This window comes from Nostoc sp. (genome assembly GCF_036917675.1).
Classification (GTDB): domain Bacteria; phylum Cyanobacteriota; class Cyanobacteriia; order Cyanobacteriales; family Nostocaceae; genus Nostoc.
Genome location: NZ_JBALCT010000074.1, coordinates 230,686 through 461,371 on the forward strand (window position 1 = coordinate 230,686; position 230,686 = coordinate 461,371).

A 230,686-nucleotide genomic window follows, 5' to 3' on the forward strand; every position below is an offset into this window, starting at 1 on the left:
CCCCAAAACGCCTAAAGGACAAGTGATCCGCTTGAGAGTCAAACCAGTGTCTAGTTCGCGGTGAATCTGGAGTTTACCCACTGGATCAGCTAGCTTACCAACATCTCGTACCCCAGCGATCGCATCTCTTAATTTATGTTCATCCAACTGCAAGCGTTTATAAAGCGGTTTGGGAATTCCATCGGCAGTAGCAGCTTCACAATCAGCAATATTTGCTTTTAAAATTTCATCTCTAGCTGATTCTAAAGCTTGAGCGATCGCTTCAAGTGCTTGATTTTTTGCCTCAGTGGAGAGGATCGCTAGCTTACTTGCAGCTTGACGGGTTTGCCCTGCGATCGTAATTAGGGGAGAAGCAATGTCAAGAATAGTCATAGCACAAATCTTTACTTTTTCCTCATCTTATCAACCAGAGTTGATGATTAGACATCTGGTGAAATTAATTATGCGTTGCCCGAAATCCTTGGTAAGCACAATTCATGAATTTTCATTCTTATATCTATTGGTATGTCTTCCTCCAATCGGGTGAACCATCTGGGTAATCAATAATTACTCTGATCGGGTGAAGCTTGATTGGGTTCAAAAGATTTATTCTGTAATTATCAAACACAGACACATTATAGCTTTTACTTTTACATCAATCAAAATATTGTAAGTATTATTACACAGATTATTTGAAAATCTTAAATATGATTTATGCGTTCCAGAGACTAGAGAGACATAGTAATTTATGTTTCTCTAGTCTTTTACTTTTGTTCGCGTATAATTTCCGCGAACTTACTCTTTTTTGTCCAAAGTCCAATCAAATGTAAAATGGGATGTATTACTGCTCTTTGGCAAGTTGGGCTTTTGCCTGTTGCCAGAGAGTTTCTAACTCATCCAAACTGTAATCAGAAAGGGGACGATCAACAGCTGCCTCCATTTTTTCTAATCGCTGGACAAATCGCTGATTGGTGCCTTGCAAAGCAGCGCTAGGGTCAAGATTATGCCAACGGGCTAGCTGAATCACCGCAAACAGTAAATCGCCTAATTCTGCTTGTTGTCGTTCTGATGTTTCCTCAGCTAGAGCCTGTTGAAACTCTCCCAACTCCTCATCAAACTTATCCCAGACGCCCTGAATATTTTCCCATTCAAACCCGATAGCCGCAGCCTTTTGAGAAATCTTCATCGCCGCCGTCAGTGGGGGAAGGGTACGTCCATAACGAGCGAGTTTAGCACTAAGTTTTTGACTATCTGGAGATGCTTCGCCTTTTTCCGCAGCTTTAATTTGTTCCCAATTTTGCCGCACCTCATCCACACTTGTAACAGACACATCACCAAACACATGGGGATGACGGCGAATCAACTTTTGGGAAATCCCCTGAGTTATTTCTTTGAGGGAAAATTCCCCAGATTCGCTAGCGATTTGAGCTTGCAGCACCACTTGTAATAATAAATCGCCTAACTCCTCTGCGATCGCACTCTTATCCCCACCCTTAATTGCGTCCACCACCTCATAAGCTTCCTCAATCACATAAGGTATCAGCGTTTCGGCAGTTTGAGCCAAATCCCAAGGACAACCACCATCAGGCGATCGCAACTTCGCCACCACCTCAATCAACTCCTGCAACGCCGCCAAACTCTCATCTTGATTTTCCATACCTCAGCGTACCCCTGCGCTTCCCTCAGCGTACCTTTGCGTTAAAAAAATTATTTCTTTGTCCTAGACCGACTACCACTCCTCCTCACTTTCCGCTTCTTAATTTTGCCACTAGGAAGCAACCCCCGAACCCCCTGTTTTTGAAAGCGCTTGTATGCCGAACCGCCCCAATCGCACAGAGAATGACTCATCGCACCGAGTTCCAACCCCAAAAACAGAGCGATATATTCAGTATCGTAATCCACGAGCGATCGCCCCACAGTTCTACCCAAATCCTGCCAAGTAAAACTCAGATTCCATAACCTTTCGGCAATTGCTAAAACGAAAATTGCCAAGATAGCGAGTAAACAGCCGAGATAAAGTACCCGGAGGATCGTGCCAATAATCGGTCCGTGGGATAAAAAAGAACGATGACGGAGACTTTTTTGATAAGGTAGCCAAATCCAGCGCAAGAAACCCCAGCGTTGAAATTGCACAGAGTAAATATCCAAATCGGGTCCAAACATCAGCCCTCCAAATAGAAACCCGCCTGCAACCAACAAAGTCGCATTGCTACTGCGAGTCTGCCAGAAAGTAATGCCCGCCACGAACGGCAGAGCATACATAGTAATGCGATCGTGCGTCCGACCAGAGGGCATCCTAAATCCTGTTAGCGATAGCGGGGCGTTTAGCCCGTGTTGAGTAACTGAATATTGAGTCAGTATAAGAGAAAAAAAGATTTTCCCAAAACTACTAGCGCAACGCGAAATATTTTGCTATAGTAGTTAAGGATTGGGCGGTTAGCTCAGTTGGTAGAGCGCCTGCCTTACAAGCAGGACGTCATCAGTTCGAGTCTGGTACTGCCCATAATTCAAAAAGCCGTCAGCTTGGCGGCTTTTTAATTGGAAGCATAGTTTTACCGCCGTGATTTACAGTGATATTATTATCGTAAATCACCTGAAATTACCTGCAATTACCGAGTAATTTTAGCTCAGATTTAGCGGATGAAATTAACGATTGAGATAAGGTTCCACTCATGCGATCGTTTTTCCTGGTAGATGGGCGATCGCATGAGTGGTGGGTAGCCAAAGCACTACGTAAAAGTCGCCCCAGTTATGGAGTTCTTTAACCGCCGAGTTCAGATTTGCCGAGAAGCGATCGCTCTGAATGTAGTTTAATAAGTTTTAGGGGAGCGATCGCTCTGACAACACCATCATTCCACCTCAGAACACGAAAGGCCGAGTTAAAGCGATCGCGCTTTTCAGTTTTATTACGGTATGCTTTGCACAAAACCTGTAAATTCGTATCCCTATGTAGTTTATTCTGGATTTGAGGGGGGGCGATCGCGAAGATATGCTAAATTCTCACGAGCACTAATAGTATTAGGATGATTCAACCCCAACCGTTGCTCAAAAATATCTAAGGCTTGTTGGTAGAGGGGTTCGGCTTCGCTGTATCTGCCTTGGGAACGATAGAGTTCTGCCAGGTTGTTGAGGCTATTGGCAACATCAGGATGTGATTCTCCCAGAAGGTGTCGCCTTAGTTCCAAAGCTTGGAGACACAGGGGTTCGGCTTCGCTGTATCTGCCTTGGGATTTGTAGAGTGACGCCAGATTGTTGAGGCTAAATGCAACATTAGGATGTGACTCTCCCAGCAGGTGTCGTATTAGGGACTTCCAGAGAATAAAATATACAGTCAATAAAAATGATAATCATTCTTTAGAAAACCTGTTTCTTGTTTTTCTTGGAATAATTTATTCTTTGGAAGTCCCTTATTATCATATTGGATTAGACTGGGGGCTTTCGGAATCCGCAGTCTGTCGAACGGTTTATAAAATCGAAAATATTTTAATTAAGTCGAGAAAGTTTAGTCTACCGGGTAAAAAAGAATTGTGGAAAATGTCAAATGAAGAAGATTTGGTGGTGATGGATGTGACGGAAAGTCCGATTGAAAAACCTAAAAAAGGTCAAAAAAGGTTTTTTAGCGGAAAATAGGGAGAGCATACTTTAAAGACACAAGTAATAATTGAACAAAAAAGCGGTCAAATTATATGTTTAGGGCATGGGAAGGGTAAAAATCATGATTTTCGCTTATTTAAAACCACTGGAGTCAGATTTGGAGAATTAGTCAAAGTTATAGCAGATAAAGGCTATCAAGGAATTGCCAAAATTCATCAATTAAGTGAGCCAGCGCGGTCTTGGGGGTTTCCCCCATGAGCGACTGGCGGTGAAACGCCGATCAAGAAACCAAAAGATAAAAAACTAACGAAAGAACAGAAGAAATATAATCGAGAACTTAATCGATTAAGAATTGTTGTTGAACACGTTAATCGGCGGTTAAAAATCTTTAAAATTTTGTCGAACAGATATCGAAATCGTCATCGACGTTTTGGCTTAAGTTCGAATTTAATTGCGGGAATTTATAATTACGAAATATCGTTATAAATTGGGTTAAAAATTAAATTAATCAAATAAATTCAGGTATTAATTAATAACTGGAGCGATGTTTACTGTTAATATTTTTAGTGGGCGATTACCTGATAATACTCAATTAAAAAATTGATAAATTCCTTCTTCTTTATTATTGCCAAAAACTGAAATTTAAATAACCCTTAATTCTACCACAGAAGATTTATGCAAGAGTTCTATTGATTCGGGAGTTAAAGTATGGTTTGGGAAATTACTGCTGAGGAACTGTTGGAGCGGTATGCTGATGGGGAACGTAACTTTGCTGGAATTAAATTGGCTCATTATGGGCTTTATGGATTTCGCCGCTCCAAGCATAGTGGTCTCGATCTTGACGGTGTTGTTTTGCGAGATATCAACTTGCGAGGAGCTTATTTGCATGATGTCTATTTGATTGGAGCTGATTTGACTGGATCTGACTTGGGCGGTATTTTCTTGGACAGTTGTACGTTGGTGCGTGCTATTATTCGTGATGCTAATTTGTGTGCTGCTACCTTGTGTGGAAGTACTTTCGGTGATGCTGACTTGCGGGGAAGCAACTTGAATTATATGAATGCCAGTATTGCTATTTTTCGTCAAGCTCAAATCGGCTCCTTCGAGCGTGCTATTCTCGCTCAGACTGACTTCCAAGGCGCTCACATCGATAGCGGTATTATCTGTAGAGGTTGGAATTTGATCTGGAATACCACTATGCCCGATGGGCAGGTTGTAAGAGGTCCTCAGTGGGGAAACGGTCGTGATGCCAGGTGAAGAATTATCTTCATCTGTTGCAGCCATTAAAGAAGCAGACTGAGTGTTAAGAGCATCAAGTTTTACTTTGATGTCACGAACCTTCCGGTTTTCAATTACATCCCGAATTTCAGTCGGGATATTTGACAGAAAACTATATCCAGTTTTTTCCTCAAGAGTTCTAACATTGAATAAACCAAATCCATTTCCATTGAATTCAAAGTTATCTTGCCAAGGATATTCTTGATTCTGGATTTTATCTTGTGCGCCTTTCTCAGTATAGTCAAGAGTATTCGGTAAATAAAGAGCAAAAGCAAGAGTATCTTTAGTGACATCTGCAATCCCTTGACCCGGCTTGTCTAAAATTAAGACAACTTTCCAGACACTATCAGGGAGTAAAACTTTATTGTTAATACCCCAAACAAGCGTTTAAATTTTCCATCCGTCAAGATTTTGGTTTGTTCGTATTGCATATTCCGTTAAGATGCGTCTTGGCAAACCCCCTATCTTACCATAAAACATTTGTGCAAGAGGTCTATTGTAGTTATTGATTCTGGAGTTAGGGTATGGCTTGGGAAATTACTGCTGAGGAGTTGTTGGCTCGGTATGCTGATGGGGAGCGAGATTTTCGGGGAATTGAATTGATTCAATCCGAGGGTGTTCCCCTCGACAGTTCGATTGACCTCGAAGGGGCTATTTTGCGAGATATCAACTTGCGTTGCCTATCACAGTAAATATAATCCCATTGAAAGAACTTGGGCTGCCTTGGAAAATCATTGGAATGGCAGCATTTTAGATGAAGTTGAAACTGCATTAAATTTTGCTAAAACTATGACGTGGAATGGGAAAAATCCAGTTGTTAAGTTAGTTACTCAAACTTACTCTAGCGGAGTCCGTCTAACTAAAAAAGCTATGCAAGAAATTGAAAATAAGATTGAACGTTTGACTAATTTTACCGAAGATAATTTACCAAATTTAGGTAAGTGGTTTATTGATATCTGTTGTGGAGTAACGTAATTTCCGAAAAGTTAAAAGCGCCAAAATAATCGATATCAATTCTGCTCACTGCATTTAAGAACTATCTTTGTGCAGACATTTGTCTTGCATATTTATTGGGAGAGAGGGGTTGCCTAGATTGGGCTACGCCTACGCAAAAATATGCTAAATTTTCACTCAATTACAGCAAGCAGTCTAATTTTGTAAGGAATAAGAATTAAATAACATACAATTTATGTCCCTGACTTACCTCACCCTCAATCCCTCTCCTTATAAAGGAGAGGGAAGCTAGAGACAGGATGAAGTTTTGCATTTTATTTAATCCACGTTTGTAACGGTAACACAGTAATTAACCCAGAAAATCTCGTAAAATCACTTGTATTGTGAGTGAAGTAACTGAGGAATACCATAAACTAGCATGGTCGCGACGATATTTGCATCATGAACTTGCTTACCACCACTAAAAACTTCCTCATAAATCAAAACCTTGTTCTGCAAACGCTTGCAGTCGTTCTGTCGCTTGTATATGAAATGGCGACAAGGCTAAATTTGCATAAACTAAAATATTCGTATCGATGAAAACAGAGTTATTAGTCGTTTGCATAAAGGTCTTCTCTACGGAAAGTCAGGCTTTCCGAGACTAATCCTACAGGATAGGCGGAAAATTTGAGAGGCGCTTTCTTTTCTTTCCTCTCTTGTTCCTCTGCCAAAGGCTTTTCATCAATTACTATTACCACCTGATGCTCACCCTCTGGAATATCCAATGGTAACTGCGCTGTAATCTTACCATCTTTGGTAACTGTGGCAATTGTTTCTATACTTTTCATCTCATTTCTCCTTAATCAATCCATCACAGCTAACACAGCTTTCGGCAATAACTTATCTTTAAACCAAACAATTCTCGCGGGGACATCATTTAATTTTACTCCCGCCTTTTCTAAATTAAGTCGCTCAGAAATTGCCAAAATCAAGTCATCACGTCCAGCTCGCCGCACCTGAGAAAACTTCTTTTGTAAATATTCAGGACGCCAATAACCAACAATTTCTAATAAGAAAGTGCGTCCATCAGAATGCACCAAGCGAAAATCGGGAATCATCACACTACCCGGAATTGGGATCAAATCAACTTCTCGCTCTAACGCCCAACCACTTTTCAACGCATCCCACTTATCAGCAAAGGATGCTTCTAGCATACTATCGTAGGCCTTCCCTGGTGGATAGTGGGATACCAAACCACATTCGGAATTGAGAGTGAAACGTCCAGTTTTCCAAGTATTTGTATAAGCGTCGCGGCTTTGGAGAATCGAAGAAAGACTCCATCTAGTAACGTGAAGTAAAGCAGGAATAAGTTTTGCGATCGCTAATCCATATCGCGTACTAGAACTAAACAAACTCGTCGGACCATCAATAGTAATTGTAAACCCGTGGTCAGCATCGCCTTCAATATAAGCCATCAATTGAAACAACTTCAGATAGCGAAATAACAGCTTATATTCACCCGGAACATTCCGATGAGCATTTAACACCAGTTGACTGGCCTTATAAAACACACCTTGCACCTGAGATAAGTTATATCGATTCAACAAATCTGGTGCTGTTGGTGCATCAAAAACAGTCAAAATCTTATTTTCAGATAAATCAGCATATAGTCCATTACGAACCTGTTCTAATAAAACTTCCCGCTCAAGTTCTTGAGTTAACTCATCAGCAACTTTACTAAGAGTAACTTGTGTTGATTCCCGACTAGAAACAGAATTTGCAGCTAGCGAAAACAGCCGTTCTCTTAACATTTGTGGTTCCAGAGGACTAACCACCTCAAAAGTGCAAAAACTGCTTTTAAGAATATAAGCTAATCCCCGCTTCACCCGATAATCTGTAGAATCGCCTTCAAAATCAGTTAGTTGTCGCTCAAGCACACCCTGAGTCTTCCCCACTGCTGATTGAAAATAATTAATTAACTCAATCGCCAACTCCGAAGTTTTCTGATCAATCTTCAGTCTCTTCGGAATAATCTCCTCCCCGTTTTGGCGATGCATCAGTAAATCTGTCGGTAACATCAGCTGAATTTTGGATTTTAGATTTTGGATTTTGGGTTGAATAATTAATTTCTAACTGTTCCGCAGCCTTCAAACTCTCTTCCTTCCCACTCCCATACACAACCTCTAACTTCCCTTTCTTCCCTTCGTGTCCTTCGCGCCTTCGCGGTTCGTTTCTCCTCTCCCCCCTTCGCCTAGCCGAAGTCCCTTCCTCACTCGTATCCTCCGCCACCACCTCATATAAAATCGCCCGCTTATTCTCAATATTCCCCTTCCGTAAAACCCTCCCCAATCGCTGAGTATACTCCCTAGCCGAACCCGTTCCCGATAAAATAATCGCCACAGAAGCCGCAGGTACATCAACCCCTTCATTCAACACATGAGAAGCAACCAAAGTATTATATTTACCCTCTCGAAACCTTGTTAATATCTCATGCCGTTCCTTCACAGGAGTTTGATGAGTAATTGCCGGAATTAGTAACTCTTGAGAAATGCGGTAAACCGTTGCATTATCAGCAGTAAAAATCAAAATTCTTGCGGGATAATGTTCTGCCAATAAATTAACCAAAATTCGCAACTTCCCATCAGTCCCCAAAGCGATATCTTTCGCTTCCCGGTGCGCTAACATCGCTCTCCGTCCAGATTGGGATCTAGCACTCATTTGCACAAACATTTGCCAACCTTGAAGACTCCCCAAAGAAATCTTAGATTGCTTCAAAAAGTCGTTGCGGGTTTGAATTAGTTGATTGTATCTTTCCCGCTCAAGTTGCGATAACTTTACCTTAATTTGGACAATTTCATGTTCTGCTAACGCCTTTCCCGCCAAATCTTCAGCGCGTTTGCGATATACTTCTTGACCAATGAGGATATTTAAGTCAGCGTGTTTACCATCAGTGCGTTCTGGTGTCGCAGAGAGTCCCAGCCGATAAGGTGCGATCGCATATTCAGCAATCACCCGATTAAAATCTGTCGGTAAATGATGACATTCATCAAAAACAATCAACGCATATTGATTTCCCAACGTTTCGGCGTGAATTGCTGCACTATCATAAGTTGCAACTAAAATAGCCGTTCTATCCCGCGAACCACCCCCCAGCAATCCCACCTCAGCATCAGGGAAAGCCGCTACTAAATGTGCATACCACTGATGCATTAAATCCAAAGTTGGCACCACAATCAGCGTCGTGCGCGGCGTTGACTGCATCGCCATTTGCGCCAAATAAGTCTTTCCCGCCGCCGTAGGAAGCACAACTACCCCTAGTCTACCCGCTAGTTTCCAAGCCGCTAGCGCCTCAGTCTGGTGGGCATAGGGTTCCATTTCCAGGCTGGGAACCAAATCTATAGGATAAAATTGCTTCGCCTCATCGATAAAATAAACATCTTCTGCTTGTAGTGCTTCCACTAGCGATCGATATCTAATTGCGGGAATGCGGAATTTTTCAACTCGATCATCCCACGTAGCATAATCCATCCAACCTTTACCGCGTGGTGGTGGATGCAAAATTAATGTGCCACGATCAAAATTTAATGTAGGGGTACGAACCATTTAGAGCCTTATCCCGACTTTTTAGCATTTAATTGGGTATTGGTTAGAAAAGAGGTGACAGGTGATAGGGAATAATCTGTACCCCACTCCCGTACAGACGCGATTAATCGCGTCTCTCCCACTCCCTTAATTACTAATAACGCAAAAAGTGCATGATTCATCCAAATAACTCAGACAAAACCCAACTAGATACGCTCATTAGTCACGGAATGTCCTATGAGCAAATCAACAATAATCTTGCCGAATCCTACAAAGAACAGCGACAGAGCTTTCAGCTGAAACGGCTGCAATTGCAAGCGCAGATTATCCTAGTAGCTGGCTTGACTTTGATCGCTTTTTTTCTTTGGGCAAATTCACAATTAGAAGCCAAGATATACGCCTTTAAAATCGGTCTTTTAGTAGAACTATTCACGTTCATTTGTTGGGGTTTATGTAAAACCTCTATAGGTCGTCGTTACCCAAACTTAATTTTTTTGAGTTTATGCTGGTCTGTAACTTGTGCTGTCCAAATTGATATAGCTTTGTTGTTTAATAGTCTGGAACCTAGAAGTAATATTTGGACTCTGATGTTTCTCACTCAGGCTACAATCGTTCCAGTGCAATGGTGGATACATTTAATTTCACAAATTGGCACAATTGTTTGCTATTTAATTTTATATATCTTATATAATCCTATATTAAAAAATCCATTCGCTTTTTACATGGAGCAGGGTTTATACTTATTTTGGACTTGCATAATTTGTGTCTTCTCTGTCTATTTATACGAACGCTTGCGAAAAAAAGAATTTTACGCCCGTAAGGCAATGGAACTAGCGCAGCAAAAATCAGAAATGCTGCTACTAAATATTCTACCAGAGATGATTGTAGAACAATTAAAACAACAGTATACAACTATTGCCAATAGCTTTCTAGAAGTTACGGTGCTATTTGCCGATATTGTTGGCTTTACAGAACTTTCAACTCGGACATCTCCGGCGAAATTAGTCGAGTTATTAAATACAATATTCTGTTTGTTCGACCAATTGGCAGAACGTCATGGAGTAGAGAAAATCAAGACGATTGGCGATGCATATATGGCTGTTGCGGGGTTGCCAAATAAGTCTAATAACCATGCTCCAGTAATAGCGAACATGGCTTTGGATATGCAAAATGCTATAGCTACGTTTAACGAAGAAAATAACCAGTCTTTTAGCATCCGTATTGGCATTAGTACAGGGCCAGTTGTGGCAGGGGTAATTGGGCTAAAAAAGTTTGCCTACGACCTTTGGGGAGATACAGTTAATACAGCTAGTAGAATGGAATCACATGGTATAGCAGGTAGTATCCAGGTTTGTGAAGCAACTTATCAGCTTTTAAAGGATAAATACTTTTTGGAGAAACGAGGTTTAATTATGGTTAAGGGTAAAGGTGAAATGATGACTTATATACTAAAGGGAATTAATTGAAAAACTTAATAAATCTATTCTTTTTGATAGAGAGTCAGAAATTATATATATATAATTAGACTGAGAATTATCATCTATTGTACCTTTACTAAAACTGAGTTTTACGACTTTAGATAGATTCGCAGTAACTAACTGCTAAAATGTGTATTTTTCCCCTGATAATAGGTGTTGAGCGATGTCTACGACGGTCGTAGATGCAGCATTCTCTAGCTGATTTTGGGAATAATCCTTTAGCTAGCTGCATAAAAGGAGAAGGCACATTGAAAGGAACATGTTTCCTGCTAGCGCGTTATGCTGTGGCACTATTGGCTGTTGGTAGCGGATTGCTGCTAACACTATTGCTACAGCCACTATTGGAAGCAACTGTTTTTCTGCTGTTTTTTGCTGCCGTGGCGGTTAGTGCCTGGTATGGCGGCATGCAAGCAGGGTTGCTGGCTACCGCTTTGTCTGCTTTAGCCGTCAGCTACTTTTTTTTAGAGCCAATATTTTCGCTGTTTGTTGCGAGTCTAGATAGTATGGTGCGGTTAGGCTTGTTTGTGTTGGTGACAATACTTATTAGCTTGCTCAATTCCGAGTTACGCACTGCCAAACAATATCTTCAAATGAGTGAGGCCAGGTTTAGAAGGTTGGTAGATTCCAACATTATTGGGGTAATTGTAGTCAAAATGGACGGAGCGATCGCAGAGGCGAATGATGCTTTTTTAGGAATGGTAGGTTATTCGCAAGAGGATTTGCTAGCAGGGCGAGTCCGATGGCGCGAGATGATACCACCAGAATATATTGAAGCTAACGATCGCGCGATACCTTCGGTGAGCTTCGCTAACGCAGAACTCACAACCAAAGGTGTATGTCAGCCCTTTGAGAGCGAATATATCCGCAAAGATCACAGCCACGTTCCCATCCTGTTAAGTTCTGCTTTATTAGAAAATAATCCAGATAATATTATTAGTTTTGTACTAGATTTAAGCGAACGCAAACGACTAGAGCTTGCCCTTTGCAAAAGCGAAGAACGCTATCGCGCTTTTTTAGAGCAGAGTTCAGAAGGTATTTGGTGCATCGAACTGGAAGTACCAATTTCGCCAGAGTGTCCAGAAGATGAACAAATTCAACATTTTTACCAATATGTTTACTTAGCAGAATGCAACAATGTGATGGCGCAGATGTATGGCTATTCTCGTGCCGAAGAAATGATCAGCGCCAGACTAGAAGACTTTCTCATTTCCTCCGATCCAGATAATATTGCATACCTGCGTAGTTTTATCCGTTCTAACTACCGACTAATCGATGCAGAGTCCCACAAAATAGATCAGCAAGGTAATTCCAAATATTTTTTGAATAATCTGGTGGGAATTGTCGAAAAAGGGCTTTTAGTCAGAGCGTGGGGAACTCAACGCGACATCACAGAACGCAAGCAAGCAGAGCAACAATGCAAACAATTACTTGAGCGCGAACAGACAGCACGCGCCGATGCCGAAGCCGCAAACCGCATCAAAGATGAGTTTCTCGCCACACTCTCCCACGAACTCCGCACACCCCTAAACACCATAATGGGCTGGACACAGCTACTTAGGAGTCGCAAGTTGGATCAGAGTACTACTAGCCGCGCACTAGAGACAATTGAGCGTAACACCAAATCACTGACGCAACTAATCGAAGATATCCTAGATGTCTCGCGGATTATTAGAGGTACACTTCATCTAAGTATTCATCAGGTAAAACTTGTACCACTTGTAGAGGCAGCAATCGATATTGTGCGTCCAGCAGCCCAGGCCAAAGAAATTAACATTAAGTGTAGATTCAACCCGGAAGTTGGGGTAATTATGGGTGATGCCAACCGCTTGCAACAGGTTGTGTGGAATTTACTCTCCAACGCCGTCAAGTTTACACCCAAGGGGGGAAGAGTTGATGTGCAATTGCAGCGCATTCAATCCTATGTGCAAATTCGGGTGAGCGATACGGGAGAGGGAATTGCTGCCGAATTCCTGTCCCATGTATTTGAACGCTTTCGTCAAGCCGACAGTTCCAAAACGCGATCGCATGGTGGATTAGGATTAGGATTAGCGATCGTCCGCCACTTGGTAGAATTGCACGGTGGCACAGTCTCTGCCGAAAGTCCAGGAATTGGACAGGGGGCGACATTCATTGTGAATCTGCCAATGAAAGCCGTTGATGTAGAAACTAATACAGCAGAGGAGCTTTCATCTTCCGTGGATGCCCAAGAGGTTAATAATTACCTGCCGAATTTAGATGACTTGCGGGTGCTGATCGTCGATGATGAGGCAGACGGGCGTCATTTGCTCACCACAATTCTGAGGCAGTATGGCACCCAAGTCATAGCAGCTGCATCTGCTTCTGAAGCACTGCTTGCCCTGCAAGAATTTAAACCTCATGTACTAGTGAGCGACATTGATATGCCCCAAGAAGACGGTTACACACTAATTCGTCAAGTGAGGGCGCTGCCAACAGATCAAGGAGGACGAATTCCAGCAGTGGCGCTGACAGCCGATGCTAGGGCAGAAGATCGCACGCAAGCCCTGTTGGCAGGCTTTCAAATCCACGTCCCCAAGCCAGTTAATGCGGGTGAGTTAGCAGCTGTAATTGCCAATCTCACTGGACGTACTTGATGGGGCATTGGGCATTGGGGGCAGGAGAGAATTGCCATTCTAACAGGACTTACGCAAACAATAGCCGAAAAGAATGATTTTCTTCTTAAGGGCAATTCATGAATTGCCCCAGAGCGCGTGTAATTTTGCGTAAGTCCTATGTAACTGTAATTTGCTAGAGATTAAATATGTATATAGAATTTAACTGTCATTCATCATGACTAACAGTTGAATCAAGAGGAGGAATTTGATCGGCAGTTAATGTCACAACTTGACCATCTTGCCAAATACTAATAGATTCTCCTAAACGGCGGTGTCTTTCAATAGCTTTAGCAATAGCAGCTTTGACACCAGAATCAATTTTTTGATGGATTTCTGTTAGGGGAATTTGCGCTTTATTCCCTGGTTGTAATTCGATTCCAGATTTGGGGTTCATAGATAATTGCTTCCTGATTGATATTTGATGCAGCCACTAATAGAGGTTCAGACCCAGAATTATCATAGATTATCCAAGTATCACACACAGGTAAATATAAGTTGATTAGGTTGCTGCGTCCGCGTTCGTACCGACGGCGGATAGTATCTTCCGGGATGTTGTGACCACCACTTTCTACACGTCTCTTGACCCGTGCGATCGCTAATTCGGGACTTTGTAACCAAAAGTAAATTAAGTTGATAATATAATCTTTGTTTTTACATTCTCTCAAGAATCGGGCAAAGTTCCGAGCCGCTAATGTAGTTTCAAATGCAAAATCAGCTTCAGCATTCACCAGAGTTTCTAGTCTTTCTAACATTAATCGTCCGGCTTGACTAGCTACGGATTCCGGGTTAAAAGGAGAAAGTCCGGCTGCTATTTCATCGGCGTTGACATATTCAAATACTTCTAGGAAGTAGGGAAGGATTTGCAGGGCGGCAGTAGTTTTTCCAGAAGCGTTTGCACCGCCGATAATGTATAGGTTGGGCATTAATCTAATGGTAATACTAATTGTGCGGATGATTTTGGCTGAGATTTGGTCTTTTTCTTGGTTGAGTATCAAAAACTTATTGTTGCATTCTCAAATAATCTCTCCTGCTCCCCACCTGCGAGGACTAGAATTAGAATTGACGTGACGTTCTCTAATAGCCAAAGTGTCAGACTCTTTGCCATTGCGTGATCGCTATCTTGCTTTAATCGATGAAATTGTTGAAACCACCCTCAAGGGCAAAATTAGCTCTGTTGAGATGGTGTATCAAATGCTGCTTAAAGGAATCACTTCCGGTACAGGGGAAGTCTTTGAGCTAGTTTTGAGCGATCGCCTGAATGCCCTCCAAAGTCAAGTAGATAGCGAAAAAGACGAACTCAAGAAAGCCAAGGCGACTCGGAGTTTGAGAGCGATTAAGACCATTCAAAGTCAATGGCAACGCTGGCAAGAACAAAACAAAGCCACAGAAGCGATCGCCTCCGCAGTTTCAGAAATTACCACAGCCCCTGCTGACGAGCGGTTAGCGACATTTTTACGTGTTACTGATCCCAATCAGAAGTATCCGCTAAATTCGCAACAGCTACAGCAGTTGTCAAGAGCATTACAGCAATTTGCTCAGGCAGATTCTGATTTAGAACAATTTTCCGAAGGGATTACCCGTGGTTTAGCTTCTTGGCAGCGATTGCAAGACAACTTGCTCAGTTGGATGTACGAGCAAAAAGAATCTTTGGGATTTGGCGGCGTACCCGGAGAACGTGGTCCTTGGGCAAGTTGGTCTAAACAACTCAATAGTGAGTTACCCAAAGCACTGCTTCGCACCTTGGCGATGGAAGAATCAGCAATTGAGTTTGCCCAGCGACAACGGGGAATCACCCTTAGAGATTGGGTGGAAATGGCATTGATTTTACAGTACTTGCAACGGGGACTAATTAACTGGTTTGACCAACAAGCTTACGATGTTAAAGCCGGGCCAAAGTTGTCCATTTCCACTTTCTTGACTTTTGCAGTGATTTGGAGTCAATTAGCAAGTGGTTTTGGGAGCATTGGGACAGTGTACGGCGATGCCTGTTCTCAAATCATGCTCCAGATTTTGCGAACCTTTGCCCAGCGTCCGTATTTTCCCTTTTACGGCGGGATTTTTGCCTCTTTTACTGGCACTTACTTGCGAGATGCCCTAGATTATTTGGATGAACCACTGCGAAGAGGCGAGGGAACCCAAGAAAAAGCGCGGATTTTGACCCTTCTAGGTTATTCTCAGCGTGCTTTAGGGCAATATCAGCGATCGCTTGATTTTCATCAGCAGGCGCTAGAGATAGCCAGAAATGCCGGCGATCGCCCCTGTGAAATTGCCAATCTTAACCACCTCAGCCGTACCTACGTGCAACAGCAAAATTATGCTGAGGCAATTAACTACAGTCAACGAGCATTAATACTGAGTCGGCAAGCAGGCGATAGAACCGGAGAGGCAAACGCGCTGGTAAATTTAGGTTACAGCGAAGTCATGCAAGCTCAGGAACTGGAAAACCTAGAACCAGAAACTTATGAAGCCGCAATTAACTATTTGGAACAAGGTTTAAAATTATCAGAAAAATTAGGCGATATTCAAAGTAAAGCCTTATGTGTCAGCAGCTTAGGAATTGCCTATTTAGTAATTGGACAACATCAAACTGCAATTAAATATCTTGAAGATGGCTTTAAAACAGCCCAAGTTTCCGGCGATTTGTATCTCCAAGGGCGGAACTTAGCTTATTTAGCAGAAGCTTATTATCATCTCCAAAATTCCGAAAAAACTGTTTACACAGGCTGCTTGGGAATGTATCTTTTGGAGCAAATAGCTTCTAGCGAGTGGCGTCAACCGGCAGGATTACTGACAATTTTACAAGGACAAATCGGGGCAGAAGCTTTCCAAAAGTTTTTACAGCAACATCGCCCGAAAATCATTGCAGTTATCGGTGTGGATGGGTACGATCACATTCCGCAATTGTTAGAAGTATACAAGCAAGATATGTAAACTCGCTACGACTTTGCAGTGATTGGATTAATATTACTAAAGTAAATGATCGGTAGTGCAAAAGGTGCTACTTTTTCCCGAAACTACTTTATCACCTTTGGTCTGAGCGTAGAATAACTGTATTAATATCATGTCCGCTTGATTACTTATTAAACCCGAAGAACCCCACCCCGGCAAATCTGCGTTTTGTCTCCCCTCCCGAAGAGCTCTTAGGGGATTAAGGGGAGCCAGCGCTCAGAGGGGTCTCCCCAAGTGGAGCATCTGGCGTGTGGGGTGCAATGACTATAGGAATCACAACTAATTACCTGGACATGATATAAGTCATTAATGAGTATTGCGTAGGCGCAGCCCGCCGTAGGTATCGCTATGACTACAACCACCAAAAAAGTTACTTTTGCAGAGTATCTCAATTATAACGATGGCACCGATACCCAATATGAATTGGTAGATGGAGAATTAATTCCCATGAGTCTTGGCACTGGCAAGCTCGAGGAATTTCGCAACCATAAGTAATTGTTCGCTTGATTGCGTCAGCATCAAATACATACAATGGTACCAAATCTTCTTCAGGCTTGACAAAAACTAAGCGACCTCGACCAATGGGTAAGCGTGTTTGGGCTTCTTTAGTTAAAGAAGTCCTGCTGATTCATATAATCGTTTGAGCATTGCGGAAATCTTCGTACCATAATCCAAATCTGCTGACCACCGCCCTGATAGCTGATCAATTAATGTTGCAATCCCGCGTGTGACAAAGCGAAACCTGGGATCTACTACTTCTTGTACCAAAGGTTCTAGACTGGCGTAAGCCTTCAAATGTTGGACGTGTGCCCTGACACCAATTCTGGCACTTGGAAAAGATGCAGCCTCCGAACCACCACCGATCGCACCTAAGCCAGCAAAGTTATTTTGCTCAGGTTTAATATCACCACCAAACCGTAAAAATCCAGTTTCTACACACATTTGGCAAAAGGCAATATCATAGTTTACTCCCTCAATACCTGCTTCTTCCCGATAAAGTTTTGGGATGTCAGGAAACTTTACCAAAGCATTTTCATTATTGTTTTTGAGGAATAATTGTAACTGTACTTCTGAAGTATTACCATTCGACATCACTCGGTCAAATTGACCAGGGCAAACGGTCAAATTCGAGCGCAAGCTGACAGTATGAGTTGCAGCATCCCAACTAACTGCAATCTTAAAATCTCGCAGTTCGATCGCTTTGACATAAACTATTTTGTGATAGGTAATCCGATTGACATTAGCTGCTTTGGAAAGGTCAATCCGTAAAATGTCTACTAAATCAATGGGGATGTAAGCATTACCATTAACTAAAACCCCTTGCTCTGAGTAACTTTGCCCATTAATATTAATATTAATTGCCGGATAATTCAGTTCCGCCGGAGTTCCAGGAGTGGGGTCAATCACACGACTCCAATTTACTAATCCATCGACAATTCCCAAAGCAAAATCGCGGCGACGAGTTTGCAGCAAAGCCCGATCCTCTGGATTGCTGAGAAACCCCACTTGCATCACCAAAGCCGGAAGGGTTGTCTGGCGACAGAATGCTAAACTACCCAATCCACTATCTGTATCTGGCTTGACTCCCCGATTCGGTAATTGGGGTACGCGGCGTAATAACCCCATTTGCAACTGTTCAGCATTACTCTTGCGATCGCTATTATTAGCAATGTAGAAGACGCTAGCCCCACGCACAGAAGGGCTGTTAGCCGCATCAGATTGAATTTCTAGGGCGATATCACCCCGGCGGCCGCGAGAATTGATCCAGGTGATAGTTTGAGCGGCACTCAAGTCATCAGGAACCGCCAAAATTTCCAAATTCCGCGCTCTTAGTTCCGTGACAATCAAATCCCGCAGCAGAATCATTTCTTTAGCTTCAGTTGTACCACCTGCGATCGCACCTGTATCGATTCCTCTAGTTTCTTTGCCTCCATGAGCCGCCGATATAAAAATACGTCCCATTTTCAGTATTTCCTCTGATAAAATTAAGTGTAAGCAATTCTATACATCATGCTTGGTCTAGCAACAAGAATATAATAGCGATCAGAAGTCATTTGTCCTTTGTTATTTCTCCAAAGTTCATGACCAATGACCAATGACCAATGACTAATGACAAAGCCATGCAAATCCCCCGCTTGCACCCAGACACAATTGAGGAAGTTAAACTACGAGCTGATATTGTAGATGTCGTCTCGGAATACGTAGTTTTACGCAAACGTGGCAAGGATTTTGTCGGTTTGTGCCCCTTCCATGATGAAAAATCTCCTAGCTTCACCGTCAGCCAAACCAAGCAAATGTACTATTGCTTCGGCTGTGAAGCTGGGGGAAATGCCATTAAGTTTGTCATGGAGTTGGGAAAGCGTTCTTTTACTGATGTGGTGCTGGATTTAGCACGGCGTTACCAAGTACCTGTGCAAACCTTAGAACCCGAACAACGCCAAGAATTACAGCGTCGGCTATCTTTGCGTGAGCAGTTGTATGAAGTTCTGGCAATGTCCGCACAGTTTTATCAACACGCCCTGAGACAATCCCAAGGGCAAAAAGCAATTCAATATTTGCAATCTAACCGCAAACTTAAAGAAGAAACTATACAACAATTTGGTTTAGGTTACGCTCCCGCAGGTTGGGAAACTCTCCATCGTTATCTAGTGGAAGATAAACATTACCCAGCGCAAATACTAGAAAAAGCGGGATTGATTAAGCCACGCAAGGAAGGGGGCGGTTATTATGATGTATTCCGCGATCGCTTAATGATTCCCATCCGCGATGTCCAAGGGCGCGTCATTGCCTTTGGTGGTAGAACCCTGACGGATGAACAACCTAAATATCTGAATTCACCAGAAACGGAACTTTTTAGTAAAGGTAAAACATTATTTGCCCTCGATCAAGCTAAAGGTGGGATTTCTCAACTCGATCAAGCGGTGGTGGTAGAGGGATATTTTGATGCGATCGCTCTCCACGCTGCTGGGATTAATAACGCGATCGCCTCTCTCGGTACTGCCTTAAGCTTAGAACAAGTCCGGTTAATATTACGCTACACCGAATCGAAACAATTAGTACTCAACTTTGATGCTGATAAAGCCGGAACCAATGCCGCCGAACGGGCGATCGGTGAAATTGCCGAACTCGCATATAAAGGCGAAGTTCAGCTAAAAATTCTCAATTTACCCGATGGTAAAGATGCTGATGAATACTTGCACAGCCACACTCCAGAAGATTATGGAGAACTGCTAAAAAATGCCCCACTTTGGCTAGACTGGCAGATTCAAGAAATTATTAAAGACCGCGACTTAAGACAGGCTACCGATTTTCAGCAAGTAACTCAGCAATTAGTTAAATTACTTAAAAATATAGCTAACAGCGATACACGCAACTATTACGTTTCTTACTGTGCAGAAATACTCAGCTTGGGAGATACCAGACTTATACCCCTACGAGTTGAAAATCTGCTAACTCAAATTGCTCCGGTTGCGGCTACATACTCTAAGCCCGTATCAGCGAAGAAAGCATGGGGAGGTGGCAAAGTTTCCCACTCTCCACTCCCTACAGAACGCAGTCTTTTAGAACACGCAGAAGCCTTATTACTCAGGATTTACTTACATTGTCCTGAACAGCGTCAAGCGATTATTGCCGAACTAGAAGAACGAGATTTGCAATTTAGCCTTTCCCATCACCGATTTTTATGGCAACAGATTTTAGAAACAACGGTGGAACAGCTAGATTTAATATCAAGTTTGCAAAACAGATACCTAGAATCCTCTGAAGAATTGGGATTAGTGTCGCATCTATTTCATCTGAACGAGAAATGGAAGAAAGAAATACTTCGGACTCCGCAAGTGGTTCAAGCTGCGATCGCTTGCATGGATTTGGTGATGCTCGAAAAACGCTATCGTCACTTTTTGGAATTATGGCAACAAACTGATCCAGAAGCTGAACCAGAGCGCTATGAATTTTATTATCAGGCTTTCTACGCCGAAAAAATCAAGCTTCAGCAAATAGACCGACAACGGTTATTTTCCATCACAGAGTTGCTGTAGCTTTGCACTTACGAATTGTTTCCTCGTTCCCAGTCGGAGACTGGGAATGCATTCATTGAGTCTCTGACTCAATATCTGACTGGAGGCAACAGCCCCTAATCAGGCATTCCCATGCAGAGCATAGGAACGAGATAAACGAGAGAATAATGGGAAATTGAGCTTTTTTCGATTTGTGTGTACACCGTAGCATCTTAGGAGAGAGGCTTTCCAGTTAGACAGCTAACAAAGATTAGCGATCGCGTTTAGCAGAACGGCGTGAACCAGGCTTATCGCCATTCATAGCAGGTGGCGCTACTCTACGTTTAGCTGATGTCTGTGGTAACGGTTTAGGAGTACGGGCTGGGCGCTTATCACCACCAGGCTTGGCTCTATGTTGGCGTCCATTTGGGATTGGTTCTGGCTCAATGTCGGGGTTGGGGCTAAAGCCAGCGACTACTTCCCTCGGTAAGCGTTGCTCGATCAGTTTTTCGATATCTGTCAATAAATGGTTTTCATCAACGCATACCAGCGATACAGCTTCACCTGATGCCCCAGCGCGACCAGTGCGCCCAATGCGATGAACATAATCCTCCGGTACATTGGGCAGATCGAAGTTGACTACATGGGGCAATTCGCTGATGTCAAGACCCCTAGCAGCAATGTCCGTCGCCACCAATACCTGTAAGCTGCCATTCTTGAACTTTGTCAGAGCGTTGGTACGGGCTGGCTGGCTCTTATTACCGTGGATTGCCAGTGCTTGAATCCGGTCTTCGCCCAACTGCTTAACCAATCGGTCAGCGCCATACTTAGTACGAGTGAACACTAGCACTTGATACCAACTATCTCGCCGAATTAGGTGAGCAAGTAATTGGCGTTTCTTGTCACGGTCTACCTGATAAACTTTTTGGGCGATCGTGTCGGCGGTAACGTTGCGGCGTGCTACCTCAATCATCGTCGGGTGATTCAGCAACCCTGCGGCCAGTGCCTTAATTTTGTCCGAGAAAGTAGCGAAGAATAGCAAGTTTTGTCGCTGTTTGGGCAGAAGCGCGAGGATGCGGCGAATATCATTAATAAACCCCATGTCCAGCATCCGATCTGCTTCATCCAGCACCAAAACCTCAATTTGTGACAGGTTCACTGTACCCTGGTGTACGTGGTCTAGCAGTCGCCCTGGAGTCGCAACCAAGATATCCACTCGGCCTTTCAAACGCTGTTTTTGCAGATGAATACTGACTCCGCCAAATATCACCATCGAGTTGAGCTTCAAATACTTGCCGTACTCGCGCACGCTTTCTTCCACCTGGGCGGCAAGTTCACGAGTCGGGGTGAGAATTAGCGCCCGAATCGGCGGGTATCCATTAGACGTACCTTTGCTCTTGTCAGATGACAACCGATGCAGCAACGGCAGGGTAAAACTAGCGGTCTTTCCAGTGCCAGTTTGTGCCCCAGCTAGCAAATCCTTACCCAACAGGACGGCAGGAATCGCCTGCATCTGAATTGGCGTGGGTTCGGTGTACCCTCGCTCCGTAACGGCACGAATAATTTCATTGGACAAGCCGAGATTAGAAAAAGACATAAAACTCCAAAAATAACATCGGCCTGTCGCCAATGATGGCGTCAGTCTTAGGCGGACGGATAAACTATCATTGAAAGTCTAGATGGGCAGTAGCGCGAAGACTGAGAGCGTGTGCCGCAGTTCTGCATTCTAACAGATTGCAGTCCATTGTGTCGTTAAAGTTGCTCTGATTCAGTGTTGTGTTAAATTAGCAATAGCATTACTTGCTTGCAAAGTAAAGTGTTGAACAATTAGGAGAAATTCATTATCGCAATCCAAAAGCAACTGATTAATTCGCAAATCAAGTCACCTCATGTGTTCTTGATTGACCATGAGAATAACAATCGTGGTCTGATCGACACCAATGAGGCGCTACAGCTAGCCGAAAGCTTAGAGCTTGACTTAGTTGTAGTTTCCGAAGGCAAAGACGCTCCAATTGCCAAGATTCTCAACTATGGCAAGCTTCAGTATCAAAAGAAAAAACGTCAGAGCCAGAGTGCTAGACCCACGGTAAAAGAAGTTCGGTTCGGTCTAAACGTGGGTGTGGCTGATTACAATTTACGCATTGAGAAAGCAGTTCAGTGGTTGAGTAAAGGCGATTCAGTGAAGTTTGCCATTCGTTTACGAGGCCGAGAACATCAATATCGTGACCAAGCGGGAGACTTGCTAGACCGGATTGCAAAGGATCTCAGTCAAGTGGGTAAAATCCAGTCCCTGGATAAACGCTCACTAATTGTTCAAGTTATTCCTGCTTAGTTAATCTGGCGATCGCTGGAGGATGCATTTGACCAAATAATTACTAATTCATAATTCATAATTAAACACACTGTACAACAGCTGAGACTAAATCAAAAATTTAGTGGTCAACAAGACAGTGGAGAGTAGTGAGCTACCACTGAATTATAATTATTAATTATCAATTATAAATTATTTTGACCTTCCCACCGAACAAGCGCCGGGATATAACCAATCAATCGGCGCAATTAGTGATTAGGTGTGTCAAAGCATTAATCAAGCGATCGCTTTCCATTGGTATAATATCTTTCCCATGCATCACATCTTGAGTTACATGAAAATTAACTAATGTACCTAAAAAAATCCTCGCTGTTGCCTCTGGGTCAGTTATATTCAGTTCCAGGTGAGCAGCCAAGTATTGATTGAGCGTTTCCAACATTGGTTTAATCATCGCCCGAACACAAATCTGAGTTAATTCTGGAAAACGACCAGATTCCCCAATTAGCACTCGCATAAATGCACAGTTTTCCTGGTCGTTATTCATTTGTTCTAATAATTTGGTTCCTAATTGGCGCAGTACGATTTTTGGTTCTCCCTCCATAGGTTCCGCGCCAAAGAGAGAGTTAAACTTCTGATTTGCCAACTGCTCGAACAGTACTTTAAAAAGTCCTTCTTTATCTTGAAAATGGCTGTAGACTGTCGCTTTAGAAACACCAGCCGCTACTGCTACCCGATCCATACTTGTACCAGCATAGCCATTTTGTAAGAACTCCTGCATTGCCCCTTGCAGAATTTGCTCTACTTTATCAACGGAATGATCTCGATCAACTTCGCCAGTTTTAATGCGTACCATTTATTAATTATCCTCTCTTATAAACAATTTTAATAGATGCGGCAATTTACCCTACGTCATTAATCCCATCTGTGGCAATCATTCTGGTGCAGAAATGAAGGCAAACTGATTAAATTGCCGCGATGTGCAACTTATTTTTAAAACCCCGCTTCCATTCCTCTCCCCCACAGGGAGAGAGGCTTTGATTCTTGCTCCCCTTCCCTACAAGGGAAGGGGTTGGGGGTTAGGTTTGAGAGAAAGTTTCACACGGCGTTAAATTGAGAATTTTAGCTTTCTGCTCTTGACTAAACTACTCCGTTTAGTTTAGCATAAAATTGAACTAGACAGTTTAGTATGATTTACTAATGGTAAAAGGTAAACACTATGGTGCAGAACTGGAAATTAGAAGATTTAAAGTCTTCCCAAAATATTTTGCGATCGCCCACAACACTAGCAATAATTGCATCGCTAGCAATAGGTGGAGCTAGTGTTTATACGGTGTTAAAGTTTCAGGCGATCGCTAATGAAAAGCAAGCAGCGCCAGTAGCTGTTCAACCAGTTGTAAAAACAGTCACAGCATTGGGACGCTTAGAACCAAATGGAGAAGTGATAAAACTGTCTGCAACAACTTCGACTGAGGGAAGTCTGCTTCAGAAACTATTGGTGAAAGAAGGCGATCGCGTTAAGGTTGGGCAGGTAATTGCGATTATGGACAGTCGCGATCGCTTGCAAGCAAGTTTGGTTGAAGCTCAAAAACAAGTTCAAGTTGCCAAATCCAGCCTTGATAAGGTAAAAGCGGGAGCAAAACAGGGAGAAATTGGAGCCAAGGAAGCTGCTGTCAGCCGTCTGCAAGTCGAACTAGAGGGAAATATCAAAATTCAGCAAGCCACAATTGATCGCCTAGAAGCCGACTTGCAAGGACAACGACAGAGTTTACAAGCAACGGTGGATCGCGTCGCAGCCGAAAAGCGGAACGCTCAAGTAGAAGTGCAACGCTATGATGCTTTATACAAAGAAGGGGCAATTTCCAGTCAGCAAGCCGATCAAAAACGTCTGAGTGCAGAAACTTCTACTCAGCAGGTAATCGAAAACCAAGCTAATAAGACAAGAACTGTCGCTACTTTAGAACAGCAGATTAAAGAAGCCAAAGCTAACCGTAGCCAAACCCTCGCTAGCTTGCAACAGCAGATTAACGAAGCCAAAGCCACCCTGAACCAAACGGCTGAAGTTCGTCCTACAGATGTTGCAAACGGACAAGCAGAGGTAGATAGCGTTCAAGCTACTGTGGCAAAAATGCAAGCGCAATTGGATCAGGCATACGTCCGCGCTCCCAAAGCGGGGCAAATCATGAAGATTAATACACGAGCCGGAGAAACCGTTTCTAGTGACGGGATTGTAGAACTAGGTCAAACCGAGCAGATGTATGCAGTCGCAGAAGTTTACCAAAGTGATGTTAACAAAGTGCGATCGGGGCAACAAGTAAAGGTAATCAGCGATTCCCTCCCCGGAGAATTACAGGGAACCGTCGATTGGCTGGGGATGCAGGTGCAGCGACAAAATCTGATCAACAGTGACCCCTCCAGCAATATTGACGGCAGAGTAGTGGAAGTTCATGTGCGACTAGATCAGGCTTCTAGCGCCAAAGCTGCCAAGTTTACCAATCTGCAAGTAAAGGCAGTGATAAAACTATGATTGGATTTATTCAACAACTGCGGCAGCGAACCCCTCTGGGATGGCTGCAACTGAGTCACGAAAAAAGCCGTCTGTTGGTGGCATTGGGAGGCATTGCTTTCGCTGATGTTCTCATGTTCATGCAGTTAGGGTTTCAGACTGCCTTGTTTGAAAGTAATACTAAGCTGCATCATAGTATACAGGCTGACATTTTCCTAATTAGTCCTCAAGCTCGTAACGTGTTAAATGCGTCCACCTTTACGCGGCGGCGACTGTATCAGGCAATGGATGTACAGGGGGTGAAGTCAGCAGAAGCAATGTATATCAGCATTGTCGATTGGAAGAATCCTCAAACACAGCAAAAGACATCTGTACTAGTTATCGGGATCAATCCTGAAAAGCAAGCGTTTGATTTGGCGGATGTGAACAGCCAGATAAATCTGGTGAAACTACCAGATACCGTCCTGTTCGATCGCGCCTCCAGAGGAGATTATAAAGAAGCGATCGCTCAAGTTGATCAAGGGAAACCTGTGACGACTGAAATTGACCGCCGGACGATTACCATTAGCGGCTTATTTTCAATCGGGGCTTCCTTTGCGGCTGATGGGAATTTGATTACCAGCGATCAGAATTTCTTGCGGCTATTTCCGAAGCGAGAAGCCAGCAGTGTCAGTTTAGGTTTGGTTCAACTAGAACCAGGCTATGACTTAAAACAGGTGAAAGCAGCTTTAAAATCTCATTTAGATGATGATGTTAAAGTGTTGACCAAAGCAGAATTTATCGAATTTGAAACAGATTATTGGAAAAAAAATACAGCGATTGGGTTTATCTTCAGCTTGGGTGTAGGAATGGGGTTTATGGTAGGCGTGATTATCGTCTATCAAGTTCTTTCTACAGATGTGAATTCCCACATGAAAGAATATGCCACATTCAAAGCAATGGGGTATAACAATCTCTACTTATTAGGTGTGGTGTTTGAAGAGGCGATAATTTTGGCAATCTTGGGCTTTATTCCCGGAGCGATCGCACCTTTAGGACTTTATCATTTAACTCGTAATGCCACCAATTTACCACTTTATATGACCGTAGCACGAGCCTTGACGGTATTAACGCTGACTATGATTATGTGCATAATTTCTGGTGCGATCGCCACTAGGAAATTACAGTCCGCCGACCCCGCAGATATGTTTTAGAAAATGGGCATTGGGCATTGGGCATTGGGCATGGGGCATGGGCAAAACAGTTCTTTTTTTCCGAGTTCCGAGTAAAAAAGTGAGATTCCCCACTCAGCACTCAAAACTCAGCACTGATGAGGGGCATTGGGATAATTAACAATTCCCAATTTAAAATCTAAAATCTAAAATCTAAAATTGCTATGCTTCCCGTCATCTCTGTTAAAAATCTCGACCACTACTTTGGTCATGGTCAACTTCGTAAGCAAGTTCTCTTTGATATCAACCTGGATATTAACGCTGGGGAAATTATTATTATGACTGGGCCTTCTGGCTCTGGTAAAACTACACTTCTCACCCTATCAGGCGGCTTGCGTTCTGCACAATCTGGCAGTTTGCAGATATTGGGACAAGAACTGTGTGGCGCTAACACTACAAAACTTACTCAAGCGCGACGCAATAACGGTTATATTTTCCAAGCGCACAACTTGCACGGTAGCCTAACAGTACTCCAGAACGTCAGAATGGGCTTGGAAGTACATAATAATATTTCGTCAGCAGAAATGAAAACTCGGTCAGCCGAAATGTTAGAGGAAGTAGGATTAGGGAATCGCCTGAATTATTATCCTGATGATTTATCTGGGGGACAAAAACAAAGAGTTGCGATCGCTCGTGCCCTAGTTGGTCGTCCTAAAATTGTCTTAGCGGATGAACCCACCGCCGCCCTTGACAGTAAATCGGGACGAGATGTGGTTAACCTGATGCAAAAACTAGCTAAAGAACAGGATTGTACCATTCTCTTGGTTACTCATGACAATCGCATTCTCGATATTGCCGATCGCATCGTCTATATGGAAGATGGCAAATTAATAAATGACCGCGCTGTTGTTGCAGCCAGTTAGGAGATTTCAAGTAAAATGGTCAGCGTATCAAGCTTTGCTCCAGGCGATCGCTCTATGGCCATTACAAAACGGCGACTACCGACTTTTTTACAGTTCGGCAAAACTTCCAATCTTTCCCAAAAACTCATGCTCATCGGGTTAGCCATTACCCTATTTTTCATCTTCCTGGCATTCTTCGCTCCCGTATTTCAGGCTTGGGGATGGCTGCAAAACCCGAAAGATTTTCTCTCTAATCCAATTCACGAGCCACCCTCAGCTAAACATTGGTTTGGTACTAGTCGCCTGGGTTATGATGTGTTTTCCCGGACATTGTTCGGCGCTCAAGCTGCTTTGCTGGTGGTAATTTTGGCGACATCGCTGAGTATGATTATCGGTGTGCCTTTGGGGATGCTGAGTGGTTATCTCGGCGGTAAATTGGATAAAGTTTTGTTGTTTATTATGGATAGCATCTACACCCTACCGGGGCTACTGCTGTCTGTGACGCTGGCGTTTGTGGTGGGGCGTGGGATATTAAATGCCGCGATCGCGATTAGCATTGCTTACATCCCCCAATATTATCGCGTTGTTCGCAACCACACGGTGAGCGTAAAAACTGAAGTGTTTATCGAAGCTGCTCAAGCAATGGGCGCTTCTACTTGGGTTGTGCTTTCTCGTTATCTGTTTTTCAACGTTATTCAAAGCGTACCCGTCCTATTTACGCTCAACGCTGCTGATGCGATTCTAGTATTGGGCGGTTTGGGTTTTTTGGGGCTAGGACTTCCCGAAGAAGTGCCAGAATGGGGACATGATTTAAAACAAGCCTTAGAAGCTCTACCTACTGGCATTTGGTGGACTGCGCTTTTCCCTGGTTTAACAATGACATTTATGGTAGTAGGGTTATCACTACTTGGTGAGGGGTTAAATGAATTTGTCAATCCCCGATTACGGAGAGAAAATAGAATCCGAAAGTAGTCAATTGTCATTGGTCATTGGTTTTGGACAAAGGACAAATGACAAATGACTAATGACAAATAAAAATAGAGAGATTTGGATGAAAGATAACCTAACGTTAATTGCTGCCGCTACTGGCGGGTTTATCCTTTCCGTTGCCCTTGCTGGCATCTTACGAGGTGCGCCAATTACAGCTTGGCAGGAGCAATCGAGTTTTCGCACCACGACTGTTGCTGATTTAAGGCTCACAGCCAATAAGACAGAAAACTTAGACTTTTTTCGTGCCAAAATGCTAAAAGGCTAACTACACATTTGCCTAAAACCCTGACGAATTGTTGATTTTGAACTGGAAAATAGGGAATGGGTTATGAGTAATAGCTGTTCACCAATGCCCCATTCCCAATGCCCAATGCTCAATGCCCAATGACAAATGACAAATGACAAAATGGTGACTTCTCAAGTAATTGGCATTGATGTGGGGGGAACAGCGATTAAGCTGGGGCGGTTTACAGCTGATGGTACTTGTCTGCAATCTTTGATTGTGGCGGCTCCTCAACCGACAACACCAGAGGCCGTGCTGGCGCTGATCGTAGATGCGATCGCTCAAATTGATCCAGATAATCAAACTGTTGCTATTGGTGTTGGTACTCCTGGCCCAGCCGATGCAACCGGACGCATTGCTAAAATCGCCATTAACTTACCTGGATGGCGCGATGTGCCTTTAGCAGACTGGTTAGAAACCAAAACTGGTAAGCCCACTGCGATCGCTAATGATGCTAATTGCGCTCTTTTGGGAGAAGCTTGGCTAGGAGCCGGCCGCCACTTTCAAAATCTAATTCTGCTAACTTTAGGAACTGGGGTTGGTGGCGCAATTATCCTCAATGGCAAACTATTTGTGGGACATCAAGGCGCAGCTGGGGAATTGGGTTTAATTTCATTGAACCCCGATGGCCCAATTTGTAATAGTGGCAATCATGGCTCTTTGGAACAATATGCCTGTGTGACTGCAATTCGCCGCCGCACTCTCAAGGAACCCATCGAATTGGGTTTTCTTGCCCAAGAAGGAGATGCCGCAGCATTGACTTTTTGGCAAGAATATGGTAAGAATTTGGGAATTGGTTTGACGAGTTTGATTTATGTTCTGACACCGCAAGCGATCGTCATTGGTGGCGGTATAAGTGGCAGTTTTGAGTTTTTCTTACCAGCAGTAAAGGCAGAAATTGAGAAGCGAGTTCAACCTTTATCACGGGTGGGATTACAAATTTTGCCAGCAGAGTTAGGCAATTTTGCTGGGATAGTAGGTGCAGCAAAGTTGGCATGGCAACTCTATTCAGGATTTTAGATTATGGTTCAAACAATCCCAGCTAGAGATATCAGTCTTTACGAATTAGAAGAAAAATTTGGTTTGCAACTTGCCACAGACAGCAACTTCTTTACAGAATGGACAGAAGATTTACCAACTCTGACTGATGGTGAAAAGCAAGCGATCGCGCGAGTAAAAAGCAACTATTTAAACTTGAATAAGCACCGTCTGATGTCAGAAGAGGCCGTAAAGATGGTAGTGCTGTCCCCTTTACTCGATTTAGCTGGGTTTTATCAATTTCCTTTTGAGATCGAAACCGAGACTTCTGTTGAAATTTCTGCTGAAGATGAGAGCTTTATCGTTAAAGGAAATATTAATGTTCTTGTCATTCAAAAACGTTTTTGGGTACTTGTCATTGAATCTAAAAGTAGTAAATTTGATGTGATGATTGCCCTACCTCAAGCACTCGCTTATATGCTCGATTGTCCAAATTCTGCACAACCGACTTTTGGTTTACTAATCAACGGTAGGGAATTTGTTTTTGTCAAATTGATCCAACAAGAACATTCTTGGTATGCACGCTCTGATGCGCTATCAATTGAGCGTGATTCAGAACTACACCAAGTATTCAGTATATTGAAGCGCCTTGAAGAATTAATTGTGCTTTTACCCCCTGAATGACTGCATCTAATTAACTGCGGTTATCTATCTGAGCGCGTTGTAAACTTCCTGAAAAGTCAACATAGACACTTTTCCATTCTGTGAAAACATCCATTGCAGTAGTTCCAGCTTCCCGGTGTCCGTTACCGGTTTGTTTCACACCACCAAAAGGCAAGTGTACCTCTGCACCAATAGTAGGACCGTTAATATAGGTGATACCTGCTTCGATGTCACGCATGGCAGTAAAAGCCCGATTGATATCGCGGGTGTAAACTGAAGAAGAAAGACCATAATTGCTATCGTTGAGAATTGCGATCGCTTCCTCAAAAGAACTAACCTCAATCAATGCCACCACTGGCCCAAATATCTCTTCACGTGCAACTCGCATATCACGAGTTACATCATCCAAAATAGTTGGTTGAAAGAAGTAACCGTTTTTCAATGAACCTTCACTAGCAATTTCTCCGCCAATTAAAACCTTTGCTCCTTCCTCACGGGCGATATCCAAATACTTGCTCACCTGTTGGAGTTGCTTTTCATTGACAATCGGACCAATATCTGTATTCGGGTCAGTGCCAGCACCCAAACGTAATTTACTGGTACGCTCATAGAGCATGGTAGTAAATTTTTCTTTGATCTCATGATGCAAAATTAGCCGACTAGTAGCCGTACATCGTTGGCCAGTTGTCCCAAATGCTCCCCACACCGCACCATCGAGAGCAAGTTCTAAATCCGCATCTTCCATCACCACTTGGGCATTTTTACCACCCATTTCCAGACAGACACGCTTGTGAGTGCGTCCGCAAGTAGCGCCGACAAAGGCACCTATTTCTGAAGAACCAGTAAACGATACTAAATCTACATTGGGATGCTCAACTAAAGCCTTCCCCGCCTCTTCTCCCACACCATGCACCAAGTTAATTACTCCTGGTGGTAAACCTGCTTGTTGGAAAATTTCAATCAATTTAGTTGCACAGGCGGAGGTATCTTCGGCAGGTTTGAGGATGACTGTATTGCCACATACCAAGGCTGGCATCGCTTTCCAGCAAGGAATTGCCACTGGAAAATTCCAGGGAGTAATTAAAGCACAAACTCCTATGGGCATCCGCACAGTCATGGCGAATTTATTGGACATTTCCGACGGTGTGGTTTGCCCAAATAGTCGCCGCCCTTCGCCAGCACTGTAAAAGGCGCAATCAATACCTTCTTGCACATCTCCCCTGGCTTCTGTCAGAGGTTTACCCATTTCCCGACTGATTAACTGGGCAAGTTCTTCTTTATGCTGGAGTAATATTTCCCCAACGCGAAAGATGTATTCTGCCCTAGCTGGGGCTGGGACTATGCGCCAACTGCGGTAGGCTTTACGGGCGGCGGCTACTGCTGTATCTACATCATTGGCTTGAGAACGGGGAAATGTGGCAACAACTTCGGTTTTGTCAGCAGGGTTGCGACTTTCTAGGGTTGCTTCCTCTACAGCACTCAACCATTGACCATCGATGTAATTGCGGCAAAATAGCGGAGTTGTCATCTTGAAAATCTCCGGCTGATGATCGACTGAAACTTGTGTATTAAGTTTGCTTGCTTTCTAGGTTATCCTCAAGTTGAGCAAATTGGGTGAGATAGTCAGTAAAGCTCCAAATTATAAATGTCACAAAAGAAACCTGCTAGAATCTTATCTAGATCCTGGATAGTCAAACAGGCTGGAAAGGTTGCAATAAAATACCCAAAAGTTTATCAACTTCTTTAATATAGTACTCAACCGAATCTATATAAACAGTCGTCTTTTCTAAAAATAAAAACTTCCAGTTAGTTCCACTAGTAACCGAACCATAAATCCGCCCAACTTCATTCCCTTGATTTTGATTGAATAACTGCGCCGCCATCATTGCTGCCACACATTGACCAAGACCGCCGATAATATCTTCTTTTTTCGCCTCAAAAATAAACATTACCGGAGCAGAAATAAATAATTGCTCCTGGGAATTGCTGATAATGTAATCGCAAAAACCTTGCAAGCCTTGAGTCGGTTCAACATTAAATTCATTCCCAGAAAACAGTGAGATTTTATTATTTAATAATCGTCTGACTTCTGCCAGGATTGGTGCAATTAAAAACTCTGACCTAGCTTTTTCGGTTGCGATCGCAGTTGCTAAAGGAATGTAATCTATTAAAATCGTTCTAAGGGTTTCTGATGGTATAACAGGTTTTGTATCAGCAAATAAATTACGAGTTTCATCGAGTGTTAAATCAAAACTCTTTTTCACTTTAGCGAGACTAAAATCGCTGTATGCCATTTTTACACCTTGTAATTATCTATTTAATCTTGCTTCACCAAAATCGAAAACTTAAAATCTAAAATTCGGTGAGGCTATGATCACTCCAGTTAATGTATGCCGCAAAATGGATCGCGTTCTTTATCAACTTCATTAGGTTGCAACTCTAATTCAGCAAGATAAACGCATCCCTCTTCTTTGAGGCATTCTTGACTTTTTGATGTCCAGTAAGGAACTTCACCAGCGTGCATCCGCAGAATACCTTGATCGTCGAGAGTCACACGATATTGGCAAGGGTAATCTGTGGTTACATCTGGTTTACTGAGTGCGCCAATTCGTATCCATTTTTTACTGTTGGTTTCCATGTCTGTTTGATAAACATAGAAAGTATGCTGGCCAGTTTGCGGGAAGGGAGGTAAGGCATTACTAATTAACCCGGTTCCTGGTTGCGTCACCCCATCGCGCAAATAGTGAAATTTTTGAAACGTTCTACTACCATCATTTCCTACTTCAAATACTAGATGATAGGCATCTGGTTGATCAACGGTTGCAGACTCAATAACATTGACGGCAATATCACCATCATTCAAGTCTTTATTGAAGCGTTCCACAGCAATATTCCAGTTCAATTTACCATCAGTAAATAGCGCTGAAGTTTCTGAAACCACCGATTCCAAATCAATGCCAGGAATGTCAATCAAATAATGGGGATTTCCTTGACAAAGCAACACGCTAAACTCAAGGGTTTGGTCAATCTCAAACTGGACTTTGATTTTTTTCAGAAACTCTGCTTCTTCCATTCCTAGTTTCTTCATCAGGTTTTTACCGTCAAAGCTTCCCCAAAGTCGTAAATCTCCATCCTCGTAGTCTTGACGATAGATAATGTTAGTTAATTGCATTCCTTGCCACTGAGTACGAACTTTGGCAACAGTTTCCCAAGGTGCAAGTTGATAAAGTTCTTGTCCAGCCTTGAATATAGTCAGCAAATCGTTGCTTTGGGTTTTGCGTTTGAAGTTGCAAGGCAAATAATAAAACAGGTTTTTGACATCAATTTCTAGCTGGTTAGCTCCCTTACGCAGCAAGCTTTTAGACTCTTCTGGATCAAATCTCAATCTTCGCAGTTTCTCGGCATAGCAAGCCCCGGCGGAGGTGGCTAGCTTGGTAAATTCTAATACAAAGGTAATCCGTTCTGGATTCCAGACAAAATATGGAGACTTACTAAATTCCTGGTAGATTTGGCGCTGCACTATGTCTAAATTACAAGTTTTACCAGACAGAATTAACCAATCAACTTTTTGGGAATTCCCAGAATCTTTGGTGATATCATCGGGACGTAAACGACTTTCCATTAATCCTTTGGCAATACCGATCGCTTCTTTAATTCCCGAAGCGGCGGCTCGTTCAAATTGCTGGTTATCTAAGGTGACGCAGATGCTATTTGGATCTTTGACTTGTAATTTAACGGCGCTTTGGGTGAGCAGTTCAGAAATTTGCTGTTCCGAAAGTGTGAAGGTTAATAAAGAATTTTCTGCTGGTGGCTTTTGCCCAAGTTTAAGTTTAGCTGCTTCTGCATGATCCCAGAGAAGATAAAAGGATTGCAGACGTTGAGGTGCTTGTTGCCAACGGGTGGGCAATACTTTCTCAGCAGTATCTAGAGCATCTTTGTAAGCAATATCGCCTTCTGGATTCTCTCTGTCCAGACATTTTAAAAGACTGCCAATTTTGAATTTTTCTTGCTCTAAAAAGCGCTCGTTTAACTCAGAGTTAATTAGATCTTCTAGCTTTTCGCTTTCAATATCACCTGTTGTTACTGCTGCCAATAAAAAGTCGGCGATCGCAACTTTTAATAATCTAAATATTCGCAGTGTAATTAACTCACCACCTAATTGTAAATGACCTGATGAACCTAATAGTTTGGGAGTGAGTTTATAGTAACGTCCTCCTAAACCTCGGTCTTCATAATCAGCAAAAGTAGGGGTTTTATCTTCTAAAGTCAGTTCAATTAAAGCTAAGTCTGTTGTTCCCCCGCCAATATCCAAAACGAGGACATTTTGTGACCATTTGTTTCCTACTTGATGACAACGGGTTTTGAATGACTCAATCCCAATGTTGAGATTACCACCAAATTCTCGCCACAAAAAGAATATCGCCACGGAAACGGCTTCATCATAAGCAGTTTGCACATCATCGATCCCCAACTGCTCAACTAATTCCTTAACTTCCTTACGAACAAGTGGTGGGGCGACAGTTGGGTAAGTGACAACTGCTGTTAAAAAATTCCCTTCTGAAAATCTGCGTCGGGCGCGTTGGCGGTAGTCTTCAGTTAACTCGATTAAATGCGCCCAAGCAGATTGAATCAACTGATTTGCGGTAATTGTTTTTTCTTCACCATCCAAAATAACTGAAAACGATCGCTCCTGACCAAAATAGCGTTTGGGTGAATGGTGAAACCTGCTGATAATTTCCTTTAAAGAACCGCTTGTACCTTGAGCGATCGCTTTTTTGCGGTTATCTCTAGCTTCTCTACCCATCCGCAGTTTTAAGTCCCCTAACTGCGAAATTTCCGACTCGCTAGGAATTTCTGTATCGCGGCGATCGATATCCAGCACAACTGGGATCAGATTTTGCGACTCTAGGGTAGGAACGCGGAACACCTCATGATAGATTTGGTAAAGTTTTTTGCTGACAGCACGGCGGAACCTCTCGCTGTTTCCTAAAGAAAGTTCAATTTGGCGAATTGCTTCTAAAAATCGCTCTTTATTATCACTTTCAAAAACTTCGCTCAAGTTTCTTGGTTCTATCTCCAGGTTTTTGCTAATTTCTGCGATAAAGTTTTCCCAATCATCAGCGCTGACATCAGGTAAAGCCACTGAGGCGGGAGAACTTAGCCATTGTGATAAGCGCTCGCGTAAGCGTATTTCTTGTTCTTTGGGTAAAATTTCTGCGATCGGTACTTCAATTGGATCGAAAAGTGTGACTGTCGAATTCGACGTACCAAAATCTAAAGCAAACCATCCCGGAAATCTTTTTTGTTGTTTCTCGCTTAGTTCTTGATCACTATATTTGTTGATCTGAAAAGGGTTCATTAGAGTATCACTTTCTGTTGTTTGTTTTATAGCTGGCTAAAAACTATGGTGTTTTATCATAAAATGACAAATTTAGAGAATTTTTGTGGTAATGACTTTTAATCGTTGCTCTTGTACCACTGATTCTCTTTAGCACTGGCTTTTTTATCTGGTGCGATGCCTACGCATATAAAAGGGCATAGCCCAATCTAGGCATCGTTATGAAAATTGCAGCAGTTACAGCGCTTCCCGCTATTATGCAATACAGTTTTTCTCCTTGCCCTCTCCTAGCATAGCTTTCAGCTTTGAAAATGTACCTCATAGCTGCCGGAAGTGCTGTACTAAGTTGATGTTGAAGATTCTTGCTCAGTTGCAAGTCTTACTTGTTCGACTTGTTCGATAGTTAAATCAAGTAACTGTGCAACCTCTTCTATCGACATACCACGAGCTAAGAACCGAGGTACAAGTTCAAGTTTTAGTTCTTCTCGTCCCTCTTGTTTAGCTTCTTGATAAACCCTAGTTTCTTCTAACTTAACTCCTAACATTGCCTCTACCTCTTCACGACTTAAGTTTGCAAATTTATAAACAGCGTAGGCGTAGCCCGCCGTAGGCATCGTTGTGATTACATCTATTATCTCCTTTTTAGCTAAGACAGTTATCTGTTCTTGTTGCGCCCGCTCAATTAAACGTTTCGCTTGTACCACCATTTGAGCTTCTGAGGCAATAGTTAACTGCATCAAACTGATACCTACTCTTTGCTCATCAGGATTACCTAACTCATCCAAATAAATCCTTTGTACTTGGGAACTGTTCAATAGCGATCTATGAATAGTGGTTTTTTCCGGTTCCAAGCTGCGAGTTATTTTCTGAATTGGCTTATCTCAAATCATCTGAGTCTGAAATCGCGGCAATTTCTGAAAGAATCTGCAACCAAGTAGGAATTGCTATCTCAGATGGCAATTCCCCAGCCGCCAAATATCTCAGCAAAGTTTCTTTTTTTGAAAGGTTTTGCAGACTAGGAATAATTTGATCCAAAATGCCTTCTAGCTCGGAATTAATTTGCTGATTAACTTCGCTGACATACTGCACAAGATGGAGACTGGCGCTAGCAGTGATTTCATCTCGCAGTCGCAGTACTAAAAGTTGGTGGTTGCTCGATCTGGGTAAGCCTTGGTTTTTCTCTGGTGCCCAGTCAAAGATTTGACCAACGTTGTGTTTATCGTCTTGACGCGCTAGGGGAAAAATCATTTCGGGTGCAACGCTTTTGTGTTTACTACTAATTTCGGAGATGATTGCTTCTTTCCATTCGTTAGGATCGCATCCTAATAATAATTTGTAAAAGAGATCAGCATCTTCAAAACCAAATTCTTGTTCGACTTCTTGTTCCATTTCTGGATGGAGAAATACCTGCAATTGTCCGCGTTCTGGAGCTACATGAATTGACAATTGGTTCAACAAATCTACCACTGCTTGATAGATGCGATCGCGGGCAAAATCTTCTACTTCTTTAACAGTTTTCTCAAATACTGGATAAAAATCATCACTCTTAGTCGGAAGGGAGCTATTTACACGATTTCCCCGATCAAATAATTTCCCGGCTGCACCTTTAGATTCTGCCAGAGCGATCGCTCCATTGTTGGCTTTGTTGAAGAGTAAAGTCCACTGGTTCCAATTGAGGATTTTAAAGGTAAGTTCGTCTTTCACTACATCACTGACAACAACACCGCGCCGGTCTTTGAGTGGTTCTTTCCCTAAATCTTTTTGAAAATTCCTGTAGATTTTATCCAAGCTCTCGACCACAAAACGCAATTCCATAAAAGCGGGACTATCGCCTGTGGGGATGCCTTGCTCGTGAATTTCATCTATGATATCTTTCAAGTGATCTTGTTGCTGACTCACCACATCAGCAGCTCTTTTAGTATCTTCATACAGTTGCTTCAAACCATGAGTAGCTACGTGGGTTTGAATCAATTCTCGCAGCTTACCAAGTCCCCCATCTTGAGCAAAGTAACCTAGCTGTCTACCTAAATAACTACGGGGATCAGATTCTAGCAACCGTTCACTTAATAGCTCCCATTTCTCTTGTAGCCGTTTAGACCGATCTAAATAATCAGGATAGTCTAAGTTAGCTAAAAACTCTGGTGAACCTGCTTTCACTGTAGTAGAACGTTTTGCTAATTCAGCCAATCCTAATAGTGGCGACAGTAAAACGATGCGGTCTTTTTGGGTTGTAAACGCTTCTGCACCATCAATGGTAGTTTGCAGAACTTTGAGTTTTTGGAAAACTGTTTCTTCCTGCAAATGTGGGCTATCTTCAATCAGTTGGTCAAGTTCTCTTTCGCCACCCTCATTGTCGAGGGGTAGTTGATCGAAGCGACCCACACCGACGAGAATTAAATCTTTCAGGTCTTGTCCCGGTCGCTGCTGCTGCATCATCGTAAAGATTTTGTTGGCGCGATCGCTACCGGGAGATTTACCATTTAGCAATACCAAAATTGTCTGTACTTCTGCCAATTCCCGCAGTGACAAAAAGGTATCCCTAGCCCCAGAATTAGCAGCTCCCAACCCCGGAAAATCGATCAGAATAAATTTACCTGCGTCTGCAAAATCCCAAATTTCCCGTGATATTTTTACATCGATATCTACGCGGCGGATGAGTGGGAAACTGTTTTGCAATAATTTTGTTGGTAGCCTCTGGGGTGGACTCGGTAATCGGATGTGCGCTGGGGGTAAATCCTCAAATTTCAGAGTTTGGATTGCCATTGGCTGTTCGACTAGCTGTAGCCCCTCGCAGGCGGTAGTAGCATCAATCTGGTAGCGCCCACCACACATAACTTCCCCATACGCCTGATAAGCCCGTAGGAATAATACCAACTCCCGCAGTAAATAACGTAGCTCTAAATTGTTACTACTATTCCATGCTTCCTCACACCAGCTAATAATATCTTTACCAGAATTGAGTTTCGACACTGGTATAGGAGGAAGTGCGGCTGCTGCTGTTCGTTTATTGGCTTCCCCTAGCATGAAGCGTAGACACTCATGTACTCCTTCATGAGAAAGATACTTCACCGTAAAATTACTTAATTGAGTCGTTGCAAACTCCTCTTGCGGAATGATATGTATGGCGGTAACATTACCTGTAGTGGGGTTTTCACTCACTGGTAAAGCATCTGCATATCCAATGAGACTGCCTAAAAGTAAAGTTTTCCCACTACTGAATTCCCCCATCACCCCAATTTTCACAGGCGAAGTTGCCAGGTCTACAGTTTTCTGGGCAGCTGACCGCAGACGCAGGAGACAGTCATCAAGACTAGCTGGAACCCAATCTTCTTGTTTAGAAGGGGACTGGGGCACAGAATCTATCTTTCTGAGGATGAATTCGCCGTACTCCTTAAAACGGCTTAGTTTATCTGGTTCCATAGAGTAGTTTCCGCCTAACATGAATTTCTGTGAGCTTTATAACATATAAAACGCGATCGCCAGCTATTCTGGCAACGTGTTGATATCACATTTAGCATTTCTCTCATTTAATTTGCGATTTTGCTATAGCAATCCTAAATCAAACCCGCAGATTTGTGAATTCTGTTTTTGTTCTCTTTTCCTTGGCGATTTGCGATCACTCAGATTTCTTACAACTCAGATAGGATTGCTATATAAGGCGTTTTGAATGGTCAAGCCAATTTTGAAAAGTTGGGTTTTGTTGGGAACATTGAAGAAGAATTCAGAAGTCATAATTCGGGGTTATGAATGAATAAAGTGGGGTTTTATACCACCAATAGACTTAATATTGCTTAGTATAGATGTGGATATCAAACCCTTTTATACCCATGATTTTAAGCAAGCTAGATCCATCAGCCCGACTCTAATTCATGCTGAATTCTTCTTGATAAAAAATCAATATTTATTTGGTATGGAATTATTGATTATTGTGAATTTCTTATAAAGACGTAAGTGCCTCAAAAAGAATCATGTAGTTTCCGTGAAGATAAATCAGGTTTTTGAGCAATGCAATTACATAGCTAGGATGAATGAATTTATTGGTGATTTTAAGAAGAAACAAAGTCATATAACTTCTTCGACACATGGATAGTTTAAATTTCACCAAAGATGCTGAAGTTAATCTTGATGATAACTTCAGCATCTTTGGAATTTATTCACAGTAAAAAAGCAATTTTGGCACACATAAAAATAAATAAAGTATTAAGATAAATATTAGGTTTGGATGGAAAAGATTATATTGATGTATTAACAAATCCGATTTTCAGACTATTACCTTAATAATTTTAGCAGACCAGGCAGGCAAAAGTGTTTTATAAAAAGGTGCAGAGCTACGTTAACCAAATCATAGTTGAAGAGAAAGACATACAACAGGATGAAAAAGTATTTTACCAGCAGGCGGATACAGCTCCTCTGATGATTTGGATAGCTGGATGCAATGCACTTTACTCTTACTTCAATTCAAATTGGCTGGAATTTACTGGAACATATCTAACAACAGGCGTTTCTACATCTGCGCCAAAAGAGGAGATAGGAAATATCTGGACTTATAACGTCCATCCAGAAGATAGACAGCGATCTGAAGATATATATTTGGGAGCATTTGCGGCTCATGATTCCTTCCAGAGGCAATATCGCCTGCGTCGGGCTGATGGCGAATATCGCTGGATTTTAGATACAGCTGCGCCACGGTTTGCAGGAGATGGCATCTTTGTCGGTTACATCGGTTATTGTGTGGATATAACAGAAGTAACCATAGTGGTCAGCCAACCTTCCTTAACAGAAAGCTACTCGCCATCTACAAATTCCTCTTACCACCTACGTAAAATTACAGAAAGAGAAAAAGCACTAAAGCAACTGGAAACTGAAACTGCAAAACGCCAAGCAGTTGAAGCACAGTTACGCCAAAAAATATCAGAATTTGCAGCGATTTTGCAAGTGCTTCCTAATTTGTACTTTCGTCTCGATGCTGATGGAACTATCCTAGATTACAAGCCAGGAAAGATACAGAGTCTGTATATTTTACCAGGAGATTGCCAGGGCAAGAGTTTGCGAGAATGCCTACCGACTGCTGTAGGCGATCGCTTCCAGCAAGCAATAACTCAAGTACTTGAAACTCAATCTTTAGTTAGTTTTGAATATACCTTACCGCTACCAGAAGGGAACAATAATTTTGAAGCTAGGTTATTATCATTACCAAACCAGCAAATCATTGTTATTGTCCGCGACACTAGCGACACAATACAAGCAGCATTAAAAGAAAGTGATGCCAAGTTTCGCAGCATTGTTGAAAACGCCAATAACATTATTTTTGCGCTGACCGTTGAAGGGATATTTTCCTACGTTTCTCCTAACTGGACTGAAATTTTTGGGCATGAGGTTGCAGAGGTTGAAGGTAAATCCTTTATTCCCTTTGTACATCCCGACGATGTGCATATCTGTGCCGATTATTTCCAAAGACTTTTGACAACAAGCAACAAACAAGACGCAATTGAATATCGAATAAAACACAAAAATGGTAGTTGGCGATGGCATACAAGCAACTCATCTGTGATTAGAGACACCAATGGTAATGTTTTAAACTTCGTTGGTATTTGCTATGACACCACTGACCGCAAACAAGCAGAAGAAGCTCTAGCAGAACGAGTGCGTTTAGCAAATTTTCGTGCCGATGTAGACGCGGCCCTTAGCCAGAGTGACAGCTTACAGAATATGATGCGCCGTTGCACTGAGGCTTTAGTTGAACATCTTGATGCAGCCTTTGGTCGCATCTGGACGCTGAACAAACAAGACAACGTATTAGAGTTGCAAGTCAGTTCGGGGATGTACACCCACATTAATGGCTCCCATAAACGTGTGCCAGTCGGTCAATTCAAAATTGGTTTGATTGCCGAAGAAGGCAAACCCCACCTAACTAACTCTGTGCAAACAGATCCCCGCGTGGGTAACAAAGAATGGGCACAACGAGAGGGTATGGTCGCCTTCGCTGGCTATCCCCTGATTCTTGAAGATGAAACCGTAGGCGTAATAGCCATGTTTGCCCGCCAAGCATTGACAGAATCAACTTTCACAGCACTGGAATTTGCCGCCCAGGAAATTGCCATTGGCATCAAGCGCAAACAAGCAGAAATTGCACTCAGAGAAAGCGCCCAGAGGGAAGCACTAATCAATCGTCTTTCTAGCCAGATTCGAGCTTCTTTGGATCTCAATTACATTGTGCAGACCGCAGTGCAGGAGATCCGTAACTTATTCCAGATCGATCGCTGCGCCTTCTTTTGGTATCGACAAGAGGCTGATATACCCTACTGGGAAAGAGTATACGAGGCGAAAAGTTCCTTTTTACCCTGTCAGCTTAACGACCAAGAAGCAACTAATGCAGAAATCGAACTAATCGCAGTCAAAACCTTGAAGGGAGAAATCATCCGCATTGATGATGCTGAGACTGTGGGCGATTCTATAGCACGGCAGTTTTTGCAGGATTTCGGTTTCACTGCCTTTATGTCGCTACCTGTACACACGCAATCTGGCGAAATAGGTACATTTAGCTGTGGTTCTTGTAGTGGCTTCCGGCCTTGGCTAGACAACGAAGTACAATTACTACAAGCAGTTACAGTTCAACTAGCGATCGCCATTGACCAAGCTAAACTTTACACCCAAAGTCGCATTGCTGCCCAAACTGCCCAAGATAAAGCCCAGCAACTAGAAGCGGCATTGCTAGAACTTCAACAAACCCAAGTCCAACTGATTCAAACTGAAAAAATGTCCAGTTTGGGACAGTTGGTGGCAGGTGTTGCCCACGAAATTAATAATCCTGTCAATTTTATCTACGGCAATATTAACCATGCCCGTGAATATACTGATGATTTGCTGCACCTGGTAGAACTTTACCAAAACTACTGCCCACTAATACCAGAAATTGATCAACAAATTGACACCATTGATTTAGACTTTCTCAGGCACGATTTGCCCAAAGTCCTGGATTCTATGAAGATGGGAGCCGAACGTATTCGGCAAATTGTCCTATCTTTACGCAATTTTTCTCGCCTTGATGAAGACGATACAAAAGCAGTGGATATTCATGAAGGCATGGATAGCACATTGCTGCTGTTACAAAATCGCCTGAAAGCCAAACCAGGACATCCCGAAATCCAAGTAATCCGAGACTACGGCAACCTGCCACCGATAGTGTGTCACGCCGGACAGATGAATCAGGTGTTTATGAATTTGTTGACAAATGCGATCGATGTTTTAGAGGAGTCATTTGTCATTAGTGATTTGTCATTAGTAAACAACACTGAACAAAGGACTTTTCCACAGATTCGTATTCGCACGCTCATCAAAGAAGATTGTGTAATTATTAGCATTGCTGACAATGGTCTAGGAATGACTGAGGAAGTACGCAAACGCCTATTTGACCCCTTCTTCACTACAAAACCTGTGGGTAAAGGCACTGGTATGGGATTATCAATTAGCTACCAAATTGTTGTCAAAAAACACGGTGGGCAAATCCAGTGTATTTCAGCACCAGGAGAAGGTGCCGAGTTTGCGATCGTGATTCCACTACACGAGCAACCCTCAACGTAGACATCACATAAGTTTAATCTATGATTAATTAAAATTTAACCTATTGGTTGTTAACTAAGATTAATTTACTTTTTGCTGCAACATTTGAACCTCCCCAAAAACCTAGAATTTATCGGAATTGGGGGGATTATTTCTTTTAGTATTGGAAATTAAAAGTATAAATCTTGCAGTTCAAGCGATTAAAAAACATTGTAATCGTAGTACTATCTTTGCGTAGGCGTAGCCCAACCCAGGCATCGCACTTTTGAAAAAATCCCTGAGTACAAATAAAATAGAAGGCTGGGATGATACAACCCCAAAGTCAAAATAGTATCACCTACACACGCGTTATCCACCTAAGTCATGTAATTGACATAGATATTCCCCAATGGCCTGGAGATCCCACAGTAGAATTTGAAACTGTAGCTGAACTAAATAATGATGGCTATTACCTGCGGCGTTTCTCCTTGGGAGAACATAGCGCTACCCATATCAATGCCCCTAATAGTTTTCATAGTTATGCTATGGGAATTGACGAATACCCAGCCCAGTCTTTGGTTGTACCTGCGGTAGTCATAGATATTCGCCAAGCCACAGACGCTAATCCTGATTATGCCCTGACTATTGCTGATGTTTTGGCTTGGGAAGAAGAATACGGTGAAATTTCTGCTGGTTGCGTAGTTATACTGAATACTGGATGGCAAAAAAAGTGGTTTAATAAAAGTGCATTCCTCAATCATGATGCTCAAGGAATTGCCCACTTTCCTGGGTTTGGCAGCGATGCGACTCAATTATTACTGAATGATCGGCAAATAGCAGGTGTAGGAATTGATACTCATGGTGTAGACCCTGGACAGGATAACAGTTTTGGGATTAACCGCTTAGTTTTAGAACAACGGCGCATTGTGTTGGAGAATCTGACAAATTTGGATCAACTACCACCTAAAGGTACTACTCTAGCGATCGCAGTTCTGAGATTGCGTGGTGGTTCTGGTTCTCCTGTGGGGGTGTTGGCGTTCATCCCTTAATTTTTCGGCAAAGAGTCATAAGAGCTAAGAAGGAAAATTTATAGATGCGAAAAATATATACTAAGTCGTGGTTGGATAATGATACAGTAGCAGCCTGGATTTTTCTCACACCAGCACTAATTTTGCTGGGCGTTTTTATTATTTGGCCGATCGGCTATTTGTTTTACCTCAGTTTCACTGCTGGTAGTTTCACCTTAAAAGGTACTTATTGGATAGGCTTAAAAAACTATTGGCGCTTGCTAGTTAACCCCGACTTCTGGCAAGTTCTGGGTAACACCTTTTATTTTACTGTTGCTACTATCATTCCCAGTTTAGTTATCTCCTTGGGATTGGCAGTGCTATTAAACCGCTCCATTCCCTTGCGGGGCATCCTGCGAAGTGCTTATTTTCTGCCTTCAATTATCTCACTTGTGGCAGCCGGTTTGGGATTTCGCTGGCTATTTCAAACATCAGGGCCAGTTAACGGACTTTTAGATTTTTTTAGCATTCCAGCTATACCCTGGCTAGGAGACACATTTTGGGCAATGCCAGTACTTATTTTAATGAGTATTTGGAAACAATTAGGTTTCAATATGGTGGTTTTTTTAGCAGGGTTGCAAGCAATTCCTCCCAGTCGTTATGAAGCAGCAGATTTGGATGGAGCAAATGCTTGGCAACAATTTTGGTATATTACTCTGCCTGGATTGCGCCCGACTGTGATATTTGCAATCATCACTACGGCGATTTTTACATTGCGGAGTTTTGAGCAAGTTTATGTGATGACTGGCGGTGGCCCACTCAATTCGACTAATTTGTTAGTTTACTACATTTACCAAGAGGCTTTTGCTCAGTTTGATTTTGGTTATGCAGCAGCAGCAGCGACGGTGTTACTAGCTGTGACGCTGGTACTTGTGTATTTGCAACTGCAAACTTGGGGAGAGGAGTAGGGGAGGCAGGGGGCAGGAGGTAGGGGAGCAATTTTGGAAGTTGCTAAATCATTCCGCAAATATGCAATGCCAAAAAATGTAGTGCATTCAATTAGAAACAGCTAGAGTTTTTACTTCTTATATAGGCTGCGATATTCCCAAGGATTCACAAATTTAGTATCACTCCAAACACCAAGCCGTTGTTCCTTGGCCTCAGCTTCGGCTTGTTGAACTAAGTCTTTACTAGGACACTTGTTTAAATAGGGACGATACACTTTTGCTAAACCTTCTTGTAACAATACCTGCTGCACAAAAGTGCCATTTTTTAAACGGACTTCAGCAATTTTACGTCCATAGCGATCGCTATCAGTGATATTCAAAGTCACGCGCGAGCCTCCTTGTTGCACCAGTTCTTGCACCCGTTCTCGTGCTTTCACACCCCAAGTAAATTGATTGCGATCGCTAGTGCGTTTACTCTGCTTTTCTTTGTTGGTATGGGCTATTTCTGGCGCATCCACACAAGCAAAGCGCACACTAAAATTTTTGCCGTTGGTATCTTTCACTACTATAGTGTCACCATCACTGACTCGCTCAACCGCATCTCCAGAAGTACCGACAAAGCGATCGCAGCCGATCAAACCCAAAAAGATGATAGTTGCACAAAGCCAAAATCGCACTGGTTTAGTTAATTTCTCCATCCAAACTTACCTGCATTACCTCTGTGGGATGATATTAGCAAAATGACAAGATATATTTGTTAACCGTTGACATACTGCCACAGGCAATTCAAAATCTCACATGGTAAGACCTCTGGTAGCAACCGAATAGAAAATGTGGATTAGTATAAGAATTGTAACTTTGCAATTATCAGTGGCAATTTCTGACGAACTTTTTAACTCAGATTCTGCATCTAGCTGCTTCAGGTGCTTTTGCCTATGACTCTGCTGCTCAAATTTGTGATTTGAAAACCCGCCCCAACATCCTTGCGGGGTTTTATTTCGCCGAATCTGGCTCTGTGCCGTTTTTATCTGCACTTAGCGATCGCGCCACTGACGAAGGCGATACATGGCTAGCGGAAAAACTAGCAAAACATACATGCATCAGATGAAACTAGGCATGGTCAAATTTTTGCCCACGCTTTACAACAGTTGAATAAACAAGTTATAGATTTCAAGCGTCAACCCCAAACTACATCCGCAAACAAATCACAACAGCAGCGTAGTCCCTTTTTTGCAGCATTCTTTGAGGGCTACACTCAAGAGCAGCTAAAACCGACTGTCATTGATTGGGATGTATTTATGGCTAGCACATACATTCTTGAGTTAGATGCTAGTAAAGACTTTGCGCGAATGGCGAAAGTATTACCTGATAACGATCCAACCGCTCGTAACTTGAAGTTAGGAATGCTAAGTATTGCCCAAGATGAAACTGCACATGCTGCTTATCTCTACGAAGCGATGATGCGACGGATGTCTGCAAATAAAGTACAAGAACTTGTAGATATGTGGCGAACCCGCAAGGTAAACGCCTTATTAGCAATGGTTGGCGGTATCCTCCAGCGCAACGGCGAAACGCGATCGCTAGTCCAGGATAGTGCGCCGTCGGAAACCGATTCTAAGTTAATAGCGACGTAATTATATAGGACTCATATTTGATTGCGTGAAAAAACTCAGTACAACTCAAAGAGACTTCTTCCCTACTCGCCACTCCCAGCCTACGAAAATAATTTCATAAATCAAATCGGATTGCTATATATCAAGACTATATCTCTAAATATAGATTGTTTATTTTGGTTATTAAACATTTATAGTAGTTCTTTTGGAGGAATATATATACAGTAAAAATATATCTTTTACGGGATCAATCTTTTCATTAAGTGTTGCATAATAATATTAGAGTTTAAAAGCATCTTTTTTGTGTTTTAATTTGTTTTTAGATAACCTGAGAGTCTTAATGATGTTTTATTCAACCTAAAACTGGTTTTTGGGGTATTTATTTAAGTAAGTGGGTCAAATTAAATATAAAACCTCACCCCTGCCTCCGGCTTCCCTCTGGGATACTTTGGAGAGGGATTGAGGGTGAGGTTTGATCTTATATTTAATTACGCCTACCTACTTAGCTGATATTTCGTTACTTAAAAGATGCATTTTACTAGAGATGTGAACAAAATTTTCATCACTTAACAAAAATATTTTTCATAAAGTCTTTCTGTTGTATTAATTGTAGCTGTTAGTTCATCTTATGATTTCCTTTTTACGTCTGGTTATCCCGGCATCGCTGGTTCTTACTACTTCCCTGGTTAGCAAAGGTAATGATTTTCTAAGACAGCATGAAGTCCAACAGATCAATGAAACAAGGACATGTTTCAACTGTAATCTATCAGGAATGAACTGGTCAGATGCAAACTTACAAGGAGTTGACCTGCGTTCAACAAACTTTCAGGGAGCCAACCTGAGAAACGCTAATCTAAAGAATGCCAATTTAGAATGGGCTGACCTCCGTAAGGCAAATCTGCAAGGAGCGGATCTAACTGGAGCAACCTTAAGAAATACCTTGCTAAGTGATGTCAATTTAACTGGGGCAAATCTAGAAGCGTCTAACCTAGAAGGCACCGATTTTAGAAATGCTAATCTTAGCCGTGCAAATCTTATCAAAGCTCTAAAACCCAATAACATTCAGGATAGCAATTCTGTCAAACTATGTGAAACAATACTGCCAAATGGAGCAATATCGCATCGAGACTGTCAACGATTGGCAAAGCATTAGACCACAATATCAAATTAATTAAACATAGAAATGATAACAGTAGTAATTATACTCTTCGTCTTCTTGAAGAGTTAAAATTTATGGGAACGCAAGTAGATAGGCTATGCTTAACATTGAAATTATTATTGGACTGCTCTTGGTTGTTGCCATTGGAGCAGTAGTTGCCCAAAGGCTTGCAATTCCCTACCCTATTCTGCTTGTTCTCGGTGGGCTGGTTCTTGGCTTTATACCGAATCTTCCCAGAGTTGAAATTGACCCTGAACTCATCTTTCTTGTCTTCTTGCCGCCACTCATTACCTCTGCGGCCTGGTACATTCCTTGGCAAGAATTCCGCACAGTCTTTGTGTCTGTTTTTCTCTTATCTACTGGGCTTGTGCTGGCTACCACATCTATCGTCGCTGTAGTAGCACATACAATCATCAGTGGAATTCCTTGGTCTGCGGCTTTTGTATTAGGGGCTGTTGTCTCACCCACTGATGCAGTAGCAGCAACTGCGATCGCAAAAGCACTCAGCGTACCCCGACGTATTGTCATATTATTAGAAGGAGAAAGTCTGGTAAATGATGCTACAGGCTTGGTTACGTATCGCTTTGCACAAGCTGCTGTTGTTACAGGAGTATTCTCATTTTGGAAGGCTAGTGCGTGGTTTGTTGTGGTGGCACTCGGCGGGGTGATTGTTGGCTTAGCGGTTGGATGGTTAGTAACTTGGATACATCGTCGTTTGGATGAATCCACAATTGAGGTTACTTTCACTATCCTAATGTCCTATGCAAGCTACTTATTAGCTGAACAGCTTGGCCTGTCAGGTGTATTGGCAGCGATGACTCTCGGGCTTTACCACCGTTGGCAAAGTCCTGAGATGCTTTCACCCAGAACTCGCATCCAGACAATCGCCGTTTGGGAATTCATTGTTTTTATTTTAAATGGTTTGATTTTTGTTCTCATCGGTTTACAGTTACCAATTATCCTCGATCATCTCTCTGGAGAATCGATAACTACATTAATTTGGTTCGGTACTCTCATCAGTGCCACTGTCCTTGGTGTGCGCTTAGTTTGGGTCTTTCCAGGCACTTACCTAGCACGATTGCTGAGTAGGCGACTGCGCGAGAGCGCTCCCTACCCTTCTTGGCAACAAATCTTGATTGTCGGTTGGGCTGGTATGCGTGGAGGTATCTCCCTTGCTGCCGCCTTAACTATACCCCTTTCGACCAACAATGGCACTCCCTTTCCTGAACGCAACTTAATTATCTTCCTGACTTTTTGTGTCATATTTGTAACCTTAGTGCTACAAGGATTATTCCTACCAACTTTAATTAAGTGGCTCAAAGTTGTGGATGATGATAGTGGCATAAAACGTGAAGAGATGGAGGCGCGGCTTCAGGCAGCCAAAGCTGCGATGGCACGCATTGAAGAACTTACTAACCAAGACACCAATCTGGCCTCTGACCAAATGATTGAATGGTTGCGGATTCAGTATAAGGAACGTATCTGCCAATACGACACTTATTGTCAGGCGATGAATGACGGAAGTTACAAGCAACTTGCGGCCTTTCAATCTTTGCAGCATGAGGTGCTAGCTGCTGAACGAAGTATGGTTATTAAACTTCGCAATCAAGGTATTATCAGTGACGATGTATTGCACAGAATCGAGCGCGATTTTGACTTGGAGTCAGCGCTGCTTGGAAGTAATGACTGAAGAGATATTGAAAATATATCGTTGAGAGTGACTGTCTGAGAAAGTTATATCATGTCCGCCAAATTACCCATAATAAAAGAACCCCACCCCCAACCCTAAGAGCTTGCGGGGAGGGGAGACAAAGCATAGCTTTGACGGGGTGGGGTTCTTCGGGTTTAACAAGTAATCAAGCGGACATGATATTAGTGTAAATGTAAATAATTTTACATATATAGCAACGGACATGGAGCTTAGGACAGCAATAAAATCACAAAATACGCTCTTGAAGGCGCGTTTCCCGCGAACTGTCCTAACGGCTTTGGCGACTGCTATATAGTACTTAAGACGGCAACGCCCCAAGTCTTATATACGAACTATGGATGAAAAAATATAACCGGATCAAACTTCGGGAAGGGCTGCGCTCTAGCTACTGGTTTGTGCCATTACTGATCACAGGTGCAGCGATCGCACTAGCGTTCTTTATGCTCACACTTGACTCAACAGGCAAGTCAGGAGTAATGGAAAAGTCGGGCTTGAAGATTTACACTGGCGGAGCGGATAGTGCGCTAACTCTGCTTTCAACCATTGCTAGTTCAATGATTACCGTAGCTGGTACTGTCTTCTCAGTCACCCTCGTTGCTCTGACGCTCGCTTCTCAACAGTTCGGGCCACGAGTGCTGCGAAATTTTATGCAGGACACAAGATTTAAGTTCGTACTCGGCACGTTTATTGCTACGTTTATCTACTGTTTGCTCGTGCTACGGACTATTCATACTGATGCACAGCAACCATTTGTACCGAAAATTTCAATCACTGTTGCCATCCTGCTGGCGATCGCTAGTATTCTTGTATTAATTTACTTCATCCACCACGCCTCAACCTCAATTCATGCATGGCACATTATCAGGGAGATTAGTGATGAATTGGAATCTAATATTGATTATGTATTCTCTGAAAATCTGGGATATAGTCACCTCGAACACAAGCGGCAACTTGTTGAGGAAATCACAACGGGTTTCGAGCAACAAGCCTATCCAATCTTGGCGACTGGTAGCGGTTATATTCGGGCAATTGATTACGACCGCTTGATGAATATTGCTAAGTCGAAAGACCTTCTGTTGCATTTAAAGCACCGCCCAGGCAAGTTTATCGTGCGAGGTAGCAAGCTGATCAGGGTTTTTCCTTTTGAACGGGGGAATCAAAAACTCACAAAGGAGATCAATCAGGCATTCATTTTGGGTAGAGAACGCACTGCGTTCCAAGATGTGGAATTCTCCATTAAGCAACTGGTGGAGATTGCCATTCGGGCGATTTCCCCTGCCGTTAACGACCCATTCACGGCAATTCGGTGTATTGACCAGCTTTGTGTAGCCCTATGCCGTTTGACCCAAAGAGAGCTCCCATCCCCCTACTGGTACGATGACAATGATCAGCTCCGTTTAATTGCCAACCCGGTGACGTTTGCAGGACTAGTTGATGATGCCTTTCACCAGATTCGACAGTACGGGCGACAAGAGGTAGCAGTCACAATCCGCTTGCTGGAGGCGATCGCAATTATTGCTGAGTACACACTTGACAAAAACAACTACGCGGCGCTACTACGTCATGCCAATATGATTAGACGTGGCAGTGAAAATTTATTCGAGAAACTGGATCGAGAGGATGTTGAGGCACGATATCAGGTTGTTTTGCAAGGACTAGCAAAGATTTAGTAGAAGTGCTGAAGGCATAGTATTTAGTAACCAGAGTTACCTCGTTTATCTTGGAGGAGACAAAATAGCCTGTTTTCCATGACTCTGAGCTTACCATTTGCTGGTCGCCCTAATTAGCGATCGCACCAATACACCCCTGAACGGTTACGTTATAGAAGACTTAAAACAAGCAATAATTAGAGAAATAGCAGTACTACCCAGCAAACGTGAGTCAGGTTCTTCCTACAAAAAACTATGAAAGCTGAAGCAGAAAACCATCTCAGGCTGACTTGTGAAGTAGAAACTACCCTAAAGGTGATTGGCGGACGCTGGAAAGTTTTGATTATTAGAGAATTAATGACTGGCGTAAAACGGTTTGGTGAGTTGCAACGAGCTTTACCTGGAGTTACGCAAAAGATGTTGACTCAGCAACTTAGAGAAATGGAGGAAGACGGCATTATTCATCGAGAAGTTTATCCCCAAATTCCACCAAAAGTAGAATATTCTCTGACACCTTTAGGAGAAACTTTACAACCAATTCTCTATGCTATGCATGAATGGGCTGTTCAAAATTTTGCTCGAACACATCGCCATCAATCTTGAGCATAGGTAATAAATAATAATTGCTAACTTACAATTTGAGCTAAGGAACACGGATTTTATAAAATACAAAACCTCACTCCCAACCCCTCTCCTTATTAAGGAGAGGGGAGACTTTGACTTTCGTCAAAGGCGGGGTGAGGTTAAAAACCATATTTTGATGTTATTTAATTCACATTCCTAACTAATATCATGTCCGCATAATTGGTTATGCTAACCACAGTCATTACACCCCATTTCTTAATCCCCTCCTTGCTTGCGGGGAACTCGGGGCCCCCTCTGGGGATTAGGGGCAGGGAGACAAAGCGTAGCTTTGGCGGGGTGGGGTTCTTCGGGTTTAATAAGCAATCAAGCGGACATGATATAAGTAGGCGTGAATAATTAAAGGTTTCTAGTAAGCGGCTCCAGCCCTTAAAATAGGGCTAAAGCCACGATTACGAACCAAGTTCATTAAATTTACATTGCGTAAGATAGTTTGATTTATTCTTGCCTACTTCAGTTGGCAGATTTATCCGTAAGGTCTAAAATGTTTGAATTTTGAATTGTTAATCATTGCTTCTTAAATATTCAATTGCTGCCTCTAATTTGGAAGAGTAACTTTCAGCAAACTTTTCAAACCAAAGTCCTTCGGACGAAAGTGGATCTACTTTAGCTAACCATTCTTTTGCCTGCACTTTCAAAGCCTCTAGTTGTTTGGCTTTGAGTTGTTCTTGTCGAATCCTTTCGTGTTCTAGTTCTTGCTGTTTTTTTAACTCAATAGCAGCATCCTGTTCTGCAAAATCAGCCTGAACTTCTGCCAAAAGGTTATCCATAAAAGATGCCGACTTTGGCGATGATGGAATAAACGATTTGGCTGTGGCTGATTTTGACTGCTGCTGTTGTGGTTGTACTTCTTTGTATTCAGTTTGGAGTTCAGCTAATAGCTTATCAATGGAATCCATTTTGGCAATTCCTAATAAATGGTATAGCTAGTCATTAATGGCATTGAGCAGCACTTCCGATAGACTCATATCTTCCATGTCTTCCATAGTAATGGTGTCACAAATATCAAACTTAGCACCAGCACTTTGGAGTTCATCGTCTAAGACTTTGAGAAAACGGGTAGCTTGCGGATCTGTGCCGACTTGAATAAAGGAAATAGCTAATTCTTCATCTCGATCTATGCGGCGAGAAGCTTCAATAATTACCCTCATTACTGCTTTGCGATCGTCCGGTTCACCATCAGTAACCACTAAAATTGTTTCACCATTTGGCTTTGTTTGACCGCCTGCTTTGCGCTGTAAGTAATCATCAGTTGCGTGTTTTAAGACACCCGCCAAGTCAGTTGTACCAGAGGGATCATTTTCTCGGAAAATTTGCCCTACTATACTGGATGTGACATTTTCGTATCGCTTAAATTTACCAGAAAAGACATAAATAGTGATGCCGTCTGGGTCAAATTGCTCACACTTACTAGCTAAAGCTAAAGTAGATTCCTGTGCTGCAACCCATCTACTTCTACCGCCCTTTTGATCTTGGGTTGCCATACTGCCGCTTTTGTCGATAATCAAGGTATAATCACGATTCTCTAGCATTATTCAATTCTCCAGTTATTAATAGTAAAGAGTTACTGGACTATGGGTGATCAACACATTAGTCAGTTATTGCGTTTGTCAATACATCTACAAGGCTCATTTCTTCTAAGTCGTCTAAAGTAACCGTATCGCAAATATCAAATTTAGCGCCGACACTTTGTAACTGGTCATCCAAAGCTTTGAGGAACTTAGTTGCTTGAGCATCTGAACCTACTTGAATGATCGAAATTCCTAATTCTTCATCACGCTCCATCTGGCGAGTAGCATGAATGATGACTTCAAACACAGCTTTGCGATCGTCTGGTTCACCATCGGTGATGACTAAAATTGTCTCTCCATTTGGCTTGCTTTTACCGGCTGCTTTGCGTTGAAAGTAGTTATTAAGGGCATCCTGGAGTACACCTGCTAAGTTTGTCGTTCCAGAAGGGTCATTTTCGAGAAATATCTGTGCGACTTTGGCTGAGGTGACATCATCGTAGCGTTTAAATCTGCCGGAAAACAAGTAAACAGTGATGCCATCGGGGTCAAACTGTTCGGCCTTTCTTGCCAAAGCGAGAGTAGACTCTTGGGCAATCTCCCATCTACTTCTACCACCTACTTGGTCGGGTGTGGACATACTACCGCTTTTGTCAATGATTAATGTGTAGTCGCGATCGCTCATCATAATATTCTTCTGATTGTTACCCTGTGGTTCTAGTCTAACTCCGTTTTTTTACCAGTAAGCAAGGCTTTTAAGCACTTATATCAATTATGCTACTCAAAAAAGCCACCCTACAGTTGATGAATGCGACGCCGAATAGCCCAACCCAGGCATCGCTAGTTACAGTACGGCGTAAATAAGCCACCCATTTGTAATGTCTGAAACCCTTGCTAAAACGTAATTACGAATTACGAATTACGAATTACGCCAAGCGATCGCTAGTGCTTCTTTGTTCCCGCAGAGGAAAAAATCTTCCTAGTCCCCAGTCCCCAATCCCCTGGAAACACCAAAAGTTAGAGATTACTTTGGTTGTTGCATCCGTATTTATTCTGGGAATAATAAATATTATTCATGGTGACACACACGGAGCTAAATAAAAGCTGTTTAGCTCAATTTTAGAGATAAATTCGGGTATGAACCATCCTAAATTCTTAGATAACCCCGCGCAAAAACAAAACTTCTCCCCGGCGTTTCTGCATCAGATGATCAATGGTATCTCTGACCCAATTTTTGTCAAAGACCGTCAACATCGCTGGGTATTACTTAACGATACTTACTGTGATTTCATCGGTCATAGCCGAGAAGAATTAATTGGTAAGTCAGACTATAATTTTTTTCCTCAAGCAGAAGCTGATGTGTTCCGGGAAAAAGATGAACTGGTTTTTACAGCAAATATTACTAATGAGAGCCAGGATCTTTTTACTGATGCTCAGGGTATAACCCATCTTATCTCTACAAAAAAGTCTTGCTTTGAGGATGAGACTGGTAATAAATTTCTGGTAGGTAGTATTCGAGACATCATTTTACAGAATGCAGCCGGGAAAGTTCTGGGTGTGACTGATCCTACTGAACTCATGCAAAAGAGCGAGGCACTTCGGGAAACCCTAGAAGAACTGCCCCAACAAAACGAAGAATTAGCGATCGCTCGTGAAACGGCTGAATGTGACATTAGCGATCGGCAAGCTACACTGCGCGATATCTACGGCGAGCTTCCCTTACCCCAGCAAGCAGAGTCAGACCTACAGCGTACTAATGCTGTACTGCAAGCTCAACAAGAAGCTGCGATCGACGGAATTCTAATTATTGATGAAAATCGTACAGTTACATCATTTAATCAAAAATTCTCCAAGTTATGGCAAATTCCTGCGGCACTGCTCCAAACACGCGACGCTCGCCAACTCGTGCGATCGGTACTAGACCAACTAATCAATCCAGACGAATTTCTAACTAAAGTGGAGTATCTTTATCAGCATCCAGAGGAAAGCAGCCGGGATGAAATTTTCCTGAAATCTGGAAAGATTTTTGACCGCTATTCTGCGCCCGTGCGATACCAAGGAGCTTGTGGTGAGACATCACCTTTAGGAGACTATTACGGTAGAATTTGGTATTTTCGTGACATTACCGAATACAAGCAAGCAGAAGCGGAACTCAGGGCTTCACAGCAAAGACTGACGTTACTGATTGAACAAACACCTTTGGCCATTATTGAATGGAATACCAACTTTGAGGTTCAGACATGGAATCGGGCAGCAGAAAGAATCTTTGGATACACCACAGAGGAAATGCTGGGGAATCCTTTTGAGATCATAGTACCTGAAAACGCCAGAAAGCACGTAAATCAGATTATCACCGCCCTGTTAACCCAACGTGGAGGAAGTTTTAGTGTCAACGAGAACGTCACTAAAGATGGTAGAACGATAGTCTGTGAGTGGTATAACAACCCGTTAGTGGCTCCTGATGGCCAAGTGATTGGCGTTGCCTCAATGGTGCTGGACATCACAGAACGCAAACGATCTGAAGAGGAACAGCAAAAATTTGTAGCGTTGATTGAAAACAGCAGCGACTTTATTGGCATTGCTTCAATGGAAGGGCAAGTTCTGTATGTGAACCCTGGCGGACTCAAGCTGGTGGGACTTAGGAGCCTGGAAGCAGCCAAAACCAAATCCTTGCTTGATTTTTATTCACCAGAAGCTTTTGCAGAATTCATCCAGCAAATTACTCCTTTGATGTCTCAACATGGTTTTTGGCAAGGCGAGTTTCGCCATAGGCATTTTCAAACGGGGATAGAAATTCCCACTGATTGCAGCCTATTTATGGTTAAACATCCTGAAACAGGAGAGCCTTTTTGTCAGGTAGCTGTTCTTAGAGACATCACAGAACGCAAACAAGCTAAGGAAGCCCTGCTCAAGTCGGAAGCGCAACTACGACAACAAGCCCAAGAACTCAAAGAAACACTCCGCGAACTTCAACGCACCCAGACTCACTTAATTCAAAGTGAAAAGATGTCCAGCTTGGGTCAACTAGTCGCAGGAGTGGCACACGAAATCAATAACCCGGTGAATTTTATCTATGGCAACCTCAGCCCTACTAAGGAATACACCCAAGATTTACTTTCACTTTTGCAACTTTACCAAAGTCATTATCCCCAAGCTGTGCCAGAAATTGAGGATTTTGCAGAACTAATCGAACTGGACTTTTTAAAATCAGATTTGCCACAAACAATCAACTCAATGAAAGTTGGGGCAGATCGCATTCGGGAGATTGTGCTTTCCTTGCGAACTTTTTCGCGCTTGGATGAAGCTGAAATGAAAGCTGTTAATATCCATGAAGGAATCGACAGTACTCTGATGATTTTGCAAAGCCGCTTCAGGGGTAATGACCAGCGCCCGACAATTGAAATAATCAAAGAATACGGGAAAATACCCCTGGTTGAATGTTACGCTGGGCAGCTAAACCAAGTATTCATGAATATTTTGTCAAATGCGATCGATGCTTTAGAAGAGGGAGTGGGGAGTCGGGATGAGAGGGACAAGGAGAATAATCAATGCCCAATTTCGACAATTCGCATTTGCACCCAATTACAAGAGCCAAATCAGGTAACAATTAGGATTACTGACAATGGATTGGGAATACCAGAAGATGTTAAGAAACAACTATTTAACCCCTTCTTTACCACCAAGCCCATCGGCAAAGGCACGGGTATGGGGCTTGCCATCAGCTACCAGATCATTACAGAAAGACATGGCGGTTGCTTAGAATGTATTTCACAGCCAGGACAAGGCGCTGAGTTTGTGATTAAAATTCCTCTGATTCAACATAATTCGTAATTCGTAATTCGTAATTTTAAGAGCTTTCATATCATTAAGACTTACGCACTGTACAAAAAAATTATGTTGTGTATCAACGTAAATACGTAGTTTCAGATTTTTATGAATCATTCTTTGATAGTAAATAGACCCGCGCAGTAGGGGCAATTAATGAATTGCCCCTACGACAGATCTAGTTTTTCAAATCATCTATAACTTGGTCTTTCCTGTCAATGCGTAAGTCCTAACTATGAGTAAAAACAAAGTATTTCTGCTGCCGATAGCTACTTACCTTCTGGAATTAGTAATTACGAATTACGAATTAGTAATTACCTAACTACCTCCACTTCTTGGGCAACCTTCATTTGATCAAGAATTCCCCAAATTTCCTGTAACATCGGTTCTAACCCGGTGCGGGTAACGGCTGAAATCACAAAAACCGGGGCGTAGGAGAGATGGTTAAGTTGGGTAGCTAACGCCTCCAAATCGACAGTTTCCCGATCAACTGCATCAATTTTATTCAGCGCCAAAATTTGCGGACGTTCTGCTAAACCCTGTCCATAAGCTTGTAATTCTTGCTTAATTATGTTATAATCCCTAACCACATCATCACTAGTGGCATCAATCAAGTGAAGTAGCACTCGCGTGCGCTCGATATGGCGCAAGAAATCATGTCCCAGCCCTGCTCCGTGGGCTGCTCCCGCAATTAGTCCGGGAATATCGGCGAAAACAGTACCATCGCCAGTAGGTTTCCGCACTACACCCAAATTTGGGATCAGGGTAGTGAAAGGATAGTCTGCGATTTTTGGACGTGCAGATGATAAAGATGAGATTAGAGTGGATTTACCAGCATTTGGTAAGCCAATAATCCCTACTTCTGCCAAAAGTTTTAACTCCAGGCGCAGCTGCTTTATTTCTCCTGGTAATCCTGGGAGGGCGTATTCTGGGGCGCGATTACGGTTACTTAAGAAATGCTGATTTCCCAGTCCACCTTTACCACCTTGGGCAATCCGCAAAGTCTGCTTTGGCTCAATTAAATCCCCCAACAATTCCCTAGTTCCAGCATCATAAATGGTCGTACCGCAGGGAACTTCGATGATCAAATCCTTTCCTCCGGCTCCAGTGCAGTTACTTGGGCCGCCACGAGTACCTTTTTCTGCCTGAAAGCGATGGTTGTATCTGAAGTCCAACAAGGTTTGCAGATTTTCATCGGCAACGAAAATTACCGAACCGCCTCGTCCCCCGTTACCACCAGAGGGTCCACCAGTCGGCACGTACTTCTCCCGCCGGAAGGCGACAATACCATCGCCACCCTTACCAGCTTCAACTTCAATTTCTGCTTGGTCGATAAATTGCATACTTAATAATAGTGAGAAGTGAGGAATTAGGAGTTAAAAATTATAACTCCTCACTCTATCACTTTAACTAAATATATGCTGAAACATCTTCACCGCATTTATCTGCAAGATAGCAGAGGGCGCGGAAACGTAAGCCCACCAGTTGCTCATACAACGGGTTAACTTTACACATCGGCGGGATATGGACAATCTTGCGTCCAAATAGGGTGACATCCCGCTCAAAGGGACACTGGGAGGGAATCATTTTACACAAAAAGCGGGCTACTCTGGGGTCTTGGATATCTAGCCCATCCAGCCAGTCACGCAGGGGGCATAGTGCAGCAATTTGACGCTTTGTAAGTCCAGGGCTGGGGATTGTTAAGTTAATTTGCTGTGGGTGTTCTAGGGTGTGGCGAAGGGCTTTTAGTAAATTCTGTGGCTGTTCTAAGGCTTGGCAGAACTGTTGCAAAACCTGATCTTCACTGGGAGAATAAGTACCATCTGCGATCGCTACCATCACTGCTGTCCTTAAAAAATTTTCTGCTGTTGGCGTACCTTTACCCAACACTGCGGCTAATTCCTCTGGTGTAATTACCTCTAGTGAGTCCCATTTAATCCCAAGAGCTAATTCATTTTTGGTGATACTGGCAATGAATTCCTGTTCTTGAGTATCAAAATTACCATCTGCCCAAGCAATGGTGAGCAGTCCACGCAACCAAGCGGCAATCTGTTCGCTGCTGTAGGGGGATTGAACGGTACTTGTCATAAAACTCACGTCTCAAGCTTGCCTCAGTCACTACTAAGCTACACTACCCAGTGACTATGAAGATAGTGGGGGCAGCAGATAAACCAGAGAAGTTTTCAAATCGCAACAGTCGGTCTTGGGGTAGAATCCATCTGAGAGTAATCTTGAGAATTTTTCTACTTAAACTTATCCTCCATAAATGGGTACGCACCTACTTCAATAAACAATTAAGGTATACATAATGTTTCTGTTTGGCATTGAGCATGAAGTTGCTTTCCTCAACAAAGAAGGAAAGTTTGCTGATTTTTCCCACACAAAATTTGCTGATTTTAATCAAATTATTGAAAGGCTACCTACATACCCCAGTGACTATCCTCAACTCCGGGTCGGCGATGCGGGTATTAAGATGAAGAGATGGTACATTGAGGGATTTGAAAGATTTGCAGATTCCGATGAAGTGATAGACTGTCATGCTAAAGGTATTGAAATTAGAACAACTATACATTCTAATATTCAAGGCGCTATTACTGAATTATCAGAAAGTTTTCACTTACTACGTGAGGTTGCTGCTAACTTTGATTTATCACCAGTTTTAGTCAGTTTTAATCCCTACAATCCGGTCTTTGAGCCTCAACCCCCATTAAACGATTATGAAATTAAACAGCTACAGGCTTATCCTGACGAACAAACTGCTAATATTCACATGGTTACATACGGGCCAGATTTAAATATTTCAATGGCAGAGTTGTCTACTGAAGATGTAATTGATATTGGCAGAAAGTTAACTTATTACAGTCCCTATATCGTCCCTTTTAGTTATAGTTCCCCTTTTTATATGGGAGCTTTATGGGATGGGCTATCGGTACGAACGTTTATCAGAACCGGAAAAAGACCAGCAGCCTTGGTTTTTATTCAGGAACAGGAACAACTGATTAATAGTATACCTTCCTTGACAAAAATCGCCCGGATTCCGGCTGAAGTAGGACGCATTGAATTTAAGGCTTGTGATAGTTGTGATGATTTTTTCATCTATGCGGCTTTGCTGGCATTATTGAAAGGTTTGGTGTTAGATGAAACCTTGCTGGGTAGAGCAACTGTACCCGATGCCGCATTACATCAACTTTCTGCAAAAGAAGGGTTTGACAATGAGGATATTTTTGGCAATGCGACAAAAGTCTTGCAAGCAGCCGAAGTTGCTTTGGAAGATGATCCCGATGTTCAGTATTTAACACCACTAAAAGTGCTGCTAGCGAACCGAAAAACAAGATCCCACGAATTAATAGAAATGTTCCATCGTGTAAGTTCAATAGAAGAGGTAATAAGGCAGACTTATCAATTTTAAAGAAAAGATTTATTTTCCTGCATTAAAAAGGGAGGATTTTTATATAAATTCATCCTTTACAAACAGTCCATAAGGTGCATAGTCACCAAAGTCCTTTGATTGGATAAAGTCGAGTTAACTGAACATCAAAAGTAGAGCGATTAAGCTGCCACAACTATATCAAGTCGATATATCTAGAGACTGATTTTAATGCAACTAAAGATTTAGAAAATTTCATTCTAGAGATTGATGCAGACGTTGGCGTTTTCAGAGTAAAAGTAGAAACAGGGAACCGGAAAAGAAGAATGTCAGTATGAAATGTAATTCTTTTGTTAAAGAATTAAGGTGGTATTTGATTATTATATCTGACTAATCCGATACAAAAATACAAAGGCAATTTCTTCGTCAGGTTCGTTTATCAATAACTTCCAGATTGAAGCGTAGCTTGTTAATTTTATTATTGCTCAAGTTTGCCCCAAATAAAGTTATCAGCTTCCGCTCTTTTAATGAAAGTTCTGCGTTGTTAAAACTGTTATCGAGGATTTCAAATGAAAATTATTGCTTCTGTTTTGTCTATCTTAAGTCCAGTACGTTTTCTAGTTGTAGCTTTTACTTGCGCCTTACTACTGTTATCTAATGCTTTTCCTGCTTTTGCGATCGATAGCTACCAAAGTGACCCTACCGAAGGTACTACACAATTACTTGACATTCAGCGCAAAACTGACGAAGCTGCTAAAGAACCACCACAAGGATTGGAAAAGGTTCAAAAGGAGTCAAACAAAGGACTCAATGAGGTTCAGGGAGATGCTGATATTGACAAGCAGAAGCGTCCTGAAAATTCACAGGGTTCAACCTCTGTGGAAGAAAATATAAAGAATGTGTTAGAGAAAGTTACAGGTAGGTAACAAAATTAATACGTTGGTAATTTTTCGGTAGTAATGGGTGATTGCGTAAAAGCAGTTACCCATTACTAATATTAATATGGCAAATTAAATCAACTATAAAATTATGTTCATACTGAGTATTTTTAGGGAAACTGCGTTTAGATAGTTTTCATGACAGATGTTTTGATTAACTATTATTATATTTAATATTTTTATTTTTGGATCTTAAAAATCAATAAAGTTTGCTAATTATTAGATTCTTGGCTTAATACTACCTATTAAGGCATAGACAGAATTCGGAATATAGTCATTAATTTCAGATCACAATATTTCCTTTGGTTGATGTGGAATGTATATGAAATTTGAGAAGATAGTGAATAAGTTTGCTTAGGGATGGAAAACAATGCGTGCGATAAACATTGGTTTGACAGAAGAACAACGTCAAGGTGTAATTAATCTGTTGAATCAAGATTTGGCAGATGCCTATGTACTGTTGGTGAAAACCAAAAAGTATCACTGGGATGTCGTTGGCCCTCAGTTCCGCTCTTTGCACCAGCTGTGGGAAGAACACTACCAAAAGCTGACTCTGAATATTGATGCCTTAGCAGAGCGGGTTCGTACTTTGGGCGGTTTCCCAGTTGGGACATTGGAAGGATTTCTCAAGCTTGCTACCCTCAAGGAACATGCTGGTAATGTTCCTACAGCAACAGGGATGGTAGCTAATCTAGTCCATGATCACGAGCAGGTTATTCGTAACTTGAGAGACCATGTTGATCAGTCTGGTGAAAAGTTCCACGATCAGGGAACTGCTGACTTTTTAACTGGACTGCTGGAACAGCATGAGCAGATAGGTTGGATGCTGCGTTCATTTATTGAAGGGGAAGCATTAGACCCAGATGGGAAACAGCCAGCAGCAGGGGCTAAGACTCCTGTAGGTGTGTAGCTCATAATGCCTGAGTTGAAGATGGCTGATTAGTCAAACCAGTTGAGGGAGGAATCAATCCTCCCTCAATTGGTGTGAAATGGATTAATCTGCCTGCATCTACCTATACACCATATTCATTGCAAAAACAACATAATACAAGGAGTATTTAAGTGCCAGAAGTATATAAAGCAGAACGTACTATCTCTGCTGTATTTAAAGAACAGAAGCAAATTGATGATGTGATTCGACGTTTACTAGATAGGGGTGTGCCTAGAGATCATATTTCGGTCATGGGCAGAAACTTCCAGTCAGAAACGAGAATTGCTGGCTTTATTAGTAAAAAAGACGTGATTCTGGGAGGTTTGAGAACAGGGGCAGTTTTTGGTTCCTTGTTTGGTTCCTTTCTCAGCTTGCTCACGGGTGTAGGCGTATTGTTTATTCCCTTTGTCGGCTCAATTGTAGCAGCAGGGCCTATAGGTGCAGTGTTGCTGGGGGCTGCCAGTGGTGCGATCGCAGGTAGTGCAGGTGCTGGTCTAGTATCGGTTCTGACTACTTTGGGGATGCCAGAAGATAAAGCGACTATCTACCAAACCCGCTTACAAGCTGGCGAGTTCTTATTAATGGCAGAAGTTCCGAGCGATCGCGCTGGCGAATTTCAATTGCTGCTCGAAAGTGCTGGTGCCGAAGAAATTCACACGATTGAAAAAACTTTTGCTCGCCCTTGTCCTGGACAGTGCAACAGTCCAGAGGACTTGTCTCCTGAGGTTCGCGCTCATCTTTCTGATGAAGCTCAGAGTACATTCATTGAGCGCTATAATACTGTCTTCAATGAGAAAAATGACGAGTTCACAGCCGAACAAGCTGCTTGGGAGACTGTTCACCAGCAATATGATGAAGATGAAAACGGCGTTTGGTCAAAAGCTAAGGTTAAAGCTTAAACTACTGCGCCTCAGCAACTATATAGCAATCCTAAATCATTCGTGAAAAGTTAGATCCCCAACTTCGTAAAAGTTGTCGGAGATGTCTAATGCGAATTTTCACCAATTCAGATATGATTGCTATATATTAATATTTTTTTAAAACATACTCCTGTAGCGTATCGTATCTATCTTTAGATAGATAATCTAACAAATTATTCTATCGGTTGATGGAAGTCAAAAAGAATACATTACTGTTAATTTATGTAATAGCTTAATCAACTACAAGCTGGAAATAAAAACCATGACTGCCGAAAAAAGAGTAGAAGCTACTGTAAAAAATATTGAAGGAAAAATTCAAGAGGTTGTGGGCGAAATAACTGGTAATCCACAAGATAAAGCGGAAGGACAAGCAAAGCAAGCTGAAGCCCAAGTTGGTCACACTGTAGAAAACATTAAAGACGAACTTAAGAAAGCTTTAGACTAATTTAGCTTGTACAGTGAAAATAGCAATATTAGCAATAATTCATTACTAATAGTCTAATAGAAATTGCTCCACTAACTTTGAGGAAGTGGAGTTTTTGTATTGGCGTAAAATCTGAAAGGATCAATTACTAACAAACTGGCTCTAAGCATGATTTTGTTAGCAACTTAATTCTTAATTCAACTAACAACTGGTTCGATTAAGTAAAACTTAATACACTTTCTAGCAATTAGATTGCACCTTCTTTTGTAAGTCTCGACTACACGGACACAGAGGCGCTAGCGGCTTCCTTTGAAGTCCGTTTAAGATGGTAAAATATCAAGAATTATTGGGAGGAATCAATCGTGATGACTGTTATTGTTGCTAAGTGGACGATTGACGAATATCACCGCATGATTGATGCTGGCATTTTGAGCGATCGCAAAGTTGAACTACTTAAGGGAGAAATTGTCGAAATGTCGCCGGAAGGAGAACCTCATGCTTATTGTAGTCATCAATCGGCAGAGTATCTAACGGATTTGTTAGGTAAGCGTGCCGCAATACGTCAAGCCAAGCCTATCACCTTAGCCAACGACTCAGAACCAGAACCAGATATTGCTATTGTCCAACGTTTAGGACGCGAGTATCGAGAGCATCATCCTTATCCAGAAAATATTTTCTGGTTGATTGAGTATGCTAACTCCAGTTTAGAAAAAGATTTAGAGAGAAAAAGCAAAATCTACGCAGAAGCAGGTATTTTAGAGTATTGGGTTGTTAATCTCAAAAAGTTACATTTAGTGGTGTTTCGAGAAATCTTAGACGGAGAATACGCGACAAAATTGACATTGACTGCGGGAACAATTCAACCCCTAGCATTTCCAGATATTTCTATTGAGGTGGAACAGATTATTAATAGTTAAGTTAATTAAAATCAAAAGTCATTTAACAGCAATTAGATATTTAATTATACTTGCCATTTATTAGTAAACATTAAATTCCATGACTTTTACCAATTACCCAATTACGCCGGAAAAACCGGGCTAAAGCTGATTCTTCTAAGGATAGATAAATTGGGCGTCCGTGGGGACAGGTGCGAGGGTTGCGAGTGCGTTGCCAATTATCTAAAAGTGTTTGCATTTCTTGGTGGTTCATGGGTGTACCGTTACGAATGGCACTGCGACAGGCTACAGCTACTTGGGCTGTTTGTAAGTCGCCTCCCCAACTAAGTTCTAAAATTGCTTCTGCACAGTCGTCTCGCTGTTGCAAAGGTGCAGGGATGTTTCGGACTGCCCAAAGTTGTTCGCCAAAGGGTTCTATATCTAAACCGATGCGTTGGAGTTGCGATACTTGCGCTGGCGACAATTGATAAAGAATGATTGGCGGTTCAACAGAAACTAGTTGCCAATCATCGCATAATTGCTCATACAAAACTCGCTCATGGGCAATGTGCTGTTCTACTAACCACATTCCACCTGAATGTTCCGCCACAATATAGGTGTTGCTAACTTGAGCGACAGCTTTTAAAGAGTTAGGAGAGACGCGATGAATCGCGTCTGTACAAGGGTTGGGATTTTGAGGATTGAAATTGTAGCCGCCTTTGGCTTCTGCGGCTTTGAGTAATTTACTAACTCGTGTTGTATGGACAGCTTCTTTAAGATTGGTAGAAGAGATGCTGAGTGCTTGGTTAATTGCTTGGGTAATTTGCTCTTGCCAATAAATGATTTCGTTGAGGTAAATTTCTGTTTTTGCTGGATTGCGATTCCAGTTAATTTGATCGGGAGAAATGGCAAGATGTAAGAAACAAATTGGATAGCGATCGCGTGGTAATGTTCTATGAAATGCTGATAATATCGTTTGCTCTAGTTCCGGTGTCTTAACCATCCGTCCGTTAATGGCTACACGTACCCAATCTGGACGATGACGATGAGTGCGATCGGGTAATCCTACCACTAAGTTTAGTGAGGAGTGGGCAGAGACGCGATGAATCGCGTCTGTACAAGAGTCTGGAGTAGAGACGCGATTCATCGCGTCTTCTGTATAGGAGTTTGGAGGATTGGGTATTTCTAATTTCACTTCTTGCAAGTCACCTTGTCGCACTTGCGGTAAAATCTGCGGTAGCAGTTGCCCTGTTGTGGTGGCGGGACAGATGGTGAACCATTGACGATCATTTTGCCAAATCTGCCAGGTGACGTGGGGATGACATAGGGCGATTTGTTGAATTGTGGCTTGCACGGCTTTCATTTGCTGTGCTGTTGTGGGTAATCCCTGACGACGAGATGAGCAATTACCGAAAAGATGCGAAACTGTAACCACTGTACCAGGTGCGATCGCAGTTACTTCAACTTCCCCAACTTCCCCACCATTGCCATAGCTAATCCGCCATCCTAATTTTCCACTCACAGGACGACTCAAAATTTCCAAATCTGCCAGAGTCGTCAAACTGTGCAACGCCTCACCACGAAACCCTAAACTATTTATTTTCCATAAATCGGCACTAGAGCGAATTTTACTGGTGCTGTGGGCTGTGGCTGCTTGTTCCAAATCATCTAGGTTCATTCCACAACCATTATCTGCCACACGAATTCGCCATTGCTGCGGCCATAGAGAAACCACAATTCGCATTGCACCTGCGTCGAGGGAATTTTCTACCAATTCCCGCACCACAGAAGCTAAAGAGTCGATGACCTCTCCAGCTGTAATGAGATATACAACTTCTGTCGGTAGAGCTTGAATAGTAGATGCCATAAATTCTAGTTTATAGCTTCCGGTAACAAGAGAAGTGGGGGGAGAAATCAATTCAAAATTCACGCAATAAACATTGATGAATTATCTGTGTGCATCTGTGCTTTGATTTCTCAAACATTGATTTTTGCAAGATATCTATTGTGCATTACAACTTTCACTACAGCTTCAAAAAAAAATACTTGTTGCAACATTAATTAACATTAAATCATCTGACTTTCTGCTTATCTTTAGGTGGTCGTTAATTACTATCCTTTGTTGCTAAAACTTTAGTTGGTTCAGGTTTCAGCAAACCGTTCAACAGTGATGCAGGAGGCTGACTGTAAGGCCAAGCAAAAGCATGACGGAAAGCGGCATCTTGACAAGCTTGTAGTTGTTCAAAACTAATAATGTTGTAAGTCAAGAGATTTTCATACTCAAACGGTAGACGCATATTGTGTAATCCAGCATTGTCAGTACAAATAGCGATATCTACCCCAGCATCAAAACAACGATCAAAAACTAATTTAAGTTGACGTATATCCTGCAAAGTACCAGTTTTTAGGTAAGTTGTCGGACAAACCTCTAAACATTGTCCGCGTTTAGCCACATCATTAAGTAACTCTGGATACAGTAGGGGAATTTGAATGCCGTGACCAATCCGCATCAAATAAGGTAAAAGTTCTGGATAACAACCGGCGGTGGTTTCATATAGATGTCCCGTGGTCTTAATGCCCAGCGATCGCGCATAATCATATAGGCTGATCCATTCTTCCATGCGATCGGCATAATAGCTATCACCCCCCGCTACATCTACTGCACAGATATACTGCTTATTTTGCGCCGCCAAATCAACAATCGCCTTGTTCACCTCATAGGGTAGGCGCGTGTGCATACAGAGAATTTGGCTACTAACAATCGGATATTCTGGCTGGTGGCTGGCAAGTCCGACTACTTGCACAATTTCTGCCATCTTGTCAATTCTCTGTGATTGATTCAGATGCTCAGGTGTCCGTAAATAGGGGGTGTAGCGCAGTTCCAGATAAGCCAAATTTTCAAAAATGTAAGCACCCCGCACTAAGCGATAGATAAAGTAAGGCAAAGTCTCGACAGTTTGCACACTTTCTACCAAGGTATGTAATTCTAGATACTCATCTAGGGTGTTGCGTGGGCGGGTATAAAAATCTTCAAATTCTGAATAGTCAGCAAATCGGGAAATCAACTCTGAAGAATGTCGCTCAAAATATCGCCATAAAACTCGCGGTACGACGGAACCGCCCAGGTGTCTATGTAATTCAGCATATAAAGCCATAGTGGTATTTTTAACTAAAAATTTTAATAATTGTAACAAAAACATCAGAATAAAAAATCTGTACTTGAAAAATTTTCCCCCTTAGAGAGAGCGTCGGGAAGGAGGTTAGGTTTTTTCTGGGCTTTTCCAGATGATCTGAATTCTCAGGAAAAAATTTCAGGTTGAGATTTTAGCCTTATTTTCTGAAAATCCAGCATTTAATAGTGTTTTGAGCATACATAAATAAACTTGACATTATCAAGATGAAATTGATAATATTAATAACCTTAATTTTTGTGTTATACTGGTAAATATTGCTATTGTTGAGCAAGTAAAATATAGCAATATATTTTTCCTTTAACTAAGCAAACTCCTGGCAAGGTTGGTATTAATTGAAAATTCAAGCGTTGGATGTCAAGGCTGGCGATCGCATTATTGCTTACTGCAACAACAAAATGCAAACCTGCAAGGTAAAACGCATTTTAGAACCCGGTCAAGCTAATATCACACTATCAGTATTCACATCGGAGAATTATCGCGGCTGCTCAGTTTCATCTGTAGTTCGTTTTCGGAGCAACGCGTTGGTTGATTTGGTAAGTTAAAAATCAAAGAAAGATTCAATTTCAAAAATCTCTCTAGCTCTTGTCCAGCCTCATACTGGATCTAATTTAATTTATATTAAAGGTGCGATGTCTGCGGTGGTAACAGAGCAGTTCGGCAGAGCTACCTGTGCCACTTGCCGAAGCGAGAGCTACGCCTACGCACATCCAAATCCGTTAATTGTGGCTGGATGATTTTTAAAGAAAACCGCCCTGACACTACACCAGTGCAGGCGACAGCAATTTTTGAACAAACTGATACTATGCTCATGCGCCACCAATAAATGCAAGAGCTAGGCACAAAGTAAGTATAATTGTGCTTAGTTTCTAGAGAATATATAAAATTCCGAGAGGAAAAATTGGAGTGCGATCGTGCAAAGCGTCTGACTCGCTAACAGCAGTCGCTCATGGGGGAAACCCCCTGTTCCCACGCTGCTTCAACGCTTTGCATCTACGCATTACATCACCCTCCAATCTGATGGCTTTTGTTAGTTCTTTTTCACATCACGAGCCATGTTGAGGTAATAGTCGTCAATTTTGGCATTAGGACGACGGCGATTAGTGGTGGGAATTTTAGCAGTGTTATCCTGATTCGTTTCAATTGGCTGTTTCGCTGAAGCTTGTTTTATAGCTTGCGCCTGATCAGATTCCAAGAAATAACCAGAGCTAGTAAATCCGAAAAGCTTGGCAAAGAAACCAAATAAATTTCCTACAGCATTAAAAAAACTTCCGAATAAAACACCAAACAAGCCTTGAATACGAAGGAACAAGTTCCGAAGACTTTGAGGTAGACGAAGCATGAGTGCACCTTCAATGATTGCCTATTATCATTGTGACTCAATTTGGATTCGGGGATTGGTGCTATGGCTAAAATCTACCACTGGGTAGGCGTAGCTCAAACAAAGCCCAATCGCTGTAATGATACTGTCTGTTCAATACTAGTTTTCCTGAACCAGCAAAACCGACTTCACCCGACGCTTGATAGAATTTCCCTCCAAATCAACCTTCCCGTAAAAGGTTTTGCCCTTGTAATAAAGCGAAGACGAACTCCCTCCATCTAGGTTCATCGCTTTATCAGCACCAAGAGTTTTCATAAAATCAGCTAATGCTGGCAAGGACACCCCAGAGTTCGCGGGAGCCGAGGATTTTTGAGCCACCATAACTAAAACAACGCTACCATCAAGGGTGATGCCCACAGCAGTTCTGGCGTTGGGTTGATTGCTGCCAAGTGCATCTCGTTTATTGGCATTATCCACAAAGCCCTCTTGTACTGACGTGAGTTCTGGTAACAGCCGTGGGCCAGCGCCTATAGCATCGACTAACTGACAACCTGCTGGTGGTGACTGGCTGTGTAGGGCAATATCATAGCGAAGGGTCTGTCCACATAAGTAGCGGCGGAATTCTGTACGATTGAAAATTTGACCCAGGTAAGGTTTTAAATTGGGATTGTTCACCAGACGTTCGTTTTCCTTGGAGTTAGCTACCAACTTCCCTTGTATGACAACATAAGATGTAGATTTTTGGTTAACTGGGTCAAAAAAGCCGGCGTTCAAGATAGCTACGGCTCGATGCTTCTGGGCAAATTCCTCTACAGTGGCTACCTTTTGTGATAGTGCAGGAGTTACCAAAAATCTGCTATTAGCTGGAATTAAGAGGATATGAGCTATGCTTTGAGGCAAAGTGCGCTCGAAGTAGCGGATAGTTTTTGGTGGTGAAGATGCAACAGTCGATATTGACGGTGTTGAGGAACGCAAATTAAACCACAACACCATTGCCAGACTAATTAATATCAAAGCCAGTAGTTTGATTTTCCTCACATTTAAACCTTAGCCATCCAATGAACTCGGATGCCGTTAATGCTATCAGGACGTTACGCGATCGCGGCGAACAGTTGCACATTGTACCGCAAAACTTGATTGAATTTTGGAACGTCTACACATGCCCAACCGAGCGAAATGGCTTAGGGCGTAGTGTAGCAAAAACACAAGCAGAAGTTAACGATTTTAGCAAGTATACATGGTAAAATCTAAGAAAGTTGCAAAACACCTTACTCTTCATAGGGATTGAAACGCTTCAAACTTACTAAATCTCCTCACAGGGACTGAAACGCTTCAAACTTACTAAATCCCCTCACGGGGACTGAAACTAAGACCATGTTAGAAACTACAAACCTGAAAAATATCTCCAAAAAATTCGCTATAGCCAGAAATTGTGCTTCTTTCAAAGAAAATGAGGCAATGAGAGCGATCGCATATAGCATGGATTTATTACTACCTGGTTTGTATATATAGCTACTTGGTTTTAGTTTTCGCATTGGTGGGAGCGTACCAGATGATATTCCCTATAAATATCCTGGTAAAATTCACAGTTACACTGGAATTGCTTTAGTATTACCAGGATATAGAATTTTTACGACTTACCAGGGTAGCTATGACCCTAAACAGACATCAGATACAGGGACTATAGCGGTTTCCTAATCACATAAGGTACATCATAGCCCCCTCTCGAAGAGCGGGGAGGGGGTTGGGGGTGGGGTTCTTGTACCTCATTCAACCGAGAACCGCTATAACAGCAATTAAAAAGTACGGTTATCGACTCAAATACTTTTGAAACCTTAATGACTCAGGCAGGGTATTCAATCTCAGGTAGCGCACCTGCACAGTCTAATAGAATAAAACTATGGTGGATTCATAACGAATACCTAAGAGTCGAATCCATATATAGTCCAGACAAGACAATAGTGATAACGGCGTATCATATTAACTAATATTTTTTATTTCTATTAAGGGACTTCCAAATAAAAAAATACTCAACTAATTCTTGTGGGGTGGGCATCTTGCCCGCCTTTGTATATGGGCGGGCAAGATGCCCACCCCACAAAATTGGGTAATTTATTTGTTGGAAGTCCCTAACCAATTTCCAACGTGGGCAGAAAGTTTTGGTTGATAGGATTTTTGCAGTTTGTGATCCTTTCACCAGCAAAATCAATTAGCCATCTCCTATAACCGATTCCAGTTCTGGAGACAGTGAATGTGTGTCTCTGAATGTTAAAGCTGGCAAGTACACTGTAAATTGAGTACCTCTGCCTACCTGACTGTAAACATTGACAAAACCACCGTGATTCTTAATAATGCCCAACGCCGTGGAAAGTCCTAAACCTGTACCTTTGCCTACCTCTTTGGTGGTGAAAAACGGTTCAAAAATCCGTTGCTGGACTGACGACGACATCCCCATACCAGTATCCGTCACCACGATCGCAATATAAGAACCCATTTTCGCATCAATATTTATCTGGGCAGAATGTTCACCAATCACCAAATTTTCCACCGCAATCCTTAAAATGCCGCCATTGGGCATGGCGTCGCGGGCATTGACTACTAAATTTATCAGCACCTGATGTATTTGAGTTGTGTCTCCACGGACGTACCACAGATTTTTGGGGATATCTATTTGGCAGATGATAGATTTGAGGAATGTTTGAGCGATAATTTGCTCAATTTCTGCCATCAATGGCTGAATTTGCACAATTGTCCGTTTGCCTTCAATACCCCGTGCAAAGGACAAAACCTGCTTAAGCAAATTAGCGCCGCGTTTAACATTATTTTCTAAAGTTTGCAATATTTGCTGACTCTGTAGATCGGGCAATTTCTTCTGCAACAGTTGAACTGACATTAAAATTGGGGATAGTATATTGTTGAGATCGTGAACGATACCGCTAGCTAAAGTGCCGATACTCTCCAAACGTTGCGATCGCAGAAGTTGAGCTTCCAGTTGTTTTTGCTGGGTTATATCTCGCATCAGAGCCAAATGGATAAACGTACCATCAGATTCGTTACGCAGTGGTACGGCATGAGTTTCCATGTAGCGGCGGGTGCCCTTAAATCCCACAATTTCAAACTCCAAAGTCCCCTTGTTACCTTGGCAGACACTTTTATGCAAGTCGGCAAAGGCTGCTCTATACTCTGGTACAATTACGGCATCAACAGGTTTACCAATCAAGACATCAGCACTTTCTACTTCCATCATTGCCAGCCCATAGGCATTAATTTCTAAAAGGGTACCATCCCTGGCAATTAACTTGATACATTCTGGTTCTGCATCTATCATGGCTCGTAAACGATTTTCGCTTTGGCGTAAGGCCAGTTCTGTCTGCTGAAGTTGCCTGATATAACCCCATAACAAGTCATACAGCAGCGCCACCAGCACCAAATCCAGAATAGCCGCCATCAAAAATATAACTATCGCCTTTTGGAAACTTGCTTGTGACTGCTGCACTCCTTGCTGTAATAAATTTTGCTCCGCCTTTAAAGAATCGTGAATCAGCTGTTGGATCTCTTTGCCGATTTGCTTGTCTTTATCAGATAAGATTTGCTGCCGAACTGCTTCTAATCCCTGGTTTTGTCTGAGGTAAACTTCCTGTTGCAGAATGTTGAGCCTGTTGGTAATTTTCGGCTCCAGCAAAAAAATCCACTGCTGCTTTTGATGGTTATCAGCAGTTAACTTGCTGAGAATCTGAATATTGCTATTAGTTTGTTGATAGTCTGCAAGATAGGTTTGTAAATCATCTGCATCTGCTGTAATTAGGTAATTACGTTGTGCAGTTTCAGTATCTTTGAATGTAGATTGGATATTTTCAAGATGGGTAATAACTTCATAAGAGTATGTCACCTCTTGCTGGTTGTGAATCAGGTTAACAGTGTTGCCATAGCCGACTACAGCATTAGTAAATACAACTGCCAATGTTAGGACGAATATTGCTTTCAGCTTTTGGACTCGATACCATTTTTTGATCATGCGATCGCTCTTTCTGCCGCAGATGACCTCCATTAGTTAAGATTAAAGATTACAAACAAATATTGAGAATATTTTAAGGATTTTGATAACACGGGTAGTAAAATACAATCTGTTATAGTTGTAAATATCTGGATTTTTGGGGATGATAATTTATACATATTAGTTACAAATAAATCCGCTAATTTTTAAGATAAATTCATTTTTAGCAGTAACGTCGCCAATGCAGTTTGGATCAGATAATTTGTTTATCAAACAGAATTCAGGAGTCAGGAGCAAAGCCGGAGACGCTCCGCCGAGGCGTCAGAATTCAGTAATGTAATAGACCGAAAAAGCGGATGAATAAATGGGTTTAAGACTCCCACTAAATCATAGATTTAGTGGTGCAACAATCGAGTGGCGGGTTCCAATCCCAAATCAATTGATTCTGACTCCTGAATTCTGGATAGCTGAATTCTTCTTAAAAAACGTTAAGCTACTCTTGAGATAGCCAAGCTGCTGACTGAATATTACATTTATATTTTTTAAGAAAAGTCAATGAAAGCTAGACACATTGATACAGAAGTGGCGAGGTTAGAAGCCCTCCGTCAGTATCAAATTCTTGATACCGAACCCGAAGAAGCCTACGACAATCTTGCTAACTTAGCGGCATTTATTTGTGAGACTCCCATCTCATTGGTAAATTTCATTGATGAAAACCGTCAGTGGTTTAAGGCAAAAGTCGGTTTAGATATATCAGAAATGCCCCAGAGTGTTGGGTTATCTTACCTTTGTCAAGAGCGGCGTAACGTTGTAGTGGTTCCTGATACCCAAGCTGATGAAAAGTTGGCAAATAATCCAGCAGTAACTAGCTATCCATATATACGGTTTTATGCAGGTGTACCCTTAATTACCCCAAAGGGACATCTGCTGGGAACTCTGTGCGTAATTGACCAAGTTCCACGGCAATTGAGCCAAAAACAATTGGAGGCCCTTGTAGCCCTGAGTCGCTTGGTAATCGACCAACTAGAACTCAGGCGTTATGTAGCTGAGGTATCTGAAGTTAGCGAGAAACTAATGGCGCACGAGCAAACACTGCACGCTCAATCTGAAGCCGCCAAAACCCGCATTGCTAATCTTCTCGAAAGCATCACTGATGGATTTTTTGCCCTGGATAAAAAGTGGCGATTCATCTATATTAATGGTCAAGCAGAACGGCTCTTGAAAAAAAACCAGTATGAGCTTTTGGGTAAAAACATCTGGGAGGTGTTTCCAGAAATTATCGGCACAATATTCCATCGTGAGTATCACAGGGCAATCTTAGAACAAGTAAGTGTGGAATTTGAGGAATTTTTTCCGCCACTAAACTGCTGGCTTAAAGTCCACGTCTATCCTGCCAAAGACGGCTTATCTGTTAATTTTCAAGATATTACTGAAGGACGGAAAACAGCAGAAGCACTACGGGAAAGTGAAGAACGCTGGCAATTAGCATTACAAGGTAATAAGGATGGTATTTGGGATTGGAACCTCAAGACTAATGAAGTGTTCTTTTCAACTCAATGGAAGGAAATGCTCGGCTATAAAGACCACGAAGTTTCCACCGGTTGGGATGAATGGACAAAACGAATCCATCCCGATGAGCGAGATTTTGTACTTCAAGCTTTCCAAGACCACTTTGCCAAGAAAATACCGTCTTACGTCTGTGAATATCGAGTCCAATGCCAAGACGGCAGTTATAAATGGATTCTAGATCGAGGACAGGCACTTTGGGACGCATTGGGTGATATAGTGCGGATGGTGGGTTCTTATACAGATATCACAGATCGCAAGCAGGTAGAAGAGGAATTAAAGCGGCAGAATTTGCGATCGCAATTATTTGCCGAAATCACCCTGAAAATTCGAGAATCTTTACAAATAGACAAAATTCTCGAAAACACAGTGACTGAGGTACAAAAATTACTCCAAGCTGACCGAGTTTTGATTTTTCAACTGTGGCCTGACGGTTCGGGAACAGTAGTGCAAGAGGCGGTGCTACCTGGTTGGCCGGTAATTCTCGGAAAAAATCTGCTCGACACCTGCTTTCAAGAACACTACCTAGAAAGATATCGCCAGGGAAGAGTTAGTGCCATTGAAGACACTGAATCTGCTGATATTCACCCTTGTCATCGAGAATTTCTTCAGCAGTTTGCTGTCAGGGCTAACCTCATAGTACCGATTCTTGTCAGGGATGGCATTTGGGGCTTGTTGCTGGCTCATCAGTGTGCTTCACCTCGAAAGTGGAATAACTTTGAGACTGAATTGTTACAGCAACTAAGTAATCAAATTGGGATTGCTTTATCTCAAGCGCAACTATTAGAAAAAGAAACCCAGCAAAGTCAGGAACTCGCTCGTTCCAATGCCGAATTGGAACAGTTTGCTTATGTGGCTTCCCATGACTTGCAAGAGCCGTTGCGGATGGTAACTAGTTATTTACAACTACTAGAGCAAAGATACAAAAATCAACTGGATGCCAATGCCGATCAGTTTATCACCTACGCAGTAGATGGGGCTTGCCGGATGCAGACCCTAATCAATGATTTGTTGAACTACTCCCGCCTCAGCAGCCGGGGACAGCCCTTTATAGCAGTTGATTGTAGTGTTGTTTTACAACAGGCGATCGCTAATCTTGAAATTGCGATCGGCGATCGTCGGGCAATTGTCACTTATGATACTCTACCGGAAGTGATGGCTGATACTACCCAATTGACACAAGTATTTCAAAACCTGATTGCCAACGCCATCAAATTTTGTCGTCATCAGCAGCCACAAGTTCACATCGGCGTAGCGAGGAGAAATGCAAATCCAGATGGGGAAAGTTTAAATGTGATCCCGTCGGTAGATGAATGGTTGTTCTGGGTGTGCGATAATGGTATTGGTTTGGAATCCCAGTATGCTGAACGTATATTTATAATTTTTCAGCGCTTGCACGGTAGAGACAAGTATCTAGGTACTGGAATTGGTCTGGCAATTTGTAAGAAAATTATAGAACGCCACGGCGGCCGGATCTGGGTTGAGTCGAAACCGGGTCAAGGCTCGACTTTCTACTTCACAATTCCAGATAGAGCAGGTAAGTAATGGTGGAAACCATAACAGCAATTATGCCTATTGAGGTTTTGTTAGTAGAGGATAATCCTGGGGATGTCCAACTCACACGCATCGCCCTGGAAGATAGCAAAATCTCGATTCACCTGAATGTGGTCGAAGATGGTGTAGAGGCAATGGCATTCTTGCGAAAACAAGAAAAATATGCTAAAGTAGCGCATCCACATATTGTACTACTCGATTTGAACCTGCCTAGAAAAGATGGGCGGGAGGTATTAGCAGAAATTAAAGGAGATGAAAACCTCAAACGAATTCCTGTAGTAATTTTGACGACTTCCCAAGCTGAAGAAGACATCCTCAAAGCTTATAACCTTTATGCCAACTGTTATATAACTAAGCCAGTAGATTTCGATCAATTCGTTAAAATTGTCCAATCAATAGAAAATTTTTGGTTTGCGATCGTAAAACTGCCACCGGAGTAGTGGAAATGGCAGGTAAAAATCTTAAAGTCTTATTAGTAGAAGATAACTCTGGTGACATCTTTTTATTACAGGAGTTTTTAAAGGAAGTTACGACAGTTGTAGTTAATTTAATACCCGTTGAGCGGCTTTCGGAAGCACTCAACCAACTAGCAAACGAAATTTTTGATGCGATTTTGTTAGACCTCTCGCTACCAGATAGCCAGGGACTTGAAACCTTTGTCATCGCTCACCATCAGGCGAAAGCAACTCCAATAATTGTGCTGACGGGTTTAGACGATGAAACCCTAGCAATTAGGGCAATGCAGCAAGGAGCGCAGGATTATTTGGTGAAAGGGCAAGTAACTGGAGACTTGCTGGTGCGCTCAATGCGTTATGCCATCGAGCGTCAACGAGCAGACAACGCACTGCGTCATAGTGAGGAGCGATTTCGGGTTGCCCTCAAAAACTCTCCAATCTTTGTCTATAACCAGGATCGGGAGTTACGGTACACTTGGGTTTACAATCCCTCCGATGGATTGATGGTTGAGGAAATGTTGGGCAAAAAAGACTTGGATATCATCCCAGTTGAAGATGCTGAACGTCTCACCACAATTAAACGTGGGGTGCTAACCACGGGCATAGGAACGCGAGAAGAAGTATCAATTAGAATCAAAGATACAACTCGATATTACGATTTAACTGTCGAGCCATTGCGGAATGAGTCGCAAGAAGTTGTCGGCGTGACTTGCGCCAGTATTGATATTAGCGAACAACAAGCCGCACTACGCGAACGCAAATTGGCACAAGAAAAAATCCGCGAACAAGCAGCATTACTAGATGTCACCACAGATGCCATTTGCGTGCGAGATTTAAACAATCAAATTATCTTCTGGAACAGAGGCGCAGAAGCACTTTACGGCTGGCAAGCTACAGAGGCTTGGGGCAAAAATGCTAGTGAGCTTTTGTATGACGAACCTTCACCGGAAATTGAAGCGGCTCTGTTGCAAGTTATTAGTAAAGGGAAGTGGCAGGGGGAGTTAACTAAACTTACCAAAACTGACAAAGAAATCCTTGTTGCTAGTCGCTGGAGTCTAGTGTGCGATGAACAAGGAAAACCCAAATCAATTCTCACCGTTGACACAGATATTACCGAGAAAAAACATTTAGAAGCCCAATTGTTTCGCGCTCAACGCTTGGAAAGTATTGGTACTCTAGCTAGTGGCATTGCTCACGACCTCAACAATATCCTGACACCGATTCTGGCAGGAGCGCAACTGTTACCACTCAAATTTCCTGATGCGGATAAACGGACTCGCCATCTATTGGAGATTTTGGAAATCAACGCTAGACGTGGCGCTGATTTAGTCAAACAAGTGCTGTCCTTTGCGCGGGGTGTGGAAGGGAAGCGCATCACTTTGCAACTGAAGCATTTGATTGTGGAAGTTGCCAAGATTCTGAAAGAGACATTTCCTAAATCTATAGAAATCAGCACTGATGTACCGCAGGATTTGTGGATGGTTTCTGGAGATAGCACCCAACTGCATCAAGTGCTGATGAACCTCTGCGTTAACGCCCGCGATGCTATGGCCAATGGCGGTAGTTTGAGCATCTCTGCCGAAAATCTGTTTATTGACCAAAATTATGCCCGGAGGAACCTAGAAGCCAAAGAGGGGTCTTATACAGTGATTACTGTCTCCGATACTGGAGTTGGGATTCCTAAAGAAATCTTAGATAGAATTTTCGAGCCATTCTTTACCACAAAAGATGTGGGACAAGGCACAGGGTTAGGACTTTCCACCGTCCTGGGAATAATTAAAAGTCACGGAGGTTTTGTAAACGTGTATAGCGAACCGGGAAGTGGCACTAGTTTTAAAGTTTACCTGCCAGCAGTGGGGGGAATGGAAACATTCAGCCCAGAAGATTTGCCACCACAAATAGGAAATGGAGAATTGATTTTGGTTGTGGATGATGAAACTGCCATTCAAGAGATTACCAGAACATCATTGGAAACTCACAACTACAAAACCCTAATTGCGAGTGATGGCATTGAGGCGATCGCGCTATACGCTAAAAATATGGATAAAATTAGTGTTGTACTAATGGATATTATGCTGCCCTCGCTAGATGGTTTAACTGCCATCCGTACCCTGCAAAAAATCAACCCCCAAGTCAGAATTATTGCCAGCAGTGGACTTATGTCTGACAATAAGCTCAGTGCAGTAGCCGCTATTGGTGTGAATACGTTTTTGTCGAAGCCCTATACTGTCAATGAATTATTGCTTTCTTTACAGAAAATCCTATCCTGAGTCAATTCAGGAAGTAGAAGGAACCCACGCTTAAAAACGTCGGACTTAGGCTGTGGACGAGTTTAGTATTGGTAATATTCTTTGAAACATCAATATAATATAGGACTCATATTTAATTTTTGAAATACACGTAGTAGCGTGTCAAGGCTAAAATAGTGCATTACAAATCTTGGAAATATTGAGATTTTAGAAACATAACTCAATTTTTCTATTGCATCAATTTAGCCTTGACACGCTAGTAGGGTGCGTTAGCCTTTGGCGTAACGCACTACTTCAGATTTTAGGTGCCGTACTCTCGGCGATAACACAACACCAGTTGCTACAACGGAGGGAACCTCCCTTCGGGTTCGGGGGTTCGCAATCGACGCCAAGCGCCAAGACTGCGACCCCCTCACCGCAACGCACTGGCTCCCCTACATATGCTTAGATTTTTTCACGCCATCAAATCGGATTGCTATATTGCATTTTGAAGTGCGGAATGTGGGTTAAAAATAGAAGCTTAATTAATCAAATTGATTCTGCATCATTTCAACTCAAAAAATTTCCTAAGTGGAAATGCTGAAAATACTTAATGAATTGGTGAAAACTATGTTGTTGCTCGCCAATTTAAAGTTTTGGTTAATCTTAATGCCTACCGTAGACAAGCAATAGTTTTTTATGGCAATTTATACATGAGCAATCTTCATAAAAAGTTATTTTGAGACATTTAAAATGTCTTAAATAGAAAGCAAAGGAGTTTCAAGCGAGTGTCTCAACTATATTCCAAGAAGATAGTAGGTTATGCAGTCTGCTGTATATCAGCATTAACTGTACTGACAGTTTCGCAGATGCCGAAAGCAGATGCAGCCTCCATGACTTTCTCAGCCACAGGTACTAACCCAATATCAGGTGGAACCAGTACAGCCCTTGCGGCGAAAGCTCTCTTTGATGACTCAATTGCAGGTAAGTTGACACTGACCCTTACTAATACAGGCCCAGGTGCATCAGACCCTACTGATGTTCTCACAGGAATCTTTTGGGATTATGCTGGATCTGCCTTAACAAACTTAACGTTGTCTTCAGCCAAAGCTCCAACCGTAATCACGAATAATCTAACTACCGGAAGTAATGTCGATCTTACCAATGTGGGACTAGGTAAGGTTGAATGGGGTTTTGCAAAAACTACCGCTAGCAGTGGACTTGGAGGTACTAGTGGCGTAGCTAACCCAGTAACTCAGCACTACGGTCTTGGTACAGCTGGTTTTGGCATATCGCCTGGTTTTGGTCTTTCGGGCGGACAGCAATTCAATTACGGTATTATTACTGGTTACGATAGTCCAAATCCAGCAGTAAGTCTGGGAACTTTTGTGAAGAATTCTGCCACATTCGTTTTCTCTGGGCTACCCTCTGGCTTTGATGCAACAAAGATTCAGAATGTTCGTTTTCAGTATGGTACTGGTTTAGATGAGCCTAGTACTTATTATATTGCTCCGCCACCTCCACCTAAAAAAGTACCTGATCCTAGTGCAACAGTTGCCCTTAGTTTATTTGCTGTAGGTGCGCTGAGGGTTGCCAAGAAAAAGCCTCTAGTCTTAGCTTAAATGAGAACTTCAGTACTAATTGATAATAGAGTTAAGCCTTATAAGCAATTCTCACAATGACAGGACTTACGCAAAAAGGCAGTGAAAGCCTTGATTTAACGTCGGGGCAATTCATGAATTGCCCCGACATTTCGTAGTTGATGTGTAAGTCCTAAATCAGATATAAACCCACCCTGTTTTTTAAGAAAATTGGTACAGATATAATATCTTAGTCAAGAGTCCAGACTTTATCTCTTGGCTAATTTTTTTTGATATAAACCTAGTTAGCGGCTTCTGAGGATGAAGATAAACCAGGATAAGGCAGCTACAGCCAGTGGCAAAGTTCTAAAATTAAGAAGTATTAAATAAAGTTGAGGACATTATGGCTGCAAAAGTAGAAATTTACACCTGGAGGACTTGCCCGTTTTGCATTCGTGCCAAAAGTTTGCTGAAAGACAAGGGAGTTGAATTTATCGAATACAGCATTGATGGAGACGAGGCAGCCAGAAATAAAATGGCTCAAAGGGCAAATGGACGGCGCTCTTTACCGCAAATTTTCATCAATGACGATCACATTGGTGGTTGTGATGACATCCACGCTTTAGACAGTCAAGGCAAGCTGGATGAGCTACTAACTTCTAGTAATAGCGTATAGGTTCAGAAGGCTTTGCGATCGCTAGCGACAAGCCTCTGCAAATTACACGGCGATCGCTACAACTCTGTTTACGAACAAAACCGATGTCTATCCACCAGACTTTCCGCTCCAAGTTCTACTCCGCAGTACTTATATTACGTCAATTGGTGAGATCATCAAGAGATAATAATTGAATAACTATTTAATTTGTTGGTGATTGAGGTATAAAGGGTGAAACTGGCTTTTATCATTGATTCCATCCATCTGCTTGACCCGTGTCATGATACCAGCATTGCTCTGATCGAAGCAGCGCAAATCCTGGGACACGAAGTTTGGATAACTCAGGCAAATCTGCTGAGTGTGGTGGAGGGGAAAGCTTGGGCTGTCCTACAGCGAGTCGAAGTTGTACCAGTGCAGTTGGTAGAGGGACGCTGGATAGCGGTGAATCCTTGGTATAAGTTGATCGATTCCTCCTTAACTTCCTTAGAGACAATGGACGCCGTATTTATGCGGACAGATCCACCAGTCAACGATTCCTACCTCTATGCCACCTACATTCTCGATTGCATTGACCAAAATAAAACCCTGGTGATTAACAGTCCTAGTGGCATTCGAGGGGCAAATGAAAAAATGTATGCTCTCCAGTTTACCAAAGCGATTCCAGAAACGATTGTCAGTGCTGATAAGCAGTTGATTCGGCAATTTGTGGAAGCAAAGGGGGCAGCAATTCTCAAACCACTGGGTAACAAAGCTGGGGAAGGAATTTTGTTTTTGCAATCAGGCGATCGCAATTTTAACTCCATTGTCGAACTCAGTACCCTCCAAGGTCGAGTGCCAGTAATGGTACAAACCTATTTACCGGAGGCAAAAGAGGGAGATAAGCGAATTATCCTGCTCAATGGCGAACCGATTGGGGCGCTCAATCGCCTCTCTAGCGGAACTGATTTTCGCAATAATATGGCCACTGGTGGCACAGTCGCTCAAACTGAAATTACCCCAAGAGAGTATGAAATCTGTACCCAATTAGCCGAACGCTTACGCCAAGACGGGTTAATTTTTGTGGGTATTGACGTTATTGGTGGCTACCTGACTGAAGTTAACGTCACCAGTCCTACCGGAATTCGGGAGATTGATCGCCTAGATGGTACTCGCCTCGGTTATCAAGTTATTCAATGGATTGAACAAACCTAGTACTTACGCATTGACAAAAAATATCATCCATGAAATATATAAGTTGCTTTTTGTAAGAATCAATATGTTCTACTTTAATTGGGGGTGAGGGGATATTCAGGGGTGCTACTGGCACATTAGCCTTTTCCCAGATCCACGCACTCAGTTTACAGGTAGGTATTGCCTTAAAAGGTCAGTTTACGCTGAATGGCTCATTTCAGACAGTTCCAGAACCATAAACCATTACAGCACTAATTGGTGTAGGTGTGATGGGAGTTTATCTGCTGATGCGCCGACACTGCCAAAGAGCCACTTCTGTTTGATCTTTGAGCGTACCAGTATTTGATCCGTAGTTGGGCAGGTCTTCCGGTTTTTTTGTGACAAAAGCATAGCTGGACATAGGAGCCAGGAGACTCCTGCCCAAGTTCATTCTATAAAGTACCATTGACGAGTTTTTTTACCAATTGGCAAAATCGGGGATGGCAACGCATTGCTTACCCCTGCCTTTGTTAAAACCCTGGAACTAGCAGATTTTATACAGCACTCAGCCTGACATGAGACTGCTAATTTCATCTAAAATTTCAAATCCAAAATTTCTTAACTCCTTGGTGTACGTCGGTTTTTCAGAAAATCAGGTATATCCAATCCAGGTTTTTCTTTTGGTTCTGGAGTTGGAGTTGGAGTTGGAGTTGGGGTTGAGGTTGGGGGATTAATTGCGGGTTGCTGTGTCGTTGGTCGCTTCGAGGTATTAGGTGCTACCCGAATGTTAGCCACGCTTTGTTGTACCACCGCTTGCACTTCACCTGTAAACCCGGTAGCAATTACAGTAATTCTTACCTCACCTTGGAGTCTGTCATCAATTACAGCCCCAAAAATAATATTGGCGTTGGGATCAACTACTTCATAGATTGCTTCTGCGGCAGCATTCACTTCATGCAGGGTGAGGTCAGTACCACCAGTAATATTAAAGACAACTCCTCTCGCGCCTTCAATAGAACACTCTAGCAAGGGTGAAGAAATAGCTGCGATCGCAGCTTCTCTGGCTCTAGATTTTCCAGAACTCACTCCAATTCCCATCAGTGCCGATCCCGCATCTGCCATCACAGCTCGGACATCAGCAAAGTCAACGTTTACCAAACCGGGGATCGTAATAATATCAGAAATACCTTGCACCCCTTGACGCAGCACATCATCTGCATAGCGAAAAGCTTCTTGCACAGGCGTTTGTTCGGGGATCACTTCCAGTAATTTGTTGTTAGGGATAATGATCAGTGTATCTACTCTACTTTTTAGTCCATCAATACCTTGTTCCGCTTGGCTAGTGCGGCGGCGTCCCTCAAACACAAATGGACGTGTGACGACACCAACAGTAAGAGCGCCCATTTCTTTGGCTATTTCTGCCACAATCGGGGCTGCACCCGTCCCAGTACCACCCCCCATACCAGCAGTGATAAATACTAAGTCTGCACCCTCTAAAGCTGTAGCAATTTCGTCCCGTGATTCCTCAGCTGCCTTTTGACCAATGGCAGGATTACCACCTGCTCCTAAACCCCGCGTTAGCTTCTGTCCAATTTGCAATCGACTGGGAGCGCCAGCTAAGGTAAGAGCTTGAGCGTCAGTGTTAATTGACCAAAACTCTACCCCAGAGACATCAGACTCGATCATCCGGTTAACAGCATTGCCACCCCCACCACCGACACCAATTACTTTGATGTTGGCGACCCGACCAGGAACAATTTCGCCAATTCGGCTATTTTCGGGAGAAATCTTCTTATTATCGTGATTTTGTCCGAAGTTCAGCCCAGAATTATTAAAGGGATTGGTCGAGTTAACTGCCAGAGAAAACCCCGGCTGTCCCGCAGATTGGGAATTTTTATAGGTAAGTCCTTGGTTATTATCAAGTGTCATTGGATTTGTGAAAGGGTAGATAAACGACTTTTTCAGGTGTTATTCACCTCAGAGTCAACTTTAGTTTGACAGTGCCACAATACTATGGCATTGTTCTTTATTGTTTTCACTACTGCCAAGCCTAACAGAATTGGCAGGGCGAAAATTTGCTATGGGATAAGCTTTTAACGCAGCCGATCGCACAGCCAATTCTAGAGAAGTATACCGACATTTATCTAAAATTGACTTGTATAACTTCAACCAGACATTAATCTCTTCATTCTTCTGGGCGGAGGGCATAACTTGTAAAGACATACTATAGCGCCTCTTCTCTGCCTCAACAATAATATTGTTAATAGGTTTCACCATTGGGGATGATTGCAACTTTAGACACAAAGTTTACGTTATACTTACTTATCCTTAAGATTCAAGTCAGCAAGAATTTACTTGTCAGACTATACCTGATTAACTTGTTCTTTGGGGGGTCTTAATGGACACTTTGTTGCAGCAATAGTCTATCCTACGAGAACCCGCACTAGTACGGTCAAAAAATCAAGATTTCCTAAGCGGTTTCGTCACCCAATCGAAATTACGGCACAGAGTAGTTCAAACTTATTGCCCAGAAGCAATACTTATGCAACTTTGGGCGGTAGCGTTACAGATTCAAACTTCGATAAACTGTCTTTGGAAATTTCCTCAACAGATCAAAGCCAGAGCGTTTTTGGCTCTGCACTTGGATGGCGGCGTAAATCGTTCTCATCAGTGCCTCTGGGGAGCAAGTCTGATCTTAATAAAAAACTCAAGCATTTTTCTCTTTTGGCCACTGGGTTTAGTCAAAGAATGTATGGACAGAAGGCGTTTGGCACGCCATAGACCATCATGAGATTGTCCGACATCTTGCACCCTACTATTAGATGTTAGGGTAACAATTGAGAATGTTTTACTTGCAATGGAAATTTTATGATTGATCTTCTCATTTTAATTAGAAGTTAATGCCGATTTTAGTGCGGTTTGCCAGAAAACTGAAAATAATAAATATATTTATCAGCATAAAGCTTCTTATTTTACTCCGAGCAATCAATACATTAAACATGCTAGATATTTTTAGGGATTTTGGGAGTTAATTTTTGGTCTTTTTGGTTCATTTGTACTAAGGGAAAATCGGGATTTTTCAGATCAATATACTCTATTTGACTGGAGTTGAGTTTTGCTCCTAAATGGCGCATTTGGGCGAGTACCTTAATTTGTTCAGACAACTGGGGGCCTGGAGCGCCGAGATGCACATTTCCTAGTTCTGTTTTCAAAATTAAATTTGTGGGATTTCGACAATCAATTTCCATTACGTTCACCGGACTTTGACTGATAGCTTGATGAAGTTGAGTCCAGTAGAGGCAGTATTGTTTTGGCGAGCCAATTACTTTGAGATTGGGTAATTTGCTAGTGGGATTCAGTGATGTATATTTTTCTAAAGGCATCCAGGCTCCACTTGCATCTAGTAAGCCGATTGTTACTTTTTTGTTCCCAGGTGTTTCAGTCACCGCTACAGGCACTCGTTCCTGGATTTGGATGATTAATCCAGGAGGAAACAGGCGGCGTTTGACGATCGCTTCGGCAATAGTTGGTTGTTTCTTCAAAGAGTTAGCGATCGCTGACGGTTCAATCCGCCACAAAGACTGGGGGTAAGATAGCACCAACAATGACTGAGCTGTTTCATCCGACAGTAATTTATCGCCTGATTTCATCAGTATTTGTTTAGGAGCTTTTAGCATCCACACTGGTTGGACCACCACCCAGAACAATCCAACCGTCAAACCAGTAATGGCAAAGGTTCGCCAAATAGCCTGAATAATTTTTATCCGCCTCTGCCGACGTAATTTGTGACGACGCTGGGCTAGATTCGTGCGGGAAACTGATATTATGCCAGCCATTCAAACCCCTTTTTGCTTGCAATCTAAAATCCTTGAGGCGCTCGGATCATTCTTAATTTCAGTAAACAGTGTTGGCATCTGTTAGCCGATCTCCTCAATAGTTTTTTATTTTTAGTAACACTTTACAGTAACTACAGAGATTATGGCGCTAGCGATCGCTCCGATTAAAGTTTCCGGTGTCCATTTTTAACTGACTGTAGTCTTTTTGACAAGTTATTTTTGAAGATTTTCCCTAAAGATTACAAAATATTAATTTAGATGTTTAGGATTTTCTTTCCTTGACAAATTTAACCTTAAATGATATATAGGTATTCCAGAATCTCTGTGTACTTTGCTATAATTCATACTAGTTCTACTCATCAGGCATACAAACTGAGAATCATGTTCACTTGTAGCTTTTTTTACTGATTTCCTAAGCCCTAAAGGTTTGTGGCAGGTCAAAGAAAAGCTACAGATTGTCAAAACCTCAATACCAGGTGTAAAAATTAAGGACAGATATGCTTAAGGTTATTAGGGTCAATTAAATCTCTACCATACTACTGACAGTGATCCTGCTTTAACTGCTGTCTTTTATAAGACAGTACCAACTTGCGAGTTAATCCTATGCCTACATCTCGGATAGAGATTACTTGTATAAAAACGAGAATTAAACTGCATCTACATACACATCTACATACATGAAAACGACATTCAATTTATCACGTTTTTATAAAGCATGTAACCCCAGCTACACGCTAAATATAAGTAACGTCCTAGATAAGCAATATTACATAGATTTTGCTGATGTACGTGGTTGCAAGATTGTCGAAGAATTGCAACGGACTATTGTTCGGATTTCTCCTGATGAGCCTACCTGTCAGTTATTTACCGGTCATATTGGCTGCGGTAAGTCAACGGAATTGCAGCGCCTCAAGACAGAGCTGGAATTGGCGGGATTTCATGTGGTTTATTTTGAGTCCAGTCAAGACTTAGACATGGCGGATATTGATGTCAGCGATATTCTGCTGAGTGTAGCCCGTCAAGTGAGTGCCAGTTTAGAAGGCATTAACATCAAACTCAAAGCTGGTTACTTTACCAATTTGCTTAAAGAAGTAGGCGATTTTTTGCAAACCCCCATAGAACTTTCTGGACAAGCAGAGTTGTCCTTGGGTATTGCCAAAATTACTGCCAAAACTAAAGATAGCACCCAGATGCGGAATCAACTGAGGCAATATCTGGAACCACGTACCAATAGTATTTTGCAGGCGATTAACGAAGAAATTTTAGAAAAGGCTGTTGAACAGCTAAAGCTGCGAGGTCAAAAAGGACTAGTAGTGATTGTAGATAATTTGGATCGAGTGGATATGCGTCCCTTAGCATCCGGGCGATCGCAACCAGAGTATCTTTTCATCGACCGAGGCGAACAGTTACGCCGACTCAAATGCCACCTAGTTTACACCATTCCCCTAACGTTAATTTTCTCCAATGAGTACGAGACACTGAAAAATCGTCTGGGGGGAGGAATTGCGCCAAAAGTACTGCCGATGGTATTAGTGCGGCAAAGAGATGGCAGTGATTACGAACCAGGGATGTCACTAGTGCGCCAGTTAGTTCTAGCAAGAGCTTTTCCAGAAGTTCCTTTGAATGGCAGGCTTTTATTAATTACAGAATTATTCGATCACTCCCAAACCTTGGATCGTATATGTCGCGTTAGTGGTGGTCACATTCGTAACTTATTGGGTTTACTTTATAGCTGCCTGCAACGACAAGATCCGCCTTTTTCTAACGACTGCTTAGAAGCCGTGATTAAGGACTACCGCGACGATCTGCTATTAGCTATTGATGAATCTCAGTGGGAATTATTGTTTGAAGTAGTGCAGCAGCAGAGAGTTAAAGGTGAGTCTGACTACCAGAGCTTATTAAGAAGCATGTATCTGTTTGAATATCGCGATCCTCTGGGGCGCTGGTTTGGCATCAGTCCAGCCTTGGCAGAAACAGAAAAAGTTTTGGCTTGGCAACAAAAAAAGTAACAGTGCTAGGTAAGTCATTTCTCCTTTGCTATTGGACTAATAACTAATGCCCAATGCCCAATGCCCAATGCCCAATGCCCAATACCCAATGCCCAATGCCCAATGCCCAATGCCCAATGCCCAATGCCCAATGCCCAATGCCCAATGCCCCATACCCAATGACTAATGACAACCAGCTACACATCTACAGCAAAGAAAATCAGCAAACTTTGCAAAGACTGATTAGAGCGATCGCGCTTTCCGAAAGTCAATTTGCCCTGATTTTAGTTCGATGTAACTATGGGCAATTACGTGAGCAAATGTTAGAGAATATTCGCTCGATCACCAAAGACGTCTATATCAGAGAAATCGTTCTCAATCCATCAACTACTTCCTTACACAGCACAATAGTCTCAGAATTATCTTTAGATAATCCTGCTGTCCTTACAGACTCTTTGCCATCTGCTGTGATGGTTTTCGGTATTGAGTCAACTACCGACCTGGAAAACTTACTTACAGGCATCAACCAAGCACGAGATATCTATGCCGCGACTTTTTCATTCCCAGTGGTGTTATGGCTACAAGATGAAGTAGCATCATTGCTTTCAAGATTAGCGCCTGATTTCAAAAGCTGGGCTGTAACCACGATTAAATTTGAAATGGCCAAAGCAGATTTAATTGCTTTGATCCATCAAGAGGCAGAATCTCTATTTGACAAAGTTTTAGAAGCAGGTGCCGAAACATTTTTATCTAATGCCCTTCTCGATTTAGATCCCAAGTCCCAACATCGCCACGAAATAGAATCAGCCCGTAATGATTTACGGCGACTGTATGGTGTTCAATTAACACCAGGATTAGAAGCTAGTTTAGAATTTGTGTTGGGGCGAGATAAATATGCCAACGATCAAATTAATGGTGCTTTAAGCAATTATCAAAGAAGCCTAGCATTATGGCAACAGGAAGCAAGCAGAGTGGGAGAGTGGGAGAGTAATTCTTCTTTCCTGTTCTCATATCCTCACCCTATCTCTACTTCGTCTTTACTCAAGCAAGCAATAGTACTATTCCACCTGGGGCTGTGTTATCACCGAATGGCAGATTTATACCACAATACTAATAGTAGCTATTGTGAACATGCTCTATTGTGGTTTAAACAATGTTTGGAGCTATTGGAGCAGGTAGAAAGAGAAGACTTAGTTGCTAAATTTATTTTGCCCGCTTGTGAAATGCTGCAACGCTTACAAGCCTGGAATGACTTAAAAGAATTAACTCAAAAGTCATTACGTCTGCATCAAATTTATGGAACTCCCGCACAAGTTGCTCAAAATTATGGCTTTTTAGCAAATGTGGCGGCTTCTGAGTCGAATTGGTTACTGGCTTATGAATTAGCGAATACAGCACTTTCTATCTCCGAAGAAGTAACACAAGTTTCTCTGCGAGACGCTTTGCGAAGACGACGACAAGAAAGTTGGTATCTTCTCTTGCTAGCACGTACACAACGGCATCTGGGTGAGTCGGAGGAGGCGATCAATAACTTGGAATGGGCGAGGGTAGTTTGTGAACTACAACATCAGCCATCACTTTACTTAGAGATTTTAGAGGAACTGCGATCGCTTTACTTTTTTGACCGTCATGACTATACAGAAGCCTTTAAGCTGAAGCAAGAAAAAATTCAAATAGAACATCAGTATGGCTTTCGTGCTTTCATCGGGGCAAGTCAATTGCAGCCGCAACGCCCCAGAATTAACCCAGTATTGGAACCTCACAAAATCCCGTTTATTCCTGAAGAAATTGCCCAAGAAATATCTGCTTCTGGACGGCAGCAAGATGTCAATCGCTTAATTGAAAGAATTACCCGCGCTGACTACAAACTCACAGTAATTTATGGGCCATCAGGTGTAGGGAAAAGTTCAATTCTCAAAGCTGGTTTAGTCCCAGCACTAAAGGGAAAAGCTATGGGTGAACGTATTCCTATACCTATTGTTTTATCTGTTTACACTGATTGGATTACAATCTTGATAACCAGTATCAACCAAGCGCTGGCATACACAGGAATATCGGTTAGTCTTGACTCTACACCCACTATACTGCTTGAAAAAATTCGGTTAGCATCTGAGCGCAATTATACAATAATTCTCATATTAGACCAGTTTGAAGAATTTTTCTTTGTTAGTAATCCTCCTACACACAGAATAGAATTTTATAATTTTTTTACTGAATGCTTAAATATTTCATTTGTAAAAATAATTCTTTCATTAAGAGAAGATTATTTACATCATTTATTAGAATTTGAACGTTTGAGCCAGAAAAATAGTACTGGATTATATGATTTAGGAGTAATTAATAAAAATATTCTCGATAAGGACATTCGCTACTATTTAGGAAAATTCTCCAGCCAGGATGCCAAAGCCATAATTCATAGTCTTACTCAACGTTCACATTATGAACTGAGTGATGAATTAATTAACCGATTAGTCCAGGATTTGACAGGAGAACTAGACGAAGTACATCCAATTGAATTACAAATAGTTGGCGCTCAACTACAAATAGAAAACATTACCACACTTGCCCAATATAAACTTTCCGGTGGCTCGACAAAATTGGTGGAACGGTGGCTTGGGGAAGTTATCAAAGACTGCGGTCAGGAGAACGAAGAGTTAAGTTGGAAATTATTATTTGAGTTAACTGATGAAAAGGGGACGCGACCGTTAAAAACTAAAGCTGATTTAGCGGCAGCATTAGTTAATAATCATGATATAGACACAATCTCAAGCTTTGACACAGTTGGGGAACTGATTTTAGAAATATTGGTGGGTTCAGGGTTGGTGTTGAGAATCAGAGAAGAGTTAGGCGATCGCTACCAGCTAGTTCACGATTATTTAGTTGAACCAATTCGCCAGAAAAACAATTATGGCATACTTGCCGAATTAGAAAAAATCAAACTTGAAAAAACTAAAGCTGAAGTAGCCCAAAAATTTAGCCAAAAGCAACTCAATTTGGTATTGCAACGGCGACTGCGGGAAGCACGGGTAGCAGGCGCAATTCTGGCAATCATGGGGGGAACAATAGCAGCGTTATGGTGGCAAGCCGACTTGCAAAAAAGAGCAGCCATTAGCCAAACTCTACGAGCTGAACGCAGTGAAAGCAACTTGAAAATTAGTGCGATCGCTGCTAGTAGCGAAGCTTTGTTTGCGTCTAATAAACAGTTTGATGCCCTATTGGAAGGTTTGCGGGCTTGGAGAGGACTTAAACAGGCAGATGATGTGCAGCCAGATACCCGAATGCGGGTAGTGACAGCCCTGCAACAAGCAGTTTATGGCGTAACGGAGCTTAACCGCCTAGAAGGACACACAGATGTTGTCTGGGGAGTAACTTTCAGCCCAGATGGTCAGTTGCTAGCATCAGGTAGCCTAGATAAAACGGTGAAACTTTGGCGTCCTGATGGAACCTTACTCCAAACCCTCAAAGGTCACACTGATGCTGTCACCTGTGTAAGTTTCAGCCCTGATGGTCAAAGCCTAGCCTCCGCCAGCCTCGACAAAACAGTGCAAATCTGGCACAAAAACCCGGTTACAGGTGAATTTAACCCCAAGCCATATAAAACCCTCAAAGGACAGGGAGATTGGGTTTATAGCGTTAATTTCAGTCCTGATGGCGAATTGTTAGCTACTGGTAGTAAGGATACAACCGTAAAACTCTGGCGCAAAGACGGTAGCTTAGTAAAAATACTGAGAGGACATCGAGGGTGGGTTAACTGGGTAAACTTCAGTCCCGATAGTCAATTTATCGCTTCCGCCAGCGACGACAAGACAGTGAAAATCTGGCGCCGGGACGGTAGTCTCGTTACAACTTTGCAGGGACATCAGCAGGGTGTAACTGTAGCTGTTTTCAGCCCTGACGGTAAATTTTTGGCATCAGCAGGTCGAGATAAAACAGTAAGACTTTGGCTGAGGGAAACTAACAGCACTAAAGACGGTTTTGACTTTCGTCCTTACAAAACTTTACGGCAGCATAGCGATATAGTGTGGAGTTTGAACTTTAGTTCCGATAGTAAAAAGTTAGCTTCTGCAAGTCAAGACAAAACCATAAACCTCTGGAGTATCACTGGTACTTTACTCAAAACCTTCAAAGGACACAGCGATGGTGTTGTCAGCATCGCTTTCAGTCCAAATAACAAATTGCTGGTATCAGGAAGTTATGACAAAAGTGTGAAACTATGGAGTTTAGATGCCCCAACACCGTCTATTCTTCAAGGGCATCGCAAGCGAGTTTTGAGCGTTGCTTGGAGTCCCGACGGTCAGATGCTAGCTTCTGGTAGTAGCGATCGCACTGTCAAACTTTGGCAACGGTACACCAGTAATGGCGAGGTTAAAACCCGACTCTACAAAACTTTAGTGGGGCACACAAATCAAGTTTCTAGTGTCAGTTTTGACCCCAAAGGTGAAATGCTGGCTTCAGGAAGTTTTGACAAAACAGTGAAATTTTGGCGGCTTGACGGTACTTTAATCATGACTCTCTACGGGCATAGCGATAGTGTGACGAGCGTGAATTTCAGTCCTGATGGTCAGTTGTTGGCATCAGCTAGCAAAGATAAAACAGTCAAACTTTGGAACCGTCAGGGCAAGTTGCTCAAAACTTTAGTGGGGCATCAGGGTTGGGTAAATAGTGTAAGCTTCAGCCATGATAGTCAGATTTTAGCCTCTGCCAGTGATGACCAAACTGTTAAACTTTGGCAACGGGATGGTACTTTACTCAAAACCTTCTCGCCCAATGGCATCTGGGTGATGGGTGTCAGCTTTAGTCCCAATGATGAGTTACTGGCTTCTGCCAGCTGGGATAACACCGTGAAACTGTGGCGACGGGATGGTACGTTATTAAAAACCTTATTAAAAGGGTACAGCGATAGCGTCAATGCCGTGACTTTCAGTCCCAATGGTGAATTACTCGCCGCCGCCAGTTGGGACGGTACAGTGAAACTTTGGAGCACTGACGGCAAATTAATTAAAAGTCTCAATGGGCATCGCTCTTCGGTATTAAGTGTCAGTTTTAGCCCAGATGGTCAAACACTAGCATCAGCTAGTGATGACAAGACGATAATTTTGTGGAATTTAAATCTTGATGATCTGCTTGTTCGTGGTTGCGACTGGGTGGGCGATTACCTCAAGCACAACCGCAATCTTGAGGAGCGCGATCGCCTTCTTTGTGATGGCATAACCACTAAAAACCCTTTTTAATTCAATACGCTTGGGTTAAAGCCAAAAACCAAAACCAGTGTAGGTTGGGGAGCCACTACGCCCTTGCGGTTTCCTGACTTGAAACAAGTGGCGTTTGAGGGACTAAACCCAACATTTTCGGGACTTTGTTGGGTTTCACTACGTTAAACCCAAGCGTATTGCTTTTTAATTACGAATTACGAATTAATTTGAAGCCTCAACCAGCAACCGCTCTTGGTTTAGCGGTTGATGAGGCGATTCAGAGTTGTTAATTTAGAGCTAGAAACTTATTTCGAGATGATCAGCCGCATGAGCGATCGCTCTCCAAAACTTCATTGTTATTTTCTTCGGGAGTCTCTTGTGGCAAATTCGCTAAAAATGCTTGTAGTCTCATCCGCTCAATATAAGGCCAGCCTCCCTCACACTCAATATCTTTCAGTAGTGAGTAGAGTTGCCGACGGTTAACAGGCAAACTCTCTTGAAAAACCCCATCCCGGATCTCTCGGTGTAACCGCTCCAATTGCCGCAGCAAAGCCAAAAGAGCTTCAGTATCGCCTTGACAATCCTGAACAGCATCATACACCACAGTTGCGATCGCTTGCTGTTTCCAAGACAACTCTCCTGATTCTTGATTATTGTTCATGCCACCCTTTCCGTATAAATAATGAGGCCAACTCAAATTTACCGGAGATTTTTAATTTTCCCTAGCTTGTCAGTGTAGATTCCTCTCATCACCCCTGTCCCCGCATCCCCTCACTTGCCCTATTCAGGGGTGAATATAACTAGATTTGTATCTTTATCAAAAGCAATTGCGATCGCTCCGAAAAGAGCGTAGTAACCTTTAGCATAGACTCCACAGCAGCTAGATGTGATCAGGACGAGACTTTTTTGATTAAGAGTACTTTGATTTTGAGTTAAAAAAAATCGTATGATCTGGCTGATTTCCCCATAAAAAAATGGGCTGTATGTAGTAGCGTCACATACATGATACAAAAAGACTTGGGCGACACCGCTTTTGCCATAGGCAAGAGCAAAGTGCAAAGCAGACAATCTAGATGCCCAAACACTTGGTTCAACTCTGGAAATCAGAGCAAAGCCGTGTCCGACCAAAAATAGCTTTTCGCAGAGTAGCGGCTTCTCATCAGAGATCAAAGCTTCGATGCAGTTTTACAACAAATCTATTAATTTTTGAGATTGAGGTTGACCATGAGGTATCGCGCTTTAATTGTTGCATTCTTGGCTTTGTGCCTGGGGCTAATAACTGCTTGTAGTGATGCTCCTGCTAGTAGTAGTAGTAGAGATGTACTCACTTACGATCAAATTCGCGGGACTGGCTTGGCTAACAAATGCCCCCAACTAACAGAAACAAGCCGTGGCTCCATTCCCATTGATTCTAGCCAGTCCTATGCCATCAAAGAACTTTGCTTGGAACCAACCAGCTTCTTCATCAAAGAAGAACCTGCTAATAAACGGCAAGAAGCAGAATTTGTTGCTGGCAAATTATTGACCAGATACACTTCCACCATTGACCAGGTGCAAGGTAACTTAAAAATCAACGCAGATAATAGCCTAACCTTTGCGGAAACTGATGGTCTTGACTTCCAAGCCATCACTGTGCAACTTCCTGGTGGTGAGCGAGTACCTTTCCTGTTCACCATCAAAGACTTGGTTGCTCAAAGCCAACCCAGTTTGACCAGTATTAACACCTCCACGGACTTTGAAGGCACTTTCAAAGTTCCTTCCTATCGTGGTGCTGCCTTCCTAGATCCTAAAGGTCGTGGTGTCGTCAGTGGCTACGATAATGCCGTGGCTCTCCCCGCCCAAGCAGATGATGAAGAACTTACTCGCACTAACGTCAAGCGTGCTGAAAATCTAAATGGCAAGATTTCTCTGCGAATCGCCAAAGTAGATAACTCTAGTGGTGAAATTGCTGGTACTTTCGAGAGCGAACAGCCATCTGATACAGATTTAGGTGCTGGCGAACCTAAAGAAGTCAAGATTCGCGGTCTATTTTATGCACGGGTTGAACCGAATCGTGCCTAAATCCTCTCAAGTAACGCATGTACTTACAGCAGTTTTGAGGGATCTAGACCACGACTGAGATGGGCAATGGTGAGTCATAAGTAGTGTAGTTCAATCACTTGAAAAGCGCTGTAAATATAACAAAGGGCATCTCGCCCTTTGTTATTGTCCTGAGTAAATATACTAGGTATCTTTTAATTTTTATTAGTAATTTTTAAAGATTGGATAAATCCCAGTTGAATGGACACGTAATTTTACTGTCAATTCAACTTTTGCTGATCCAACAAAATACTGAACACTATTGTTTTGTTTCTCTAAATTAACTTCATTATTAATTAATTCAAATTAAGTACAATCTCGGTTTGATATTTAGTAATTAATTTTATATTTTATTTGTATGTAGTTCTAAAAAAACTACAGGTCATACCAAAGATAAATAACAAACTAAAGACCGATTTCACCAATTTAAATTTGGCTCGATTTTCAAGCAACCTCTGGAATCTTTAGAGAAAAAACTTTGTTAGCTACATAGTATTTGCTAGGAAATATAGCACGATATTGTCTTAGATGTCGTGCGATCGCAGTTTAATTTAAAAGCGAATAATCAATTCTTTCTTTGCTCAATACAACACGGTGCTATGCCTACCACAGTCACCAACGAACTCAAACAAGAAATTTGGCAGTTGTTGCGAGAATATCAGCAATCTCCGTCAGAAAATGTCCGCAATCAACTAGTAGAACTCAATTTTGGGCTTGTGAGAAAAGAAGCTCACTACTGGACGAATCAATGTCATGAAACCTACGATGATTTGCTCCAGGTTGGATGTTTGGGTTTAATCAGAGCTATTGAAAAATTTGAACTTTCCAAGGGACATGCCTTCAGTTCCTATGCTCTTCCCTATATTCGGGGTGAAATTCAACACTATCTCCGAGATAAAGGTGTCACCGTGCGAATTCCTCGGAAGTGGTTAGCTCTGCAACAGCAAGCAATAGGAGTTTCACGTTCTTGGCGTGAAAAACATAATCGCCAACCAAACGACTCGGAATTAGCCGCAGCACTGGAAATTTCTCCAAACGAATGGCAAGAAATTAAATTAGCATGGATCAATCGCGCTCCCTTAAGTCTTGATGTGCCAGTCCAAGACGGAGAAGAAGGCTCTACCTGTTTAGGAGAATTGGTTCCAGATCCTCACTATCGTAGCTTTCAACTAGCACAAGAAGACCAATTTCGCTTACAACAAGCATTAGTTCAGCTAGAAAAACGCACCCGCGATGTATTGGAATGTGTGTTTTTGCAGGATTTGACACAAAAACAAGTTGCAGAACATCTAGGAATCAGTGTAGTAACAGTTTCCCGTAGAGTCAAGAAAGGACTGGATTTGATGAAAGAGCTTATGGGTGTGGCAGAAGATTGACTGCAAACACCAAGCCGCAGTTATGCTGGGTAGGCAGTGCTAAAAATAACCCTTGAAATGTAAAAAATTAGGTTATAAAGGGAACATACTTTGCCTTTGATACAAATTTCAGGCTTGTTTATTTCCACCATTAAATTTTCCAATGGCTTTTGAGAACAGCTCATGGGCATAAATTCAAAAATTACAATTGCAGCTATTTTAACTTTGGCGATCGCTGGATGTGCTTCTGAAGATACACAACAAGCCATCAATCCTGTGCCAATTCCCAAAATAGCAGCAAAGTTGCCACCATCGGCTCAATCCTTTAAGAATCCAGTCATACCAGACAAACAGGTTTCACAAGTTACTCCTGCATCTGTTAACTTGATTCAATCCACTAATGCTACAGAGCGGGCACGGCTAGTTGTGCTATCAAAAAATCGAAGTGACCCATTTGCACAACTTTTCGGGCAGATAGTTCCCGGAATGCTTCAAACATCAGGAAGACCTGTTCCCGTGGTGCCTAAGCTCCCGACTGCATCACTACCAGCACCAAAACTTCCAACACGCAGTATAGCTTTAAATCCAAAGAAAAATAACGTTTCTTCTGTCCCAAAATCTTCTGTACCAAAATTTTCTGTACCAAAACCAAAAAAAGTCAATCCTATCTTGACTTCAGTCTTGCCTAAAGTTTTGCCTCAAGTTGTCTCCAACCCGACTTTAGTATCTGTATTGCCACTGCCAGCACAACCTGATTTAGCAAGGGCAGTGCTTGTGACTGGTGTAGTTCTAATTAGTAAGGAACCACAGGCAATAATCAAAGTACCGGATGAGCCGACGAGTCGCTATGTGCAGGCGGGACAGCGATTAGCAGATGGCGTACTGGTTAAACGTATTGAAATGAATCAGGGCTACAACCCCATCGTGATTCTCGAACAATATGGTATTGAAGTTGCCAGAATGGTAGGGGAAGGGGCAGTCAATTCAACGCCGTCAGCTGCACCTGCTAGCGGTAATCCTGTTTCAGTGACAACGCCCCCCTCAAATCCTTCTAATGTTGGAGCTTCATAAAGATGGAGACTAAGGAAAAAATTGAATTCGCTGGTTTGCCTTTAGCAGTCTATAGAGAGATAGCAGCTCATTTATGTCAAGTCGAAGGGGTAGAAGTGGATTTAATTCCCCAGTCATCCCCACAGTTTGATTACAATCAAAGTCAAATTGCTGGCTTGTCCATCTCGTGGACAGCAAACTCTGGTTTAGAAAGTCGGCAACGAGTTAACCAAATTTTGGCTTACTATCAAAATCGCTATATGAATCTTATTTGATTTTGTTCAAACCGAAGCCTCAGATTCCCGATTTTCCAAAGAAGTCGGGAATATTGTTGTTCACGAATGTTAATATCAATTTATTGAATTTAGTTGAAAACTTGTCTACTCAAAAAGCTGCTGTCTTTCTAGAAAACGTCTACAAGTTGTACAACAATGTACCTGTAGTCAATGACCTGTCATTCAAAATTGAAGCGGGGGAAATATTTGCTTTACTTGGCCCGAACGGTGCGGGTAAATCAACCACAATTCGGATGCTGACTACACTCACGAAACCGTCCCAAGGACGAATAGAAGTAGGTGGATATGACGTGATGAGCCAAGGAATGTTGGCAAAACAGAGTATTGGTGTAGTCTTGCAGCAAATCAGTGTGGATAACGATTTAACCGTTTGGGAAAATATGGAACTGCATGGGAGACTACATCACATTAGCAACCCGCAGCGACAAAAACTAATTAATCAATGGCTAGAGTATGTTGAGCTAGCAGAAAAACGTGATGATTTGGTAAAAACCCTGTCTGGGGGTATGAAACGACGGTTGCAGATTGCGAGAGCTTTATTGCATCAACCGCAAATTCTGTTTTTAGATGAACCAACGGTAGGACTAGACCCCCAAACTAGGCGACGCCTCTGGGAAATTATTCGGGATTTGAATAAGCAGGGGATGACGATGCTACTAACGACCCATTATATGGATGAGGTCGAATTTTTGTGCGATGCCTTTGGCTCTACCAAGCCAGGACGCATTGGTATTATGGATAGCGGTAAGCTGATTTCTTTGGGAACTTTACAACAGCTGCGCTCTGCTCACGGTGAAGGTTTGGTGATGAAGCAATTAGGTTTATCTGAAGTGGGAAGTGATGGCGCTCGTGGTTGGGAATATTTGTTTTTCCCATCCCTGGAAGCAGCAAATGTCTACTTGAATGAACAGCCCGATAAAACCGGAATGATGGTGCGTCCCTCTAACCTGGAAGATATTTTTGTGGAATTAACGGGACGCCAGTTAGATTAACCTCATCCTCCTAACTGTCGCAACATGGCTTCTACTCTGTCCACTCCTTGTGAGTCATTGCGCCGCTTGTACAAGTCACGGGCTTTTTGAAGCAAGCTGTTCGCTTGTTTGGCTTGTCGTCGCTGTTTATACATCGAACCCATCAATTCATAAGTCTGAGCATTGTTCTTATCCAAGTCGATTGCTTGTTGGTATGCCCAGGTAGCTGCACTATAGTCTCCCATACGAGATTGCGTTACAGCCAATCCTAAATAGGCGTTAACGTTGTTACGGTTCAGCTGTATGGCACGACGGTAGCCTTCCTTTGCGCCAGGTGTATCGCCCAAATTTGCTTTGATGTAACCTACAGCGTAGTAAAAATCACTATTGTTAGGGTTGATAGCGATCGCCCGACGATAAGCAGTTAATGCCGCCCGGTAATTTCCCTGTTGAGCGTATAAGTAGCCAATACCTGAATGAATTTTAGCATTCTTGGGATCTAGGCTAGCTGCTTGCTGATAAACTGCGATCGCACCATTATAATCGGCGGCATTCACTAACCTCCGTCCTTCCTCTAGTAGTTGCTTTAACTGCGGGTTTTTGGCTTGTGCCACTAATACCTGAGCCTGAGCCACTGAAGGTATACTGAACGCAAAGCATCCTAATAACACCACACTAAACACAAATGATGTTGGCTTGTACACAGTAAATTTCCTGAAATTTTAGATGACTTTTTTCTTGTACATTAAAACAAAAATATAGACTTTTGAAAACTGTATTTACTCGTATTCATTAAGATGTTAATTGTTCATCCAGTCTTTCCTTTACAATCAGTGCCAGATCACAGAGTTTTTACTGAAAGCTCAAGTGCTAGGTATAAATGATGAAATGAGCTTACTCTACATATAAATTCGGAGAATACCAAAAGTACACTCTTTTTTGACAGTAGTTATACTTATAATTGCCAAAAAAACAACAGATATCTTACTTAATTCTAAATAGGCGATCCGCCAATGGTATTTCATATCCGATATCAGCGATCGCAATCTAAAATTGTGTGAGAATATCTTTATCAAACCTATCTCAACCCAGGCTAATTATATATGTGGAAATAAATTTACATTTGTTAGAGTATTTTAATAATAAATATCAAGCTATATGTTATTTGGGAGGCTAATTTATGATTATAACTACTACTGATGTGATTCAAGGAGCCGTTATTGAGTCATATTTAGGCATTGTTACCGCAGAAGTCGTCTACGGCAGCAATTTCTTGCGGGACTTTTTGGCTGGTATTCGAGATATTATCGGTGGACGCACTGTTAGTTATGAGCGACTATTTGAGCAGGGTCAACGTAAGGCACTAGAAGAATTAGAACAACGAGCACAACGTTTAGGAGCAAATGCTGTAATCGGGATTGAAATTGATACTGGCACAATCAATGTTGACCAGTCAGGAGTTCTTTTGCTGATTACTGCTACAGGCACTGCTGTCAGAATGCGTTAATCTTTTATTGACTATCTAATTACTTTGTGAGGATTTTCTAATCAGGGTTACAAACTTTTGTATTAAGTCTAATTTTTTCCAAATTTCAGATGGATTACTATAGTAGTTAATAACTGTATTTTAACTTCATAATTTATCTGAAAAAGCTCTAAGGAATCATTAAAGAATAAATAAATACTAAATTTGATTAAAAATTGTTAAAGGCATTTGTTTTTTATCACTAAAGATATATTCATTAAATATTTCTATTGATAGATATGAAAAAAGATGATTTAATTGTTTAATTTTAAGCATAAACATGAATATACATTGAGATAAATTCTGCTGAAACAGCACTGGAGTAGAAAAGCTATGTCATACGTAAATCGGGCAGGTGATGACGTTATTTCTAATGAGCCGGTGGTAGCAGCCCGAGTGGCTGAATATCATGATCTTGTTCGCTGGGGTCCGATTATTTCTGGTTTGTTGGTTTCTTTAGCCACTCAATTAATTTTAAGCGCTATAATTGGTGCTTTTGCAGCAGGTGCGGTTGAAGGTTCAGGTGCGCCGAGATCAATTGCTCCTAACGCTGCTGGTAATGCGGGGCTTTGGTCAACCATAGCTCTACTAATTTCCCTATTTACTGGTGGTTGGATTACAGCCCGTGCTTGTGGACCGATGAAGCGTAATACAGCTCTTCTTAACGGCGCAATTCTTTGGGCAACTACTTTAGCAGTAAGCTCATGGCTGTTAGCAAGTGGAGTATCTGGTGCTTTTGGTGTTGCTGCTTCCAACGCTGGGGCAGTCATAAACCAGGTACAACAGCAAGGTGGTGTTAATGTACCACAAGCAAACATAAGTGCCCAACAAGCTCGTGATGCGGCAGCTAATTTACGTTCGGGATTGTGGTGGTTTGTGTTTGGTTCTTTGTTGGGTTTAATAGCCTCAATGATTGGAGCCGTAACTGGAGCTCGCAGTGTTCGTACTAATAATTACAATCCTTAAAAAATTGTCGGGCAAACCAAATCTCATCAATTTTTAAAGCACCTTTTTCTAGGTGCTTTTTGTTTATTATTTAAGACTGGCGTTTGTAGCGTCCAATTAATTCTGCCGTAGCCAAAATATGACTATCAATTACTGCTAAAATTTCGCTTTTGCTAGCACCTGCTGTTAAACCCAACTTTTTATCAATGGCATAAAGTTTAAAAAAGTAGCGATGAATGCCACTGGGAGGACATGGACCACCGTAACCAAACTTGCCAAAATCGTTTTTGCCCTGTACTCCGCCATTGGCTAGAGTTTTTACAGCCACTATATGTTCTGGTAATTGGCGAACTGTAGCTGGAATATCGTAAACAACCCAATGAACAAATGTTTGTCCAGGTGCATCAGGGTCATCGACAATTAATACTATGCTTTCTGTTCCTATCGGAACTTCATCCCATAAGAGCGGTGGGGAGATATCTTCAGCGTCACAAGTGTATTTGCCAGAGATTAAGTCATTAGCATAAAAGGCACTACTTTCTAATCTCATGGTTTTCACGTCCTTTTTAGATTGACCACTACTGCTAGTGGTGATTAGGGTATTGTCATTCCCAACAGAATTACAACTAACTAGAGATAATTCCGCTAATCCAAATATAGCAATGCTATGGCCTAGAAAAACTCGTCTTCCATTTATCATTAAGCACTCACCAGCTTGGGGATTTATTTTGTTGTACCAGTACTAGCTTAGTGCGATCGCAAAAATATTTAAAAATCTTTACTCCCATTTTACAGATATTACTAATTTGTCGGATATTTATCTATAATACTGCGGGCTTTAATTCATATACAGCATTTTTCAGGTAAATTAGGTACATAGGTAAGGGCACAACATTGTTGTGCCCTTACAATAATCTGTACCTCACTAAGTTGCAATTTGCTGTATTTTTCTATAAAGGTTCTGGCTCGAATATTGGACTTTAGGTAAAATTGCTAGCATATCTTAAATCTGTTAATATCGCGTTTCTAAGAAACATTTGTGTTTTTTAGAAACGCGATATTTTCGATGGTTATTTTTTATAAGTAAATGAAACGAAAATTTTACTACCGCAGATCACCATTTCAAATAGGAATCTTCAATGCCCTGTTCACGTCGGATTTTGCCATCTTTTTCAAACCAGGCAATTACTTGCGGCGCTGTCAAATCTTCAATCGCAATGCCGTAATTTTGGGCAATATGCTTCAAAAGCTTAAGTGATGAAATTGTTAATCTGGTTAAAAACTTTTCTGGTGAAGACAACAAAGCCGCGTCTACTTTTGCTGACTCTTCCAAAGTTAAAAATTGTGTTGATGATTGCTGTGGTGCTACATCCATAAATGCTATCTCAAATTTAGTTGATTATTAGGGAGTGGGGAGTGGAGAGTAGGGAGTGTTTTTTACAAATGACTAATGAGAAATCACTAATGACTAATGACGAGCTTGTACCAAATAGCCACAACGATGTTCGCCATCAATAATCCAGTGGGTGCGTTCTACGGTACAATCAGGTAAGACGGCAGCAAACATTTCTAATTCGTGACCACAAATGCTGGGGAAAGACTCGGCAACGTTAGAAATAGCGCAGTTATGCTCCATTAAGATAAAGCGATCGCTCTCAAAGGAGTCATTGATATCAACAGGGTGATACTCGGCCATGAAGCCTTCTACTTTTCTCAACTCTACTAAGTTGGCTACACGTTCCCGCAATGAACCGCTACCCACGCGATCGCGGTATTCTAGGGCTTTGCGCTGCCACTGTTTCTCTAAAATCGATTTAAATTGTTCATGTCCCATCGTTTCGGCTAAGGTGTCTAGCAGCGAAACCGCAAAATTGCCGTGGCCATCACCAAAGCGATCGCTGATTGTTCGATGCAAGCGATCGCGTCCCTGACGACTCAGTTGATAAACGTGCTGCGGACGCCCCATTCCCGCCGCCTGTACTGTTGACGAATACAAAACTAACTCCTCCATCTCCAAATCCTTGAGATGGCGACGAATCGCTTGGGGAGTAACGTCTAAAACTTCAGCTAGCTCCAAAGCCGTTGCTTTTTCCTGTTTGTGCAGATACTCTAGGATATCTTGCTTGGTTGAGGACTGGTGAGTAGTCGCCATCTTCTGGTGCGAGACGTTCAGCGAACGTCCCAAAAATTTCTTTGAAAATTTGACTTTGACAACATTGTTGTTGTTAATTTAGCGTAAAATGAAGATACATTAAACAACATAGCTGTTGTTTTACTCTCCACTACTATTCTAGCAGCCGTGTAACCATTCCGTAACGCGAGATGAAAATCGGCTAGCTAAGAGCTTGTCTCCCATCCTTAAAGAGTTCTGAACACGAGAGATTATTACTGATGAGTGCCACTGTCAAAACCTTAGTCAACCAACCCTACAAGTACGGCTTTATTACCGATATTGAGTCCGACACTATACCGCGTGGACTAGATGAGGACGTTGTTCGCTTGATCTCCTCTAAGAAGAACGAGCCACAGTTCATGCTGGACTTTCGCCTCAAGGCTTATCGCCAGTGGCAAAAAATGACAGAACCAACTTGGCCTAATGTCAAGTATCCGCCAATTAATTATCAGGATATCATTTACTACTCAGCGCCGAAACGCAAGAAAGAAAAACTAAACAGCTTGGATGAAGTTGATCCAACCCTTTTAGAAACCTTTGAGAAGTTAGGCATTTCCCTATCTGAACAGAAACGACTGGCAAATGTCGCCGTCGATGCGATTTTCGATAGCGTCTCTGTCGCCACTACATTTAAAGAAAAGCTAGCGGAAGATGGGGTTATTTTCTGCTCGTTTTCCGAAGCATTGCAAGAACACCAAGAACTGATCAAAAAATACCTGGGTAGCGTTGTTCCCATAGCTGACAACTATTTTGCCGCCTTAAACGCCGCCGTATTCAGCGATGGTTCCTTTGTCTACATTCCTAAAGGCGTGAAATGCCCAATGGAACTGTCTACCTACTTCCGCATCAACTCTGGTGACACGGGACAATTTGAGCGGACTTTGATTGTCGCCGAAGAAGGTAGTTATGTTTCTTACCTCGAAGGTTGCACCGCACCGATGTATGACAGCAACCAGTTGCACGCCGCCGTTGTGGAACTCGTCGCCCTCGACAACGCCGAAATTAAATACTCCACGGTGCAAAATTGGTACGCTGGAGATGCCAACGGTAAAGGCGGTATTTACAACTTTGTCACCAAGCGCGGTTTGTGTCAGGGTGTAAATTCTAAGATTTCCTGGACTCAAGTAGAAACAGGTTCGGCAATTACTTGGAAATATCCCAGTTGTGTGTTGGTGGGTGATAACTCTGTGGGTGAGTTCTACTCGGTGGCACTGACAAATCATATGCAGCAAGCCGATACTGGCAGTAAGATGGTTCACGTAGGTAAGAATACCCGCAGTACAATTATTTCTAAAGGAATCTCCGCAGGTAATTCTAGTAATAGCTACCGGGGTTTGGTAAAAGTTAATCCGACAGCGAAAGGGGCGAGAAATTATTCTCAGTGCGATTCGATGCTGATTGGGGATAATGCCCATGCGAATACTTTCCCATACATCCAGGTGCAAAATAATGCTGCGAAGGTGGAGCATGAAGCTTCTACTTCTAAGATTGGGGAAGATCAGTTATTCTACTTTGCTCAACGGGGTATTTCTTCGGAAGATGCAATATCGATGATGATTAGCGGCTTCTGTAAGGATGTTTTCAATCAGCTACCGATGGAGTTTGCTGTGGAAGCTGATAAGTTGTTGAGTTTGAAGTTGGAAGGCAGTGTTGGATAAATGGAATTAGAGATGAATACTAATGTATCTGTGTTCATCTCTGGAAGAATAACGAACCGCGAAGGCGCGAAGGGCGCGAAGTAAGAGAAGAGAGAAGGGAGAGAAGATGATTATTGAAAATAGTGAAGTTGTGCTGTCAGTTAGGGATTTGACGGCTAATGTTGATGGGACACCGATTCTTAAGGGTGTGAATCTTGAGGTGCGATCGGGTGAAATTCATGCGATTATGGGGCCGAATGGTTCTGGTAAGAGTACTTTTTCTAAGGTGTTGGCTGGGCATCCAGCGTATGAGGTGACTGGCGGTGAGGTGGTTTTTCAAGGGCAAAATTTACTGGAGTTGGAACCGGAGGAACGGGCTAGAAGTGGCGTCTTTTTGGCGTTTCAGTATCCGTTAGAAATTCCGGGTGTGAGCAATTTGGATTTCTTGCGGGTGGCGTACAATTCCCGTCGCAAGGCGCAAGGTTTAGAGGAAATAGACGCTTTTGATTTTGACGATTTGATTGAGGAAAAGCTCGATGTGGTGAAGATGAATCCCAGTTTTCTCAGTCGGAGTTTGAATGAAGGGTTTTCTGGTGGTGAGAAAAAGCGGAATGAAATTCTGCAAATGGCGCTGCTGGAACCAAAATTGGGAATTTTGGATGAAACAGATTCGGGTTTGGATATTGACGCGCTCAGAATTGTGGCGAATGGGGTAAATCAACTGGCAAGTCCAGAAAATGCCACAATTTTGATTACTCACTACCAACGGTTACTCGATTATATTGTGCCTGATTTTGTACATGTGATGGCACAAGGGCAGATTATAACCAGTGGTGGTAAGGAACTGGCACTAGAATTAGAGTCTCGCGGTTATGACTGGGTTCTGGAAGAATTTGCAGCTGCTGAGGTGGGTGTGTAATGAGTATTCAAGTTTCTCCCAGCACAATTCCTAACTCAAATGCAGTCAGTTTGACATCGACTCTGTTAGATAGAGATGGGTATCTGACTGGGTTGTTAAATCAAGTAACCGCAACGAAAACAGAAGGTTGGTTGCAGGAATTACGCCAAGGTGCTGCTAATTGGGTACGCCACTCGACTATCCCCACTACCCGCGAGGAAGAATGGCGGTTTACTGATTTGTCGTCTCTGCGAAAGGTGCAATTTAATGTAGAGACGGGAAATTTTGCATCTTTACAATTTGATATTTTGCCAGAAGCGGCTAATAGTCGTTTGGTTTTTGTCAACGGCGTTTTTGCACCGGAGTTATCCGCAGTTACAGATTTACCACCTGGTATTGTGGTGAGTAATTTGGCTGGCTTATCTGTGGATGAGCAGGAAGGTGTAAAGCAGTATTTAGCTCAAGCTGAGGGAGCGCAGGAAGTTTTCACGGCTCTCAATACGGCTGGGATAACTGATGCAGCTGTAGTCTGGGTGAAGAAGAATGTGGTAGTTGAGACACCAATTCATTTGGTGTTTATTTCGGTTGCTGGGGAGACAGCGACGATTTCACAGCCGCGTTGTTTGGTGGTGGCGGAAAGTGGTTCGCAGGTGATGTTGGTTGAAGAGTATGTGGCAGGCAAGATGCCTACCCCACAAGAGGGAGGGGTTTACTTTACCAATGCGGTTACGGAAATTTGGGTGGGTGATAATGCTGAGGTGAGTCACACTAGGGTTGAGCAAGAAGGTGTAGAGGCTTTTCATATTGGGAAGACTGCGATCGCACAATCTCGTGATAGCCGATATACTTGTCATGTCATAACTTTAGGGGCGAAGTTGTCACGGCATAATTTGGAGATTTTGCAAACTGGTGAGCAGACACAAACTACTCTCAATGGTTTGACGATGGTTTCTGGTAAGCAGTTGGCTGATACTCACAGTGCGATCGCACTTAACTATCCTCACGGTATAAGTGACCAATTGCATAAATGTATTGTAGGCGATCGCGCTCATGCAGTGTTCAATGGTAAAGTTTTGGTACCCAAACGGGCGCAGTTGACAAATGCAGTCCAGATGAATCGGAATTTGCTGTTATCATCTAAAGCCAGGGTTGATACTAAACCCCAATTGGAAATTACTGCCGATAATGTCAAGTGCGCTCACGGTGCTACCGTTAGCCAATTGGAAGATGATGAAATATTCTATCTGCAAAGTCGGGGAATTGATGAAAATGATGCTCGGAAGTTGTTAATTAACGCCTTCGCTGCTGAAGTCATCAACAAAATCCCTGTTCCCTCTCTGCGAGAAATCCTTTTAAACACAGTCAATAATCTTAAGTCCCTGACTAATGACTAATGACCATTGTACAGACGCGATTAATCGCGTCTCTACTTACTAATAACTAATCTACCAATGACTTTCATCACTACCAAAACCCTTGCTGATAAAGTTCGCGCTGACTTCCCGATATTGCATCAGGAAGTCAACGATAAACCCTTGGTTTATCTCGATAATGCGGCGACATCGCAAAAGCCTTTGTTCGTATTAAATACCCTACGCGATTATTACGAGCAATATAATGCTAATGTGCATCGCGGTGCCCATGTCCTGAGTGCTAAAGCTACTGATGCTTATGAAGGTGCTAGAGACAAAGTTGCTAAATTTATTAATGCTGCATCGCGTCAGGAAATCGTCTATACCCGCAACGCAACTGAAGCGATTAACTTAGTAGCCTACAGTTGGGGCATGAACAATTTGCAGCCGGGAGATGAAATTATTTTCTCGGTGATGGAACACCACAGTAATATTGTACCTTGGCAATTGGTGGCGCAAAAAACGGGTGCAGTACTGAAATTTGTCGAACTAACACCAGAAGAAACTTTTGATTTGTCACAGTTTAAAAAGCTGATTTGCGACAAAACAAAGTTGGTGTCAGTAGTGCATATTTCTAATACTTTGGGTTGTATTAATCCAGTGGAAGAAATTGGTGCGATCGCGCACAAATATGGTGCTAAATTCTTAGTTGATGCTTGCCAAAGTGTCCCCCATTACCCCATTGATGTGCAGCAGATAGATTGTGATTGGTTGGTAGCATCTGGTCACAAAATGTGCGCTCCAACTGGGATAGGATTTTTGTATGGTAAGTTAGAATTACTAGAATCAATGCCACCATTTTTTGGTGGTGGTGAGATGATTGCAGAGGTGTATTTAGACCATTCCACCTATGCAGAATTACCGCATAAATTTGAAGCCGGTACACCTGCAATTGGGGAAGCGATCGCTCTTGGTGCTGCGATCGATTATCTTAGTAGTATCGGTATGGATAAAATCCACGCCTACGAAGCAGAATTAACAGCTTATTTGTTCCAACAATTAGAGCAAATTCCCCAAATTAGAATTTACGGACCCAAACCAAATGCTAAAGGTGAAGGTAGAGCCGCTCTTGCGTCATTCACCGCCGGGGAAGTCCACGCCAACGACTTATCTACATTATTAGATCAAGAAGGCGTTGCGATCCGTTCTGGACACCACTGCACTCAACCATTACACCGTTACTTAGGTCTTCCTGCAACCGCACGAGCAAGTCTATCTTTCTACAATACCCGTGAGGAAATTGATATTTTCATCAAAGCACTGAAGGAAACTCTGGACTTTTTTGCGGGTTTCGTTGGTTAAAGTTACAAAATATTCAGACACTAATTGTGGAAAATATTAGCAACATATATTGCTAATATTTTGCACAATTTAATTATTAGTAATAAACTAGACTTTTAAAATAACCTCTTAAGTTGGGATTATAAAATTTAATGATTAGTATTACTAAATTCAACAGATTTGACTTTCTAGTTTTGATTTTAATTGTGATGATTGGTCTTATACATTTACCTATAACGCTCAAAACTATGGCGCGTCCAGGAAATTTATGACGAGCGATCGCTATAAACGCTAGACAAATCCAGCCAAATCGGTAGCCCCAGTTTTTCTAAATAACTCAGGCTAAAGTAGAGTTGCTTTGTTCTCCCCCACAAATCCAAGTCAAACCAGCCGTCATCTTGCGTATCGGGTTGAAGTCTAGCACTGGTGATATTGACTGTTAATCCATAACGAGAAACTAACTCCGAAATCACCGGTTCTTCGTAATAGGTTTTTAAGACGCACATTTGCAAGCGCAATCGATTGGTTTGACCCAGAGAAATCCATTGCTGGAATTGTTCTTGCCATTGATTTGTCAGCGATGCAGAGTCTTTGGGACTCACTTGGGTAGCTGGATTTGGGAAAGGTAAAGGGTGCTGGTTGGTTTGAATCTGGTTAGCGATCGCTAGTTCTAGCAAATTCACTCCCAATCCTTGCAAGTAAGATAGACTATTTGTCAGTTTTTGGGGATTTCCCGAAAGTTCCAAATCAAACCAGCCATCGCTGTCACTATCTGATGTCAGGGATGCAGCTTTGATATTGACGGTTAAACCATAACGAGATACCAGTCGGGAAATTACAGGTTGCCTGTGATACCTCTGAGGTACGAGAATTCGGCTGTGGACTGAAGCGGGTTCTATTGATTTTGTGGGAGACATCAGATTAATTCCCAATAGCGATACCTACGGTGGTCACTGAGCTTTGGCGCTACGCAATTTTTGGGTTCTAGCAGAGAATCTTGCTAATCCCGTGCCCCTACAACTCAACTTTGCCTGCTTGGATGTCAGCCTCATAGAGATTTTCATATTTTTGGCTTTTATTAAACTACTGTAACTCTATCGACTTAATGAATATAATTGTTATGCAAAGGAGAATCTCACAAAGTTCGCAAAAAAACAATGGGTAAATTCACGTAAAATTATGTTCAGGCGATCGCCCTACTCATTACCAAGCGATTAAAGGTTCCCGAAGTCAGGTTAGAGGATGTTTTAAGAATTTTGTTAGATTTTAGATCGTGGTGGGCATACTGCAAATATCAACTAAGTAGCATCGGAACAGGGAAAACAGTATGTTGACTACACTGCCGCAAGAAGAAATTACATTATTGAAGCAAAAGTTAACACATGAAATCAGGAAGCTATCAGGTGCAGCAGAGAATAATATACCTAAGTATATTTGCATCAATAACCTGAAATCAAAGCTAGAAAGATTAGAAGAAATCGAGAAAATTCTTAGTATAGATAAATATAAAATTGTTTTTATAGGTACTATTGGTAAAGGAAAAACTACAGCCATCTGTCATCTTTTTAACTTAATAAGCGATTTCAAGGTTTCCAAGACAATTAATGGCAAACCTAAAAATGTAATCGAAACTAAAGAGTTACTATCAACGGGATCGGGCAAAACTACTATATGTGAAGTAATTATTAAGGCATCTGAAATAACTTACATAGAGATAGAGCCTTATACAGTTGATGAGATGGAAAACCTTATTTTTGATTTCTGCGATTCTATTGCTAATAGTGCTAATAGAGATAATACCCAGTCCGAGGAGAAAATAATCATTTCCGAAGAAATTGAGAGAGCTATTAGAAATATTACAGAACTTAAAATTACTTCTAAAACAGTCTCTGATGGTGATAAAAAGAACACTTTAAGGACTGATCAAGCAAAAGAATTACTTGATAAATCAGGAGTAGAATTACTGAAAAAAACTGCATCGAATAATGCAAATCTAGAAACTAGAACTACTACTAAAATTGAGTTTGACAACCAGAAAAATGAGCAAGAATGGATAAAAAATACCTTTGCTGCCATCAATAATGTTCAGTTAAAGGAGTTTGCTATTCCAAGGAAAATATATCTTTATCTGAGCGATGAGATTTTATCTGGTTCCAACTTGTCTCAGTTCGATTCAGTTGTTGATACGAAAGGACTTGATGAGAACGCAATTCGTAAAGACTTGCAGAAATATGTTGATAGCCAGGATACCATCTGTCTCTTTGTAACTACCTTTAACGATGCACCTGAAGCTAATATTATGAAATTAATAGGTTATCATCTTACATCTAAATCAAAAGATTTTCATCATAGATTTGTAACTTTGGTATTACCTCATAAAAATGAACCTAAAAGGGTGAATGGATGTGATGGAAACTATGGTACAGGAATTCAAATCAGACAAGATGAAGTTCAAGCTACATTCAAAAATTTAAATTTAGATTTTTTCCAAAAAAATATCTTGTTCTATGATTCCTTAAGATACTATCGTGATGATGATGATGATGATGTAGTTAAGCTAATTGAAGGCTGCGAAAAAAATGTACAGGCAGATAAAAACGAATTTATCGAAGCTATAGCGGGTGTAGTAGAACGTAGGCGAAATATTTTATTAGATGAAATCAAGGCTATCAAAGAAAGCTCGGCGAAAATCAAAAACGGTAATGCTTTAACAGAATCAGAAATCAAGGCAATTGAAAATGCCATTAAGGAGATAAAGGATTTACAGTCTTTGAGTAAAAGAACATCTAGTTTTATTTTTGAACAATTTACTGATGAATATGTTAATCAATACTATTGTAAGGTTTATCCAGCATGGAACACGAAACACGCTATTCATAGAAATTTTGGTTCCTATGAACCAAGAGATATAGATATATTTTATGATGCGAAGGTTGTTGCTGAGGGAATAGATGAAGAGAAAATGCTGAAGAAATTTACCAAAGACGTAAAACAGGACTTAGAAAATATCCTGAATGAGCTTACATCTGCGAATGAATCTTTAAAAACATTTATCCCTGAATTAATCCAAGAATTTTACGGTTTATATGACGAGTTTATATATGAAGTAGGCACAGCAGTTGAAAAGGAAGTCAGAAAAAAGCTATCACCTGAAAATGAAGATTCTGATTTTTGGAATGCTCTAATTGCTGAGAAAGGTAAGGAACACAAGAAAGGGGAAACTTATACAGGTAATGTATGTCTGATATTGAAGCGAGAACTGGAAAAAGAGACAAACTTAAATACATTTTTCAAAAGCGAAGCTGAAGAACATTGGGAAAAATTAGTTACTGAAATACTAGGCTTTTTTGGGCAAAAATAGACAATCTATCAATTTTACATTTAATACATAGTTTAGGGCGCAATATAATTGTGTCCCTAAAACTATTTTATCCATCATTAGTTGCTATCACAAATATATGACTAATTTACAACAAGAAATATCTACAAAACTCAGCAAATATACAAAAGATTATCAAGAATATATAAAATGTTTGATTAGGGAAATACAAATTCCAATTAATGGAAGCCCAGAGGAGTTAGTTAGACAAATATTTATTCATTTTTTTATTAAAGAAAGTGGTTTATTTCCAGATATCATCAGTATCGAAGTTGAGGCTAATCATCATGATATAGAAATATACAAAAAGCAAAAAAATGATGATTTTAAGCCACATCAATCTCCCTTAATAATTGTGGAAGTAAAACGAGAAGACTCGAATTTAAAAAATCATTATAATCAGATTCAAAGGTATCTCAAAAAAGCTTGTTGCGATATTGGGATTTTGTATAATTATCATGAAATTATCGTCTTTACTAGAAAAGATGATCAGTTTGAAATTAATCATCTCAAAAGTCTTAGAGACATACAGGCATTAATTTTACAAAGCAATAATAATAATGATGATTTATTAGATTTTGAAAAAGCTCAAAACGGAAATTTTGATAGTTTTGCTTATTTAATTAGTAAATATGGTAAATATACAACTAATCAAGTAGTTTTTAAAGTTAAACAACAGCAATCCCAAATAGAAGGATATTTCTTCAATATACAAGGAAATAAAGTTTACTATGATCTATGTGGTAAATATTCACAAAAACAACAAAATTTTGATTACCAAGATTTTGAAAAACTAATTTCTATTGCTTATTAAAGAAAAACCTAATCCCCTTACCGACGCAGGAAGGGGAAAAATTCAAAGTCTCTCTCCTTTTAGGAGAGAGATTTAGAGAGAGGTTAACCTTTACCAATCACTTGCTTTAGTGTCGTCCCATACTTCTAACTCCAAGTCGTGGAGATAGGTTAACCCACTCTGAATTTGTGCATCTGTTCCTTGTAATTCAAGGTCAAACCAACCATCACCGACAGCATTAGCTCCCAAAATTGCTGCGGTGATATTCACAGTCAATCCATAGTCAGACACCAGGCGAGAAATGACAGGTTCCTGGTGATAATTCTGAGGAATTCTCAGGCGAATCCGTTTATTGGTAAGTGTATTGTCACTAGCCATATATGAATTATTTCAATCCCTGATAGGAATTGGTGCAGAACTACCCTTAACACTAATGGTAATTTACTTATAGGTACTAGGTAGGTAGGCGTAATTAAATATAGGATCAAACCTCACCCTCAATCCCTTTCCTTACTAAGGAGAGGGAAGCCGGAGGCAGAATGAGGTTTTATATTTAATTTGACCCACTTACTTAGGTAGATCGTACCATGTCCTCTGATTTGCTTGTATCCTATTCAAAGGATAATTATAATCCCTTAATTTTTCTATTCAACATCTTTAATGCGCGTTTTCCGTTCTAAAAGCTCCTTCAGCACTAAGGTTACTACTGCTAGCAACCCTAACAGTACAGCCGCAGAAAAAGCAGATTCGGTTTCGTATTGTTTGTAAGCGTCTTCTACAAATAGTGGTAAACTCTGGGTTTGGTCAGCAATGTTGCCAGAGACCACCGAAACCGCCCCGAATTCACCCATTGCTCTGGCATTGGTCAAAATTAAACCGTAGAGTAAGCCCCAACGGATACTCGGCAGGGTGACGCGCCAAAATATCTGCCAATCTTTCGCACCTAGAGTTCTAGCAGCTTCTTCTTGATCCTTACCAAATTCCTCTAAAACAGGAATCACTTCTCGCGCCACAAAGGGCATACTCACAAACGCTGTAGCCAGTACCATACCTGGAAAAGCAAAGACAATCTTGATATCATGTGCCTGGAGCCAAGGGCCAAACCACCCATTCCGACCGTAGAGCAGTACAATCATCAATCCTGCGACTACGGGTGAAATCGAAAAAGGCAGGTCAATAATGCTCAAAACTACGGCGCGTCCAGGAAACTTATGACGAGCGATCGCCCAAGCTGCACATAACCCAAATACTGTATTTATAGGCAGAGATATCAAAGCTAGCAACAGTGTCAGCCAAGCTGCATGGAGAAAAGCTGGCCGCGTTAGGTTGGACAGAAACGGCCCAACTCCCTTGCTGAAGGCTTGGACAAAAACGTTGATTGCCGGGATGTATTCAACCAGAGCTAAATAAGCGATCGCTATACCAATTAAAACTATTGGTACCCAACTCTTCTGCTCTTTAGGCTTGGCTATATCTGTATCATACCCAGAAGATGAGTGAAAACTTGGCTTATCTACTGTCATATCGCCTTGCCCATGCTTGTAAGAAATTAATTGCCAATAGCAGTACTAATGAAATTGATAATAAAACTATGCCAATTACTGTTGCACCAGAATAGTCATACTGCTCTAATCGTTGGAAAATCAGCACAGGTGCGATCAAATCTTTATAGGGCGTATTGGAAGAAATAATCACAGTCGAACCATATTCCCCAACTGCACGGGAGAAACCCAAAGCAACACCAGTTAAAATTGTCGGAAATAAAGGTGGCAAAATCACTTTCCAGAAGGTCTGCCATTGAGAAGCACCCAGACACCAAGCGGCTTCTTCAATTTCACGTTCCATTTCCTGAAGCACGGGTTGCACAGTTCTGACGATAAAAGGTAGTGAGATAAATATCATTGCTACCGCTACTCCCGTGCGGGTAAAAGACACCTTAATTCCCAGTGGTGCTAGTAGCGAACCTATCCAACCATTATCGCTGTAAACTGTTGCCAGGGTTAGCCCTGCTACCGAAGTTGGTAGTGCAAATGGTAAATCCACTGTCGCATCAATCAACCGTTTTAAAGGAAAGTTGTAGCGAACCAGAACCCAAGCAATCAGAGTCCCAAATACGCCATTGAGTAAGGCAGCAAATATTGCTGTAAAAAAAGTGACGTTGTAGGTGGCTAATGCAATATCACTGGTTGCGATCGCCCAAAATTTCGCCGGAGTTTCCGTACTTGCTTTCAGGAACATGGCAGCGATCGGGATAAACAACATCACTGTCAGGTATCCTATGGTGATTCGCCAAGTCCAGGGAACCCGCCCCAATTTCTTCCAGAATGGTGTTTTGCGTTTAACTTCCAAAGAAGGAGATACAGTCGTCATAGTCAAAAATTCAAAATTCAAAATTCACAAGAAGTTTTTTCCCAGTATTCGTAATTGCTAATTCGTAATTAAAAAATAGACCAACTAATTTTAATTCTGGATAAAATAAAGTTTTGGAGGTCATAATTAAGAATTAAGAATTACGAATTACGAATTATTTAATTACCGTTTAATTTGCGCTTGAATCTTATCAAATACGCCCCCATCTGCAAAGAACTTCTGATCGATTGCTCCCCAACCACCGAAGTCTGCAACTGTACCGAGAGTTTTCACCTTGGGAAATTTGTCTGTGACTTCCTTACTTTGAGCTAAAGTCTCATCTACCGGTCTGAATCCCAATTTGACAAACTCTTGCTGTGCTTCTGGGCTATAGAGGTATTTCACAAAACCTTCAGCAACTTCGCGGGTTCCGTGCTTATCGACGTTCTTATCTACTACAGCGATCGGGTTGTCGATGGATATATTCACATCGGGAACGACATACTTAACCTTCTCGCCCTTTTGCTGTGCCAAAATAACTTCGTTTTCGTAGTTTATTAAGACATCTCCCTGCCCTTGCTTGGCAAATGTATCAGTCGCTTCCCGCGCATCTTTAGGCAAGATTGGCACATTTTTGTAAACTTTAGTCACAAATTCAGTAGCTTTGGCCTCATCGCCACCTGTTTTAATCACAGAATTCCATAGTCCTAAGAAATTCCACTTAGCACCGCCGGAAGTTTTGGGATTAGCAGTAATCAACTTTACACCGTCTTTGGCTAAATCTTCCCAGTTCTTGATGCCTTTAGGATTGCCGGAACGAATGACTAATGCTGCAACTGATTTGGAGACAATACCATTATTAGGAACTTCTTTTTCCCATCCTGGCTGAATCAATCCAGCTTTCTCAATCTTTGAGGTATCTCCAGCCAGCGCCAAGTGGACAACATCTGCTTCCAAACCATCGATAACGGCGCGAGTTTGAGAGCCAGAACCGCCATAGCTTTGTTTGAAGACGACAGTTTGGTTATGATCTTTCTTCCACTGTTGTACAAACTTAGGAATAATGGCTTCGTGAGCCGCTTTGGTAACGGCAAAGGAAACGAGAGTTAGTTCAACATTATCCTTGTTTGCAGCAACAGGACTAGCAGTAGGGGGTTCCGTGGAAGAATTACTCCCAGTTCCACCGGAGCAGGCGGCAAGCGCCACACTCAATACGGTACCTACTAAAAAGAGTGATACAAAGCTTTTGAGCGAATTCAATCTGAACCGATATGTTCTATGTTCAGCGTAGGCGTAGGCCCCCGGAGGCATCGCTTGTAACCTTTTCAGTGGGCGTTGCCACAAACTCATTCTATTTCCTCCATTAAATGTACAGATAACTGATAGGAATACAGTTATATAGTGTTTATCATACTGGATGATTCCATGTATCTAGTTATAAACACCAAAAAACCTCACATTCTTTATCAAGAATATGGTGATTTTACCAGTTTTGTGAACAATTACAATGCTTTTATTTTCAACTATTTAACCCTAATGTCGATGGATACTCCACTTTCCAAGCTGGGCGAAGCTATCACTAGGTCATTTGCATGGTGATGAGCGTTTGCCAGTGTTAGCGGGGATAGACTTGGAGTTAACTGTTGCTCAGGTGTTTGGTTGGCTAAAAATCAGCAGTTAGAGAAACCCTAATATAATTGACGACTATCGTCTCCAATATTACACTAGGTATTGAGTGATGAGTTTTTAGATATGAAATCCTACACTGAGATATACAACGACTATTTCGCTAATGTTTATCCCTGTGCAGAGGAGGAATATTCTTGGTATAAAAAAGCTGACAATTTAAGAGATGCTGTCGAAAAAGCTTTTCTTAGTAGAAACAAAAACGAAGAAGTTGAAGACCATCAAGCCCGTTATGGTATTCCCAAGTGTTTACCTTTAGCGGCTGAGATTGCCTTAGAACATTTTGATGCTGAGTGTATTACTGGTTTTGACAATTTTAAAACTATTGATCAATTTGTTCGCTCTGTTAGAAAGGAAGTCAAAGGCTTTGGTGAATTAGCCAATTATGATGTGGCAATGCGTATTGCTCACTATGTGGGTTGTGGAGAACTTCAGGTAGTCTATCTTCATGCAGGTGTTAAGACTGGATGTCGCGCTCTAGGTTTGAATGTAAAAAATAGACGTATCATACCTGTAGAAGAATTTCCTGTACCCTTTAACCAATTAAGCGGAGATCATCTAGAAAATTTACTTTGCATTTATAAAGAAGTGTTAGCTAATTCTCTAGCCGAAGTAGGTAAAACTTGTATTCGCCCAAAAATAAATTCTTCCTGTATCAGTAAAAATGGCTACGCTTAAAATGCTAATAATATATGAAAAGTATGAAAAACAAAACCCATCTAGAAATTATCTAAATGGGGAAAATCGAGCAACTAGTTATTCTTAACTGAATGCATATTTCAGAGGTAATCCGTCCTGAAAAACTAGTAATTCTCCTGGTTGGATTTGTGTCCAAACTTCGTTGTCAGTGAGGGGTGTGGTAGCAATAACAGCGACGCGATCGCGTTCAGTAGTCACTTCCCGAAAATCTACGGTCATGTCTTGATCAATTAAATGGGCAGCTGCAAAGGGCGCTTGGCGAATAATGTAGCTGAGTTTAGTTGTGCAATAAGCAAAAAAGTGTTCTCCATCTGATAACAGGTAATTAAATATACCTGTATTTGCAATCGCGTCACTAATTTCTTGCAGCACAGGGTACAGTTCTTTTATGTCAGGCTTACCCTCAGAAAAGCGCGATCGCAATGTTTCTAGCATCATACAAAATGCTTTTTCACTATCGGTGTCACCTACGGCTTGATAAAAGCCCAAATTTTCTGGATCAAAATCTGGCAAATTACCATTGTGGGCAAACACCCAATATTGACCCCACAATTCTCTGCGGAAAGGATGGCAGTTGTGTAGGGCAACTTCACCCTGAGTGGCTTTGCGGATATGGGCTATGACATGGGTTGAGTGGATGGGATAACTCCGCACCAACTCCGCTACAGGAGAAGCAACAGAAGGTTGGGCATCTAAAAACATTCGACATCCCTTTCCTTCAAAGAAAGCAATGCCCCAACCATCGCTATGATCATCCGTTTTTCCTCCCCGTGCAGAAAACCCTTCAAAAGAAAAGCAAATATCCGTTGGAACATTGCAATTCATTCCGAGTAATTGGCACATAATAACGCCATAGCAATAGTTTCAGCAATTAAGAAAATTATTCATACCATTGACGTACTATCTTAGAGCTTTTTGTAAATTTAAAACGTATTTAACCTGACATTTTTCGTTAGTTCAAAGATACTATTAATGTACCAAGGGCATACATCCCATCTTTATACCAAAAGTTCTCTAACCGATAGTCCAACAACTTTAATTATAACTAAAGCGTTTGTAATGAGTTATCGGATAACCAATGTATAGGCACTTTAAAGACAAAAAGACCAGCATCCCACAGCTGGTCTAGAAAATATTTTTTTGCGTTGTCTTCTCAAGAGAGTTAAAACCCAATTGCGCGTTCCCAAAATGCAAGGGGCAACTTTTCTTAACAATATTGTAACATCCAACACAGATTTTTCCTGAATATTCATTAAAAACAGATGGGAAGAAGGCTTAAAAGCCTCTATCTATCAGGATAATTCAGCAGATTGCAGGGTATAGATGGGGGGCAGGGGGCAGAGCTTTCATGACTCCTGAATTCTGTTTTGTTATTAATCAGTTCTATTTGGGAATACTTGTACAAGATGCGGTAGCTTTCACCAGCAACAGATATTTGGTAAGTCTTTTATCCCCTGCTGAGTTGGCAAAGAAGATATAAATGGCAACAAGCGTGATCAAAAGTATGATTTTGCAATCAGTTTTGTACACAACGACAAATCAACAATCCTTACTTTGTGCGAATACTGCGACATGGCAATGCTCTCCTACCCCATCTATGATTATTGCTGCCCCTGATAACTTTAACCCTGATGTGCAAACACCACCGCCACAACTTATTCCAAAACCTACTGGTCCCACAGTCACGCCAGTACCGCTAAAACCAAAACCGACTACTCCTTCGCTGAAAACCTCACCACCGCGATTGACTCAAGAAGCAGATCAAATTGCCGCCGCGCGGGCTTGGAAATATTTTGAGCGTAATTGGAATCCCCAAACAGGTTTAGTAAATTCGGCAGACAACTTGCCCTGGACAACTTGGTGGGATCAGGGTAGCGCCTTATTAGGAATTCATGCGGCTTACCAGTTAGGATTATTGCCGCAAGAAATCTTTCAACAGAGGATGAACAATTTACTACAGACGTTGGAAAAACTGCCGCTACCGCCAACTGGTTTGCCCAACAAAGCTTATAGCACCCGTACTGCTGAAATGCGCCAACTGAATGACACCCCCGATCCCAAGGGTACAAGTGGTTGGTCAGTGCTAGATATGGCGCGATTTTTATTAGGATTACATATTATGCGATCGCATTATCCAGAATATAGCGATCGGATTAATCACATCGTCGCTCGCTGGAATCTATCGAAACTTGTCAAGGATGGTTGGTTAAATGGTGCTATCCCCAGAGCCGGCAAACTTCTCGAAGTCCAGGAAGGGCGATTAGGCTACGAGCAATATGCTGCTCACAGTCTAAAGCTGTGGAACATTCAAGCTACTAATGCTCTCTCGAATCCACCAGTCAAAACGGTTAAGGTTGATGGTGTTACTCTGCAAATCGACGAGCGTAATTTCAAAAACTCTGGAGCTACTAACTATCTAACAAATGATCCTTATTTGCTTTGGGGTTTAGAAATGGGTTGGAATGATGCTGTCAAGCCTCAAGTACAAAATCTTTTGAAAGTCCAACACCAACGGTTTAAGCGCACTGGAATTTTAACTGCTATAAATGAAGATTCCTTAGATCGTCCCCCTTACTTTCTGTATTACAGCGTCTACGCCAATGGTAAAGCTTGGCAAGCCGTTAACACTACGGGAAAAGCCTATCCCCAATTGCGGTTTGTCAGTACGAAAGCAGCATTTTCTTGGTTTGCTCTCATGCCAGATCAGCCTTACACAAAAATGCTACGAGACTTTGTTCAAAATTTATCAGATAAAAATCGCGGCTATCTTTCAGGACGATATGAAAATTCCCAACTCGGTGTTAATGCTTCAGTTGATGTTAATACGAATGCGATCGTTTTAGAAAGTCTGCTCTACCAAGCTAGAGGCAGGCATCCACTAGCCGATTAATTTTATTTTTGGTAATACCAATTTGAACAATCATTCCGATAGATGAAGCGCTTAAAAGCCTATCCAGTAACGAGATGCTACGGGAATACAATCCAAAATATAAAATCCAAAATTTTCTAATATGACTTCAGTTTCTCTTAATGACAATTCCTCAAATTTTTCAGGTAACAGCCGCTCATCACTCAAAAAAAGAACGCTGTTATTTCGCTACCTGGCAGAAATAAATTTAATTTTTGGGATCTGGTATTTGCAATGGCGCATTACCCATTCGATCAATTTTGATGCGCTCTGGCTCTCGATTCCTTTGCTGATAGCAGAAATTTATAGTTATTTTGGCGGCGTAATGTTTGTAATTGGGTTATGGCGTCCTTTAGTCCGACAGATTAAGTCTATCGACCAAATGACCCCACCTCTACCCATATCCGACTGGCCAACAGTAGATGTGTTTGTAACCTGCTACAACGAGCCGCCGGAAATTGTCGAAGAAACTGCCAAAGGCGCCCTAGCAATGAATTACCCGTCAACAAAGTTACGGGTTTATGTGTTGGATGATGGCAACTCGGCTGATATGCGAGCGATGACAGAAAGATTGTGTATTCAGGATTTGCAGTCACCACTACTACAACAAGAAGCGGAGCGGATTGATGCAGAACACTCTTATTTGTTAGAGCGCCTAAAGCAACTACAAAATCTGATACCTAATACTCAAGCCGCAGAACAATGGCTGCAAGCATCATCATCAGAACTTGTGGTTAACCGGGCTACTGCCGAATTTGTGCAAAGTCTGCGATCACTTATACTTTGGTTATCTCCGGCTGATCACAGTATAAGCGATCGCATAATTACCGAACGGAAAGCCTTAGAAGAAGCTATTCACAAGAAAGAACTGGAACTAGTTGAACTTGCTCGTTTTCGCTACATTGCTCGTCCCAAACCAGCTGGTGTACCCCATCATGCTAAAGCGGGTAATCTCAATTACGCGATTTTTTCTGGAGAAACTTCAGGACAGTTTATTCTTACCCTAGATGCTGACCATATTCCCAAACCACAATTTCTCAAGCGAGTTCTGCCTTATTTCTACACCTATAATCTTTTAATAGGTAAATATGAGCCGAATAAAATTGCTTTTGTACAGACACCCCAGGATTTTTACAACATTCCTCCAGGCGATCCGTTTGGACATCAAGCACATTTATTTTATGGTCCACTCCAACAAGGGAAAGATGGCATGAATGCCGCCTTCTATACAGGAACAGATGCAGTATTAAGGCGCGAGGCACTAATTAGTGTAGGACTGCAAAATTTTGCTGATGCGTATACCAAAGATGAAAAAAGTTTAAATGAATTTGATTTAGTTGGTGGGATATCGAGTAATAGCATTACCGAAGATATGAATACAGCCATGCGTCTGCATAGTGCTGGCTGGAAATCTATTTATCACCATGAACTTTTGGCAGAAGGTTTAGCACCAGATGACCTGAGTTCTACTCTGAAACAACGGCTACGCTGGGCACAAGGAACTATCCAAGTGCTAGTGAGGGAAAATCCACTGACAAAATCAGGGCTAACATTTTGGCAAAAATTGCATTATTTTAAGACGATGTATAGCTATTTCTCTGGCTTTGCCACTCTAGTTTTTATTTCTTGCCCAATCATCTATTTCTTTACAGACATCGTTCCAGTTAAAACTTACGGATCTGACTTTGCCCTACACTTTTTCCCAGCTTTTATGATCAACCGTTTGACTTTTATTACCGCTACTTGGGGCATTCCAGCTAGAGAGATTTGGCGAGCTGAACAATATGCGATCGCTTTATTTCCTTTATTTATCCAAGCCGTATTCAGTGTGTTTTTTGGGGGCAAACTCAAATTCCAAGTAACACCTAAGCAGCGACAATCTGGAGTGTATCTCCAACTAGTTTGGCCTCAAATACTTATCTTTTTCCTCACCATTCTAGGAATATTATGGAGCCTTTACCGCTTTGCAATTGGTGAACTAAATAATCCTTTAGTTCACCTAATCAATGGTGCATGGGCTATCTATAACTTGTTACTTTTGTGGGCTATAATCCGTGCATCTGTTTGGCAGCCTCCAAAAGAAGCCTAAGAGGTAAGCAGGGAAAGAGGAGATGAATAATAAATAACTCCTGACTTATAAATCCAATCTAGAAAAAATGGCTATGAACATTTATTCAGACTCAAACAACTTTGGTCAGCAAACTGTCTTAACAATTTATGCTCACGCTGATGATGAAGTCCTTCCTGCTGCTGGCACTCTCAATCTGATGTCTAAAGCAGGATGGAATGTTCATTGCTTAATTTTGACTGATGGCGGTCTTTCCAGTTCGCCTATTAAGGGTACACGTCATCAAGAAGCAGATGCAGCTGGTAAAATCATCGGTGCAACTTACGAGTTTCATGCACTTGAGGAGTGCAATTTCTCTACACAAGCAGTGATTAAAGTTGCCGAAGAATCCATTGGGCGTTGGCAACCGGATCTGATTATTACTCATGCACCACAACCGGAAAAATATGGACATAGAGATCATGAAGTGTGTGCGATCGCAGTTTCTAATGTTGCTACCCGCAAAAACATACCCTTATGGTATTCAGCACCACCTGTTTTTTTGCGTGGTTTTGAACCAAACTTTTTTGTAGATATTACCTCTGTAATTGAGGAAAAAGTCGCGGCTATTGGTTGTTATGAATCAGAGGCAAATAAAGCATTTATGCAACTAGATGCAATCCTGATTATTTCACGTTTTTGGGCACGAGAATTAGGTCAAAAAGATGGTTATTTTGAAGCTTTTGAAATTTCTCGACAATGGGTTGATGCTAGCTTCTTTGCTGCAATAGCAAATCATAGTAATCACCAAGCAAGAAAACAAAGCGGCGTTGCATAGTTAACGCAACAGAAAATATAAGTATTGCTATATCTATTGCAGTTTCCATGAGGTCAATGCCAAAATAAGAATATATAGTCTTCAAACAAATAAATAGGACAATAAACCCATGAAGTTGAGTGTAACAGTACTAGAGCTATCTGGAATCTTAGATGGTATTAGAGGTAATGAACTACGTCGTGAAGTTAGCACTATTGTGGCAAATGGAGCCGATATTTTGTTGCTTGATATGAAAGAAGTAAAGTTTATTGATAGCTCTGGTTTAGGTGCTTTAGTATCAGCAATGCAAATGGTACGAACTGCTAATGGTAAGCTGTTTGTCTGTTCGATCAGTGATCAAGTCAGGATGTTGTTTGAACTGACTAAAATGGATAGAATTTTTCAAACCTTTGCTGATCAAGATGAATTCAATCGCCAAGTATTGGCAACACAGTAAGCTGCAAGAAAATACAAAACTCAATATGCACATTCGACTATAGGACTTACGCAAAACTAACTACACGCTAATAGGGGCAATTCATGTAAACGCATTCACAAAGCGGCTACTCTACAGTTATCCAACGGAGTACCCGCAGGGGTATTACCCCTAAGCAGGAAATCAGGATTTCGGCTATTGTTTGCGTAAGTCCTGGACTAACCAAAGTTAACTTTTACCAAAGATAAATCATCATCAAGATTATCTTGAGCATTTAAGGTGAGAATCTTCGCTAATAGTTGATTTAGGTTACACGTATCTTTCTGGCTATATTCGGTTAGTAAGTCAATGAAAGCATCAATACCCCAAATTTTCCCATCTGACTGCTTAATTTCATAAGCACCATCACTAAAGATATATAAAGTGCTGTTTTCTTCGACTTCAAAAACAGCATTCTCAAATTGGACATCAGGTAAAAAGCCAATTGGTAAATCTAAAGAACTTAGCTGTTTAACTTGGATGCTTGTTATAGAGGTATTAGATAACAGTAAAGCTGGTGGATGTCCGGCGTTGGCATAAATGAGTTGACGTTTAAGGCGGTGATAAACTCCATACCAGATTGTGAAGTATTTATCACCGTGCTTCCTCATTTGGAAGGCATGATTTAGGGCTTTTAGGACTTCACTTGGTTGAAAAAAGTTAGTGTTCGGTAGAGATTGCGATCGCAAAACATTCAGCACAGATACAGATAGGAGGGCTGAACCCACCCCATGTCCTGATACATCTAACAAATAAATTGCCAAATGATCCTCATCAATCCAATGATGATCGAAGCAATCACCCCCTAACTGTGCTGAAGGAATAAACAGACTTTCTGTAGTTACTGATCCTACAAGCGGTGAAGGTAGAAGCGATCGCACATAATCAGATGCCTCTGCCAATTCTGCTTCCAAAATTTGCTTTTGGGTTTGCAAATCCTGATTGAGTGTCTCCAAAGCTTGCTTTTGACTTTGTAAATCCTGATTCAGCTGGTGTAACCTTAATCCTGCTCTTACCCGTGCTTTCAATTCATTCATCTCTATTGGTTTAGAGATAAACTCATCTGCTCCAGCGTCAAGTCCCTTAACTCTATCTTCCTCCTCTCCTGGGGCTGCTCCCCTAGCAGTCAATAGAATAAAAAAAGTAGTTGCTAATTCTGGATTTGCTCTAATTCGACGACAAACTTCTAGCCCATCTAGCTGGGACATCATCCAGTCACAGATAATCAGAGCCGGATGTAGTAATTGTGCTTGTGCAATTCCTTCCTCGCCATTTCTAGCGAGACTGGTATCATAGCCCTGATTTTGCAGTGTTCTTTTCAGTACTGTTCGCACTATCGGGTCATCATCAATAACCAGAATTTTAAACATAGATTACAGTTTATTAAGTAAAATGATACGTAAATAGTTGCTTTAATTTAACCTATATGCAATTTATTTGGGAATGTATAGTGAAAATACTCAAATTAAATAAATTAATTACCGAATATGAGCATCTCAAAATATTTTATTGGTTAAAAAGTGAAAAATAAAATTTATCTAAAAGTCAACACAGACCTTACAGCATCGCCTCAAGTATTATCTTGGTTCGAGCAGATGAATCAACCACCGATTCCTGATAAACAAATTTGGTGGCAATGTCAAACACTTTTGATGGAAGGCTTTACTAACATTGTTGAACATGCCCACAAAAATTTACCTATTGAAACTCCTATTGAGATAGAAGCTGTGCGGTTAGATAAATATATAGAAATTCGCATCTGGTCTCAAGGCGAACCCTTTGACTTAGAGCAGAAATTGCGGCAAACACCTGAATTTGAGGAGAATGAGCAAGAGCGCGGTCGTGGTTTAAAAATCATGTCCATGATTGCTGACAAGTTGAGTTATGAGCCAACAGTTGATAATCGTTACTGTTTATTTATTAGTAAATATTATTAAAGAGGAATGGGGAGTAGGGAAATAAGGAGATAAGGGAGGTCGGGGAGAAATAACACTGACTACTGACTGCTGATTAAAAATTCTTGGATGCGTTTAACAAACTCTTCTAACTCTGAGATTAAGTTAGTAGTACCTCGACGTTCTTGGTTACGAGCGAATTTTTCTAATTTTTCTGCCGCTAAGTGCATGGTTGTAGCTCCCATATTGGCACTAGCACCTTTAATTTGATGGGCTTGGAGCGCTAGTTGCCCAAAATCATCAGATGCGATCGCTATTTTCATTACCTCTAGACGAGGTTGAATATCTTCAACAAATATTTGCAGTAGTTCTAATTCAAATTCTAGGTTGTTTTCGGAGATTTGATGCAAATGTTTCCAATCAATTGGGAGGTCAACTGAACCTGTATCTGTTGTAGAAATTGTCTGCTCTGTGGCAGCTGTTTCTTTTGCTTTAAATATCACACTTCCCCAATGCTCTAGCGTCGCCGCCAATTTTTCTTTCATCACCGGCTTGCTCAGATAGTCGTCCATTCCGGCATCTAGACACATTTGTTTGTCTTCTTTCATGGCATTAGCTGTCATCGCAATTACTATAGGACGACGACCACTAGCAAAGTTGCTTTCTTGCCAACGATGAATTTCTTTTGTGGTTTCTAAACCGTCGAGAATCGGCATTTGACAATCCATCAGAATCAAATCGTAAGGTTTTTTTTCTAATAGCTGCAACGCTTCTTTCCCATTAACAGCGACATCAGCGCTGTAGCCCAAGCTCTGGAGTTGCTTTAAGGCTATTTTCTGATTCACCAGATTATCTTCAGTTAAGAGAATCCTAAAACTTTGGCTTGGCTCAATTTTAGCAGTTGGACTACGCTCACTGCTAAGTTTAGGGAAGTCAGGAGAATGATAATTAGCATTATTATCGTAATTTTTCACTTCTGGTATAGATGCGATTAATCGCGTCTGTACTTCTGACTGCTCTGGAATAACAGAAGCGGCAATCGTAAAGTAAAATGTACTACCTACACTAAGTTCACTCTCAACCCAAATTCTGCCACCCATTAACTCGCACAGTTGCTTGCAGATGGCAAGACCCAACCCAGTACCACCATACTGTCGAGTAATGGAAGAGTTAACTTGACTGAAAGCTTTAAATAAACGTTCCAGGCGATCGCTTGGAATTCCAATGCCTGTATCTTTAATACTAAACTGAATTTCGTCAGTAGTTGCACCCGAAGAATGATTAATATCGCCATTCTTACGGGTTATAACTGAAACTTCTATGCTTCCAGTTTCGGTAAATTTAATAGCATTACTGAGTAAATTAATTAAGATTTGGCGCAGTCGGGTGATATCTCCCACAATCATAGTAGGAACTTTAGGAGTATCTACAAATGTGAGTTTTAAACTTTTTTCTCTAGCTGTAGGCGCAAGTAAATAAAAAGCCTCATTAATGCAACTTCGCAAAGCAAAAGGTTCCTCTTCTAGTTCCAAGTGACCCGATTGTGTTTTGGAGAAGTCAAGGAAATCGTTAATAATTTTAAGTAAGGAATTTCCACTAGTGTAAATGATTTTAACAAAGTCTTGCTGTTCAGCAGTCAATTTACTATCTAGTAACAAACTGGACATACCAATTACCGATGCAATCGGAGTCCGAACCTCATGGCTAATCATCGCTAAGAATTCCTGTTTAGCAAGTTCTGCTTGCTTCCGTTCAGTCATGTCTCGCAAAATGTAAACGTAACCTTGAAAATGTTCAACTTCTGTCTTCACTATTGAGGATGAAAAAGCTACGGGAATTTTTTTACCACTTTTGGTATAGCAAAAGGTTTCTATCTCTTTTTCTAAAGGATTTATATCTTGAACCTGGAATATATCAATATTTTCACTACTTATTAGCGGATAAGTATTGACTTCTCTAATAACTTTTGTGATAGATTGACCCAGGATCTCTACTTCGTCGTATTCCAACAAAATTTGTGCAGCCAGATTTATTTTTTTGATCTTTCCTGATGGCGTTGTCACCAACAATGCATCTGCCATTGATGTCACAATTTGGTCAATATATTGTTTAGAAGCCTTTAAGTTACGTAGCAAAAGGTTTGCTTCATTTGCTCCTTGGAACAAAGATTGCTCAAGAACCATCCGTTCTGTGGAGTCTTTCACAAGAATTATTAACGGATTGTTAGAATAATTTTCTTGGATATTATTACTAATCTGAATATCAATATACAAAGGAGAAGCCGTATCTTGTGAGCGCCTAATTCCCTTTAATTCAAAATTATCTTGCTCTCCTTGTCGAATTGCATCAAAAATATCTTCAAGTCCCTCTAATTCTGGAAACACAATCCGAGCATCCTGGCCGGGCTTCACTTCATTAGGAATATCGGCAAAATGATTTACTCCTAAAGAGTTCTCCAGAATCTTGAAGTTTTCATCAATTATCAAATATTCAATCCGACATACAGATAATAATTTTGTCAACAATGAGTTCATCTTACTAAATTAAACGATTGGCTAAAGCTTGAAATATTTCATCAACATTCTTGCCCGTTTTAGCTGAAGTTATATATGTATCTAATATATTAGCTTGCTCAGTGAATTGATACATTTGGCAGATATTTTCTAAATATTCGGTCGCAATCATATCTGATTTGTTCAGTGCAACAACAATATAGCTTTTAGGATTAACAGCTAAAAAAGTTTGAATATGCTCCCGGATATGATTGAGTGTTTCTGGTTGTGTGACATCACCAACTATCACAGCACCTTTTGAACCCTGAAAATAATTTTGAGCAACTGCCTTAAACTTATTACTACCTTCAATATCCCAAATTATCATCTGTAAATCCTGCCCATTATGTAAATCTTTTTTAGAAAAACTAACTAATTTACGAGAGATTTTTACTCCTACAGTTGAAAGATATGCATCACTAAATTGAGACTCTACAAATTTGCGAATTAGACTAGTTTTGCCAACACCAAAATCACCAAACAAGCATATTTTTTTAGAGATTGTAGACATAATATCCTGGCGATTGGAAATCGCGGCTATACAAGGAAAACCCACCGAACTAGGTTAGAAAATACTTGATTTTGCATTAGTCCACGGAGGTGGACTTTGGTTTGTGTATTAGCGTTCGCGTCAGCGTGCCGGAGGCTCTATTATATTCGTCAAATACTTTTAAAACATCCTCTCATCCGAATCATAGCTACTATAAACTTAAAATTGCTTGTTTATTTTTGAATTTTGAATTTTTAACGGTTCTAGAACAACACAACGGCTTAACCAGAAGGGGTGAGTTGTATCAATTCCTGGTGGTAAATTTGTCCTACCAATAACCTGTAGACGAGATGGTTCAACACCTAATTTAATCAGTGCTTGTTGTACAGCCTTTGCTCGCGCTAGTGCCAATTTTTGAGATGCGATCGCATTTGTATCAGTATGATCATAACTATAACCAATAATTTTTAAATCCTGATTTGGGTGCTGATTCAGGAAAAACTTGACCTGTTGAACCTTATACCCTAAATCCGTTCTCATCAAACTTGCTGAATCGGGTTGAAAGTAAAATCGAACTTCAATTCGCAAGGGTTGTACTCGCACCACGCTAGACACAGATTTTACGCCGGGAATTTGTTCAAATGCATGAGCAATAATTTGAGCATCTGCAATCCGGTTGACACTACCTTCGACAGCTACTTTATCCGCTATGTATTGAGCGGAAATTGTTATACCGTCAGTCTGATTTAAAACTGCTGTAACTCGTTTGACTTCAGCAGCAGCTAATACAGGATCTGCTGGTACTTCTACTAATAAAATTTGATTGTCAATCAACCAATTAGGGGAAGTTATTTTGACGATTTGCTCGGCTTTCTGGCGAAGAAGTTGATTAGGTAATCGTCCTGTTAATTTTAATTTATTGTGTTCTACCTGCACCGTTAGCCGATATACGGCTAGTTCTGGAGTAGAAGTTAGAGCCAACGAAGTTTGGTTTTCAATAGAATGTATAACTCCACTATGGTATTGCCAAATACCCCAAGGAATGAAAATGGTGCTGATCACTGTTAAGCCTAATATCAGTAGTGGCGAAAATTTCTTTTTCTTTTTATGCTGAATCTCTGTATCTTTCAGTTCTTCTAGAAGTGTAGAAACTTGAATAGGGATTAAATCTGGATCGCCGTCAAATTTCTCAATTAAATTACCATAGGTTTTAACGATTTTGCTGAAGGTTTGCCGCATTTCATAGGTAAATCTTTTGCTTGGCTTTCCTTGCACAACGATCGCTAAATAACAGTATCCTGCAACTTCTAAAATTATTTTGGATGTTCCATATTCAATTGCGTCTAATTCTGTTATCCTTCCAGATTGATTGATGCAATCATTGGCAAAACTGCGAATTGCTGTCAGCATTCCTGCGATCATTTCAGCCTCTAGCTGTTCTACATCAGAGTGCTGAATATCTGAGATAATTAAACCAGATGCTTTATGAATCAAGAAAATGGCTTGAATTGTAAATGGTAGAGCTTCTTTAAGAATTAATTCTGCTTCGGAAACTCCCTGTAACTTTGCACGAATTTTACGTTTGATGCCTTTAACGCTGAGGGTTTCTTCAACTTGTCGGTTAATGGCGCTGATTGTCTCTGCCATATATTTAGCTATGGTACTACCAATAATTGGGTAGAGTGCATCCACAACAATATTCTGTTCAATTTCAATTTGCTTTTTTATGGCTTGTCCGATTACAGGAGCGATCGCATCTGAAACTTCTTCTGGAGCAATAATAATCTGCTGGGAAATAGCTAGGGTAATAACAGGAGCGATCGCTGTACTCATGCTATTTTTATCCTGTTCAGTCCGACTCTGAATAGCCTGATCAATAATCGGAGCAATTACTTCGGCAATTTCCTCTTTTGACTCTGCGATCGTCAGCCTTAAAAGCTCAGAAATCCACGGTAGTAGTAGATTTATTAGTTCTTTAGGATCGTAAATTTGATGCTCTATTTGTGTTAATTTTTGTTCAAGTTTAGCTGTAATATTGTTTATTTCTGATAATTCATATCCGACCAATATCTCGCGTAAGTTTTGTAACGCATCCTCTGAATTGCTTAAGGTTTCTTCAAAAGTTGCAAATATTTCAATAGATTTTTCTAATTCTTCTTCTTGATAAATTTGTGATAAGTTAGATGTTTTTTGAGGAGAATTAAAAGACGACTCTAAATAAGCTTCACATACTTCTAATATCACTGGAGGAAGTTGCAGCAACTCAATTTCTTCTGGAATATACTCATTACTACGATCAGTTTCTGATGGTAATAAAGAAAAAGATAGCTCAGGTGATTCGATAATTTTGAGTTCGACAAGCAGATGCAATAAATTGTCAAGCTGTACAGCTTCTTCTTGCTTTAACTCAACAGATTGATAAATCGAATTTTCCACCTGAGTCATATCAGTAAGTCTCACTATTTCAAAGTGCGGTGTTAGGAGAGACGCGATTAATCGCGTCTGTACAGGAGTTAGGAGTTGAGACGCGATTAATTGCGTCTGTACAGGTGTTATTATTCTTCCCCTGCTCTCGTTGCTCCCTCATCTCTTTTTGCCTTCAGATTTGATTAGGAATGTAACTCTCCGGTACTGTTGGAGTTAGTTAACACTTTTGACAACTTTGTAGTTTCTAGAAATGGCAGAGTAGTATATTCGTCGCTGCCTTCATCGGCTGCTTCTCGCAATTTAGGAATTAACTCAGTTTCTTTCAGACGCATTCCCAAGGCAAAGAAAGTTTCAGCCATATCGTCTTTAGAAATTTTAGTGTCTGTCAACAGCGAGAAGCGTCGATCTATTTCTTCTAAAATCAGATCGCGTAATGCGGTGACATCATCTTGTAATTGGACTTTAGTCTGAAAGATTTCGTCTCGAATTGAGGTAGTTTGGCTATCTAACGTCTCATCAAGCGACTGAACGCTGTTAGAGAACTTTTTATTGAGTCTATCAACCTGTTGCCGTAAGTCAAGAGTTTCTTCTTGAGTTGTCGTGTTGAGTGACTTCAGCTTTTTCTCTAGCGCCTCAAACCCTGTCTTAAGTTCAGCCGAAAAGTTGGACTTGAGTTGATCAACATGCGATCGCATCTGTTGTTGCAACTGAGAGATATCTGACTCCAGCTTATTAAACCGATTTTCGTACTCTCTTACCTGTGTCCCAAGAATAATATCACGGATCTGATCGATATTGCCAAGCCGTTCTCGTACATCGTCTTTACTCATCTGACTCATTAGGAAAATCTCACTTTTTGGTAATCAATTGGGTACAGGAGGTGATGGATTTAACTTACACTTAGGCTAAAAATTCTCAGCATAGGACGCAGCTAACTCACCGAACCTGCTTTTAATACATCAAATTTATTATTCCCAGTTGTTCACAAGTTCTATCTTCAAAATAGGGAATGAGTAATGAAAAATGGAAGATAGATATTTTTCATGCTTACTCACAAAAAATCGTCACTGTTCATTTATTAATAAATGTTATTAATTTTCAGATTTTGGTGTTACTCTCTTTAGAGATCAAAAACTCTTGGATGCGTTTAATAAACTCTTCTAACTCTGAGATGAAGTTAGTAGTACCTCGACGTTCTTGGTTACGAGCGAATTTTTCTAATTTTTCTGCCGCCAAGAGCATGGTTGTAGCTCCCATATTGGCACTAGCACCTTTAATTTGATGGGCTTGGAGTGCTAGTTCCTGAAAGTCATAATCTGCGATCGCTATTTTAACTATCTCTAGACGAGGTTGAATATCTTCAACAAATATTTGCAGTAGTTCTAATTCAAATTCTAGGTTGTTTTCTGAGAGTTGATGCAAACGTTCCCAATCAATTGGGAGGTCAACTGAACCTGCATCTGTTGTAGAAACTGTCTGCTCTGTGGCAGCTGTTTCTTTTGCTTTAAATATCACACTTCCCCAACGCTCTAGCGCCTGTGCCAATTTTTCTTTCATTACTGGCTTACTCAGATAGTCGTCCATCCCGGCATCTAGACACATTTGTTGATCTTCTTTCATGGCATTAGCTGTCATCGCAATTACTACAGGACGATAACCACTAGCAAAGTTGCTTTCTTGCCAACGATGAATTTCTTTTGTGGTTTCTAAACCGTCCAGAACTGGCATTTGGCAATCCATCAGAATTAAATCGTAGGGGATTTTTTCCAATAACTGCAAAACTTCTTTGCCATTACCAGCAACATCAGCGCTATAACCCAGGCTTTGGAGTTGCTTCAAGGCAACTTTCTGATTCACCAGATTATCTTCAGCTACGAGAATTCTAAGTTTAGGGGAGACAGGAGAATGATCGTTGCTGTTGTTGTCGGAATTTTTCAGTCCTGACTTCTGAATTCTGACTTCTGTCTCCTGACTTCTGATTTCTGTCTCCTCTTGTTCCAGCTGCGTTCCTAAGATAGTCATGATGGTATCGAGGAGTCGGGACGGCTTAACAGGTTTGACCAAATAAGCCGCAAATCCGATTTTTAGCGCCCGTTGAATTTCATCCCGTTGATTAGTAGAGGTAAGCATAATCAAAGGTAGCCCAGCGATCGCTGAATTTGCCTTAATTTGCTCTCCTAAAGTCATGCCATCTATTTCTGGCATCTGCATGTCAACCACAGCGATGTCATAGAGAATTTTTTGCTTGACAGATTCCTGAATAGCTTTGAGGGCAATAGTAGCTGAAGCAGCCTGATCTACCAGCATCCCCCAACGGGTAGCTTGATGGTGGATGATTTTGCGATTAGTGGCATTATCATCTACTACTAACAAGCGCCGATTCAGCAAAAGTTCGCGTTTGCTCTTGGCGTTGGCCAAGCGATCGCCTTGTGAAGAAATAGGGTGAAGTTGTTTGGGGAGAGTTACTTCAAACCAAAACTTAGATCCTTTCCCTAACCGACTTTCTACGCCAATTTCTCCTCCCATCAAGCTCACTAGTTGCTTGCAGATGGCTAATCCCAAACCTGTGCCGCCATATTTGCGGGTGGTGGAAGCATCTACTTGGGTAAATGGCGTAAAGAGTTTGCTTTTGTCTTCAGGGGTAATGCCAAGACCGGTATCTGTAATGGCAAAATAAATGGTGGCTGTAGTAGAGTCTTCTGTACGCAATTCTGCTCTTAATACTACCTCTCCATTGCTGGTGAACTTGATCGCATTGCTAATTAAGTTCATGAGAATTTGCCGCAGGCGGCCAGCATCGCCTTGAAGGTGGGTGGGAACGTTGCTATAGATCAACGCTGCAATTTCTAATCCCTTATTATGGGCTGAGGGAGCCAATAATTCCAACACCTCTTCCACACAGATAGATAAGTCAAAATCTAGAGTTTCTAGCGCCATTTCCCCAGCCTCAAGTTTGGAGAGATCCAAAATTTCGTTGATTAGGCTTAAGAGGGCGTCTCCACTAATGCGAATTGTTTCGATAAAATCCTGTTGCTCAGGGTTTAAGGGAGTTTCTAACATTAAACCTGTCATCCCTAACACAGCATTCATCGGAGTCCGAATTTCATGGCTCATGTTCGCCAAAAAGGCACTTTTGGTTTGAGAAGCTAATTCAGCTTGGTGACGAGCAATTTCGAGTTCTCGTCGCTGTTGAGTTTCGGCATTTAACATTTGGGCTTGGGCTAAGGCAATACCTACTTGGTCAGCTATTTGCCGTAAAAGATGAGTTTCAAAGCTCGACCATTGGCGGGAACTGCCACACTGATGGACAATTAGCAAACCGCAGAGTTCTTCTTTGACAAGAAGGGGTATGACCAAATGGGACTTGACTCCAAATTCTTGCAGTAATTCCATATGGCTTTTTTCGGCTTCAGCTATATCCAATTCAGCAAACCCCAGATCCCGTTTTTGACGGTACTGCTGTAGATAGTACTGCTGTACATATTCTGCTTGAAAGTAAGCATTGGTGAGCTTGTTCTCTTTGATTGCCAGCCAGCCAGAAACTACTGCTTCAACCACGGTGGCTCCAGATTCATCTGCCAAAGGTTGATAAATCAAAACTCGATCGCTATGGAGAATTTTTTGTACCTCCGTAACAGTGATTTGGAGAATTTCTTTGATTTGCAAAGACTGACGAATCTTGAGGGTAATTTCAGTAAATAGTTGCGATCGCAAGTTTTGGCGCTGGAGTTCATCTTCTGCTTGCTTGCGTTCAATAAACTGCCCTATTTGCTCACCAATAGAATTCATAACTGTTGCCAAATCTGGATCAGGTTGCTGAATCTGATGGCTAAAGCAGGTTATGACACCGAGGATTTTTTTACCACCACGGATCGGAAAACCGAAAGCTCCGTGCAGTTCTACTTGGGCAGCGATTTGAAAGCGGACGAAATTGTGATCTTTAACGACATCAGCAATCCAAACAGGTTCACCACTAGCCCAAACACGACCCGGCAGCCCAATTCCTGGTGCAAAGGTGATCTGCCGACTTAAGATGTCAAATTCTTGCATTTCAAAGGAGATTTTATACCATGAATTTAGCCATCTCAGTAGATTTGCTTGCTGATCTACCAGCCAAAATTCATTTAAATCCCATCCCAAACTTTCGCAGATTCCTTGCATGATTTGGGGCATCGCTTCGTTGATTGTAGTTGACTCTGCTAAGACGCGGGTTGTAGCATACTCTGCTTTAAGATGCTGTTCAGTTCGTTTGCGTAAGCGAAGCTCCTCCTGGACATCGCTGATGTCAATACCAGTGCCAATAATATATTCAATGTCGCCCTTATCGTCTTGCAAAGTAGTGTTAGTCCAGGCAATCAGCCGCCGACTGCCATCTTTTGTTACCCAATAGTTTTCGTATTCATAGGGCGCTTCACCAGATCGCAACTGCTCAAAAACTGCTTTAACTGGCTCGATCTCTTCAGGAAGTAAAAACAAGTTCCAGAAATGCCTTCCTCTCACCTCATCAAATGAGTAACCAGTTGTTTGTTCACAAGCTTGATTGAAGCGAACGATTTGCCCTTGTGTGTCAATAACTATTACTAAAGTGCTGGCTGTATCAAGGACTGCTGAGATAAAGTTGCGTTCTTTGTTCAGTGTCTCCTCTGTTAATTGACCCTGTTTTACCTCACGATAAATGAAGAAGTAGACTATAGCCAGAATCACAAAACTTAGAAAAATAGCGATCGCAAGTGTCAAAACCGTGTTGTTAGCACTGGCTTTTGCAGCTTGTGACTGCTGTTGGAGCAACCTTTTATTCTGATTCTCTATCTCATGGATGACCTTGCGGATATCATCCATGAGATATTTTCCCTGATTTGTCTGGATTATCTCCAACGCCGCCTCGAATCCCTGATTATGACGCACGTATATAGTCTGCTTGAGTATGGCAAGTTTTGCAGCTATCAGAGATTCAAGGGTTGCAAACTGCTTTTGTTGGCTAGGTTGATCTGTTATTAAATCCTTCAGTTTTACAATTTTTTGATCGATGTTTCCAACTACTGCTTGATAAGGTTCTAGATAAATTTCTTGTCCAGTAAGGATATAACCGCGTTGTCCAGTCTCAGCATCCTTCATATCGGACAGTAATTCTTCCAGTTTATTGATTTTCTCTTGGGTTTTTTGCACCTGATTCTTAGTATCAATCAATATGCGTGTGTTTTGATAAGAAATCACGCCAATCAAAACTAAAATTGCTGATGCTAACCCAAACCCTCCGGCTACTCTTTTAAAAAATTGTTTGCGTCCCTTCTGTACTTGTTTGCGTGTATCACTTGCCAATACCAAACTTGCTAAGTTGCGCCGCATTTCTAATTGCTTGATTACCTGGCTACCTAGAATTCGCAATGCTTCAATTTGTTCTGGAGAGAGGTCTCTTGGTACATGGTCAATTACACAAAGTGTTCCTAGTGCATATCCTTCAGCATTAATTAGTGGTACTCCAGCATAAAACCGAACATTTGGGGCAGAGGTGACTAGCGGGTTTGTAGCGAACCTTTCGTCTTCTGTGGCATCAGGCACAACGAAAACTTCCGGTTGCATAATAGCATGGGCGCAGAATGCTACATCTCGCGGTGTTTCTAAGGCATCCAAACCAACTTTTGACTTGAACCACTGGCGATCGCTATCAACTAAACTGATTAAAGCAATGGGAGTTCCACAAATATATGAAGCTAAACGAGTGAGGTCGTCAAAAGGAGCTTCCGAACGAGTATCGAGGATCTTATACTCCAAAAGAGATTCGATTCGCTGTTTTTCGTTATCAGGTAATGGTGCTTTCATTCTTTAGTGACTCCTAAAATTTGACCCGCAACTGTCCTGTCAAAGAATTACCACTGTAGGCACTTCCCCCTGTATCTTGGTTGCGAATATTACTAAAGCTATAGCCCAAGTCTGCTTCGATATTGGGCGACAGCTTGATCGTACAGCGCGTTTGATAGGTATTGCCGTTGTCAAATTCTCCTTTAAGTCGCTGTTGTCCTAAGTTGGCAGCTAGGCGACAGCGTAAGAAATTAGCAATATCTCCCTCCCAAGCCACCTCAGCGTTGTAAACTAGAAAATCTGGTGGGGAAAAATAGCCACTTGTACGTTCTAAATCGCGATCGTAACTCCAACTAAATAAGTTAGCTGCTAGAGAAAATTGTCCAAACTTGCGCTCTAATCTACTAAAAGATTGCACATCGGAATTACCATCGTTGTAACTACCCAAACGCAATGATGAAAACAAGCTGGTGTTACGGTCAATCTGCCAATATAAATCAGGCCCAAATCGCCAAGCAGTAATTTGATTGCTTAAAGTTCGGGCATTGGATTTATAAGGCCCTTGTTCTAAATTACCTGATAATACTACTACCGATAGCAATTGACCTGATGGCGAAACTTGCGGCGGCGAAATGGGAGCCTCCACCTTAGCATTGAGATTGATAGCTGTAGGTAAACGATTAAACACATCGACTCCGACTGCTGTTTGCAGAGTCACTTGCCCAATTTTTCCTTGCCATCCAACTTGTAAGGGAAAATTGGTAATTGATTCAACACCGCGTTGCTCAAAGAAGTTAAAACCTGTTTTGAAAAATATTTTATTGCCATTACTCAATCGAAACTGAGCCGTTGGTTCAAAGAAAAAATTGGTTTGACCAAAGTTGTCTGTCTCATAGTGATAATCTGTATAAATATTTTCTAAAACTACATCCGGCGTTCCTGGTTCGGTGGAAGTTGTTGGTGAGCCAGAATTCTGCGGTGGTTTGGGTAACGCTGGTGGTTTGGGTAGCACTGGCGGTAATTGCAGATCAGGATTGAAGTTTTCGGGTGCCGCCATCAAAATAGGTGTAGGATTTACTTTGATGACTTGCTCGGTCAATTCCGAAGGTAATTTCCAGGTTTGATGTGCTTGGGCTGCTTGTAACTTAGCTTCTGATAATGTCCAAATACCGACGCTACAGATTACTCCTAATTGAATCTGTAGACATTTCAAGGCTAACTCAGTGTACAAACTAAATTGAGAAGCAAAGAGATCACGTCTAAAACTATCTGCCATTGGTCGATACTATAGTTGTAAATAAAAAACTTGCTGCCAAAAATTTTCTGGCTGCTAGCTGATGTATTCGGCTTGGGATTATGATGCCCACAATAGACGCTGATTAAGACATCGCAAAAAAAAAGGCGTTACCGTCGGCAAAACCTTTTCTCCCCCTCAACTATGCTTAAATTACCTAAAACCTCACCCTGTCTTGACTTTAATCCCTCTCCTTAATAAGGAGAGGGACAGGTTTTGCGTAGCATAACCAGGGTGAGGTTTCTTTGTCTCTGGCTTACCTCACCCTCAATCCCTCTCCTTATAAAGGAGAGGGAAGCTAGAGATAGGATGAAGTTTTGCATTTTATTTAATCCACGTTTCTTAGTGCTATTCCACTCTATGCCCGATATCTCTCCGGTAATATATTCCCTCAAACTGAATATATTTGATCCCTGCGTAGGCTTGAGCGATCGCTTGCTCAAAATTTTCTCCGATTCCAGTCACATTTAATACTCGACCCCCATCTGTGACTAGTTCTTGTTGCTGGTTCAACTTTGTACCTGCATGAAATACAATTGCTCCTGTTGCCTCTGCCTCGCCAATGCCAGTAATCACCTGGCCTTTCTCATATTCTCCTGGATAACCCCCTGAAGCTGCAACGACAGTGGCAGATGCTCCCCCTTTCCAAGCAATGGGCGGCAATTCACTCAATCGCTGCTGTACACAAGCTAAAAGCAACTCTTCTAGGGGTGTTTCTAACAGTGGCAAAATCACCTGGGTTTCTGGATCACCAAAGCGACAATTAAATTCCAAAACTTTTAAGTCACCATCGGGTGCAATCATTAATCCAGCATACAATACACCTCGGTAATCAATCCCTTTAGCTCGTAAGGTGGCGATCGCCTTTTCTAAGACTTCTGTTTGAATACGTGCCATCAAAGAAGGACTAGCAATGGGTGCTGGGCTGTATGCTCCCATCCCGCCAGTATTTTCCCCTGTATCGCCTTCACCAATCCGCTTATGATCTTGAGCTGGTAGCAAGGGTCGAATTGTTAACCCATCCGTCAACGCTAAAACTGATACCTCTTGCCCAATTAAACATTCTTCAATCACGACAAATTTACCAGCACTGCCAAACTGTCCCTGAAAAATTGCATCAATGGCATTTTGAGCCTGTTCAACTGTTTCAGCTACCGTTACACCCTTACCAGCCGCCAAGCCATCAGCTTTGACGACAATTGGCGCTCCCTGAGATTTGACGTAAGATTTTGCTGCGACTGCCTCCGTAAATACCGCAGTCCGTGCCGTCGGAATCCCTGCTTCTTGCATCAGGGCTTTTGCCCAAGCTTTACTCGCTTCAATTTGCGCTCCGGCTCTGACTGGGCCAAATACCATCAGTCCTTTGTCTTGGAGGTAATCTGTGATTCCCCTCGCTAAGGGGACTTCTGGCCCAACTATTACCAGAGTTATGCCATATTCTAGAGCATATTGGCTCATCCCCTCAAAATCATCTACTGCCAGGGACAAGTTTTGGCAACGTTCCATATTTGCCGTGCCTCCATTCCCTGGTACACAGACAACTTCCTCAATTTGCTTAGATTGCAACAGTTTCCATGCCAGAGCGTGTTCGCGCCCCCCATTACCTACAACTAAAACTTTCACTGATTTCCTTGTGCGTCCCTTGCGAAACGAGAATACCGTATTCGGCTCTCGCGGATCAATTTTTTCATCAATTATCACACTTGTGCAAGTTTCTTATGATTCAATACGGTTGGGTTAAGGATAATTTTAGGTTGGGTTGAACATTCGTGTTACCCAACATTAAACGTTAATTGTTGGGTTTCGTTCCTCAACATAGGTGTCAACTTAAGCGCAAACCCTTTTAAAACCTCGTTTCTAGCCTCTGGCTGGAAATGTTGATCATTGCGGCTCTGCCGCTAGTCTTGAGGCGGAGCCTCTAGAACGGTATTCCCAGTCGGAGACTCTTAACGAGATAATCTAAAAGCTGTTTTTAGGCAAACCCAACATTAAACGTTAATTGTTGGGTTTCGTTCCTCAACCCAACCTACGCAGATTAAGTAACGCACCTAAAATCTGAAGTGGTGCGTTAGCCTTTGGTGTAACGCAACGCCAGTTGGTACAACGGAGGGAACCTCTGCAACGCACTGGCTCCCCTACGTGTATTTAAAAAATCAAATATGAGTCCTATAGCTATGCAAAAATGTTATTTTAATTTAACTTGAATTACTCCGATCTGCTGATCTGTTTTAGCTATTAATTTTTAACTATATTTCTTCTTGAAACTAAATCTTATTAATTAGTGAATTGATAATTTTTATTGTTAGCAATTACTAAATACATTTAGGAATTTATTTTAAATACAAGTGTATTACTTTAATTATCTGTTATGTTGATAACCCTATAATAATGAATTTAAAAAATCCTCAATTAATAACGAATTATTGATTATAATTATTAACTTGTGAATATTAGAGATGAATCAGGATATAAAAAAATAGGCAACATGGCTAAAACTATCGTTACTGGAGCCGCCGGGTTTATTGGTTCTCATCTTGCAGAAACATTGCTGCAACAAGGGGAAGAAGTGATCGGAATTGATGAATTCAATGATTACTACGATCCGATGTTGAAGCGTAAGAATATTGTACACTTACATCGTTCACCTAGCTTTAGATTAATTGAAGGAGATATTCAGTTTTTAGATTGGCAGAAACTCCTAAAAGATGTTGATGTAGTTTATCATCAAGCAGCACAAGCAGGTGTTAGAGCAAGTTGGGGTAAAGCTTTTCGAGGTTACACAGAACGAAATATTAATGCTACACAAGTTTTGCTAGAAGCAGCTAAAGATGCTAAACATCTGAAAAGATTAGTATTTGCCTCTTCATCGAGTGTATATGGTGATGCAGAAACATTACCTACTCACGAGGGAATTTGCCCTCAACCAGTTTCTCCTTACGGCATTACAAAGCTAGCAGCAGAATTTTTGTGTGAACTGTATTACAAAAACTTTGGCGTACCCTGTGTGACATTGCGCTATTTCACAGTTTATGGCCCGAAACAACGCCCAGATATGGCATTTCATAAGTTTTTTAAGTCCATTTTACAGGATGAAGCGATTCCTATTTACGGCGATGGCCAGCAAACGCGAGAGTTTACGTTTGTTAGTGATATTATCGCTGCTAATTTAGCCGCCGCGATCGCACCCCAAGCAGTGGGAGAAATCTTTAACATCGGTGGCGGTAGCAGGGTAGTTTTAGCAGAAGTCTTGGATAGGATTGAAGAAATTGTTGGGAAATCAATCAAAAGAAACTATATAGAAAAGGCAATGGGAGACGCTCGCCACACTGCTGCTGATGTATCTAAAGCGCAGAAAATTCTAGGATATCAGCCGCAAGTTTCCCTAACAGAGGGTTTGACAGAGGAATGGAAGTGGGTAAAATCTTTGTATTCCCTATCTTCCTAATTTTCCTCATCTCCCTTATTTTCTTAACCCAATACAGTTCAGTTAAGGATAATTGTAGGTTGGGTTAAACGAAGTGAAACCCAACAAATGCCCGAAAATGTTGGGTTTCGTTCCTCAACCCAACCTACGCAATATATTTTTTTGTTATGCAACCATATTAATCGGAGTTTTGCCTTTAGCTGGTAGTCAAAACAACACCTTGGCGCAGAGTACGCTTGCGATCGCTTTTACGAGTACCCCCAGCCATCTGATACTCGTGGCTATTTTTACCAAATTTATAAGCAACACCAAGCAGAATTTTTTCAGAATAGTCTGCTAAACCTCGTTCATCTTCAGTGATTTGGGTTAATAAAACATCAATAGTAGAGAGAGTGGTATTGTAAGCTTCCAGAGATTGACGGAGATTTTCAATTTTATCAGTATAATCCTTAACCGTTAACCTCTCACCTACATCTAGGGTAAGACTGATAGATTTAATACTTGCCAAGCGCATCTCAGCCTTGCTAAGAATACGTGAATCGCGTTTCTGTCTTGCCATAATTAATACTCCTTTTCCCTGGAAAAATAACCTAGATTTCTAGTAACTCTATAGTGGACAATTTTTTAAAAGGTTGTCCTGCGTAAAATTGTTGATTTTTCTTAAAAACCCTAAAATTTGAGTAATTTCACCAATTTTTATCCCCCTTTCTTCCTCTGATAACCGCAATTTTTCCTCACTCAGGACTCATATTATCTCCCCTGAATTGCCCATAACAAAAGAACCTCACCCTGTCCTATTTTTAATCCCTCTCCTTACTAAGGAGAGGGACAGGTTTTGCATAGTATAACCAGGGTGAGGTATTTCAGGAGCTATGAGACTTAACTGTAAATTGCGTTGAGAAAGACTTGTGTGTATACCAGACTTCTTGCATAAATCAATAAATTTGAACCCCACCCCGCCAAAGCTACGCTTTATCTCCCCTCCCCGCTCTTCGAGAGGGGATTAAGGCTCAATACGCTTGGGTTAAGGATAATTGTAGGTTGGGTTGAACGTAGTGAAACCCAACAAAGTACCGAAAATGTTGGGTTTCGTCCCTCAACCCAACCTACGCTGGTTTTGGTTTTTGACTTTAACCCAAGCGTATTGGATTAAGGCTAGGGTGTTTGGGACTTTTGTAAGAGGTATACCGTAGCCCTAACAGGGAAGGGGTTGAGGGAGAAGTGACGCAGGAATTACAAGTAATTTACCGGATTTGATATCAAGACTTAGTTTGTACTAAGTTATGTGAAAGCAGAAGTTGCTACAAGAAAAGCGGAAGTTTTTACAAGGAAGGCGGAAGTTGCTACAGACTGCGCGAAACACGGAAACGTTAAGGCGGAAGTTGCTACAGGAAAAGCGGAAGTTGCTACAGACTGCACAAAATACAAAAACGTTAAGGCGGAAGTTGCTACAGGGAAGGCGGAAGTTGCTACAGACTGCGCGAAATACGAAAACGTTAACCCTGGAGCAATATTTTTTGATGGATACTAAAGTGTAAATTTTTTAAACGTTCATTTTTCAAACAGCAACTAACAGTATATTCTGAAGTGGATTAGGACATTACAATACCGTAAAAACACTAAGAGATTATAACCTGCAATAATCTCTTGATTGTTGTTTTGAACCTAAAAGCGCAATAGTTTTCGTCCCAGCACTCTTTTTAAGGACTACTATGCGAATTTCGCCCTATTCCATCTCAGGATTATGTGCAGAAAATAGAACTTTATTGGAGGTACGTTTGTGAAATTATCTAAACTGTTTAAAATTCTATGTTTGACAACAGCATTTGGAATTTTATCACCATCTATGTTGTTTATTCAACAAAACAAGGCTCTGGCGGGTGCAGGTACATCTAGCCTTAATACAGGCGAATCATTATCTGTTGGTCAATACTTGATTTCACCTAATCAGCAATATACAGCTGAATTGCAAAGTGATGGAAACTTTGTTCTTTATGATTCATCTAACAATGTTCTGTGGCAATCAAACACTTTTGACACAGAAGTTAACAACATCGTCATGCAATACGACTGCAATTTAGTCATTTATGATTCTAATGCAATCCCCACCTGGGCAACTTTTACTGCAACGGCTTCTAGTTGTAGTCTCCAACTTCAAAATGATGGTAACTTGGTAATTTATACAGGTGCTAATACTCCTGTATGGGAAAGTGGGGAAAGATTGAGAAACTAAAAATAAGCTGCCTTGCCTAATGCTAAATTGCTTTGTCAGTAAACCACAAACTTTTAAAAAGCAACTTAAATCCAGGCGTTTCAGCCTAAGCATTAGAATTTGTAAGTAGTTAATCCAGGAGAATCTCTTGGTTTTAATTACACTGGGAAATAAAAAGCTTTTGTCGGGTGCGTTACTTCGTTAACGCACCATCTAATTACCCTCTAAATAACTTAATAATGGTGGGTTACTACACGGGATACCACCCGACAAAATTCTACTCATCCCAAATTCACTGTGGCATTTCTTTTCTTCTATCCATTCTCTAATTGGGAAGAGAAATCCCCTGATCAATAAGATGAATATAATCACAATGTAGGGCAAGATGCCCACCCCACAAGATTGGATAATTTATTTGTTGGAAATCCCTAATATCTATCGCTATTCCCATGATTGAAATTCATCAATGGCGCTACGAATTAAGGAAGTTATTTGAGCGCGACGGGTTTCAAAGTTGGCGGCAATATAAATCAGTAGGATGCCAACTAGCAAGCCAACAACCCATTTTAAGAAAGAGTATTGTAAGCTGAAAATTACCGATTGATAAATTGTAGTGATTAAAAAAGTCGCTGTACCAATGTAGAGAAAAGCCCGAACTCTTAAAGCTAATCCGGCAAAAATGGCGATGAGGCTGAAAATCCCCGGTATCCAAGCTGTATGTTGATGAAATAAAATTGCCCACCCACAAATTAAACCACTACCTAGCACTCTCAGAATATGACGAGCGGCTTTAGACTCTGGTAGCTTTAATTGGATATCGACTTGAGCAATATAAAGCAGTGATAATCCAATGGGTGTTACATACCACAGAGTATCAGTTAGATGTAAGGAATTAAACCAACGGTAAAGCGCCCAATCAATCAACGCCACACTAATATAGGTAAAACGGATGTTTTCACCCACCTTTGCTAAGAAAATGTAAAATCCAGCTGCGAGTAACAAGGTGATGGGGTAAGTTTGCAGTCTGGTTTCCCATAAAATGATCAGTGGTACAATGTATGCAGCTTGTTGCCAAGGTCTTTTAGACCAACCCCAATTTTCCCAAGGTAGGATGTATAGAAAATAGGCTACCACACAGGCGATCGCACTATTCCAAGGAACTAAAGGCCCAGCCCAAAATTTTCCGACTGCTGTCTCCCGCCAATAAATCCTCATCCCGGCTACCTCTAATAAGCCCAGGTAAACCCACATCTCGCCGATTGTGATTCCTCCAAAGATGCTGGAGTTGGAGAAAGTGCGCGAATTTCGTCCCTGAAAGATGGCATAACGAATCAAAAATACCCCCGTTCCCAATCCCACCAAACGGTTAATTCCAATGGGAGTAATAATGGCAGTCATTAATAAACAGCTACTCCAAGCCCAGTGAATATGAGCAATTCCTTTCAGTTCTTCGGGAGTTAAGCGTAAGTAGCTGACAAGCCAAGGCGACAAGATGCGGTAAGCATACATGATAGTGGCACCAAGAGCAGACATGGCAATTAATGCATCACCTAATGCTCCTCCTGAAGTTTGTAACATTTGATAGAACAAAAGTTCATATGCAGAAATTGATACGCCAATGATTCCTAAATAAAGTAGAGGTTTAAAGCTCTCGCGCCGTCGCCCTACGCCAATGATAATTAGAGCTACACCCAAGGAATACAAACCTGTCCACTCGGTAAAGGTGTGCAAACGCAGCAAGACACTAAATGCAGCATAAATTAATGGTAAAATGTGAAAACTGCTGGGAAGCCTTTGTAATTGATGTCGTCGTCGCCACCACTCTCCGACAAGTTGAGCAATTAAACCTAAAGCGATATTTGCGATCGCTATTTTAACAGTTGAGTGTTCCCCAAACCCCAGCGCTTCGGCAGTCAATAATTCCAAACACCAACCGATGCTATAAAATGCCCAATTTGTTGGTTCCCGCCAACTGCGATAAACAATGGCAATCAAGGCGATCGCAGTGGCAATTAAGTACAAAAATCCAGAAGTACTAAACCCTCGGTAAATCAGAACTGAGTGCAGCGTCAAACCCAATAACTCAAAACCACACAAAGTGATCGCCCATTGATCACTGGCGGCTGCATATATAACTGCTAATTCGTTACTGTGTCGGCTCAAAACTGTCCGCGCTAACCATAAACTGAGAGTTGCGATCGCTCCCACGACAAACCAACCTGCTAGCGCCAGGTGAGGTAAACCTGGCACACCCATCCACAGCAACGCCCCAACAAAACTCAGAAGAAATCCTTCTGTAATTACCGCAGATGTTTGATTTCGGAAATAGCGCGTATTTGCAAACATCAATCCCACACCCACAGCCAAACCGATTAATCTGGTTCCTGGTAGCTGTAAAGTAAGTAGCTGGGCAACTCCTATAGCCAAGACACTTAAGTAACGGCTAGTAGTCCGACGCTCTATAATTGTGGCATTGGCTACACCCATGAGAGCGATCGGCGTAACTAGCCAAATGACTCCCCAATTAGCTCGGCTATCAGCTATGCCATACCAAGATAATTCTGCATTTATCCACAATAGGAAAAAACTAGCGGCGGCTAATCCTAAACCGATGTCCCATGCAATACGTCGCCATAGTCCTTCCTGGAAGCTAAATACCCATTCTGCAACCATCAGAGCTAATAAAATACTTGCCCAGACTTGTTGACTTAGGTTTGGTAACAGCCAATTAATGGTAGAGCATAACGTCAGTACTCCGATGATGTGAGTTAGATATATCAGGGGAAGGGATGAGGGGGAGCGGCGTTGGGTGACGAATGCCAGAGTAATTGTGGAAAATAGCAGATTTAGCGATCGCAATGTGGGATTTATCAGAGCGATCGTTGTTAAAAAAGCTCCAAATAAAAGGGTGAGCAGTTCGCCAAACTTAGCTAATTCTCGCTTTTCGGTGCGATGCAGCTTATCTGTGAGCGCCACCATCAAAACTACGTAGGGAAATAAAGCTATCCCCAGCAACGCCCCAGGTTCATTTTGAGAATTGGTGAGTTGGGTGCCAATTGCGATCGCCCATTTTTGTAAGCTATCAGGTACTAACCGCCAAAAGAGCCAAATCGTCTGTAAGCCGATGACAAAAACCGCCGCGAAGTCAACTTTTAAACTGTATCGCCGCAAGCTACTTCCCACATACCATAAACTCAAACCACTGACAGCGATCGCTTGCCAAGGATAATCTATTACTGAAACCAGCCAACCCAAGAAGAGTAAAATGCCACCAAGTTTTTCCCAGAGTAAGAGGGATGACGGAGATGGAGGCGATGAGGAAAATATTACTGTTACTTCCCCTGCTTCCCCTGCTCCCCCTGCTCCCCCTGCCCCCTGCCCCCTGCCCCCTGCCCTCTCCCCTCCCGGCTGTGCTAACCAAGTTACCAACCAGCCGCAAATACCAATAGCTAACCCCAACTGCGTCACATTTACCCCAGCAACAAAAATTGCCCGCACTAACAGTACTATCAAGCTATAAATAATGACAGCAGCAGACAAACCAATACTTAAGTTAAGGCGTAGGCGTAGCCCGTCGTAGACATCGCGCCGATCTTCCTCGCTGACAAGATTAGGCTGTTGGTAAAGATTGTGATAAACAGTAATAATAGTTGTGCCGATCATTGCCAGATAAACGGCAATCAAGGGAAATCCTTTTAATTGCCAACCCCAATGCAGATAACTTAGCCCCAGAATATTTGCTAAAGGTAATTTGCCAGGATGTAAATTGGCAAAAATGGTACGATTTTTGGAGAGTAAAACAGTTATAGCAGTAAGGGTAGGACAGGCGATCGCAACTACAATCCAATCCAAAGGATTTTGCCACAATCGAAAGCTATCCATTGCCCAAAAGTTTACTGGGACTAACAAAAGGGTGACAATCAGCAGAGTTTGAGCCGTCAATGTGAGATTGCTTTGCCTAGTTGCCCAAAAGCTTAACCCCCAAAAACTCAAAGTATAAGCAAATAAAACTCCATATTGTCCAGAAGCGGGAAAGCTTTCCCACTGACTCGCAGCCAGTACCCCAGAAGACACTACTACCAGAAATACCCCTAGAAAAAGCAGCCAACGGACACTCAGTTCTGCTCCCAAAGACTGCAACATTGTGCTGATAAAGTTGGGTTTAGCTGGTTTTTGTTGCGGTTGTCTACGGCTACTAGATTCTAAAGCTGCTACGGCCAACTGCTCCACAGAGTCGGAAGTTGCAAATACTACCTTTGTTTTAGCTTCTGGCTGAGGTTGCAACACCACCGCGCACACCAAAAAATCTTGGCATAGCTGCCTAACTTGGGTATCGGATATCAAACCTAAGCGCAGCCATATATCTAATCCTTCTAATAACTGAGGATGGGAGGATGGCAGTCTGATTTCAAATTTTAGCGGGTGGTCAAGAGGTAATGACATAAGCCGCAGCCATAGTAATATATACTTAAATCACGAATTTAATTAAAGTATATTTTGGCTCTAATTGTGCCACCTATTAGGCTGATTAATATTAATTTTTAACGCGATCGCATCAAGTACATCATAACCCCCTCCTCACTTGCCTACGGTGTACACACAAATTATCAGATTACCCAAAAGTCTCTAAAACCCCACTCTGTCCTATCTTTAATCCCTCTCCTTAGTAAGGAGAGGGACAGGTTTTACGTAGTAAAACCAGGGTGAGGTATCTTAGAGGCTATTGACTCGTGCATTCATTGAGGCTCCGACTCAATTTTGACTGGAGGCAGCAGCCCCTAATCAGCCATTCCTAGCTTTGCATGGGAACGAGAAATAGTTAATCAAGCTTTTTTCGACTTGTGTGTACACCCTAGCCTTACTAAAGAGAGGAGGTTAGGGATTAGGTCTATATTAAACTCAACTCCTAACCCTAGATACTCCTGTATCTTTAGTTTAGGTAGATTTTGTTAATTTCCAGAGAAAGTCGTTTATCTGCTGTAACTTCGAGTTATAAATTTTCTCAACTCTAGCTTTTAACAAGTCAGAGGGATTGAACAAGAATATGTCAGTAAAGCCATTAGTCATCTGTGGTAACTGATTTTTCTCTACGATTTGAAATCGCACTTTTGGAGTAACTATGTAACTAAGTATTTGTATTCGTGGAATTATGCTATCATCACTAATTAAAAGCGGTTTATTACCTTGATTAATAATGTGAGCAATTTGAGGATATTCTTGGTATTTTTCCGGGATTTGGTTCCACCAAATCTGGGCTTGAGAGTGGAGCATACAAGATATAACTCCGCCCATAATTAGTATGAAAGTTAGAAGTGACCAGAGCTTTTTTTGCCAAACTTTAGTAGAAATAGACGTAATTTTAGTGGTCAATAGGTAAGCAACAGCTAACTGTATACCTAAAACTGAGGGAAGTGTATATCGACTAGTAGCATATCGCTTTTGAAAGACGAAATCCACTAACAGTAGGGGAAGCCCTACAGACCCAATCAAGGTTAAGATAAATAACCAAACTTCTTTAGATGTTCTTCGACAGAGAACATAAATTGAATAGATCATTAGAGCTAGAATAATTAAAATAAAAGGAATTAAGGCAATCTTAAGTTTTCCGGGATCGCTAGGGCTAATACCTAAATCAAGAAACGTCCGACTAAAGATACCAGCCCACCTTGCAGCTGACGCAAATAATGTTGATTTAACATTTGCCCAATCTACTGCTTCTGGCTGAGGGTTGGTAATAATAATCCAAATCCAAGGTACAAAAGTTAGAAATCCCGCAAGGAATGATCGCAGGTAATAAATTGATGTTTTACTCAATCGGAAGCGTTCGATTGCAATTACATAAATTCCCTGTGCAAAAGCAACCAAGGTAAAAAATATATGAGTATAAAACCCTAGTGATAATGTTGCTGCATAAATACACCAACTAACCTTTGTTTCAAGGCGTAAGGCTCGCAGCAGTGCTATGCTCGATATTAAGATAGTTACTATCCATAAACTGTATGCTCGTGCTTCTTGTGCATACACGACATGAACAGGCGAAACGGCTACCAATGCGATCGCTATCCATCCGATTAGTGAAGACTTAAATAATTCTTGACATAACCAATAAAGACAAGGAAAGGTAAGCAGACTAATAAATGCCGAAAAACTTCTTGTCACTGCTACAGAATTGCCAAACCATTCTACCCAAAACCGCGTCATCAAGATGTATAGCGGCAAAATCTGCGAGTCTTCTAAAATAATCCCTTTAATTGTATCAATTGTGTTTTTCTCAGGATTGGGATACTGATATTTATGCAAATCTTCTATACTGATTAAATGACCATTACTTAACTGCTCATTTATTTCTGACACCATATAGCCAGATATGCGTAATGATGAGAAAACCTCATCACCCCAATAAATTTTGTTATCAAGATTGACGAAGCGAAAAAATACACCGATTACTAATAAAATGATCATTAAAAAACGTAACCAAGATATAGAAATAAGCCATCTCTGTGACAATTGCTTTTTCATGCAGCTTTCAATCTCCTCAAAGCATTAATAAATCGTGGTAGGATTTTATTATTAATAGGACTTACGCAAAACTACACGCGCTCAGGGGCAATTCATGAATTACCCCTACGGAAAATCAGGGCTTTCACTGCCTTTTTATATTTATTATGAGTATATGTTACTCACTTACCAGTACAAATTAGCGCCCACACCTGAACAGATTGTCATTCTTGAAATCTGGGGTGAACTGCTGCGTCGTCACTGGAACTATGCGTTGGGTGAAAGATTGGATTGGCTAAGACGCACAAGGTCACAGGTTGACCGTTGCAGTCTGGTTTGTGAACCAATTGGGGAGATACCAAGCAAAGTAGACTATTTCGCGCAAGCTTCAAACCTCAAGGAAACCAAAGAACTATTCCCTGACTACAAAAATATCTATGCCGACTGCCAACAGCAAAACCTGATGAGGTTGGACAAGGCATGGAAGCGGTGGTTGACTCCTGACAAGAATGGGAAGCGGGGAGGGCGACCACGTTTTAAAAAACCTGGCGATATCAGTTCGTTTACCTTCCCACGCGTCAACCACCCAAAGGCGGGTGCATATCTGACAGGCAACGTTCTCAAATTGTCCAAGATTGGAAAGATTGAAGTTATCTTGCATCGTCAAATTCCTGACGGATTTGAGATTAAGCAAGCGACGATTTTAGTTAAAGCAGATGGATGGTATTGCAGTTTTTCTTTGGAAGATAAAACTGTACCAGCTGTGTTGCCGATTGAGGAAATAAAAACTGCTACTGGCATAGATGTCGGGCTAGAAAAGTTTTTAACTACTGCTAACGGGCTAAGTATTGCAGTGCCGCAATATTACCGTAAAGCCCAGGCAACATTAGCGCGTCAGCAACGTCAGCTTGCTCGTCTTACTAAGGGGTCTAAGAACTACCAAAAACAGTCCAACAAGGTTGCTCGACTTCACTTGCACACTGCAAGACAAAGAAAAGAGTTTCATTATCAACTTGCTCATTGGTTGGCTAATTCTTATGACTTAATTGTTTTTGAAAACTTGAACATTAGGGGTTTAGCTAGAACACGGTTAGCTAAATCGATATTAGATGTTGCTTGGGGCGCATTTCTAGAAATTATGCAAGCAGTAGCGGTAAAACGCGGCAAGCATACTATAGGAGTTGACCCTAGAGGGACAAGTATCAATTGTTCAAATTGTGGGCAGAGGGTTGAAAAAACTCTTGCAATCCGTGTTCATAGTTGTTCTTGTGGATTAGTTATTGACCGCGACTGGAACGCTGCATTAATTCTTTTGAAGCGTGGGTCGGTTGGACTACCGATTTCTGGCTGTCGAGGCTTAGACATTAGTCAGCCTGTGAAGCAGCAAGTCTCATTTGTAAATCTGAGATGCTCCCGTTACACCGCTTGCGGTTAGCGGGAGAGTTGTCACGCTACTTTAAGACGTATTGCCCGACGCTACAACTATTTATTAAAAACTCTTGCCACAGTCCAAAAATTACAAGCTACTCGGTAAGTCAAAACCGCTATCTAACAACGATTGAACATTAAAGTACTTTTAAGTATGGGATTTATCCTCTGTTAAGAGCAGCCTTACTCAGGACTAGTGAAACAGTCATGTCCAAGAGATCCATGCTGTTTTGTCAGCTTCTGTACTTATTCTCCTCACTTTGTCTCTTCCAGTAATAGAATTAATAACGAAGGCTTTGTAAAGCTTTCAACTATCAAAAGATAGAAGCTCTAATAGCAGATTTTACCAAATGTCAGTAAATCAAAAATCTGTATCTAAAATAGGCTTGTAGCATATAAAACGCTTGTAAGATTTTTATGACTTCCCGTATTCGCTTTTTAATGTGTCCTCCTGACCACTACGATGTGGACTATGTGATTAATCCCTGGATGGAAGGGAATATTCACAAATCATCGCGCGATCGCGCCGTCGAACAGTGGCAGGGACTACACCAAATCCTTAAAGAACACGCCATTGTAGACTTAGTACCACCTGAAAAAGGCTGGCCTGATTTGGTTTTCACCGCCAACGCCGGCTTAGTACTGGGGGATAACGTCGTCCTCAGTCGCTTTTTACACAAAGAACGTCAGGGAGAGGAACCTTTCTTCAAACAATGGTTTGAGGCAAATGGTTATAAAGTCAATGAACTACCCAAAGATTTACCCTTTGAGGGAGCAGGGGACGCACTGCTGGATCGAGAAGGACGCTGGTTATGGGCGGGATACGGTTTTCGCTCGGAATTAGATTCTCACCCTTATCTAGCTAAATGGCTGGATATTGAGGTGCTTTCCCTGCGACTCACAGATGAACGTTTCTATCACCTGGATACCTGCTTTTGTCCCCTAGCAAATGGCTATTTACTGTACTATCCCGGTGCTTTTGATTCTTACTCCAACCGCTTAATTGAGATGCGAGTCGCAGCAGAAAAGCTGATCGCAATTGAAGAAGCCGATGCAGTTAACTTCGCTTGTAATACGGTGAATGTAGACAGCATTGTGATCATGAACAAGGCGAGTGATGCTTTGAAAAGCCGCCTTGTGGAGGTAGGTTTCCAAGTGCTGGAAACACCGCTGACCGAATTTCTCAAAGCTGGTGGCGCGGCTAAATGTTTAACTCTGCGGGTGACAGAACCAGTTAGAGATGAAATTCATGCCAATGTCTCGGTAGAAAGCCGCGTCATTCGCATGGAAGGACACTTGCTGGACGCAGGTTTAATTAACCGCGCTTTGGATTTAATTATAGACGCCGGGGGAAGTTTCCAAGTCCTGAATTTTAACTTGGGAGAACAACGACAAAGTACTTCAGCCGCCGAAGTTAAGGTATCAGCACCATCTCATGAGGTGATGGAAGAAATCATCTCAATGTTGATTGATTTGGGTGCAGTAAATTTACCCCAAGATGAGCGAGATGTCAAACTGGAACCAGTGATCCAAGATGGCGTTGCGCCTGATGATTTCTACGTCAGTACGATTTATCCCACCGAAGTCAGAATTAATGGTCAGTGGGTGAAGGTAGAAAATCAACGGATGGATGGCGCGATCGCCATTACTGAAACTCCCACTGGTTTAATCGCTCGGTGTAAAATACTCCGTGATTTAGTAGTTGGCGAACAGGTAATTGTAGACGTGCTAGGTATCCGCACCATCCGCAAAACTGAATCGCGGGAACTACGCAGCAGCCAAGAATTTAGCTTTATGTCGGCGGGGGTTTCCAGCGAACGGCGCGTGGAATTGGTTGTTGAACAAGTGGCTTGGGAATTGCGGAAAATCCGCGATGCTGGTGGTAAGGTAGTTGTCACGGCTGGGCCGGTGGTGATTCACACTGGTGGCGGCGAACACTTAGCGCAACTAATTCGGGAAGGATATGTACAGGTATTGCTGGGTGGAAATGCGATCGCAGTTCACGACATCGAGCAAAATATCATGGGCACTTCCTTGGGTGTAGACATGAAGCGGGGTATCGCCGTCCGTGGTGGACACCGCCATCACCTCAAGGTAATTAATACTATCCGTCGTTATGGCAGCATTCCCAAAGCTGTGGAAGCGGGAGCGATTAAAAGTGGCGTGATGTATGAGTGTGTTCACAATCATGTGCCTTTTGTGCTTGCGGGATCGATTCGGGATGACGGACCTTTGCCTGATACCCAAATGGATTTGATTAAAGCACAAGAGGATTATGCTAAACACTTAGAAGGTACGGAGATGATTTTGATGCTGTCATCAATGCTGCACTCCATTGGGGTGGGTAATATGACTCCGGCTGGTGTGAAAATGGTGTGTGTGGATATTAATCCAGCTGTAGTGACTAAGTTAAGCGATCGCGGTTCTGTAGAATCGGTGGGTGTGGTGACGGATGTCGGTTTGTTCCTCAGTCTGTTGATTCAGCAGTTGGATAAGTTGACAAGTCCCTATGTTAATAAGGTAGGTTAGGAGAACGTAGACGTAAAACGGCTTCCCGCAGGGTACCGCGAAGGCGCAAAGGGCGCGAAGAAAGGGAATGACAAGAGTAGCTTTTAGTGAAGAGTTGCAGGTTAATTGGGTCAGTTTGATTGCTGATTTTATGTTGGTGGGGATGGTTTTTGGCCCGCCAATTGCTCCCTTTCTGGCTGCGTCTGGGGTGTTTTTGCTTGGGGGAATTGCGGACATCATCTATTTGATGGGTAATCATGTATGTCCGCAACCAGCTATGGGGTTAGAGTTAGCACCACCGTTTATTATGGCTGTATGTATGCGCTGCTACGGCACTGTAACGGGTTTGCTGATTACTCGTCTGTTGTATGGGATAACTGGTGGTAAGGGATTTTACTGGTTAAGTCAATATGGCTTACGTGGTGCGGCTTTAGCTAGCGTGCTGATGATGGCTTATCCTTTGGAATTGGCAGCACAGGTTTTCGGTTTGTGGAGTTTTAATAATTATCTGGTTACGCCTTTTGGGTTGATTACAGGTTTGGCGTGGGGATTGTTTGCTATGCCGATTTTGCATGGCTGGCGTGGTGCTAAAACTAGTTTAGATGAATTATAGAAATGGTTTTCCGGGATTTAGGAACGTGGATTAAATAAAATGCAAAACTTCATCCTGTCTCACGATCCCTCTCCTTTATAAGGAGAGGGATTGAGAGTGAGGTAGGCTAACTAACGGCTGATTTATATTTTTGCCGTAAGCCTACACTTAAGGCTCCAAAAGTTAATGCACCCAAAGCCAAATTAGGTTCGGGAACACTGGCAATATAGGGTTTACTAAGCAACTGAGTTACACCCAAATCTTTTTTACCAAGGTTAGTAGCTTTGAAAACGTACCTCTCCAGGTCGGGAGCCGCTACAATAGACTTATTTTCGTTTGAAATACCATTCCAGACACCAAACTCAGTCAAAAGCAATTGATAGCTAAACACGCCATCTGAATCTCCAATAAGTTGCAGAGGTGCTGAAAATTTCAGGACATTGTCATCAAGGCTGTATGGTACTGAACCACGAATTTTACCCCAGCCTCCTGAATTTGGTTCCGATGCACCAACTGAAAAAACATCACGTATCCGAATGTCACTTGCAACCGAAATTTCTTCTCCGCGAATAATTGAGGAAAAGTTACTATAGATAGGGGATGCATTCAAAATAGGCAATTCCCCATCCGGATCAATAAAGTATTGGAAAGAGTCGGCGTGCCGATTAAATTTATCAACTGTGAAAAAGTCTGGCGCCTTATTAAAATTTACAGTGAATAACACTTCTTTGGCATCAAGATTTACTACGGCTGACTCTGATTCAACTAATAGTACTGCTTGCGCTATTTGCCCTGTGCCCAAGGCAATTAAAGCTGCTGCTGCCAGAGACACTGAGAATTTTTGTACATATGTCATAAAAATTACTTTCTTAACCGTACTATGACATCAAAATAGTACAGCAGATAATATATTAATTAAAAGTTATCAGAGTAACTTTACTGCAAATTTATGATAACTTTACAGAATTTTTAATAAATATCGTACTAATTCAGGATATGCGATCGCATTTGTATCCAAAGTTGAAAAACTTCCATTCTTATCCCAGCGATTGAACTCTGGGGATTCATTTTAATGCGATGTCTACGACGGGCGTAGCTGCGGCACCATTGGACTAACAGCGTTGATCAAACTCAAAGTCACTAATTAGCGATCGCTAGTATCTACAGTACTAGCGATCGTCGTGTTTGTTATCGCTGTGGTCTTATACTGCCTGTACTTACCTTCACCTTCTGCGATCGTTCAACAATCTGGTAAAGTTTGTCTTCTAATTTTTGCATACATGCTGACCAATCAAATTCGAGTATGGAAGGGCGAGCCTGCCGAGTCATATCTGCTTTCAAATCGGGATTTTCTAGAATCGCAATTACCCTTTGGGCGAAATCTGTGGGATTGTTAGGTTGGGCAAGGAAGCCGTTGCGACCAGGAAATACCTGTTCTGCGGTTGAGGGTGCAACAACAGCAACTACAGGCGTTCCAGACGCTAACGCCTCGTTATTTGTAGTGCAGAAGTTCTCGGTAACGGAAGGGTTGACAAAAACATCCGCTCTGGCAAACCAACCCAAAAGTTCTGTACCGTGAGACTCGCCCCAGATGGTAATACCCGATCCAAACTTTTGGGCACGCTGACGAATTTCTTCATCTAGAGGACCACTACCAACAATCACCAGATGGACATCAGGAATTTTGGCCGCGATGACTGGAAATATATCAAGTAGTTGGTTGACATTCTTTTCGGGGGTGATGCGTCCGACAAACAAAAGAGTCGGTCGGTTGTCATTAGGAATCGGATCGTAACAGATGTTTCGCGGGTGAAATTTTTCGCAATCGATGCCTTGATAAGCGACGTATTCGGCGCGTTGGCATTTCAGTTCTTCGTATTTAGTGAGTTGTTCTTTAGAAGAGAAGTAATTAAAGTCATAAGACTCACTAAATTGTTTGACTAAAACAGGAATGATCGGACGAACCAAGCTGAAGAACTGATCGCCAAAGTAATATTTGATATAGGCAACAATATCTGTATGGAAGAGTGATATTATTGGCGTGCCTGTTCGTTTTGCGTATTCAACGCCAATGGGGCGACCATAACCTTGCAAGAAAAATGAGTATAAACCTCTCATTTGCGCCGCTTCTTCAACAATTATAATGTCAGGCTGGAATTTCTCCAGCAACTTAGTATCACTCCAATGTCGATAGTTCAATGGTTGAGGAAGAGACTTGTAGAATAGCAGTGGTTGTGTAGGGAATGCGTAAGCAGAGAAATTGGAGAAAGACTGAATTTCATCTAAACCTGGCATGGGGCGATCGCCAACATTTTTGGGGTAGCGATCGTTGATTTGCGGATGGATTAAAAAAACCTCATGTCCCTGCTCTAGCAACCAACGAACTCGTTGGTGTACTGCAACAGAAACTCCAGTTAAGAAAGGAGCGTACAATCCTGTAAACAGTGCAATGCGAAGTTTTTGCTTAGTCATAGAAAAGGGGAATATTTCAAGAAGTTGCTGGTTTTTAATTTAGGATTTACGCAGCAAATGTTTTATGAACATCCTGATTATTTGGCTCATAAATTCCCACTAATATCATGTCCGCTTGATTGCTTATTAAACGTGAAGAAGCCCAAAGAGCCAAAGCTATGCTTTGTCTCCCCTCCCGAAGAACTCTTAGGGGTTGGGGGTGGGGTTCTTTTATTATCGGTAATTTGGCGGACATTGATATAATAGAGTTAAACCAAGGATTTACGCATTGTCAAATAGCTGAAAATGTCGATTCTAAAGTGGATGTTTATAAACCTGAATTGAAACTATCAAAACATCCAAAATACTAAGTCAAAATCCCCCTTAATATATTTGTCTAAACCCTTGCCATTAATGCAAATACATTTTGCTAATCAACAAACAAAAGCGTATATTTTGACAAGGGTTATAGCTAATATAGTTCTACTAAATATAAGATAATATATTTTGAAGACTAGGGAATGTTTAGTGTAAGAACTTTCATGCCCTAGTTCATAATTCAACGATTCAGTTCAAAGAGAAACCTTGCTATCAATAGGCTGATCCAACCATTGATAAGGGCGATATTCGATTAGCCGGATATTCCAGGGACTTTGAACCCGATAGCTAACACCGCGCCAAGTAACTGTTGAAATCCATAGTGACGATAGTATTGCTAACCCATAAACCCACTGTGTCAGAGGAATCCCAATTAACATTTTAATGATTGTAGGAGCTGATAATTTGGCGATCGCCTGGTCATTAGAGCGAACGACTCGCTGTATCTCTAATTCCAAAACGAGCATTATTAAGAGCAATCCGATAGTATAGACTCCATAGCAACCTAACAAGAGAGTCGCAGCTTCCCATTTTGCCTCTAACAACGACTCTAAAATTAAGATGATCACTGTAGTCGGAAACAAAATGCTAGAAACAGCTTCACTAACTAAAGCTAACCAACGTGGGTGATACAGTCGAGAATACAGCATTAGACGCTTGAGATAGTCTATTAAGTTGAATAAATCAGTCTCTTCACGATTTACTATCAACAGCGAAGGCACAAACTTTACCTGCAACCCATGTTTTTTGAGGATGTCGTGCATCATAAAATCTTCGCCTAAAGCTTGTCCCCACTTATCTAGCAGTTCTGTTTGGCGAAATACTTCTGTTTTCACAGCTAAAGATCCACCCCAAGGAATCTGGAAGATAAACATTTGCACTACTGTGGATACATTGCCGATATAGCGCACTAAAGATCCCCAATACTTACCTGTAGGTACGTACCAACGATTACCTGTTGTTGCCCCCACTTTAGCATCGTTTAAAGGACTGACTAATTCTCGCAGCCAATTCACATGAACTATAGTATCAGCATCTACTAGAGCAACCACCTTGTATGAATCATCCAACTCGCGGACAGCTTGCACTAAAGAACTGCATTTGAGACTACAATTGTTGCGTACTATTCTCAAAGGGCTGATTTGAACATTGGTTGCTTCTTGCTCTGTAATGGTTTCACTGGCAATTTTCCAAGCGGGATCTTCGTGACTATCAACGATCAACTTTAAATCATACTGTGGATAATTCTGATTTAGGAGCGATCGCAAACATCTAGGCAAAAAGGGATCGGCTCCGCGTAGACAAAGAATCACTGCGGTTTTGGGCAACTGGTCATCTGGTAATAAGTTTTTTTTGGATGAGCGCAGATACCATATAAAGACAAGCGTAAAACACACCTGAATAACCACCCAACTCATCAAAGACTTAGAGAGAAATATCGCCAAATCTTCCATTAAATTTTTAATCTCCGGTAGAATCTCGGCTTGTTTATATGTAGGTCTGATCTAAACCGTAATTCTGAAGAATTGGGCATGGGGCAATTCAATTTTGGATTTGGGATTTTAAATTTTGGATTAAATTTCAATCTAAAATCCAAAATCTAAAATTCTTGCTCCCTATTCCCTTTACGAATCCAGCGAATATTTAATGATGATGTTGACTGTTGTATCTTTGTTTACAACAAAACTGGCATCACGAAACTTTGGTGTACCTGTTTCTATGGACACAGTTGGATTTTTGGAAATCCCAAAACCTTCTTTAGGAATACCGAAAAAGTCTTTATTCAGTTTGCGATCGCCATTCTGATCATCAACCACGGCGACAGCATAAGTTCCAGGCTTCAAACCGAAAAATTCTTTTTTTACAGAACTTCCAGTAATCTTAACGCAGCCACTTTGATCTTCACTATTATTACTCGTCGGAAATCCTCGTTCACTTGGGTAAAGTCGCAAGCAAATCTCACCTTTTTGGTGGTGTATTCCATTTACCACAACAGTAAGTTTTACAGTCGGCTCGGCATTCACTGTTTTAGCAAAGCTGATACTCACTAAAGTAGCAAGCAAAACACGACATAATTGAGATAGTTTCAACATAGTTTTGTAGTCAGAATAGGTGATTTTAGGGCTGAAAAAAGGGAGCATCTTAGTTTTGCAAATAGACATCTTGCTCCCTCTCCTTAGTAAGGAGAGGGTTGGGGTGAGGTTTTACAAGGCTTTTTACGCAAGTGAGATGCTGCATAATAAAAAGCTGCGATCGCCAGATTTTCTTTCTGAAGTAATTCGTCAAAGTGTGACTTGCTGCTCTTTAATTAATGCTCCTTGGCAACTTTTCCAAAGTCTTTGCAGCACTATTAGCAAATCTTTCAGCAAAAGATATTCTGTCCCTTTTAACTGCTGATGTAGACTTATATGACAATACAGCCGCTCATACAAACTCAGGGGACTACGCCAGATTGAGAGTACATACTCCCAGATGATTCTCCAATGTGGCAATAAAATTTTTCCTTTCTTTGCTGAATCAAACCATACTGCATATGCATAAAAATCAGGCAGCATACTCAATGAGTGTTTTTTACTGTTGTTAGTAAACAACAAATAATTAGGGAAATACATACTCATTGATTGTTGCGGATGGCTTCTAGCAAAAAATAGGTATTCAGGGATTTCATAAAACCTACCAAGAATACCAAGTCTTAACAAGAAAATTCCATCTGCATTACCATAACCACCCATAGGCGGTATCATTCTCAGGGCACTGGCACGAATTACTCCATAACATTGATAACATAAATGCTTGGTCAGCAATTCGTGAAAACGCTCGTGTGCTTTTAGTGCATCTGCCTTGAGTTTTATATCGTAGTTTTGAAGAAAATTCCCCTGTTCATCAATGAAATTTGTCTGGGAGTGACACAAGATTATGGTAGGATCTTGGTCAAGCACCTCAACACACTTCTTGACAAAATCTGGAGCATGTAGATCATCATGGGCTGCCCATTTAAAGTACTCACCTGAAGACAATTCAAATACGCGATTGAAGTTAAGAGCGCAACCGATATTATTGTCATTGCGATAGTAACAGATACGTTGGTCTTGCTCGACGTATGCTCTACAAATTTCTTCAGTTTTATCTGTGGATGCATTATCTGAAATAATTAGCTCAAAATCTTCAAAGGTCTGAGCCAAGAGTGAATCTATGGCTTCTTTGATAAATTTTTCACCATTATATACAGGTAATCCTATGCTCAATCGGGGCTGATTGCTACTCATAGAAAATAAGTATTATGAAAATGTCGGGATTATTGTATGCTTAATTACAGCTAATTTTTAGGCAGATGCAACGTAAGAATTCAGAATTCAGAATTTAGTAGGTTGGGTTGAGGAACGAAACCCAACATTATCAATGGAAGAATTCAGAAGTCATAATTTAGTAGGTTGGGTTGAGAAACCAAACCCAACATTATCAATGCTTTGTTGGGTTGAGCGATAGCGAAACCAAACCTACTATTCTAATTCTTCTATTTCCCTACTCCCCACTCTCAAAAGATTATTTGATCAAGTTTTGAATATCCGTTCTTTGCAGCCATTCATGTGTTCGCTGCATTCCTGATTCTAGGTCAATTGTTGGTTTATAATTTAACAGACTTTGTGCTTTGACAATGGAACAAGCGTAGGGACGAGTCATAAAATCTATAGACTCTGGTAAAATATCAACTTTTTGGCGAAAAAGTTTTTGTCCTTGAACACGCAGCTTTAGAAACAACTTGATTTCATCTTTCGGTAATGAAAGGGGTGCTGATAAACCTTCCATTGCTGCTAAATGCATAAAATACTCTTTCCACGAAGTTTCTTGTCCGTCGGTGATATTAAATATTTCACCGGAGGTTTCTTTTTCTATCGCCAGAAAGATGCCATCAATCAGGTTATCTATATATACATGATTGATTACTCCTTTACCATCATTGGCACAGGCAAATAATTTTTGACGCATCATCAGAATTGGTCGAACTATCCAGGGAATACTTCCTGGTCCGTAAATATCTCCAGCTCGAATAACGATGATCCCAAAATCAGGAGGATTATTCAATTCTAATAGTGCTGTTTCGGCTTCTATTTTCGTTTGACAGTAGGGATTATTTTCGCCAGAGAGTGGCCCTGATTCTGTAACACCATTCGGATAGTTGAAACCATAAACCATCACACTGGATAGATGCACAAATATTTTGACACCAGCCTGTTTAGCGGCTTTAGCCATGTTGATAGTACCACCAACATTGACATCACGAAAACGGTTAATTGCGCCAGCTTCTTCGGCAATTTGATCTGTATGTAAAACGATGTCTACTCCCTGACAAGCCTTTTGAGCAATAGTAGAATCGGTGATACTACCAATAATTAGCTCAACACCTAAATTATGTAATTGTTTGTTCTGTTCTGTAGAACTTTGCAGTCCACGAACCTTCATTCCTTGCGCTATGGCTAACTCGGCTGTACGCAAACCGACAAGTTCATCAATCCCGGTAATTAGGAGGGTTTTGTTTTTGAGGTTCATAAAGTCGGGATTATTGTTAAATGGGTGAATTGGAGTTGTTAGATAAAAGACTTCAAAGTTATACAAAATTTTGATTTTGGTAAAGACTTTTAATCTAAAATCTAAAATTGGTATAACCTGTGTAGGTTGGGGAGCCACTGTGTTGGGCGGGTTTCCCGACTTGTTCGCGCAGCGTCTCCCCTTGGGAGAAGCAAGTGGCGTTTGAGGAACGAAACCCAACATTTGTCGTGGTTTGTTACCCAACCGTATTGAGTTCTGAGTCTATATCAGGGGAAAATAATTTGATTATTTTGCCGCTAATAATCAGCTAGAAAATATCTCCCGGATCTGCGGAGCGGAGTTTGTTGATAGCAAGCGCTCCTGATGTTATACACATTAATACTGTTGAAGTTAAGACTATCAGTGCATTATTAGTGGTCATAACTATTGGTAATTTAGTTGCTTCGGCTGCAAAACTATATAACAACACAGAAGTAATAAATCCTGGGATATAACCTAAAATCGCCAAAATTAAAGCTTGCTGAAATACCACATTTAATAAATATCTATTGGCATAACCTATGGCTTTTAAGGTGGCGTAAGCAACGAACTGCGTAGCAATATTGCTATAAAGAATTTGATAAACAATAACTACACCAACAACCGCAGCCATTGTTAACATCAAGTTAAGTATAAAACCAATTGGTGTTCTGACTGCCCAATATTTTTTCTCAAAATCAATGAAGCCTTGGCGTGTAAAAACTTGAACATCATTAGGCAAACTTGCTTGTAAATTTTTCAGTACTGTTTCTGCATTAGTACCAGGTTTGAGGGAAATCAAACCGATATCGATCATATCTGCCGGACGACTATTGGGATTTATCCTCAAGAAAGTTGAGTCACTAACAATTAAGTTGCCATCTACACCAAAGGAAGGTCCCAAGCTGAATAAACCACCAACTCTCACTCTATAGCCAATTAATGAATTGTAAGGAAATATTTCAATTGTCTGTGCAGTATCTCCCGCATTAAATTTTTCAGCTATTGGGCCAAACTCTGGACGAGAACCCCGGTCAAAAAGCATGACATCGGGAATTTTTAGTTTATCTAAATTTTTCTCAACTTCTGGGATATTCATCACAGGTCTGCCTGGATCGAAACCAATCACATATATTGAATATTTCTCACTAGTTGCTGGATTTTTCAGTTTGGCAAATTGCAAATACATCGGGCTAACTGACTCTACACCATCAAATCCCAATGCTTGATATAAACGAGTCCGCGAAAAGCTTTGATTTGAGGTCAAAGATTTATATTGCGAACTAACTAAAAACAAATCTCCTTTGAGATTCTGATGGACTGCGGTTGCACTGGAATAAAGAGCATCTTGAAAACCAAGTTGCACAAACATTAGCAGCACAATAAAACCAATCCCGGCTACAGCTACTAGTAAACGAACTTTTTGCTGGGCTAGCTGTAGCCATGCTAAAGGAATTTTGAAAATCATGGATTTATTTGTTATTTGTCATTTGTCATTTGTCATTTGTGAATGACCAATGCCCCATGCCCTATGCCCTATAACTAAATATGAATGGCGACATCCACTTGTAAGTTGGTTAAACGAGCTATCCGCTTACTATCTGCGGGATTATCGATATAGATTTTTACCTCAACTATTCTGCGGTCTGTATCTGATCCGGGGTTGAGGCTGAAGATGTTTTGCTTGTCAACTTGCCAACCAATCTCTCTTACAGTTCCCTGTAATTTTCCAGTAAATGCAGTGCTGCTAATAGTGGCTTTTTGACCTACACGCACTTTTAGAACATCGGTTTGATACACCTCTGCAATCACATACATTTGAGATGTCTTACCTATTTCAGCAAATCCTTTGTTGGTGCTGATGACTTCTCCGGTTTTGGCGTGAATTTTCAAAATTTTGCCATCTATGGGAGATTTGATGTAACTTAAATCCAAGTCGGCTTTTGCTTGTTGAACAGAAGTTGTTGCACTGTTGACTTCGGTTTGTGCTACTTGAACATCTACACTACGCACTTCACTAATGCTCGTGAGTTGTGCTTGTGATTGCTTGCGTTGTTCTTGGAATGTGTCTTGAGTCCGCTTGAGAGAGGCTTGGGCTTCTGTTAGTTGCTGTTGTGTAGTCTTGAGTTGCAAAGCTTTGGTATCTGCTACCGAAGCCGCGATCGCACCTTGTTTGTATAATTGCTGATAGCGATCGTTCTCGGCTTGAGCATTGTCTACCTCAGCCTGGATGCGGGCGATTGTCGCCTGTTGTGTGGCAACGTCTCCTTTATATTGTGGCTCTAAACGTGCGATCGCAGCCTTTTGAGCATCGACATCTCCGGTTTTAGCTCCCGATTTCACTTGCGCTAGTTTAGCTTTGGCAACTTGCAGTTGGTCTATAGACTGTTGCAAAGCTGTTTTGGAACGACCATAATTTTCTAGATAGGCCAATAATTGCCCTGTCTTAATCGTATCTCCTTCTTTCACCAACAGTCTTTCTACTCGCACCCCATTATTAGAAGTGGGAGCAGTCAAAGTAGTAACTTCGCCTTCTGGCTCCAAACGTCCTAAAGCAGTCACAGCAACTTTCGCAGGTGTGGCAGCTTTTGGAGGATTCGCTGGCGCTGTCTGAACTTTCGGTTTAGACGAAAACGGTGCCAAACTATAGAAAGCGATTAATCCGGCTGCTAAAGTCAGAGAAGCTGCTAAAATTACTTGCGATCGTCCTACGGGTTTTGTGAATAATCGGCTTTCTTTATTTGCTGCCATATTTTCATTCCAATTCTGCTTTTTTAGGGGATAGCCTGGTTATATTTAGTCGATTAGATATAGACTCATCCGCAAATTACCAAGAGGGCTTTTCCTCTAGGTTTTCTACCTTAATCAAGTGGATGGATCTAAATTGGTTTTATATGAATTGTTGTACGCTTTTGCCGCCCAAACTCGCTCTTATGGCGTGAAAATTAATGGTGGTGTTACTTCAAAGCTTCCTAAGTTATATCCTAATTTCATATCTATTCCAGTAGCGTAAAATACAATAGCGCTAACCAGAAAACTTAACTCTCAATCACAACGAAGCGCTAATAAAAATGAACTCAAAACTTGGATTAACTTGTCATTAAGTATGGCGTAAAAATCGGTTTTTGTCAACTGCTTGACTTGGCATAAGTCCTGATTCTATCACGAAAACTTTTAATCACAGTCAGATTAGAGACTGAAGAATTTACTCATGACTAATTCCTTGTCTAGCAATTGAATACCAACAAATAGTTAGTTATTTTGATATTACTAACAGATTATTATTGGCAACGTTGTGTACTATAAGACATTCTTATAGCGATTCATAGTAGCGGCAATTCATGAATTGTCTCTACTATTAGCCGTGCAATTGATTACAGAGCGGATTGGTTGGTAGATGCAAAATCTGAGCTTTGCTTTGGTTCAGGGCTATTTCGTTCTAGACATAAACCGCCCAGAACTAAAGTTCACAGGCTTTTAGCTAAAGTACGTTTTAACGGACTACAACCTTTTCACAGTCGTCTTGAGACGACTTTCGCTATTAGACTCAGAATTCATTCTGAGGCGGGCTAGATGAGAATGAAATAGCCCTGGCTTTGGTTCACTTTTTACTAAAGACTCATTCAACCTATATTATGTTTATCAAGCAACATAGTAAAAATTAACATTTGCTTTATAAATAACTGCTTTGCTTCTGAAGTTGACTTATATTGAAAAATAACCAACAACTTTGACTCAATTATGATGTTTCTCTGAGAAAACATACTTATGGTTATTCAATTTATCTATGTATTCATTGAATTGTGACTTACTAGACAACAAATTTGGATTGTTAACTTACAACAGTTTTCATTTAATTGAACCAGATATTTTATAGGGGCAATTCATGGATTGCCCCTACCGCGTTGTCTATTCAAACCTCGTTTCCAGCCGGAGGTTAGAAATACAGCTCAATTCCGGCTTTGCCGCGAGTAAGGGAGGCGGAGCCTGAATGAGGGGGATTCCCAGCCGGAGACTGGGAACGAGGTAAATCTCTCACACATTTATATAGTTATAAATTATACTTTGATGCTAGATTTTAGGCAAAATTAACATCAGTAATGGTGGAGGGCTATTTATAAAATAACTTTAAAGGAAAGATTTAGTTTCTGTAAAGTATGTTAGTGTTTTTATTAATTCAATGCTTTAAAGTGGTTAGACAAACTAGTTATTGAATTGATATTTTTAAATTAAAAATAACTAAAGATAACTGCTTTGTCATCACATTGTGATCGTTTAATTACTTTTTCAACTTGCATAAATTCGGATGAAAGGCGGTGTCTTTTCTGTAACGAGCTTGTCAACTTTACTGGGTGAAGTAGCATAAAATATATTATCCTGGACGTTGAAACTGGCTATGACATTTATCAAGATACAGAACGTTGTCATTAACATCAGCTATGTTGCTGTAGTTAGGCTAGATAATCAAACGGTTTCGGGCGAAAAAAGCGTTTCTGTTCCCTTACCTACTCCTCAGTTTTTATCGTTCCAGTGGGATACCATTGCTCAAAATCTCTACGATTACAAATGGATTGAATTCACTGGTCAAGCAGCTATTACACTCCAAGACTATTAGACCCGTTTTAACAACGTCATTGACCTATTGCCACAATATAAACAGTCTAGCGTTGTCTAACATTTTTGTGCGATGTCTACGACGGGCTACGCCTACGCTGTGTGCCAAAATCGCCTGTAAATCTAAGGCTTTGTTAGGGCAGTATGTATCGTGTGGTGTCGATTTAGAAAAAAGCATTTAGCACAGATAGGATAGCTAACTGCTTACAAAACGAGAGTTTTCCATTATTTAGTAGGCAACAGAAATTACTGTAGCTACAGAATCCACAGTACTAACTATGCCCTATGTCTGCTTATTCAATTGATACTGCCTTAGCGGAGTTAGAAAGCCTTGTCAATAATTGTGAAAAGGCTGTAATGAGGTCTATAGAGGAAAAAAACATGAGGTCAGATAAATCAGTGTCAATCAACAGAATTAATAGACAATTACAACACAATCCTATTGCCATTGTTGGAATGGCTTCTCTATTGCCAAAAGCGAGAAACTTGCGGGAATACTGGCAAAATATAGTAAACAAAATTGACTGTATTACTGATGTTCCCTCCACTCACTGGAGTGTGGAAGATTATTACGATCCTAATCCGAGAACTACTGAAGATAAAACCTACTGTAAAAGAGGTGGATTTCTTCCAGAGGTTGATTTTAACCCGATGGAATTCGGTATCCCACCCAGCATTTTGGAAGTCACAGATGTATCGCAACTATTAAGTTTAGTGGTTGCGAAAGAGGCAATGGAAGATGCAGGTTATGGCGAAAAACGTGAGTTTAGCCGCGAGACTGTTGGCGTAATCTTAGGCGTGGCGATGGCCAAGCAATTAGGAATGCCACTTTCTGCGAGGTTGGAATATCCGATTTGGGAAAAAGTACTCAAAAGCAGTGGTTTATCTGATGAGGATACCCAAAAAATCGTTGATAAAATCAAAAGCGCTTATGTGAAATGGGATGAGAACGCTTTCCCTGGAATGTTAGCTAACGTAGTCGCGGGTAGAATTGCCAATCGTCTAAATTTTGGCGGGATGAATTGCGTAGTTGATGCCGCTTGTGCTAGTTCTTTTGGTGCTTTAAAAATGGCTATTAGTGAGCTAGTTGAGCATCGTTCCGACATGATGCTAACTGGTGGTGTTGATACCGATAACACCATCATGGCTTACATATCCTTCAGCAAAACACCGGCAGTTTCTCCTAGTGAAAATGTCAAACCTTTCGATGCTAAATCTGATGGGATGATGTTGGGTGAAGGGATCGGGATGATTGTCCTCAAACGGTTAGAAGATGCTGAACGGGACAAGGATAAAATATATGCTGTAATCAAAGGAATTGGGACCTCCAGTGATGGGCGTTATAAGAGCATTTATGCTCCTCGTAAAGAGGGTCAAATTAAAGCCTTAGAACGTGCTTATGAAGATGCTGGCTTCTCTCCCGCTACTGTTGGTTTGATGGAAGCACATGGCACCGGCACAATGGCTGGAGATCCCACAGAATTCGGCTCTTTAAAAGACTTCTTTGGCGAACATGATGACAAAAAACAGCACATCGCTTTGGGTAGTGTAAAATCACAAATTGGACACACAAAAGCGGCTGCGGGTGCGGCGAGTTTGATTAAAACTGCTTTGGCTTTACATCACAAAGTATTACCGCCCACAATTAACATCACTGAGCCGAACCCCAAACTCAATATTAAAAATTCGGCGTTTTATTTGAATACCGAAACTAGACCTTGGATTCGTGCAGAAGGGGAAGCACCAAGACGCGCGGGTGTGAGTTCTTTTGGCTTTGGCGGCACCAATTATCACGTAGTTTTGGAAGAATATGAAGCTGACCAAAACCACGCCTACCGCTTACATAGTGATGCTAGTGAAGTGCTGTTATTTGCTCCCACAGTAGACCAATTGTTGAGCAAATCTGAAGAGATTTTAGGTAAGTTGCGATCGCCTGAAGCAAAAACACACTATGCAGAATTAGTCAAGGAATGCAAATCACCACAGATTCCCCTCTCTGCTGCCAGATTTGGGTTTGTAGCTGAGAATCTCGAAGACGCTTGCAAGTTGTTGCAAACTAGCATTGACTGGCTGAAAAACAAAGGAACAGCAGCATCTTGGGAGCATCCCCAAGGGATTTATTACCGCGCCTCTGGTATGGAGTTGGGTGGAAAAGTTGTTGCTCTATTTTCTGGTCAAGGTTCGCAATACTTGGAGATGGGACGCGAACTGGTGATGAATTTTCCTTTGATGCGGCGTCTTCATGGCTATATGGATAGTCTGTTAATCAAAGATAATTTACAGCCGCTTTCAGAGATCGTTTTTCCTCATCCTGTGTTTGAGGAGGCAGAGAAAAACGCCCAAATTGCTGCTTTACAACGCACAGAATACGCTCAACCAGCCATCGGGGTGTTGAGTGCAGGGATGTACAGCATACTGCAACAAGCTGGGTTTAAGTCAGATTTTGTGGCGGGACATAGCTTTGGGGAACTCACAGCTTTGTGGGCTGCGGGGGTTTTGAGTACGGAAGATTACTTATTTTTGGTGAAAGCTAGGGGTCAAGCAATGGCTGCACCCGAAGACCCGGATCATGATGCGGGTAGTATGCTGGCTGTCAAAGAAGATATCAACAAAGTCGAAGCCGTCTTGAGACATTTTCCCCAAGTTGCGATCGCTAATCAAAATTCTCCGACTCAATTTGTCTTAGCTGGCCCCACCGGAGAAATAGCGAGAATCAGAGAGGCTTTACACGAGAAAGGATATACAGCTGTATTGTTACCTGTTTCAGCAGCTTTCCATACACCGCTAATCGCTTTTGCTCAAAAATCCTTTGCGATCGCTACTAAGTCCGTCAAGTTCCAAAGTCCGAGAATCCCTGTTTACAGCAACGTCACCAGTAAGCAGTATCCCAATGAACCTCAAGGTATTCAAAAAATCCTGGAAACGCACCTTTCCAACTCAGTGCTGTTTAAACAGGAAATTGAAAATATCTATGCAGCCGGTGGTACTTGCTTTGTGGAATTTGGCCCAAGGAGAATTCTGACCAATTTGGTAAAAGATATCCTTGGCGATCGCCCACATCTTACCGTATCTTTGAACCCCAGCACTCAAAAGAATAGCGATCGCTCTTTACGAGAAGCGGTTGTGCAGTTGCGGGTAATTGGTCTGGCTTTGACTAACCTCGATCCTTACCAACTTCTCCAAACTATACCCCCAATTGAGACGAAGAAGACTTTAAATGTACGTTTGAACGGCATCAACTACAGATCCGAAAAAACGAAAAATGCCTTCGCTTTAGCTTTGCAGGATGGGCATAAAGTCACATTACCCAGCCCCGAATCTTCTGAAGCGGCCCCTTTATTTAGCAGCCCAGGAGTAACTCCACCTCTGGCGGTGATCGAGACTAACGGACATAAAAAAACACCTGCGATCGCTAACAGTGTGACTGCTAATATCATCACCCAAACAGAGCAACAAATGAATCCTGTGACCTTTTCACAACCAGCCCAGGAATCTAAGATGCAACCAACACCAGAAAAACTTACAAATTACCAACAACTTTTAGAAAGTTTAGAATACCTGCTAACACAGTTTCAGGAAAATCAAGCCGAGAATTTACAAGTTCACGGTACTTATCTCAACCATCAAATGGAATACGCCAAAGCGTTTTTCCAACTGATGCAGCAGCAGAATTCCTTGTTGAGTGAAAGTAAATCAACAGCCGAAACTGCCAAAATGAAGCTAGTTGTCATGGAAAGCTTAGAGCGCAGCATGATGCAGTTTCATTCCCAACAAGGTGAAACCCTACGCATCCATGAGCAATATCTCCAAGAGCAACTGGAATATACTAAAAGCTTTTTCCAACTCATCCAGCAAGAGTATTCTCAAATCATCTCTGGTGAGGGAATAACTCAACTAACAGAGAAACTAAGCAATTTCACTCCGTTCACCACAGAAACAACTGTTACTGATGCACCAGTACCGCCCACTACCAAGCTAGTAGAAAGCCAGCCTTTGCCTGTAACTGAGCCTGTAGCTAAAAATGTCTTAAATGTTACCCAAGCACCTCTGCCGTCTGCTGTAGAGCCTGTAGTTGCAACTGCCTACTCCTCCCCACTTCCTACTCCCCACTTCGCCACTGTCGAGACAGTAGAGCCTGTAGTCGCGCCACCTGTCCCAGTAGTAGAACCTCAAGCTGAGGTTGTAGTCAAAATTAGCTCACCTCCAGTCAACGAAGTTGTTGCATTCACCCCAGAAGCAGCACCCACAACTGCTGCACCTGTATCTGGCGCAACCATCGATATTGTTGACTTAGATAAAAACCTCTTAGCCATCACCAGCGACAAGACGGGCTACCCAGTCGAGATGCTGGAAATGGATATGGACATGGAGGCGGATTTAGGAATTGACTCTATCAAACGGGTAGAAATCTTAGGGGCGCTACAGGAAATGTACCCCAACCTACCCAAGCCCAATTTGGAAGAACTTGCAGAAAAACGCACCATCGGTCAAGTTGTAGAGTATCTGCAATCCCATACTTCCAAAAGTATTACTGTAGAAATTGCAGTTCACGAAGTACAACAACCAACTGAGATTCTAGTAGAGGCTGCACCCGTAGTTGAGGTAGTCGTTGCACCAGAACCAAGCGTAGTTGTTGCATTCACCCCGGAACCAGAACCCGCTACAAGTGATGAATTTGCAAACTTAGGTGAAACCCTGTTAGCCATTACTAGTGATAAGACGGGCTACCCAGTCGAGATGCTGGAACTGGACATGGATATGGAAGCCGACTTAGGGATTGACTCGATCAAACGGGTGGAAATTTTAGGGGCGATGCAAGAAATGTACCCCAACTTACCCAAGCCAAACATTGAAGAACTCGGCGACCTCCGCACCATCGGTCAAATAGTCGATTACCTACAGCAGTTGGCTGGAGGTGAAAAAAAAAAGTCTGAGCCTGAGTTTGTCCAACAGCCACCGGAATTAGAGCATAATATCCAGCGCCATCCCGTCAAACTCAGAAGCCTACCACAGCCCGATTACTTGGATTTCAAGTTACCAGAGGGACACATCGGTTTAATCACCGATGATGGTTCCCTCACCACTTATAAATTAGCTGAATCCCTAATCGAGAAAGGCTGGAAAGTAGTAGTTATCAGCTTCCCCCAATCGCTGATCACCCAACAAGCGCCCTTACCCACAGGAGTAACCCGCGTCACCTTAGCAAACTTGAGTGAAGAACATCTCCAACAACAATTGCAAGCGATCGCATCTCACTGCGGAGCGATTGGGGCTTTCATCCATCTACACCCGATGTTTGTAGGAAATAATACCGGGAGTATTTCTTACAACGAACCAGAAAAGGCGATCGTCAAGCACGTATTTTTGATGGCGAAACACCTCAAACCCTCTCTCAACGAAGCCGCACGTCATGGACGTAGTTGTTTCTGCACAGTTGCTCACCTTGATGGAGCCTTCGGTTTAGAGTACAAAGTCAACTTCGGTGCGATCGGTGCTGGTTTATTCGGATTAACCAAAACTCTGAGATGGGAATGGCCAAAGGTGTTTACTCGTGCGATCGATTTAAGTCCCAGACTTGATGCCAAACAGTCAGTACAAAACATCATAGCCGAGCTTCACGATCCTAATCTTTATATCAGTGAAGTTGGGTATGGTTCACAGGGACGAGTCACTATTATTGCCGATTAAAAGGCTGATGTAGCAGTCCTATTTGAGTTGTGAAAAATACTGTTTTAACGAACCACGAAGGCGCGAAGGGCGCGAAGAAAGGAAATAGACAGAGCATTTTACAAATTTTTTAGGGCTGCTATTAATATGTTTTTTACTACAAGAAGGCTACTTATTTCTCTTCCTTCGCGTTCTTCGCGTCTTCGCGGTTCGTATATCCAAAAAAGCCAATATATGCAGGTATTCACGAGGATTTATGACACAAACAGCCCAGCTTAGTCCATCATCTGTCTTTGTCGTGAGCGGCGGTGCAAAAGGGATTACGGCTGAGTGTACTATCAGATTAGCCCAACAGCAACCCTGCAAATTCATCCTTCTCGGTCGTTCTGAAATTTTAGAAACCGAGCCAGATTTTGCTCAAAATTCTGATGAATCCGCATTGAAAAAAGGCATCATGGAAAATCTTCTTTCTCAAGGAGAGAAGCCCACACCCATGAATGTGCAAAAGATATATAACAAAATTACCTCCAGCCGCGAAATTAAAAAGACTCTAGCCGCAATTGAAAAAACAGGAGCTAAAGCCGAATATATCAGCGTCGATGTTACAGATACGCAAGCTTTACAAGAAAAACTTGCCAATGCTGTGCAACATCTTGGCCCAATTACAGGAATCATCCACGGTGCGGGAAACTTGGCTGATAAGTTAATTGAAAAGAAAACAGAACAAGATTTTGAAAAAGTTTACACCGCCAAAGTTCAAGGTTTAGAAAACCTGTTGGCTTGCGTTAATCCTAATCAACTTCAGCATTTAGTTTTGTTTTCTTCAGTCACAGGATTTTACGGAAATCCCGGACAATCTGATTATGCGATCGCAAATGAAATTCTGAACAAATCAGCCCATATATTTAAGCAAAGTTATCCCTCATGTCATGTAGTCGCTATCAACTGGGGCGCTTGGGACAGTGGGATGGTGACAGCAGAATTAAAGAAGATTTTTCAAGAGCGAAAAATTGAAATAATTCCCATTGCAGTTGGGGCACAAATGCTCGTGAAAGAAATGGATAATACCAATCATGCAACCGCACAAGTTGTTATTGGTAGTCCACTAGTTCCAATGGCGGCGGAGTTAGATTCAGAACTACGAACCTATCGTATCCGTCGCCAAATGACATTGGAGGCTAATCCATTTTTACACGATCATACTATTGCTGGTTCTCCGGTTTTACCAGCAACTTGTGCAATGACGTGGATTATTAATGCTTCTGAACAATTATATCCTGGTTATCGGTTGTTTTATTATCAAGAGTTCAAAGTTTTGAAGGGAATTACTTTCAATGAAACATTAGCGAAGGAACATATTTTAGAAATTGAAGAGATTTCCAAAGTTAATCTTGAAAGAATCGAACTTAAAGCCAAAATTTCGAGTAAAAACCCTGAAGGAAAAATCCATTATCATTTTAGCGCTCAACTCAATCTCCAGCGTGAAATCCCAGATGCACCCATCTATGAATCTCTCAATCTCGAACAAGATAATATCATCACCGCTACAGGAAAAGCTTTTTACCAAAATGGTGGGGCTACATTATTTCACGGCCCAGGTTTTCAAGAAGTTAAGAGAGTTTTAAACATCAGTCCTGAAAAAATCACTACAGAATGTCTTTGGCCAGAACTTAGCGCCCAGCAACAAGGACAATTCCCTGTCCAATGGGTAAATCCTTACACAACTGACTTGAGTATGCACGCCTTATGGATTTGGACACAACACTTTCATGAAGAAGGCTGTTTACCTGGAAAAGTAGAAAAATTTGAACAGTTTGAAGCGATACCACATAACGAAACATTTTACGTTTCTTGTGAAGTGATATCTAAGACACCAAGTAGTGCGATCGCTAACTTCATCATACACGACCGTCAAGGAAAAATATACTCACGAATGCTCAATGCCCACGCCATCATTTGGTCAATGAAACTCCTCCGAAGCTAATAATTTTCCTTTAACACTTAACACCTATATAGCAATCCTAAAATCTCTGTAAAATTCTTTCTCTTCTTAGCGTCCTTTGCGTCCTTCGCGGTTCGTTAAAAACAGAATTTTTCACAACTCAAATAGGATTGCTATAACTTGCCACTTCAAAGTTTGGGGAACAGCGTAAATCCTGCCTTTTAATTATCTCTTGCTAAATACCCAAACTCGGAGCATATCAATCGTGGAAAAAATAGCCATCATCGCATTATCATGCCTATTCCCCGATGCTAAAAATCCTGAAGAATACTGGCAGAATATCGTTAATCAAAAAGATTCCACATCCTCTGCAACCGTCGAAGAAATCGGAGTAGATCCGACAATCTTTCACAATCCAGTTAAAGGTACACCAGACAAAACCTATTCCCTCAAAGGCGGATACATCCGCAACTTTCAGTTTAATCCATCTGAATACAATCTACCCTCAGAACTTGTTGCTGGTTTAGATAACACCTTCAAATGGTCATTGTATGCCGCTAAACAAGCAATTGTACAGAGTGGTTATTGGGGTAATCAAACTGTCCTGGCAAAATGTGGCGTAATTTTAGGTAATTTGTCATTCCCAACAAAATTATCTAATCAGCTATTCTCTCCAATTTACGAGAAAACTATTACCCCTGCTGTCAGAGAACTTTTGCAATATGAAGATTTTGATTTAGCTGCTCTCCCAACTGCAACTAAAGCGTCTTTATACAATGCTCTGATATCTGGCTTACCAGCATCTATCATTGCTCAAGCTCTATCTCTATCCCAGATTAATTTATGTCTGGATGCTGCTTGTTCGTCATCATTTTATGCTATTAAACTAGCATCTCATTACTTATGGTCACACAAAGCTGATGTCATGTTAGCTGGAGCCATCAGTTGTGCAGATTCCCTATTCGTGCGGATGTTATTTTCCGGTGTTCAAGGGTATGCAGAAAACGGCATCAGCCGTCCCTTAGACAAATCCTCTAGAGGGCTAATTCCTGCCGATGGTGTTGGGATGGTGATGCTGAAAAGATATTCAGATGCCGTTAGAGATGGTGATAATATTCTCGCTACTATCTGCGGTAATGGACTCTCAAATGATGGCAAAGGCAAGCATCTACTTAGCCCTAATCCTAAAGGGCAAGTTTTAGCTTTTGAACGAGCCTATAAGGAGGCAAACTTTAGTCCCAAAACCATCGATTATTTAGAGTGTCACGCCACAGGCACATTACTAGGAGATACAACCGAATTCAACTCCATAGAAACATTCTTTGGTCAAAATCACGCTGCGCCTCTGGTAGGTTCTGCTAAGGCAAATACTGGTCACTTGTTAACTGCTGCTGGCATGGTTGGCTTGACTAAAGTGATTTTGAGTATGTCGCATGGTCTAATTCCACCAACCATGAATGTTTCTGAACCTTTAACATCAGAAAAAAATACAATTTCCGCCGATAAAATTGTTAGAACAGCTACAGCATGGCCAAATAATAACGCACCAGTAAAACGGGCAGCTATTAGCGCTTTTGGTTTTGGCGGCACTAATTCTCATCTGATTTTAGAACAAGGAAATACAACACAACCAGTTGAATCAAGTTCACCTGTTCCACCTGTAAAAGTTGCCATTGTTGGCATGGATGCCTTTTTTGGTAACTGCAATGGTTTAGATGCTTTTGAACGCAGTATTTATGATGGAACCCAACATTTTACTTCTCTACCGCCTCAAAGATGGCATGGGATAGAAAATCAAGAAAATGTCCTGAAAGAGTACGGTTTAACAGACGGGAAAGCACCAGTTGGGGCATATATTAAAGATTTTGAAATCGATACTTTATCGTGCAAAATCCCACCGAATGAAATAGATAAGTTAAACCCACAACAATTATTGCTCCTCAAGGTTAGCGATCGCGCCGTGAAAGATGCGAAACTACAGGAGGGTGGCAATGTCGCAGTGATTGTCGCTGCTGAGACAGAATTTTCTGTACATCAGCTACAGCAAAGATGGAATTTATCTTGGCAAGTTAAGGACGGCTTACTCAACCAAGGAATTTCTTTACCTGCTGAACAACTGGCGCAACTGGAAACCATTGTCAAAGATAGCATTCACCAACCAGTAGAAATCGGCGAATATGTGAGTCACATCGCCAACATCATGGCAAGTCGGATTTCTGCTTTGTGGAATTTCACTGGCCCGGCATTCACCATCAGCGCTGGCGAAAATTCTGCCCTTAAGGCGTTGGAAGTTGCACAAATGCTACTCGCTACGGGTGAAGTTGATGCAGTGGTTGTAGGTGCAGTAGATTTGGCAGGTGGTGTGGAAAATGTCTTGTTCCGCAGCCAATTTGCACCAATTAATACGGGTGTCAATACGTTGGGTTATGACCAACAGGCTAATGGCTGGACTGTTGGCGAAGGTGCTGGTGCTGTTGTCCTCAAGCGCTACGAAGCTGCTAAGGAAGACAATGAACGCATCTATGCAGTCATTGATGCCATGAGTTTTGCACAAGGTAATTCTACTGGCAGTAATGCTCTGGTAAAACCTGATGCTTCAGCTATCAGCAATGTCTGCAAACAAGCTTTTCAGATGGCAGATATTCAACCCACAGAGGTTAACTATGTAGAAGTCTTTGGTAGTGGCGTTTCCCAGCAGGATGAAGCCGAAATCACAGGTTTACTGCAAGCTTATCCGAAAGTGGGCAATGGTTTGCATTGTGCATTGGGCAGCGTCAAAGCCAATATCGGCCACACCTATACAGCATCAGGAATCGCTAGCTTAATCAAAACCGCTCTCTGTCTTTATTACAGGTATATTCCCGCCACACCCAAATGGTCTGGTGTCAAAACACCGCAAGTATGGTCAGGTAGCCCCTTCTATGTGGCAATGGAATCAAGACCTTGGTTTGTCGATAAAGGCGGCACACGCAGAGTAGCAGCAATTAATAGCATGGGTATAGATGGCAGTTACGCCCATTTAATCTTATCGGAAGAACCCAGCCAAGAGGAGCGCGACAACAGATATTTGCAACAAATGCCTTTTCATCTGTTTCCAATAGCAGTTAGCGATCGCTCCACCATACCAGATTTACTTAATCATCTCCAAAAATCTATTGAAGCTAGTTCTTCTTTATCAGCTACAGCCAGCGAAACATTCGCTACCTTTGAACAGCATTCTAATCCAAAATACGTCTTATCAATCACAGGACGTAACACAAAAGATTTACTCAAAGAAATTGAATCTGCTCGCAAAGGTGTAAATAATGCTTTTGAAAACGGTACAGATTGGCAAACACCACTAGGTAGTTATTTCACAGCAAAACCATTGGGTAAAACTGGAGCAGTTGCTTATGTTTATCCCGCCGCAGTCAATTCTTATATTGGCATTGGTCGTAGTGTCTTCCGTTTATTTCCGAAAGTCTTCGAGGACTTAAAAAGTAATAATCTCTACAACCGGGCTGCCGATGTTGAAAAGTTGGTTTATCCCAGAAGTTTACCTAAATTGACAACCAGGCAACTAGAAACTCTCGAAAAGCAATTGTTAGATGATTCACTGGCAATGTTTGAAAGTGAAATCGCCTTTGCTAGATACATGACGGCAATTTTCCGAGATGATTTTCAAGTCAAGCCGCAATCAGTTTTTGGGTATAGTTTGGGTGAAACTAGTATGATGGTTGCCCAAGGAGTTTGGAGTGATTTTGAGGGCGGAAGTAACACCTTAAACTCATCACCTTTATTTGGCGATAAGTTATCTGGTCCGAAAAATGCTGTGCGTGAATATTGGGGATTAACAGATTCACCAAATTCACAAAACAACAATTTTTGGAATACCTATGTTCTCATGGCTACTCCATCCCAAATTAGAGAATGTCTAAAACAAGAGAATCGTGTCTACTTAACTCAAATCAACACACCAGAAGAAGTATTAATTGCTGGTGATGATGCAGCCTGTAAGCGAGTGATTGAAACTTTAGGTTGCAACGCTTTCTCCGCTCCCTTCGACCATGTGATCCATTGTGAAGCGATGCGATCGCAGTACGAGGAAATTAAGAAGGTAAACACCTTACCATCCCAAACTCTCCCAGGTATTGTTTTTTATTCTGCTGCTGATTATCAACCTGTTGCACTTGAAAGTGAAGCGATCGCGCATAACATTGCCAAAGGATTATGCCAAGAACTTGATTTTCCGCAATTAGTTAATCGTGTCTACGGTGATGGCGTCCGAATATTTTTAGAAGCAGGTGCTGGTAGTGTCTGTTCACGATGGATTGATAAAATTCTCGGCAACAAAGAACATATCACAATCTCTCTAAATCGTCGAGGAATGGATGATCATGCTTCAATGGTCAAAGCATTAGCAAAACTACTCAGTCATCAGGTGAACGTGGATTTATCACCGTTATATAGCAAAGCCCAAGAAACCGCTAATCTAAATAAAGCAACATTAAGAATAGTTACCTTGGGTGGAAAATCAATTGCTGCTGCTATATTGAGCAACGAAAATCGCAAAATTGTTGAAGATTTCGCTGGGGATCTTAGGAGCGATGGCTTCGCCAACGCCAAGGGCGATCGCTTCAAAAAACAGCATCCAAACATACCTAATCTCCAACAATCTGAAATCACAGATTTTCTTAAGACTTCCAACCAGATAACCCAAGAAGAAAATTACTCCCCTAGCATATTGCGATCGCTTACTCAGCCAGAAGAAGTAAAACCGAAAAATATCATTGATAACGGTTTTGAAACGAAAGAACAATTACAATCTTCTGAGTTAAGCGCAATTAGACAGCAAATTCCTCTTTCTTCCCCACCTGTTATCACTCAAAAAATTAGTAGCATCATCAGCATGTTCGATTTAAATAAGACACAGTATCAAAAGCTCAATGCTAATAATTCAAAGATAACTAAAGCGCACACAGCTTTTTTACAAGCTAGACAAGATTATAGTCAACAAATGAGCGAAATCATTCAATTGCAACTAACTTGCGCCCAAAACTTGCTTAACGAAGAATCTTAATATCTCATACCAATTCTCTGTAAACTTTCTCTTCCTTCGCGCCCTTCGCGTCCTTCGCGGTTCGTTAAAAAATTATTACGTGCATCTTCACAGAGAATTGGTATGAAAACATAGACTCCTATAAAAAGTCTACTTCACTTTTATCATCCATTACTTATAATCCGAGGGATAACTACCGTGACAACCGTAGATACGGTACTAAGTAAACACGATAATGGCCTTAATTTCTCTGCCTGGTCTTATAACAAAAACCAGGTTTGGAAAGGTTCTTTAGAAACTGTATCTTTTGAGCAACAAACCATCAAAAACAAATTGATGGTATTAGATAAACCCTGCTACATCGTGAAAGTTGCCGGAAAAATCGGTGTCACCAATGAGGGGTATTTATCCCCTGGTGATAATGGCACAACAGCACAAGTAGAACTCTTAACATTTGCAGCCCCAATCCGCATTCAACAGTTTGGAGATCCGAATTTTCTCTCCTCTCATGGAGTGAAATATGCCTACGTTACTGGCGCAATGGCTGGCGGAATTGCTTCCGAAGAAATGGTCATTGCACTCGGAAAAGAGCAAATTTTGAGTTCCTTTGGTGCAGGTGGTTTAACTCCAGAACGTTTGGAAGCAGCCATTAACCGCATTCAACAAGCTTTACCTCAAGGTCCCTATGCTTTTAATTTAATTCACAGTCCTAATGAACCTGCGATTGAACGCCGATCTGTGGATTTATATCTCAAATATCAAGTAAGAACAGTAGAAGCATCTGCATTTCTCGACTTGACCCCCAACATTGTTTATTACCGTGTTGCTGGATTGGGGTTAAATAACGCCAATCAAATTGAAATCAAAAATAAAGTCATTGCCAAAATTTCTCGCCGAGAAGTTGCTACTAAATTTCTGCAACCAGCACCAGCGAGAATTCTCAAAGAGCTTCTTGACCAAGGACTAATTACTGAGTTACAAGCAACCCTTGCAGCCAAAGTTCCGATGGCTGATGATATTACCGTCGAAGCTGATTCTGGTGGTCATACAGATAACCGTCCCTTAGTTTGTTTGTTGCCTTCTATTATTGCCTTGCGGGATGAAATTCAAGCACAATATCATTATCAAACACCCATTAGAATCGGAGTAGCAGGGGGAATTGGTACACCACAATCAGCATTAGCAGCCTTTATGATGGGCGCTGCTTATGTAATGACCGGCTCAATTAATCAGTCATGCGTTGAATCTGGAGCTTGTGAACATACCAAAAAGTTATTAGCTCAAGCAGAAATGGCTGATATGATGATGGCCCCAGCAGCAGATATGTTTGAAATGGGAGTCAAATTACAAGTTCTCAAACGGGGTACGATGTTCCCCATGCGATCGCAGAAATTATTTGAACTCTATCGCGCTTATAATTCGATTGAAGAGATTCCTTTGCCAGAAAGAGAGAAATTAGAAAAACAAGTTTTTCGCAAAACTATTGCTGAAGTATGGGAAGGAACTGCGGCTTATTTATCCCAAAAAAATCCTGAAAAACTGGGTAAAGCAGTCAATAATCCTAAACTGAAAATGGCGTTGATTTTCCGCTGGTATCTAGGATTATCTTCTCGGTGGTCTAGTTCTGGTGAAAAAGGTAGAGAAGTCGATTATCAAATTTGGTGTGGCCCGGCAATGGGCGGTTTCAATGACTGGGTACGCGGTTCCTACCTCTCTGAACCAAATAATCGTCGGGTAGTTGATGTTGCTAATCAAATTATGACTGGTGCAGCCTTTTTGTATCGTGTCCAAAACTTGAAAATCCAAGGACTACAAGCTTCCGATTATTACAGTCAGTATCACCCTGTTCGTTCTAAATTGTTGGAGATTTAAAAATGACTATAAAACAGTCTTTCACAGCCGCCGATATTCAAGTATTTTTGGTGTCTAACTTAGCTCAGTTGCTCGGAATAACAACTGATGAAATAGATATCAAAGAACATTTAGAAAACTATGGGTTGGATTCAGCCCAAGCAATGATTCTAGTGAGCAAATTAGAAAAATTGCTAGGATTTCAACCATCTCCGTTGCTCTTGTGGCACTACCCAAATATTGAAGCTCTTTCACAGCGTTTAGCTGAAGAAGTGCAAGAAGGTTCACCAGTTCAAGATACGACATCCTCTAATGCCAAGGCTGCTCCCTCGGTTCTAGATTTAAGTGCCGAGGCTGTTCTTGACCCTACTATCCATCCCGGTGCTGCATCTAATGTGCCTGTAGGTGAACCAAAAAACATCTTTTTAACTGGAGGAACAGGCTTTTTAGGAGCTTTTATCATCCGGGAATTGCTACAGGAAACCAATGCGGATATCTATTGCTTAGTGCGTGCTGCTAATGCCGAAGAAGGCAAAAGCAAACTCCAAAATAATCTGCAACAGTATGCAATTTGGCAGGAACAATTTAACTCCAGAATTATTCCGATTGTCGGCGATTTATCTCAGCCATTGTTAGGTGTTGGCTCTGAACAGTTTCAAATTTTAGCTGCCAGTATTGATACTATATATCATAGTGGCGCCTTGTTAAATTATGTTTTTCCCTACTCTGCACTGAAGGCAGCCAATGTTTTAGGAACGCAGGAAGTTTTGAGATTGGCTTGTCAAATTAAAGTCAAGCCTGTACATTACGTTTCCAGCGTTGCTGTTTTTGAATCGACTGCTTATGCTGGCAAGGTTGTTAAAGAACAGGATGAATTTAATCATTGGGAAGGTATTTATCTTGGTTACTCTCAAACTAAATGGGTAGCTGAAAAGTTAGTTAAAATTGCTCGTGACCGTGGGCTTCCTGTAACTATCCATAGACCGCCACTGATTTCAGGTGATAGCAAAACAGGCATTTGTAACACACATGACTTTATTAATTTGATGACCAAGGGCTGTCTACAAATGGGAAGTTTCCCTGATGTAGATTATATGTTGGATATGTCACCTGTGGACTATGTAAGTAAAGCCATTGTTTATCTATCACGCCAAAAAGAATCCGTAGGCAAAGCTTTCAATTTACAACATCCCCAACCTGCTGCTTTGAAAATGCTAGTTGAGTGGATACGCTCATTTGGTTATTCAGTTGAGATGATTCCCTATGAGAAATGGCAATCAGAGTTAATCAATAATGTGTCTTCTGTGGACAATCCTTTATACACTCTGCGACCCTTTTTACTAGAACGTTGGTCTGATGAGCAACTGACTATTCCTGATTTGTACCTACAAGCTAGAAGACCCCACATTAGCTGCCAAGATACTCTTCATGCATTAGCAGGCAGTTCAATTGCTTGTCCTCCAATTGACTCTCAATTGTTTATGACTTATACCGCCTACTTGATTCAAAGTGGTTTCTTGAATATCGCTTAGAAATTCACAACTTCCGTAGGGTGTGTTAGGAACGTAACGCACCATCCCGGATACTTCGGTGCGTTACGGAAGCCGTAACACAACCTATAAAATAATTTTGTTTAGTCCATGTTTTTGAGAAATCAGTACTACTGAATAGCCAATATTTCAGATGCCAGCAACAACTCATACACCAACAGCGGCAATATAATTGCCCTGTTTTTTTCTGCTCACTAATGTAATTTTTTAGTATTCACCCCTTGACAGAAGCAATTGAGGATAGAATGGTTAATGTCGGGCATAAAAGTTTGATTTTACATGCTGGCTTTTGTGAGTAATCAAAAGCCAGCGCTAGCAGTCGGACATAACCGAAATTCTTTAATGCTCAACTTCTTCGATGCATAAATCCTAAATTTGCGTTTGGACTGCTACATCTATCCAACGCATCACACAAGCATTTGAAAGGTCAATAACTCAAGACATTTCTTGTTGGTTCAGATATTACGCGTACTTAATTGTAGAGCGAGAACCACTGTAAATGCAATGTAGCTTCATCAAGTTGAATTCACCAACCTTTTTACATGAACACAACACACCAAAGACAGAGCAAACAAACTGCTCTCATTACTGGGGCAGCCGGTGGAATTGGCTACGAGTTAGCATGTATTTTTGCTGCTCATGATTACAATCTTGTCTTAGTAGACAGAAACGGGGTAAAGCTTGTAGAAATTGCAGCTAAATTCCAAGAAAAATTTGGAAATTTAGTTACAACTATTGTTAAGGATCTATCTATATCAATAGCTCCTGAAGAAATTTTCGCAGAGTTGCAAAAAGCCGATATTAAGGTTGATGTGCTGGTGAACAATGCCGGATTTGGTATCTATGGATTATTTCACGAAACAGACCTAGCTACTGAACTGGAAATGCTACAGGTAAATTTGGTGTGTCTCACCCATTTAACTAAGTTATTCGTGAAGCACATGGTAAACCAAGGTGAAGGAAAAATCTTAAACGTCGCCTCGGCTGCTGCTTTTCAACCAGGGCCTTTGATGGCGGTTTATTTTGCTACTAAAGCTTATATCTTATCGTTTTCAGAAGCGATCGCTAATGAATTAGAAGGTACAGGTGTCACTGTGACAGTTCTTTGCCCAGGCTCAACCGCATCTGCCTTTCATGAAAGAACCGGGATGGCTGACTCTAAGTTGCTTAAGGGTAAGAAAATGATGGATGCAAAAACAGTAGCCGAAATTGGTTTTCGCGCCTTAATGAAAGGCCAAACCATTGTTATTCCTGGTTTTATCAATAAACTACTGGCGAAAATCGTCAGATTTGTACCCAGAAACCTGGTGACAAAATTTGTGAGAAATATGCAGGAAGATAAGTAGGGGGTAGGGGGCATTGGGCATTGGGCATTGGGCATTGGGGAAGAATAACTAATGACTAATGACTAGTATTAATATTGCCAACACTTCAAATCCCAGCCAAAATTCTCTACAGCAACAGCAGCAACATAATTGTTAGTCGGCACTAGTTCAAAAAGACTCCAGTCTTCAGTTATCTGTAACTTGGCTGGTTCTGTGGGAGTCAGCGACACCTCAATTTGCTCTAACTGGGATAGTCCATCTCCAGTTGCTTTTAGATAAGCTTCCTTACAAGTCCAATAACGGAAAAATACCTCTTGCTGTTGGTTGGGAGATAGCGATCGCAACATTTCATATTCTCTCGGTAAAAAGAACCGTTTGGCAAGAGCTTCCAAGTCAGACATCGAGCGAATATATTCTAGGTCTACACCAATTTGGCGAGTACAATTCACCGCACATAAACCCAACACTTGGGAATGAGACAAGTTAAATGCCAGTCCAGTATCAGCAAATTTATCGGCTAATACTGGTTTGCCACGGTGTTGATAATTAAACTGCACTTGTGACGGCTGGATACCCAAATAGCGACCTAATATAGTTCGGAGAATACCGCGACCAGCGATGAAACGCTGCCGATGTTCCTGAAAATAGAACCGTTCAGCGCGAGCTATTTCGTCATTGGAAAGAGTCGCTGCTAAATTTTGCAGCTGTAGTTCTGGTTGGTCAAGGTCTATGCGCCAGACATGAATCTCATCTGGTAACAAAGTGAAATCTTTCGGTGCAGGTAGCCAGAGATTCATAATAATTCGTAATTCAGGAAGTCATATTTTATCTGGGTTTTCTTCTTTTGTGCCTGTATTGGATAAGCTTTTGTACTCTATAGCAATCCTGAATCATTCGGAAGAAAACACGTAAGCTAAAATCTAGTTTAATTTTTAACTATTTGCATACGTATCTGTTTGGACAAAACTCCTATAAAATCGTTTGTTTAGTCATAAATTAATAGGACTTACGCAGGAGTTACGGAATCACGAACCGCAGAGGCGCTGAGGACACGGAGAAATCAGAGTTTCAGAGATATTTTGCGTAAGTCATAATTAATTGTAAAATTTTTTACTTGCTAGCATTAGATGAATTCTGATGTTAATAAAAATATATTTAAAACATATTTAAAACTGGAGTTAGAGCAAGGCTAATTTCTTCGACACTATGTATGATTTAGCTTTATGGACAACGCAAAACGCTGGAGCGTATATGCTCGTTACAATAACAATATTTATATAACTGAGGAACGATGGGAACACATTATTGACCCAGAAAATCATCCAGAGATCGAAGAATGTGAGGATAAACTAGAAGAAACAATTCGTTCAGGTCGTAGGACTCAAGACCCATTGAATCCGCAAAAATATCGTTACACTCAAGCGTTTGATGATTTACCCTTTGGCAATACTCACATAGTTACTATTGTTTTATGTCGCTTTCAAGAAGGAAAATTAGGTCAGCCGATACCAAATAATTATGTAGTTACAGCATATCAAAAGGTGATGAGTTAAATATTATGAGCAAGCCAAGTGTGAAATATGATCAAGCAAGCGATACGCTGACAGTTTGCTTTCAACCAGGTTCAAAAGCAACGGGGATAGAACTGACTGACCATATCCTGTTACGGGTTAATCAACAACAGCGGTCTTGTGTAAGTATCGTTTTTTTTGAATATTCAGTGTTAGCGCAAAAAACAGAGATGGGAACCCGCAGCTTTCCTATTTTTGGCTTATCTCAGATATCAAACGACCTCACACAAATGGTCTTTGAGATTTTGTTGAATTCTCCTGTGTCTGATTTTTTACAGCTTTCCGCTTATACGGTTTCTTTGGCGGAAACTATTCCTATCGTTTCAATTCAACCTATACCCGTTGAAATAACCCAACTCACCGCCTAATTGGGTTAAGCTAGACTCAAGAACAAGGCAAAAAGTCTTGATAATGTTCGTTGAAAAAAACCATTAAATCTAACAACAGAAGATTTAGATTCACGAAAGTATAACTGGATATGATTTCTTCGCTAATATTCCTACGAAAGTTCAGGAAAAAATTAAGGTACGCGGTTATCTGTTTAATTTATACTTGGTTTATTTGCTAATGGTTGGACAGTACAGCAAGTTTTAGATAATTATCCAACTTTAACACCACAAGCTGTGCAAGCTGTGTTTATGTTTGTTGCTGAATGTATGCGAGATGAATCTTTGTATATGCTACCGTTTTTATCTGAATCAGCGTAATGCGATTTTTAGCAAATGAAAATTTCCCGATGATGAGTGTAGTACGCTTGCGGGATGCTGGTTATGATGTAGCTTATGGTAGTTACGAATTACGCTTTTCCTCCAACCATTGTAAAACCCGATTCCATGCCCACCAAGGGTCAGAATCGTTTACTTGGCGCTGGCACTCTTTACTACTCAAATAGCCAACATGACCGCCGTACTGAGTGAGTAATAAATCTATTGCGGGATTGCGATCGCACGTTTCTTGTAATTCTGGTATGATGGCTGGGTCAAAAAGTGGATCATCAGCAGCATATAAAATCAAAGTCGGTTTCGAGATTTGCGGCAATATTTGTAAAGCACTACTAGCTTGGTAATATGCTTCCACAGAAGGAAACCCTAATTGCTTAATTACCAATTCATTGTCAAAACCCCAAATGCTGTTCGCCCGTTCAATGGCTGCTGGATCAATGCTTTCAGGATGAGCATCATGTATTCGCCATGCCAGTTTTTTTAAATTCTGGGCAATCCCTGCTTCCAAATATCTGCCGAAGGGCTTTGTAACTAGATAAGATAGCGATCGCTCAGAATCCAAACTGGGACAAATCACCATACCACCACCAATATCGCTGTCTTCTAATCCTAAATCTCCATGCTCCCTAATCACCTCAAGAGCAACCTTCACCGCCCATAGCGCCAATTGCCCTCCTAAAGAATACCCTGTAAACCAAAATTTCCCTGGACATCCCATTGCCTTAGCTGCGGCGGCAATGCGAACAAAATCTTCCCCCTCATATAGACCATCAGAAGTCAGAGTCGGCGAAAATTGGGCAGTTTTGCCGTGGCCACGCCAATCAAATAACACCACCGCGTAGCCTTGAGCGTAAGCTTTACGTCCTAGCACTCTCAAAAACCATTCTGTCTCTAAGTCCCCAGTGATGCCATAAGTACCGATAATCGTGCTATGAGCATTTTCAGGGATGGCAACCAAGCCAAAAATTGGCACACCCTGGCCACCAATAAAAATTTTCTCATGATAAGACGGTTCTTGTAATGGAATAGTACTTTCCCAATAACTTTTTCCCCACAAAGCGGCGTATACAGTCATCATCACACCGTTTTGTAAAAACCAAGACGGATTGTAGGGGGGAGTATAACACATCATAGACTATAAGATTTCGTGTAGTTGAGTCTTGATTTCACAGTCATTTAATCTTAATATTTATGTAAGATTTAAAAACCTTTTCATAATCGACTCAAAAATCTTTGTATCTATACAAAGGTTGTTATTTATCCTTAATAAGTAGTAATAATTTTTTAATAATGCCGAGGATTCTAGTCATAGACGATGACCCAGCGATTTCAGAACTAGTTGCCGTCAACTTGGAAATGGCTGGCTACGATGTTAGTCAAGCTGAAGACGGCATTAAAGGTCAAGCACTGGCTCTCCAGTTACAACCAGACTTGATCATGCTTGATCTCATGTTGCCCAGGGTAGATGGGTTTACCGTTTGCCAACGCCTGCGTCGTGACGATCGCACCTCTGAGATTCCGGTGTTAATGTTGACGGCTTTGAGCCAAACTCAGAACAAGGTGGACGGCTTCAATGCTGGCGCAGATGACTACCTCACCAAGCCTTTTGAAGTTGAAGAAATGCTGGCGCGGGTGCGGGCACTTTTGCGGCGTACTGACCGCATTCCCCAAGCAGCAAAGCATAGTGAGATTCTCAACTATGGCTCACTCACCCTCGTTCCCGAAAGATTTGAGGCAATATGGTTCAATGACACGGTGAAATTGACTCATTTGGAATTTGAGCTACTTCACTGCTTGCTGCAACGCCACGGTCAAACAGTTTCCCCCAGCGAAATCCTCAGAGAAGTTTGGGGCTACGATCCTGATGACGACATTGAAACGATTCGAGTCCATATTCGCCACTTGAGAACCAAGTTAGAACCAGATCCCCGCCACCCTCGCTATATCAAGACAGTGTATGGTGCTGGATACTGTCTGGAGTTACCCGGTATAGCTCCATCAAATGAAGCGGCTTCGGTAACAGTCGTTGAATGAAATCACGCTAAATACCCTTAAACTTTGCCATTACTTAGGCAAGAATTCTGAGAAACTCTTATTCCTTACCGTTTAGTTAAGGTTATTGGTGGGATTTTCCGGTTTATAGAGCAATACGCTTGGGTTAAGGAAAATTGTAGGTTGAGTTGAGGCTTTGCGAAACCCAACAAACCTGCCCAAATGTTGGGTTTCGTTTCTCAACCCAACCTACGCAGCTTAAGGTTTTTTGCGCTAACCCAAGCGTATTGGTTTAACCTGACTTTTCACGGTATCTGGAAAACCTCACTTCTATTTCTCTCTCCTAAATAAAAGGAGAGAGAAATAGAATTTTTCCCCTTAGAGCGTCGGAAAGGGGGTTAGGGGGTTAAGTTTGGCAGGCTTTGATGTTACTAAAAATACTTTTAAAACATCCTCTAAAGACGACTTTCGCTATTAGACTCAGAATTTATTATGAGGCGGGCTAGATGAGAATGAAATAACCCTGCTATTAACCCAAGTTGTGGGTTAGTAGATAATGAAACTCCAGGGACTAAGCGATATGTTAAGAATGTCCACGATATTGACGTAGCACCAGATGGCCGCATTGTATCTTTTGGTGCTAATTAGGAATCTTGATTATGAATTGGAAAAATATTAGGATCGCCAAGATTCAACGTATTGAAAAAGTAGTTGCTGAATTTTAGGTAAGATGCGTCGCATACATACCAAACTGCCAGTTTAAGGTAAAAATCACTGAGGATATTGATGGTAAGTATTCAGGACGTGTAAATCTTGCTGTTAAAAACTCTAGAGATGGTTCACCTGAATGGGTTGGAGGTATCGGAGATTCAATTGACGAAGCGTTAGAAAATTCAATCAAAGAACTTGTAAACTCTATCGAATCCTCCGGGAAAAACATTAACTTTCTTCAGGAAGAAGATTTTGAATGGTCTGCTCCTGAAGATTTCTAGCGTCAAACAATTTTAGATTTTAGATTTTAGATTTTAGACTGACCCTATGCCTGTCGCTTGCGCGTTCCCGCTCTTTAGGCAGTTGCTCTGAATAAATAATTTTAGATTTTCGATAATAGAACTGTTCTTGGGTTTAAATTCGCAAGTCTCAGACCTGTTTAAATTTTGAATTTTCAATTCCATTACCCAAAATCTAAAATCTAAAATTCGGTAACAGAAGCAACTACCCAATTTTACGCAATTTGAGTTACTTGCTGATTCACACGGGGACGGCCAAAGCGCTCCCAAGCACTCCCTCCTCGCAGAAACAGTTCTAGGAAGCGCAATGGTTCTCCTGAATCGCCTGTTGACCAACCGGAACTACCAGGAGCAAAGGCTAAAGTTCCTTCAGATACCTTGAAACTACCATCAGAATACACTGCATCACTGACTACATCTCCAATTCGGATCACGATCTTGGTTTCAGGTTGCAAGTTAAGTGTATGCGCCCCAATAGTTGTTTTGATGTTGCCGTAGCCATCAATCCAGGCAATTCGATCTGGTGGAACATCTGGGATTTGCTCACTCTTAAGGCTATCTCCCAGAAGGCTAAAATCTTCACCCATAATCGCCCCCGCCGCCGGAGGAAATACATCCCGTGAGCGAAACTGCGATCCACCACGAGAAACATTGACCACTCGCAACTCCTTTGTATAATCTTTAATAAAGGAGAGGGTGTAGCCCGCATTCACACCCACTACTTTTACACCATTGGATAAAAGCGCATAAGTTAGTCCTTCACCTTCATTATCCCGCCGAGCTTCGGGATCATCTTGACGAGGCGCACAATTGTGATAAATTAAGCGATCGCTAGGGCCTGGATTGAGTCCCAGTTGGGCAATCCAGAATCCCGTTGCCAAGGTACTGAATGCTGGAACCGAAAGTAAATGAATTTGGGCATCGGGAAAAGCCATCAGCAGACGTTGTGTGACTTCAATAAATGCCGGATCTCCTGTACCGTAGTCTGCAATGACGCAGATAAACATTCTGCAGCTCCTTCCTTAAGAGTAGTAATTTGCAATCAACCTAATTATGAATTATTCGGTGATCATTATGATTACAGCGTGAAATGAGCAGAGAAATGTTTATTTCACGCCTATTAGTAATGTTAAACTCTTAGTCAACGCAAGGAAAACAATTAGTTTACTTTTTAGTGAAGAATGCAACCAACTCCAGACAGATATTGATAACATAACCAGCATTGACCAAATAGTTAAGCTGGTTCAGAACCTGGTTAAGAGCTTAGAAGAAATCCCGATAGATTTCGGAAGTAATACTTTGGGAGCATCCCTAATTGACAAGACTATTTTTGCGCGTACTCTTGCTCAACACCAGCAAAAAGTGTTACTTTCAAAAGTATTTCAGGAATATCCGCATCACCAAGCTCGTTGTGAACTTGCTTGCTGCAAAGCTAAAGAAGATTACTTTTATAATGAACAGCTAAGTAGGGAGGCAGAATTAAATATAAGATAAAACCTCACCCTCAATCCCTCTCCTTACCAAGGAGAGGGAAGCTGGAGGCAGGGTGAGCTTTTATATTTAATTTGACCCACTTACTTATACAGCGATCGCAGAAAAAGTAGAATTAGAAGGGGAGGCTTTAGACCCAATTTTTTGGTAACTTAATTTATAAATAAAACTATGAATTTTCCAGATTGTATAAATATCCCTTACTGTTATTAATTTTAAGCTTATGGCTAGTAGCGGTTTTTTTGTTGAGCGATCAACCTGATCATAGCCAATATGCAGCTACATCTCACAAAATCTAACAAAGAAAAATACCCGTCAACCTTGCTAGCAAAAAGAATAATGTCCTCAACACTGACAGAAAATGTCCGCAAGACAGTACTGGAGAATGGCCTAACTGTCTTGACAAAAGAAGTGCATACTGCGCCAGTAGTGACGGTGCAGGTGTGGTATCAGGTTGGCTCATGCAACGAAGAACCGGGCGTGAATGGCATTGCACACCAGTTGGAACACATGATGTTTAAAGGCACTTTAAATCGTCCAATTCAATTTGGACGTTTGTTTAGTGCTTTAGGTAGTGATTCCAATGCTTTCACCAGCTATGACCAAACTGCATATTACGGTACTGTGGAACGAAACAAGCTGAAAGCTCTCTTAGTGCTGGAAGCAGACAGAATGCAAAATTCCCTGATTCAGCCAGAGCAATTAGCTAGTGAGAAGCGGGTAGTAATTTCCGAGTTGCAAGGTTACGAAAATAGCCCAGAATATCGCCTCAACCGCGCCGTAATGCAGGCGGTGTTTCCCAACCATGCTTATGGGTTGCCTGTAGGTGGCACCAAAGCTGATGTTGAGAAATTTGAAGTTGAGCAGGTACAAAAATATTATCGCAATTTTTATACTCCCGATAATGCCGTCTTAGTGATTGTTGGAGATTTTCAAACTGCAAATACCCTCGAAACAATTAAAGAAGTATTTGGCAAACTACCAAAGAACAGTGCTGAGAAACGAGTGCTGTTAGCGGATAGCTATGGTTTAGCCCGTGCTGAGTCAAAAGCCTCACTCAGCACTCAGCACTCAGCACTCAGCACTCCCATAGTATTGCGAGAACCGGGAGCAGGGGGGCTGTTACAAGTTGTGTATCCGCTACCGGATGCAAATCAACCAGATGTGCCGGCGCTGGATGTGATGGACTACATCTTTACAGAAGGACGGAATTCTAGACTTCATCAGGCATTGGTGGAGTCAGGTTTAGCTAGTGAAGTTACAGCATCCGTTACCAGTTTGCGGGAATCTGGCTGGTATGAAGTGTTGGTGACGGCTGGTTCTAAACAAGATTTGAAAAAAATTGACTCAGTGCTGAGTAGTGCGATCGCTAATGTAGCAGAAAAAGGCGTGACATCTGAGGAAGTTGAACGAGCCAAAACCCAATTAACGGCAGATGTAATTTTGAGTAACCGTGATATCACCTCTCAAGCTATGCGATTAGGCAATGATCAGACAACTGCTGGTGATTATCGCTACACAGACCGCTATTTGGCAGCTGTCCGTCTGGTGAAGCCAACGGATATTGTCGCTGTGATTAACAAATACTTGACAAAAGAAGCCCGGACAGTAGGCTTTTTTGAACCAACCCAGAAGCAGATAACAGAAGTTGGTGACAAACCAGACTCAGCGCATACTACAGAAAATTTCTCTCCTGTAGCACCTGGGCTTTTTTCTGAGGTGATGAAATACTTACCGCCTGTGGATTTGGTTACAGATGCGTTGCTTGCCGTGGTTGGCAAAGCCTCTGGTAGAGAAGACATCGCCCAAATCCTCCCACAACAATTTAAATTTACCAACGGACTGCGGATATTACTGCTAGCTGATAATAGTACTCCCACCGTTACTCTGAGCGGTCATATTCAAGCCGGGACGGAATTTGATCCAGATAATAAAGCTGGACTGGCTGCTTTTGTAGCAGAGAATTTGCTAAATGGCACCAATAGCAAGGATGTCTTAACTATTGCCAAAGTCTTGGCACAACGAGGGGCGAGTTTAGACTTTCAAAGCTACCGCGAAGGTGTGCATATTGAGGGTGATAGTTTAGCAGAGGATTTGCCGATACTCCTTGAGATATTGGCAGATGTTGTTAAAAATTGTACCTTTCCCATAAAAGAACTGGAACTGCATCGCCAACAAACTTTAACTGATCTGCAACAGGAATTAGATGAGCCATCAGAAGTAGCCAGAAGAATATTTGTTCAGTCAATTTACCCGAAAAAACATCCCTTACACAACTTTCCCACAGAGGATAGTTTACAACAGATTCAGCGTCAAGATGTGATTGATTTCAAAGCTAAACATTATCGTCCAGACACGACAGTGCTAGCGCTGGTAGGAGATTTTGATCTAGACATTGTGCGATCGCTGATTAAAAATAAGTTTGGTAATTGGGAAGTTAGTGGCCAAGCACCAACATTAAAATATCCCACGGTGCCAATGCTGAGGAAAATAGTCAGTCTCAACCCAGTTTTACCAGGTAAATCCCAAGCTGTTACTTATATGGGTTGCACAGGTATTAACCGTTATGATCCTCGGTTTCACGCAGCCTTAGTATTGAACCAGATTTTGGGAGGCGATACCTTATCTAGTAGACTGGGTGCCCAAGTGCGCGATCGCCAAGGTTTGAGTTATGGAATTTATAGCTACTTCCAAGCCGGGAAGAATGCCGGGACATTTTTGATTGAGATGCAGACTAGTCCAGAAGATAGCATTAAAGCGATCGCTAGCACCCACCAAATCTTACAGCAAATCCATCAACAAGGTGTCACCGCACTGGAAGTAGAAACAGCTAAACGCACCCTCATCAGCAACTACAACGTTTCCCTGGCAAACCCAGAGGAATTAGCAGATAGAATTTTGATGAATGAGGTGTACGAACTAGATAAAGTACAATTGCACTCCTTCACTGATAAAATCCAGAAAGTCACCCTTGCCCAAGTTAATCAAGCGGCTCGTGAGTTACTCCACCCAGATAAAATCGTGGTAGTCACTGCTGGTCCATCTGTGTGAGCAGAAAAAAGCAATTAAGTAGAGATATGCATTGGGCATGGATAATATAAAGAATGGGTAAAGTTATTTTTCCCGCTACCGATTAATTGTTCATACTCACCAGCATTGTTCTTTGATAACTACTGATGAAAATTCACAAATATTTATATCAAATTGTAATTACATTTGTTAATTTACCCGGTACTGCTTGGCTGCAAATATCACGGCTTAACTACGTGATATTAACGTTGCTTCTGAGTCTCAATTTCATCGCTGCTACTCCCGCAATGGCGGCAAATTTGTCTGGCGATTTGCTCAAGCAGCCAGCCACAGAAATTACAGTTAGCTTGGGTAATGCGGCTAACGAACTCAAGTTTGAGCCAAATCATTTGGAATTACTGGCAGGCAAACGCTATCAACTACGGCTTACCAATCCCAGCCAACTGAAACACTATTTTACTGCTAAAGATTTTGCCGATGGCATCTGGACACAAAAAGTTGAAGCAGGCAAAGTAGAAATCAAAGGAGCCATTCACGAACTAGAACTCAAGCCAGGTGCTGAAGCCGAATGGGTATTTGTGCCCCTTAAATCTGGCACTTATGGCTTACGTTGTCCAATATCCGGACATACAGAAGCAGGTATGATTGGAGAAATTGCCATCAAGAATTAAAAATTATTTGGCTCAGTACAGAATTTCATAAGTTCATAGCGAATTCTCAGCGCCCCTCTGCGCTTCCCTCTGCGCCCCTTTGCGTTAAAATTCCAACCCTCAATTTCCCACGATTTTACGCAAAGCTGTACTAAGTCCCATAGTGTGCAGTTTGATTCAAGTCCAACACATCAGGAGTATGCGAATATGTTATTCTATATACATTAGCGGCTAAACTCGAAGAATCCCGATCAGGGATTAAAACAACTTAAATTATAGATATTATTTCTCAAGTAATCTAGAGAAAGCATTGATACTTAAGCGGCAGAGCCACCAGTAATTATTAATTTCCTATGAACATTTTCAGTAACTTACTTTCTCAAACAACTCAGTCTGCAACTGCAAAAAAGCAACGCCGAGGAATTGAAATTAAATCGCTGCGTGAAATTGAAATCATGCGGCAATCAGCAACAATTGTGGCAACTGTCCTCAAAGAAATTTCTGAGCTAGTAAAGCCAGGAATGACAACGGCTGATTTGGATACTTATGCAGAAAAACGTATCCGCGAAATGGGTGCAACACCGAGTTTTAAAGGATATCACGGTTTTCCAGGTTCTATCTGCTCCAGCATTAACAATGAAGCAGTGCATGGCATTCCTAGTCATAAGAAAGTGATTCGCGTAGGGGATGTATTAAAAGTAGATACGGGCGCTTATTACCAAGGCTTTCATGGTGATTCTTGCATTTCAATTGCTGTCGGTGAAGTGACCGAAGAAGCTGCTAAATTAATTCGCATCGCAGAAGAAGCTTTATATAAGGGTATTGAACAAGTGAAGGCGGGTGTATACCTACTTGACTTAGCTGGAGCAATTGAAGACCATGTGAAAGCTAACGGCTTTAGTATAGTCGAAGAGTTCACTGGACACGGTGTCGGTCGTAACCTCCATGAAGAACCTTCAGTATTCAACTACCGTACCCGGGAGATGCCGAATGTTAAACTCCGTGCGGGAATGACGCTGGCAATTGAGCCAATTTTAAATGCAGGTTCTAGACACACCCGAACATTATCTGACCGTTGGACAGCAGTCACTGTAGATAATTCTTTATCGGCTCAGTTTGAGCATACAGTTTTGGTGACAGAGACTGGTTACGAGATTTTGACTGACCGTTCTAAGGTGTAAGCTGTTACGTATACAACTTGCACTATCAGGGCGGGCTTTTTGGTCTACCCCACAATCATATTGAAAAAAATATTAGTGCAAATTAAAGGCGCAACAGCTTAGTTATCAAAAAGTACTTTTGGGAGCATCTCAGTTTTGCAAAAATACCAGATAAAAAACAAGAATCTTGCTCCCTCTCCAAAGCATCGCAGAGGGTTGGGGTGAGGTTTTACAAGGCTTTTTACGAAGGTGAGATGCTCCCGTACTTTTTTAAATACAAAATTTAAATTTTTGGTATTTAGCAGGAGTTAAAATCTGGTTTTTTTGTATCTTGATGATACCGTTTTTGGGATTATTTGACTGATAGCCGCATAGTTAGTTTTATAAATAGGAAGCGTTTCTTTAGCTTGTATAGAGACAAACGTACTCTCTGGAATCGCTTCTAATAAATTAATTGCCTGCTCAAATTTATCTTTTGCTTGCTGCCGAATTAGTCGTGAATGAGGTGAATTTTGTACAAATAAATTAGCTTCTATTGCTAGTTTTTGGGCTGATTCTAAGTTTGCTACAGCTTTATTTTCAATTAAGACTCTTTGACTGATAAATTTATAGTTAATCTGATAGTAAGCTAATTTATTCTTTGCCTGATCAGAAACTGATGTTTGACTAGGAATACTATCTAACAAGATTATTGCCTGATGCCATTTGTTTTGTGCTTGTTGCCAGACTTTTAGAGAATGCGGTGGATTTTGAACCAGAGAAGCAGCCTCCATACCGAGTTTTTGAGCAGATTTCAAGTTGGCGATCGCACTTCCTTCTTGAGTTAAACTTAGACTCATCTGCTGCAATTGTGGACTTTGCTCTTTAATTTTCCAAACACCAAAACCTAATATTAATAAACTTGAGGCTACTATCAAAGCTGAACGGACTATTTTTGGTGTCGAAAACTTTGGTACTATTTCTACTTGCTGGCTAATAATTGGTTTTTTACTAGTTTCCTGTTCAATCTTGTTCAGGGCTTGTTCTGCCTGTTCCCTTAAAGTGTCACCCTGAATAATTAAAGCAGCAATTTGTTCTTTGAAAAAATCACAATCATTCAGAATATCTGTCAATTCTTGAAATTTACCATCACTCGATATAATTAATTCGTGGTCATCATCTAACCACTCTAAGGCGAAGCCAGATTTACCATAAAAAGCAGACACCCCTAATAAAATATTTAATAAGCTATGACTATTTTTAATAGCATCAAAAAGATAATTTAATTTTCCCTCTAATTGTAATAACTCCTTTTGAGAATTGCTGATTGTTTGAATTTGACGCTCTAAAATATGAGAGTTGCTAAAGCCTAAGTTAATCTTTAAGCTTTCAGAAATTAGCTGAAAATTGGCAGTGAGGCTAAGATGATTAATATCAGAATTTAGTTGATTGACCAACTGAATATCACTGAGAATATCAGCAGCTATTGCCTGCAAAAAATAGCCCCATTCAATCCAGCCATCAATTTTTGATTGTAAATCAGTTAATGAAATTTTAGTTTCTGAGTTGCCAAATTTTTCTGCGATCGCTGGATCTACTAATCCCACACTAGGTATAAACAAACTAGCTACTGTACTTATTTGAGGAAGTGTAGCGATCGCCGAATTTTTGATCTGATCAAATTTCAATTCCTGAGCAATTAATTTTTTCAGATTCCGTAGTTGTTCCTGAGCATTATTGATCAGGATAATTTGTTCGGTGATTTCATTAGAATCGCCAATAGTCAGTTTTAGACTCTGAATCAGTGTTGGCAATTCACTCACAAGTACTTCTAGGTTAGCCATAAATACCCTTTGGGGATTTGTCGAAAGTTTATGCGAAACAATTAAAATGGCTTGAGTAAGACCGTAACCACGCCTGTTGCATCTGAGCATCCTAGTTAAGTCACAAATCTCAGGAGCCATAAAATGTATAGTTCCCATAAATCCTGCTAAAGTAACAATTTAAGTTTTAAAATCCCAGAGAAAGACAAAATTACCCATTCACTAACCTATGAATGAAGTTGATTTAGCATTTACCCCAGCCCTAGAGTTGGCGCAATTAATTCGTCGCCGGGAAGTATCACCGCTAGAGTTGGTTGAAATATATTTACAACGGATTGGGCACTTGAATCCCCAATTAGGAAGTTATTTTACGGTGACGGCAGAACTAGCGATCGCAGATGCCAAAGCCAAAACAGAATTATTGACAACTACCTCAGAACTACCGCCATTTTTTGGGGTGCCGATTTCCATTAAAGACCTCAACGCTGTAGCAGATGTTACCTGCACTTTTGGGAATCCGGCATTACTGAATAATATTCCTAACTATGATGATGGGGTTGTGACAAGGATTAAGCAAGCTGGATTTACTATTCTCGGTAAAACAGCCACTTCGGAATTAGGTTCATTACCTTACAGCGAACCTACGGGTTTTCCCCCAGCCAGAAATCCGTGGAATTTAGAATACACCCCTGGCGGTTCCAGTGGTGGCGCGGCGGCGGCGGTAGCAGCCGGATTGTGTGCGATCGCTCAAGGTTCTGATGGCGGTGGTTCAATTCGGGGGCCTGCGGCTTGTTGTGGTTTGGTGGGACTCAAACCATCCAGGGGCAGGGTGAGTAAAGCACCCGTAGGCGAGCGTCTGGCTGGAATTGCCGCCAACGGGCCACTCGCCCGGACTGTCGCTGATGCTGCCGCCCTCTTGGATGCTATATCTGGCTATGTCACAGGCGATCCTTACTGGTTGCCAGATCCCGAACCATCATTTCTCGCCGCCACTCAAACCAAACTCGGTGCTTTGCGAATTGCCTTTGACACTAACATTTCTCCTTTGGGAGAAGCTGACGCCAACTGTCAGCAAGGTGTGCGCCAAACAGTCCAGTTATTAGAACAACTCGGCCACCAAGTTGAACAGAAATCCCCAGATTTTAGCGGTTTAATTGAACCATTTCAAATCGTCTGGCAAGCTGGGGTGGCTGCGTCGGGACTTCCTGTTGAAGCTTTGCAACCAGTGAATCGCTGGCTATTTGCCCGCACAGGTTCTGTTGCCGAGTACCTGCAAGCAGTTTCTCAAATGCAGATAGTGGCACGGCAGATTGTGGCGTTTTTCGATACCGTGGATGTGTTGGTATTGCCAGTTTATCTACATTCACCCATCATGGTTGGGGAATGGGCTTCGCTGAGTCCAGAAGAGACATTCCAAAATATTATTGAGTGGGTTGCCCCTTGTCCGCCTGCTAATGCAACTGGACAACCTGCGATCGCAATCCCTGTAGGCTTTGATAGTAAGGGTTTACCCATGAGTGTGCAGCTAATTGGGAAACCTGCGGCTGAAGCTACCCTGATCAGCCTAGCAGCACAATTAGAAGCGGCTAACCCTTGGATTGGGCATCGTCCAGCCTTTGCAATATAGGGCTAATCATGCAAGCATCTCTGGAACAACTTTCAAAAATTATTGTGTTTGCAGGTTTAGAAATAGCAGACAAAGTAAGTTTGCAATCCTACACTCAGGTGCAACGGTATCGCAAAGGAGAGATTATTCTGCATGAGGGGGATGGGGAGCATGTCAACTTTGCTAGAACAGATGAACTATTGAATAGTGGCAGAATCAATCAAAATAGAGGAAGAAATCAATCCTTACTCAACAATCAAACCAGCCAATCAGAAAACCTGTTTAGTTCTTTTGTTCTAACAAAGTTGACATGCTCCCGATCGCCTGTTTTTAGTTTAAACACCAGTTGCAAGCTACAATCGGGAATTATATTCCCTTTCTTTTATCTTATTAGAAAATTGGGATGCTTGCGTGCTTAAACCTAATTTCTTTAGCAAAAAATATTTATATCTTTCCAAAGTAGACACACTAAATGTGCTTTTGAATAACCATGCATCTTTATCAACTGTAAAAGGAGTCCCAACCTTAGCGACAAGAAATGAAGAAGTATCATCGGAATTGGAAACTAACTCTTCCCAATTATTTGGCTGTTTTTTACCCCAATTAAAAATTTTATTTAAACTTACGACTTCTAAAAGTTCCCTTCTAATTAAAGATGCAGAATTTCCAAAATATTGAATGGGATGAGCAAAAACATCACTTCCAAAATAATCTTTACTAGAACCCCACTGTCCCCCAGTGCTTGTATCTACATGCATTAAATTTATTCCCATAATATTTTTATCTTCATTAAGAATAGTCAGACCATGTTCCAATATCTTAATACAGTCTTGATGTGTTCCAACTATTTCAATATCGTCATCTAAATGTAAAATATAATCAGATTTACAAAGATTTAGACTAATAAGAATTCCAAAATTACTATGAGGGGGGTGGCTCATAGTATTATATCTTACACAATCAAAACGATTGATTTGATTGGATGATTGAAGTAGCTTTATTCCATTTAAATCAGGACTACTATCATCTAAAAATATTTTTTCAGCAAAAGGAAGCTCTAGTACTTTAGCCCAGCTTTGTATAGCACGACGAACAATAAGTGGACGGTAATCACGTAACGACTTAATATATGAGCATGTAGAAAATGATGTTTTTTGCCACAAATCGTTTCTGGAATTTTTGATATTATGCATTTTTTTATACTTTCATACTGTATTTAGAGCAAACGCCATCAACATAATCTTTTGGTAAATTCGGTTTTATTACCAATCTGCAAAACAATTGTGGCGCTATCGTCAACCCCTTCGCTTAATTTAAAGTATGACATTTCGTGCTACGCTATGCGCTATCAAAACTCGAAATTTAAAATTAAGAACCTCATAACCCCCTAAAACACCGATAATCAGATAGAAGAAGAGCCTAGCTCAGTAGCGTTAGTAAAAATTTTTGCAAGAACTTAGAGATTAGTACGACTTCTAGCCACAGTCGGAACTGTAGGAGTGTTCCTTGGAGGATTAGCGTAAGTACTAGGATAGATGAAAATAATAAAACTATTAAGCAAAATACTATTCAAAAAGTTGATTTATCTAATTAGGCAGTTTTTATGAAAATAGCATATGTAATTTTGGCACATAAATATCCTGAACAATTAGTACGTCTTATTTATAAACTAAACACAGATGATGTTTCATTTTTTATACATATAGATAAAAAAGCGGATGATAAAATTTATCATCACGTACTGACTCAACTCAAGGATTTTCCAAATGTCTCTTTCATAAAAAGATACCATTTAGCATGGGGAAGTTTTGATATTGTCAGAGCTAGCCTTAAAGGAATAAAATCAATAGTTGAAACAGGTACTTCTTTCGATTATGTTATACAATTATCGGGTCAAGACTATTTGATAAAGTCAAATGAACAGATTAATAAGTTTCTCCAAAAAAATAAAGGTAGAGAATTTATAGAGTATTTCTCACTACCTTGTAAAAAATGGTATAAAGGAGGTTTAACAAGATTAGAATATTGGCATATCCGTTGGAAAGATAAAGATTTTTGTATCCCAGAAAAGCGTGAGTTTAAATCTCGCATTAACTCTTTCTTATATTCATTGTTGATTTTGCTTTTACCGAAAAGACATAAATTTCCTGAAGGCTTTGCTCTTTATGGAGGTTCAGCATTTTGGTGTCTAACGGGAGAATCCATAAAATGGATAAATGATTTTGTTAAGCAAAACCCTAAATTTGTTAATCGTTTTAATTACACTTATTGTCCAGATGAATTGTTTTACCAGATCCTAATTTTAAATTCCCCTTTTAAGGAAAAAATTATTAACACTAGCTTGACATATCTAGAGTGGTCTAACGTTAATGCCCTTCACCCAAAAATTTTAGAAAAAAATGATTTTGAGAAACTTAGAGAATCGGAAAAATTATTTGCCAGAAAGTTTGATATGACTATAGACCTGGATATATTAGATATGATTGATAAAATGATATTGAGTAAATCTTAACTTGCAAACAAATTTTGAATTTTGGTAGCAGAGAAGAAATAATTAATGTGATTTGCAAAATAGGGCTGCATATATTTAGATTAATTACTTGGATAATAGTCTTGCACAAAGACACAAACAAGCAAAGTACTTTTTAGCATTTTTGCGTGAGATTTACAGTGGATTTTATATAAATAAACCAGAGTAAGTAGGATGGGCATGGTAATGCCCATCCTACAAGGGACGAAAAACTTTCGCAACTTTCACTAAATTTACGTTAGCTAGTGGAATGATTAAGTTGCCCGATCAATTTTTTGCACTTCTTGATCAGATAGTTTCACATTGATAGCTTGTACTGAGTCTTCAATGCTGGAAACCTTGCTAGCACCAGGAATTGGCAAAATAGCGGGCGACTTGGAACGCAACCACGCCAAAACGATATTATACACAGACACGCCTTTTTCTTTAGCTAACTGAGCGATCGCAGAAATATCTTGCAAGTCCTGATGGCGACGACTACCACCAAAGGGACTCCAAGGCAAAAAGGTCAATCCTTGCTGTTCGCAATACTTCAACACGCCATCTTTTTCTGGCTGTCGTTGCCAAGGGCTGTATTGATTCTGCACCGAGACAATATCTACCACATCCCGCGCCCGCTTAATTTGTTCAACGGAAAAGTTAGAAACTCCCACAAACCGAATCAAACCAGCCTCCACCGCTTCTTTAACTGCTGCAAGGGATTCTTCAATGGTGTAATTAGTATCGGGAGAATGGTATTGCCAAACATCGATGGGTTTGGTACCACCCAAAGCCTCAAAACTAACTCTAATTGTTTCGCGCAAATGTTCTGGGTTGCCGTTGCCTGTCCAGTTGCCATTGGGACGCATCAACCCGCCCTTAGTTGCCACAGTTACTTGGCTAACATCGCCTTTGTAACTACTAAGTGCCTTGTGAATTAACCGCTCGTTGTGGTGCTTCTCTGACTCATCTTTGCAGTAAGAATCGGCAGTGTCAATAAATGTAATACCCAACTCTAAGGCACGATGAATAACTTGGATTGATTGCGATTCGGCAGGGCGATTAGAAATTGACATGGGCATACCACCCAAACCAATCGCACTCACAAATATACCAGTTTTTCCTAGCTGTTTGGTTTCCATGCTTTTAGCTATAGCTTTCTGCCCCAATTATCCATCAGTTAGCCAAAGGTTTTTTAGCGATTCATCAGAAATCTTCCCTAGTACTTAGACTTGGTGATCAGTGGATGGGCTACAAAGGGAATACTTTACTTAGGGGTTAAATATTCTATATACAAGTACAGATGAAAATTGTAGAGGAAACCCGTACCAGATTGCAGCTCAAGCATCGACCACTCAGCTATTGGTTTAGTGGTGGGTGCATTTTTACTATCTGTTTAAGCTTTTTGATTTACTGCTTAGTTTTTGATTCTGCTTCAGTTAGTTTCAGCTGCACTCGATCTTCACCAAACCAAATTAACTGTGAATTGAAGCGATTTAATTTGCTGGGAGGCATGGAGAAACTCAAAATGTTTGATCCCCAGGAAGCATACATCCTGACAAAGACTGGTAGTAAAGGCTCGAAAACTTATCAAGTTATGATTGTGACTCCATTTAGAGACTTTTCTCTTTTATCCCATGCTAGCTATCAAGAAAATGAGCAAATTATCTTTAAAATCAACGATTTTATAAACTCTGGGCAAACTTCCTTATTAGTGCAGCAAAATCAGCGGCATTATCTATCTTTATTAATTTTATTTATATTAATTATTATGGCGGTCGCTGCTTATTTTGCAACATCACCTGTAACTATCTGCACCTTCTACAAGAGTATTGATAAGGTATTGATCGAACGTAAAAGTTTGCGTGTCAACGAAGTTATCGAACATCCACTAGAAAATATTCTGCGTTTTGATATCCAAGAAAAGCAATTTAAATACTCTAAAGCTTATCGGGCTGTAATTGTGCTGAAATCATTCAAGGAAATCCCAATTAATCCACAATACACTGACGAAAGTAGCATCAGATATGCAGTTTATCGGATAGACTCATTCCTAAGATTTTAACAAAAATTACCCGCACTAAGTACTACTGCGCTCAGAGACTGAAGTCATAGATCGCTGACTTCTCTAGGAAGTTACGGATCTTGCCGATCACAAATGATTTAGGATTGCTATATAGACACGGAACGCCGAGATTAAGTAAGTTTGAGTCACTTTTAACTAAAATTTTACAGCATTCTCGATTAGCAGCATTTTTGGTCAACTATAAATACTCACTTTGTCAGTTTGTCTATTTAAGCTATTTTGGTAAATAAAAGTAAGAAGCCTAGATGAACGGCTGTTATTCTACACTGGACATATAGCATTGTGAGTGGAAAACGTCTGCCAGAAACCATTGCCCATGTCAGAATTACCCGCCAATCCTGGCAACACGGCTTCCTTGAGGGCGAAGTGAATGCGGGTGAGTTTGAATGGCATTTTCAGTGGCATTTTCGCCGGGGAGAACTTGCCGTCAAGCCTTCCCAAGGCCGCGCCTTAATTAAAGAACCCCTCGGTCGATTTTTGGAGCAACAAGATTACCAGCTAGAGCCTGGAGGAGACTATGCTTTTACTATTCGGGCGGAACTTTAGAAGTTAGAAGCGATTCAACCTATAATTGGCTGACTGCTGATTCAGTAAGGCGATTTAAGTATCTTTCGATTAACAGGATGGCAACAATGTCATCTATCGGCCTTGGTGGCTGTCGCAGACCTTTTGGTAATAGCTTTATTAGCCCTTTGGGCGGGTACATTTGCCAATAGCGATCGCGGGCTTCTAAGGTTGTATAACGCTCATCCACTAAAATAATACTCAGAGGTTCTGTCAATTCCTGATATAATTGCTGTCTCCACTGCTTGGCTGTAGTTTGGTCGCCCATGACCATCAAAGAGATCGGAAACTTTTGACGCAGTGTTTCAATGGTAGCGATCGCCTCTTTTGCTAGCACGACCTGATGATAATACACTTGCCGATCCAGTCCCATCACCGCTAAACCACACTTGTCTCGACCTGGATCAAACCCCAAGATGACTGGTTGCGTTGGTGAAAATTCACGGAAATCCATAATAAATTCAAAATTAAGAATTAAGAAATTCAATTACAGTAAGCATTTTAGCTGCTGTTCAAATATGTTTAAATCTTAGTGTACAAATAATTTTTTAAGTACTAAAAATAATTTTTCCGTTGACTATTGCCACTAATTTTACTCTCAATGGGCCGGCTGTATAAGTGTCCTCTGCGGCGATCGCTTTGATCTCCAATGGTTGATTATACTGTCTTAATTGGGTGACAAAGCGCAGAAAAGTCCCCTCTACTTGGACATTTTCGACGATTCCGGCGTTACGGGCCCGAAATTGGGAAGCAGAAATCAGTATTTCCAGGCGCTGCTGTAACTGATAGGATGTCATGGTTTTGGAATCGGTAGTAGTTGTAGCCAGCACTGCGCCACCCGAAAAAACCAATTCATTCCGGGCTGTATCGGTGAAAAAATCTATCTGCTTTTCTCCCCTAACGTAATTACCAGCCGAGAAAATTCGCACCACGTATTCTTGACCATCGCCAATCTGCTTGCTCAACTGGTCAATCCGATCCTGGGTCACGCGCAGTACTACATTTGCAACATTTCCACCAGGCTCACTTAATTCGAGGTTGGCGTTGCGATTGGCTTCTTGTAAAAGTTGTAGCACTGTCTGACGAGCAGCACCAGGTTGGGTAACACGAATTACACCAGCAGACAGAACTTGACCGCGAACTAAGGCTAGTTTACCTAGACGTAGGTCGCGGTAGGACTGATAATATTTTTCCAGTCTTGCAACTTCCAGTTCTAGTTGCTCTTGTTGTGCTTCCAATTCTTTGAGGCGCGATTCCCGTGTGGCAATCACTTGCTCTCGCGCTGCAACTTCTAGATTACGCTTTTGAATCAGTTGATCTAGTTGGGCAATTTTTTGATCACGCACTTCTATTGCTTCTTGGCGGTTAGCGAGTTCGCGATCGCGTTTTTCAATCGCTGTTTTGGCTTCGTCAATGGCTTTTTTAGCTTCAGCGTACAGTCGTTGACGTTCTGTTTTCAATAGCTCAACTGCCGCCTGTAGCTGCTTTCTCTGATTATAAACACTTTGGAGTTCAGCTATGGCTTTTTGGTATTGAGTTACAACCTGATTTAGCTGGCCTTGAGTGCGTTGGAGTTGAGTTTGAGTTTGAGCTTGTTGATTAATGGTGCGGTTCAACTGAGCTTGTGTTTGGAGTTGTTTGGCATTTGCCGCCTGCAAGAATTGATTGATTACCTGCAAATCTTGTTGTGCTTTTGCTTGGGCAATTCTTGCAAGATTTAGCTCACTCTCTACCTGACTTTTCTGAGTTTGGGCGGTTTTTAGCTGTTCCCGCTTCTGTCTGAGGTCTGTTTGAATATCTTCTAACTCAAAGACTCCCTTTCGCAAGCCTTCGTCGGCAGCGAATAAAATCCCTAATGTTGATGCTGAAATCAAACCACCCGTAAAAATAGTTACCAGTACAGCAGTATTTTTCGGGCGGAGATTAAAAAGTGAGAGGCGGGCTTTGCCAACTCGTGTGCCGATGCGATCGCCCACGGTGGCAATTACGCCTCCCAGAATTAAAATTGCTGCGATGAGGATGTATCCGGTGGTCATCTTTAGCTACCGAAATCCTTCCAGATACAGCCTACTACTTTTAAGCATTGTCTGTGGAGAAGTGGAAATTGACAATAGCTGAAATTACTCAATTTTAGATTTACCTCTAGCTATTAGTGTCATCTTTCAAAACACAACAAGGGCCGACTCCCCTTTCTCCAATTGTTTTTATGTGAACTGCCTACTTAAAGTAACAGGTTTATGCACAGTAATCTTCTTTTTGTGGATAGAAATCATCTTTTTTTCACGCAAATCTCCCAGTAGCCTAGTAACGGTAACACGAGTTGAACCAATTGCTTCTGCGATCGCTTGATGAGATAACTTCAGATCAATAGTGATCCCATCTGCACAAGGAACGCCAAAATCCCGACAAAGAATTAACAAAAAACTCACCAACCTAGAACCCATATCTCGGTGAGCGAGAGTTTCAATCATCATCTCCGTTTGTAAAATGCGCGAAGACAGACCTCGCAGCATTAACATTGATAATTCGGGATTTTCCTTGAGTGCTTGCTCCACCTGTTCAATTGGCGCTGACAGTAATTCCACAGGCGTAAATGCAACCGCATGGTAAAACCGATCCGACTTATTTCCTGTCAGCAATGACAATACACCAAAAACACTATTTTCCCGCAGCAGTGCTACCGTTATTTCCTCTCCTGCCTCGTACACCCTGGAAAGTTTAACAGCACCTTTCAAAAGAAAATAAACTCGTTCGGCAGGATCTCCAGGAAAAAAGATCGTTTTATTGCGTTCAAACGTTTCCACAACTGGCGGAAACGCCCCGGTCGCCATCTGACGAAATACATTTGCTAGGGCTTTATCTTGTGTCACGATCATCTCCCTTCCCCTACCCAATGCCGGAAAAACAAAAACTGATTACCTAAGAATACACCCGAAAAATGAATAAAGCACCGTCAACGTTTCTGTACTTTCCTATACTCAAACTAATCTCTTCATAACTCTTTGTTCATAATGATACATAATTGTTGATCCTTTCAGCTATTAATTGTTGATAAGTAGTTCCAATAGCTGTATTTAAAAGGTTTTTTGAAGAACAAATAAAGATATTTTCACAATATCTTTAGGAAAAATCAAGATTTTTGTTAAAGCAAACACTCTTACCAATATTCATTTTTGCAAATCCTGTGTAAAACAAAGACAAAACGTGCCTCAGATTCTAGTATGCTCCTAATGATCGATCGCATTAAGAATTTATATGCTAAATCTGACTGGAAAAAATGCCCTTGTTACAGGTATTGCCAATAACCGCTCGATCGCCTGGGGCATCGCCCAACAGCTGCACAAAGCTGGAGCAAACCTGGGTATTACCTACCTGCCGGATGAACGCGGCAAGATGGAGAAAAAAGTCGCGGAGTTGGTAGAACCCCTCAACCCCAGCTTATTTCTTCCCTGTAATGTCCAAAATGATCAACAGATTCAATCTACCTTTGAGGGAATCCGCGACCAGTGGGGGAAGCTAGACATCCTCATCCATTGTCTAGCCTTTGCCAGCAAAGACGATTTAACTGGAGATTTTAGCCAAACCTCTCGTTCTGGCTTTAACACTGCCTTAGAAATCAGTACCTACTCTCTGGTGCAGTTAAGTGGTGCAGCCAAACCTTTGATGACAGAGGGAGGTAGTATTGTCACTTTGACATATTTAGGTGGTGTCAGAGCAATCCCTAACTATAACGTTATGGGAATTGCCAAAGCGGGGTTAGAAATGAGTGTGCGTTACCTGGCTGCTGAACTAGGTCCGCAAAATATCCGCGTTAATGCCATTTCCGCAGGCCCCATCCGCACTTTGGCATCTTCAGCAGTCGGCGGGATTTTGGATATGATTCATCATGTAGAACAAGTAGCTCCCCTAAGACGCACCGTTACTCAGCTAGAAGTGGGCAACGCTGCGGCTTTCTTGTGTAGTGATTTGTCCAGTGGCATTACCGGACAAGTTCTATATGTAGATGCAGGATATGAAATTATGGGAATGTAAGATAATTTGGGCATGGGGCATTGGGAATTGGGCATTGGGCATTGAGTATTAGTAAAATTTTTGCCCATTCCTCATTTTCCATTACCCGTGCCCTATGCCCCATGCCCCATGCCCCATGCCCCATGCCCTATGCAAATTAGCAAAGTTAATTCAAACTACGACCAGTCAACTAAAACTCCTCGGATTGCCACTGTTCACCGCACCACTGGTGAAACTGATGTACAAGTTACCATCAACCTGGATGGTAGCGGAACTTGTACAGCAGCAACAGGTGTTCCGTTTTTGAATCACATGTTGCATCAAATTGCCTCCCATGGCCTGATTGATATAGATGTCCAAGCCAAGGGAGACTGGGAAATTGATGACCATCACACCAACGAAGATGTAGGCATTACCTTAGGACAAGCTTTGAACCAAGCACTAGGCGACAGAAAAGGCATTGTCCGCTTTGGTAATTTTCTCGCACCACTGGATGAAGCTTTAGTTCAGGTAGCGCTAGACTTTTCTGGACGTCCTCACCTCAGCTACGGCTTGCAAATTCCTACCCAGCGTGTAGGAACCTATGACACCCAACTCGTGCGCGAATTCTTTGTAGCACTCGTGAACCATAGCCAAATGACACTGCACATTCGGCAATTGGATGGCATTAATTCCCATCACATCATTGAAGCAACATTTAAGGCGTTTGCGAGGGCAACGCGGCTAGCAGTGGAAATCGACCCCCGCCGTGCTGGCGTGATTCCCAGTTCTAAAGGCGTTCTATGAAAGCAGTCAAATGGGGCATTGAGCATGGGACGTTAGTTATCCTTCCCCAATGCCCAATGCCCAATAATTGACACACTGCTTGCTGATGGTTATTATCAGCCTACTGGGTAATTAGTGATTTAACCGAGATGAAGTCTGTTGCAGATAACCCTGATTCTCAACTTAATACGACAGACACTCCGCCAGTAGTCCTAACTTCTGAGTTGCGAAAAGTCTATCGCACTGGTTTTTGGCTAAATCAAAAAGTCGTATGTCTCAAAAACTGTTCTTTAACAGTTTACAAAGGCGAAACCTTTGGGTTGCTCGGGCCAAATGGTGCGGGTAAAACCACTCTTTTAAAATTGTTGCTGGGAATTATTCGTCCGACCTCTGGACGGGGATTATTATTGGGTGAGCCACTAGGCGATCGCAGTATTAAGCAACATATCGGCTATCTGGCCGAAAATCCCTATTTGTATGACTATCTCACCGGTTGGGAATTTTTGCAGCTAGCTGCTGGGCTATTTCAAATTCCCCAAAGTGTGCAACGCCAACGCATTCCCCAACTACTGGAATTAGTGGGTTTATCCCAAGCCGATGCCAAAAAAAAGCTACTGCGCCGCTATTCTAAAGGAATGCTACAGCGTGTTGGTATGGCACAGGCGCTAATTAACGAGCCAGAATTGGTTTTTCTCGATGAACCAATGTCTGGTCTTGATCCTGTAGGACGCTACCAAATGCGGGAAATTATCCTAGCGCTCAAAGCCGTCGGGAAGACAATTTTTTTCAACAGCCACGTTCTTAGTGAAGTAGAACAGATTTGCGATCGCATTGCCATCCTCGCTGAAGGTGAACTAATTTGCTCTGGTTCCCTCAATGAACTCTTAGGTGGGGAAAACACATATCACATTAAAGGTCAAGGTGGTGACTGGGAAATTCTCAAAAAATGGATACCCACTCTCAGATTTGAGCCTGATGGTTCCTGGCAAGGTACATTACAAGATGATTATTATGATTTCCTCGCCAGTCTTCGGCTCATGGAAGGTAAAATTATTGCAATGAATTTGTCCCGTCACTCCCTAGAAGAGTTTTTTATTCAACAAATCCAAAGAAAAAATAACTCACTCAATTAGTCTTCTTGCTTCTTGCCAAAGAGTAAATTGTGGGTTATGTTGAGGAACAAAATCCAAAACTTCTGCCTTTTTGAGTTGAGCTTTCTCAACGCAAACCCAGACAAAATAAAATTCCGATCTGTTATCAAGGTTATTTATATTTATTAGTTAACAAAAAAATTATTGTATAAACTGCGTTTAGTTGCGTAAATCCTATATTTTTTGATAATTGCTCTATTTCCGCAGCATTAACTTTAAGTTAACTTCACTAAAAATTCAAATTCAATAAACAAACTTCCTCCGGAAAATCGCACTTTTCGAGGAAAATAAGAGTGTCGGGGAACTTGAATACTTAGGTATAGTCAAAATAAAAATGTTTAGACAGTACTTTATTGATCGTAGTTTCATAGTCTCAGGTAAATATGCTTAACACAAGTTTGTTTAAATTTCTAACTCAGCCAGTTGTGGGTGTGGCTTTGTTAAGTGCTGTCAATGTCGCTGTGCCATGTGTCACTCTAGCTCAGGGACAACCATTACCACCAACTACACAAACACCAACCACATCAACACAATTAGATACTAATTATTCATTAGGAGGCGGGGATCTCATCCGTGTAAATGTATTTGAAGTCCCCGAATATACAGGTGAATACCAAATTCCGCCAGGTGGAGCGATCAACCTGCCTTTAATTGGCAGTGTATCAGTTCTCGGTCTGACAACTGAACAGGCTGCTGACGAAATTGCTAGAAGATATGCTCGCTTCCTGAAACGTCCCTTAATCTCAGTCAATTTGTTATCGCCTCGCCCGATTAATATTTTCGTTGCCGGAGAGGTGACACGTCCAGGAGCTTATACCCTGAGCTTGAGCGGAGGCGCAGGGAACAATCCAGGCGTACAATATCCCACTATATTGGCCGCATTGACAACAGCGCAAGGAGTAACCTTGGCTGCGGATGTGACTCAAGTTCAATTACGGCGTAAAATAGGACGTTCTTCAGAGCAAACCGTCAGCATTAATTTAAAGGAACTCATCCAAACAGGCAGATTAACACAGGATATTACCTTACGGGATGGAGACACTATAGTTGTGCCAACTGCAACCAACTTCAACGTTGCAGAATCCCGCAATATATTTGCAGCTAACTTTGCCGCCAGCCAAACCACACCCCGCACAGTCACAATTATTGGTGAAGTTAACCGTCCTGGTTCGTATCTTGTCACCTCAGGAAATACAGATGCCCAAGGAGGCGCAACCACTAACAGTGGGACTGCCAGTCCCACTGGTTTACCAAATGTGACGCGGGTAATTCAACTAGCTGGGGGAATTACAGCACAGGCTGATGTTCGTAATCTCAAGCTACGCCGACCGACAAGAACTGGCTCAGAACAAGCTATAGATATCAATCTTTGGCAACTATTGCAGAGTGGTGACGCCAATCAAGATATCATTGTGCAAGATGGAGATACGATTGTTATTCCGACAGCAACTGAAATCAACCCCGCAGAAGCGACTCAATTAGCTACCACTACTTTCTCTCCTACACGCATTCAAGTTGGTGTGGTAGGCGAAGTTAAAAAACCAGGGTTAACAGACGTTCAGCCGAATAGCTCTTTAAATCAAGCTATACTCGCTGCTGGCGGATTTAATGATGCCAGAGCTAGTAGTAAGGCTGTTGATTTGATTCGCCTCAACCCTAATGGTTCTGTCACTAAACGTATAGTAAAAGTGGATTTCTCCGCCGGAATTAATGAGCAAACTAATCCCATACTCCGCAATAATGATGTTGTAGTAGTCAGCCGATCTGGTGCAGCTGCTTTTGGCGATACCGTAAACACTGTAACTGGACCTCTAGGTATTGTCTTGAATCTTCTGAACTTGTTCGGACTCTAGTTTAAGAGATAGATGCAAATTGGGGGCGTTGGTCAACCCTTTTCGTCCCTAAAATTGCACTATCCTTGAATCAAAGCTCAATAGTCAAGAGTTAATATCGCTCTTCCATCACTCTCGCTAACTAAAAATCGAAGCTAACTTTTAAACCTTATATAGCAATATGCTTGGGTTAGTGCCAAAAGCCTTAACCCAAGCGTATTGCCTTATATAGGAAGAGGATTGAAGCCTTTATTTTCTAACAGAATGCTATTAATCATGATTTTTTGGTTAAAAGCCTTGTGCCGTAGCAACTTTGGCTTTATTCTTCGCTAACAGGATTTTTTTACACACTTTGTTGTAAGTACTCAAGTTGATTATGATAATGAGAATATTTTAGAAGGCAGAGGCGATAAATGATCCTCTCTGCCTTCTTTTTGGGTTTTTATTGATTCTCATTATCATAAGAATTATTTAAGTAAATTAACCAATTGATAACAGATATACTATCTTACCCACAGATACCGCTTATACACAGTAGAATGATGTCGAATTGGAAATGATGCCATTTGTACGGTTGCTTAGTGTCCATTAATGGCTAACTCTGGGTACTGATAAGTTTTTTTCAGTACTTTTACCAGATAGTTATTGTTTTGTAGAACACAGGGTGAAGGAGGCAGGAGGCAGGAGGTTAATCTTGTAGTGTAGGCTTCAGACCTACACTGATTGCAGGACACCAAATCAGAGATTTGGAGTGGGGCTTAAACCCTTGCTCACCAGAGAGGTCGCGGCACGAGACAGAGAGAGAGTGGTCACTGAGCCTTGCTGAAGTGCAGTATTCCTCCTGCCTACTGCCTCTCTTGCTAAAAATGTATTTCATCCATATTTACGCGAAAATACCCAGGCATAAGCCCCAAAAATCGTGTATTAACTTGTACTCAACCGTTACACGACCGGATCGAATACTGAGTTACTGACTAAGGCTAGAGCTACTGACCGTTGACGATTCAGTTTTTACAACATACCCTATTTTTCCCTATGATGATTCATGGTTTCAGTTTTCTCAGTTTGAGCGCATCTCTTGTACTTCCCTGGGCATTAACAGGTCTGGTTCAAGGACAGAGAATAACAGAGTCTTTAGTTAGAGATGTTCGTCAGTCATCGACTGTTCAAGAAATGCGACTACCTAGCCGCAAGCTGATCAGCAGAGTATCAACTGCGACAACATACTATGTTAGTGGTAATGGAAACGACAGAAATAGCGGACTCACTACCTCATCCGCCTTTAGAACAATTCAAAGGGCAGCAGATCTGACAGACCCTGGCGACACAGTATTGATTATGAACGGAGTGTACACAAATTCACGCAATGCTGGCAGTGTGGTAAGTATTCAACGTTCTGGAAATGCCAAAGCATGGATTAGGTATAAAGCATATCCTGGACATTTCCCAAAAATTAAGCATAATACATGGAGTGGTATCGGGTTGTCAAATGGAGTTTCATATATCGAGATCAACGGGCTAGAGGTCATAGGGAATAATGCCAACATCAGCCTTGGTTATGCATTAAGTCAGAAGTGGAACTCATCAAATCCGCGTACAAATGGAAGCTGCATAAGCATTGAGGGACGCGATCGTCCTGTTCATCACATAAATATTTTAAACAATAAAGTGCATAACTGTGGAGCAGGAGGTATCTCAGTAATCGGGGCTGATTATGTAAAGGTGGATAATAACACTGTGTTTAATAACGCCTGGTATAGTGTCTATGGTAACAGTGGCATTTCGTTGTTGATGAATTGCAATACTGACAACAACCGGGGATACAAGATGTTTGTGACCAACAACAAGGTCTACAGAAATCGCATGTACATTCCCTGGATTGGATCTGGAACAATCTCAGACGGTAATGGCATTATTGTCGATGTTTCAAAACTTGGTAAGAATGGTCCATATCGAGGACGAACTTTAATTGCAAACAATATCAGCTACAAGAATGGCGGTTCGGGTATTCATACCCATGAGAGTGAGCATATCGATATTGTCAACAACACGGCATATGAGAACGGGCAAAGTAAAAACCTTAAAAAAGGGCAAATATATGCTGGTTATTCATCTGATGTCAAGATTTTCAATAATATTATCTCTACTAACCCTGGTGAAAAGGCGAACAGCAACACGAGGAATACCAACGTCACCTATGACTATAATCTTTACACCAAGGGTGCTGTGATCACTGTGATGGGAGCTAATGATATGATTGGAGATGCAGACTTTATGAATCCCTCAAATGCTGACTTTAGACTCAAAGCAAGGAGTGCGGCGATCAATAGGGGTTACTATTGGAAGGATTTGAAAACTGATTGTACAGGTAAACCTCGTCGTGCTGGTAGATATGATATTGGGGCATACGAATATCGGTAATATTTATATCATGTCCTGCTATCTGTCGATAGTTCCGTCAGGCTTAAGTCTACGCATACACAAAATTAGGACTTACGCATTGACAAGAGAACCAAAATATGTATAGTCGGAAAACGGATATCTGTACTAGGGGCAATTCATAAATTGCCCCTACGCCGGGTATATCTACCATCAAATAATGATTAATAAAAGCCTAAAACGGCCTATTTTGGTAAATGCATACCATGATTGTTTTGTACAATCCATAAGTCCTAAAAATTAGCCCTTTCAAGCTGAACGTTTGTACTATTAAATAAATGACGTTTTAACCCGACTTTGGTATGTTGGCGTATGCGTAGGCGTAGCCCAACCTAGGCATCGCTTAATTTACACTCAAAAAATTTGGAGTTTAATGCATAAATTCTTTGTTGAATTCCAGCCGATGCCTGAAATGCCGTAAAAAGTTTGATAGTACATACAGCAGATTTCAAGGAAGGTGAATTACACCATCTAAGCCTCAAAGCTAGGCACATAGCCTATTTTAATTCTGAATTCTGACGCCTCGCCTCGCGTGAGCGTCTCCGGCTTTGCTCCTGAATTCTCCTGTATGCTGGCCTTCAAAGGGCTAGTCCTAAAAATAATAAACTTACGAAGGCAGGCTTATTATTTTCTGGCTAATTAAACAGACATCATATACCAGTTATGGTGTTCAGTTCACTTATGAGATAAAATCCTCGTTTATACAGAGCTTTTGTCTGGAATACGTTTTTGTTGCTTAACCACTTTTGTCAAATCTTGATGACTAAAGTATTCTTTAGCATGGTTGAAATAACTACTAGATTCATTTTTATCAATAATACCATTCACGACTAAACCTAAGACGTTGTGACGGGATCTCTCTAGCATTTCTTCAGCAGCAGCTGCACTGTTAGAATCAATTACCTCTGGTCGAGCTACTAACAAAATCCCATCAGTCATTTGGCTTAAAGTCAAAGCATCAGCTGCCAAAAGGAGGGGAGGAGCATCAATAATCACAAAATCATAGTTATATTGAGATGAGAAATTTTCAATTAGTGATGCCATCCGTTTTGAGTCAAGCAAAGCAAGTGGGTTGGGAGGTCTAACTCCAGCAGTTAAAACATCAAGGTTATCCATTACCTTAGATACAGCAATCTCAAATTCAGCCTGACCTACAAGAACCTCACTCAAACCAACTGCATTGGTTAGTTGCCAGAGATGATGCTGAGAAGGAATTCGCATATCTGCATCAACTAATAAAACTTTACGTCCTAGTTGAGCGATCGCTGCCGCTAAATTAGCTGAAACTGTAGACTTGCCTTCTTTAGGAACTGCGCTAGTTACCACAATCGTTTTGAGTACTTTATCTGAACTCAGGAATTTCAGATTGGCTTGAATCATCCGATACATTTCACTCGTTAAAGAATGGGGAGTGTCTCTGACGGCAATTGTTTGAGCTGCTGATTCTGCATTTGAATAACGGGAGCGAACTTTTTTAACAGACAAAGGAACAATTCCCAGCAAAGTATATCCAAATACATCTCTAACTTCTTTAAGTGTTTTTAGAGATCTATCTCTCATTGATAGGAAGAGCACTGTTGTGGTAGCAAAGAATAAACCGAACAGCACTCCTAGCACCAAAACAATTATTTTTTTGATTAGTACTTGCTTTTTGGGTACTAAAGCCTGAGAAATAATCCGAGAAGTAGCTGCATTAGTATTTTCAACTAACTGTAATTCTTGAACCTTTTTCAATAGAGTTTGATAGGTCGATTCTGCGACTTCAACTTTCCGTTCTAACTCCCGCTCATTCTGTGCCAACTGGGGTATGAGTTTCACTCGCTGTTCGTAGCTAGAACGGGAATTATATAGAGAAGAGAGTCTTTTAGTTAAGCCAAAACGCTGTATTTCTGACTGGAGAAAACTTTGGATAAGGCTTTGTCTGAGTTGGCCAACCTGCAATTGACTCTGGGGAACTTCTCTTTGATTGCCAATAGTCTGACCAACTTCCTGTTGCAGGAGAGATTTTAAATTAGCTTTTTTTGCTTCTAGGTTAATAACTACGGGGTTGTCATCTAAGAAACGGCTACGCTCAACCGCTAACTGCCGATCAGTGTCTTGAAGTTGTGTCAGAACTCCCTGTACTGCCGGTGACTGACTAAGGGCACTCACAGCGATCGCGTCCTGAGAATTTAGCTCTACTTTCTGCCGCAGTTCATTGGTTTGGGCGTTTACCTCATCCAGTTGAGCCTTAACAGTATCCATCTCACTGTCTAGATTTCCAATAGTCGTAACGGCTGACTGTGTTTCCGCTGTTAAATCTGCAATCTGATGCTTTTGTTTAAATATACGTAGTGCTACTTCTGCATTATCAACAGCAGCTTGAGTTTTAGGAAGCTGCTTGGCCATAAATTGACGAGTTGCTCCCGCCTCAGAGCGATTTGTCGTAATATCATTTTCTAAATAAAAATTCATAATTGTGTTGACCACTGCCGATGCTTCTTCAGGGTCATGGCTGCTATAGGTAATTCGCAAGACATCTGTCCCACCAAGAATTTTTACAGTCAGGGCTTTTAGTAGCGCTTCTACTTCCAGAGGTTTACCTTCGTTGTCTTTGAGTTGTAGTTTGTCTATTGTCCGCTGCAAAAAAGTAGGCGAAGAAATAACTTCTATCTGACTGCTTATAGGATTTTGAGTTGCTACCAAGGGTTTCAAATCTCCTGTGTCTCCTCCTTCAGCGAAACTAGGCGAAAGGCTAGTTCCAGCTACTTTAAAAGCGGGAACTCTGAATAACAGTTTTCCTTCTGCCTCATAGGATGGCTTCATAAATTGTGTAGCTATAGCACTGAGCATAACTGTAGCTACAAATATCGCAGTAGCAGGTCGCCACCATCGTTTCAATATCAATAAGTAACGACTAAGGTCTAAATCAATAGATTCTCTAGATTCCATAAATTTTTCTGACATAAATCTTCCAAAGTACAGGTCTTAAGCAAGAAACTAAAAATTGACTTAGAGCAGTGGCAAACCAGTGCAATTGACAAGACTGATATGATTTTACAAATAGTATAGACTATTGGAGTTAAAAATTTAGTTCCCATTTGCTTGGGGCACAAATCTGACACAGTTATTGAGCTATTGAGCAAAAACTTTGATAAATTTAGGATTTGGGTGAGTTAAAGGTATCCTAACTGCAACAGCATAAATCAACCCTTGAGCAGTAGGACGTTCAGTTAAAAACTTTTTGCCATTAGCCATTAGGATTAAAATTTATTTCTGGATTATCAAAGGCTTAATTATTTTTCCTCAAAGAAATAATATTATATGGCTCTACCACTTGTCAAATCACTCATGCTAGCCTACCCAAAGTTCATCAGCCAAGTAAAACACTTGCCGTCTAGTCAGTCGGCAATTTTTGACCATAACATCTACTCACTACTCAAGCTCACTTAATAGTGATTCTGAAAAGTAGCTACTAGCTTTGCCAGATTTTATCATAAGCCTCTAACAGTTTCGGAGCTTGATATTGCCACTCCAGGATCTCCTCCATTCTGCGTCGCCCCTCGGCTCCTATCTTTTCTCTACGTTCAGGAGAATCTAGAAGCTCCAGAATTTTGTCTGCAAACTCCACCTCATCATTAGGCTTGGCATAAAGAGATGCTTCCTGTGCAGAACGTCTTCCCTCTCGCAAATCAAACTGGACAATTGCTTTTCCCATCGCCATGTATTCGAGGATTTTATTCATCGTGCAGTTTTCGTTATAAGCAGATGTTGGAGACGGTTCTACACACACGTCGCAACTGGAAAGCCGCTCTAAAAGTTCTTCCCCTTGCTTAAACCCTGTAAATTCTACGAATTCAGTCACTTTTAACTCTTTAGATAAGTCCTTGAGTTTTTCAGCCGCAGGTCCACTACCGATCAGCATAAAGTGAATATCAGAGCGATTTTTTTTCTTGACAATGTAATCTACCATTCTCAGGAGATAATCAATTCCCTCTGGTTCGCCCATCACACCCATGTACCCTACCAAATAGTTTCTACCTCTACGGTATTTGGGGTTTGGTGGCATTCGGCGAAAGCGCGAAAGGTCAGGCGCACTGCGAACTACAAAGACCTTCTCTGATTTCTTGTGCCCACGGTTAAGAGCTACTTCTCGGTGTGACTCGTTCGTTGAAATTGCCATGTCTGCTGTGGCATAGGTCAACCGTTCAGCCCAACGTAATCCATGATAAAAAATATCGCGCCGTTGATACTTAGCTTCATACATCTCCGGACTGAGGTCATGATGATCAAAGATCACCCATGTGCCATGAAATAATTTAAACCATCCTGCTACTAAGAAAAGTAAATCCGGCGGATTACAAATATGTATAACATCAAAACCACGCTCTCGCCATACCCTTTGAGTTAGACGGAATTGCCAGTTAATCGCCCAACTGTACTCTCGGAGATAGCCAATGACCGAACTTTCTTCCGGTGGTAAAGGATGACGGTAGATGTGAATCTGCTCAATAACTTCGTAGTCTTTTTCAAAACCATTACCTGTCGGTGAAATTACGGTAACTTCATACCCAGCTTTTTGCAAAGTAGTTGCTTCCATCCATACCCGCCGATCAAAGGGAACTGGCAGATTTTCAACGATAATTAGTACTTTCTTTGGTGATGCCATAATAATCTCAATTTTTAATTAGTTTAGTAAAACACTCACTTGTCAATTATAAAATCTACCTTACTTTGGGTAACTTCTAGTCATACCTGGTAAAACTGGGCTGCATAACCTATATATTTGCATCCTCACCACTTTTAGTCTTACAGTTATTAGCTGTTTACACTCAATTGATCATCTGAATTTAACACTGAACGATATAAATCAAGGAAAGAAAGCCAGTGATTTTTAATATCAAGAGGAAAAACACTTGTTCTCGCCTTAGATCCTAGAGAAAGCCTCAGAGTCTCATTTTCAATCAAAGACTTAATGGCATCTGATAACTGCTGAACATTACCTGGATTAACGATTAATCCATTTTCAGATTGAGTAACTATTTCAGGTATACCTCCTACTGGTGTAACTATGACTGGTAATTCCCAGGCCATTGCTTCCAGCATTGATAATGGAAGACCTTCATTGTAAGAGGGCAATACAAAAACATCTGCTTCAGTTAAAAGAATATCACGTTCATGTGAACCTATCCAGCCAGGCAATTTGATATAATCTTCTAAATTTAAAGTCGTAACTAAATTGCGTGCTTGTTCTATCTCTCCATCTCCTGCCATGATCAGACTAGATATACTTTTATGTTCATTGGGCAAAAGAGAAAAGGCTTCGATCAAATCAAATGCGCCTTTACGTTTACCAATTCGTCCTAAAAAAAGTAAGTTTGCTTTTTTAGATCCTGAACGGTGTGGAACTTCAGCAGGAATTTTTACTGGATTATAAAAAACTACAACTTGTTCAGGCTTCAGACCAAGGTTTTCTATGTAGAAACTTCTCCAACTTTCGGATAATACAATTAAGCGTTGACACTTGCAAAATACCCAACTTAGCAATTGCTGTAGCCATTTTGCAAGTTCAGCATAGAAAACATGAAATTGACTACCGTGAGCATGTAGAATTATCCGCTTGTGAAATACCCAAGCTAAAAGTACCATAATTGCCTGTCGTAAAACACTGCCGCGCTGTGAAATTTCAAGTTGAACAATATCAACTTCTTCCCTGATTAACATCCACAAAAATTTATATATAGCGCTCAAGAATACCATGATTTTGATTGCTATAGCTCCTTCTTGGTGAGTAATAATATGACAGATGTCAACTTCAGAAGGAGCATACTCCAAAAAAAGCTTCTCGTAATTGGAAATGCCACCCTGCTGGAGTAAGCTAGGACCTAACAGGATAATCTTGATAGTTTTAGTTCGACACATCGGCTGTACTTTTTCAATAATTGGGCTATCCTGGGTTAATGTCTCAACAAAAGAATCAGAATTTATCATTGTTTTTAAAAGACCAAAGTAATTGCATGAAATCTTGTTAAAATCCGATTATTTTCTACTTTATTGTAGAGTTGGAAGGTTTTCCTGGAAAGGATTCATTTGTCCTGCTCAGAAAACGATTATAGCAATTTTCATTTGGGATAAATGTCAAGCACAAAAACAATGGCTTCAGAGGCTTTTTGCAATATCTATGCTATGAATTGACCTTTTTTTTCATGATTTTATTTCTTTTTCATGTTTCATTCTCACTGAGAAACATGCCGCTACATAAAGTATCCAAGTCAAACTATTCGATTCCAGTAAGTTAGATTCAGTAAGGCTAGCTATAAATATATATGTCATATGTATAAGTGGCCAAATATCTAATGCGCTATTACTACCACGCATCCAAATGAATCCTTGCATGTAACTGCGCCAAAATCCTAAGAAGAATAACCCTAACCCTAGAAGACCCAAATCAAGGCAAAGAGCCAGATAACCACTGTGGGGGTGGTTTGGGGTCCATCCAGCATTGAGCCAAATATAAGCAGATTCGCCATCCCATCCTTGCCAGAATCCGCCATAACCATAACCGATCCAAGGATGTTTCCAAATCATATCGATTACTAATGGCCACAAGTCTGTTCGACCCGTCAGTGTCGCATCTTTACCAATTGAATTTAACAGGACACCAGCGTTATTAGATAACCAAAAATATAAAGTTTGGCTGATAGTTGCCATCATTATTAGGGTTGGTACCATCACCTGGTATGGCCAACGCCAAATTTGAAAAGCAAAAAATGCCAATACTATAATTAATAGATTAAATACAGATGAAGTCGAACCAGCAAGCAGTAATAGTAGTATTGACAAGCTAAACCCCCCCCAGAAAAGCCAACGATGTCTTTGACTTCGTTGATAACCAAGGATTAAAAAAACTATACTACTGGTTACCATCCTTCCTCCCAAACCGTTTTTGTGCGTGAAAACTCCACGCCACAGTGGTTTACCAAGGTCGCTCTGTATCCCGTATTTAGGCAAGGCTAGAGCGAAAATGAAACTCAACACTATAATAATCCCAAAAGTCCAAGCAAGTAAATAGAATTGCTGTTTTAAGCTGTATCGCGAAACAAAATACAGACCAAATAAACTGGAACCAATGAGAGTCAAACTATTTTTTAATGTTGTTGAGGGTTCAAAAGACCAAATAATAGAAACAGCAGCCAACATTAATAAAGAATAAAGGAAGATATCTTTACTAAAGACAAGGACATAAAGAGTTTTCTTCCAACGCAAAACTAGTAGTAATAAGGTAATTGCATAGATGACGAAAAAAACAATCCGATTCAAGGAGCTATCATATTCTACCGCCTCATCCTGTCCTGCTCCCCCTGACAGGATGAGAGTTAAGATTGCCCCTGAATAAACTAGCAAGGCTACAACTGTGAATCCCTGCTCCGCATAAATTAGTAGTTTTCTCATAAATTAAGTAATATTTTGCATATTCATTTTTCTATAATAAATTTGGGCTGTTTGAGCAGCAATATTTGACCAATTTAAATCTTCTTGACAACGAACTAGTGCCGCAGTTTGCATACGTTCTTGCAAGTCGCGATCGCTTAACAAACAAATTATGGCATCAGCTAGAGCTTTAACATCACGAGGTGGAACTAACAACCCATCTTTTTTATGCTGAACTATCTCACTCAATCCCCCTACCTCAGAAGCTACAACCAGCGTTCCCATTCCATAAGATAAAGCTGCCACACCACTTTGAGACGCTTCGATGTATGGCAGAACTGTTAATGTGCTGCGTTTAAATAGATTACCTACTTCTTCAATGGGGATAAAGTCATTGATAATCTCGTAACGTTTTTCATCATAACCATTAGGGAAATACTGCATGATGTTTTCTCCCCTTCCAGCAATAATCAGCTTGACTTCAGGTATAGATTCAGCAATTAAGGGCATAGCCTCAAGTAAATATTTCAATCCCTTATAAGGCAAGATGCGTCCAAAAAATAGCAATGTATATGGCTCACGGGCTTGAATATTTAGACTACCCCGACGCTGATACAAACTACCAAGTTCTCCATGAGGTAAAACATTGACTCGGTCTTGATGTATACGAAATTGTTCAATTAAAATCTTTTTTAGTTCATGAGTATGGACAATCAATTGTTGGGAACGATAGAAGGCAATACGCCTAGTATAATCGGAACCAAACACAGCAATTTTATCACCTGGGTGACGGAATATATCGTGGATAGTTGTCACCAATGGTGGCATCTTGTTAAGTAACAAAGTCCAATCGTACCAAGGATCATTAGTTTCTTGCACATGTAAAACATCTGGCTGTATGTCTTTGATGATATCCATCATAGTGCCCATAGCCAACAGGTTGCGCGGGTCGCGAATCCGTGGTTTTTTAAAGCTAATGACGCGGATACTGGAATCAAGAACATTCCTACAGACATTTGACACTTTTTCTGGATGAATTAGCGTTAAATCAACATATTTAGCCAGACTGTTTGCTAGTTCAATCGTGTAGTCTTCAAAGCAAAAATGTAATAAAGCAACTTTAATCATAATTAAAATTATATTCTCAATTAGATTATTTATTCCACAATTTTGGCTGCCTTACTTGTATAATTTTATATTAAACAATTACTGCTCTCTTAAAAGTTTCATCCATAAAAAACGAAACCCGCCAAATGCACGAATACCTAGATAAATCACAAATAAACCATAGGCACAAGTTGCAATAATTAGAGTGTATATAAAGTCTAAGCTAATTTTTTCCAATAAAATGAATATAGGTAGCATCAAAAGGCATATTAGTAAGGGTCGGCGCATAACTCGCCATAAATTTAACGAAAATAGGCGAGTATAGGTGAAGTAAATATACTGACTAAAACCAATAATAGTCATTAATAATGCCATTAAAGCTGCACCTAATAACTGATATTGGGAAACTAATGCCACACCTCCCAAGCTTCCTAATGTAGTCGTAATAACCACTTCACGCAGGTTAACTATCTCAAAACCATTGGCTACAAGTACATAGGACAGTGAGCGGGTAAAAGGCAAAAAAACCAGTGATACAGCACTTAAACGAAGGGCTAAATTTGCTTGAGCAAAGCTAGGATTATAGATCAAAACTAGTAAATCTTTACCAAAAAATAACAGCCCAATCAATAAGGGTAATGCCATAATTAGTAGAATTTCAATAACATTTTCACTTATCTGCCTCTGCCTTTCCCGTCCTTGCTCTACTGCCTTTGAAAATCTTGGGAACATTGCTAAAGTTATACTGTTAGCAATAATCGAAAAGGGTAGTAGCAATTGTGATATTCCACCAAATAGACCCACTAAAAACTCATTTCCTAACAATGAAAGAATCAATATTTGAACTCTACCATTGAGTACAGCTATTCCTTCAATAGCAAAAAATGTCCGCGCACTTTTGATTGTATTCAAGACAAAATTCCCATCAATCTGCCATTCTATTTTGACTAACCGGATGATGAAAATCCATTCAATTACTAAAATTAGTGTTTCCGAAAAGCATAGAATCGCCCCCAGATATTCAATTCCATATTTCAGTTGCATCGCCCAAATCATTATTATTACGCGTACGATGTACACTGGCACTGTAGAGATAGCAATTAGATGCATTTTTTCTTGAGCTTGAAAAATTGCCTCCGTGATGTTGGAAAGTGCAAAAGGAATGATCGTTAAGCCCATGATGTAGCAAACAGTCGAGGTTTTGGAGCTATAGGGAAGTAAAAATACTACAATCACCAACGCCCCATAACTGAAAAAACTAAATATTAACTGTAGCCAGGTACCACTCATTAAATAAACTGGTGTTTTTTGTGGCTCACGGGCTAGTTCTCTGGTAAACAATGTCTTTAGCCCCTGTGAAGCAATGCCCACAAAGATAAAGTAGTAGCTATATGCTAGTAGATACTGTCCTAAAGCCTCAGCTCCTAGAGTACGAGCAATAAAAGCAGTTAATACAAAGGCTGTAATGCTTTGCGCTAACCGATTGACTATCATTGACAGGGAATTACTTATGAATTTGTACTTTTCTACCATTCTTAAATTATTAATCAGTTTATTTCGTTAATTTTGAATTACCAATACCTATAAATCTCATAACTTACTTTTTATGATATATAGTTAGAAGTTTTTTGAGATGTTCCATAGATAGCAGTCATAGGAATCAATGACGAAAATGCATTTTCGTTTAGCTTCTATCATCGCACGCTTGAGTGTGCAACTCATGGCAAAATTTATTAACAAATTTTTGGTTTGTAAATCCCAAAGCTTCTATCGCGCTTAGACACGTATTTTTTCACTCAGTAAAGTAGAAAAATCTAGATTTAATGCGTGAAAAATTGTACTATCAAACTGCAATATTTATATTAATACCTAAACTGTATAATTTTAATGTCCGGTATGGTTTTGTTTTTGTTACTTAGTATGCGCCTTCTTTTTTCAAAACTACCATAACTGTTTTGAGGAGAATTTCAAAGTCTAACCCAAGCGACCAATTTTCGATGTAGTTAAGATCAAGATTAATCACTTGTTCAAAATCTAAAATATCAGAGCGACCTGAGACTTGCCAAAGACCTGTAATTCCAGGTAAAACTTCATGTCGGATAAAATGATGTTCAGAAAATTTATCAACATCTCTAGTAGGTAAAGGGCGAGGTCCTACTATACTCATTTCTCCAAAAATAACATTAAAAAGTTGAGGTAATTCGTCTAAGCTATAAAGTCTAAGAAATTTTCCAACACGGGTAACGCGAGGATCGTCTTTAATTTTAAAGATAATCCCATCTTTTGTTTCATTTAATGCTTCTAATTCTTTCTGCAATTTTTCAGCATCAGACCTCATCGTTCGGAATTTCCATACTTTAAACTGTTGCCCATGTAAACCTACACGGGTTTGTCTGTAAAATACTGTGCCGGGAGAGTCCAGTTTTATAGCTATAGCTATAGCTATATAAATAGGGAATGATAACATTACAAATAAAGTCGCGAAACAAAAATCACAACTACGCTTGATCCAAAAATCTTTACCTGTAATTATCGGACAATCCAAACTCAGGCAAGGCATTCCTCCTATTTTATTAAATTCTATGTTTCTATAAATTGGTTTTAATTCCATTGGTAAAATATGTACTTGTATGCCGGATGCTTGAAATAACCAGCATAAAAACATTCTATTTTTTAGAGCATCCCAAGATATAAAAACTTCTGTTACACCTAATTGATTAAGTTGATTCAATGTTTGTTGACGTTGATATCTGTCTAATGAATTAGCATTCGCCGTTCCAGATACTATATAGTGTTTTTCTTTTTTTATAAAGCTAGCAATCTGCTCATGATCTTGTGGATCACAAATAATGAATACCGAAGAACGAACTATTTTTTTCTGCTTACGCAGATATTCAAGAGCAATGTTTACAGCATACCTACCAGTACAGATAAATAATATACTCAACAACCAAGATAATAATATTAATCTTGGACGTGTAATATCAACAACTGGTTTATACAAAAAAGAAACAAGGAGTATTAATCCATGAGCAAAAGTTAGCGATTTGATAATATTGAAATAGTCATAGCGTTTTTGACCTTCTCGATAAATACCTTCGACAGCTAATGATCCTATTTGAATCCCAATAGTTATTAAAATCGGTAAATAATAACTCGGTATATACCAAGTAAAATGCCCATAGGAAGACTGATATCCAGCTAAAATCCAAGCTAGGGATAAAAGAGTATAGTCTACTAAAAACAATGTTGTTAATCTTAGCCACCACGAACCCTTGCGTACTTTGACAAATCCAGATGCACGCAAATCCAAAGGTACTTCACTGAATTTATTTGTTGTAATGCCTTGATTACTCATAGTTAGGAACACTTGGTGTAGTTAAAATTTGATGCAAACTTATATAAGACAAGTGGGGGATCTCACATTTTTATTTCAAAGAAACCTCCCCTTTGTAGTCTACTATTAACCATTTTCTTCGGAGTAACTTTAAGTTCTTGATCAAAAGCATCTTCCAGATCGTTTGAGTGCCGTTAATACCCAGATACTTAGCTTTTCTTGGAGGGTAGAATCCAGTTTAGTCTGGAAAATTTGAGTTTCGATGCCAAAAAAGATTTGTTGGTGAGTTAACTTATAGTTGAATAAAGTTCCTGACATTTAATGATTAAGGAGGTCAGGTAAGAATATTATGATTTTTAATGTGCGTAATAAATGGGCTGAATCACTACAGTTCTATTGCAGATTTCAACTTCCTTCTATGAGACAATGATATTCCTTCCGAAATTCATATCTACTTAGATTAATTCAGTTTTGCTTAGAAGCTTCTCTGTTTCTTTACGCATAATTACTGATTAACAAAACTTACACAAACAACATATAACGAAAAGCATCAAAAGTTTGATCATTGTTACAAAACTTTACACAATCTATTTTCCGTTGACCTCAATTAATAAGTAATAAGCTGACACTATTGATAATCAGCGCGATCAACTCAAAACCTCGCCAATATACGGCTTGTATCTTACCAGGCATGGATTTTAGGACTTTTATGTACACCGTAGCTAGTAGCGCAGGGGGCTGGGGGATTAGGTTTTTGATTAATGAATCGATGCTTTAGATTACATTTTGGACGGTAAGTACCCGATGTTAATTCTCATGTTGTTAAGCTTTTGAAGGCCCAAAAGGGCTGTTACCTTACGGATGGGACTGTAGTTTCTACCAGAAGAGTGAAGTTATATAAATAAAACCCACCTACGTGGTTTCATGAAGTTCGGGTAATTCTTTAAGAAAATAATATTATAACTTTACATGAATTTTATATAGAAGCAAACAAAATGAAGATTCGGTAAGAATTATTTTTTAGCTCGGCGGATTTTACTAAAAAACGATAATGTACTAATGTACTTTTATAATCGATTAGGTTATGAGATGGCTTAGATTAGAAACAAGCACAAACTTATTTGTTGAACTTAATAATAAGATAATAAGCGTTTAATTAAATGCCTGTTGTTGGCTAAAATCAAAAATTAATTCTTTGGACTTAATTGCGATTTAGAGTTTCAATAAATAAAATATGGGGTTAAATTATGGTAATCGGCAAATTCAATATAAATGGATTAGGCAGATTTCTGAACACACAAAAGTGGCGTTGGCTGACAAAGTTGCATCTAAATAATTTAAAAGTTAATCGGATTCTGCGACCTATAGACGATTCGGAAATAGGTAAAACGCAGGTAGAAGTAAACAATTTATCTCTTTCAGAAACAGATTATAAGAATTTTGTAAATTCAGATGTACTTAGTAAATATAATCAGCTTGGCTATGTCCATTCCAAGCCTCTTGAATACCTAACGACAATGACTCTGTTAGATTTGAAAGAGGGTGATGAAATATTAGATGCTGCCGGTGGGGAAAAAGCTGAATATATCAAGGCTTTAATGGCGGTTTCTGACTTTAAATTGACTGCTTACTGTCAAGACTCTTTATTAGATGGAAAAGCCGCAGATGGAATTAAATACATTGGTGGCTCTATTGATGCAATCCCCCTCCCAGATGAATCTTTAGATGGAATTAGCTGTCATCACTCTTTTGAGCATTTTCGAGGTGATTTGGATATTGAGTTTATTAAAGAGGCAGTACGTTTATTGAGAGTGGGCAGAAAACTTGTAATTGCACCGCTATTTCTAGCTAACGAGTATGCAGAAATCTGGAATAATAAACAGATTCAGAAGTCCAGTGTTGAAACAGCGATCGCAATTTTTGACAATACTTCAACGTTTGCTGGATGGGGCCCATATGAAGGGTTTGCTAGAACTTATAGTCCGGCTGCGTTTAAAGCAAGAATTATTGACAATTTGCCTAGCAACTCTCAGGCAAAAATTTACAAAGTTTTTGTAGATGGAAAACCCGTGCCAGATATCAAAAAAAATTATCATCAACCTCTGGTCAATTCGGAAATGAAGGCACTGGTAATAGCCAAAAATTAGACACCAACTTTTGAGTTTAGTAAGTTTTATCTTGGTATATGAGAGTTAGTGGTATTTCTCTGATTTTCTATAGATTGGGGGCTGTATTAGCTGACATCCCTTTTTGTCTAAACTTCAGTTGAAGTGCTTTGATGTTTAATTGGTATCAAAGTACAATTGTATTAAACACGATCGCTACTTTGCTGTGGATGACTCCCGACAATTGATAGATCGACTGAAACTTATATATAAAATGCAGATAAATAATAGCCAGACTTCAAAATATAAACAAAATATTCCGTTAGATACTTTAACTCATATTATCGGCACTCAAGTTTTACAGGAATGGAATGACAGCCAAGCAGTCCATCATCAGGATATGTGCATCCATCAGATGTTTGAGATGCAAGTTGAGCGATCGCCTCAAGCCATTGCTGTAGTATGTGAAAATATACAACTTACTTATCGGCAGTTAAACCAACGGGCGAATCAGTTAGCGCACTACTTACGTACTTTAGGCGTTGGACCGGAAGTACTTGTGGGCATTTGCTTAGAGCGCTCTTTGGAGATGATTGTCGGGTTGCTGGGAATTCTCAAAGCTGGAGGCGCTTATGTGCCTTTAGATCCGGCATATCCCTCAGAACGTTTAGCTTTCATCTTGTCAGACACGCAGACACCAGTATTGTTAACCCAAGAAAAATTCCTCAATAACTTACCACCTCATCAGGCGCAAGTAATTTGTCTGGACTCAAACTGGCAAGGGAATATCGGAAATAGTCAAGAAAATCCGATAAATGAGACGACAACTGATAATCTCATCTATGTAATTTACACATCTGGTTCTACAGGACAGCCCAAGGGTGTAATGATTCCTCACCGGGGGATCTGCAATCAACTCTACTGGAAGCAAACAACCTTTGGATTAACTCAGGCAGACAAAGTTTTACTGACTATTTCTTTTAGCTTTGACCCCTCAGTGTGGCAGATATTCTGGCCATTGTGCTTCGGAGGGCAATTGATCATAGCTCGGCCTGGTGGACATCAAGATACCGCCTACCTTGTGAAGGTGATTACTGAGCAGCAAATCACCGTCCTAGCCTTAGTGCCTTCTATACTCCGTGTCTTACTCGAAGAGAAGGGAATTGAAAATTGCCGATTCATCAGGCACATTACCTGCGGTGGTGAAGCCTTACCTGGCGAACTCATAGAGCGCTTTTTTGCCCAACTGAATTTGGACAATGTTCTGCATAATTGTTATGGGCCAACAGAAGCTTCCATTGATACCACTTTCTGGAGTTGTCAGCGCGGTACTAATTACGTCATTGCTCCCATTGGTCGCCCCATTACTAATGCAGAGATTCACATCCTCGATGAAAATTTGCAGCCTGTGCCTGTTGGTGAATCAGGTGAACTGCACATTGGCGGTATTGGTCTAGCGCGAGGTTATCTGAACCGTCCAGAATTGACCACAGATAAGTTCATTTTTAACCCTTTTAGCTCTGAACTTGGGGCACGTCTTTACAAAACTGGGGACTTGGCACGTTATTTAAGTGATGGTAATATCGAGTTCCTTGGTCGCATTGACTACCAAGTGAAAATACGTGGCTTCCGAATTGAATTGGGAGAAATTGAAGCCATATTAGGTCAACATCCGGCACTGACGCAGACTTTAGTCATAGCTAGAGAGGATGTTCCTGGCGATAAACAACTCGTGGCATATGTTGTTGCTTGTCCA

At 41.3% G+C, this 230,686-nt stretch carries 172 protein-coding genes, 1 tRNA gene and 6 pseudogenes (2 of these 179 running past the window's edge); 96 read left to right on the forward strand and 83 right to left on the reverse strand.

From position 1 onward, the window contains the following. The 3 genes from V7K31_RS30595 to V7K31_RS30605 all read right to left on the reverse strand — a co-directional run. Window positions 1–372: the 5' portion of a glutamate-5-semialdehyde dehydrogenase gene (locus V7K31_RS30595; protein ID WP_335100150.1), read on the reverse strand. Its footprint begins 936 nt before the window's first position; only the first 372 of its 1,308 coding nucleotides appear in the window; it begins with the start codon at window positions 370–372; its stop codon lies off the left edge, out of view. A gap of 448 nt (window positions 373–820) precedes the next feature. Beyond that, on the reverse strand, window positions 821–1,636 hold the full coding sequence (gene mazG, locus V7K31_RS30600) for a nucleoside triphosphate pyrophosphohydrolase (protein ID WP_335100152.1): 816 nt from the start codon (window positions 1,634–1,636) through the stop codon (window positions 821–823). Window positions 1,637–1,686: 50 nt separating this feature from the next. Further along, the gene (locus V7K31_RS30605; protein ID WP_335100154.1) at window positions 1,687–2,274 is read right to left on the reverse strand and encodes a metal-binding protein; all 588 of its coding nucleotides are present in this window, start codon (window positions 2,272–2,274) and stop codon (window positions 1,687–1,689) included. A 135-nt stretch (window positions 2,275–2,409) separates the two neighbouring features. Here V7K31_RS30605 and V7K31_RS30610 point away from each other — a divergent pair. After that, a tRNA-Val gene (locus tag V7K31_RS30610) sits at window positions 2,410–2,482 on the forward strand. 258 nt (window positions 2,483–2,740) lie between these two features. Here V7K31_RS30610 and V7K31_RS30615 read toward each other — a convergent pair. Beyond that, the gene (locus tag V7K31_RS30615) at window positions 2,741–2,905 is read right to left on the reverse strand and encodes a hypothetical protein (protein WP_335100156.1); all 165 of its coding nucleotides are present in this window, start codon (window positions 2,903–2,905) and stop codon (window positions 2,741–2,743) included. A 28-nt stretch (window positions 2,906–2,933) separates the two neighbouring features. Further along, window positions 2,934–3,284 (reverse strand): annotated as a pseudogene (locus V7K31_RS30620) (tetratricopeptide repeat protein); the annotation flags it as partial. Between the two features lie 103 nt (window positions 3,285–3,387). Here V7K31_RS30620 and V7K31_RS30625 point away from each other — a divergent pair. From V7K31_RS30625 to V7K31_RS30640, 4 genes and pseudogenes are all read left to right on the forward strand, one after another. After that, window positions 3,388–4,059 (forward strand): annotated as a pseudogene (locus V7K31_RS30625) (IS5 family transposase); the annotation flags it as partial. A 222-nt stretch (window positions 4,060–4,281) separates the two neighbouring features. After that, on the forward strand, window positions 4,282–4,830 hold the full coding sequence (locus tag V7K31_RS30630) for a pentapeptide repeat-containing protein (RefSeq protein WP_335100158.1): 549 nt from the start codon (window positions 4,282–4,284) through the stop codon (window positions 4,828–4,830). A gap of 545 nt (window positions 4,831–5,375) precedes the next feature. Continuing rightward, entirely contained in the window at window positions 5,376–5,543 is a 168-nt protein-coding gene (locus V7K31_RS30635) for a hypothetical protein (protein ID WP_335100160.1), read from the forward strand. Next, window positions 5,533–5,826, forward strand: a pseudogene (locus V7K31_RS30640) (ISAzo13-like element transposase-related protein); the annotation flags it as partial. The gene V7K31_RS30635 and the pseudogene V7K31_RS30640, both read left to right, overlap by 11 nt. Before the next feature lie 569 nt (window positions 5,827–6,395). Here V7K31_RS30640 and V7K31_RS30645 read toward each other — a convergent pair. Genes V7K31_RS30645 through V7K31_RS30655 form a run of 3 tightly spaced genes read right to left on the reverse strand, consistent with a single transcriptional unit; the run spans window position 6,396 to window position 9,387 of the window. Further along, on the reverse strand, window positions 6,396–6,632 hold the full coding sequence (locus tag V7K31_RS30645; RefSeq protein ID WP_335100162.1) for a hypothetical protein: 237 nt from the start codon (window positions 6,630–6,632) through the stop codon (window positions 6,396–6,398). 15 nt (window positions 6,633–6,647) lie between these two features. Beyond that, on the reverse strand, window positions 6,648–7,862 hold the full coding sequence (locus V7K31_RS30650) for a DUF790 family protein (protein ID WP_335100164.1): 1,215 nt from the start codon (window positions 7,860–7,862) through the stop codon (window positions 6,648–6,650). Continuing rightward, window positions 7,792–9,387 (reverse strand): DEAD/DEAH box helicase family protein, encoded by a 1,596-nt coding sequence (locus V7K31_RS30655; protein ID WP_335100166.1) that lies wholly within the window; start codon window positions 9,385–9,387, stop codon window positions 7,792–7,794. Before V7K31_RS30655 ends, V7K31_RS30650 begins: the two co-directional genes overlap by 71 nt. Window positions 9,388–9,539: 152 nt before the next feature. Between V7K31_RS30655 and V7K31_RS30660 the strand changes: the two genes are divergently transcribed. Further along, window positions 9,540–10,832 carry an adenylate/guanylate cyclase domain-containing protein gene (locus tag V7K31_RS30660; protein ID WP_335100168.1) on the forward strand — a complete coding sequence of 431 codons (1,293 nt, stop codon included), beginning with the start codon at window positions 9,540–9,542 and terminating at the stop codon, window positions 10,830–10,832. A 260-nt stretch (window positions 10,833–11,092) separates the two neighbouring features. Then, entirely contained in the window at window positions 11,093–13,456 is a 2,364-nt protein-coding gene (locus tag V7K31_RS30665) for a hybrid sensor histidine kinase/response regulator (protein WP_335100170.1), read from the forward strand. Between the two features lie 187 nt (window positions 13,457–13,643). Here the strand turns inward: V7K31_RS30665 and V7K31_RS30670 are convergent, their stop codons facing one another. Then, window positions 13,644–13,871: a hypothetical protein gene (locus V7K31_RS30670; protein ID WP_335100172.1), complete on the reverse strand. Its 228-nt coding sequence runs from the start codon at window positions 13,869–13,871 to the stop codon at window positions 13,644–13,646. Continuing rightward, complete coding sequence (locus V7K31_RS30675; RefSeq protein ID WP_335100174.1) at window positions 13,831–14,472, reverse strand: zeta toxin family protein; 642 nt, start codon at window positions 14,470–14,472, stop codon at window positions 13,831–13,833. Before V7K31_RS30675 ends, V7K31_RS30670 begins: the two co-directional genes overlap by 41 nt. A gap of 91 nt (window positions 14,473–14,563) precedes the next feature. Here V7K31_RS30675 and V7K31_RS30680 point away from each other — a divergent pair, with 91 nt between their 5' ends. Further along, window positions 14,564–16,408, forward strand: a complete 1,845-nt coding sequence (locus V7K31_RS30680) for a tetratricopeptide repeat protein (RefSeq protein WP_335100176.1) — start codon at window positions 14,564–14,566, stop codon at window positions 16,406–16,408. Between the two features lie 366 nt (window positions 16,409–16,774). Then, a complete protein-coding gene (locus tag V7K31_RS30685) occupies window positions 16,775–16,921 on the forward strand; it encodes a hypothetical protein (RefSeq protein ID WP_442941420.1) in 147 nt (48 codons plus the stop codon). Window positions 16,922–17,035: 114 nt separating this feature from the next. Here the strand turns inward: V7K31_RS30685 and tftA are convergent, their stop codons facing one another. Beyond that, window positions 17,036–18,388 carry a hormogonium tapered terminus morphoprotein TftA gene (gene tftA, locus V7K31_RS30690; protein WP_335100178.1) on the reverse strand — a complete coding sequence of 451 codons (1,353 nt, stop codon included), beginning with the start codon at window positions 18,386–18,388 and terminating at the stop codon, window positions 17,036–17,038. A gap of 158 nt (window positions 18,389–18,546) precedes the next feature. Between tftA and dnaG the strand changes: the two genes are divergently transcribed. Beyond that, on the forward strand, window positions 18,547–20,463 hold the full coding sequence (gene dnaG, locus V7K31_RS30695; RefSeq protein WP_335100555.1) for a DNA primase: 1,917 nt from the start codon (window positions 18,547–18,549) through the stop codon (window positions 20,461–20,463). A 229-nt stretch (window positions 20,464–20,692) separates the two neighbouring features. Here the strand turns inward: dnaG and V7K31_RS30700 are convergent, their stop codons facing one another. Further along, window positions 20,693–22,018 (reverse strand): DEAD/DEAH box helicase, encoded by a 1,326-nt coding sequence (locus tag V7K31_RS30700; protein WP_335100180.1) that lies wholly within the window; start codon window positions 22,016–22,018, stop codon window positions 20,693–20,695. 267 nt (window positions 22,019–22,285) lie between these two features. Between V7K31_RS30700 and infC the strand changes: the two genes are divergently transcribed. Next, window positions 22,286–22,753 (forward strand): translation initiation factor IF-3, encoded by a 468-nt coding sequence (gene infC, locus V7K31_RS30705; protein WP_334831108.1) that lies wholly within the window; start codon window positions 22,286–22,288, stop codon window positions 22,751–22,753. A gap of 214 nt (window positions 22,754–22,967) precedes the next feature. Here the strand turns inward: infC and V7K31_RS30710 are convergent, their stop codons facing one another. Further along, window positions 22,968–23,585, reverse strand: coding sequence for a TetR/AcrR family transcriptional regulator (locus V7K31_RS30710; protein WP_335100182.1), 618 nt, complete (start codon window positions 23,583–23,585; stop codon window positions 22,968–22,970). A gap of 363 nt (window positions 23,586–23,948) precedes the next feature. On the opposite strand from V7K31_RS30710, the gene V7K31_RS30715 reads away from it, so the two are divergent. The 7 genes from V7K31_RS30715 to V7K31_RS30745 all read left to right on the forward strand — a co-directional run bounded on the left by V7K31_RS30715 (window position 23,949) and on the right by V7K31_RS30745 (window position 30,223). Continuing rightward, complete coding sequence (locus V7K31_RS30715; RefSeq protein WP_335100184.1) at window positions 23,949–25,256, forward strand: HlyD family efflux transporter periplasmic adaptor subunit; 1,308 nt, start codon at window positions 23,949–23,951, stop codon at window positions 25,254–25,256. Then, window positions 25,253–26,428 carry an ABC transporter permease DevC gene (devC, locus tag V7K31_RS30720; RefSeq protein WP_335100186.1) on the forward strand — a complete coding sequence of 392 codons (1,176 nt, stop codon included), beginning with the start codon at window positions 25,253–25,255 and terminating at the stop codon, window positions 26,426–26,428. The genes V7K31_RS30715 and devC (V7K31_RS30720) overlap by 4 nt, the downstream gene beginning before the upstream one ends. Window positions 26,429–26,610: 182 nt before the next feature. Then, window positions 26,611–27,309, forward strand: coding sequence for a DevA family ABC transporter ATP-binding protein (locus tag V7K31_RS30725; protein WP_334947780.1), 699 nt, complete (start codon window positions 26,611–26,613; stop codon window positions 27,307–27,309). 54 nt (window positions 27,310–27,363) lie between these two features. Further along, window positions 27,364–28,260 (forward strand): ABC transporter permease, encoded by an 897-nt coding sequence (locus V7K31_RS30730; protein ID WP_335100557.1) that lies wholly within the window; start codon window positions 27,364–27,366, stop codon window positions 28,258–28,260. A 52-nt stretch (window positions 28,261–28,312) separates the two neighbouring features. Next, a complete protein-coding gene (locus tag V7K31_RS30735; RefSeq protein WP_442941422.1) occupies window positions 28,313–28,543 on the forward strand; it encodes a hypothetical protein in 231 nt (76 codons plus the stop codon). Between the two features lie 141 nt (window positions 28,544–28,684). Beyond that, window positions 28,685–29,581, forward strand: coding sequence for an ROK family protein (locus V7K31_RS30740; protein WP_335100561.1), 897 nt, complete (start codon window positions 28,685–28,687; stop codon window positions 29,579–29,581). Between the two features lie 3 nt (window positions 29,582–29,584). Then, window positions 29,585–30,223 (forward strand): type I restriction endonuclease subunit R, encoded by a 639-nt coding sequence (locus tag V7K31_RS30745; protein WP_335100188.1) that lies wholly within the window; start codon window positions 29,585–29,587, stop codon window positions 30,221–30,223. A 10-nt stretch (window positions 30,224–30,233) separates the two neighbouring features. Here V7K31_RS30745 and V7K31_RS30750 read toward each other — a convergent pair whose 3' ends face one another. From V7K31_RS30750 to V7K31_RS30770, 5 genes are all read right to left on the reverse strand, one after another. Beyond that, a complete protein-coding gene (locus V7K31_RS30750; RefSeq protein WP_335100190.1) occupies window positions 30,234–31,730 on the reverse strand; it encodes an aldehyde dehydrogenase family protein in 1,497 nt (498 codons plus the stop codon). Between the two features lie 163 nt (window positions 31,731–31,893). Further along, window positions 31,894–32,496, reverse strand: coding sequence for a hypothetical protein (locus tag V7K31_RS30755; RefSeq protein ID WP_334830874.1), 603 nt, complete (start codon window positions 32,494–32,496; stop codon window positions 31,894–31,896). An 89-nt stretch (window positions 32,497–32,585) separates the two neighbouring features. Further along, window positions 32,586–35,561, reverse strand: coding sequence for a molecular chaperone (locus V7K31_RS30760; RefSeq protein ID WP_335100192.1), 2,976 nt, complete (start codon window positions 35,559–35,561; stop codon window positions 32,586–32,588). A gap of 320 nt (window positions 35,562–35,881) precedes the next feature. Beyond that, window positions 35,882–36,391 (reverse strand): DUF2887 domain-containing protein, encoded by a 510-nt coding sequence (locus tag V7K31_RS30765; protein WP_335100194.1) that lies wholly within the window; start codon window positions 36,389–36,391, stop codon window positions 35,882–35,884. A 25-nt stretch (window positions 36,392–36,416) separates the two neighbouring features. Next, complete coding sequence (locus tag V7K31_RS30770; RefSeq protein ID WP_335100196.1) at window positions 36,417–38,960, reverse strand: proteasome protein; 2,544 nt, start codon at window positions 38,958–38,960, stop codon at window positions 36,417–36,419. Between the two features lie 900 nt (window positions 38,961–39,860). Here V7K31_RS30770 and V7K31_RS30775 point away from each other — a divergent pair. The 3 genes from V7K31_RS30775 to V7K31_RS30785 all read left to right on the forward strand — a co-directional run bounded on the left by V7K31_RS30775 (window position 39,861) and on the right by V7K31_RS30785 (window position 45,054). After that, a complete protein-coding gene (locus V7K31_RS30775) occupies window positions 39,861–43,121 on the forward strand; it encodes a PAS domain S-box protein (protein WP_335100198.1) in 3,261 nt (1,086 codons plus the stop codon). A 284-nt stretch (window positions 43,122–43,405) separates the two neighbouring features. Continuing rightward, the gene (locus V7K31_RS30780; protein WP_335100200.1) at window positions 43,406–44,128 is read left to right on the forward strand and encodes a cyclase family protein; all 723 of its coding nucleotides are present in this window, start codon (window positions 43,406–43,408) and stop codon (window positions 44,126–44,128) included. Window positions 44,129–44,172: 44 nt separating this feature from the next. Beyond that, on the forward strand, window positions 44,173–45,054 hold the full coding sequence (locus V7K31_RS30785) for a carbohydrate ABC transporter permease (RefSeq protein WP_335100202.1): 882 nt from the start codon (window positions 44,173–44,175) through the stop codon (window positions 45,052–45,054). Window positions 45,055–45,164: 110 nt separating this feature from the next. Here the strand turns inward: V7K31_RS30785 and V7K31_RS30790 are convergent, their stop codons facing one another. After that, complete coding sequence (locus tag V7K31_RS30790; protein WP_335100204.1) at window positions 45,165–45,731, reverse strand: thermonuclease family protein; 567 nt, start codon at window positions 45,729–45,731, stop codon at window positions 45,165–45,167. Between the two features lie 206 nt (window positions 45,732–45,937). Between V7K31_RS30790 and V7K31_RS30795 the strand changes: the two are divergent. The 6 genes and pseudogenes from V7K31_RS30795 to V7K31_RS30820 all read left to right on the forward strand — a co-directional run bounded on the left by V7K31_RS30795 (window position 45,938) and on the right by V7K31_RS30820 (window position 51,768). Then, window positions 45,938–46,667, forward strand: a pseudogene (locus tag V7K31_RS30795) (ferritin-like domain-containing protein). A 607-nt stretch (window positions 46,668–47,274) separates the two neighbouring features. After that, window positions 47,275–47,799 (forward strand): pentapeptide repeat-containing protein, encoded by a 525-nt coding sequence (locus V7K31_RS30800; protein WP_335100206.1) that lies wholly within the window; start codon window positions 47,275–47,277, stop codon window positions 47,797–47,799. Between the two features lie 103 nt (window positions 47,800–47,902). Beyond that, window positions 47,903–49,495 carry a Na+/H+ antiporter gene (locus V7K31_RS30805; protein WP_335100208.1) on the forward strand — a complete coding sequence of 531 codons (1,593 nt, stop codon included), beginning with the start codon at window positions 47,903–47,905 and terminating at the stop codon, window positions 49,493–49,495. Between the two features lie 359 nt (window positions 49,496–49,854). Next, window positions 49,855–51,186: a DUF2254 domain-containing protein gene (locus V7K31_RS30810; protein ID WP_335100210.1), complete on the forward strand. Its 1,332-nt coding sequence runs from the start codon at window positions 49,855–49,857 to the stop codon at window positions 51,184–51,186. A gap of 97 nt (window positions 51,187–51,283) precedes the next feature. After that, on the forward strand, window positions 51,284–51,424 hold the full coding sequence (locus V7K31_RS30815; RefSeq protein ID WP_335100212.1) for a hypothetical protein: 141 nt from the start codon (window positions 51,284–51,286) through the stop codon (window positions 51,422–51,424). Beyond that, window positions 51,421–51,768 carry a winged helix-turn-helix transcriptional regulator gene (locus tag V7K31_RS30820; protein WP_335100214.1) on the forward strand — a complete coding sequence of 116 codons (348 nt, stop codon included), beginning with the start codon at window positions 51,421–51,423 and terminating at the stop codon, window positions 51,766–51,768. The genes V7K31_RS30815 and V7K31_RS30820 overlap by 4 nt, the downstream gene beginning before the upstream one ends. A gap of 542 nt (window positions 51,769–52,310) precedes the next feature. Here V7K31_RS30820 and V7K31_RS30825 read toward each other — a convergent pair. From V7K31_RS30825 to V7K31_RS30835, 3 genes are read right to left on the reverse strand one after another with little or no spacing between them, the layout of a single operon-like run. Further along, on the reverse strand, window positions 52,311–52,706 hold the full coding sequence (locus V7K31_RS30825) for a salt stress protein, Slr1339 family (protein ID WP_335100216.1): 396 nt from the start codon (window positions 52,704–52,706) through the stop codon (window positions 52,311–52,313). A 27-nt stretch (window positions 52,707–52,733) separates the two neighbouring features. After that, window positions 52,734–53,339 (reverse strand): vWA domain-containing protein, encoded by a 606-nt coding sequence (locus V7K31_RS30830; RefSeq protein ID WP_335100218.1) that lies wholly within the window; start codon window positions 53,337–53,339, stop codon window positions 52,734–52,736. Window positions 53,340–53,397: 58 nt separating this feature from the next. Continuing rightward, window positions 53,398–54,003, reverse strand: coding sequence for a vWA domain-containing protein (locus V7K31_RS30835; RefSeq protein ID WP_273764635.1), 606 nt, complete (start codon window positions 54,001–54,003; stop codon window positions 53,398–53,400). A gap of 449 nt (window positions 54,004–54,452) precedes the next feature. Between V7K31_RS30835 and V7K31_RS30840 the strand changes: the two genes are divergently transcribed. Next, window positions 54,453–57,146, forward strand: a complete 2,694-nt coding sequence (locus V7K31_RS30840; protein WP_335100220.1) for a PAS domain S-box protein — start codon at window positions 54,453–54,455, stop codon at window positions 57,144–57,146. A 308-nt stretch (window positions 57,147–57,454) separates the two neighbouring features. On the opposite strand, the gene obgE is transcribed toward V7K31_RS30840, so the two are convergent. Together obgE and V7K31_RS30850 are read right to left on the reverse strand one after the other, a co-directional pair. Next, complete coding sequence (gene obgE, locus V7K31_RS30845; RefSeq protein ID WP_335100222.1) at window positions 57,455–58,483, reverse strand: GTPase ObgE; 1,029 nt, start codon at window positions 58,481–58,483, stop codon at window positions 57,455–57,457. A gap of 67 nt (window positions 58,484–58,550) precedes the next feature. Continuing rightward, entirely contained in the window at window positions 58,551–59,228 is a 678-nt protein-coding gene (locus V7K31_RS30850) for a Mo-dependent nitrogenase C-terminal domain-containing protein (protein WP_335100224.1), read from the reverse strand. Between the two features lie 220 nt (window positions 59,229–59,448). On the opposite strand from V7K31_RS30850, the gene V7K31_RS30855 reads away from it, so the two are divergent. The 6 genes from V7K31_RS30855 (at window position 59,449) to V7K31_RS30880 (ending at window position 64,637) form a co-directional block, all read left to right on the forward strand. Beyond that, on the forward strand, window positions 59,449–60,549 hold the full coding sequence (locus V7K31_RS30855; RefSeq protein WP_335100226.1) for a glutamate--cysteine ligase: 1,101 nt from the start codon (window positions 59,449–59,451) through the stop codon (window positions 60,547–60,549). 527 nt (window positions 60,550–61,076) lie between these two features. Continuing rightward, entirely contained in the window at window positions 61,077–61,433 is a 357-nt protein-coding gene (locus V7K31_RS30860) for a hypothetical protein (protein WP_335100228.1), read from the forward strand. A 382-nt stretch (window positions 61,434–61,815) separates the two neighbouring features. Beyond that, window positions 61,816–62,355 (forward strand): Dps family protein, encoded by a 540-nt coding sequence (locus V7K31_RS30865; protein ID WP_335100230.1) that lies wholly within the window; start codon window positions 61,816–61,818, stop codon window positions 62,353–62,355. A 152-nt stretch (window positions 62,356–62,507) separates the two neighbouring features. Continuing rightward, window positions 62,508–63,275 (forward strand): ChaB family protein, encoded by a 768-nt coding sequence (locus V7K31_RS30870; protein WP_335100232.1) that lies wholly within the window; start codon window positions 62,508–62,510, stop codon window positions 63,273–63,275. A 283-nt stretch (window positions 63,276–63,558) separates the two neighbouring features. After that, entirely contained in the window at window positions 63,559–63,741 is a 183-nt protein-coding gene (locus V7K31_RS30875) for a CsbD family protein (RefSeq protein WP_335100234.1), read from the forward strand. A 344-nt stretch (window positions 63,742–64,085) separates the two neighbouring features. Next, window positions 64,086–64,637: a Uma2 family endonuclease gene (locus V7K31_RS30880; protein ID WP_335100563.1), complete on the forward strand. Its 552-nt coding sequence runs from the start codon at window positions 64,086–64,088 to the stop codon at window positions 64,635–64,637. Between the two features lie 70 nt (window positions 64,638–64,707). On the opposite strand, the gene mutL is transcribed toward V7K31_RS30880, so the two are convergent. Together mutL and V7K31_RS30890 are read right to left on the reverse strand one after the other, a co-directional pair. Continuing rightward, window positions 64,708–66,462, reverse strand: coding sequence for a DNA mismatch repair endonuclease MutL (gene mutL / locus V7K31_RS30885; RefSeq protein WP_335100236.1), 1,755 nt, complete (start codon window positions 66,460–66,462; stop codon window positions 64,708–64,710). A gap of 238 nt (window positions 66,463–66,700) precedes the next feature. Beyond that, window positions 66,701–67,750 carry an adenosine deaminase gene (locus V7K31_RS30890; protein WP_335100238.1) on the reverse strand — a complete coding sequence of 350 codons (1,050 nt, stop codon included), beginning with the start codon at window positions 67,748–67,750 and terminating at the stop codon, window positions 66,701–66,703. A 371-nt stretch (window positions 67,751–68,121) separates the two neighbouring features. Between V7K31_RS30890 and V7K31_RS30895 the strand changes: the two genes are divergently transcribed. Next, complete coding sequence (locus V7K31_RS30895; protein ID WP_292799555.1) at window positions 68,122–68,331, forward strand: hypothetical protein; 210 nt, start codon at window positions 68,122–68,124, stop codon at window positions 68,329–68,331. Window positions 68,332–68,816: 485 nt separating this feature from the next. Here the strand turns inward: V7K31_RS30895 and V7K31_RS30900 are convergent, their stop codons facing one another. Together V7K31_RS30900 and V7K31_RS30905 are read right to left on the reverse strand one after the other, a co-directional pair. Next, the gene (locus V7K31_RS30900; protein ID WP_335100240.1) at window positions 68,817–69,128 is read right to left on the reverse strand and encodes a threonine dehydratase; all 312 of its coding nucleotides are present in this window, start codon (window positions 69,126–69,128) and stop codon (window positions 68,817–68,819) included. Window positions 69,129–69,266: 138 nt separating this feature from the next. After that, window positions 69,267–70,145 (reverse strand): phosphodiester glycosidase family protein, encoded by an 879-nt coding sequence (locus V7K31_RS30905; protein WP_335100242.1) that lies wholly within the window; start codon window positions 70,143–70,145, stop codon window positions 69,267–69,269. A gap of 20 nt (window positions 70,146–70,165) precedes the next feature. On the opposite strand from V7K31_RS30905, the gene V7K31_RS30910 reads away from it, so the two are divergent. Next, window positions 70,166–70,351 (forward strand): hypothetical protein, encoded by a 186-nt coding sequence (locus V7K31_RS30910; protein ID WP_335100244.1) that lies wholly within the window; start codon window positions 70,166–70,168, stop codon window positions 70,349–70,351. A gap of 130 nt (window positions 70,352–70,481) precedes the next feature. Further along, window positions 70,482–70,619, forward strand: coding sequence for a hypothetical protein (locus tag V7K31_RS30915; protein WP_335100246.1), 138 nt, complete (start codon window positions 70,482–70,484; stop codon window positions 70,617–70,619). A gap of 697 nt (window positions 70,620–71,316) precedes the next feature. On the opposite strand, the gene V7K31_RS30920 is transcribed toward V7K31_RS30915, so the two are convergent. Continuing rightward, a complete protein-coding gene (locus V7K31_RS30920; RefSeq protein WP_335100248.1) occupies window positions 71,317–73,155 on the reverse strand; it encodes a CHASE3 domain-containing protein in 1,839 nt (612 codons plus the stop codon). A gap of 501 nt (window positions 73,156–73,656) precedes the next feature. Here V7K31_RS30920 and V7K31_RS30925 point away from each other — a divergent pair. From V7K31_RS30925 to grxC, 5 genes are all read left to right on the forward strand, one after another. Further along, window positions 73,657–76,212 (forward strand): GAF domain-containing protein, encoded by a 2,556-nt coding sequence (locus tag V7K31_RS30925; RefSeq protein ID WP_335100250.1) that lies wholly within the window; start codon window positions 73,657–73,659, stop codon window positions 76,210–76,212. Continuing rightward, window positions 76,212–76,661 (forward strand): response regulator, encoded by a 450-nt coding sequence (locus tag V7K31_RS30930; RefSeq protein ID WP_442941424.1) that lies wholly within the window; start codon window positions 76,212–76,214, stop codon window positions 76,659–76,661. The genes V7K31_RS30925 and V7K31_RS30930 overlap by 1 nt, the downstream gene beginning before the upstream one ends. 5 nt (window positions 76,662–76,666) lie before the next feature. Beyond that, a complete protein-coding gene (locus tag V7K31_RS30935; RefSeq protein ID WP_335100567.1) occupies window positions 76,667–78,946 on the forward strand; it encodes a hybrid sensor histidine kinase/response regulator in 2,280 nt (759 codons plus the stop codon). Window positions 78,947–79,692: 746 nt separating this feature from the next. After that, window positions 79,693–80,526, forward strand: coding sequence for an XDD4 family exosortase-dependent surface protein (locus V7K31_RS30940; RefSeq protein WP_335100252.1), 834 nt, complete (start codon window positions 79,693–79,695; stop codon window positions 80,524–80,526). A 361-nt stretch (window positions 80,527–80,887) separates the two neighbouring features. After that, a complete protein-coding gene (gene grxC, locus V7K31_RS30945; protein WP_335100254.1) occupies window positions 80,888–81,160 on the forward strand; it encodes a glutaredoxin 3 in 273 nt (90 codons plus the stop codon). Here the strand turns inward: grxC and V7K31_RS30950 are convergent. Then, window positions 81,144–81,272, reverse strand: a complete 129-nt coding sequence (locus tag V7K31_RS30950) for a hypothetical protein (protein WP_335100256.1) — start codon at window positions 81,270–81,272, stop codon at window positions 81,144–81,146. The two genes, grxC and V7K31_RS30950, sit on opposite strands and share 17 nt — an antisense overlap. 98 nt (window positions 81,273–81,370) lie before the next feature. Here V7K31_RS30950 and gshB point away from each other — a divergent pair, with 98 nt between their 5' ends. Continuing rightward, the gene (gene gshB / locus V7K31_RS30955) at window positions 81,371–82,330 is read left to right on the forward strand and encodes a glutathione synthase (RefSeq protein WP_335100258.1); all 960 of its coding nucleotides are present in this window, start codon (window positions 81,371–81,373) and stop codon (window positions 82,328–82,330) included. Window positions 82,331–82,586: 256 nt separating this feature from the next. Here gshB and V7K31_RS30960 read toward each other — a convergent pair whose 3' ends face one another. The 4 genes from V7K31_RS30960 to V7K31_RS30975 form a co-directional block, all read right to left on the reverse strand. Continuing rightward, window positions 82,587–82,709 carry a hypothetical protein gene (locus V7K31_RS30960; RefSeq protein ID WP_335100260.1) on the reverse strand — a complete coding sequence of 41 codons (123 nt, stop codon included), beginning with the start codon at window positions 82,707–82,709 and terminating at the stop codon, window positions 82,587–82,589. A gap of 197 nt (window positions 82,710–82,906) precedes the next feature. After that, a complete protein-coding gene (gene ftsZ / locus V7K31_RS30965; protein WP_335100262.1) occupies window positions 82,907–84,217 on the reverse strand; it encodes a cell division protein FtsZ in 1,311 nt (436 codons plus the stop codon). A 60-nt stretch (window positions 84,218–84,277) separates the two neighbouring features. Further along, window positions 84,278–84,511, reverse strand: a complete 234-nt coding sequence (locus V7K31_RS30970) for a hypothetical protein (protein WP_334945305.1) — start codon at window positions 84,509–84,511, stop codon at window positions 84,278–84,280. A 779-nt stretch (window positions 84,512–85,290) separates the two neighbouring features. Continuing rightward, window positions 85,291–86,124 carry a cell division protein FtsQ/DivIB gene (locus tag V7K31_RS30975; protein ID WP_335100264.1) on the reverse strand — a complete coding sequence of 278 codons (834 nt, stop codon included), beginning with the start codon at window positions 86,122–86,124 and terminating at the stop codon, window positions 85,291–85,293. Between the two features lie 677 nt (window positions 86,125–86,801). On the opposite strand from V7K31_RS30975, the gene V7K31_RS30980 reads away from it, so the two are divergent. Together V7K31_RS30980 and V7K31_RS30985 are read left to right on the forward strand one after the other, a co-directional pair. Further along, the gene (locus V7K31_RS30980) at window positions 86,802–88,133 is read left to right on the forward strand and encodes a P-loop NTPase fold protein (RefSeq protein WP_335100266.1); all 1,332 of its coding nucleotides are present in this window, start codon (window positions 86,802–86,804) and stop codon (window positions 88,131–88,133) included. Window positions 88,134–88,291: 158 nt separating this feature from the next. Next, complete coding sequence (locus V7K31_RS30985) at window positions 88,292–93,343, forward strand: nSTAND1 domain-containing NTPase (RefSeq protein ID WP_335100569.1); 5,052 nt, start codon at window positions 88,292–88,294, stop codon at window positions 93,341–93,343. 280 nt (window positions 93,344–93,623) lie between these two features. On the opposite strand, the gene V7K31_RS30990 is transcribed toward V7K31_RS30985, so the two are convergent. Both V7K31_RS30990 and V7K31_RS30995 read right to left on the reverse strand, forming a co-directional pair. Then, entirely contained in the window at window positions 93,624–93,965 is a 342-nt protein-coding gene (locus V7K31_RS30990) for a hypothetical protein (protein ID WP_335100268.1), read from the reverse strand. Between the two features lie 119 nt (window positions 93,966–94,084). After that, window positions 94,085–94,474 carry a hypothetical protein gene (locus V7K31_RS30995; RefSeq protein WP_335100270.1) on the reverse strand — a complete coding sequence of 130 codons (390 nt, stop codon included), beginning with the start codon at window positions 94,472–94,474 and terminating at the stop codon, window positions 94,085–94,087. A gap of 54 nt (window positions 94,475–94,528) precedes the next feature. Here V7K31_RS30995 and V7K31_RS31000 point away from each other — a divergent pair, with 54 nt between their 5' ends. The 5 genes from V7K31_RS31000 (at window position 94,529) to V7K31_RS31020 (ending at window position 99,076) form a co-directional block, all read left to right on the forward strand. Continuing rightward, on the forward strand, window positions 94,529–95,365 hold the full coding sequence (locus V7K31_RS31000) for a photosystem II manganese-stabilizing polypeptide (protein WP_335100272.1): 837 nt from the start codon (window positions 94,529–94,531) through the stop codon (window positions 95,363–95,365). Window positions 95,366–95,982: 617 nt separating this feature from the next. Further along, window positions 95,983–96,759: an RNA polymerase sigma factor SigF gene (locus tag V7K31_RS31005; protein ID WP_335100274.1), complete on the forward strand. Its 777-nt coding sequence runs from the start codon at window positions 95,983–95,985 to the stop codon at window positions 96,757–96,759. Window positions 96,760–96,921: 162 nt separating this feature from the next. Continuing rightward, window positions 96,922–97,809 carry a hypothetical protein gene (locus V7K31_RS31010; RefSeq protein ID WP_335100276.1) on the forward strand — a complete coding sequence of 296 codons (888 nt, stop codon included), beginning with the start codon at window positions 96,922–96,924 and terminating at the stop codon, window positions 97,807–97,809. Window positions 97,810–97,811: 2 nt separating this feature from the next. Continuing rightward, a complete protein-coding gene (locus tag V7K31_RS31015) occupies window positions 97,812–98,063 on the forward strand; it encodes a hypothetical protein (RefSeq protein ID WP_335100278.1) in 252 nt (83 codons plus the stop codon). A 101-nt stretch (window positions 98,064–98,164) separates the two neighbouring features. Continuing rightward, entirely contained in the window at window positions 98,165–99,076 is a 912-nt protein-coding gene (locus V7K31_RS31020; protein ID WP_335100571.1) for an ABC transporter ATP-binding protein, read from the forward strand. Window positions 99,077–99,078: 2 nt separating this feature from the next. Here the strand turns inward: V7K31_RS31020 and V7K31_RS31025 are convergent, their stop codons facing one another. Next, on the reverse strand, window positions 99,079–99,759 hold the full coding sequence (locus tag V7K31_RS31025; protein ID WP_335100280.1) for a tetratricopeptide repeat protein: 681 nt from the start codon (window positions 99,757–99,759) through the stop codon (window positions 99,079–99,081). 476 nt (window positions 99,760–100,235) lie between these two features. On the opposite strand from V7K31_RS31025, the gene V7K31_RS31030 reads away from it, so the two are divergent. After that, entirely contained in the window at window positions 100,236–100,562 is a 327-nt protein-coding gene (locus V7K31_RS31030; protein WP_335100282.1) for a YbjQ family protein, read from the forward strand. A gap of 351 nt (window positions 100,563–100,913) precedes the next feature. Next, window positions 100,914–101,546 carry a hypothetical protein gene (locus V7K31_RS31035; protein ID WP_335100284.1) on the forward strand — a complete coding sequence of 211 codons (633 nt, stop codon included), beginning with the start codon at window positions 100,914–100,916 and terminating at the stop codon, window positions 101,544–101,546. A gap of 70 nt (window positions 101,547–101,616) precedes the next feature. On the opposite strand, the gene V7K31_RS31040 is transcribed toward V7K31_RS31035, so the two are convergent. The 3 genes from V7K31_RS31040 to sufR form a co-directional block, all read right to left on the reverse strand. Beyond that, window positions 101,617–102,075: a YbhB/YbcL family Raf kinase inhibitor-like protein gene (locus tag V7K31_RS31040; RefSeq protein ID WP_335100286.1), complete on the reverse strand. Its 459-nt coding sequence runs from the start codon at window positions 102,073–102,075 to the stop codon at window positions 101,617–101,619. 564 nt (window positions 102,076–102,639) lie between these two features. Continuing rightward, on the reverse strand, window positions 102,640–102,900 hold the full coding sequence (locus tag V7K31_RS31045; protein WP_335100287.1) for a hypothetical protein: 261 nt from the start codon (window positions 102,898–102,900) through the stop codon (window positions 102,640–102,642). A gap of 93 nt (window positions 102,901–102,993) precedes the next feature. Next, window positions 102,994–103,677, reverse strand: coding sequence for an iron-sulfur cluster biosynthesis transcriptional regulator SufR (gene sufR / locus V7K31_RS31050; RefSeq protein WP_335100289.1), 684 nt, complete (start codon window positions 103,675–103,677; stop codon window positions 102,994–102,996). Between the two features lie 239 nt (window positions 103,678–103,916). On the opposite strand from sufR, the gene sufB reads away from it, so the two are divergent. The 4 genes from sufB to V7K31_RS31070 all read left to right on the forward strand — a co-directional run bounded on the left by sufB (window position 103,917) and on the right by V7K31_RS31070 (window position 108,947). Further along, window positions 103,917–105,356 carry a Fe-S cluster assembly protein SufB gene (sufB, locus tag V7K31_RS31055; RefSeq protein WP_335100291.1) on the forward strand — a complete coding sequence of 480 codons (1,440 nt, stop codon included), beginning with the start codon at window positions 103,917–103,919 and terminating at the stop codon, window positions 105,354–105,356. A 106-nt stretch (window positions 105,357–105,462) separates the two neighbouring features. Next, window positions 105,463–106,254 carry a Fe-S cluster assembly ATPase SufC gene (sufC, locus tag V7K31_RS31060; protein ID WP_335100294.1) on the forward strand — a complete coding sequence of 264 codons (792 nt, stop codon included), beginning with the start codon at window positions 105,463–105,465 and terminating at the stop codon, window positions 106,252–106,254. Continuing rightward, window positions 106,254–107,627 (forward strand): Fe-S cluster assembly protein SufD, encoded by a 1,374-nt coding sequence (sufD, locus tag V7K31_RS31065; protein WP_335100296.1) that lies wholly within the window; start codon window positions 106,254–106,256, stop codon window positions 107,625–107,627. The genes sufC and sufD overlap by 1 nt, the downstream gene beginning before the upstream one ends. 57 nt (window positions 107,628–107,684) lie before the next feature. Further along, a complete protein-coding gene (locus V7K31_RS31070; protein ID WP_335100298.1) occupies window positions 107,685–108,947 on the forward strand; it encodes a cysteine desulfurase in 1,263 nt (420 codons plus the stop codon). 245 nt (window positions 108,948–109,192) lie between these two features. Here the strand turns inward: V7K31_RS31070 and V7K31_RS31075 are convergent, their stop codons facing one another. Further along, the gene (locus V7K31_RS31075; protein ID WP_335100300.1) at window positions 109,193–109,843 is read right to left on the reverse strand and encodes an NIL domain-containing protein; all 651 of its coding nucleotides are present in this window, start codon (window positions 109,841–109,843) and stop codon (window positions 109,193–109,195) included. Window positions 109,844–110,253: 410 nt separating this feature from the next. On the opposite strand from V7K31_RS31075, the gene V7K31_RS31080 reads away from it, so the two are divergent. Together V7K31_RS31080 and V7K31_RS31085 are read left to right on the forward strand one after the other, a co-directional pair. Next, entirely contained in the window at window positions 110,254–112,287 is a 2,034-nt protein-coding gene (locus tag V7K31_RS31080; RefSeq protein WP_335100301.1) for a hypothetical protein, read from the forward strand. 97 nt (window positions 112,288–112,384) lie between these two features. Beyond that, on the forward strand, window positions 112,385–113,119 hold the full coding sequence (locus V7K31_RS31085) for a type I restriction enzyme HsdR N-terminal domain-containing protein (protein WP_335100303.1): 735 nt from the start codon (window positions 112,385–112,387) through the stop codon (window positions 113,117–113,119). Between the two features lie 90 nt (window positions 113,120–113,209). On the opposite strand, the gene V7K31_RS31090 is transcribed toward V7K31_RS31085, so the two are convergent. The 4 genes from V7K31_RS31090 to V7K31_RS31105 all read right to left on the reverse strand — a co-directional run bounded on the left by V7K31_RS31090 (window position 113,210) and on the right by V7K31_RS31105 (window position 116,797). Then, complete coding sequence (locus V7K31_RS31090) at window positions 113,210–113,476, reverse strand: NIL domain-containing protein (RefSeq protein WP_334945348.1); 267 nt, start codon at window positions 113,474–113,476, stop codon at window positions 113,210–113,212. A 266-nt stretch (window positions 113,477–113,742) separates the two neighbouring features. Beyond that, a complete protein-coding gene (gene cysW / locus V7K31_RS31095; RefSeq protein WP_335100306.1) occupies window positions 113,743–114,621 on the reverse strand; it encodes a sulfate ABC transporter permease subunit CysW in 879 nt (292 codons plus the stop codon). Continuing rightward, complete coding sequence (cysT, locus tag V7K31_RS31100) at window positions 114,608–115,468, reverse strand: sulfate ABC transporter permease subunit CysT (protein ID WP_335100308.1); 861 nt, start codon at window positions 115,466–115,468, stop codon at window positions 114,608–114,610. Before cysT ends, cysW begins: the two co-directional genes overlap by 14 nt. A gap of 162 nt (window positions 115,469–115,630) precedes the next feature. Beyond that, a complete protein-coding gene (locus tag V7K31_RS31105; RefSeq protein ID WP_335100310.1) occupies window positions 115,631–116,797 on the reverse strand; it encodes a sulfate ABC transporter substrate-binding protein in 1,167 nt (388 codons plus the stop codon). Window positions 116,798–117,199: 402 nt separating this feature from the next. Between V7K31_RS31105 and V7K31_RS31110 the strand changes: the two genes are divergently transcribed. Further along, window positions 117,200–117,811 (forward strand): hypothetical protein, encoded by a 612-nt coding sequence (locus V7K31_RS31110; RefSeq protein ID WP_335100312.1) that lies wholly within the window; start codon window positions 117,200–117,202, stop codon window positions 117,809–117,811. Window positions 117,812–117,895: 84 nt separating this feature from the next. On the opposite strand, the gene V7K31_RS31115 is transcribed toward V7K31_RS31110, so the two are convergent. Continuing rightward, the gene (locus tag V7K31_RS31115; protein WP_335100314.1) at window positions 117,896–118,675 is read right to left on the reverse strand and encodes a class II glutamine amidotransferase; all 780 of its coding nucleotides are present in this window, start codon (window positions 118,673–118,675) and stop codon (window positions 117,896–117,898) included. Between the two features lie 637 nt (window positions 118,676–119,312). Between V7K31_RS31115 and V7K31_RS31120 the strand changes: the two genes are divergently transcribed. The 4 genes from V7K31_RS31120 to V7K31_RS31135 all read left to right on the forward strand — a co-directional run bounded on the left by V7K31_RS31120 (window position 119,313) and on the right by V7K31_RS31135 (window position 124,061). Then, complete coding sequence (locus tag V7K31_RS31120) at window positions 119,313–120,722, forward strand: DUF3131 domain-containing protein (protein ID WP_335100316.1); 1,410 nt, start codon at window positions 119,313–119,315, stop codon at window positions 120,720–120,722. A 121-nt stretch (window positions 120,723–120,843) separates the two neighbouring features. Continuing rightward, entirely contained in the window at window positions 120,844–122,829 is a 1,986-nt protein-coding gene (locus V7K31_RS31125; RefSeq protein WP_335100318.1) for a glycosyltransferase family 2 protein, read from the forward strand. Window positions 122,830–122,902: 73 nt separating this feature from the next. Continuing rightward, entirely contained in the window at window positions 122,903–123,625 is a 723-nt protein-coding gene (locus V7K31_RS31130) for a PIG-L deacetylase family protein (RefSeq protein ID WP_335100320.1), read from the forward strand. A gap of 109 nt (window positions 123,626–123,734) precedes the next feature. Continuing rightward, window positions 123,735–124,061 (forward strand): STAS domain-containing protein, encoded by a 327-nt coding sequence (locus V7K31_RS31135; RefSeq protein ID WP_335100322.1) that lies wholly within the window; start codon window positions 123,735–123,737, stop codon window positions 124,059–124,061. A 197-nt stretch (window positions 124,062–124,258) separates the two neighbouring features. Here the strand turns inward: V7K31_RS31135 and V7K31_RS31140 are convergent, their stop codons facing one another. Further along, window positions 124,259–125,449: a PP2C family protein-serine/threonine phosphatase gene (locus V7K31_RS31140; RefSeq protein ID WP_335100324.1), complete on the reverse strand. Its 1,191-nt coding sequence runs from the start codon at window positions 125,447–125,449 to the stop codon at window positions 124,259–124,261. Between the two features lie 150 nt (window positions 125,450–125,599). On the opposite strand from V7K31_RS31140, the gene V7K31_RS31145 reads away from it, so the two are divergent. Then, complete coding sequence (locus V7K31_RS31145) at window positions 125,600–126,016, forward strand: ATP-binding protein (protein ID WP_335100326.1); 417 nt, start codon at window positions 125,600–125,602, stop codon at window positions 126,014–126,016. Between the two features lie 59 nt (window positions 126,017–126,075). Here V7K31_RS31145 and V7K31_RS32025 read toward each other — a convergent pair whose 3' ends face one another. From V7K31_RS32025 to purD, 8 genes and pseudogenes are all read right to left on the reverse strand, one after another. Continuing rightward, on the reverse strand, window positions 126,076–127,374 hold the full coding sequence (locus tag V7K31_RS32025) for an ATP-binding protein (RefSeq protein ID WP_442941426.1): 1,299 nt from the start codon (window positions 127,372–127,374) through the stop codon (window positions 126,076–126,078). Window positions 127,375–127,521: 147 nt separating this feature from the next. After that, window positions 127,522–128,508, reverse strand: a pseudogene (locus tag V7K31_RS32030) (histidine kinase dimerization/phospho-acceptor domain-containing protein); the annotation flags it as partial. A gap of 4 nt (window positions 128,509–128,512) precedes the next feature. After that, complete coding sequence (locus V7K31_RS31155; RefSeq protein ID WP_335100330.1) at window positions 128,513–129,037, reverse strand: Rab family GTPase; 525 nt, start codon at window positions 129,035–129,037, stop codon at window positions 128,513–128,515. A 198-nt stretch (window positions 129,038–129,235) separates the two neighbouring features. After that, window positions 129,236–131,461 (reverse strand): OmpA family protein, encoded by a 2,226-nt coding sequence (locus V7K31_RS31160; RefSeq protein WP_335100332.1) that lies wholly within the window; start codon window positions 131,459–131,461, stop codon window positions 129,236–129,238. A gap of 164 nt (window positions 131,462–131,625) precedes the next feature. Beyond that, complete coding sequence (locus V7K31_RS31165) at window positions 131,626–132,282, reverse strand: hypothetical protein (protein WP_335100334.1); 657 nt, start codon at window positions 132,280–132,282, stop codon at window positions 131,626–131,628. 259 nt (window positions 132,283–132,541) lie between these two features. Next, window positions 132,542–137,263 (reverse strand): response regulator, encoded by a 4,722-nt coding sequence (locus V7K31_RS31170; RefSeq protein WP_335100336.1) that lies wholly within the window; start codon window positions 137,261–137,263, stop codon window positions 132,542–132,544. 13 nt (window positions 137,264–137,276) lie between these two features. Then, window positions 137,277–138,518, reverse strand: coding sequence for a hypothetical protein (locus V7K31_RS31175; protein ID WP_335100338.1), 1,242 nt, complete (start codon window positions 138,516–138,518; stop codon window positions 137,277–137,279). Between the two features lie 366 nt (window positions 138,519–138,884). Next, window positions 138,885–140,159 (reverse strand): phosphoribosylamine--glycine ligase, encoded by a 1,275-nt coding sequence (purD, locus tag V7K31_RS31180; protein WP_335100573.1) that lies wholly within the window; start codon window positions 140,157–140,159, stop codon window positions 138,885–138,887. Window positions 140,160–141,021: 862 nt separating this feature from the next. Here purD and V7K31_RS31185 point away from each other — a divergent pair. After that, window positions 141,022–141,981 (forward strand): NAD-dependent epimerase/dehydratase family protein, encoded by a 960-nt coding sequence (locus tag V7K31_RS31185; protein WP_335100340.1) that lies wholly within the window; start codon window positions 141,022–141,024, stop codon window positions 141,979–141,981. A gap of 175 nt (window positions 141,982–142,156) precedes the next feature. Here the strand turns inward: V7K31_RS31185 and V7K31_RS31190 are convergent, their stop codons facing one another. Continuing rightward, window positions 142,157–142,519: a hypothetical protein gene (locus V7K31_RS31190; RefSeq protein WP_335100342.1), complete on the reverse strand. Its 363-nt coding sequence runs from the start codon at window positions 142,517–142,519 to the stop codon at window positions 142,157–142,159. A 726-nt stretch (window positions 142,520–143,245) separates the two neighbouring features. Here V7K31_RS31190 and V7K31_RS31195 point away from each other — a divergent pair. Together V7K31_RS31195 and V7K31_RS31200 are read left to right on the forward strand one after the other, a co-directional pair. Next, the gene (locus tag V7K31_RS31195) at window positions 143,246–143,491 is read left to right on the forward strand and encodes a hypothetical protein (protein ID WP_335100344.1); all 246 of its coding nucleotides are present in this window, start codon (window positions 143,246–143,248) and stop codon (window positions 143,489–143,491) included. Window positions 143,492–143,740: 249 nt separating this feature from the next. Next, window positions 143,741–144,193 carry a hypothetical protein gene (locus V7K31_RS31200; RefSeq protein WP_335100346.1) on the forward strand — a complete coding sequence of 151 codons (453 nt, stop codon included), beginning with the start codon at window positions 143,741–143,743 and terminating at the stop codon, window positions 144,191–144,193. 420 nt (window positions 144,194–144,613) lie between these two features. Here V7K31_RS31200 and V7K31_RS31205 read toward each other — a convergent pair whose 3' ends face one another. Next, window positions 144,614–148,615, reverse strand: a complete 4,002-nt coding sequence (locus V7K31_RS31205; RefSeq protein ID WP_335100347.1) for a DUF2157 domain-containing protein — start codon at window positions 148,613–148,615, stop codon at window positions 144,614–144,616. Window positions 148,616–149,107: 492 nt separating this feature from the next. Next, window positions 149,108–150,634, reverse strand: a complete 1,527-nt coding sequence (locus tag V7K31_RS31210) for a glycosyltransferase family 39 protein (protein WP_335100349.1) — start codon at window positions 150,632–150,634, stop codon at window positions 149,108–149,110. Between the two features lie 151 nt (window positions 150,635–150,785). On the opposite strand from V7K31_RS31210, the gene V7K31_RS31215 reads away from it, so the two are divergent. The 3 genes from V7K31_RS31215 to V7K31_RS31225 all read left to right on the forward strand — a co-directional run bounded on the left by V7K31_RS31215 (window position 150,786) and on the right by V7K31_RS31225 (window position 155,219). After that, window positions 150,786–152,105: an RNA-guided endonuclease InsQ/TnpB family protein gene (locus tag V7K31_RS31215; RefSeq protein WP_335100351.1), complete on the forward strand. Its 1,320-nt coding sequence runs from the start codon at window positions 150,786–150,788 to the stop codon at window positions 152,103–152,105. A gap of 410 nt (window positions 152,106–152,515) precedes the next feature. Then, a complete protein-coding gene (argZ, locus tag V7K31_RS31220) occupies window positions 152,516–154,627 on the forward strand; it encodes a bifunctional arginine dihydrolase/ornithine cyclodeaminase (protein WP_335100353.1) in 2,112 nt (703 codons plus the stop codon). A gap of 67 nt (window positions 154,628–154,694) precedes the next feature. Then, a complete protein-coding gene (locus tag V7K31_RS31225; protein WP_335100355.1) occupies window positions 154,695–155,219 on the forward strand; it encodes a DUF2085 domain-containing protein in 525 nt (174 codons plus the stop codon). Window positions 155,220–155,325: 106 nt separating this feature from the next. On the opposite strand, the gene V7K31_RS31230 is transcribed toward V7K31_RS31225, so the two are convergent. The 8 genes from V7K31_RS31230 to V7K31_RS31265 all read right to left on the reverse strand — a co-directional run bounded on the left by V7K31_RS31230 (window position 155,326) and on the right by V7K31_RS31265 (window position 165,344). Continuing rightward, window positions 155,326–156,054: a hypothetical protein gene (locus V7K31_RS31230; protein WP_335100357.1), complete on the reverse strand. Its 729-nt coding sequence runs from the start codon at window positions 156,052–156,054 to the stop codon at window positions 155,326–155,328. A 332-nt stretch (window positions 156,055–156,386) separates the two neighbouring features. Next, window positions 156,387–157,670 carry a glycosyltransferase gene (locus tag V7K31_RS31235; protein ID WP_335100359.1) on the reverse strand — a complete coding sequence of 428 codons (1,284 nt, stop codon included), beginning with the start codon at window positions 157,668–157,670 and terminating at the stop codon, window positions 156,387–156,389. Window positions 157,671–158,221: 551 nt separating this feature from the next. Continuing rightward, entirely contained in the window at window positions 158,222–159,481 is a 1,260-nt protein-coding gene (locus tag V7K31_RS31240; RefSeq protein ID WP_335100360.1) for a glycosyltransferase, read from the reverse strand. Window positions 159,482–159,652: 171 nt separating this feature from the next. Beyond that, the gene (locus tag V7K31_RS31245; protein ID WP_335100575.1) at window positions 159,653–160,120 is read right to left on the reverse strand and encodes a DUF2141 domain-containing protein; all 468 of its coding nucleotides are present in this window, start codon (window positions 160,118–160,120) and stop codon (window positions 159,653–159,655) included. A gap of 189 nt (window positions 160,121–160,309) precedes the next feature. Beyond that, window positions 160,310–161,293, reverse strand: coding sequence for a glycosyltransferase family 2 protein (locus V7K31_RS31250; RefSeq protein WP_335100361.1), 984 nt, complete (start codon window positions 161,291–161,293; stop codon window positions 160,310–160,312). Window positions 161,294–161,570: 277 nt separating this feature from the next. Continuing rightward, entirely contained in the window at window positions 161,571–162,575 is a 1,005-nt protein-coding gene (locus tag V7K31_RS31255; protein ID WP_335100577.1) for an NAD-dependent epimerase/dehydratase family protein, read from the reverse strand. A gap of 307 nt (window positions 162,576–162,882) precedes the next feature. Beyond that, window positions 162,883–164,061 (reverse strand): ABC transporter permease DevC, encoded by a 1,179-nt coding sequence (gene devC / locus V7K31_RS31260; RefSeq protein WP_335100362.1) that lies wholly within the window; start codon window positions 164,059–164,061, stop codon window positions 162,883–162,885. Between the two features lie 74 nt (window positions 164,062–164,135). Next, window positions 164,136–165,344: an ABC exporter membrane fusion protein gene (locus V7K31_RS31265; RefSeq protein WP_335100364.1), complete on the reverse strand. Its 1,209-nt coding sequence runs from the start codon at window positions 165,342–165,344 to the stop codon at window positions 164,136–164,138. A 1,645-nt stretch (window positions 165,345–166,989) separates the two neighbouring features. Between V7K31_RS31265 and V7K31_RS31270 the strand changes: the two genes are divergently transcribed. From V7K31_RS31270 to V7K31_RS31300, 7 genes are all read left to right on the forward strand, one after another. Then, window positions 166,990–167,208 (forward strand): hypothetical protein, encoded by a 219-nt coding sequence (locus tag V7K31_RS31270; RefSeq protein ID WP_335100366.1) that lies wholly within the window; start codon window positions 166,990–166,992, stop codon window positions 167,206–167,208. A 284-nt stretch (window positions 167,209–167,492) separates the two neighbouring features. Continuing rightward, entirely contained in the window at window positions 167,493–172,895 is a 5,403-nt protein-coding gene (locus tag V7K31_RS31275; protein WP_335100368.1) for a beta-ketoacyl synthase N-terminal-like domain-containing protein, read from the forward strand. Window positions 172,896–173,130: 235 nt separating this feature from the next. After that, complete coding sequence (locus tag V7K31_RS31280) at window positions 173,131–174,858, forward strand: SDR family NAD(P)-dependent oxidoreductase (protein ID WP_335100370.1); 1,728 nt, start codon at window positions 173,131–173,133, stop codon at window positions 174,856–174,858. Window positions 174,859–175,081: 223 nt separating this feature from the next. Next, window positions 175,082–179,875, forward strand: coding sequence for a PfaB family protein (locus tag V7K31_RS31285; RefSeq protein WP_335100373.1), 4,794 nt, complete (start codon window positions 175,082–175,084; stop codon window positions 179,873–179,875). Between the two features lie 177 nt (window positions 179,876–180,052). After that, on the forward strand, window positions 180,053–181,726 hold the full coding sequence (locus V7K31_RS31290; protein ID WP_335100375.1) for a PfaD family polyunsaturated fatty acid/polyketide biosynthesis protein: 1,674 nt from the start codon (window positions 180,053–180,055) through the stop codon (window positions 181,724–181,726). Window positions 181,727–181,728: 2 nt separating this feature from the next. Next, complete coding sequence (locus tag V7K31_RS31295) at window positions 181,729–183,237, forward strand: thioester reductase domain-containing protein (protein ID WP_335100377.1); 1,509 nt, start codon at window positions 181,729–181,731, stop codon at window positions 183,235–183,237. 560 nt (window positions 183,238–183,797) lie between these two features. Beyond that, a complete protein-coding gene (locus tag V7K31_RS31300; protein ID WP_335100379.1) occupies window positions 183,798–184,601 on the forward strand; it encodes an SDR family NAD(P)-dependent oxidoreductase in 804 nt (267 codons plus the stop codon). Window positions 184,602–184,669: 68 nt separating this feature from the next. Here V7K31_RS31300 and hetI read toward each other — a convergent pair whose 3' ends face one another. Next, window positions 184,670–185,377: a 4'-phosphopantetheinyl transferase HetI gene (gene hetI / locus V7K31_RS31305; RefSeq protein WP_335100381.1), complete on the reverse strand. Its 708-nt coding sequence runs from the start codon at window positions 185,375–185,377 to the stop codon at window positions 184,670–184,672. A gap of 426 nt (window positions 185,378–185,803) precedes the next feature. On the opposite strand from hetI, the gene V7K31_RS31310 reads away from it, so the two are divergent. From V7K31_RS31310 to V7K31_RS31320, 3 genes are all read left to right on the forward strand, one after another. Further along, window positions 185,804–186,133: a hypothetical protein gene (locus V7K31_RS31310; RefSeq protein ID WP_335100383.1), complete on the forward strand. Its 330-nt coding sequence runs from the start codon at window positions 185,804–185,806 to the stop codon at window positions 186,131–186,133. Window positions 186,134–186,138: 5 nt separating this feature from the next. Beyond that, on the forward strand, window positions 186,139–186,519 hold the full coding sequence (locus V7K31_RS31315; protein ID WP_335100385.1) for a hypothetical protein: 381 nt from the start codon (window positions 186,139–186,141) through the stop codon (window positions 186,517–186,519). Between the two features lie 180 nt (window positions 186,520–186,699). Next, window positions 186,700–186,858, forward strand: coding sequence for a DUF433 domain-containing protein (locus V7K31_RS31320; protein ID WP_335100579.1), 159 nt, complete (start codon window positions 186,700–186,702; stop codon window positions 186,856–186,858). 82 nt (window positions 186,859–186,940) lie between these two features. Here V7K31_RS31320 and V7K31_RS31325 read toward each other — a convergent pair whose 3' ends face one another. Further along, window positions 186,941–188,005 carry a YheT family hydrolase gene (locus V7K31_RS31325; protein ID WP_335100387.1) on the reverse strand — a complete coding sequence of 355 codons (1,065 nt, stop codon included), beginning with the start codon at window positions 188,003–188,005 and terminating at the stop codon, window positions 186,941–186,943. A gap of 158 nt (window positions 188,006–188,163) precedes the next feature. Between V7K31_RS31325 and V7K31_RS31330 the strand changes: the two genes are divergently transcribed. Then, window positions 188,164–188,907: a response regulator transcription factor gene (locus tag V7K31_RS31330; protein ID WP_334824804.1), complete on the forward strand. Its 744-nt coding sequence runs from the start codon at window positions 188,164–188,166 to the stop codon at window positions 188,905–188,907. 1,183 nt (window positions 188,908–190,090) lie between these two features. Here V7K31_RS31330 and V7K31_RS31335 read toward each other — a convergent pair. Then, complete coding sequence (locus tag V7K31_RS31335; RefSeq protein WP_335100389.1) at window positions 190,091–190,882, reverse strand: SAM hydrolase/SAM-dependent halogenase family protein; 792 nt, start codon at window positions 190,880–190,882, stop codon at window positions 190,091–190,093. Between the two features lie 823 nt (window positions 190,883–191,705). On the opposite strand from V7K31_RS31335, the gene V7K31_RS31340 reads away from it, so the two are divergent. The 3 genes from V7K31_RS31340 to map all read left to right on the forward strand — a co-directional run bounded on the left by V7K31_RS31340 (window position 191,706) and on the right by map (window position 196,227). After that, window positions 191,706–194,417: a M16 family metallopeptidase gene (locus tag V7K31_RS31340; RefSeq protein WP_335100391.1), complete on the forward strand. Its 2,712-nt coding sequence runs from the start codon at window positions 191,706–191,708 to the stop codon at window positions 194,415–194,417. A 125-nt stretch (window positions 194,418–194,542) separates the two neighbouring features. Next, window positions 194,543–195,067: a cupredoxin domain-containing protein gene (locus tag V7K31_RS31345; RefSeq protein WP_335100393.1), complete on the forward strand. Its 525-nt coding sequence runs from the start codon at window positions 194,543–194,545 to the stop codon at window positions 195,065–195,067. 332 nt (window positions 195,068–195,399) lie between these two features. Beyond that, window positions 195,400–196,227: a type I methionyl aminopeptidase gene (gene map / locus V7K31_RS31350; protein WP_335100395.1), complete on the forward strand. Its 828-nt coding sequence runs from the start codon at window positions 195,400–195,402 to the stop codon at window positions 196,225–196,227. Between the two features lie 287 nt (window positions 196,228–196,514). On the opposite strand, the gene V7K31_RS31355 is transcribed toward map, so the two are convergent. Continuing rightward, window positions 196,515–198,029: a hypothetical protein gene (locus tag V7K31_RS31355; RefSeq protein WP_335100397.1), complete on the reverse strand. Its 1,515-nt coding sequence runs from the start codon at window positions 198,027–198,029 to the stop codon at window positions 196,515–196,517. 208 nt (window positions 198,030–198,237) lie between these two features. On the opposite strand from V7K31_RS31355, the gene V7K31_RS31360 reads away from it, so the two are divergent. Then, window positions 198,238–199,635, forward strand: coding sequence for an amidase (locus V7K31_RS31360; protein ID WP_335100399.1), 1,398 nt, complete (start codon window positions 198,238–198,240; stop codon window positions 199,633–199,635). Between the two features lie 8 nt (window positions 199,636–199,643). Continuing rightward, window positions 199,644–199,778, forward strand: a pseudogene (locus tag V7K31_RS31365) (Crp/Fnr family transcriptional regulator); the annotation flags it as partial. A gap of 189 nt (window positions 199,779–199,967) precedes the next feature. Here V7K31_RS31365 and V7K31_RS31370 read toward each other — a convergent pair. After that, entirely contained in the window at window positions 199,968–200,807 is an 840-nt protein-coding gene (locus tag V7K31_RS31370) for a hypothetical protein (RefSeq protein WP_335100401.1), read from the reverse strand. Between the two features lie 410 nt (window positions 200,808–201,217). Between V7K31_RS31370 and V7K31_RS31375 the strand changes: the two genes are divergently transcribed. Next, window positions 201,218–202,126: a beta-1,6-N-acetylglucosaminyltransferase gene (locus V7K31_RS31375; RefSeq protein WP_335100403.1), complete on the forward strand. Its 909-nt coding sequence runs from the start codon at window positions 201,218–201,220 to the stop codon at window positions 202,124–202,126. Between the two features lie 272 nt (window positions 202,127–202,398). On the opposite strand, the gene V7K31_RS31380 is transcribed toward V7K31_RS31375, so the two are convergent. After that, the gene (locus V7K31_RS31380) at window positions 202,399–203,265 is read right to left on the reverse strand and encodes an aldo/keto reductase (protein WP_335100405.1); all 867 of its coding nucleotides are present in this window, start codon (window positions 203,263–203,265) and stop codon (window positions 202,399–202,401) included. Between the two features lie 386 nt (window positions 203,266–203,651). On the opposite strand from V7K31_RS31380, the gene V7K31_RS31385 reads away from it, so the two are divergent. Beyond that, window positions 203,652–204,188 (forward strand): hypothetical protein, encoded by a 537-nt coding sequence (locus V7K31_RS31385; protein ID WP_335100407.1) that lies wholly within the window; start codon window positions 203,652–203,654, stop codon window positions 204,186–204,188. Between the two features lie 303 nt (window positions 204,189–204,491). After that, the gene (locus V7K31_RS31390; protein WP_334824830.1) at window positions 204,492–204,755 is read left to right on the forward strand and encodes a DUF3146 family protein; all 264 of its coding nucleotides are present in this window, start codon (window positions 204,492–204,494) and stop codon (window positions 204,753–204,755) included. 19 nt (window positions 204,756–204,774) lie between these two features. Here V7K31_RS31390 and V7K31_RS31395 read toward each other — a convergent pair whose 3' ends face one another. The 3 genes from V7K31_RS31395 to ntcA all read right to left on the reverse strand — a co-directional run bounded on the left by V7K31_RS31395 (window position 204,775) and on the right by ntcA (window position 207,649). After that, complete coding sequence (locus V7K31_RS31395; RefSeq protein WP_335100410.1) at window positions 204,775–205,227, reverse strand: Holliday junction resolvase RuvX; 453 nt, start codon at window positions 205,225–205,227, stop codon at window positions 204,775–204,777. A 94-nt stretch (window positions 205,228–205,321) separates the two neighbouring features. Continuing rightward, entirely contained in the window at window positions 205,322–206,809 is a 1,488-nt protein-coding gene (locus V7K31_RS31400; protein ID WP_335100412.1) for a DUF3084 domain-containing protein, read from the reverse strand. A 168-nt stretch (window positions 206,810–206,977) separates the two neighbouring features. Then, a complete protein-coding gene (ntcA, locus tag V7K31_RS31405) occupies window positions 206,978–207,649 on the reverse strand; it encodes a global nitrogen regulator NtcA (protein WP_010998529.1) in 672 nt (223 codons plus the stop codon). Window positions 207,650–208,028: 379 nt separating this feature from the next. Here ntcA and fabI point away from each other — a divergent pair, with 379 nt between their 5' ends. From fabI to V7K31_RS31430, 5 genes are all read left to right on the forward strand, one after another. Further along, window positions 208,029–208,805, forward strand: coding sequence for an enoyl-ACP reductase FabI (gene fabI, locus V7K31_RS31410; protein ID WP_335100414.1), 777 nt, complete (start codon window positions 208,029–208,031; stop codon window positions 208,803–208,805). A 129-nt stretch (window positions 208,806–208,934) separates the two neighbouring features. Next, on the forward strand, window positions 208,935–209,570 hold the full coding sequence (gene hisB, locus V7K31_RS31415; RefSeq protein ID WP_335100416.1) for an imidazoleglycerol-phosphate dehydratase HisB: 636 nt from the start codon (window positions 208,935–208,937) through the stop codon (window positions 209,568–209,570). A 128-nt stretch (window positions 209,571–209,698) separates the two neighbouring features. Beyond that, window positions 209,699–210,682 carry an ABC transporter ATP-binding protein gene (locus V7K31_RS31420; protein WP_335100418.1) on the forward strand — a complete coding sequence of 328 codons (984 nt, stop codon included), beginning with the start codon at window positions 209,699–209,701 and terminating at the stop codon, window positions 210,680–210,682. 401 nt (window positions 210,683–211,083) lie between these two features. After that, on the forward strand, window positions 211,084–212,553 hold the full coding sequence (locus V7K31_RS31425) for an SLBB domain-containing protein (protein WP_335100420.1): 1,470 nt from the start codon (window positions 211,084–211,086) through the stop codon (window positions 212,551–212,553). Between the two features lie 1,044 nt (window positions 212,554–213,597). Beyond that, window positions 213,598–214,953: a right-handed parallel beta-helix repeat-containing protein gene (locus V7K31_RS31430; RefSeq protein ID WP_335100422.1), complete on the forward strand. Its 1,356-nt coding sequence runs from the start codon at window positions 213,598–213,600 to the stop codon at window positions 214,951–214,953. A 717-nt stretch (window positions 214,954–215,670) separates the two neighbouring features. Here V7K31_RS31430 and V7K31_RS31435 read toward each other — a convergent pair. The 8 genes from V7K31_RS31435 to V7K31_RS31470 all read right to left on the reverse strand — a co-directional run bounded on the left by V7K31_RS31435 (window position 215,671) and on the right by V7K31_RS31470 (window position 226,846). After that, window positions 215,671–217,917 carry a GumC family protein gene (locus tag V7K31_RS31435; protein WP_335100424.1) on the reverse strand — a complete coding sequence of 749 codons (2,247 nt, stop codon included), beginning with the start codon at window positions 217,915–217,917 and terminating at the stop codon, window positions 215,671–215,673. Window positions 217,918–218,085: 168 nt separating this feature from the next. Next, window positions 218,086–218,208, reverse strand: coding sequence for a hypothetical protein (locus V7K31_RS31440; RefSeq protein ID WP_335100426.1), 123 nt, complete (start codon window positions 218,206–218,208; stop codon window positions 218,086–218,088). A gap of 217 nt (window positions 218,209–218,425) precedes the next feature. After that, complete coding sequence (locus V7K31_RS31445; RefSeq protein ID WP_335100428.1) at window positions 218,426–219,619, reverse strand: glycosyltransferase family 4 protein; 1,194 nt, start codon at window positions 219,617–219,619, stop codon at window positions 218,426–218,428. A gap of 149 nt (window positions 219,620–219,768) precedes the next feature. After that, the gene (locus V7K31_RS31450) at window positions 219,769–220,941 is read right to left on the reverse strand and encodes a glycosyltransferase family 4 protein (RefSeq protein ID WP_335100430.1); all 1,173 of its coding nucleotides are present in this window, start codon (window positions 220,939–220,941) and stop codon (window positions 219,769–219,771) included. A gap of 213 nt (window positions 220,942–221,154) precedes the next feature. Further along, complete coding sequence (locus V7K31_RS31455) at window positions 221,155–222,402, reverse strand: O-antigen ligase family protein (RefSeq protein WP_335100432.1); 1,248 nt, start codon at window positions 222,400–222,402, stop codon at window positions 221,155–221,157. A gap of 3 nt (window positions 222,403–222,405) precedes the next feature. Further along, window positions 222,406–223,509 carry a glycosyltransferase family 4 protein gene (locus tag V7K31_RS31460; RefSeq protein ID WP_335100434.1) on the reverse strand — a complete coding sequence of 368 codons (1,104 nt, stop codon included), beginning with the start codon at window positions 223,507–223,509 and terminating at the stop codon, window positions 222,406–222,408. 78 nt (window positions 223,510–223,587) lie between these two features. Beyond that, window positions 223,588–225,021 (reverse strand): oligosaccharide flippase family protein, encoded by a 1,434-nt coding sequence (locus V7K31_RS31465; protein ID WP_335100437.1) that lies wholly within the window; start codon window positions 225,019–225,021, stop codon window positions 223,588–223,590. 382 nt (window positions 225,022–225,403) lie between these two features. Then, window positions 225,404–226,846, reverse strand: a complete 1,443-nt coding sequence (locus V7K31_RS31470; protein WP_335100439.1) for a sugar transferase — start codon at window positions 226,844–226,846, stop codon at window positions 225,404–225,406. Between the two features lie 1,226 nt (window positions 226,847–228,072). On the opposite strand from V7K31_RS31470, the gene V7K31_RS31475 reads away from it, so the two are divergent. Further along, window positions 228,073–228,972, forward strand: coding sequence for a class I SAM-dependent methyltransferase (locus V7K31_RS31475; RefSeq protein ID WP_335100441.1), 900 nt, complete (start codon window positions 228,073–228,075; stop codon window positions 228,970–228,972). A gap of 139 nt (window positions 228,973–229,111) precedes the next feature. Next, on the forward strand, window positions 229,112–230,686 hold the 5' portion of the coding sequence (locus V7K31_RS31480; protein ID WP_335100443.1) for an amino acid adenylation domain-containing protein. The gene runs 4,518 nt beyond the window's last position; 1,575 of the gene's 6,093 nt are visible here — the first part of the coding sequence; its start codon is at window positions 229,112–229,114; the stop codon falls past the right edge of the window.

What these genes read in the sequence shown, in the direction of transcription:
- V7K31_RS31185 (WP_335100340.1), top strand. Translation starts at nt 141,022, where the DNA reads ATGGCTAAAACTATCGTTACTGGAGCCGCCGGGTTTATTGGTTCTCAT.
- V7K31_RS31175 (WP_335100338.1), bottom strand. Translation starts at nt 138,518, where the DNA reads ATGGCAGATAGTTTTAGACGTGATCTCTTTGCTTCTCAATTTAGTTTG.
- V7K31_RS31280 (WP_335100370.1), top strand. Translation starts at nt 173,131, where the DNA reads ATGACACAAACAGCCCAGCTTAGTCCATCATCTGTCTTTGTCGTGAGC.
- V7K31_RS30650 (WP_335100164.1), bottom strand. Translation starts at nt 7,862, where the DNA reads ATGTTACCGACAGATTTACTGATGCATCGCCAAAACGGGGAGGAGATT.
- V7K31_RS31330 (WP_334824804.1), top strand. Translation starts at nt 188,164, where the DNA reads ATGCCGAGGATTCTAGTCATAGACGATGACCCAGCGATTTCAGAACTA.
- V7K31_RS31250 (WP_335100361.1), bottom strand. Translation starts at nt 161,293, where the DNA reads ATGAGTAGCAATCAGCCCCGATTGAGCATAGGATTACCTGTATATAAT.
- V7K31_RS30960 (WP_335100260.1), bottom strand. Translation starts at nt 82,709, where the DNA reads ATGTCCAGCTATGCTTTTGTCACAAAAAAACCGGAAGACCTGCCCAAC.
- V7K31_RS31045 (WP_335100287.1), bottom strand. Translation starts at nt 102,900, where the DNA reads ATGGATGTAGCACCACAGCAATCATCAACACAATTTTTAACTTTGGAA.
- argZ (WP_335100353.1), top strand. Translation starts at nt 152,516, where the DNA reads ATGACTTCCCGTATTCGCTTTTTAATGTGTCCTCCTGACCACTACGAT.
- V7K31_RS31090 (WP_334945348.1), bottom strand. Translation starts at nt 113,476, where the DNA reads ATGGCTAGTGACAATACACTTACCAATAAACGGATTCGCCTGAGAATT.
- V7K31_RS31110 (WP_335100312.1), top strand. Translation starts at nt 117,200, where the DNA reads ATGAAATCCTACACTGAGATATACAACGACTATTTCGCTAATGTTTAT.
- V7K31_RS31315 (WP_335100385.1), top strand. Translation starts at nt 186,139, where the DNA reads ATGAGCAAGCCAAGTGTGAAATATGATCAAGCAAGCGATACGCTGACA.
- sufB (WP_335100291.1), top strand. Translation starts at nt 103,917, where the DNA reads ATGAGTGCCACTGTCAAAACCTTAGTCAACCAACCCTACAAGTACGGC.
- hisB (WP_335100416.1), top strand. Translation starts at nt 208,935, where the DNA reads ATGCAAATTAGCAAAGTTAATTCAAACTACGACCAGTCAACTAAAACT.
- sufD (WP_335100296.1), top strand. Translation starts at nt 106,254, where the DNA reads ATGAGTATTCAAGTTTCTCCCAGCACAATTCCTAACTCAAATGCAGTC.
- V7K31_RS31070 (WP_335100298.1), top strand. Translation starts at nt 107,685, where the DNA reads ATGACTTTCATCACTACCAAAACCCTTGCTGATAAAGTTCGCGCTGAC.
- V7K31_RS30990 (WP_335100268.1), bottom strand. Translation starts at nt 93,965, where the DNA reads ATGAACAATAATCAAGAATCAGGAGAGTTGTCTTGGAAACAGCAAGCG.
- map (WP_335100395.1), top strand. Translation starts at nt 195,400, where the DNA reads ATGAACATTTTCAGTAACTTACTTTCTCAAACAACTCAGTCTGCAACT.
- V7K31_RS30985 (WP_335100569.1), top strand. Translation starts at nt 88,292, where the DNA reads ATGACTAATGACAACCAGCTACACATCTACAGCAAAGAAAATCAGCAA.
- V7K31_RS31230 (WP_335100357.1), bottom strand. Translation starts at nt 156,054, where the DNA reads ATGACATATGTACAAAAATTCTCAGTGTCTCTGGCAGCAGCAGCTTTA.
- V7K31_RS31340 (WP_335100391.1), top strand. Translation starts at nt 191,706, where the DNA reads ATGTCCTCAACACTGACAGAAAATGTCCGCAAGACAGTACTGGAGAAT.
- V7K31_RS31130 (WP_335100320.1), top strand. Translation starts at nt 122,903, where the DNA reads ATGAACATTTATTCAGACTCAAACAACTTTGGTCAGCAAACTGTCTTA.
- V7K31_RS31240 (WP_335100360.1), bottom strand. Translation starts at nt 159,481, where the DNA reads ATGGAAGATTTGGCGATATTTCTCTCTAAGTCTTTGATGAGTTGGGTG.
- V7K31_RS30785 (WP_335100202.1), top strand. Translation starts at nt 44,173, where the DNA reads ATGCGAAAAATATATACTAAGTCGTGGTTGGATAATGATACAGTAGCA.
- V7K31_RS31120 (WP_335100316.1), top strand. Translation starts at nt 119,313, where the DNA reads ATGGCAACAAGCGTGATCAAAAGTATGATTTTGCAATCAGTTTTGTAC.
- V7K31_RS31125 (WP_335100318.1), top strand. Translation starts at nt 120,844, where the DNA reads ATGACTTCAGTTTCTCTTAATGACAATTCCTCAAATTTTTCAGGTAAC.
- V7K31_RS30710 (WP_335100182.1), bottom strand. Translation starts at nt 23,585, where the DNA reads ATGGTACGCATTAAAACTGGCGAAGTTGATCGAGATCATTCCGTTGAT.
- V7K31_RS31355 (WP_335100397.1), bottom strand. Translation starts at nt 198,029, where the DNA reads ATGGCTAACCTAGAAGTACTTGTGAGTGAATTGCCAACACTGATTCAG.
- V7K31_RS30835 (WP_273764635.1), bottom strand. Translation starts at nt 54,003, where the DNA reads ATGATGAGCGATCGCGACTACACATTAATCATTGACAAAAGCGGTAGT.
- V7K31_RS31015 (WP_335100278.1), top strand. Translation starts at nt 97,812, where the DNA reads ATGGAGACTAAGGAAAAAATTGAATTCGCTGGTTTGCCTTTAGCAGTC.
- dnaG (WP_335100555.1), top strand. Translation starts at nt 18,547, where the DNA reads ATGCAAATCCCCCGCTTGCACCCAGACACAATTGAGGAAGTTAAACTA.
- V7K31_RS31225 (WP_335100355.1), top strand. Translation starts at nt 154,695, where the DNA reads ATGACAAGAGTAGCTTTTAGTGAAGAGTTGCAGGTTAATTGGGTCAGT.
- V7K31_RS31455 (WP_335100432.1), bottom strand. Translation starts at nt 222,402, where the DNA reads ATGAGAAAACTACTAATTTATGCGGAGCAGGGATTCACAGTTGTAGCC.
- V7K31_RS31190 (WP_335100342.1), bottom strand. Translation starts at nt 142,519, where the DNA reads ATGGCAAGACAGAAACGCGATTCACGTATTCTTAGCAAGGCTGAGATG.
- fabI (WP_335100414.1), top strand. Translation starts at nt 208,029, where the DNA reads ATGCTAAATCTGACTGGAAAAAATGCCCTTGTTACAGGTATTGCCAAT.
- V7K31_RS31325 (WP_335100387.1), bottom strand. Translation starts at nt 188,005, where the DNA reads ATGATGTGTTATACTCCCCCCTACAATCCGTCTTGGTTTTTACAAAAC.
- V7K31_RS30855 (WP_335100226.1), top strand. Translation starts at nt 59,449, where the DNA reads ATGTTTCTGTTTGGCATTGAGCATGAAGTTGCTTTCCTCAACAAAGAA.
- V7K31_RS30915 (WP_335100246.1), top strand. Translation starts at nt 70,482, where the DNA reads ATGTTAGAAACTACAAACCTGAAAAATATCTCCAAAAAATTCGCTATA.
- V7K31_RS31400 (WP_335100412.1), bottom strand. Translation starts at nt 206,809, where the DNA reads ATGACCACCGGATACATCCTCATCGCAGCAATTTTAATTCTGGGAGGC.
- mazG (WP_335100152.1), bottom strand. Translation starts at nt 1,636, where the DNA reads ATGGAAAATCAAGATGAGAGTTTGGCGGCGTTGCAGGAGTTGATTGAG.
- V7K31_RS30740 (WP_335100561.1), top strand. Translation starts at nt 28,685, where the DNA reads ATGGTGACTTCTCAAGTAATTGGCATTGATGTGGGGGGAACAGCGATT.
- V7K31_RS31310 (WP_335100383.1), top strand. Translation starts at nt 185,804, where the DNA reads ATGGACAACGCAAAACGCTGGAGCGTATATGCTCGTTACAATAACAAT.
- V7K31_RS30865 (WP_335100230.1), top strand. Translation starts at nt 61,816, where the DNA reads ATGCGTGCGATAAACATTGGTTTGACAGAAGAACAACGTCAAGGTGTA.
- V7K31_RS30925 (WP_335100250.1), top strand. Translation starts at nt 73,657, where the DNA reads ATGAAAGCTAGACACATTGATACAGAAGTGGCGAGGTTAGAAGCCCTC.
- sufC (WP_335100294.1), top strand. Translation starts at nt 105,463, where the DNA reads ATGATTATTGAAAATAGTGAAGTTGTGCTGTCAGTTAGGGATTTGACG.
- V7K31_RS30790 (WP_335100204.1), bottom strand. Translation starts at nt 45,731, where the DNA reads ATGGAGAAATTAACTAAACCAGTGCGATTTTGGCTTTGTGCAACTATC.
- tftA (WP_335100178.1), bottom strand. Translation starts at nt 18,388, where the DNA reads ATGGGACGTATTTTTATATCGGCGGCTCATGGAGGCAAAGAAACTAGA.
- V7K31_RS31395 (WP_335100410.1), bottom strand. Translation starts at nt 205,227, where the DNA reads ATGGATTTCCGTGAATTTTCACCAACGCAACCAGTCATCTTGGGGTTT.
- V7K31_RS30920 (WP_335100248.1), bottom strand. Translation starts at nt 73,155, where the DNA reads ATGGAGGTCATCTGCGGCAGAAAGAGCGATCGCATGATCAAAAAATGG.
- mutL (WP_335100236.1), bottom strand. Translation starts at nt 66,462, where the DNA reads ATGGCATCTACTATTCAAGCTCTACCGACAGAAGTTGTATATCTCATT.
- V7K31_RS30980 (WP_335100266.1), top strand. Translation starts at nt 86,802, where the DNA reads ATGAAAACGACATTCAATTTATCACGTTTTTATAAAGCATGTAACCCC.
- V7K31_RS31265 (WP_335100364.1), bottom strand. Translation starts at nt 165,344, where the DNA reads ATGGCAGCAAATAAAGAAAGCCGATTATTCACAAAACCCGTAGGACGA.
- V7K31_RS30800 (WP_335100206.1), top strand. Translation starts at nt 47,275, where the DNA reads ATGATTTCCTTTTTACGTCTGGTTATCCCGGCATCGCTGGTTCTTACT.
- devC (WP_335100362.1), bottom strand. Translation starts at nt 164,061, where the DNA reads ATGATTTTCAAAATTCCTTTAGCATGGCTACAGCTAGCCCAGCAAAAA.
- V7K31_RS31035 (WP_335100284.1), top strand. Translation starts at nt 100,914, where the DNA reads ATGTCATACGTAAATCGGGCAGGTGATGACGTTATTTCTAATGAGCCG.
- ftsZ (WP_335100262.1), bottom strand. Translation starts at nt 84,217, where the DNA reads ATGACACTTGATAATAACCAAGGACTTACCTATAAAAATTCCCAATCT.
- obgE (WP_335100222.1), bottom strand. Translation starts at nt 58,483, where the DNA reads ATGCAATTTATCGACCAAGCAGAAATTGAAGTTGAAGCTGGTAAGGGT.
- V7K31_RS30670 (WP_335100172.1), bottom strand. Translation starts at nt 13,871, where the DNA reads ATGAACCCCAAATCTGGAATCGAATTACAACCAGGGAATAAAGCGCAA.
- V7K31_RS30850 (WP_335100224.1), bottom strand. Translation starts at nt 59,228, where the DNA reads ATGACAAGTACCGTTCAATCCCCCTACAGCAGCGAACAGATTGCCGCT.
- V7K31_RS30745 (WP_335100188.1), top strand. Translation starts at nt 29,585, where the DNA reads ATGGTTCAAACAATCCCAGCTAGAGATATCAGTCTTTACGAATTAGAA.
- V7K31_RS31245 (WP_335100575.1), bottom strand. Translation starts at nt 160,120, where the DNA reads ATGTTGAAACTATCTCAATTATGTCGTGTTTTGCTTGCTACTTTAGTG.
- cysT (WP_335100308.1), bottom strand. Translation starts at nt 115,468, where the DNA reads ATGACGACTGTATCTCCTTCTTTGGAAGTTAAACGCAAAACACCATTC.
- V7K31_RS30750 (WP_335100190.1), bottom strand. Translation starts at nt 31,730, where the DNA reads ATGACAACTCCGCTATTTTGCCGCAATTACATCGATGGTCAATGGTTG.
- V7K31_RS31040 (WP_335100286.1), bottom strand. Translation starts at nt 102,075, where the DNA reads ATGAGATTAGAAAGTAGTGCCTTTTATGCTAATGACTTAATCTCTGGC.
- V7K31_RS31135 (WP_335100322.1), top strand. Translation starts at nt 123,735, where the DNA reads ATGAAGTTGAGTGTAACAGTACTAGAGCTATCTGGAATCTTAGATGGT.
- V7K31_RS30630 (WP_335100158.1), top strand. Translation starts at nt 4,282, where the DNA reads ATGGTTTGGGAAATTACTGCTGAGGAACTGTTGGAGCGGTATGCTGAT.
- V7K31_RS30810 (WP_335100210.1), top strand. Translation starts at nt 49,855, where the DNA reads ATGAAAAAATATAACCGGATCAAACTTCGGGAAGGGCTGCGCTCTAGC.
- hetI (WP_335100381.1), bottom strand. Translation starts at nt 185,377, where the DNA reads ATGAATCTCTGGCTACCTGCACCGAAAGATTTCACTTTGTTACCAGAT.
- V7K31_RS30820 (WP_335100214.1), top strand. Translation starts at nt 51,421, where the DNA reads ATGAAAGCTGAAGCAGAAAACCATCTCAGGCTGACTTGTGAAGTAGAA.
- V7K31_RS30910 (WP_335100244.1), top strand. Translation starts at nt 70,166, where the DNA reads ATGAACTCGGATGCCGTTAATGCTATCAGGACGTTACGCGATCGCGGC.
- V7K31_RS31360 (WP_335100399.1), top strand. Translation starts at nt 198,238, where the DNA reads ATGAATGAAGTTGATTTAGCATTTACCCCAGCCCTAGAGTTGGCGCAA.
- V7K31_RS30830 (WP_335100218.1), bottom strand. Translation starts at nt 53,339, where the DNA reads ATGCTAGAGAATCGTGATTATACCTTGATTATCGACAAAAGCGGCAGT.
- V7K31_RS30735 (WP_442941422.1), top strand. Translation starts at nt 28,313, where the DNA reads ATGACAAATAAAAATAGAGAGATTTGGATGAAAGATAACCTAACGTTA.
- V7K31_RS30805 (WP_335100208.1), top strand. Translation starts at nt 47,903, where the DNA reads ATGCTTAACATTGAAATTATTATTGGACTGCTCTTGGTTGTTGCCATT.
- V7K31_RS31475 (WP_335100441.1), top strand. Translation starts at nt 228,073, where the DNA reads ATGGTAATCGGCAAATTCAATATAAATGGATTAGGCAGATTTCTGAAC.
- V7K31_RS31170 (WP_335100336.1), bottom strand. Translation starts at nt 137,263, where the DNA reads ATGAAAGCACCATTACCTGATAACGAAAAACAGCGAATCGAATCTCTT.
- V7K31_RS31440 (WP_335100426.1), bottom strand. Translation starts at nt 218,208, where the DNA reads ATGGCTAATGGCAAAAAGTTTTTAACTGAACGTCCTACTGCTCAAGGG.
- V7K31_RS31235 (WP_335100359.1), bottom strand. Translation starts at nt 157,670, where the DNA reads ATGACTAAGCAAAAACTTCGCATTGCACTGTTTACAGGATTGTACGCT.
- V7K31_RS31000 (WP_335100272.1), top strand. Translation starts at nt 94,529, where the DNA reads ATGAGGTATCGCGCTTTAATTGTTGCATTCTTGGCTTTGTGCCTGGGG.
- V7K31_RS30860 (WP_335100228.1), top strand. Translation starts at nt 61,077, where the DNA reads ATGAAAATTATTGCTTCTGTTTTGTCTATCTTAAGTCCAGTACGTTTT.
- V7K31_RS31370 (WP_335100401.1), bottom strand. Translation starts at nt 200,807, where the DNA reads ATGCATAATATCAAAAATTCCAGAAACGATTTGTGGCAAAAAACATCA.
- V7K31_RS30770 (WP_335100196.1), bottom strand. Translation starts at nt 38,960, where the DNA reads ATGGAACCAGATAAACTAAGCCGTTTTAAGGAGTACGGCGAATTCATC.
- V7K31_RS31010 (WP_335100276.1), top strand. Translation starts at nt 96,922, where the DNA reads ATGGGCATAAATTCAAAAATTACAATTGCAGCTATTTTAACTTTGGCG.
- V7K31_RS31295 (WP_335100377.1), top strand. Translation starts at nt 181,729, where the DNA reads ATGACTATAAAACAGTCTTTCACAGCCGCCGATATTCAAGTATTTTTG.
- V7K31_RS30660 (WP_335100168.1), top strand. Translation starts at nt 9,540, where the DNA reads ATGATTCATCCAAATAACTCAGACAAAACCCAACTAGATACGCTCATT.
- V7K31_RS30655 (WP_335100166.1), bottom strand. Translation starts at nt 9,387, where the DNA reads ATGGTTCGTACCCCTACATTAAATTTTGATCGTGGCACATTAATTTTG.
- V7K31_RS30605 (WP_335100154.1), bottom strand. Translation starts at nt 2,274, where the DNA reads ATGCCCTCTGGTCGGACGCACGATCGCATTACTATGTATGCTCTGCCG.
- V7K31_RS31465 (WP_335100437.1), bottom strand. Translation starts at nt 225,021, where the DNA reads ATGGTAGAAAAGTACAAATTCATAAGTAATTCCCTGTCAATGATAGTC.
- V7K31_RS30930 (WP_442941424.1), top strand. Translation starts at nt 76,212, where the DNA reads ATGGTGGAAACCATAACAGCAATTATGCCTATTGAGGTTTTGTTAGTA.
- V7K31_RS31375 (WP_335100403.1), top strand. Translation starts at nt 201,218, where the DNA reads ATGAAAATAGCATATGTAATTTTGGCACATAAATATCCTGAACAATTA.
- V7K31_RS31115 (WP_335100314.1), bottom strand. Translation starts at nt 118,675, where the DNA reads ATGTGCCAATTACTCGGAATGAATTGCAATGTTCCAACGGATATTTGC.
- V7K31_RS30890 (WP_335100238.1), bottom strand. Translation starts at nt 67,750, where the DNA reads ATGGCTTTATATGCTGAATTACATAGACACCTGGGCGGTTCCGTCGTA.
- V7K31_RS31270 (WP_335100366.1), top strand. Translation starts at nt 166,990, where the DNA reads ATGACATTTATCAAGATACAGAACGTTGTCATTAACATCAGCTATGTT.
- V7K31_RS31275 (WP_335100368.1), top strand. Translation starts at nt 167,493, where the DNA reads ATGTCTGCTTATTCAATTGATACTGCCTTAGCGGAGTTAGAAAGCCTT.
- V7K31_RS30715 (WP_335100184.1), top strand. Translation starts at nt 23,949, where the DNA reads ATGGTGCAGAACTGGAAATTAGAAGATTTAAAGTCTTCCCAAAATATT.
- V7K31_RS31420 (WP_335100418.1), top strand. Translation starts at nt 209,699, where the DNA reads ATGAAGTCTGTTGCAGATAACCCTGATTCTCAACTTAATACGACAGAC.
- V7K31_RS30635 (WP_335100160.1), top strand. Translation starts at nt 5,376, where the DNA reads ATGGCTTGGGAAATTACTGCTGAGGAGTTGTTGGCTCGGTATGCTGAT.
- V7K31_RS31425 (WP_335100420.1), top strand. Translation starts at nt 211,084, where the DNA reads ATGCTTAACACAAGTTTGTTTAAATTTCTAACTCAGCCAGTTGTGGGT.
- V7K31_RS31075 (WP_335100300.1), bottom strand. Translation starts at nt 109,843, where the DNA reads ATGTCTCCCACAAAATCAATAGAACCCGCTTCAGTCCACAGCCGAATT.
- V7K31_RS30645 (WP_335100162.1), bottom strand. Translation starts at nt 6,632, where the DNA reads ATGAAAAGTATAGAAACAATTGCCACAGTTACCAAAGATGGTAAGATT.
- V7K31_RS31385 (WP_335100407.1), top strand. Translation starts at nt 203,652, where the DNA reads ATGTTTGATCCCCAGGAAGCATACATCCTGACAAAGACTGGTAGTAAA.
- V7K31_RS30900 (WP_335100240.1), bottom strand. Translation starts at nt 69,128, where the DNA reads ATGCTTCGTCTACCTCAAAGTCTTCGGAACTTGTTCCTTCGTATTCAA.
- V7K31_RS30700 (WP_335100180.1), bottom strand. Translation starts at nt 22,018, where the DNA reads ATGTCTTTTTCTAATCTCGGCTTGTCCAATGAAATTATTCGTGCCGTT.
- V7K31_RS30970 (WP_334945305.1), bottom strand. Translation starts at nt 84,511, where the DNA reads ATGTCTTTACAAGTTATGCCCTCCGCCCAGAAGAATGAAGAGATTAAT.
- V7K31_RS31205 (WP_335100347.1), bottom strand. Translation starts at nt 148,615, where the DNA reads ATGTCATTACCTCTTGACCACCCGCTAAAATTTGAAATCAGACTGCCA.
- V7K31_RS30840 (WP_335100220.1), top strand. Translation starts at nt 54,453, where the DNA reads ATGAACCATCCTAAATTCTTAGATAACCCCGCGCAAAAACAAAACTTC.
- V7K31_RS31380 (WP_335100405.1), bottom strand. Translation starts at nt 203,265, where the DNA reads ATGGAAACCAAACAGCTAGGAAAAACTGGTATATTTGTGAGTGCGATT.
- V7K31_RS31030 (WP_335100282.1), top strand. Translation starts at nt 100,236, where the DNA reads ATGATTATAACTACTACTGATGTGATTCAAGGAGCCGTTATTGAGTCA.
- V7K31_RS31335 (WP_335100389.1), bottom strand. Translation starts at nt 190,882, where the DNA reads ATGTTTATCTGCGTCATTGCAGACTACGGTACAGGAGATCCGGCATTT.
- V7K31_RS30975 (WP_335100264.1), bottom strand. Translation starts at nt 86,124, where the DNA reads ATGGCTGGCATAATATCAGTTTCCCGCACGAATCTAGCCCAGCGTCGT.
- grxC (WP_335100254.1), top strand. Translation starts at nt 80,888, where the DNA reads ATGGCTGCAAAAGTAGAAATTTACACCTGGAGGACTTGCCCGTTTTGC.
- sufR (WP_335100289.1), bottom strand. Translation starts at nt 103,677, where the DNA reads ATGGCGACTACTCACCAGTCCTCAACCAAGCAAGATATCCTAGAGTAT.
- V7K31_RS31155 (WP_335100330.1), bottom strand. Translation starts at nt 129,037, where the DNA reads ATGTCTACAATCTCTAAAAAAATATGCTTGTTTGGTGATTTTGGTGTT.
- V7K31_RS31005 (WP_335100274.1), top strand. Translation starts at nt 95,983, where the DNA reads ATGCCTACCACAGTCACCAACGAACTCAAACAAGAAATTTGGCAGTTG.
- ntcA (WP_010998529.1), bottom strand. Translation starts at nt 207,649, where the DNA reads ATGATCGTGACACAAGATAAAGCCCTAGCAAATGTATTTCGTCAGATG.
- V7K31_RS31085 (WP_335100303.1), top strand. Translation starts at nt 112,385, where the DNA reads ATGACTAATTTACAACAAGAAATATCTACAAAACTCAGCAAATATACA.
- V7K31_RS30880 (WP_335100563.1), top strand. Translation starts at nt 64,086, where the DNA reads ATGACTGTTATTGTTGCTAAGTGGACGATTGACGAATATCACCGCATG.
- V7K31_RS31165 (WP_335100334.1), bottom strand. Translation starts at nt 132,282, where the DNA reads ATGAGTCAGATGAGTAAAGACGATGTACGAGAACGGCTTGGCAATATC.
- V7K31_RS30755 (WP_334830874.1), bottom strand. Translation starts at nt 32,496, where the DNA reads ATGGCATACAGCGATTTTAGTCTCGCTAAAGTGAAAAAGAGTTTTGAT.
- V7K31_RS31160 (WP_335100332.1), bottom strand. Translation starts at nt 131,461, where the DNA reads ATGACTCAGGTGGAAAATTCGATTTATCAATCTGTTGAGTTAAAGCAA.
- V7K31_RS31345 (WP_335100393.1), top strand. Translation starts at nt 194,543, where the DNA reads ATGAAAATTCACAAATATTTATATCAAATTGTAATTACATTTGTTAAT.
- V7K31_RS30725 (WP_334947780.1), top strand. Translation starts at nt 26,611, where the DNA reads ATGCTTCCCGTCATCTCTGTTAAAAATCTCGACCACTACTTTGGTCAT.
- V7K31_RS31445 (WP_335100428.1), bottom strand. Translation starts at nt 219,619, where the DNA reads ATGGCATCACCAAAGAAAGTACTAATTATCGTTGAAAATCTGCCAGTT.
- V7K31_RS30760 (WP_335100192.1), bottom strand. Translation starts at nt 35,561, where the DNA reads ATGAACCCTTTTCAGATCAACAAATATAGTGATCAAGAACTAAGCGAG.
- V7K31_RS31470 (WP_335100439.1), bottom strand. Translation starts at nt 226,846, where the DNA reads ATGAGTAATCAAGGCATTACAACAAATAAATTCAGTGAAGTACCTTTG.
- V7K31_RS31215 (WP_335100351.1), top strand. Translation starts at nt 150,786, where the DNA reads ATGAATTACCCCTACGGAAAATCAGGGCTTTCACTGCCTTTTTATATT.
- V7K31_RS30875 (WP_335100234.1), top strand. Translation starts at nt 63,559, where the DNA reads ATGACTGCCGAAAAAAGAGTAGAAGCTACTGTAAAAAATATTGAAGGA.
- V7K31_RS30730 (WP_335100557.1), top strand. Translation starts at nt 27,364, where the DNA reads ATGGCCATTACAAAACGGCGACTACCGACTTTTTTACAGTTCGGCAAA.
- V7K31_RS31105 (WP_335100310.1), bottom strand. Translation starts at nt 116,797, where the DNA reads ATGAGTTTGTGGCAACGCCCACTGAAAAGGTTACAAGCGATGCCTCCG.
- V7K31_RS30935 (WP_335100567.1), top strand. Translation starts at nt 76,667, where the DNA reads ATGGCAGGTAAAAATCTTAAAGTCTTATTAGTAGAAGATAACTCTGGT.
- devC (WP_335100186.1), top strand. Translation starts at nt 25,253, where the DNA reads ATGATTGGATTTATTCAACAACTGCGGCAGCGAACCCCTCTGGGATGG.
- V7K31_RS30685 (WP_442941420.1), top strand. Translation starts at nt 16,775, where the DNA reads ATGACTACAACCACCAAAAAAGTTACTTTTGCAGAGTATCTCAATTAT.
- V7K31_RS31300 (WP_335100379.1), top strand. Translation starts at nt 183,798, where the DNA reads ATGAACACAACACACCAAAGACAGAGCAAACAAACTGCTCTCATTACT.
- V7K31_RS30780 (WP_335100200.1), top strand. Translation starts at nt 43,406, where the DNA reads ATGATACAACCCCAAAGTCAAAATAGTATCACCTACACACGCGTTATC.
- V7K31_RS31080 (WP_335100301.1), top strand. Translation starts at nt 110,254, where the DNA reads ATGTTGACTACACTGCCGCAAGAAGAAATTACATTATTGAAGCAAAAG.
- V7K31_RS31210 (WP_335100349.1), bottom strand. Translation starts at nt 150,634, where the DNA reads ATGATCATTTTATTAGTAATCGGTGTATTTTTTCGCTTCGTCAATCTT.
- cysW (WP_335100306.1), bottom strand. Translation starts at nt 114,621, where the DNA reads ATGACAGTAGATAAGCCAAGTTTTCACTCATCTTCTGGGTATGATACA.
- V7K31_RS31255 (WP_335100577.1), bottom strand. Translation starts at nt 162,575, where the DNA reads ATGAACCTCAAAAACAAAACCCTCCTAATTACCGGGATTGATGAACTT.
- V7K31_RS31450 (WP_335100430.1), bottom strand. Translation starts at nt 220,941, where the DNA reads ATGATAAATTCTGATTCTTTTGTTGAGACATTAACCCAGGATAGCCCA.
- V7K31_RS31140 (WP_335100324.1), bottom strand. Translation starts at nt 125,449, where the DNA reads ATGTTTAAAATTCTGGTTATTGATGATGACCCGATAGTGCGAACAGTA.
- V7K31_RS31460 (WP_335100434.1), bottom strand. Translation starts at nt 223,509, where the DNA reads ATGATTAAAGTTGCTTTATTACATTTTTGCTTTGAAGACTACACGATT.
- V7K31_RS31435 (WP_335100424.1), bottom strand. Translation starts at nt 217,917, where the DNA reads ATGTCAGAAAAATTTATGGAATCTAGAGAATCTATTGATTTAGACCTT.
- V7K31_RS30825 (WP_335100216.1), bottom strand. Translation starts at nt 52,706, where the DNA reads ATGGATTCCATTGATAAGCTATTAGCTGAACTCCAAACTGAATACAAA.